Source organism: Erwinia persicina (genome assembly GCF_019844095.1).
Classification (GTDB): Bacteria; Pseudomonadota; Gammaproteobacteria; order Enterobacterales; family Enterobacteriaceae; genus Erwinia; species Erwinia persicina.
Map to the genome: position 1 here is coordinate 1,148,654 of NZ_CP082141.1, position 230,686 is coordinate 1,379,339.

At 55.6% G+C, this 230,686-nt stretch carries 209 protein-coding genes, 6 tRNA genes, 1 other RNA gene and 1 pseudogene (1 of these 217 only partly in view); 137 read left to right on the forward strand and 80 right to left on the reverse strand.

Going from position 1 to position 230,686, the window contains the following annotated elements; genetic code table 11:
• The first annotated feature begins 17 nt into the window (after positions 1-17).
• From K6L24_RS05225 to K6L24_RS05250, 6 genes are all read left to right on the forward strand, one after another.
• Complete coding sequence (locus tag K6L24_RS05225; RefSeq protein ID WP_194716011.1) at positions 18-1,400, forward strand: HAMP domain-containing sensor histidine kinase; 1,383 nt, start codon at positions 18-20, stop codon at positions 1,398-1,400.
• Complete coding sequence (qseG, locus tag K6L24_RS05230; RefSeq protein WP_118663433.1) at positions 1,400-2,131, forward strand: two-component system QseEF-associated lipoprotein QseG; 732 nt, start codon at positions 1,400-1,402, stop codon at positions 2,129-2,131. Before K6L24_RS05225 ends, qseG begins: the two co-directional genes overlap by 1 nt.
• Positions 2,128-3,462, forward strand: coding sequence for a two-component system response regulator GlrR (gene glrR / locus K6L24_RS05235; protein ID WP_062744627.1), 1,335 nt, complete (start codon positions 2,128-2,130; stop codon positions 3,460-3,462). The genes qseG and glrR overlap by 4 nt, the downstream gene beginning before the upstream one ends.
• 177 nt (positions 3,463-3,639) lie before the next feature.
• Positions 3,640-3,978 (forward strand): nitrogen regulatory protein P-II, encoded by a 339-nt coding sequence (glnB, locus tag K6L24_RS05240; RefSeq protein WP_062744629.1) that lies wholly within the window; start codon positions 3,640-3,642, stop codon positions 3,976-3,978.
• 157 nt (positions 3,979-4,135) lie between these two features.
• On the forward strand, positions 4,136-6,046 hold the full coding sequence (locus K6L24_RS05245; RefSeq protein ID WP_222682014.1) for an NAD(P)-binding protein: 1,911 nt from the start codon (positions 4,136-4,138) through the stop codon (positions 6,044-6,046).
• Positions 6,043-7,212, forward strand: coding sequence for a c-type cytochrome (locus tag K6L24_RS05250; RefSeq protein ID WP_222682015.1), 1,170 nt, complete (start codon positions 6,043-6,045; stop codon positions 7,210-7,212). The genes K6L24_RS05245 and K6L24_RS05250 overlap by 4 nt, the downstream gene beginning before the upstream one ends.
• 90 nt (positions 7,213-7,302) lie before the next feature.
• Here the strand turns inward: K6L24_RS05250 and hmpA are convergent, their stop codons facing one another.
• Complete coding sequence (hmpA, locus tag K6L24_RS05255; protein WP_118663437.1) at positions 7,303-8,487, reverse strand: NO-inducible flavohemoprotein; 1,185 nt, start codon at positions 8,485-8,487, stop codon at positions 7,303-7,305.
• Positions 8,488-8,820: 333 nt separating this feature from the next.
• Here hmpA and glyA point away from each other — a divergent pair, with 333 nt between their 5' ends.
• Positions 8,821-10,074 (forward strand): serine hydroxymethyltransferase, encoded by a 1,254-nt coding sequence (gene glyA, locus K6L24_RS05260; protein ID WP_062744638.1) that lies wholly within the window; start codon positions 8,821-8,823, stop codon positions 10,072-10,074.
• A 123-nt stretch (positions 10,075-10,197) separates the two neighbouring features.
• Positions 10,198-11,334: a 3-phenylpropionate MFS transporter gene (locus K6L24_RS05265; RefSeq protein WP_222682016.1), complete on the forward strand. Its 1,137-nt coding sequence runs from the start codon at positions 10,198-10,200 to the stop codon at positions 11,332-11,334.
• Here the strand turns inward: K6L24_RS05265 and csiE are convergent, their stop codons facing one another.
• Positions 11,335-12,603 (reverse strand): stationary phase inducible protein CsiE, encoded by a 1,269-nt coding sequence (csiE, locus tag K6L24_RS05270; RefSeq protein WP_222682017.1) that lies wholly within the window; start codon positions 12,601-12,603, stop codon positions 11,335-11,337.
• Between the two features lie 177 nt (positions 12,604-12,780).
• Here csiE and K6L24_RS05275 point away from each other — a divergent pair, with 177 nt between their 5' ends.
• Positions 12,781-13,383: a DUF1007 family protein gene (locus K6L24_RS05275; RefSeq protein ID WP_118663441.1), complete on the forward strand. Its 603-nt coding sequence runs from the start codon at positions 12,781-12,783 to the stop codon at positions 13,381-13,383.
• On the forward strand, positions 13,374-14,375 hold the full coding sequence (locus tag K6L24_RS05280) for a nickel/cobalt transporter (RefSeq protein WP_191927829.1): 1,002 nt from the start codon (positions 13,374-13,376) through the stop codon (positions 14,373-14,375). The genes K6L24_RS05275 and K6L24_RS05280 overlap by 10 nt, the downstream gene beginning before the upstream one ends.
• A gap of 76 nt (positions 14,376-14,451) precedes the next feature.
• Here the strand turns inward: K6L24_RS05280 and suhB are convergent, their stop codons facing one another.
• The gene (gene suhB, locus K6L24_RS05285) at positions 14,452-15,255 is read right to left on the reverse strand and encodes an inositol-1-monophosphatase (RefSeq protein ID WP_062744648.1); all 804 of its coding nucleotides are present in this window, start codon (positions 15,253-15,255) and stop codon (positions 14,452-14,454) included.
• Between the two features lie 144 nt (positions 15,256-15,399).
• On the opposite strand from suhB, the gene trmJ reads away from it, so the two are divergent.
• The 5 genes from trmJ to sseB all read left to right on the forward strand — a co-directional run bounded on the left by trmJ (position 15,400) and on the right by sseB (position 20,478).
• Positions 15,400-16,116 (forward strand): tRNA (cytosine(32)/uridine(32)-2'-O)-methyltransferase TrmJ, encoded by a 717-nt coding sequence (gene trmJ / locus K6L24_RS05290; RefSeq protein WP_062744650.1) that lies wholly within the window; start codon positions 15,400-15,402, stop codon positions 16,114-16,116.
• Positions 16,117-16,293: 177 nt separating this feature from the next.
• Positions 16,294-16,791, forward strand: a complete 498-nt coding sequence (iscR, locus tag K6L24_RS05295) for a Fe-S cluster assembly transcriptional regulator IscR (protein WP_062744652.1) — start codon at positions 16,294-16,296, stop codon at positions 16,789-16,791.
• Positions 16,792-16,932: 141 nt separating this feature from the next.
• Positions 16,933-18,132, forward strand: coding sequence for an IscS subfamily cysteine desulfurase (locus K6L24_RS05300; RefSeq protein WP_118663443.1), 1,200 nt, complete (start codon positions 16,933-16,935; stop codon positions 18,130-18,132).
• Positions 18,133-18,321: 189 nt separating this feature from the next.
• A complete protein-coding gene (gene pepB / locus K6L24_RS05305) occupies positions 18,322-19,611 on the forward strand; it encodes an aminopeptidase PepB (protein ID WP_222682018.1) in 1,290 nt (429 codons plus the stop codon).
• A gap of 87 nt (positions 19,612-19,698) precedes the next feature.
• Positions 19,699-20,478 (forward strand): enhanced serine sensitivity protein SseB, encoded by a 780-nt coding sequence (sseB, locus tag K6L24_RS05310; RefSeq protein ID WP_062744658.1) that lies wholly within the window; start codon positions 19,699-19,701, stop codon positions 20,476-20,478.
• Between the two features lie 42 nt (positions 20,479-20,520).
• Here sseB and sseA read toward each other — a convergent pair whose 3' ends face one another.
• A complete protein-coding gene (sseA, locus tag K6L24_RS05315) occupies positions 20,521-21,375 on the reverse strand; it encodes a 3-mercaptopyruvate sulfurtransferase (protein ID WP_222682019.1) in 855 nt (284 codons plus the stop codon).
• Between the two features lie 182 nt (positions 21,376-21,557).
• On the opposite strand from sseA, the gene K6L24_RS05320 reads away from it, so the two are divergent.
• From K6L24_RS05320 to K6L24_RS05385, 14 genes are all read left to right on the forward strand, one after another.
• On the forward strand, positions 21,558-27,512 hold the full coding sequence (locus K6L24_RS05320) for an alpha-2-macroglobulin family protein (RefSeq protein WP_222682020.1): 5,955 nt from the start codon (positions 21,558-21,560) through the stop codon (positions 27,510-27,512).
• 24 nt (positions 27,513-27,536) lie between these two features.
• Positions 27,537-29,852: a penicillin-binding protein 1C gene (pbpC, locus tag K6L24_RS05325; protein ID WP_222682021.1), complete on the forward strand. Its 2,316-nt coding sequence runs from the start codon at positions 27,537-27,539 to the stop codon at positions 29,850-29,852.
• A 220-nt stretch (positions 29,853-30,072) separates the two neighbouring features.
• On the forward strand, positions 30,073-30,504 hold the full coding sequence (gene ndk, locus K6L24_RS05330) for a nucleoside-diphosphate kinase (RefSeq protein ID WP_062744669.1): 432 nt from the start codon (positions 30,073-30,075) through the stop codon (positions 30,502-30,504).
• A 168-nt stretch (positions 30,505-30,672) separates the two neighbouring features.
• Positions 30,673-31,842 carry a dual-specificity RNA methyltransferase RlmN gene (gene rlmN, locus K6L24_RS05335; protein WP_062744671.1) on the forward strand — a complete coding sequence of 390 codons (1,170 nt, stop codon included), beginning with the start codon at positions 30,673-30,675 and terminating at the stop codon, positions 31,840-31,842.
• Positions 31,843-31,929: 87 nt separating this feature from the next.
• Positions 31,930-32,661, forward strand: coding sequence for a type IV pilus biogenesis/stability protein PilW (gene pilW / locus K6L24_RS05340; protein WP_222682022.1), 732 nt, complete (start codon positions 31,930-31,932; stop codon positions 32,659-32,661).
• The gene (gene rodZ / locus K6L24_RS05345) at positions 32,651-33,640 is read left to right on the forward strand and encodes a cytoskeleton protein RodZ (protein ID WP_187509750.1); all 990 of its coding nucleotides are present in this window, start codon (positions 32,651-32,653) and stop codon (positions 33,638-33,640) included. The genes pilW and rodZ overlap by 11 nt, the downstream gene beginning before the upstream one ends.
• Positions 33,641-33,679: 39 nt before the next feature.
• Positions 33,680-34,801 (forward strand): flavodoxin-dependent (E)-4-hydroxy-3-methylbut-2-enyl-diphosphate synthase, encoded by a 1,122-nt coding sequence (ispG, locus tag K6L24_RS05350; RefSeq protein ID WP_062744679.1) that lies wholly within the window; start codon positions 33,680-33,682, stop codon positions 34,799-34,801.
• A gap of 82 nt (positions 34,802-34,883) precedes the next feature.
• Positions 34,884-36,161, forward strand: a complete 1,278-nt coding sequence (gene hisS, locus K6L24_RS05355; protein WP_062744681.1) for a histidine--tRNA ligase — start codon at positions 34,884-34,886, stop codon at positions 36,159-36,161.
• Positions 36,162-36,198: 37 nt separating this feature from the next.
• Positions 36,199-36,819 (forward strand): YfgM family protein, encoded by a 621-nt coding sequence (locus tag K6L24_RS05360; RefSeq protein ID WP_062744683.1) that lies wholly within the window; start codon positions 36,199-36,201, stop codon positions 36,817-36,819.
• A gap of 98 nt (positions 36,820-36,917) precedes the next feature.
• On the forward strand, positions 36,918-38,099 hold the full coding sequence (bamB, locus tag K6L24_RS05365) for an outer membrane protein assembly factor BamB (RefSeq protein WP_062744685.1): 1,182 nt from the start codon (positions 36,918-36,920) through the stop codon (positions 38,097-38,099).
• A gap of 219 nt (positions 38,100-38,318) precedes the next feature.
• Positions 38,319-39,818 carry a ribosome biogenesis GTPase Der gene (der, locus tag K6L24_RS05370; RefSeq protein ID WP_062744687.1) on the forward strand — a complete coding sequence of 500 codons (1,500 nt, stop codon included), beginning with the start codon at positions 38,319-38,321 and terminating at the stop codon, positions 39,816-39,818.
• Between the two features lie 65 nt (positions 39,819-39,883).
• The gene (locus K6L24_RS05375) at positions 39,884-40,105 is read left to right on the forward strand and encodes a zinc ribbon domain-containing protein (RefSeq protein ID WP_062744689.1); all 222 of its coding nucleotides are present in this window, start codon (positions 39,884-39,886) and stop codon (positions 40,103-40,105) included.
• A gap of 258 nt (positions 40,106-40,363) precedes the next feature.
• Entirely contained in the window at positions 40,364-42,790 is a 2,427-nt protein-coding gene (locus K6L24_RS05380) for a glucose/quinate/shikimate family membrane-bound PQQ-dependent dehydrogenase (RefSeq protein ID WP_222682023.1), read from the forward strand.
• Between the two features lie 172 nt (positions 42,791-42,962).
• Positions 42,963-43,496, forward strand: coding sequence for a hypothetical protein (locus tag K6L24_RS05385; RefSeq protein WP_222682024.1), 534 nt, complete (start codon positions 42,963-42,965; stop codon positions 43,494-43,496).
• 30 nt (positions 43,497-43,526) lie between these two features.
• On the opposite strand, the gene xseA is transcribed toward K6L24_RS05385, so the two are convergent.
• On the reverse strand, positions 43,527-44,903 hold the full coding sequence (gene xseA, locus K6L24_RS05390; protein ID WP_222682025.1) for an exodeoxyribonuclease VII large subunit: 1,377 nt from the start codon (positions 44,901-44,903) through the stop codon (positions 43,527-43,529).
• A gap of 171 nt (positions 44,904-45,074) precedes the next feature.
• On the opposite strand from xseA, the gene guaB reads away from it, so the two are divergent.
• From guaB to K6L24_RS05430, 9 genes are all read left to right on the forward strand, one after another.
• Complete coding sequence (guaB, locus tag K6L24_RS05395; protein WP_062744697.1) at positions 45,075-46,541, forward strand: IMP dehydrogenase; 1,467 nt, start codon at positions 45,075-45,077, stop codon at positions 46,539-46,541.
• 93 nt (positions 46,542-46,634) lie between these two features.
• Positions 46,635-48,215 (forward strand): glutamine-hydrolyzing GMP synthase, encoded by a 1,581-nt coding sequence (gene guaA / locus K6L24_RS05400; RefSeq protein WP_062744699.1) that lies wholly within the window; start codon positions 46,635-46,637, stop codon positions 48,213-48,215.
• Between the two features lie 307 nt (positions 48,216-48,522).
• A complete protein-coding gene (locus K6L24_RS05405; RefSeq protein ID WP_222682026.1) occupies positions 48,523-49,737 on the forward strand; it encodes a tyrosine-type recombinase/integrase in 1,215 nt (404 codons plus the stop codon).
• 33 nt (positions 49,738-49,770) lie between these two features.
• Positions 49,771-50,891, forward strand: a protein-coding gene (locus K6L24_RS05410) for an IS3-like element ISRaq1 family transposase (protein ID WP_222682027.1) whose coding sequence is annotated in 2 segments (ribosomal slippage) — positions 49,771-50,029 and positions 50,029-50,891 — 1,122 coding nt in all. Because the reading frame shifts where the segments join, the coding sequence is not laid out codon by codon here.
• A gap of 166 nt (positions 50,892-51,057) precedes the next feature.
• Positions 51,058-51,219 carry a recombinase family protein gene (locus K6L24_RS22275; protein WP_245006715.1) on the forward strand — a complete coding sequence of 54 codons (162 nt, stop codon included), beginning with the start codon at positions 51,058-51,060 and terminating at the stop codon, positions 51,217-51,219.
• 86 nt (positions 51,220-51,305) lie between these two features.
• Positions 51,306-51,437 (forward strand): hypothetical protein, encoded by a 132-nt coding sequence (locus K6L24_RS22415; RefSeq protein WP_342393965.1) that lies wholly within the window; start codon positions 51,306-51,308, stop codon positions 51,435-51,437.
• Between the two features lie 229 nt (positions 51,438-51,666).
• On the forward strand, positions 51,667-53,706 hold the full coding sequence (locus tag K6L24_RS05420) for a type I restriction-modification system subunit M (RefSeq protein WP_222682028.1): 2,040 nt from the start codon (positions 51,667-51,669) through the stop codon (positions 53,704-53,706).
• An 8-nt stretch (positions 53,707-53,714) separates the two neighbouring features.
• The gene (locus K6L24_RS05425) at positions 53,715-55,145 is read left to right on the forward strand and encodes a restriction endonuclease subunit S domain-containing protein (RefSeq protein ID WP_222682029.1); all 1,431 of its coding nucleotides are present in this window, start codon (positions 53,715-53,717) and stop codon (positions 55,143-55,145) included.
• A complete protein-coding gene (locus tag K6L24_RS05430; RefSeq protein WP_222682030.1) occupies positions 55,145-55,936 on the forward strand; it encodes a hypothetical protein in 792 nt (263 codons plus the stop codon). Before K6L24_RS05425 ends, K6L24_RS05430 begins: the two co-directional genes overlap by 1 nt.
• 701 nt (positions 55,937-56,637) lie before the next feature.
• Here the strand turns inward: K6L24_RS05430 and K6L24_RS05435 are convergent.
• From K6L24_RS05435 to K6L24_RS05445, 3 genes are read right to left on the reverse strand one after another with little or no spacing between them, the layout of a single operon-like run.
• A complete protein-coding gene (locus K6L24_RS05435) occupies positions 56,638-57,264 on the reverse strand; it encodes an SMI1/KNR4 family protein (protein ID WP_118663461.1) in 627 nt (208 codons plus the stop codon).
• 22 nt (positions 57,265-57,286) lie between these two features.
• On the reverse strand, positions 57,287-57,856 hold the full coding sequence (locus tag K6L24_RS05440; RefSeq protein ID WP_062744704.1) for a hypothetical protein: 570 nt from the start codon (positions 57,854-57,856) through the stop codon (positions 57,287-57,289).
• A 34-nt stretch (positions 57,857-57,890) separates the two neighbouring features.
• Positions 57,891-58,793 carry a hypothetical protein gene (locus tag K6L24_RS05445; protein WP_062744706.1) on the reverse strand — a complete coding sequence of 301 codons (903 nt, stop codon included), beginning with the start codon at positions 58,791-58,793 and terminating at the stop codon, positions 57,891-57,893.
• 143 nt (positions 58,794-58,936) lie between these two features.
• Between K6L24_RS05445 and K6L24_RS05450 the strand changes: the two genes are divergently transcribed.
• The 3 genes from K6L24_RS05450 to K6L24_RS05455 all read left to right on the forward strand — a co-directional run bounded on the left by K6L24_RS05450 (position 58,937) and on the right by K6L24_RS05455 (position 60,383).
• Positions 58,937-59,716 (forward strand): DUF3750 domain-containing protein, encoded by a 780-nt coding sequence (locus K6L24_RS05450; protein ID WP_222682031.1) that lies wholly within the window; start codon positions 58,937-58,939, stop codon positions 59,714-59,716.
• A 160-nt stretch (positions 59,717-59,876) separates the two neighbouring features.
• Positions 59,877-60,026, forward strand: a complete 150-nt coding sequence (locus K6L24_RS22455) for a hypothetical protein (protein ID WP_425333067.1) — start codon at positions 59,877-59,879, stop codon at positions 60,024-60,026.
• A 21-nt stretch (positions 60,027-60,047) separates the two neighbouring features.
• Entirely contained in the window at positions 60,048-60,383 is a 336-nt protein-coding gene (locus K6L24_RS05455; protein WP_425333068.1) for a helix-turn-helix transcriptional regulator, read from the forward strand.
• Here the strand turns inward: K6L24_RS05455 and denD are convergent.
• The 4 genes from denD to K6L24_RS05475 all read right to left on the reverse strand — a co-directional run bounded on the left by denD (position 60,349) and on the right by K6L24_RS05475 (position 64,624).
• A complete protein-coding gene (denD, locus tag K6L24_RS05460) occupies positions 60,349-61,323 on the reverse strand; it encodes a D-erythronate dehydrogenase (protein WP_222682032.1) in 975 nt (324 codons plus the stop codon). The genes K6L24_RS05455 and denD overlap by 35 nt on opposite strands.
• 17 nt (positions 61,324-61,340) lie before the next feature.
• On the reverse strand, positions 61,341-62,657 hold the full coding sequence (locus K6L24_RS05465; RefSeq protein WP_062744717.1) for an MFS transporter: 1,317 nt from the start codon (positions 62,655-62,657) through the stop codon (positions 61,341-61,343).
• 223 nt (positions 62,658-62,880) lie between these two features.
• A complete protein-coding gene (mgtE, locus tag K6L24_RS05470) occupies positions 62,881-64,317 on the reverse strand; it encodes a magnesium transporter (RefSeq protein ID WP_062744719.1) in 1,437 nt (478 codons plus the stop codon).
• Between the two features lie 124 nt (positions 64,318-64,441).
• Complete coding sequence (locus tag K6L24_RS05475) at positions 64,442-64,624, reverse strand: YfgG family protein (RefSeq protein WP_062744722.1); 183 nt, start codon at positions 64,622-64,624, stop codon at positions 64,442-64,444.
• A gap of 331 nt (positions 64,625-64,955) precedes the next feature.
• Here K6L24_RS05475 and K6L24_RS05480 point away from each other — a divergent pair, with 331 nt between their 5' ends.
• On the forward strand, positions 64,956-67,187 hold the full coding sequence (locus K6L24_RS05480) for a sensor domain-containing phosphodiesterase (protein ID WP_240343561.1): 2,232 nt from the start codon (positions 64,956-64,958) through the stop codon (positions 67,185-67,187).
• Here the strand turns inward: K6L24_RS05480 and tehB are convergent.
• From tehB to ppk1, 3 genes are all read right to left on the reverse strand, one after another.
• Entirely contained in the window at positions 67,177-67,782 is a 606-nt protein-coding gene (tehB, locus tag K6L24_RS05485; protein ID WP_118663473.1) for a tellurite resistance methyltransferase TehB, read from the reverse strand. The genes K6L24_RS05480 and tehB overlap by 11 nt on opposite strands.
• 66 nt (positions 67,783-67,848) lie before the next feature.
• Positions 67,849-69,375, reverse strand: a complete 1,527-nt coding sequence (ppx, locus tag K6L24_RS05490) for an exopolyphosphatase (RefSeq protein ID WP_062744729.1) — start codon at positions 69,373-69,375, stop codon at positions 67,849-67,851.
• A 5-nt stretch (positions 69,376-69,380) separates the two neighbouring features.
• Positions 69,381-71,441 carry a polyphosphate kinase 1 gene (ppk1, locus tag K6L24_RS05495; protein WP_062744732.1) on the reverse strand — a complete coding sequence of 687 codons (2,061 nt, stop codon included), beginning with the start codon at positions 71,439-71,441 and terminating at the stop codon, positions 69,381-69,383.
• 143 nt (positions 71,442-71,584) lie between these two features.
• Here ppk1 and K6L24_RS05500 point away from each other — a divergent pair, with 143 nt between their 5' ends.
• Genes K6L24_RS05500 through pstB form a run of 3 tightly spaced genes read left to right on the forward strand, consistent with a single transcriptional unit; the run spans position 71,585 to position 76,181 of the window.
• Positions 71,585-73,747, forward strand: a complete 2,163-nt coding sequence (locus K6L24_RS05500; protein ID WP_222682033.1) for an ABC transporter permease subunit — start codon at positions 71,585-71,587, stop codon at positions 73,745-73,747.
• Positions 73,744-75,390 (forward strand): phosphate ABC transporter permease PstA, encoded by a 1,647-nt coding sequence (gene pstA, locus K6L24_RS05505; protein ID WP_222682034.1) that lies wholly within the window; start codon positions 73,744-73,746, stop codon positions 75,388-75,390. The genes K6L24_RS05500 and pstA overlap by 4 nt, the downstream gene beginning before the upstream one ends.
• A 14-nt stretch (positions 75,391-75,404) precedes the next feature.
• Positions 75,405-76,181, forward strand: a complete 777-nt coding sequence (pstB, locus tag K6L24_RS05510; RefSeq protein ID WP_118663479.1) for a phosphate ABC transporter ATP-binding protein PstB — start codon at positions 75,405-75,407, stop codon at positions 76,179-76,181.
• A gap of 5 nt (positions 76,182-76,186) precedes the next feature.
• Here the strand turns inward: pstB and K6L24_RS05515 are convergent, their stop codons facing one another.
• Positions 76,187-76,864 (reverse strand): GntR family transcriptional regulator, encoded by a 678-nt coding sequence (locus tag K6L24_RS05515; protein WP_373279670.1) that lies wholly within the window; start codon positions 76,862-76,864, stop codon positions 76,187-76,189.
• Between the two features lie 114 nt (positions 76,865-76,978).
• Here K6L24_RS05515 and K6L24_RS05520 point away from each other — a divergent pair, with 114 nt between their 5' ends.
• The 4 genes from K6L24_RS05520 to K6L24_RS05535 are packed head-to-tail and all read left to right on the forward strand — an operon-like array spanning position 76,979 to position 80,990.
• Entirely contained in the window at positions 76,979-77,656 is a 678-nt protein-coding gene (locus K6L24_RS05520; RefSeq protein WP_222682035.1) for a DUF2848 domain-containing protein, read from the forward strand.
• A gap of 9 nt (positions 77,657-77,665) precedes the next feature.
• A complete protein-coding gene (locus tag K6L24_RS05525; protein WP_222682036.1) occupies positions 77,666-79,030 on the forward strand; it encodes an amidase in 1,365 nt (454 codons plus the stop codon).
• Between the two features lie 2 nt (positions 79,031-79,032).
• Positions 79,033-79,668 carry a DUF4286 family protein gene (locus tag K6L24_RS05530; RefSeq protein WP_118663487.1) on the forward strand — a complete coding sequence of 212 codons (636 nt, stop codon included), beginning with the start codon at positions 79,033-79,035 and terminating at the stop codon, positions 79,666-79,668.
• A complete protein-coding gene (locus tag K6L24_RS05535; RefSeq protein WP_084344194.1) occupies positions 79,665-80,990 on the forward strand; it encodes an MFS transporter in 1,326 nt (441 codons plus the stop codon). The genes K6L24_RS05530 and K6L24_RS05535 overlap by 4 nt, the downstream gene beginning before the upstream one ends.
• Positions 80,991-81,033: 43 nt before the next feature.
• Here K6L24_RS05535 and purN read toward each other — a convergent pair whose 3' ends face one another.
• Positions 81,034-81,672 carry a phosphoribosylglycinamide formyltransferase gene (purN, locus tag K6L24_RS05540; protein ID WP_062744750.1) on the reverse strand — a complete coding sequence of 213 codons (639 nt, stop codon included), beginning with the start codon at positions 81,670-81,672 and terminating at the stop codon, positions 81,034-81,036.
• Positions 81,669-82,709: a phosphoribosylformylglycinamidine cyclo-ligase gene (gene purM, locus K6L24_RS05545; protein WP_062744752.1), complete on the reverse strand. Its 1,041-nt coding sequence runs from the start codon at positions 82,707-82,709 to the stop codon at positions 81,669-81,671. The genes purN and purM overlap by 4 nt, the downstream gene beginning before the upstream one ends.
• A 245-nt stretch (positions 82,710-82,954) precedes the next feature.
• Between purM and upp the strand changes: the two genes are divergently transcribed.
• From upp to hda, 3 genes are all read left to right on the forward strand, one after another.
• Complete coding sequence (upp, locus tag K6L24_RS05550; protein ID WP_062744755.1) at positions 82,955-83,581, forward strand: uracil phosphoribosyltransferase; 627 nt, start codon at positions 82,955-82,957, stop codon at positions 83,579-83,581.
• 167 nt (positions 83,582-83,748) lie between these two features.
• Positions 83,749-85,038 carry a uracil permease gene (gene uraA, locus K6L24_RS05555; protein WP_062744757.1) on the forward strand — a complete coding sequence of 430 codons (1,290 nt, stop codon included), beginning with the start codon at positions 83,749-83,751 and terminating at the stop codon, positions 85,036-85,038.
• A 122-nt stretch (positions 85,039-85,160) separates the two neighbouring features.
• On the forward strand, positions 85,161-85,868 hold the full coding sequence (gene hda, locus K6L24_RS05560) for a DnaA inactivator Hda (RefSeq protein ID WP_062744759.1): 708 nt from the start codon (positions 85,161-85,163) through the stop codon (positions 85,866-85,868).
• Positions 85,869-85,889: 21 nt separating this feature from the next.
• Here the strand turns inward: hda and arsC are convergent, their stop codons facing one another.
• Entirely contained in the window at positions 85,890-86,243 is a 354-nt protein-coding gene (gene arsC, locus K6L24_RS05565) for an arsenate reductase (glutaredoxin) (protein ID WP_062744762.1), read from the reverse strand.
• 18 nt (positions 86,244-86,261) lie between these two features.
• Positions 86,262-87,725: a beta-barrel assembly-enhancing protease gene (bepA, locus tag K6L24_RS05570; RefSeq protein ID WP_118663495.1), complete on the reverse strand. Its 1,464-nt coding sequence runs from the start codon at positions 87,723-87,725 to the stop codon at positions 86,262-86,264.
• A 672-nt stretch (positions 87,726-88,397) separates the two neighbouring features.
• Between bepA and K6L24_RS05575 the strand changes: the two genes are divergently transcribed.
• The 3 genes from K6L24_RS05575 to K6L24_RS05585 all read left to right on the forward strand — a co-directional run bounded on the left by K6L24_RS05575 (position 88,398) and on the right by K6L24_RS05585 (position 91,979).
• A complete protein-coding gene (locus K6L24_RS05575) occupies positions 88,398-89,000 on the forward strand; it encodes a DsrE family protein (protein WP_062744767.1) in 603 nt (200 codons plus the stop codon).
• A 230-nt stretch (positions 89,001-89,230) separates the two neighbouring features.
• Complete coding sequence (locus K6L24_RS05580; RefSeq protein WP_062744769.1) at positions 89,231-90,841, forward strand: sensor domain-containing diguanylate cyclase; 1,611 nt, start codon at positions 89,231-89,233, stop codon at positions 90,839-90,841.
• An 82-nt stretch (positions 90,842-90,923) separates the two neighbouring features.
• Positions 90,924-91,979: an AI-2E family transporter gene (locus tag K6L24_RS05585; RefSeq protein WP_062744771.1), complete on the forward strand. Its 1,056-nt coding sequence runs from the start codon at positions 90,924-90,926 to the stop codon at positions 91,977-91,979.
• 50 nt (positions 91,980-92,029) lie between these two features.
• On the opposite strand, the gene bcp is transcribed toward K6L24_RS05585, so the two are convergent.
• The gene (bcp, locus tag K6L24_RS05590; RefSeq protein ID WP_062744775.1) at positions 92,030-92,497 is read right to left on the reverse strand and encodes a thioredoxin-dependent thiol peroxidase; all 468 of its coding nucleotides are present in this window, start codon (positions 92,495-92,497) and stop codon (positions 92,030-92,032) included.
• Positions 92,498-92,565: 68 nt separating this feature from the next.
• Complete coding sequence (locus K6L24_RS05595; RefSeq protein ID WP_062744778.1) at positions 92,566-93,117, reverse strand: glycine cleavage system transcriptional repressor; 552 nt, start codon at positions 93,115-93,117, stop codon at positions 92,566-92,568.
• A 143-nt stretch (positions 93,118-93,260) separates the two neighbouring features.
• Between K6L24_RS05595 and dapA the strand changes: the two genes are divergently transcribed.
• From dapA to ypfH, 6 genes are all read left to right on the forward strand, one after another.
• On the forward strand, positions 93,261-94,139 hold the full coding sequence (gene dapA / locus K6L24_RS05600; RefSeq protein WP_062744781.1) for a 4-hydroxy-tetrahydrodipicolinate synthase: 879 nt from the start codon (positions 93,261-93,263) through the stop codon (positions 94,137-94,139).
• Positions 94,140-94,154: 15 nt separating this feature from the next.
• Positions 94,155-95,186: an outer membrane protein assembly factor BamC gene (gene bamC / locus K6L24_RS05605; protein WP_062744783.1), complete on the forward strand. Its 1,032-nt coding sequence runs from the start codon at positions 94,155-94,157 to the stop codon at positions 95,184-95,186.
• A 160-nt stretch (positions 95,187-95,346) separates the two neighbouring features.
• Positions 95,347-96,060: a phosphoribosylaminoimidazolesuccinocarboxamide synthase gene (gene purC / locus K6L24_RS05610; protein ID WP_062744785.1), complete on the forward strand. Its 714-nt coding sequence runs from the start codon at positions 95,347-95,349 to the stop codon at positions 96,058-96,060.
• Between the two features lie 166 nt (positions 96,061-96,226).
• Positions 96,227-97,090: a KPN_02809 family neutral zinc metallopeptidase gene (gene ypfJ / locus K6L24_RS05615; RefSeq protein WP_062744787.1), complete on the forward strand. Its 864-nt coding sequence runs from the start codon at positions 96,227-96,229 to the stop codon at positions 97,088-97,090.
• Between the two features lie 6 nt (positions 97,091-97,096).
• Positions 97,097-99,094 (forward strand): tRNA(Met) cytidine acetyltransferase TmcA, encoded by a 1,998-nt coding sequence (locus K6L24_RS05620; protein ID WP_245006716.1) that lies wholly within the window; start codon positions 97,097-97,099, stop codon positions 99,092-99,094.
• A gap of 82 nt (positions 99,095-99,176) precedes the next feature.
• On the forward strand, positions 99,177-99,866 hold the full coding sequence (gene ypfH / locus K6L24_RS05625; RefSeq protein WP_118663499.1) for an esterase: 690 nt from the start codon (positions 99,177-99,179) through the stop codon (positions 99,864-99,866).
• A gap of 53 nt (positions 99,867-99,919) precedes the next feature.
• Here the strand turns inward: ypfH and K6L24_RS05630 are convergent, their stop codons facing one another.
• Genes K6L24_RS05630 through K6L24_RS05640 form a run of 3 tightly spaced genes read right to left on the reverse strand, consistent with a single transcriptional unit; the run spans position 99,920 to position 101,632 of the window.
• Positions 99,920-100,108 (reverse strand): YpfN family protein, encoded by a 189-nt coding sequence (locus K6L24_RS05630; RefSeq protein ID WP_062744795.1) that lies wholly within the window; start codon positions 100,106-100,108, stop codon positions 99,920-99,922.
• A gap of 10 nt (positions 100,109-100,118) precedes the next feature.
• Positions 100,119-101,246, reverse strand: a complete 1,128-nt coding sequence (gene dapE / locus K6L24_RS05635) for a succinyl-diaminopimelate desuccinylase (RefSeq protein ID WP_062744797.1) — start codon at positions 101,244-101,246, stop codon at positions 100,119-100,121.
• A complete protein-coding gene (locus K6L24_RS05640; RefSeq protein ID WP_062744800.1) occupies positions 101,228-101,632 on the reverse strand; it encodes an ArsC family reductase in 405 nt (134 codons plus the stop codon). The genes dapE and K6L24_RS05640 overlap by 19 nt, the downstream gene beginning before the upstream one ends.
• Positions 101,633-101,884: 252 nt before the next feature.
• Here K6L24_RS05640 and K6L24_RS05645 point away from each other — a divergent pair, with 252 nt between their 5' ends.
• Both K6L24_RS05645 and ypfM read left to right on the forward strand, forming a co-directional pair.
• A complete protein-coding gene (locus K6L24_RS05645; RefSeq protein ID WP_062744802.1) occupies positions 101,885-102,079 on the forward strand; it encodes a hypothetical protein in 195 nt (64 codons plus the stop codon).
• Between the two features lie 278 nt (positions 102,080-102,357).
• Positions 102,358-102,417, forward strand: a complete 60-nt coding sequence (gene ypfM / locus K6L24_RS05650; protein WP_118665656.1) for a protein YpfM — start codon at positions 102,358-102,360, stop codon at positions 102,415-102,417.
• A 101-nt stretch (positions 102,418-102,518) separates the two neighbouring features.
• Here the strand turns inward: ypfM and acrD are convergent, their stop codons facing one another.
• The 3 genes from acrD to narQ form a co-directional block, all read right to left on the reverse strand.
• Positions 102,519-105,632 carry a multidrug efflux RND transporter permease AcrD gene (gene acrD / locus K6L24_RS05655; RefSeq protein ID WP_062744804.1) on the reverse strand — a complete coding sequence of 1,038 codons (3,114 nt, stop codon included), beginning with the start codon at positions 105,630-105,632 and terminating at the stop codon, positions 102,519-102,521.
• Positions 105,633-105,971: 339 nt separating this feature from the next.
• Positions 105,972-106,610, reverse strand: coding sequence for a response regulator (locus K6L24_RS05660; protein WP_137268765.1), 639 nt, complete (start codon positions 106,608-106,610; stop codon positions 105,972-105,974).
• A 4-nt stretch (positions 106,611-106,614) separates the two neighbouring features.
• The gene (narQ, locus tag K6L24_RS05665; protein WP_222682037.1) at positions 106,615-108,297 is read right to left on the reverse strand and encodes a nitrate/nitrite two-component system sensor histidine kinase NarQ; all 1,683 of its coding nucleotides are present in this window, start codon (positions 108,295-108,297) and stop codon (positions 106,615-106,617) included.
• 253 nt (positions 108,298-108,550) lie between these two features.
• On the opposite strand from narQ, the gene K6L24_RS05670 reads away from it, so the two are divergent.
• From K6L24_RS05670 to nudK, 3 genes are all read left to right on the forward strand, one after another.
• Positions 108,551-108,826 (forward strand): YdgH/BhsA/McbA family protein, encoded by a 276-nt coding sequence (locus K6L24_RS05670; RefSeq protein ID WP_062744810.1) that lies wholly within the window; start codon positions 108,551-108,553, stop codon positions 108,824-108,826.
• A 338-nt stretch (positions 108,827-109,164) separates the two neighbouring features.
• A complete protein-coding gene (gene ansP / locus K6L24_RS05675) occupies positions 109,165-110,613 on the forward strand; it encodes an L-asparagine permease (protein ID WP_062744946.1) in 1,449 nt (482 codons plus the stop codon).
• 148 nt (positions 110,614-110,761) lie between these two features.
• The gene (gene nudK, locus K6L24_RS05680) at positions 110,762-111,340 is read left to right on the forward strand and encodes a GDP-mannose pyrophosphatase NudK (protein WP_222682038.1); all 579 of its coding nucleotides are present in this window, start codon (positions 110,762-110,764) and stop codon (positions 111,338-111,340) included.
• 4 nt (positions 111,341-111,344) lie between these two features.
• Here nudK and rbsK read toward each other — a convergent pair whose 3' ends face one another.
• From rbsK to K6L24_RS05720, 8 genes are read right to left on the reverse strand one after another with little or no spacing between them, the layout of a single operon-like run.
• On the reverse strand, positions 111,345-112,316 hold the full coding sequence (gene rbsK, locus K6L24_RS05685; protein ID WP_062744814.1) for a ribokinase: 972 nt from the start codon (positions 112,314-112,316) through the stop codon (positions 111,345-111,347).
• Entirely contained in the window at positions 112,316-113,209 is an 894-nt protein-coding gene (alsK, locus tag K6L24_RS05690) for an allose kinase (protein WP_191927813.1), read from the reverse strand. The genes rbsK and alsK overlap by 1 nt, the downstream gene beginning before the upstream one ends.
• A complete protein-coding gene (gene alsE / locus K6L24_RS05695) occupies positions 113,206-113,898 on the reverse strand; it encodes a D-allulose 6-phosphate 3-epimerase (RefSeq protein WP_062744818.1) in 693 nt (230 codons plus the stop codon). Before alsE ends, alsK begins: the two co-directional genes overlap by 4 nt.
• Positions 113,898-114,947 (reverse strand): ABC transporter permease, encoded by a 1,050-nt coding sequence (locus K6L24_RS05700; RefSeq protein ID WP_118663511.1) that lies wholly within the window; start codon positions 114,945-114,947, stop codon positions 113,898-113,900. The genes alsE and K6L24_RS05700 overlap by 1 nt, the downstream gene beginning before the upstream one ends.
• 10 nt (positions 114,948-114,957) lie before the next feature.
• Complete coding sequence (locus tag K6L24_RS05705; RefSeq protein ID WP_062744822.1) at positions 114,958-115,947, reverse strand: ABC transporter permease; 990 nt, start codon at positions 115,945-115,947, stop codon at positions 114,958-114,960.
• Positions 115,940-117,448: a sugar ABC transporter ATP-binding protein gene (locus K6L24_RS05710; RefSeq protein ID WP_062744824.1), complete on the reverse strand. Its 1,509-nt coding sequence runs from the start codon at positions 117,446-117,448 to the stop codon at positions 115,940-115,942. Before K6L24_RS05710 ends, K6L24_RS05705 begins: the two co-directional genes overlap by 8 nt.
• Positions 117,449-118,429 (reverse strand): substrate-binding domain-containing protein, encoded by a 981-nt coding sequence (locus K6L24_RS05715; protein ID WP_062744826.1) that lies wholly within the window; start codon positions 118,427-118,429, stop codon positions 117,449-117,451.
• 17 nt (positions 118,430-118,446) lie between these two features.
• On the reverse strand, positions 118,447-119,277 hold the full coding sequence (locus K6L24_RS05720; protein WP_062744829.1) for a DeoR/GlpR family DNA-binding transcription regulator: 831 nt from the start codon (positions 119,275-119,277) through the stop codon (positions 118,447-118,449).
• A gap of 404 nt (positions 119,278-119,681) precedes the next feature.
• Between K6L24_RS05720 and K6L24_RS05725 the strand changes: the two genes are divergently transcribed.
• The gene (locus K6L24_RS05725; protein WP_062744831.1) at positions 119,682-120,776 is read left to right on the forward strand and encodes a DUF1176 domain-containing protein; all 1,095 of its coding nucleotides are present in this window, start codon (positions 119,682-119,684) and stop codon (positions 120,774-120,776) included.
• 17 nt (positions 120,777-120,793) lie between these two features.
• Here the strand turns inward: K6L24_RS05725 and K6L24_RS05730 are convergent, their stop codons facing one another.
• Together K6L24_RS05730 and K6L24_RS05735 are read right to left on the reverse strand one after the other, a co-directional pair.
• Positions 120,794-120,934: a hypothetical protein gene (locus tag K6L24_RS05730; protein WP_161975949.1), complete on the reverse strand. Its 141-nt coding sequence runs from the start codon at positions 120,932-120,934 to the stop codon at positions 120,794-120,796.
• Between the two features lie 5 nt (positions 120,935-120,939).
• The gene (locus tag K6L24_RS05735; protein WP_062744833.1) at positions 120,940-121,722 is read right to left on the reverse strand and encodes a MipA/OmpV family protein; all 783 of its coding nucleotides are present in this window, start codon (positions 121,720-121,722) and stop codon (positions 120,940-120,942) included.
• Between the two features lie 121 nt (positions 121,723-121,843).
• Between K6L24_RS05735 and K6L24_RS05740 the strand changes: the two genes are divergently transcribed.
• The 4 genes from K6L24_RS05740 to K6L24_RS05755 all read left to right on the forward strand — a co-directional run bounded on the left by K6L24_RS05740 (position 121,844) and on the right by K6L24_RS05755 (position 128,018).
• Positions 121,844-122,539, forward strand: a complete 696-nt coding sequence (locus K6L24_RS05740) for a response regulator (RefSeq protein WP_118663515.1) — start codon at positions 121,844-121,846, stop codon at positions 122,537-122,539.
• Positions 122,536-123,738 carry a sensor histidine kinase gene (locus K6L24_RS05745; RefSeq protein ID WP_062744837.1) on the forward strand — a complete coding sequence of 401 codons (1,203 nt, stop codon included), beginning with the start codon at positions 122,536-122,538 and terminating at the stop codon, positions 123,736-123,738. The genes K6L24_RS05740 and K6L24_RS05745 overlap by 4 nt, the downstream gene beginning before the upstream one ends.
• A 78-nt stretch (positions 123,739-123,816) precedes the next feature.
• Positions 123,817-124,959 (forward strand): efflux RND transporter periplasmic adaptor subunit, encoded by a 1,143-nt coding sequence (locus K6L24_RS05750; protein WP_137268761.1) that lies wholly within the window; start codon positions 123,817-123,819, stop codon positions 124,957-124,959.
• On the forward strand, positions 124,956-128,018 hold the full coding sequence (locus K6L24_RS05755) for an efflux RND transporter permease subunit (protein WP_118663519.1): 3,063 nt from the start codon (positions 124,956-124,958) through the stop codon (positions 128,016-128,018). The genes K6L24_RS05750 and K6L24_RS05755 overlap by 4 nt, the downstream gene beginning before the upstream one ends.
• 44 nt (positions 128,019-128,062) lie before the next feature.
• On the opposite strand, the gene tkt is transcribed toward K6L24_RS05755, so the two are convergent.
• The 3 genes from tkt to rpiB all read right to left on the reverse strand — a co-directional run bounded on the left by tkt (position 128,063) and on the right by rpiB (position 131,819).
• Positions 128,063-130,063, reverse strand: coding sequence for a transketolase (gene tkt / locus K6L24_RS05760; RefSeq protein ID WP_062744850.1), 2,001 nt, complete (start codon positions 130,061-130,063; stop codon positions 128,063-128,065).
• 69 nt (positions 130,064-130,132) lie between these two features.
• Positions 130,133-131,083 (reverse strand): transaldolase, encoded by a 951-nt coding sequence (tal, locus tag K6L24_RS05765; protein WP_062744852.1) that lies wholly within the window; start codon positions 131,081-131,083, stop codon positions 130,133-130,135.
• 277 nt (positions 131,084-131,360) lie between these two features.
• A complete protein-coding gene (gene rpiB, locus K6L24_RS05770) occupies positions 131,361-131,819 on the reverse strand; it encodes a ribose 5-phosphate isomerase B (protein ID WP_118663523.1) in 459 nt (152 codons plus the stop codon).
• A 419-nt stretch (positions 131,820-132,238) separates the two neighbouring features.
• Between rpiB and K6L24_RS05775 the strand changes: the two genes are divergently transcribed.
• From K6L24_RS05775 to maeB, 7 genes are all read left to right on the forward strand, one after another.
• Positions 132,239-133,579 (forward strand): MFS transporter, encoded by a 1,341-nt coding sequence (locus K6L24_RS05775; protein WP_118663525.1) that lies wholly within the window; start codon positions 132,239-132,241, stop codon positions 133,577-133,579.
• On the forward strand, positions 133,576-135,336 hold the full coding sequence (locus K6L24_RS05780) for a dihydroxyacetone kinase family protein (RefSeq protein WP_118663527.1): 1,761 nt from the start codon (positions 133,576-133,578) through the stop codon (positions 135,334-135,336). Before K6L24_RS05775 ends, K6L24_RS05780 begins: the two co-directional genes overlap by 4 nt.
• Entirely contained in the window at positions 135,333-136,118 is a 786-nt protein-coding gene (locus tag K6L24_RS05785) for a triose-phosphate isomerase family protein (RefSeq protein ID WP_280638618.1), read from the forward strand. Before K6L24_RS05780 ends, K6L24_RS05785 begins: the two co-directional genes overlap by 4 nt.
• Complete coding sequence (locus tag K6L24_RS05790) at positions 136,119-136,931, forward strand: sugar phosphate isomerase/epimerase family protein (protein WP_137268759.1); 813 nt, start codon at positions 136,119-136,121, stop codon at positions 136,929-136,931.
• Positions 136,928-137,785 carry a phosphogluconate dehydrogenase C-terminal domain-containing protein gene (locus K6L24_RS05795; RefSeq protein ID WP_118663531.1) on the forward strand — a complete coding sequence of 286 codons (858 nt, stop codon included), beginning with the start codon at positions 136,928-136,930 and terminating at the stop codon, positions 137,783-137,785. The genes K6L24_RS05790 and K6L24_RS05795 overlap by 4 nt, the downstream gene beginning before the upstream one ends.
• 101 nt (positions 137,786-137,886) lie before the next feature.
• Positions 137,887-138,849 (forward strand): sugar-binding transcriptional regulator, encoded by a 963-nt coding sequence (locus K6L24_RS05800; protein ID WP_062744866.1) that lies wholly within the window; start codon positions 137,887-137,889, stop codon positions 138,847-138,849.
• Positions 138,850-139,040: 191 nt separating this feature from the next.
• Positions 139,041-141,320 carry an NADP-dependent oxaloacetate-decarboxylating malate dehydrogenase gene (maeB, locus tag K6L24_RS05805; protein ID WP_062744868.1) on the forward strand — a complete coding sequence of 760 codons (2,280 nt, stop codon included), beginning with the start codon at positions 139,041-139,043 and terminating at the stop codon, positions 141,318-141,320.
• A gap of 33 nt (positions 141,321-141,353) precedes the next feature.
• On the opposite strand, the gene hemF is transcribed toward maeB, so the two are convergent.
• Both hemF and amiA read right to left on the reverse strand, forming a co-directional pair.
• A complete protein-coding gene (gene hemF / locus K6L24_RS05810; protein ID WP_191934763.1) occupies positions 141,354-142,262 on the reverse strand; it encodes an oxygen-dependent coproporphyrinogen oxidase in 909 nt (302 codons plus the stop codon).
• 105 nt (positions 142,263-142,367) lie between these two features.
• Positions 142,368-143,240: an N-acetylmuramoyl-L-alanine amidase AmiA gene (amiA, locus tag K6L24_RS05815; protein WP_222682039.1), complete on the reverse strand. Its 873-nt coding sequence runs from the start codon at positions 143,238-143,240 to the stop codon at positions 142,368-142,370.
• Positions 143,241-143,448: 208 nt separating this feature from the next.
• On the opposite strand from amiA, the gene K6L24_RS05820 reads away from it, so the two are divergent.
• From K6L24_RS05820 to K6L24_RS05875, 12 genes are all read left to right on the forward strand, one after another.
• On the forward strand, positions 143,449-143,874 hold the full coding sequence (locus K6L24_RS05820) for a GNAT family acetyltransferase (RefSeq protein ID WP_062744949.1): 426 nt from the start codon (positions 143,449-143,451) through the stop codon (positions 143,872-143,874).
• Entirely contained in the window at positions 143,875-144,330 is a 456-nt protein-coding gene (locus K6L24_RS05825; RefSeq protein ID WP_240343564.1) for a DUF2919 domain-containing protein, read from the forward strand. It abuts the gene before it with no gap.
• A gap of 69 nt (positions 144,331-144,399) precedes the next feature.
• Positions 144,400-145,023, forward strand: a complete 624-nt coding sequence (locus K6L24_RS05830) for an RpoE-regulated lipoprotein (protein WP_222682040.1) — start codon at positions 144,400-144,402, stop codon at positions 145,021-145,023.
• Between the two features lie 117 nt (positions 145,024-145,140).
• Complete coding sequence (locus K6L24_RS05835; protein WP_118663542.1) at positions 145,141-146,064, forward strand: Dyp-type peroxidase; 924 nt, start codon at positions 145,141-145,143, stop codon at positions 146,062-146,064.
• Positions 146,065-146,329: 265 nt separating this feature from the next.
• Positions 146,330-147,343 carry a sulfate ABC transporter substrate-binding protein gene (locus K6L24_RS05840; RefSeq protein ID WP_062744881.1) on the forward strand — a complete coding sequence of 338 codons (1,014 nt, stop codon included), beginning with the start codon at positions 146,330-146,332 and terminating at the stop codon, positions 147,341-147,343.
• A gap of 2 nt (positions 147,344-147,345) precedes the next feature.
• Positions 147,346-148,179: a sulfate/thiosulfate ABC transporter permease CysT gene (cysT, locus tag K6L24_RS05845; protein ID WP_137268834.1), complete on the forward strand. Its 834-nt coding sequence runs from the start codon at positions 147,346-147,348 to the stop codon at positions 148,177-148,179.
• Positions 148,179-149,054, forward strand: a complete 876-nt coding sequence (gene cysW, locus K6L24_RS05850) for a sulfate/thiosulfate ABC transporter permease CysW (RefSeq protein WP_062744886.1) — start codon at positions 148,179-148,181, stop codon at positions 149,052-149,054. Before cysT ends, cysW begins: the two co-directional genes overlap by 1 nt.
• Positions 149,044-150,132, forward strand: a complete 1,089-nt coding sequence (cysA, locus tag K6L24_RS05855) for a sulfate/thiosulfate ABC transporter ATP-binding protein CysA (protein ID WP_062744889.1) — start codon at positions 149,044-149,046, stop codon at positions 150,130-150,132. Before cysW ends, cysA begins: the two co-directional genes overlap by 11 nt.
• A 78-nt stretch (positions 150,133-150,210) precedes the next feature.
• Positions 150,211-151,089: a cysteine synthase CysM gene (cysM, locus tag K6L24_RS05860; RefSeq protein ID WP_062744891.1), complete on the forward strand. Its 879-nt coding sequence runs from the start codon at positions 150,211-150,213 to the stop codon at positions 151,087-151,089.
• A gap of 164 nt (positions 151,090-151,253) precedes the next feature.
• Entirely contained in the window at positions 151,254-151,934 is a 681-nt protein-coding gene (locus tag K6L24_RS05865) for a response regulator transcription factor (protein ID WP_062744893.1), read from the forward strand.
• Complete coding sequence (locus K6L24_RS05870) at positions 151,931-153,283, forward strand: ATP-binding protein (RefSeq protein WP_222682041.1); 1,353 nt, start codon at positions 151,931-151,933, stop codon at positions 153,281-153,283. The genes K6L24_RS05865 and K6L24_RS05870 overlap by 4 nt, the downstream gene beginning before the upstream one ends.
• 40 nt (positions 153,284-153,323) lie before the next feature.
• The gene (locus K6L24_RS05875) at positions 153,324-154,013 is read left to right on the forward strand and encodes a GntR family transcriptional regulator (RefSeq protein WP_062744897.1); all 690 of its coding nucleotides are present in this window, start codon (positions 153,324-153,326) and stop codon (positions 154,011-154,013) included.
• 66 nt (positions 154,014-154,079) lie between these two features.
• On the opposite strand, the gene crr is transcribed toward K6L24_RS05875, so the two are convergent.
• The 5 genes from crr to cysZ form a co-directional block, all read right to left on the reverse strand.
• Positions 154,080-154,583: a PTS glucose transporter subunit IIA gene (gene crr / locus K6L24_RS05880; RefSeq protein WP_062744899.1), complete on the reverse strand. Its 504-nt coding sequence runs from the start codon at positions 154,581-154,583 to the stop codon at positions 154,080-154,082.
• 43 nt (positions 154,584-154,626) lie between these two features.
• Positions 154,627-156,354 carry a phosphoenolpyruvate-protein phosphotransferase PtsI gene (gene ptsI / locus K6L24_RS05885; RefSeq protein WP_118663545.1) on the reverse strand — a complete coding sequence of 576 codons (1,728 nt, stop codon included), beginning with the start codon at positions 156,352-156,354 and terminating at the stop codon, positions 154,627-154,629.
• A gap of 215 nt (positions 156,355-156,569) precedes the next feature.
• Positions 156,570-156,827 carry a phosphocarrier protein Hpr gene (ptsH, locus tag K6L24_RS05890; RefSeq protein WP_034916267.1) on the reverse strand — a complete coding sequence of 86 codons (258 nt, stop codon included), beginning with the start codon at positions 156,825-156,827 and terminating at the stop codon, positions 156,570-156,572.
• 393 nt (positions 156,828-157,220) lie between these two features.
• Positions 157,221-158,192 (reverse strand): cysteine synthase A, encoded by a 972-nt coding sequence (gene cysK / locus K6L24_RS05895; RefSeq protein WP_062744905.1) that lies wholly within the window; start codon positions 158,190-158,192, stop codon positions 157,221-157,223.
• Between the two features lie 219 nt (positions 158,193-158,411).
• Positions 158,412-159,173, reverse strand: coding sequence for a sulfate transporter CysZ (gene cysZ / locus K6L24_RS05900; protein ID WP_062744907.1), 762 nt, complete (start codon positions 159,171-159,173; stop codon positions 158,412-158,414).
• A 220-nt stretch (positions 159,174-159,393) separates the two neighbouring features.
• Between cysZ and zipA the strand changes: the two genes are divergently transcribed.
• The 3 genes from zipA to K6L24_RS05915 all read left to right on the forward strand — a co-directional run bounded on the left by zipA (position 159,394) and on the right by K6L24_RS05915 (position 162,661).
• Positions 159,394-160,350 (forward strand): cell division protein ZipA, encoded by a 957-nt coding sequence (gene zipA, locus K6L24_RS05905; RefSeq protein WP_062744910.1) that lies wholly within the window; start codon positions 159,394-159,396, stop codon positions 160,348-160,350.
• Positions 160,351-160,419: 69 nt separating this feature from the next.
• Positions 160,420-162,432, forward strand: a complete 2,013-nt coding sequence (ligA, locus tag K6L24_RS05910; RefSeq protein WP_222682042.1) for an NAD-dependent DNA ligase LigA — start codon at positions 160,420-160,422, stop codon at positions 162,430-162,432.
• A 1-nt stretch (position 162,433) separates the two neighbouring features.
• Positions 162,434-162,661: a DUF3820 family protein gene (locus K6L24_RS05915; protein ID WP_062744914.1), complete on the forward strand. Its 228-nt coding sequence runs from the start codon at positions 162,434-162,436 to the stop codon at positions 162,659-162,661.
• A gap of 7 nt (positions 162,662-162,668) precedes the next feature.
• Here K6L24_RS05915 and K6L24_RS05920 read toward each other — a convergent pair whose 3' ends face one another.
• On the reverse strand, positions 162,669-163,691 hold the full coding sequence (locus K6L24_RS05920; protein WP_137268750.1) for a bile acid:sodium symporter family protein: 1,023 nt from the start codon (positions 163,689-163,691) through the stop codon (positions 162,669-162,671).
• A 94-nt stretch (positions 163,692-163,785) separates the two neighbouring features.
• On the opposite strand from K6L24_RS05920, the gene K6L24_RS05925 reads away from it, so the two are divergent.
• On the forward strand, positions 163,786-164,706 hold the full coding sequence (locus tag K6L24_RS05925) for a LysR family transcriptional regulator (RefSeq protein WP_222682043.1): 921 nt from the start codon (positions 163,786-163,788) through the stop codon (positions 164,704-164,706).
• Here K6L24_RS05925 and K6L24_RS05930 read toward each other — a convergent pair.
• Positions 164,703-165,047: a FlxA-like family protein gene (locus tag K6L24_RS05930; protein WP_062744920.1), complete on the reverse strand. Its 345-nt coding sequence runs from the start codon at positions 165,045-165,047 to the stop codon at positions 164,703-164,705. The genes K6L24_RS05925 and K6L24_RS05930 overlap by 4 nt on opposite strands.
• A 194-nt stretch (positions 165,048-165,241) precedes the next feature.
• Here K6L24_RS05930 and K6L24_RS05935 point away from each other — a divergent pair, with 194 nt between their 5' ends.
• On the forward strand, positions 165,242-166,006 hold the full coding sequence (locus tag K6L24_RS05935) for an SDR family NAD(P)-dependent oxidoreductase (RefSeq protein WP_118663550.1): 765 nt from the start codon (positions 165,242-165,244) through the stop codon (positions 166,004-166,006).
• Between the two features lie 114 nt (positions 166,007-166,120).
• Here the strand turns inward: K6L24_RS05935 and K6L24_RS05940 are convergent.
• The 5 genes from K6L24_RS05940 to K6L24_RS05960 form a co-directional block, all read right to left on the reverse strand.
• A non-coding RNA gene (locus K6L24_RS05940) (RtT sRNA) lies at positions 166,121-166,245 on the reverse strand.
• Between the two features lie 31 nt (positions 166,246-166,276).
• Positions 166,277-166,352 (reverse strand) — tRNA-Lys (locus K6L24_RS05945).
• A gap of 4 nt (positions 166,353-166,356) precedes the next feature.
• Positions 166,357-166,432 (reverse strand) — tRNA-Val (locus tag K6L24_RS05950).
• Positions 166,433-166,466: 34 nt separating this feature from the next.
• Positions 166,467-166,542, reverse strand: a tRNA-Val gene (locus tag K6L24_RS05955).
• A 52-nt stretch (positions 166,543-166,594) separates the two neighbouring features.
• Positions 166,595-166,670 (reverse strand) — tRNA-Val (locus K6L24_RS05960).
• Between the two features lie 256 nt (positions 166,671-166,926).
• Here K6L24_RS05960 and gltX point away from each other — a divergent pair.
• Positions 166,927-168,336: a glutamate--tRNA ligase gene (gene gltX, locus K6L24_RS05965; protein WP_062749376.1), complete on the forward strand. Its 1,410-nt coding sequence runs from the start codon at positions 166,927-166,929 to the stop codon at positions 168,334-168,336.
• A gap of 44 nt (positions 168,337-168,380) precedes the next feature.
• Here the strand turns inward: gltX and K6L24_RS05970 are convergent, their stop codons facing one another.
• Both K6L24_RS05970 and K6L24_RS05975 read right to left on the reverse strand, forming a co-directional pair.
• A complete protein-coding gene (locus tag K6L24_RS05970; protein WP_062749378.1) occupies positions 168,381-168,731 on the reverse strand; it encodes a YfeC-like transcriptional regulator in 351 nt (116 codons plus the stop codon).
• Between the two features lie 155 nt (positions 168,732-168,886).
• Complete coding sequence (locus K6L24_RS05975; RefSeq protein ID WP_062749414.1) at positions 168,887-169,675, reverse strand: formate/nitrite transporter family protein; 789 nt, start codon at positions 169,673-169,675, stop codon at positions 168,887-168,889.
• Between the two features lie 349 nt (positions 169,676-170,024).
• Between K6L24_RS05975 and K6L24_RS05980 the strand changes: the two genes are divergently transcribed.
• Both K6L24_RS05980 and K6L24_RS05985 read left to right on the forward strand, forming a co-directional pair.
• Positions 170,025-170,100 (forward strand) — tRNA-Ala (locus tag K6L24_RS05980).
• A gap of 50 nt (positions 170,101-170,150) precedes the next feature.
• Positions 170,151-170,226, forward strand: a tRNA-Ala gene (locus K6L24_RS05985).
• Positions 170,227-170,443: 217 nt separating this feature from the next.
• On the opposite strand, the gene K6L24_RS05990 is transcribed toward K6L24_RS05985, so the two are convergent.
• Positions 170,444-171,628 (reverse strand): NupC/NupG family nucleoside CNT transporter, encoded by a 1,185-nt coding sequence (locus K6L24_RS05990; RefSeq protein ID WP_062749380.1) that lies wholly within the window; start codon positions 171,626-171,628, stop codon positions 170,444-170,446.
• 439 nt (positions 171,629-172,067) lie between these two features.
• Here K6L24_RS05990 and K6L24_RS05995 point away from each other — a divergent pair, with 439 nt between their 5' ends.
• Positions 172,068-173,306 (forward strand): Nramp family divalent metal transporter, encoded by a 1,239-nt coding sequence (locus K6L24_RS05995; protein WP_062749383.1) that lies wholly within the window; start codon positions 172,068-172,070, stop codon positions 173,304-173,306.
• A gap of 49 nt (positions 173,307-173,355) precedes the next feature.
• On the opposite strand, the gene K6L24_RS06000 is transcribed toward K6L24_RS05995, so the two are convergent.
• Positions 173,356-173,733 carry a DUF2502 domain-containing protein gene (locus K6L24_RS06000; RefSeq protein ID WP_191927801.1) on the reverse strand — a complete coding sequence of 126 codons (378 nt, stop codon included), beginning with the start codon at positions 173,731-173,733 and terminating at the stop codon, positions 173,356-173,358.
• A 180-nt stretch (positions 173,734-173,913) separates the two neighbouring features.
• Positions 173,914-174,903, reverse strand: coding sequence for an aldo/keto reductase (locus K6L24_RS06005; RefSeq protein WP_191927800.1), 990 nt, complete (start codon positions 174,901-174,903; stop codon positions 173,914-173,916).
• Positions 174,904-175,108: 205 nt separating this feature from the next.
• Here K6L24_RS06005 and K6L24_RS06010 point away from each other — a divergent pair, with 205 nt between their 5' ends.
• Both K6L24_RS06010 and glk read left to right on the forward strand, forming a co-directional pair.
• The gene (locus K6L24_RS06010) at positions 175,109-176,764 is read left to right on the forward strand and encodes an alpha-keto acid decarboxylase family protein (protein WP_222682044.1); all 1,656 of its coding nucleotides are present in this window, start codon (positions 175,109-175,111) and stop codon (positions 176,762-176,764) included.
• Positions 176,765-176,858: 94 nt separating this feature from the next.
• Positions 176,859-177,824 (forward strand): glucokinase, encoded by a 966-nt coding sequence (gene glk, locus K6L24_RS06015; RefSeq protein ID WP_062749392.1) that lies wholly within the window; start codon positions 176,859-176,861, stop codon positions 177,822-177,824.
• Positions 177,825-177,855: 31 nt separating this feature from the next.
• Here glk and K6L24_RS06020 read toward each other — a convergent pair whose 3' ends face one another.
• The 3 genes from K6L24_RS06020 to K6L24_RS06030 form a co-directional block, all read right to left on the reverse strand.
• The gene (locus tag K6L24_RS06020) at positions 177,856-178,584 is read right to left on the reverse strand and encodes a LytR/AlgR family response regulator transcription factor (protein ID WP_118663553.1); all 729 of its coding nucleotides are present in this window, start codon (positions 178,582-178,584) and stop codon (positions 177,856-177,858) included.
• Between the two features lie 13 nt (positions 178,585-178,597).
• The gene (locus K6L24_RS06025) at positions 178,598-180,280 is read right to left on the reverse strand and encodes a sensor histidine kinase (protein ID WP_062749416.1); all 1,683 of its coding nucleotides are present in this window, start codon (positions 180,278-180,280) and stop codon (positions 178,598-178,600) included.
• Positions 180,281-180,856: 576 nt separating this feature from the next.
• On the reverse strand, positions 180,857-182,266 hold the full coding sequence (locus tag K6L24_RS06030) for an amidase (protein WP_222682045.1): 1,410 nt from the start codon (positions 182,264-182,266) through the stop codon (positions 180,857-180,859).
• Between the two features lie 122 nt (positions 182,267-182,388).
• Here K6L24_RS06030 and K6L24_RS06035 point away from each other — a divergent pair, with 122 nt between their 5' ends.
• From K6L24_RS06035 to K6L24_RS06050, 4 genes are all read left to right on the forward strand, one after another.
• Entirely contained in the window at positions 182,389-182,961 is a 573-nt protein-coding gene (locus tag K6L24_RS06035; protein ID WP_137269964.1) for a TetR/AcrR family transcriptional regulator, read from the forward strand.
• 200 nt (positions 182,962-183,161) lie between these two features.
• A complete protein-coding gene (locus tag K6L24_RS06040; protein ID WP_062749402.1) occupies positions 183,162-183,815 on the forward strand; it encodes a hypothetical protein in 654 nt (217 codons plus the stop codon).
• A gap of 120 nt (positions 183,816-183,935) precedes the next feature.
• Positions 183,936-184,478, forward strand: a complete 543-nt coding sequence (locus K6L24_RS06045) for a GNAT family N-acetyltransferase (protein WP_222682046.1) — start codon at positions 183,936-183,938, stop codon at positions 184,476-184,478.
• Positions 184,479-184,584: 106 nt separating this feature from the next.
• Positions 184,585-184,824, forward strand: coding sequence for a hypothetical protein (locus K6L24_RS06050; protein WP_062749406.1), 240 nt, complete (start codon positions 184,585-184,587; stop codon positions 184,822-184,824).
• 105 nt (positions 184,825-184,929) lie between these two features.
• Here K6L24_RS06050 and K6L24_RS06055 read toward each other — a convergent pair whose 3' ends face one another.
• A complete protein-coding gene (locus K6L24_RS06055; protein ID WP_062749408.1) occupies positions 184,930-185,508 on the reverse strand; it encodes an XRE family transcriptional regulator in 579 nt (192 codons plus the stop codon).
• A gap of 63 nt (positions 185,509-185,571) precedes the next feature.
• Here K6L24_RS06055 and K6L24_RS06060 point away from each other — a divergent pair, with 63 nt between their 5' ends.
• From K6L24_RS06060 to K6L24_RS06075, 4 genes are all read left to right on the forward strand, one after another.
• On the forward strand, positions 185,572-186,081 hold the full coding sequence (locus K6L24_RS06060; protein ID WP_222682047.1) for a GNAT family N-acetyltransferase: 510 nt from the start codon (positions 185,572-185,574) through the stop codon (positions 186,079-186,081).
• Between the two features lie 222 nt (positions 186,082-186,303).
• Positions 186,304-186,738 carry a VOC family protein gene (locus K6L24_RS06065; protein ID WP_062749412.1) on the forward strand — a complete coding sequence of 145 codons (435 nt, stop codon included), beginning with the start codon at positions 186,304-186,306 and terminating at the stop codon, positions 186,736-186,738.
• Between the two features lie 232 nt (positions 186,739-186,970).
• On the forward strand, positions 186,971-187,444 hold the full coding sequence (locus K6L24_RS06070) for an NUDIX hydrolase (protein ID WP_191927794.1): 474 nt from the start codon (positions 186,971-186,973) through the stop codon (positions 187,442-187,444).
• A 295-nt stretch (positions 187,445-187,739) separates the two neighbouring features.
• Positions 187,740-188,978 (forward strand): IS110 family RNA-guided transposase, encoded by a 1,239-nt coding sequence (locus tag K6L24_RS06075; RefSeq protein ID WP_222682048.1) that lies wholly within the window; start codon positions 187,740-187,742, stop codon positions 188,976-188,978.
• A 53-nt stretch (positions 188,979-189,031) separates the two neighbouring features.
• Here K6L24_RS06075 and K6L24_RS06080 read toward each other — a convergent pair whose 3' ends face one another.
• Positions 189,032-189,412, reverse strand: a complete 381-nt coding sequence (locus K6L24_RS06080) for an ArsR/SmtB family transcription factor (RefSeq protein WP_062749582.1) — start codon at positions 189,410-189,412, stop codon at positions 189,032-189,034.
• Between the two features lie 129 nt (positions 189,413-189,541).
• On the opposite strand from K6L24_RS06080, the gene K6L24_RS06085 reads away from it, so the two are divergent.
• From K6L24_RS06085 to K6L24_RS06100, 4 genes are all read left to right on the forward strand, one after another.
• Complete coding sequence (locus tag K6L24_RS06085) at positions 189,542-190,969, forward strand: MFS transporter (RefSeq protein WP_222682049.1); 1,428 nt, start codon at positions 189,542-189,544, stop codon at positions 190,967-190,969.
• Positions 190,970-191,372: 403 nt separating this feature from the next.
• On the forward strand, positions 191,373-191,879 hold the full coding sequence (locus K6L24_RS06090; RefSeq protein ID WP_222682050.1) for a P-loop nucleotide/nucleoside kinase family protein: 507 nt from the start codon (positions 191,373-191,375) through the stop codon (positions 191,877-191,879).
• 293 nt (positions 191,880-192,172) lie between these two features.
• Positions 192,173-193,222: an NAD(P)/FAD-dependent oxidoreductase gene (locus tag K6L24_RS06095; RefSeq protein ID WP_342393967.1), complete on the forward strand. Its 1,050-nt coding sequence runs from the start codon at positions 192,173-192,175 to the stop codon at positions 193,220-193,222.
• Between the two features lie 199 nt (positions 193,223-193,421).
• Positions 193,422-194,177: an alpha/beta fold hydrolase gene (locus K6L24_RS06100; RefSeq protein WP_187509785.1), complete on the forward strand. Its 756-nt coding sequence runs from the start codon at positions 193,422-193,424 to the stop codon at positions 194,175-194,177.
• A 123-nt stretch (positions 194,178-194,300) separates the two neighbouring features.
• Here the strand turns inward: K6L24_RS06100 and K6L24_RS06105 are convergent, their stop codons facing one another.
• On the reverse strand, positions 194,301-195,044 hold the full coding sequence (locus K6L24_RS06105) for an SDR family oxidoreductase (protein WP_062749535.1): 744 nt from the start codon (positions 195,042-195,044) through the stop codon (positions 194,301-194,303).
• 309 nt (positions 195,045-195,353) lie between these two features.
• Between K6L24_RS06105 and K6L24_RS06110 the strand changes: the two genes are divergently transcribed.
• Both K6L24_RS06110 and K6L24_RS06115 read left to right on the forward strand, forming a co-directional pair.
• Positions 195,354-195,842, forward strand: a complete 489-nt coding sequence (locus K6L24_RS06110) for a DinB family protein (RefSeq protein WP_118665664.1) — start codon at positions 195,354-195,356, stop codon at positions 195,840-195,842.
• 171 nt (positions 195,843-196,013) lie between these two features.
• On the forward strand, positions 196,014-196,616 hold the full coding sequence (locus tag K6L24_RS06115; RefSeq protein ID WP_187509788.1) for a LysE family translocator: 603 nt from the start codon (positions 196,014-196,016) through the stop codon (positions 196,614-196,616).
• A gap of 248 nt (positions 196,617-196,864) precedes the next feature.
• On the opposite strand, the gene K6L24_RS06120 is transcribed toward K6L24_RS06115, so the two are convergent.
• Positions 196,865-198,103, reverse strand: a complete 1,239-nt coding sequence (locus tag K6L24_RS06120) for an MFS transporter (RefSeq protein WP_118663562.1) — start codon at positions 198,101-198,103, stop codon at positions 196,865-196,867.
• 61 nt (positions 198,104-198,164) lie between these two features.
• On the opposite strand from K6L24_RS06120, the gene K6L24_RS06125 reads away from it, so the two are divergent.
• Positions 198,165-199,175, forward strand: coding sequence for an AraC family transcriptional regulator (locus K6L24_RS06125; RefSeq protein ID WP_118663563.1), 1,011 nt, complete (start codon positions 198,165-198,167; stop codon positions 199,173-199,175).
• A gap of 195 nt (positions 199,176-199,370) precedes the next feature.
• On the opposite strand, the gene K6L24_RS06130 is transcribed toward K6L24_RS06125, so the two are convergent.
• The gene (locus K6L24_RS06130; RefSeq protein ID WP_222682052.1) at positions 199,371-199,844 is read right to left on the reverse strand and encodes a GNAT family N-acetyltransferase; all 474 of its coding nucleotides are present in this window, start codon (positions 199,842-199,844) and stop codon (positions 199,371-199,373) included.
• Between the two features lie 321 nt (positions 199,845-200,165).
• On the opposite strand from K6L24_RS06130, the gene K6L24_RS06135 reads away from it, so the two are divergent.
• Complete coding sequence (locus K6L24_RS06135; protein WP_222682053.1) at positions 200,166-200,381, forward strand: hypothetical protein; 216 nt, start codon at positions 200,166-200,168, stop codon at positions 200,379-200,381.
• Between the two features lie 629 nt (positions 200,382-201,010).
• On the forward strand, positions 201,011-202,249 hold the full coding sequence (locus K6L24_RS06140; protein WP_222682048.1) for an IS110 family RNA-guided transposase: 1,239 nt from the start codon (positions 201,011-201,013) through the stop codon (positions 202,247-202,249).
• Between the two features lie 64 nt (positions 202,250-202,313).
• On the opposite strand, the gene K6L24_RS06145 is transcribed toward K6L24_RS06140, so the two are convergent.
• The 3 genes from K6L24_RS06145 to K6L24_RS06155 form a co-directional block, all read right to left on the reverse strand.
• The gene (locus K6L24_RS06145) at positions 202,314-203,057 is read right to left on the reverse strand and encodes an SDR family oxidoreductase (RefSeq protein WP_191934833.1); all 744 of its coding nucleotides are present in this window, start codon (positions 203,055-203,057) and stop codon (positions 202,314-202,316) included.
• Positions 203,058-203,280: 223 nt separating this feature from the next.
• Positions 203,281-203,730 carry a GNAT family N-acetyltransferase gene (locus K6L24_RS06150; RefSeq protein WP_425333069.1) on the reverse strand — a complete coding sequence of 150 codons (450 nt, stop codon included), beginning with the start codon at positions 203,728-203,730 and terminating at the stop codon, positions 203,281-203,283.
• Positions 203,731-203,953: 223 nt separating this feature from the next.
• On the reverse strand, positions 203,954-204,862 hold the full coding sequence (locus K6L24_RS06155; RefSeq protein ID WP_245006719.1) for a LysR family transcriptional regulator: 909 nt from the start codon (positions 204,860-204,862) through the stop codon (positions 203,954-203,956).
• A gap of 100 nt (positions 204,863-204,962) precedes the next feature.
• Between K6L24_RS06155 and K6L24_RS06160 the strand changes: the two genes are divergently transcribed.
• The 4 genes from K6L24_RS06160 to K6L24_RS06175 all read left to right on the forward strand — a co-directional run bounded on the left by K6L24_RS06160 (position 204,963) and on the right by K6L24_RS06175 (position 207,518).
• Positions 204,963-206,090, forward strand: a complete 1,128-nt coding sequence (locus K6L24_RS06160) for an FAD-dependent monooxygenase (protein WP_245006720.1) — start codon at positions 204,963-204,965, stop codon at positions 206,088-206,090.
• 311 nt (positions 206,091-206,401) lie between these two features.
• Positions 206,402-206,653: a hypothetical protein gene (locus tag K6L24_RS06165; protein ID WP_118663571.1), complete on the forward strand. Its 252-nt coding sequence runs from the start codon at positions 206,402-206,404 to the stop codon at positions 206,651-206,653.
• Positions 206,625-206,972: a low molecular weight protein tyrosine phosphatase family protein gene (locus K6L24_RS06170; RefSeq protein WP_118663572.1), complete on the forward strand. Its 348-nt coding sequence runs from the start codon at positions 206,625-206,627 to the stop codon at positions 206,970-206,972. The genes K6L24_RS06165 and K6L24_RS06170 overlap by 29 nt, the downstream gene beginning before the upstream one ends.
• A 216-nt stretch (positions 206,973-207,188) precedes the next feature.
• Positions 207,189-207,518: an NIPSNAP family protein gene (locus K6L24_RS06175; RefSeq protein ID WP_222682055.1), complete on the forward strand. Its 330-nt coding sequence runs from the start codon at positions 207,189-207,191 to the stop codon at positions 207,516-207,518.
• Positions 207,519-207,675: 157 nt separating this feature from the next.
• On the opposite strand, the gene K6L24_RS06180 is transcribed toward K6L24_RS06175, so the two are convergent.
• Both K6L24_RS06180 and K6L24_RS06185 read right to left on the reverse strand, forming a co-directional pair.
• On the reverse strand, positions 207,676-208,188 hold the full coding sequence (locus K6L24_RS06180) for a GNAT family N-acetyltransferase (protein WP_118663573.1): 513 nt from the start codon (positions 208,186-208,188) through the stop codon (positions 207,676-207,678).
• A gap of 176 nt (positions 208,189-208,364) precedes the next feature.
• The gene (locus K6L24_RS06185; protein WP_187509798.1) at positions 208,365-209,606 is read right to left on the reverse strand and encodes a DUF1479 domain-containing protein; all 1,242 of its coding nucleotides are present in this window, start codon (positions 209,604-209,606) and stop codon (positions 208,365-208,367) included.
• Between the two features lie 121 nt (positions 209,607-209,727).
• Between K6L24_RS06185 and K6L24_RS06190 the strand changes: the two genes are divergently transcribed.
• Positions 209,728-210,255, forward strand: a complete 528-nt coding sequence (locus tag K6L24_RS06190; protein WP_118663574.1) for a GNAT family N-acetyltransferase — start codon at positions 209,728-209,730, stop codon at positions 210,253-210,255.
• Between the two features lie 123 nt (positions 210,256-210,378).
• Complete coding sequence (gene alaC, locus K6L24_RS06195) at positions 210,379-211,614, forward strand: alanine transaminase (RefSeq protein WP_222682056.1); 1,236 nt, start codon at positions 210,379-210,381, stop codon at positions 211,612-211,614.
• Between the two features lie 41 nt (positions 211,615-211,655).
• On the opposite strand, the gene ypdK is transcribed toward alaC, so the two are convergent.
• From ypdK to K6L24_RS06210, 3 genes are all read right to left on the reverse strand, one after another.
• Positions 211,656-211,727 carry a membrane protein YpdK gene (ypdK, locus tag K6L24_RS06200; RefSeq protein WP_118665666.1) on the reverse strand — a complete coding sequence of 24 codons (72 nt, stop codon included), beginning with the start codon at positions 211,725-211,727 and terminating at the stop codon, positions 211,656-211,658.
• Between the two features lie 98 nt (positions 211,728-211,825).
• On the reverse strand, positions 211,826-212,854 hold the full coding sequence (locus K6L24_RS06205) for an HlyD family secretion protein (RefSeq protein WP_062743058.1): 1,029 nt from the start codon (positions 212,852-212,854) through the stop codon (positions 211,826-211,828).
• Between the two features lie 5 nt (positions 212,855-212,859).
• The gene (locus K6L24_RS06210) at positions 212,860-214,461 is read right to left on the reverse strand and encodes an MFS transporter (RefSeq protein ID WP_118663576.1); all 1,602 of its coding nucleotides are present in this window, start codon (positions 214,459-214,461) and stop codon (positions 212,860-212,862) included.
• A 163-nt stretch (positions 214,462-214,624) separates the two neighbouring features.
• Between K6L24_RS06210 and K6L24_RS06215 the strand changes: the two genes are divergently transcribed.
• From K6L24_RS06215 to K6L24_RS06230, 4 genes are all read left to right on the forward strand, one after another.
• Positions 214,625-215,410: an IclR family transcriptional regulator gene (locus K6L24_RS06215; protein WP_062743056.1), complete on the forward strand. Its 786-nt coding sequence runs from the start codon at positions 214,625-214,627 to the stop codon at positions 215,408-215,410.
• 12 nt (positions 215,411-215,422) lie between these two features.
• Positions 215,423-215,872 (forward strand): universal stress protein, encoded by a 450-nt coding sequence (locus K6L24_RS06220; protein ID WP_062743055.1) that lies wholly within the window; start codon positions 215,423-215,425, stop codon positions 215,870-215,872.
• A 49-nt stretch (positions 215,873-215,921) separates the two neighbouring features.
• Complete coding sequence (locus K6L24_RS06225) at positions 215,922-216,731, forward strand: hypothetical protein (RefSeq protein ID WP_187509799.1); 810 nt, start codon at positions 215,922-215,924, stop codon at positions 216,729-216,731.
• A 257-nt stretch (positions 216,732-216,988) separates the two neighbouring features.
• A complete protein-coding gene (locus K6L24_RS06230; RefSeq protein WP_062743053.1) occupies positions 216,989-217,270 on the forward strand; it encodes a putative periplasmic lipoprotein in 282 nt (93 codons plus the stop codon).
• A gap of 180 nt (positions 217,271-217,450) precedes the next feature.
• Here the strand turns inward: K6L24_RS06230 and K6L24_RS06235 are convergent, their stop codons facing one another.
• Positions 217,451-217,618, reverse strand: coding sequence for a hypothetical protein (locus K6L24_RS06235; RefSeq protein ID WP_222682057.1), 168 nt, complete (start codon positions 217,616-217,618; stop codon positions 217,451-217,453).
• A 344-nt stretch (positions 217,619-217,962) separates the two neighbouring features.
• Positions 217,963-219,189, reverse strand: a complete 1,227-nt coding sequence (locus K6L24_RS06240) for an L-lactate MFS transporter (protein ID WP_222682058.1) — start codon at positions 219,187-219,189, stop codon at positions 217,963-217,965.
• A 305-nt stretch (positions 219,190-219,494) separates the two neighbouring features.
• Here K6L24_RS06240 and K6L24_RS06245 point away from each other — a divergent pair, with 305 nt between their 5' ends.
• On the forward strand, positions 219,495-219,644 hold the full coding sequence (locus tag K6L24_RS06245) for a hypothetical protein (protein WP_187509801.1): 150 nt from the start codon (positions 219,495-219,497) through the stop codon (positions 219,642-219,644).
• 47 nt (positions 219,645-219,691) lie between these two features.
• Here K6L24_RS06245 and K6L24_RS06250 read toward each other — a convergent pair whose 3' ends face one another.
• Entirely contained in the window at positions 219,692-219,901 is a 210-nt protein-coding gene (locus tag K6L24_RS06250) for a hypothetical protein (protein WP_062743051.1), read from the reverse strand.
• A gap of 210 nt (positions 219,902-220,111) precedes the next feature.
• Between K6L24_RS06250 and K6L24_RS06255 the strand changes: the two genes are divergently transcribed.
• On the forward strand, positions 220,112-221,359 hold the full coding sequence (locus K6L24_RS06255; protein ID WP_062743050.1) for a mechanosensitive ion channel family protein: 1,248 nt from the start codon (positions 220,112-220,114) through the stop codon (positions 221,357-221,359).
• A 54-nt stretch (positions 221,360-221,413) separates the two neighbouring features.
• On the opposite strand, the gene K6L24_RS06260 is transcribed toward K6L24_RS06255, so the two are convergent.
• Positions 221,414-223,357, reverse strand: coding sequence for a methyl-accepting chemotaxis protein (locus K6L24_RS06260; protein ID WP_062743049.1), 1,944 nt, complete (start codon positions 223,355-223,357; stop codon positions 221,414-221,416).
• A gap of 749 nt (positions 223,358-224,106) precedes the next feature.
• Between K6L24_RS06260 and K6L24_RS06265 the strand changes: the two genes are divergently transcribed.
• The 7 genes and pseudogenes from K6L24_RS06265 to K6L24_RS06295 all read left to right on the forward strand — a co-directional run.
• On the forward strand, positions 224,107-225,045 hold the full coding sequence (locus K6L24_RS06265; protein ID WP_062743048.1) for a pectate lyase family protein: 939 nt from the start codon (positions 224,107-224,109) through the stop codon (positions 225,043-225,045).
• A 177-nt stretch (positions 225,046-225,222) separates the two neighbouring features.
• Positions 225,223-225,564, forward strand: a complete 342-nt coding sequence (locus K6L24_RS06270; RefSeq protein ID WP_222682059.1) for a hypothetical protein — start codon at positions 225,223-225,225, stop codon at positions 225,562-225,564.
• A 42-nt stretch (positions 225,565-225,606) separates the two neighbouring features.
• Positions 225,607-225,804 (forward strand): DMT family transporter, encoded by a 198-nt coding sequence (locus K6L24_RS22280; protein WP_245006721.1) that lies wholly within the window; start codon positions 225,607-225,609, stop codon positions 225,802-225,804.
• A gap of 900 nt (positions 225,805-226,704) precedes the next feature.
• Positions 226,705-227,042: pseudogene (locus K6L24_RS06280) on the forward strand (type VI secretion system contractile sheath small subunit); the annotation flags it as partial.
• Positions 227,043-227,071: 29 nt separating this feature from the next.
• Positions 227,072-228,412: a type VI secretion system baseplate subunit TssK gene (tssK, locus tag K6L24_RS06285; protein ID WP_222682060.1), complete on the forward strand. Its 1,341-nt coding sequence runs from the start codon at positions 227,072-227,074 to the stop codon at positions 228,410-228,412.
• On the forward strand, positions 228,409-229,098 hold the full coding sequence (gene tssL / locus K6L24_RS06290) for a type VI secretion system protein TssL, short form (protein WP_118663582.1): 690 nt from the start codon (positions 228,409-228,411) through the stop codon (positions 229,096-229,098). The genes tssK and tssL overlap by 4 nt, the downstream gene beginning before the upstream one ends.
• A protein-coding gene (locus tag K6L24_RS06295) for an OmpA family protein (protein ID WP_222682061.1) crosses the window boundary here: on the forward strand, positions 229,095-230,686 show its 5' portion. The gene runs 133 nt beyond the window's last position; 1,592 of the gene's 1,725 nt are visible here — the first part of the coding sequence; it begins with the start codon at positions 229,095-229,097; the stop codon falls past the right edge of the window. Before tssL ends, K6L24_RS06295 begins: the two co-directional genes overlap by 4 nt.

The window sequence follows — 230,686 nt, forward strand, 5'->3', positions numbered from 1 at the left end:
TACGTCAGCTGGTGCTGATGGCCTTTTTACTGGTGTTATTACCCTTGCTGGTGCTGGCCTGGCAGGCATGGGAAAGCCTGTCGGCACTGAGTGACCGGGCGGCCGATACCAACCGTACCACGCTGACCGATGTGCGCCGTAGCGAAGCTATGGCGCGCACGGCGCTGGAGCTGGAACGCAGCTACCGTCAGTATTGTGTGCTGGACGACCCGATGCTGGCACGGCTTTATCAGACGCAGCGGAGCCGCTATTCGCAAATGCTGGATGCCCACGCACCGGTGCTGCCGGATATGCGCACCTGGCAGGTATTGCGTCAGAACCTGACGCAGCTGAGCCAGATTAAGTGCGTCAACAGCAGCCCGCTACCTGCGGCAGCCGATCAGCTTGAAGCGTTCTCTGCTGCTAACGGTCAGCTGGTGCAGGCCACGCGTGAAGTGGTGTTTTCTCGCGGCCTGCAACTGCAGCGTGAGATTGCCGAACGTGGCCAGTATTTTGGCTGGCAGGCGCTGCTCCTGTTTCTGCTCAGTTTCGGGTTGGTTATGCTGTTTACCCGGATGATTATCGGCCCGGTGAAAGCGGTTGAGCGCATGATCAACCGCCTGGGGGAAGGTCGTCCGCTGGGACAAAGCCTCGCCTTTAAAGGGCCTCGCGAGATCCGTTCCCTCGGGCAGCGTATTCTCTGGCTCAGCGAGCGTCTGGCCTGGCTGGAGTCCCAGCGGCATGAGTTTCTGCGCCATATCTCCCACGAATTAAAAACCCCGCTGGCCAGCATGCGTGAGGGCACCGAGCTGCTCGCCGATCAGGTCGCCGGGCCCCTGACGCCGGATCAGAAAGAGGTTGTCAGCATTCTTAACGACAGCAGTCGTCATCTTCAAACGCTGATTGAGCAACTGCTGGACTATAATCGCAAGCTGGCCGATGGTCCGGTAGCGCTGGAGGATGTTGAACTGCGCCCATTAATCGATACATTGGTTTCCTCCCACAGTCTGACGGCCCGCGCTAAACTGCTTCATATCCACATTGATTTGCAGGCAGACCACTGCCGCGCTGAGCCGACATTGTTATTAAGGGCCATCGATAATCTTTACTCCAATGCGGTACACTACGGCGCAGAATCCGGAAATATCTGGATCCGTAGCCGGCAACAGGGCAGCCGTGTGGTGATTGAGGTGGCCAACACCGGAACCCCCATTCCTGCAGCGGAACGGGCGATGATTTTTGAACCCTTCTTCCAGGGAAATCTGCAACGTAAAGGGGCGGTCAAAGGCAGCGGACTGGGGCTGAGTATTGCCAAAGACTGCCTGCGCCGGCTGCAGGGAGACTTACAACTGATCGACAGCGTTGATGCTGATGTCTGCTTCCGTATCGAATTAAACACCACCGCCGGGACATTATCATAATGGAATCATCACGTTTTACTGCCGCAGTGCAACACGGGCATTCAGGCAGATTTACGGTCATTGTCTTACTGGCGCTGAGCCTGCTGGCCTGTAGCCAGCCAGCCACTCAACGCGCTGCCAGCCGTGCGGATATCCAGGTGAGCGAACCTGACGTCAAAATTGTCGATTATCAAATGGTCGCCTGCGAACACCTCTGGGCATTTGACGATGTGGCCGCGACCGAAAACCCCCTGTACTGGTTGCGAGCCATTGATTGCGGTATCAGGCTGTCGGCGGTGGATGCCCGGGCTGAGGCGCGTCGCTGGCCCGGGGATAACTGGCAGAGCGCCTTCAAACAGGCGGTATTACTCAATAATGGCAACGTGACCCCTGTTGAGAGACGTGCCTTCCTTAAACGCCTGGACAGTTTCAGCTATGATTATCCCGCATCGGTGCGTCCATTAATGATGTTGTGGCGTGAAGGGCAGGGATCTCTGTTGCAGCTCTCTGAAGAACGGATGCGCTATGCCCAGCTGCAGGAGAGCAGTGATAGTCAGCTGGACGCGCTTCGTCAGAAGCAAATGAGCCTGAAAAGCGAGCTGGTCGTGACCCGGCGTAAACTCGATACCCTGACGGATATTGAACGCCGTCTGTCTTCGCGTCGCTCCCCGGATGGCCCGGAGACGAACAGCCACGGCGATGACACGTCCGTACCGACTGATAACCCGTCACAGGATGATGCCAACCCATGATCAAAAAATCAGCAAGGTTGCTGCTGGTCGATGACGATCCCAGCCTGTTGAAATTGCTGGGGATGCGCCTCAGTAGTGAAGGTTTTAGTGTTACGACCGCTGAAAGTGGCCCTGAGGCGCTGCGGGTGCTGAATCGCGAGACGCTCGATCTGGTGATCAGCGATTTACGTATGGATGAAATGGACGGCATGGCGCTGTTTGCGGAAATCCAGAAACTGCAGCCGGGGATGCCGGTCATTATACTCACCGCCCACGGCTCGATCCCTGACGCAGTGGCGGCGACGCAGCAGGGCGTTTTCAGTTTTCTCACCAAGCCGGTCGACCGCGATGCGCTGTATAAAGCTATCGACGGGGCGCTGGCCCACCGCGCCCCTTCCAGCGATGAAGCCTGGCGTGAAAGCATTGTCACCCGCAGCCCGGTGATGTTGCGTCTGCTCGATCAGGCGCGGATGGTGGCGCAGTCGGATGTCAGTGTCCTGATCAATGGTCAGAGCGGCACCGGTAAAGAGGTGCTGGCCCAGGCGATCCACGCCGCCAGCCCACGCGCGGGCAAAACCTTTATCGCCATTAACTGCGGCGCACTGCCGGAACAGCTGCTGGAGTCAGAGCTGTTCGGCCATGCGAAAGGGGCTTTTACCGGCGCTGTCAGCAGCCGTGAAGGGCTGTTCCAGGCTGCTGAGGGCGGTACGCTGTTCCTGGATGAGATTGGTGATATGCCGCAGGCTTTACAGGTCAAGCTGCTGCGCGTGCTGCAGGAGCGAAAGGTTCGCCCGCTGGGCAGCAACCGCGATCTCGACATTGATGTGCGCATCATCTCTGCCACACATCGTGATTTGCCTAAAGCGATGGAAAAGAAAGAGTTTCGCGAAGATCTGTTCTACCGTCTTAACGTGGTCAATCTCAAGATCCCGGCCCTGCATGAGCGCGCTGAGGATATCCCCCTGCTGGCTAATCATCTGCTTAAGCAGTCTGCCGAACGGCATAAGCCTTTTGTACGTAGTTTCTCCACCGATGCGATGCGCCGCCTGATGGCTGCTGCCTGGCCGGGCAACGTCAGGCAACTGGTGAATGTGATTGAGCAGTGTGTGGCGCTGACGTCCGCTCCGGTAATCGGGGAGGCACTGGTGGAACAGGCGCTGGCCGGCGAAAATACGGCGCTGCCGACTTTTGCAGAGGCGCGTAATCAGTTTGAGCTTAACTATCTGCGTAAACTGCTGCAAATGACCCGGGGCAATGTCACTAATGCCGCACGGCTGGCGGGACGTAACCGCACGGAATTCTATAAACTGTTATCGCGGCACGAACTGGATGCTGCCGATTTTAAAGAATAATTTTCACTGCGGTTAGCCCGTCCGGTTATGGTAGTTTATCTGCCTGAAAAGAGACGGACATCCGCTATACCCGTGAAGATGACCGGTTTACCCGCCACGAGCAGGCAGGCTGAGTATGACGGGTATATAGTTAACTGATTATCCGTCCGCGTACGGAGGGAGAGAAAAGGGTCAGCCATGAAAAAAATTGATGCAATTATCAAACCGTTCAAACTGGATGATGTGCGTGAAGCGCTGGCGGAAGTCGGCATCACCGGGATGACCGTAACGGAAGTCAAAGGCTTTGGTCGTCAGAAAGGCCACACCGAGCTGTACCGTGGTGCTGAATATATGGTCGACTTTTTGCCTAAGGTGAAAATTGAAATCGTCATTGCTGACGATATCGTTGATACCTGTGTGGATACCATTATGCGCACGGCGCAGACGGGCAAAATCGGCGATGGGAAAATTTTCGTCTTTGACGTCGCACGCGTGGTACGTATCCGTACCGGCGAAGAAGACGAAGAGGCGATTTAAACCGCCCGTGACTGCTCAGGGGCCTGTCGGTTCAGGCCCCTGTTGTTATTTCTCCCCCGTCTTTCCCCCTTCCTTTGACAATCGCTCTCCTGTCCGGACAATAAGCCCCCCGAAGCCTTCAGGCTGAACTGCCACTTTTCAACAGTTAAGGACGATTATGGCTATCACCCGCCGCGATTTTCTCAACGGCGTCGCGATCACCGTCGCTGCCGGTATGACCCCCCTGCAGATATTACAAGCCTCGCCGCGACAGGCGCAAAAGACGCTGTACTATCCACCTTCGCTTACCGGCCTGCGCGGCAACCATCCGGGATCTTTTGAAAATGCCCACCGTCTGGGTCGCGATAATGTGGCGTTTGACTTCGCCTCTCAGCCGGTCACGGAAGCCTACGATCTGGTGGTGGTCGGGGCCGGGATCAGCGGTCTGGCTGCCGCCTGTTTCTGGCAGCAGCTTCATGGCAAACAGCAGCGTATTTTGTTGATTGATAATCATGATGACTTTGGCGGACATGCTAAACGCAATGAGCTTAACGGGGACGGCGGCACCCTGCTGGGTTATGGCGGCAGCGAATCCTTCCAGTCTCCGCGCTCCAATTTCAGCCCGGTGGTGATGAATCTGATTCACTCCCTCGGCATCAGCCTTGACGGTATGGAGCAGGGCTTTGATAAAACCTTCTACCCGGATCTGGGCCTCAGCCGTGGCGTTTACTTTGACAGGAAAAATTTCGGCGTGGACAAAGTGGTCAGCGGCGATCCGGGCAGGGTAGTGGCCGACGATATTCCGCGTGACCGGCTTAACGGGCGTTCGTGGCAGGCCTTTATTAATGATTTTCCGCTGCCTGAAAGCGACCGTGAGGCGCTGATTGCGCTGCATACGGTACCGAAGGATTATCTGCCAGGTCTGAGCCAGCAGGAAAAGGTGGCCTGGCTGGATAAGCACAGCTACAGCACCTTCCTGCGTGAAAAAGTGGGTTTAAGCGAACAGGCCATCCGTTACTTCCAGCAGTCGACCAACGATTTTCAGGCCGTCGGTATTGATGCCACCGCCTGTAGCGACGCGCGTATCTGCGACCTTCCCGGCCTGGACGGTATGGGATTGCCGCCACTCGATGCGGAATCTCAGGCCGATCTTGACGATCCCTATGTCTTCCACTTTCCGGACGGGAACGCCACGCTGGCCCGTCTGATGGTGCGCAAACTCATTCCGGGCGTCACCTCCGCCGGGCAGAATATGAATGATATCGTGCAGGCGACGTTTGACTACAGCCAGTTAGATCGACCGGATTCCCCCGTCAGACTGCGCCTCAACAGCACCGGAATGCAGGTGGTGAACGTCGATAACCACGCTGAGGTGAGCTATATCACCGGCGATACGCTGACCCGGGTTCGTGCCGGCCGGGTGATAATGGCCGGTTATAACATGATGATCCCCTATCTGGTCCCGCAGATGTCGCCCGCGCAGCAGGAGGCGCTGAAGCAGAACGTTAAGGCACCGCTGGTCTACAGCAAGGTGAAGATTGCCAACTGGCAGCCGTTTATGCAGCTGGGCATCCACGAGTTTTATGCGCCAGGCGCACCTTACTCCCGTGTTAAGCTCGACTATCCGGTAAGCCTGGGCGGTTATCACCACCCGCACGATCCTCAGCAGCCCATCGGACTGCATATGGTGTATGTGCCGACGCTACCGGGCAGCGGACTCAGCCCGCGTGAGCAGTCGCGCAAAGGACGCGCCATGCTGCTGGGCACGCCGTTTGAGGTGCATGAACAGATGATCCGTGAACAGCTGCAGGCGATGCTCGGCCCGGCAGGTTTCGACCATCAGCGTGATATCCAGGCGATCACCGTTAACCGCTGGTCACACGGCTACTCTTATGCCCTGAGCGGCATGTTTGATGATGAAGAAGAGGCACAGCGGACTATCGAACGCGCCCGTGCGCCCGTTGGTCATATTTTCATTGCCAACGCCGACGCCGACTGGAGCCCTTACGCACACTCGGCTATCGATCAGGCCTGGCGGGCGGTCAATGAGCCGGCAGGTGGCACGTCAGCCCCGGGGGAAGCGTCATGAAGAGGGTCATCTTCAGCCTGATGTTACTGGCGGGCGGCCCTAGCTGGGCGATGTCGCCAGGGGAATATGTGGCAAAAGCTGGCGACTGCACGGCCTGCCATACCGCGCAGGGGGGCGTACCGATGGCAGGCGGGCTGCGCTTTGCCACGCCGGTAGGGGATATTTACAGCACCAATATAACCCCTGATAAACAACACGGCATTGGACGGTACACGTTTGCAGAGTTTGACCGGGCGATGCGACAGGGTGTAGCCCGTGACGGTCATCGTCTTTATCCGGCCATGCCCTACACCGCCTATGCAAAAATGAGCGAGGCGGATATGCACGCACTGTACGACTTTCTGCTGCGGGAGGTGCCCGCCAGCAGCCAGGCGAACCGCGACAGCGACATTCCCTGGCTGCTGTCGGCGCGCTGGCCGCTGGGCATCTGGAACGTACTGTTCCATGAAGACCACCGTTATCAGCCTGATGCGCAGCAGAGTGCGCAATGGAACCGGGGGGCTTACCTTGTGCAGGGGGCAGGACACTGCGGGAGTTGCCACACGCCGCGCGGCTGGGGAATGCAGGAGCAGGCGCTGGATCAGCAGGGTGAGAGCTATCTCAGCGGCGCAGAGCTGGACGGCTGGTATGCTCCCTCGCTGAGGGGAGTGCCGGTGGAAGAGCTGGTGGCGCTGTTGAAAACCGGGCGTAGTGCACGGGGCGCGGTAGCGGGACCGATGGCGGACGTGGTCACCCACAGTACTCAGTATCTGACGGAGGCCGACCTCACCAGTATTGCCGTCTATCTGCGGAGTCTGCCTGCGGCGCCGGCAGCCCGCAGTCAGCCCGCCACGCCTTCCGCTGCAGGGGGGAAAATCTATGCCATGTACTGTTCAACCTGCCACGGCAGTGAGGGTGAGGGCAACGCTCACACCATTCCTGCGCTGGCGGGGAATGCCACCCTGACGGCGGACAATCCGCTGACCGCGCTGCGCGTGGTGCTGGACGGCGCACAGACGCCTGTCACACAGCAGGGGATGGCACAGACGATGCCGGGTTACGGCTGGGCGCTGAATGATGTTCAGATGGCCGAACTGATGAACTATGTGCGGCACAGCTGGGGTAATCAGGCTTCAGGCGTGAAACCTGCACAGGTGGCTGAGGCACGACATTTGAAGGAGAAGTAATGCGAAAAGGCATCCGGAGCTAAACGGATGGGAAGCACCCGCCTGCTGCTGACGCTCAGCAGCAGGCGGCCTTATCGCGCAGGGGCAGGATTACAGCGTCTTGTGCGGACCAAAGACTTCATAATGAATGCGGTCTTGCGTTACGCCCAGTTCGAGCAGGCGTTTCTCTATCAGCTCCATAAAGGCCAGCGGACCGCACAGATAATATTGCATGGCTGGATCGCTCAGACGGGATTCCAGCGGCAGCAGGTTCATCAGCCCGCGACTGTCGTACCGGCCCTTATCCTGCTCCTGCGGATGGTTGTACCAGATATGCTGCCAGAACTGCGGTAACTCTGCGCCCAGGCCCGCCACTTCGTCAGCAAAAGCATGAGTCGTACCGTTTTCTGTCGCGTGGAGCCACTGAACGCCGGAAGGATGTTTGTCGGCAGCCAGCTGGTTCAGCATGGCCAGCATCGGCGTCAGGCCCACGCCGCCGGAAATCAGCGTCACCGGCGTGTCAGGGGTAATATCCAGGAAGAAATCCCCGGCGGGCGGTGCCAGATGAACCCGCTGGCCGGGCTGCTGCTGATGCAGCCAGCTGGAGAGAACGCCCCCCTCCTCATGACGAACGGCAATGCGGTAGTCGCGACCGTTTGGCGTGCGGGTCAGTGAGTACTGACGGATTTCCTGATTGGCAAAAGAGGGATCTTTCACCCACAGTGCCAGATATTGTCCGGCTTTGTAGTCCGCGACGGGCTGACCGTCCGTTGGCGTCAGAATAAAACTTTTTATCACGGCACTTTGTGGGGTGATCTCACTGATGACAAACTCACGCTGGCCGCCCCGCCAGCCCCCGACTTTCTCCTCGGTCTCTTCATAAATCTGCTCTTCGCGCTGGACAAAAATCCCTGCCAGCACGCCATAGGCTTTGCTCCAGGCTTCAAGGACTTCCTCTCCGGGATGCAACATTTCATCAATGCTCGCCAGCAGGTGCTTACCGACAATAGGATACTGATCCGGGCGGATCGCAAAGCTGGTATGTTTCTGGGCGATCTTTTCTACCGCAGGGCCCAGGGCGGCAAGGTTATCCAGGTGACTGGCGTAGGCGCAGACGGCATTAAACAGCGCTTCTGGCTGGTTGCCGGTGCTCTGATTGCTCATATTGAAAATGTCTTTCAGTTCAGGATTATGGCTGAACATTCGCTGATAGAAATGGGCGGCCAGGCGCGGGCCGAGTGCAGCAATGGCAGGAAGGGTAGATTTCACCGTAGCAATGGTTTGGCTGTCCAGCATGACGTGCTCCTTAACGGGGATCATAAAGATGTATTTTAAATGCATCTTAAAGCCAGGAAGCCCTCTCTGTAAATACACCTTATGAGTTAAGGGGTATTTTTTCGCACGTAACATCCGGTTCTGATGACAAGTCAGTCTGAGGTTGGGGAGGAGGATTCGTTATTAGTGGCTTGCAGAAAAGTGTAACTAACCCTTGCCATTCCTGAAGCCAATCGTTTGCGTAAAAAGGCGGCCGTGATGCTATTCAACGGGTGGGTAAACAGTTTAAACTGTTTACCATCACCCCCAACGGGGGCATTCATTATTGAAAGTCAGTTGAGTCAGGAGATGCAGATGTTAAAGCGTGAAATGAACATTGCCGATTACGATGCCGAATTATGGCAGGCAATGGAGCAGGAGAAAGTGCGTCAGGAAGAGCATATCGAGCTGATTGCCTCTGAGAACTACACCAGCCCACGCGTGATGCAGGCTCAGGGATCTCAGTTGACCAACAAGTATGCGGAAGGGTATCCGGGCAAACGCTATTACGGTGGCTGTGAGTATGTGGATATCGTTGAGCAGCTGGCTATTGACCGTGCTAAAGCGCTGTTCGGTGCCGATTACGCTAACGTGCAACCGCACTCAGGTTCTCAGGCGAACTTTGCCGTTTATACCGCGCTGCTGCAGCCGGGCGATACGATTCTGGGCATGAATCTGGCCCACGGTGGTCACCTGACACACGGTTCGCCGGTTAACCTGTCCGGTAAATTGTATAACGTCATCCCTTACGGCATCGATGAAACCGGTAAAATTGATTACAACGAACTGGCTGAGCTGGCGAAAAAACACCAGCCGAAAATGATCGTTGGCGGCTTCTCTGCTTATTCTGGCGTGTGCGACTGGGCCAAAATGCGTGAAATCGCTGATACGGTAGGGGCTTACCTGTTCGTCGATATGGCGCACGTTGCCGGTCTGATTGCCGCTGATGTCTATCCTAACCCAGTTCCTCATGCGCATATCGTGACGTCGACTACCCACAAAACCCTGGCCGGCCCGCGTGGCGGTCTGATCCTGGCGCATGGCGGTGACGAAGATTTTTATAAGAAGCTGAACTCTGCCGTCTTCCCTGGTGGCCAGGGCGGCCCGCTGATGCACGTTATCGCGGGTAAAGCCGTGGCCTTCAAAGAAGCGATGGAGCCTGAGTTCAAAATCTATCAGCAGCAGGTAGCTAAAAACGCCAAAGCAATGGTAGAAGTGTTCCTGGCGCGTGGCTATAACGTGGTTTCCGGCGGTACGCACAACCATCTGTTCCTGCTGGACCTGGTGGACAAAAATCTGACCGGTAAAGAAGCGGATGCTGCCCTGGGCCGTGCCAACATTACCGTGAACAAAAACAGCGTCCCTAACGACCCGAAAAGCCCGTTTGTCACCTCCGGTATTCGTATCGGTTCCCCGGCGGTGACCCGTCGCGGCTTTAAAGAAGCGGAAGTCCGCGAACTGGCAGGCTGGATCAGCGATATTCTTGACAATATCAATGACGAAGGCGTGAGCGAGCGCGTGAAGAAGCAGGTACTGGATGTCTGCGCGCGCTTCCCGGTTTACGCATAACCTGAGCCTGTTTCCCCGGCGTCGTGGGGGAGCCTGATCGCAGATAGCGGGACACCAACGTGTCCCGCTATTTTTTTATCCTCCTTCACGGTGTACATTAGCCTCCACTTTGTCGGAGGGAAAATGGCGATACGTTCCACGTACTGGCTTGGACTGAGCTACTTCACCTACTTTTTCGCCTATGGCGTCTATCTGCCTTTCTGGGGCGTCTGGTTAAAAGACAGCGGCCTGCAGCCGGAAAAGATCGGTCTGTTACTGGGATGCGGCATGATTGCGCGGTTTGTCGGTAGTCTGGTGATCGCGTCACGCGTCACCCATCCTTCCCGACTGATTACGGTGCTGCGCCTGCTGGCGCTCCTTACCCTGCTGTTTGCGCTGGGCTTTTGGGCGGGTTCCCAGTGGTTATGGCTGCTGCTGGTCATGGTGGGCTTCAACCTGTTCTTCTCGCCGCTGGTTCCCCTGAGTGATGCACTGGCCGCCACATGGCAGCGGCAGATTGCGCTAGCCTACGGTCCGGTGCGACTCTGGGGATCGCTGGCTTTTGTCATCAGCTCGGCTCTGACCGGCGTACTGGTGACCCACTTTTCCTACCATGCCATTCTGGTGCTGCTGTGTGTGGGCTGCGGGGCGATGATCGGCGGGATGATGCTGCGGCCGGCGGTGATGCCGGTGGGGACGGAAAAACAGGCGCAGCATGCCGGATGGACACAGTGGAAGCAGATGCTGAGTGAGAACGCTGTCTGGCGTTTCCTGCTGTGCGTGACGCTGATGCAGGGCGCACATGCGGCTTATTACGGATTCAGCGCCATCTACTGGCAGGAGGCGGGCTATTCGTCAGGCACGGTAGGCTACCTGTGGTCGCTGGGGGTAGTGGCTGAAATCGTCATTTTTGCCGCCAGTAACCGGCTATTCCGCCGCTGGAGCGCGAGTGATCTGCTGCTGCTCTCCTGTATTTCTGCGCTGATACGCTGGAGCATCATGGCGTCATCCACCGAACTGGGCTGGCTGATCGCCGCACAGCTCCTCCATTGTGGCAGTTTTACGCTCTGTCATCTGGCCGCGATGCGCTTTATTGCTGCCCGTGACGGCGGAGAGGTTATCCGGCTCCAGTCCGTCTATTCGGGGCTGGCAATGGGCGGCGGTATCGCCCTGATGACCATGGTCTGTGGCGTGCTGTTCCAGCATCTGCAGGGGGGCGTATTCTGGGTGATGGCGCTGCTGGTCGTGCCGGTGCTTTTTCTGCGGCCAAAAGTCAGCTGACTACGACTCCAGCAGCGTGCGGATACTGCGCTGCTGGTGTTCTCCCAGCGGCAGTTCCGCATGGATCAGCGGGGGAGAGTAGAGCGGCAGTGGGGTGGCATAGGGGGTGATCACCAGTGCGATGCCCTTCGGCGCGCTGTGACGCTGAAAATCGGCAACATCCTGATATTTGATATTCAGCGGCAGCAGCGTCAGTTCGCGTAGCTGCTGTTCGACCTGACGTTCCAGCTCCCGATCGTGGCCGATCAGCAGCAGCACCTGTTTTTCCTGCAGGGCGCTTCCCTGCATCAGCCACGCACCGAAAATAATCGCAATCAGCCCCATCTCTTCATCGCTGAACTGCACGCCGTACTGCTGCTCGAAAGCGGCCACCGCTTCACGGGTGGTGCGTAACAGACGGGGATACTGCTGGGCGATATCCTCAACCAGACTGTGGTCGATGCCAATGGAGAACAGTGCGCGCTCCAGGGCCTGCGCCAGATGTGTATACAGCTGCGCGCTGAGACCGTCATCATTACTGAACACCATGCCAGACAGCGCCTGAAAGCGCTGAATCAACAGCTGGACAGACTGCAGCAGCTGGCGTTCATGCTCCGCGTGGGGATGTTGCAGCATCGGGATATGTAACTGGCTAAAGAGCAGGGTAAGCAGATCGCGCTCACCGGCGGTCGCCTGATAGCCGCGTTTGCGCCAGCAACGAACTATCTCCTCCGCCAGCGCCGACTCACCTTTTCCTCTCAGCCACTGTTGCTGAACCGGGGTGAAGTCTGGCTGGCAGGGCCAGGCCAGCGTAAAACGCAGCCAGACCTGCAGGAACTGAGCGTCACGGGGGCTGAACTCCCGCCCCAGGTGAAGTGAGCAGTGCTGGATAAGCGCCAGCAGATTGTGTTCATCGTATAACGCTTTATCAACGGATAGCGAATGAAGCCGCTGTCTGATGGTGCGGGAAAAATCATTATGAACAAATGACGGCGACAGACGCAGCGCGCGACGCAGGCTGTGGAGCAGACAGAGGCGGCGATCCAGATCCGTCCCGCAAAGTGACAGCGCTCCCTGACCGTCCTGTTCAATAACAAGATGGTGATAACGCTGAATTTCCTCTGCGACCTTCGCTATATCTTGCCGGGTTACGGCGTGTTCCACTCCGTTAAGCTGGCAAACCGACGCCTCAGTAACCGAGGCGTCAGGAAGGCACAGCATTAAAAGTAGGCGGCAACGGCGCTGTTGACTGGACAGGACAGAAATTTCTGGTGAGTATGCACTCATCATCTGTGATCCCAGTGACGATTAATTCTGCTAAGAATAGACTGGCCCACGGAGGCTGTGGCTCGGGAAGGCGCTTTTATTCAGAGCTTTTAAGACAGGTCACAAAAATAATCGACAAAAACTGAGGTGAGGGTTATTTTGTTATATTATAACAGAAGTGGAGCGTTCGGTGTCGTGCTGATGGCACTGGTGGCCCCGTATGCCGGTGCGCACCCGCACAGTTTTATCGATATGCAGACCACCCTCGTCCATCAGGGTGATCAGTTAACCGGGCTGAAAATGCGCTGGGTGATGGATGAAATTACCTCCGCTGATCTGTTATACGATGCCGGAACGGCAAAACCAGGCTCTGTGGTGTGGAAAAAACTGGCGGCAGAGGTGATGGCAAACGTACTGGGACAGCATTACTTCAGCGAGTTCTGGCACCAGAAGCAGCCGGTCAAGTTTGATAATCTGCCGCCGGAATACCATCTGTCGCGTGAAGGGCCCAAGGCGGTGCTGGAGTTTATCCTGCCGCTGGCCCACCCCCAGGCGCTGAAAGGCCAGCGTTATCTTTTTTCCACCTTTGATCCGACGTACTTTGTTGATATGTATTACGATTCTGAAAAATCCCTGACCATCCCGACTGAACTGGCTTCGCAGTGCCGCTTCGAACTTCACACCCCAAAGCCGGATGCCTCCATGCAGGCCTATGCGCTGTCACTGGATAAAGCCGATGCACCCGCTGAAGAGATGGATCTGGGGCGGCAGTTTGCTCAGACGGTGACGTTGATATGTCAGTAAACGACACTGTCCGCCCGCCGCGCAGGGTAACTCTCTGGCCTTTTGCACTGCTGGTGGTGTTGCTGGTGGGGGCCGGCGTGTGGGTCTGGCAGCACTGGCCGTCAATCCTGCTGCAAAGCATTTTGTGGCAGAAGACGTTGCATCAGCAAATGACCGGGTTACTGCAGCAGGTGGCCAGCAATCCTCATCAGGCGGGGCTGACGCTGATGGGCTTCAGCCTGCTCTATGGTGTGCTGCATGCGCTTGGGCCCGGGCATGGCAAAGTGGTGATTGCCACTTTCCTGGCAACACATCCGACAAAAATGAAAACCAGCCTGCAACTGACGCTGGCCGCTGCCGTTGTGCAGGGGGGCATGGCGATCGCACTGGTGACCGTGATGCTCGGCGTGTTACAGCTCTCATCCCGCCAGCTCCATCTCAGCAGCTACTGGCTGGAAAAGGGCAGTTATTTGCTGGTCAGCGGACTGGGCGTCTGGCTCTGCTGGCGCGCGTTGCAACAACTTCGGCTGACGCTGCACCCGCCGGCAGCACGAATGACCATCACCCGCATCCTGCCTGCCGATCATCAGCACAGTGACCACTGCGGCTGCGGGCACCAGCACGTGCCGGACAGCGCGATGCTTTCCCAGGTGACGGGCTGGAAAACCCGCGTCGCCGTGGTGCTGTCAATGGGCCTGCGGCCGTGCTCGGGGGCGATCATGATGCTGCTGTTCTCGAAAGTGATCGGCGTGTACCTGTGGGGTGTCCTGTCGGCGGTGGTGATGGCGCTCGGCACGGCGATGACGGTGTCGGCGATGGCGCTGCTGGTGCAGCTCTCACGTGCGCTGGCCCGGCGGTTAACCCAAAACCGTGGCCGTGCTGGCTGGCACGCCGTCGCGCTGAACAGCCTTGCGCTGCTGGGGGGGATCCTGCTGGTCGCCGCCGGTGCGCTTCTGTGGCTCAGCGCCCAGCCTGGTATGTCCGGGGGTATCCGTCCGATGTTCCTGCAATAAAAAAGGGCTGACCACAACGTGGTCAGCCCTGACAGAAGAGGGTCTTCGACCCGCCCCTTTACGGCAGCAGCAGCGATTAACGCTTCAGGGCTTCGCTCAATTCGTCACGCATGTTGGCCAGCATCGCTTTCACGACGCGCGGGTTACCGGCGACGATATTGCCTGACAGCATATAGCCATGTGCGCCAACAAAGTCAGTGACCAGACCACCCGCTTCACGCACCAGCAGTTCACCGGCGGCAAAGTCCCACGGTTTCAGGCCAATCTCGAAGTAACCATCAACGCGACCAGCGGCCACATAGGCCAGATCCAGCGCAGCAGAGCCGGTGCGACGGAAGTCTGCACACTGGGTAAACAGTTTGCCTACGATATTGATATACGGGGTCGCGTGCTGTTTCAGTTTGAACGGGAAACCGGTCGCCAGGATGGTGCCATCCAGATCGCGGGCGGTGCCGCCGCGCAGACGGTAGCCGTTAAGCTGGGTGCCCTGACCGCGAACGGCGCTGAACAGTTCATTACGCATGGGATCATACACCACCGCGACTTCAGTGCGGCCTTTGATGCGTACGGCGATAGAAACACAGAAATGAGGCAGGCGTTTAATGTAGTTGGTGGTGCCATCCAGCGGATCGATAACCCATTGTACATCCTGGTCTTCGCCTGGCAGCTCACCGCTCTCTTCAGTAATGATGGTGTGCTGAGGGTAGGACTTGCGGATCACTTCAATAATCTGGCGTTCCGCTTCACGGTCAACATTGGTGACAAAATCGTTGCTGCCCTTCTGGGTGGCTTCGACTGAGTCCGGGGTTTCATAGTGCTTAGCAATTACGTTTCCGGCCTTGCGCGCGGCGCGCACGGCAATGTTGAGCATTGGATGCATATTAAGTTTCGTCTCGCTGGATGTTAAAGAACGGTATATCATTTTATCTGATATAAATCGGCGCGTAGTATAGCAGGGCATAACGGCAAATGTCCTTAAAATATGTTAGTATCGCCAAATTAACTCCCGGACTTCAGAATCCTTATGCTGCAAAATATCCGAATTGTGCTGGTGGAAACCTCTCACACCGGCAACATGGGATCCGTCGCTCGCGCGATGAAAACCATGGGCTTAACCAACCTTTATCTGGTCAATCCACTGGTCAAACCGGACTCGCAGGCCATTGCCCTGGCGGCCGGGGCCAGCGACGTGATTGGCGATGCGAAAATTGTCGACACCTTTGATGAAGCCATTGCCGGCTGTAGCCTGGTGGTAGGCACCAGCGCACGCTCGCGTTCCCTGCCGTGGCCGATGCTTGACCCGCGTGAGTGCGGTCTGAAAAGTGTGGAAGAGGGGCAGCAGGCACCCGTCGCCCTGGTCTTTGGCCGTGAACGTGTCGGCCTGACGAACGAAGAACTGCAGAAGTGCCACTATCACGTCGCCATCGCCGCCAACCCGGATTACAGCTCGCTGAATCTGGCAATGGCCGTCCAGGTGATTACCTATGAGGTGCGGATGGCCTATCTGCAGTCGCTGGACACCCCGCAGGAAGCGGCCGCTGAATCACCCTATCCGCTGGTGGATGATCTTGAGCGCTTCTATCAGCATATGGAAAAAATGATGATCGGCAGCGGTTTCCTGCGTGAAGCCAGCCCGGGGCAGGTGATGAGTAAAATGCGTCGTTTGTTTACCCGCGCGCGCCCGGAGCGGGACGAGCTGAATATCCTGCGTGGGATGCTGTCATCGTTTGAGAAAAAGTAGGGTGAATGAGCCCTAACGGGTGAATAAAATAACAGCATAATAGTTGAGTGTTTTACTTGGTTAAATAGTTGAGTGTTTTAGTAGGTTAAATACTTGACCAATTTACTCGGGAATGTCAGACTTGCGTCCATATTTTGTTAACACCCATCCAGGGTTATAACCGAGGTTGTAAACGCCATGAGACTGACATCCAAAGGCCGTTATGCTGTTACCGCTATGCTTGATGTTGCGCTGCATTCCCATGAAGGCCCGGTGCCTTTAGCGGATATTTCAGAGCGTCAGGGCATTTCCCTTTCTTATCTTGAGCAGCTGTTCTCCCGTCTGCGTAAGAACGGTCTGGTGGCCAGCGTACGTGGTCCGGGTGGTGGTTATCTGCTGGGTAAAGGCGCTGATGCTATCGCGGTGGGTGCGGTGATTACTGCCGTTGATGAGTCCGTGGATGCAACAAAGTGCCAGGGCAAAGAAGGCTGTCAGGGCGGCGAGCGCTGCCTGACGCATGTGCTGTGGCGTGACCTGAGTGAGCGCATTAGCGACTTCCTCAACAATATTACGCTGGCTGAACTGGTCAACAATCAGGAGATCCTGGAAGTGGCTGACCGTCAGAACAGCAATGAAATCCGCCGTGCGCCTAATGGGCGTATGCAGGAAACAATTAACGTCAATCTGCGCGCCTGATCGCAGTCCGGGCAGGGCCCGTTCTTCGCCCCGGAAATGAATAAAAGGCCTGCACGGGCCTTTTATTCATTTCTGCTTCCAGCAAAGATTTCAGGGCGCAGAAGGGCGGCAATCGATCAACCTCCCGGAGCTTAACGAGCAATGAAATTACCGATTTATCTGGATTATTCTGCCACCACGCCCGCCGATCCTCGCGTGGCCGCTAAGATGATGCAGTATCTCACCCTGGACGGTACCTTTGGCAACCCGGCTTCCCGCTCTCACCGTTATGGCTGGCAGTCAGAAGAAGCGGTTGACGTGGCGCGAAACCAGATTGCTGAACTGGTCGGGGCTGATCCGCGTGAAATCGTGTTCACATCCGGTGCAACCGAAGCCAATAACCTCGCCATAAAAGGGGCTGCCAGCTTCCATAAGGAAAAGGGCCGTCACATTATTACCTGCACCACAGAACATAAAGCGGTCCTGGACACCTGCGCGCAGCTGGAGCACGAGGGCTACAGCGTCACGTATCTCAACCCGCGCCACGACGGCACGCTCGATCTGCAACAGCTGACTGACGCCTTTCGCGACGATACGGTGCTGGTGTCTGTTATGCACGTCAACAATGAGATCGGTGTGGTGCAGGACATCGCCACCATCGGCGATCTGTGCCGTGAGCGCGGCATCCTCTTCCACGTTGACGCCACGCAGAGCGTGGGGAAATTACCCATCGATCTGAGCGTCCTGAATGTCGACCTGATGTCTTTCTCCGCTCATAAGATTTACGGGCCGAAGGGCATTGGTGCGCTGTACGTCAGCCGTTCGCCACGTATCCGCCTCGACGCGCAGATCCACGGTGGTGGGCACGAACGCGGGATGCGATCCGGGACGCTGCCGGTTCATCAGATTGTCGGAATGGGTGAAGCGTATCGCATTGCGAAGGAAGAGATGACCCACGAGATGGCGCGGCTTGGCGCACTGCGCAGCCGCCTGTGGGCAGGACTGAGCAGCATTGAAGAGGTCTACCTTAATGGTTCTCTGGCGCAGGGGGCGGCAAATATTCTCAATGTCAGTTTTAACTACGTTGACGGCGAGTCGCTGATTATGGCGCTGAAGGATCTGGCGGTATCGACCGGATCGGCCTGTACGTCAGCCAGTATGGAACCGTCCTACGTTCTGCGCGCAATTGGGCTGAATGATGAGCTGGCTCACAGCTCAATTCGCTTCTCTCTCGGCCGGTTTACCACCGAAGAAGAGATCGACTACGCTATTCAACTGGTGCAAACGTCGATCAGTCGCCTGCGCGAGCTTACGCCGCAGTGGAAAGCTTTCAAAGCCAGCGGCGCTAAACAGGCCGGCTGATTTATCCGGCATTGATCCCCCCGGGCCGGATTTTCGGCCCGTCTGACACGCTCTGCATTCCGCTGTCGCATCCAGCAAAAACATCCCTGTCACATTTCTGTTAGTCTGGCTGTACAATTGAACTGCGGAAAAATCGCAGCGACCGGGCATTGCCGGTCTGAAAGATGAAAAATTAAAAGGAGCCATGCGATGACCACCCCTATGAATATTACCCTGTCAACGGCCGCGGCCGACCTGCGTTGGGGAGAAAAAGCCACCCTGAGCAGCAATGACAGTGGCATGACGATCCACCTGACCGGCAGCGAACCGCTGGTCACCATTCAGCGCGCGGCGCGCAAAATTGATAACCAGGGCATCCGCCACGTCAGCCTGAGCGGCGAGGGTTGGGATCTGGAAAACAGCTGGGCGTTCTGGCAGGGCTATCGCGGTCCAAAAGGTGAGCGTGAGGTGCAGTGGGCCACGCTGGCAGAGAGTGACCAGCAGGAACTGGCTAATCGCCTGAAAATCATCGACTGGGTACGTAACACTATCAACCTGCCGGCGGAAGAACTGGGCCCGGAACAACTCGCGACCCGTGCCATCGATCTGCTGTGCGACGTTGCCTGCGATGCGGTCAGCTACCGCATTATCAAGGGTGACGATCTGAAAGCTCAAAACTACATGGGACTGCATACGGTCGGGCGGGGGTCATCACGCAGCCCGGTGTTGCTGACACTCGATTATAACCTGGGCGGCAGCGATGACACGCCGGTTTACGCCTGTCTGGTGGGCAAAGGTATCACCTTTGATACCGGCGGTTACAGCCTGAAGCAGAGTGGCTTTATGGACTCCATGAAGTCAGATATGGGCGGCGCAGCGACCCTGACCGGCGCACTGGCACTGGCGGTCAGCCGTGGCCTGAAAAAGCGCGTGAAGCTGATCCTCTGCTGTGCTGATAATATGGTCAGCGGCAACGCTTTCAAGCTGGGCGATATTATTCGCTATCGCAACGGTAAATCAGTGGAAGTGATGAACACTGATGCCGAAGGTCGCCTGGTGCTGGCCGATGGTCTGATCGATGCCAGCGCGCTGAATCCGGAGCTGATTATCGATGCCGCTACGCTGACCGGGGCGGCCAAAACCGCGCTGGGCAACGACTATCATGCGCTGTTCAGCTTTGACGACGCGCTGGCACAGTCACTGATGCGCTGCGCTGAGGGCGAAAATGAACCTTTCTGGCGTTTGCCGCTGGCCGAGTTCCACCGCAGCCATCTGCCGTCAAACTTTGCTGATCTGAACAACATTGCCAGCCCGTCGCACTCTGCGGGTGCCAGTACAGCGGCGGCGTTTCTGTCACACTTCGTCAGCGACTACCAGCAGGGCTGGTTGCACATCGACTGCTCGGCAACCTATCGCAAAGGTGCGGTCGATCAGTGGGCTGCCGGCGCAACCGGTCTGGGCGTCCGTACTGTCGCTAACCTGCTGTTAAGCCGGGCGTAATATTTCAGGCCGATCGCCCCACGATCGGTCCTTCGTCGGGGCGGCCCTGCTTTCAGGTCCGCCCGCTGTACACTCTGGAACCTATTCATGAACGAACTAAACCCGCGGCTGGAAGAAGTACTGAAACTGGCGGCGACAGAACCGGCACATCGCCCGGAATTTTTTACGCTGCTGATGGACGCCAGCGTGGTGGTGCCGGGCGAGAGTGCTCACCCTGAACAGGCCGTTGATGCCAGTACACCCGTTGATTTACAGCACTGGGAAAAAGACGACGGCACCAGCATTATTCCGTTTTTCACGTCGACGGCAGCCCTCGCGCAGGCAGTCAGCGGTGAGCAGGCCTATCTGGTGATGCCGGTGCGTACGTTGTTTGAAATGACGCTGGGCGAAGCGCTGTTTCTCAATCCTAAATTACCGAATGGCAAAGAGTTTTCCCCGCGTGAAATTGCACATCTGTTAGGCGAGGGCAGCAGCGCGCTGAGCCAGCAGACGGTACTGGAGGGGGGAACTTCGCTGTTGTTATCGGAGCTCGCCGAACCGCCGGCGCAGATGATTGACTCGCTGACCCAGCTGCTGGCGAAATACAAGACCGTTCGCCGTGCCTACGTCGCGCAGATCAAAGAGCATGCAGACCAGCCTGCCAATTTACTGATTGGCATCGAAGGTGAGGGCGATCTTGAGGCGATTATCCAGGCGGCAGGCAGCGTGGCGACCGATACGCTGTTAGAGGATGAGCCGATTGATATCTGTCAGGTTGTGGAAGGCGAAAAGGGCATCAGTCACTTCTTTGTTGCCCATATCACACCCTTCTACGAACGGCGCTGGGGCAGCTTCCTGCGGGACTTTAAGGTGAAGAATATCGACTGAAAGGTGGGGGCGGACTGCAATATCCGCCCCCTGCGGTCTGCGTTATAAGGCGTCGTTGACGATCGGCAGGTCGTTCCGTGCCCCCCATTCACCCCAGGACCCGTCGTACAGCGCCACGTTTTTTAACCCCAGACTGGTCAGTGCGAGGATCACCACCACGGCAGTGACTCCGGAGCCGCAGCTGGCGATCACTGGCTGTGACAGATCCACGCCCTGCTGGCTGAAAATCGCCTGCAGTTCGGCCGCTGGTTTTAAGCGTCCTTCGGTGACCAGGGTATTCCACGGCACGTTCAGGCTGCCCGGGATACGCCCGCGATGCAGCCCCGGCCGTGGCTCGTCCACCTCACCGTGAAAGCGGTTGGCGGCACGGGCATCAACAATCTGTGCGCCGCCTTCATGGCTGGCCAGCAGCACGTCCGTTACGCGTTTAACTTCGCCTTCACCGTGATCGGCTTCGAATTCGCTTTCTGCCAGTTTCACCGGGTCACTCGCCAGCGGCAGCTGCGCCTGCTTCCACCCCGCCAGTCCCCCGGCCAGAATGGAAATCTGCTTCACGCCAAAATGCCTCAGCATCCACCAGGCACGCGGGGCAGAGAACAGATTACCCTCATCGTAAATCACCAGATGCTTATCATTGTCGATGCCCAGCTCACGCATCGCCACGGCGAAGGTCTCCGCCCGGGGCAGCATATGTGGATAAGCACTGGTGTGATCCGACAGGGCTTCAATATCAAAAAACGGCGCATCCGGCAGGTGTTCAGCCTGATATTCTTCCCGCACGTTGCGGGTTTTCTCCAGGCCTGGCGGCAGCATGCGTGCGTCCAGTACCTGCAGGTTGTCGTCATTCAGATGTTCTGCCAGCCAGTCGGCAGTCACAAAAAGCGAAGGAGTCGTCATCGCGGCCTCATTGTCAGTAACGTTTAGCTGAGTGTCAGTGATTTTGTCAGCTATCACAAGGCGAAATCACGCTATTCAGAGCTGGCTCTGGATTCCTGAAAAATCTTTGCCACCGCCGATAGATATTGCCCGGAGAAACTATTACTCTTTGACCAATTTTGTAACATGGAAGGTTCCTTCTGATGGATGTGATCACGTTTATCCTGCGCTTGCCTTTTACCCTGCTAAAAGCGCTGTGCTGGCTCCTGTCGCGGTTTTTTCGCATGCTGGGATGGCTGCTACGCCCGCTGCTGGGTGAGGTTAACTGGCGTGCCCCACGCTGGGTAACGCCCCTGAAGCGCAGCGTTGCCCGTCTGGAGCAGGGTGTTGAGCGACATCCGAAGAAGATTGCCCTTGGCGTACTGCTGCTGATCGCCGCAGGAGTGGCTGGTATCTATGGCTGGCACGCGTGGCAGAACCGTCCTAAGCCGATTGAAGTCGCACCGCTGACCATCCAGCAGAGCAGCGCACAGGCAGTCAACCCGGAGGCGGTTGACTACAGTGCGGCTAAACCCGCCGTACAGACGCTGACGCTCCGGTTTAACCAGTCCGTGGCCCCGGTCACCCAGGTCGGTAAAAAGATCACCGAGGGGATCCGTATTCGCCCATCGCTGGCCGGTGAGTGGCAGTGGCAGAACGCCTGGACGCTGGTCTTTACCCCGGCGCAACCGCTGCCGATGGGCGCGGGCTACGAGGTCACGCTGAAACCTGACACGCTGCTGGCCCCCCAGATCCGTATTGACCAGACCAGCTATACCTTTACTGTCCCCGCTTTTGACTATCAGATTGCCAGTAGCGAGTACTATCAGGATCCGCAGGACAACAGCCAGCATAGCGCGATTTTTAACCTCAGGTTTACTGCCCCTGCTGATGTGCAGAGCGTGGAAAAACAGCTCTCGCTGGGCCTGACGGCAGCCCGTGGCCAGCCTGAGCAGCCGCTGAAATACAGCGTGACCTGGGATGAGAAGAAGCTCAATGCCTGGGTGCGTTCTTCTGCTTTACAGCCGATGGATCACGGCGGTGCGGTGCATCTGCAGGTCAACAGCGGGGTCACACCTTCGCATCCCGGCAATCCGGTAACGCGTAAGACCAACGGCTGGGTAAACGTGCCGAATCTCTACAGCCTGAGCCTGAATGATATCAGCGCTGAAGTGGTGGATAAGCCAGGCAGCCAGGGCGAACGCGCGCTGATTGTCGGCTTTAGCGATGCCGTGCGCGACGCAGACGTCAGGAAAGGGGTCAGGGCCTGGCTGCTGCCAGAGAAAGATCCGCGACGCCCCGCCAGTCAACAGACAGATGAGGCCTATACCGTCTGGGATCAAGACAATGTCGATCAGAGTATCATTGACCGCTCTCCGGCTGTGCCGTTAAGCCTGAATGACGCAGAAGAAACCTGGCAGCCGCAGTTCAGCTTTAAATTTGATGCCCCGGCTAAACGCTACCTGCTGGTGTTGACCGATAACGCGATGACGTCCAGCGGCGGCTACAAAATGGCTGAAAAAGCCTGGCGCGTGGTTCAGGTGCCGGACTATCCGAAGCTGCTACAGTTTGCCGCCCAGGGGGCACTGCTGTCGGTCAACGGCGATAAACGCATCAGCGTGGCAGCGCGCAATGTGCCGGGGCTGCGTGTCGACATTAAGCGGGTTATCCCCAGTCAGTTACAGCACATCGTTTCGTTTAAAAGCCGGCAGTTCGCATCGGCCGATTTTAACCGCCTGAACGATGAGTACTTTACCGAGCGCTTCCGCTACCAGACGACGGTCAATAACGACAAACCGGGCGAGGTCAGCTATCAGGGCGTTGACCTGTCGCGCTATCTCTCTACCCGTCCGGACTCTCATCGCGGCGTGTTCCTGCTGACCCTGTCTGAATGGTCACCGCAGCAGAAAGAGCCTGAGCCAGGCGAAGAGGAGTATCAGGAAGAGGACGGACAGCAGGAAAGCACCGGCGACTCTCGCTTTGTGGTGGTGACCGATCTGGGCATCATTGCCAAGCGTTCGCAGGATAAAACCCGCGATCTGTTTGTTCAGTCGATCAGCAGCGGTCAGCCGGTCGCCGGGGCGCAGGTGTCGGTGGTGGCAAAAAATGGCGAAAAACTGCTGACCCGTCAGACCGGTGAGGACGGGCACGTCAGCTTCCCGTCGCTGGAGGTTTATACCAGCGAACGCGAAGCGGTGATGTTCCTTGTGGAAAAAGACGGGGATGTCTCCTTCCTGCCGACCGGACGGGATAACGACCGCGGCCTGGATTTCTCCCGCTTTGACGTCTACGGCGAAACCACTCCGGATGACACCCGCACCCTCGGCAGCTATCTTTTCTCGGACCGGGGTGTCTATCGTCCCGGCGATACGTTCCATATAGGTATGATCACCCGTGCCGCTGACTGGGCCGTGCCGGTGGGCGGCATTCCGGTGCGTGCTGAAATACGTGACCCGCGCGATAAGCTGATGCGTACTGTTCCGCTGACCCTCAGTGCCAGTGGCTTTAACGAGCTGAGTTTCACCACTGAAGAGAGCTCGCCGACGGGAGAGTGGAATATTTACCTTTATCTGCCGGGGAAAGACGATGACTCCACGCGTCTGCTCGGCAGTACGTCGGTCAACGTGAAAGAGTTCGAGCCTGACCAACTGAAGGTCCGACTGACCCTGACCCCGGCTCATCAACAGGGCTGGGTTAAACCGGATGCGCTGAAAGCCAGTATTGACGTGCAGAATCTGTTCGGTACCCCGGCGCAGGGGCGACGCGTGGCATCTAAAATGACCCTGCGTCCGGTATACCCGGCCTTTGATCGCTATGCAGACTACGCCTTCTATGAAGCGCGTTCGGCCAGCGAAGGTTATGAAACTGAACTGGAAGACAGCACCACCGACGAAAACGGGGCCGCTGCGATCAAGCTGGATCTGAGCGGATTTGGTGAGTCGACCTACCAGCTGCAGCTGCTGTCAGAAGCCTTTGTCGCCGGGGGCGGTCGTTCCGTCGCGGCCACGGCCCGCACGCTGGTCTCTCCCTATGAATACCTGATCGGTGTAAAAGCCGACGGCGATCTGGGGTACATCCATCAGAACGCCGTGCGCAATGTCAATCTGATCGCCATCGATCCGTCACTGGACACCCTGGCGATTAACGGCCTGTCGCTACATCTTCTGCAGCAAAAATACCTGTCGGTACTGACCCGGCAGGAGTCAGGGGTCTATAAGTATCAGTCGAAGCTGAAAGAGATCCCGCTGTCGGAAACGCCACTTGATATACCTGCCAGCGGTCATACCTTCGCTCTGGCCACCGACAAACCGGGTGACTACGTGCTGGTGGTGGAAAATGCCCAAGGTGAGGTGCTGAACCGTATCGCTTACAGCGTGGCCGGTAACGCCAACCTGACCCGCTCCCTCGACCGCAATGCGGAGCTGAAACTGAAGCTGAACAGCGACACGTATCAGCCGGGCAGTGAGATTGAAGTGGCGATCAACGCGCCTTATACCGGCAGCGGACTGATCACCATCGAAAAGGATCGGGTTTACAGCTGGCAGTGGTTCCACACCACCACCACCAACTCGGTACAAAAGATCCGTATTCCAGCCGGGCTGGAGGGCAATGCCTATATCAACGTGCAGTTTGTGCGTGATATTAATTCGGACGAAATCTTTATGAGCCCGCTGAGCTATGGGGTCATGCCGTTTAAAATCAGTAATGATGCGCGTAAGAACAGTCTGCAGCTGGCGGCCCCGGCGGTGATCAAACCGGGCGATGATCTGACGGTCGACGTCACCACCGACGGACCGCAGCAGGTAGCGGTATTTGCGGTGGATGAAGGGATCCTGCAGGTTGCACGCTATCGCCTGACCGATCCGCTGGACTACTTCTTCCGCAAGCGTGAACTGAATGTGGAAAGCTCACAGATCCTCGATCTGATCCTGCCGGAGTTCAGCAAGCTGATGTCGCTGACCTCTGCGCCGGGTGGTGACGGTGGCGAAGGGCTGGATCTGCATCTCAACCCGTTTAAACGCAAGCGCGACAAGCCGGTCGCTTTCTGGTCGGGCATCACTGACGTGAACGGGCAGGCACGGTTTAGCTGGCCAGTGCCAGACTACTTCAATGGCAGGATCCGCGTGATGGCCATTTCGGTTACGGCGGATAAAATCGGGAAAGCCGAAACCGGCACCACCGTACGTGATGACATGATTCTGACGCCAAACGTTCCGGCGATGGTGGCCCCCGGGGATGAATTTGACGTCAGCGTGGGCGTCAGCAATAACCGCGAAGGGCAGGGGAATGACAAACTGCCGGTGACGATCAGCGTCACGCCACCGCCTCAGCTTGAGGTGGTAGGGCAGGCCGCGCAGCCGCTGCAACTGGCGGCAAAACAGGAGGGCGTGGTCAGCTTCCGTCTGCGTGCCAAAGCTGAACTGGGCGATGCGCCACTGGTCTTCAGCGCGCAGTATGCAGATAAAACCAGCCGGCGCACGCTCAGTACCTCTGTACGTCCGGCAATGCCGTTCCGTATCCAGACGGTGATGGGACGGATGAACGGCAGTCAGCAGCAGGTGGATAACCTGCGCCTGATGTTTGATGCCTTTGCGCAGCGCCAGGCGTCGGTTTCGAATTCACCGCTGGTGCTGACCAGCGGCCTGGCAACGTACCTGGCGAACTACCCCTATTACTGTTCTGAACAGATTGTCAGCCAGTCCATCCCGCTGCTGTTGCAAAGCGAACATCCCGAGCTGCGCAACGGGCTGGATGCCGCTAACGTGCGCCAGCAGCTGAAGGGCATTCTCGACGTGCTGCGCTCCCGACAGAATGGTGAGGGCGCTGTGGGTCTGTGGATGGCGACCCCGCAGGCGGATCCGTTTATTACGCCGTATGTGGTGCAGTACCTGCTGGAGGCAAAAGCCGCCGGTTATCCGCTGCCTGCCGGTATGCTGGAGGAGGCCAACGTTGCGTTGCGTTCGCTGGCCGCCAGCGGTTATGACGATCTCTATCACCTGCGACTGCGTGCCTGGGCGGTTTATCTGCTGACGCGTCAGGGTGAGATCACCACCAGTGCGCTCGGCGCAGTGCAGGAAACGCTGAAAAAACGCTATCCCGACAGCTGGCAGACCGATCTCAGTGCGCTCTATCTGGCCTCGTCCTGGCGCTTACTGAAGGCCGATGATGAAGCGGAACGGCTGTTTGAGCCGGGCTGGCAGGCGCTGAATAAGGCGTATGACAAAAGCTGGTGGACACAGAACTACTACGATCCGCTGGTTCAGGATGCCACCCGGCTGTATCTGATTACCCGCCACTTCCCGGAAAAAGTGGCTGCGATCCCACCGCAGCTGCTGGAAAACATGGTCATGGCTCTGCGCGAAGAACGTTACACTACCTTCTCAGCGGCAATGAGCATTCTGGCGCTGGAAAGCTATTCTGAGCAGGTCGCGAAGCAAAACGATGCGGCAGCGCTGACCATCAACCAGTTGGGGCGCGATAACCGCACTCCGCAGTTGATCTCGGCACTACAGGGGCGCTTCGCCCAAGGGAACTTCAGTTCAGCGGCGGCAGCCGTTCAGTTCCGAAACGCCGGAAACGCACCGGCCTGGTATGTGGTTACACAGGCCGGTTACGACAGGGAAACCCCGCAGAAGGCGATCAGCCGGGGTCTTGAAATCAGCCGCGACTACACCGACGCCGCCGGTAAAACGGTCGACAAGGTCACGCTGGGGCAAACCCTCAATGTCCACCTGAAAATCCGCGCTAATTCGACAGCGGCACTGAGCAATCTGGCGATTGTGGATCTGCTGCCGGGTGGTTTCGAGGTGGTTCAGCAGACGCCGCCTCCGCCGGAAGCCGGCGAGGATGAAAGCACTGATGCCGCATCAGCAGGGTGGCAGTCACCGCTGGCGGTCAGTGGCTCCACCTGGGCGCCGGACTACAGCGACATTCGTGAAGATCGGGTGATTATTTACGGTAGTGCCAGTACGGAACTGCAGGAATTCGTTTACCAGATCAAAGCGACCAATACCGGCAGCTTTGTTATCCCTCCGGCGTACGGTGAGGCGATGTACAATCGTGACATTCAGGCCATGTCAGCCAGTAGCGGAAAAATCACGGTGGTGGCAGCTGAATAGTCCTGCAGCGAGGCGTTTGCTGCGATGAAACGGCTGCTGCAAAATCTGGCGGTGGCGCTGGGATTACTGGCGCTGCTGCTGGCAGGCATCCGGCTTTGGCCGCACCCGCCCCTGTCCTTCGGGGTGCCGCTGTCAACGGCGTGGTATGACCGGCACGGTACGCTGCTGCGTCTGTCGCTGGCCAGTGACGACCGCTATCGCCAGTGGACGCCGCTGGAGGCTATTTCGCCGCTGGCGGTGGACGGACTGCTGCTACATGAAGACCGCTGGTTTTATTATAATCCCGGCGTCAATCCGCTGAGTCTGGCGCGGGGCTTCTGGCGTAGCTATGTGCTGGGAGGCAGCCGGCAGGGAGGATCGACGATCACCATGCAGCTGGCCCGTATGCACTGGAAGCTCAATACGCGTTCACCCGGCGGCAAGATGGTTCAAGTGTTACGGGCAATCCAGCTCGAACTGAGCTATTCCAAGCACGATATTCTGGAGGCCTATCTCAACGCTGCACCCTACGGGCGTAACATTGAGAGCATCGGCGCGGCCAGCCTGATCTATTTTAACAAACCGCCGGCACAGTTGACGCTGGCAGAGGCGCTGACGCTGGCGGTGCTGCCTCAGTCACCCAGCCTGAGGATGGATCCCCGCAGCGGTGAGGCCAGCCCCCCGCTGATGCAGGCGCGTAACCGTCTTTTCCAGCGATGGCAGCACGCCTATCCCACCGACAGTAGCCAGCAGGCCCTGTTCAGATTGCCGCTGGCCCTGCGCCAGCCGCAGAATCTGCCCTATATCGCTCCCCACTTTGTTGAACAGCTGCAGAACGGTGATCGGCCGGCACGGGTTGACACCACGCTTGATGCTGGCCTGCAACAGCTGGTGGAAAAACAGGTCAACGCGTTTATCCGTCGTAATCAGAGTCGGGGCATCCACAATACGGCCGTACTGCTGGTGGACAGCCGCGATATGGGCGTGCGGGCGCTGGTTGGGTCAGCCGACTACTACAATCGGCAGATACAGGGCCAGGTCAACGGCACCAATGCCCGACGCTCACCGGGTTCGGCACTGAAACCGTTTATTTATGCGTTGGGCATGGAGCAGGGGATCTTACATCCGATGACGGTACTGAAAGACGTCCCTTACTCTTTTGGCAGCTATGCGCCGGAAAATTTTGACCGCCGCTTCCTTGGGCCGGTGACCGCCACCGATGCGCTGAATTTCAGCCGTAACATCCCGGCGGTGACCATCGCCTCCCGGCTGCGCCAGCCGGGGTTTTATCAGTTTCTTCAGCTGGCTGGCATCAGCGGACTGGCCAGTGAGAAACATTACGGTCTGTCGCTGGTGCTGGGCGGAGGAGAAGTGACGGCGCAGGAGCTGGCAAAACTCTATGCCATGCTGGCGAACCGGGGTGAACTGCGTGCGCTGCGGATGCGGGAAAACGCGCCTCAGCCACCGGGATTCCGGTTGCTGAGTGAGGAGTCCAGCTTTATGACGCTGGATATTTTACGCCAGCACCGTCGACCAGGGGATACGCTGGCGCAGCGTCCGTCATCGCTACCGGTGTACTGGAAAACGGGAACGTCATGGGGCTTTCGTGATGCCTGGAGCGTGGGCATATTTGGCCCGTATGTGCTGGTGGTGTGGCAGGGGAACTTTAACAGTCAGGGGAATAATGCGTTTGTGGGCGTGGAAGCTGCCGCGCCGCTGTTCTTCAATATTATTGATAGCGTGATTGCCAGCTATCCCGGACTGCGTGAGCCTGAACATCGCTTTCCACCGCATCTGAAGCGCGTGGAAATTTGCCTGCCCAGCGGCGATCTGCCGACGCAGTGGTGTCAGCAGCGCGGCCGCAGCTGGTTTATCCCCGGCAAATCACCGATAAAAGTGGATACGGTTTACCGGCCCCTGCGCCTTGACAATCAGAGCGGCCAGCCAGTCTGTGCCCCCTGGGATCCGCAAACCAGCCATATTGAGGTATTTGAGTTCTGGCCGTCTGATCTGGCTCAGGTCTTTATGCAGGCGGGGCTGCCTAAACGTTCCCCGCCGTCAGTAAGCTGCCAGCAGGGTACGGTCGAGGGCGATGCGCCGCGCATCACATCGCCGCTGAAACATACGACTTACCAGTTACGGCAGTCGCAAAAGGGGCGTGACACGATCAGCTTTAGTGCAGTGACCGATGCTGACAGCAGCACCGTTTACTGGTTTGTCGACGATGTATACCTTGGCTCAAGCGCCAGTAAAACGCCCCTCGACTGGCGGCCTTCCCGCCCCGGAAAATACCGCATCCGTGCGGTTGACGATCGTGGCCGGGCCGACAGCCGGGTGATTAATGTGGCGTTAATCCGCTAATTTCAGACGGATCCGCAGGCGCTTTTCTGGTCTTCGATCGTTCGCCTGCGTAAAATAGCCGCAGGCGGGGGAAAAAATGTCGCGATGGGGATCGGATTTTTCGATAAATTATTGAATCTCCGGTAGGCATCTCTCGCGATGCCCCCTATAATCTGCGGCCATTTTCCCGGCCGGGAACCGTTTTCGCGGCTAAACTCGAAAGATAATACAGGGGTCAACAATGACTATTGAGCGTACATTTTCCATCGTAAAACCAAACGCTGTGGCAAAGAATGTGATCGGTGCCATCTTCAACCGTTTTGAAAGCGCTGGCTTCAAAATCGTTGGCAGCAAAATGCTGCACCTGAGCAAAGAGCAGGCTGAGGGTTTTTACGCGGAACACCAGGGCAAGCCCTTCTTTGATGGTCTGGTTGAATTCATGACCTCTGGCCCGGTGGTGGTTTCCGTACTGGAAGGTGAAAATGCCGTGCAGCGTCATCGTGACCTGATGGGCGCGACGAACCCGGCGAACGCGCTGGCCGGCACCCTGCGTGCTGACTACGCGGACAGCTTTACCGAGAATGCGACCCACGGTTCTGATTCTGCCGAATCTGCTGCCCGTGAAATCGCTTATTTCTTCGGTGAAGGTGAAATCTGCCCGCGCACCCGTTAATCCGGCTGCCTGACGGAACGGGGTTTACAAAAAAAGTGAGTTTGCTCCTTTAACCCTTATCACGTCATGAGTACAATAATGCGCCCCTGAGCTGTGTTCGGGGGCGCTTCTATTTTATTCACTCCAAACCCAGTGCCATAACGTGTAACAACGAGGCCAGAGAAAATTATGTCAGAACTTATTGTGACGCCGTCGTCTGCATCTCCTGCAATCGCCACCCCTAAAAAAGAAAAAGTGAATCTGCTCGACCTTAACCGTCAGCAGATGCGTGAGTTTTTTGCCGGTATGGGGGAAAAGCCGTTCCGTGCCGATCAGGTCATGAAGTGGATCTATCACTACTGCTGTGATGACTTCGATGAGATGACCGACATCAACAAGGTTTTCCGTAACAAGCTGAAAGAGGTCGCTGAAATCCGTGCACCGGAAGTGGCTGAAGAGCAGCGCTCGACAGATGGCACTATTAAATGGGCTATCCAGGTCGGCGGCCAGCAGGTCGAAACCGTTTATATCCCCGAAAAAGACCGCGCCACGCTGTGTGTTTCTTCCCAGGTGGGCTGTGCGCTGGAGTGTAAGTTCTGCTCGACGGCGCAGCAGGGGTTTAACCGCAACCTGCGTGTATCCGAAATTATTGGTCAGGTGTGGCGTGCGGCGAAAATTATCGGTGCCACCAAAGTCACCGGCCAGCGTCCCATCACCAACGTGGTAATGATGGGCATGGGGGAGCCGTTGCTCAACCTGACTAACGTGGTGCCGGCGATGGAAATCATGCTCGATGACTTTGGTTTCGGCCTGTCAAAACGTCGCGTGACGCTGTCAACATCCGGCGTGGTGCCGGCGCTGGATAAGCTGGGTGATATGATCGATGTTGCACTGGCGATCTCGCTTCATGCACCGAATGACACAATTCGTGACGAAATAGTGCCGATCAATAAAAAGTACAATATTGAAACGTTCCTGGCCTCGGTTAGCCGTTATATCGGCAAGTCCAACGCTAATCAGGGGCGCGTCACCATCGAGTACGTCATGCTCGATCACGTCAATGACAGTACTGATAATGCCCATGAGCTGGCCGCCTTGTTGAAAAACACACCGTGTAAAATTAACCTGATCCCATGGAACCCCTTCCCGGGCGCACCTTATGGTCGCAGTTCGAACAGTCGCATCGACCGCTTCTCTAAAGTGTTGATGGATTATGGATTTACTACTATTGTGCGTAAAACCCGTGGTGATGATATCGATGCTGCCTGCGGCCAGTTAGCCGGGGACGTCATTGACCGTACCAAGCGCACGCTGAGAAAGAAAATGGCCGGTGAAGCGATATCTGTGAAGGCGCTCTGAAACCCAGCCTTTACTGTTGCTGAACCATGTTGACCCTGGTGAAATTGGCGTACGATAGTTCGCTCATGGAGACAGGGAGTCATCGTCATGCGCACAGGGAGGGTAGCCATTCTGCTGATGCTGCTGCTGGCGGGGTGCCGGACATCACCCCAGCAGGATGGGCTGGTTGAAACCCGGATTCAGTTAGGGTTGGCTTATCTGGCACGCGGCGATAACGAGGCCGCGCACAGGAATTTACAGCGCGCGCTCGATATTGCTCCCGGGGATTACCGTAGCCAACTGGCAATGGCACGCTACCGGCAGCAGACAGGTGACACCAGCAGGGCGCAGCAACATTATCGTCGCGCCCTTAAATTAGCAGCGCAAAACAGGTATGTGCTTAATAATTACGGTGCGTTTCTCTGCGGATTAGGGCAGTATGATGCGGCACAACGGCAGTTCAGCAGGGCCATGGATGATTCGACCCACGGGCTTCGTGCCGACAGTGTTGAAAATTCGGGCTACTGTTTTTTGAATGCCGGTCAACATGAAAAAGCCTATAACGCACTGACGGACGCGGTGCGGGCCGAGCCTGCTAAAGGAATGCCTATGCTGGCAGAAGCTGAAAAGCGATTTGGAGAGGGGAAACGCGCAGAATCGCGGCTCCTGTTGGATATCTACCAACAACACTTTCCGATTTCGGCAGAAAGCCTGTGGTTACAGATTCGCTTCGCCGCGCAGGCAAATCTACTCGATGACGTTCAACTTTATGGGGTACAGCTTGCGCGAATTTTTCCACACTCGATACAGTACCAGCATTTTTTAGCTAATGAATACTGAAGCCACTCAAGAAAAATCTAGCGTAAATTCAACAGGCGAGCGCCTGCGTGGTGCCCGTGAGCTTATGGGCCTGACTCAGCAGAATGTTGCTGAACGCCTCTGCCTGAAACTTTCCACTGTTCGTGATATTGAAGAGGACAAGTCGCCTGCCGATCTGGCGTCGACATTCTTGCGTGGCTACATCCGCTCCTACGCACGTCTGGTGCGTGTGCCGGAAGAAGAGCTGCTACCGATGATGGCGAAACAGGCCCCGGTCAGAGCCGCAAAAGTTGAACCGATGCAAAGCTATTCCCTCGGAAAACGCCGCAAAAAACGCGACGGCTGGTTGATGATCTTCACCTGGCTGGTGCTGTTTGTAGTGGTGGGCCTGACGGGAGCCTGGTGGTGGCAAAATCATAAAGCCGCTCAGGACGATCTGGTGACGATGGCCGATCAAAATGCTTCGTCTGATGGGGATAACAGTCAGTCTATCCCCCTGACTGACAGTAATGCCAGCAGCGGCGCCGATAACGGCGCGCAGACGGCCATTCCGTTAGACACCGCGCCAGCAGCGTCTGCGAACAGCAGCCGTGCCCCAGCCGCCGCGCCGACGACGGAAGCGCCCTCTACGGCAAACACGCAGGCTGATAATACTCAGCCTGCCGTGGTTTCACCAAGTCAGGCACCGGTTGATACCGGTGCCAATGGCCAACTGCCTACCAGCAGCGCTGGCGTCAGCCAGCCTGCCGTTGACCCGAATGCTGTGGTCATGAGCTTTTCCGCCGATTGCTGGCTGGAAGTCACCGATGCCGCAGGTAAGAAATTATTTAGCGGTATTCAGCGCAGCGGAGGCAAACTCAGTCTTGCTGGTACAGCACCTTATCGTTTGAAAATTGGTGCACCAGCCGCAGTACAGATTGAATATCAGGGCAAACCTGTCGATCTGAGTCGTTATATCCGTACTAACCAGGTTGCTCGCCTGACTCTGGGTGCGCAATAACGCATCTTCTCTGGTCTCGAGTAATTGTGGAGAAAGAATATGCATAACGAAGCACCCATTATCCGTCGCAAATCAAAACGCATTTACGTCGGCAAGGTGCCCGTGGGTGACGGTGCACCTATCGCCGTTCAGTCCATGACCAATACCCGTACCACCGACGTTGCAGCGACGGTCGCACAAATCAAAGCGCTGGAACGTGTCGGTGTCGACATTGTACGTGTCTCCGTGCCGACCATGGATGCCGCGGAAGCTTTTCGTCTGATTAAACAGCAGGTGAATGTCCCGCTGGTCGCTGACATTCATTTTGACTACCGCATCGCGCTGAAAGTGGCCGAATATGGGGTGGACTGCCTGCGCATCAACCCCGGCAATATTGGCAATGAAGAGCGCATTCGCTCGGTCGTTGACTGTGCCCGCCACTACAACATTCCTATCCGCATTGGTGTGAACGGCGGTTCGCTGGAAAAAGATCTGCAGGAAAAATATGGCGAGCCTAATCCGCAGGCGTTGCTGGAATCCGCCATGCGTCACGTGGATATTCTTGACCGGCTGAACTTTGATATGTTCAAAGTCAGCGTCAAGGCCTCCGATGTGTTTCTTGCCGTAGAATCCTACCGCCTGCTGGCGAAGCAGATCGACCAGCCGCTGCATCTGGGCATTACCGAAGCGGGTGGCGCCCGTGCGGGTGCGGTGAAATCCGCGATTGGCCTGGGCCTGTTACTGTCTGAAGGCATCGGCGATACGCTGCGCATCTCGCTGGCGGCAGATCCGGTTGAAGAAGTGAAAGTCGGCTTTGATATCCTCAAATCGCTGCGCATTCGCTCACGCGGGATTAACTTTATTGCCTGCCCGACCTGTTCACGTCAGGAATTTGACGTTATCGGTACGGTGAATGCCCTGGAAGAGCGGCTGGAAGATATCATCACCCCGATGGACATTTCCATCATTGGCTGTGTGGTTAACGGCCCCGGTGAAGCGACCGTTTCCACCATGGGGGTGACCGGCGGCAGCAAGAAAAGTGGTTTCTACGAGGACGGCGTGCGTCTGCGCGAGCGTCTGGATAACGACAATATGATTGACCAGTTGGAAGCGCGCATCCGTGCGAAGGCCACCATCCTGGACGCATCACGCCGGATTGATATCCAGCAGGTCGAAAAATAATTAATCGCGCCCGGTCATGCCTTAGGGGTGACCACGATGGTTGGTTACCCCGGGCCGGGCACTCATTGATGAGAACATTGTAGTGGCGAAAAATATACAGGCCATCCGTGGCATGAACGACTATTTACCCGCTGACACGGTCGTGTGGCAGCGGATTGAGCAGATCCTGAAACAGGTATTAGGCAGCTACGGCTTCAGCGAAATTCGCCTGCCGATTGTAGAGCAGACCCCGTTATTCAAACGCGCTATCGGTGAAGTCACCGACGTGGTTGAAAAAGAGATGTATACCTTCGACGATCGCAATGGCGAAAGCCTGACACTGCGTCCGGAAGGCACCGCAGGCTGTGTGCGCGCGGGCATTGAACACGGTCTGCTGTACAATCAGGAACAACGCCTGTGGTATATCGGTCCCATGTTCCGCTATGAGCGTCCACAAAAAGGCCGCTACCGTCAGTTCCATCAGATTGGTGCTGAAGTCTTTGGTCTGCAGGGGCCGGATATCGATGCCGAACTGATCATGATGACGGCCCGCTGGTGGAAAGCACTGGGGATCGCCGAGCATGTGAAACTGGAGCTGAACTCTATCGGTTCCCTGGACGCGCGCGCAAACTACCGCGATGCACTCGTGGCCTTCCTGGAGCAGCATATCGACGTGCTGGATGAAGACTGTAAACGCCGCATGTATACTAACCCGCTGCGCGTGCTGGACAGCAAAAACCCGGACGTTCAGGTGCTGCTTAATGACGCGCCAACGCTGGGTGACTACCTGGATGACGCGTCCCGTGAGCATTTCACCGGGCTGTGCAGCCTGCTGGATGATGCCGGCATCGCTTACACCATCAATCAGCGTCTGGTGCGGGGTCTCGACTACTATAACCGCACCGTATTTGAGTGGGTCACCAGCAGCCTGGGTTCCCAGGGCACCGTCTGTGCCGGGGGCCGCTATGATGGTCTGGTCGAACAACTGGGTGGCCGTGCAACGCCGGCTGTCGGTTTCGCGATGGGCCTGGAGCGCCTGGTCCTGCTGGTGCAGGCCGTTAATCCGGAATTTGAACCGACGCGCATTGTTGATGTCTATGTTATCGCTTCGGGTGAGGGCGTACAGAGTGCCGCGATGAAGCTGGCAGAACAGCTGCGCGATGCGCTGCCTGAACTGAAACTCATGACGAACTTTGGTGGCGGCAACTTTAAGAAGCAGTTTGCGCGTGCAGACAAGTGGGGCGCCCGCATTGCACTGGTACTCGGCGAAGATGAAGTGGCTAATGGCCAGCTGGTGATCAAAGATTTGCGTAACGGTGAGCAGCACACGCTGGCACAAAGTGATGCGGCAACCACGCTGGCGTCACTGATACAGCGTTAAGCCCCTGCAGTGGCACGATTTAAAGGAGTAGGATTGCGTGGAAGTATATAGCAACGAAAACGAACAGGTAGATGCGCTGAAGAACTTCTTTGCTCAAAATGGCAAAGCATTAGTGGTCGGCGTCGTTCTGGGGGTTGGGGCACTGCTTGGCTGGCGTTACTGGAGTCATCACCAGGACAGCGGGTCGCGTGAAGTTTCCGCCTCTTACCAGCAGGTCACCTCGGCGCTGGACGCCAGCAAACCTGCCTCGCTTGACGCGGTGGCGAAGTTTGCCAGTGAAAACAGCAATACCTACGGTGCGCTGGCTTCACTGGATCTGGCAAAGCGCTATATCGATAACAACCAGCTGGATAAAGCCGTACAGCAATTGCAGAGCGGCCTGAAAAGCACCAAAGATGCCAACCTGCAGGCCGTGCTGAATCTGCGCCTTGCGCGTATCCAGCTTCAGCAGAAACAGCCTGATGCTGTGCTAAAAACCCTTGAAAGTGTTAAGGGTGATGGCTGGGCTGCCATCGTGGCTGATGTACGCGGTGAAGCGTTACTCAGCAAAGGCGACGCAAAGGGTGCACGCGATGCGTGGACTAAAGGGATCGACTCTGATGCCTCATCGTCGCTGAAAGAGATGCTGCAAATGAAAGTGAATAATCTGCCGGGTTAATTTCCAGCCTGTCACCGCAGGAAAGGGCGAATGTTAGCTGCCTGCGGGATTGGTATAAGGCTCTAATATTTGGCCTGCACAGGCACAAGAGGGATTTCATGGAATTGCGTAAGTTACTTCTGCCGGGACTGATGTCAGTCACTTTACTCAGCGGATGTTCATGGTTCAGCGGTGAAGAGGACGTGGTGAAAATGTCACCACTGCCAACGGTTCAAAACCAGTTCGAACCACAAAAAGTCTGGAGCACATCGGTTGGTGATGGTGTGGGGGATTTTTACTCTAACCTGCACCCGGCCTGGGCGGAAAATACCGTCTATGCTGCTGACCGCCATGGCGTAGTGAAAGCCCTGAACTCCGGCGACGGCAAAGAACAGTGGAAAGTGGACCTGTCAGAAAAAACCGGTTTCTTCTCCAGCAATATTCCTGCGCTGCTTTCCGGTGGCCTGGCCGTTGACGCGGGCCATGTCTACATCGGTAGCGAACGCGGTCAGGTATTTGCGCTGAATACCAGCGATGGATCGGTCGCCTGGCAGACTAAAGCGGCGGGTGAAGTGCTGTCCCGTCCGGTCGTCAGCGATGGTCTGGTACTGGTTCACACCAGTAACGGTATGCTGCAGGGTCTGGATCAGACCAGCGGTAATATCAAATGGACGGTTAACCTCGACGTACCGGCACTGAGCCTGCGCGGTGAGTCTGCACCGGCAACGGCGTTTGGCGCAGCCATTGTTGGCGGCGATAACGGCCGGGTCAGCGCTGTCATCATGAACCAGGGCCAGATTATCTGGCAGCAGCGTATCTCCCAGCCAAGCGGAGCCACTGAAATCGACCGTCTGGCGGATGTGGATACGACGCCGGTTATCGTTAACGGTGTGGTTTACGCACTGGCTTACAACGGTAACCTGACGGCGCTGGACCTGCGCTCAGGTCAGATCCTGTGGAAACGCGAAATCGGTTCAGTCCACGACATGATCGTTGACGCAGGCCGTATCTACCTGGTGGATCAGGATGACCGCGTGATTGCCCTGAATACGGACGGCGGAGTGACTCTGTGGCGTCAGAGCGACCTGCTGCACCGTAACCTGACCTCGCCGGTGCTGTTTAACGGCTACCTGGTGGTCGGTGATTCAGAAGGCTACCTGCACTGGATTAATACGGACGACGGACGTTTTGTTGCGCAGCAGAAACTGGACAGTTCTGGCTTCCAGACTGAACCTGTTGTTGCCAGCGACAAGCTGCTGATCCAATCCAAAGACGGTGAGGTTTACGCGATTACGCGTTAATTCTCTGGTCAGTCTGAGCCCCAAAGATCACCCTCTGTCACCATCGTGACAGGCGGTGAGATGAAGGGTAAGCGGCTCCTGAATGTTCAGGGGCCGTTTTGTTTTATCCAAGGCGTGTTATTCTAGGCGCCATCGGCCTGAGTAGAGCGGCAGTTAATCTGTCTGCACAGCGAATAATATCGCAGCCAGGCGCTTATTTTTTAGTTATGAGGCTTCACTATGGTACCTGTGGTCGCGCTGGTCGGGCGTCCCAATGTGGGAAAATCCACCCTGTTTAACCGTTTGACGCGCACACGAGATGCGCTGGTGGCAGATTTTCCCGGGCTTACCCGAGATCGCAAATATGGCCGCGCCGAAATAGAAGGGCGTGAGTTTATTTGTATCGATACCGGTGGTATCGACGGTAATGAAGAGGGCGTGGAAACGCGCATGGCGGAACAGTCACTGCTGGCGATTGAAGAAGCCGATGTCGTGCTGTTTATGGTCGATGCCCGTGCCGGGCTGATGCCTGCTGATACGGCGATCGCCAAACACCTGCGCTCACGCGACAAACCAACGTTTATCGTGGCGAACAAAACCGACGGTCTGGATGCGGATTCTGCCGTCACTGACTTCTGGTCGCTGGGGCTGGGTGAAATCCATGCGATTGCCGCCTCTCACGGGCGCGGTGTGACCAGCCTGCTGGAGCTGGTGCTGCTGCCGTGGATGGACGTAGTCGCGCCAGAGCGTGAACTGACAGAAGAAGAAGAGAACGAAGCCTACTGGGCGGAGTTTGCGGCGAAAGAAGCCAAAGCCAGCGGTGAAATGCCGGAAGATGAAGAAGATGACTTTAACCCGCTGGATCTGCCGATCAAGCTGGCCATTGTCGGTCGTCCGAATGTGGGTAAGTCAACGCTCACTAACCGCATTCTTGGTGAAGAGCGTGTCGTGGTCTATGACATGCCGGGCACCACGCGTGACAGCATTTACATTCCGATGGAGCGCGACGGGCGTGAATATGTCCTGATCGACACCGCCGGGGTGCGTAAGCGCGGGAAAATCACTGAAACCGTCGAAAAGTTCTCAGTGATCAAAACCCTGAAAGCGATTGAAGATGCCAACGTTGTGCTGCTGGTGATTGATGCGCACGAAGGCATTTCCGATCAGGATCTCTCGCTGTTGGGCTTTATCCTCAATAGCGGGCGCTCACTGGTGATCGTGGTCAACAAGTGGGATGGTCTGTCACAGGAAATCCGTGATGAGGTGAAAGAGCAACTGGACTACCGTCTGGGCTTTATCGATTTCGCCCGCATTCACTTTATTTCCGCCCTGCACGGCAGCGGCGTGGGTAACCTGTTTGAATCCGTGACCGAAGCCTACGACTGTTCTACCCGCCGCGTTAACACCTCTATGCTGACGCGCATTATGAACATGGCGGCCGACGATCATCAGCCACCACTGGTGCGCAGCCGCCGCGTGAAGCTGAAATATGCGCACGCTGGCGGCTATAACCCACCGATTGTCGTGATCCACGGTAATCAGGTTAAAGACCTGCCGGATTCCTACAAACGTTATCTGATGAACTATTTCCGCCGCTCACTGGAAATAATGGGTACGCCAATCCGTATTCAGTTCAAAGAGGGTGATAACCCGTATGAAGGTAAGCGCAACCTGCTGACGCCAAATCAGCAGCGTAAGCGCCAGCGCCTGATGAGTCATCTCAAAAAGAACAAACGTTGATCCGTAAGGGGGCCTGATGGCCCCCTTTGTTTTATGCTTAACCGCAAAGACAAAGGAGAGACTGAATGAACAGACCTTGCCCGCGCTGCCAGCACCTGAACGCCACCAACGATGGCAGCGTCTGCCCCGAATGCCAGCACCCTTTCACCGCCTGCTGCCCCGACTGCCAGCATCCGCTGCACGTGCTCAAAGCCTGTGGCGCGATCGACTACTTTTGCCAGCAGGGTCATGGATTAATTTCTAAAAAGCGTCTGCTGTGGCTGCCTGTGGCACCAGAACAGGGCTAATCCTTTCTTTTTATCACGTTAATCTTTTTGTGCGGCCCCCGGTCTGACAAGGCGGGTAATGAGCCGGTTGTTAATTTTGTGTTTAGCAAATTACGAACCTGATGGTACAATCCTGCCGCTTGCTTCCGGTGCTCTGCCACGCCAGCCGTGACTTCAGAGACTCCGCAGTCAATGCAGGACCGGATGCTATCCGTGTAACATGTTAATAAAGATAAGGTCATCCTAATAAACCTTGTCTTCTCCAGGAGTATTTCTGCTATGCCTCAAATCAACGCCGGGTCATCAAAATGGCTGGGCCTGTGGTGTTTCCTGCTGGGTTTAATTTTACTGGCAACGGGCCTTTACTTTGTCATCGGGGGAGGAAAGTTGGTTTCCCTGGGCGGCAGCTGGTATTTCGCGATCGCCGGTATCGTTACCGTGCTTTCTGCTATCCAGTTCTTCCGACGCCGGGCTTCCGCCGTGGTGATATATGGCCTGGTGTTTGTGGGATCGGCAATCTGGGCCGTGCTGGATGCCGGGATCGACTTCTGGCCGCTGGTCTCCCGCCTGATGTTCCTGGCAGGAATACTGCTGCTGACGTTAGTGACTTGGCCATCCCTGCGTAAGCATGAAGGCAAACCTGCGGGAGCGAAAGGCGCTTACGCATTGAGCGCTATGACCGTCGTCGGCCTGCTGGCCACGCTGTACGGCATGTTCCAGCCGCACCCGACCGTCGCCAACGGTCAGGAGCTGCCGCTGGTACCGGTGGATAAGTCCAGCGAACAGAAGAACTGGGATAACTATGGCAATACCGCCGGCGGCAGCCGCTTTGTGGCGCTGGATCAGATCACCCGTGATAACGTAAAAGACCTGAAGCCAGTCTGGACTTATCGCACCGGTGATATTCCGGAAAGTCCGACCGGCAGCGGCGCGGAAGATCAGCAAACTCCGCTGCAGGTCGGTGACCGCGTATTCCTCTGTACCCCCCATAACAACGTGATTGCGCTGGATGCCGATACCGGCAAGCAGATCTGGAAAACCGAGATCAACGCCCAGTCTCAGGTATGGAATCGCTGCCGTGGCCTGGCCTACTTTGATGCCAGTAAACCGCTTGAACAGCCGACGGCACCAGGATCCACCCCGGTTAAACCGGTAACGCTGGCCGCAGGTGATACCTGTCAGCGCCGTATTCTGATGAATACCATTGACGCACGTCTGGTGGCGATCAATGCCGAAAACGGTGAAATGTGTGAGAACTTTGGTGACAAAGGGGTGGTTGACCTGAAAGCCGGTCTGGGCGACGCCAGCGATCCGAAGTATCAGCTAACCTCAGCCCCGATGCTGGCCGGTACCACCGTGGTCGTGGGGGGCCGTGTGGCCGACAACGTGCAGACTGATATGCCTGGCGGCGTACTGCGCGGCTTTGACGTTATCACCGGTGAAATGCGCTGGGCGTTTGACCCGGGCAATGAAGATCCGAATGCGCCACTGGAAGCGGGTAAAACCTACGCTCGCAGTACGCCAAACTCCTGGGCCCCCATGTCTTACGACGCCGGGATGAACACCGTGTTCCTGCCTATGGGCAGTTCCTCTGTTGACCTGTGGGGCGCCAACCGCAACGCGCTGGATCACAAATACGGGGCCTCCATTCTGGCGCTGGACGCAACCACCGGTAAAGAGAAGTGGGTTTATCAGACCGTGCATAACGATCTGTGGGACTTTGACATTCCGATGCAGCCAAGCCTGATCGACTTCCCGCAGAAAGATGGCAGCACCAGACCCGCTATCGTATTCGGTACGAAAGCAGGGCAGATTTTTGTACTGGATCGCCTGACCGGTCAGCCGCTGACTGAAGTGAAAGAAGTGCCAGTGAAAGCGGGCAACATTCCTAACGAGCAGTACACCCCGACCCAGCCAAAATCAGTGGGCATGCCGCAGATTGGTGCGGAAACGCTGAAAGAATCTGATATGTGGGGAGCGACGCCGTTCGATCAGCTGGCCTGCCGTATTGGCTTTAAATCCATGCGTTACGATGGCCTGTACACCGTACCCGGTACTGACCTGTCTCTGAGCTTCCCGGGATCGCTGGGTGGCATGAACTGGGGCAGCCTGTCGACCGATCCGAACAACCACTATATTTTCGCCAACGACATGCGCCTGGGCCTGTGGGTACAGATGGTACCGGTGCAGGCTGATGCGAAAGCCAGCGATGGTGGGGAGGCGGTCAACGCCGGTATGGGTGCGGTTCCACTGAAAGGTACGCCGTATGCGGTGAACAAAAACCGCTTTATGTCGCCAATGGGCATTCCCTGCCAGAAACCACCGTTTGGTACGCTGTCGGCTATCGATCTGAAAACGCAGAAGGTCGTGTGGCAGGTTCCGGTGGGTACCGTGCAGGATACGGGCCCATTAGGGATCAAAATGCATGCGCCAATGCCGGTCGGTATGCCGACGCTGGGCGGGACGCTGGCCACACAGGGCGGTCTGGTGTTTATCGCCGGGACTCAGGATTACTACCTGCGCGCTTTCGATACCTCAACCGGTAAAGAAGTGTGGAAAGCCCGACTGCCGGTCGGCAGCCAGGGCGGTCCGATGAGCTATAAATCACCGAAAACCGGTAAGCAGTACATCATCATTTCTGCCGGTGGCGCACGCCAGTCGCCGGATCGCGGTGATTATGTGATCGCTTACGCCCTGGACAAATAAAGCCTGGCGATCCCTCGCTGGCCTGACAGTCAAAGCCCCTTCAGTAATGAAGGGGCTTTTTTTATTTGTTAATATCCTTTCAGCCCGTTCGCTGGCGAAAGAACGGAAGTGCGGGTGGCGTTATCGTGGCGGCGCGTTCAACGTAACGCATAATTAATAACAGGAAACGTTAATGGAAAAGATACAGAATCTGATCGCTGTCCTGAAGCAGAGTATTCCGCAACTGGATATCGCGCCCTTACAGAGCAATACCCCGGAAAACAGTGAGCCGTTAACGGTCTTAGACTGGCTTTATCAACAGCTTAGTGCACAGAACCTGATGGTTTATGAAGAATGGAATGAATATAACGGCGCTATACCCGAGCTGAAAACGCTGTCTGATTTGTCGATAGCGGAAGACCCGGCAAATTTTATTTTCTCCGCTATCGGGGATATTGACTGGTCAACCGCCAGCATTGATCCTGCTGAAATCGTCTATTTGCTGCCCTGGCTTGAACATATTAATTTTTATCTTAAGCCACACGCGATCAGACTGGTTGACCTTCTGCCGTCAGAAAATGCCTATATTATTGCTGTGCGGGATGATGAAACCTTACTGCAGAAGCTTCATGCCAGTCTGGAAGCTTTTGATATGGGCATCAACGAGCGGCAGCCAATGGATCAACAGCAGGTTTTAGCCGATATCAGACAGATGATTGCCGGGTAACGACCCGGACTTATCAGGCAGTCTCAACCGTCATTCAGGGGAGCGGCGTTTGCGCGGTTTTTTCACCGGGGTGATGGCCGTGACTTCGCTTTCCACCCAGCCGTCATCCAGGCGTGTTTTCAGCGTATCGCCGGGGTGCAGCTGTTGGGTCTTTTTCACCACCTGACCGTCGGCGGCCGTCGTCACGCTGAAACCGCGTGCCAGCGTTGCCAGCGGGCTGACGCCCTCAAGCTGCGCGGCAAGATTGCCAAAGCGCTGTTTATTGCTGTTGAGCTGCTGCTGCATGGCCTGCTGCAGGCGATACTGCCACTGCTGTAGCTGCTGCCCGGCGCGCTGAATGCGCATTTCCGGGCGAATGGCGCGAAGGCGCAGGTCCACGTGCTCCTGCTGGCGCGTCACCTGGCGCAGTTTCAGCTGCATGGCATCATCCAGCCGGCGCTGTAGCGTCAGCAGCGCGGTCTGCTGCCGTGCCAGACGCAGCTGCGGGTGCTGCTGCTGCAGACGATGCTGGAGGCGGGAAAAGGTGCGCTGCTTCTGCGCAAGATAGTAGTCCATCGCCATTTCCAGCCGCTGCTGCTGGGACAGAAGCTGACGCAGCAGCTCTGTCTGGTTACGGCTGACCAGCTCTGCCGCCGCAGAAGGAGTCGGGGCGCGCAGGTCGGCGACGAAATCCGCGATAGTCACATCGGTTTCATGGCCGACGGCGCTGACGATGGGGATGCGGCTGGCATAAATTGCCCGCGCCACGCGCTCGTCGTTAAAGCTCCACAGATCTTCCAGCGATCCGCCGCCGCGTCCGACAATCAGCACGTCGCATTCATTGCGCGCGTTTGCCAGCTCAATGGCCCGTACGATGCCTGAGGGCGCGTCTGCGCCCTGTACGGACGTCGGGTAGATCACCACCGGCAGGGACGGGTCGCGTCGCTGCAGGACGCGTAGCACGTCGTGTAGCGCGGCACCGCTGGCCGAGGTGATAACGCCAACCTGATGTGCCGGGTCCGGCAGAGGCTGTTTATGGCCTTGCTCAAACAGACCTTCTGACATCAGACGCTGCTTCAGCTGTTCGAACTGCTGCTGTAGCAGCCCCTCTCCGGCGGGCTGCATACTTTCGGCAATCAGCTGATAGTCGCCGCGCGGCTCATACAGGGTGATGGTGGCACGCACCAGAACCTGCTGGCCATTCTGCGGGCGGAAGGTCACGCGGCGGTTGCTGTTACGAAACATCGCGCAGCGTACCTGGGCACCATCATCCTTCAGGGTGAAGTACCAGTGGCCGGAAGAAGGCTGGGAGAAATTCGAGATCTCCGCGCTCAGCCAGACCTGGCCCATTTCCATCTCCAGCAGCTTGCGCACTGTCGTATTGAGACGGCTGACGGTAAAAATATTGGCGGTTGGCGGTAGCGACATGTGATGAAGATCAAACTTTAAATCAGAGGGTTAATTAACCGATACTACATGGCCCACGCAGGGGATCAAGCATTTTTCTTAAAATAATGCTGGAGGCAATCGATTACGCCCTGTATAATGCCGCGGCAATATTTTACAAGTTCTCATTCACCCTGAGGTTGAGATATTGCCATGCTAAGAATCACTAAAGAAGCCCTGACATTTGACGACGTTCTGCTCGTTCCTGCCCACTCGACTGTCCTGCCAAATACGGCCGACCTCAGTACCCAGCTTACCAAAACCATCCGTTTAAACATTCCGATGTTGTCCGCTGCTATGGATACCGTGACCGAAGCGGGTCTGGCCATTGCACTGGCACAGGAAGGTGGCCTGGGCTTTATTCATAAAAATATGTCCATTGAGCGCCAGGCGGAAGAAGTTCGCAAGGTGAAGAAACACGAAAGCGGCGTGGTGACCGATCCGCAGACGGTGTTACCGACCACGGCCCTGAGCGAAGTTAAAGCGCTCACCGAACGTAATGGTTTTGCCGGTTATCCGGTAGTGAACGGCGAAAACGAGCTGGTGGGTATCATCACCGGCCGTGACGTGCGCTTCGTCACCGACCTGAGCCTGCCGGTTTCAGCCGTGATGACGCCGAAAGAGCGTCTGGTGACGGTGAAAGAGGGTGAAGCGCGCGAAGTGGTGCTGCACCGCATGCACGAAAAGCGCGTCGAAAAAGCGCTGGTGGTGGATGACAGCTTCCACCTGCTGGGCATGATCACCGTAAAAGACTTCCAGAAAGCCGAACGTAAACCTAACGCCTGTAAAGATGAGCACGGACGCCTGCGCGTCGGTGCTGCCGTGGGCGCGGGTGCCGGTAACGAAGAGCGCGTGGATGCGCTGGTCGCCGCCGGCGTTGACGTGCTGCTGATCGACTCCTCTCACGGCCATTCCGAAGGCGTGCTGCAGCGCATCCGTGAAACCCGTGCGAAATATCCTGACCTGCAAATCCTCGGTGGTAACGTGGCAACCGGCGCGGGCGCACTGGCGCTGGTGGAAGCGGGCGTGAGCGCGGTGAAAGTGGGTATCGGCCCGGGCTCCATCTGTACGACCCGCATCGTGACCGGCGTGGGCGTGCCGCAGATCACCGCAGTTTCTGATGCGGTTGAAGCGCTGGAAGGCACCGGTATTCCGGTTATCGCTGACGGCGGTATCCGTTTCTCCGGTGACATCGCCAAAGCGATCGCCGCCGGTGCGGCCGCCGTGATGGTGGGCTCAATGCTGGCGGGAACCGATGAGTCTCCGGGTGAAATCGAACTCTACCAGGGCCGTTCGTTCAAGTCTTATCGCGGGATGGGCTCGCTGGGCGCGATGTCCAAAGGCTCTTCAGACCGTTACTTCCAGACCGATAATGCCGCGGACAAACTGGTGCCGGAAGGTATTGAAGGCCGCGTGGCGTACAAAGGCTACCTGAAAGCCATCGTTCACCAGCAGATGGGTGGCCTGCGCTCCTGTATGGGTCTGACCGGTTGTGCTACCATCGACGAGTTGCGCACCAAAGCGGAATTTGTGCGCATCAGCGGTGCCGGGATCCAGGAAAGCCACGTTCACGACGTGACCATTACCAAAGAGTCTCCGAACTACCGTATGGGTTCCTGATAACCCCACGCCCGGCTCAACAGCCGGGCGTTTTAATATGCCCTTAGGGTATAATCCCCGAAATTTTTGTACTACATCGCCTGGAATAGCCCAATGACGACGGAAAATATTCATAAACATCGCATCCTGATCCTCGATTTCGGTTCGCAGTATACGCAGCTGGTTGCCCGCCGCGTGCGTGAACTGGGTGTCTACTGTGAACTGTGGGCGTGGGACGTCACCGAAGAGCAGATTCGTGGTTTTAACCCGAACGGCATTATCCTTTCCGGTGGCCCGGAAAGCACCACCGAGCACGACAGCCCGCGTGCGCCGGACTACGTGTTTAACGCAGGCGTCCCGGTACTGGGCGTGTGCTATGGCATGCAGACGATGGCAATGCAGCTGGGTGGCAAGGTGGAAGGTTCCAGCGAACGTGAATTTGGTTATGCCCAGGTTGAAGTACAGACCAACAGCGCGCTGATCCGGGACATCGAAGATGCGATCAGCCCGGCCGGCAAGCCGCTGCTGGACGTCTGGATGAGCCACGGCGACAAAGTCACGGCGATCCCGTCGGACTTCGTGACCGTCGCCAGCACCGACTCTTGCCCGTTTGCCATTATGGCCAACGAAGAGAAGCGCTTCTACGGCGTACAGTTCCACCCGGAAGTGACCCATACCCGTCAGGGTCTGCGTCTGCTGGAGCGTTTCGTGCTGGATATCTGCCAGTGTGAAGCCCTGTGGACCCCGGCGAAAATCATTGAAGATGCCGTTGAACGACTGCGTGTGCAGGTCGGCAACGATAAAGTCATTCTGGGCCTGTCCGGCGGCGTGGACTCCTCGGTGACGGCGATGCTGCTGCACCGTGCCATTGGCGACCGTCTGACCTGCGTCTTTGTTGATAATGGCCTGCTGCGCCTGAACGAAGCCGAGCAGGTGATGGAGATGTTTGGTGACCACTTTGGTCTGAATATCATCCATGTAGAAGGCGAAAAACGCTTCCTTGACGCGTTGGCAGGCACCGACGAGCCGGAAGCCAAGCGTAAAATCATCGGCCGCGTGTTTGTCGAAGTGTTCGACGAACAGGCGCTGAAGCTGCAGGACGTGAAGTGGCTGGCGCAGGGCACCATTTACCCTGACGTGATTGAGTCTGCTGCTTCTGCCACCGGCAAAGCGCATGTCATCAAGTCACACCACAACGTCGGTGGCCTGCCGAAAGAGATGAAGATGGGCCTGGTTGAACCGCTGCGTGAGCTGTTCAAAGACGAAGTGCGTAAAATCGGCCTGGAGCTGGGCCTGCCGCACGCCATGCTGTTCCGTCACCCGTTCCCGGGCCCGGGCCTGGGTGTGCGCGTGCTGGGTGAAGTGAAGAAAGAGTACTGTGACCTGCTGCGTCGTGCCGATGCGATCTTCATTGAAGAGCTGCATAAAGCCGACCTGTACAACAAGGTCAGCCAGGCTTTCACCGTCTTCCTGCCGGTACGTTCCGTAGGTGTGATGGGCGATGGCCGTAAGTACGACTGGGTGGTTTCCCTGCGTGCCGTCGAGACCATCGACTTTATGACTGCACACTGGGCGCACCTGCCGTACGACTTCCTGGGCCGCGTTTCTAACCGCATTATCAATGAAATCGACGGTATTTCCCGCGTGGTTTACGATATCTCCGGTAAGCCACCGGCGACGATTGAGTGGGAATGATTTCGCGTCTGGCAACACCCTGCACGTGAAAGCAGTAAAACATCTCTAAGCCCGCGTAACTGCGGGCTTTTTTGTTTTTGTGTCAGGCACTTTCTGGCAGCTGTTAGCAACGGGAAGCACGGTTTTTTCAATGGAATTTTTGATGGTACTCTCTGGTTTCGAATTCAGATTTGAGAAAGTACCATGTGATAAATGTCGATTGAGTTATGGTATTTATTTTTTATAACTTAATTAAAAACAGATAGTTAAATAACTTTTCTGAGATTTTTGCAACATGGTATTAATTTATATAGGAAAACAATAAACCATGTTGACTGACACCAGGCTGCGTCACCTTAAGCCGAAGGATAAACTCTATAAAGTTAATGACCGTGATGGGCTGTATGTTGCGGTCACTCCGGCTGGAACGATCTCATTTCGTTATAACTATTCAATAAACGGAAGACAGGAGACTGTTACTTTTGGCCGCTATGGTGTTGGAGGGATCACGCTTGCAGAAGCGCGTGAAAGGCTCAATGAAGCTAAAAAAATGGTTGCCGGTGGAAGATCGCCTGCTAGGGAAAAAGCCAGAGATAAAGCGCGTGTCAAGGATGCGGAGACTTTTGGTGCGTGGGCTGAGAAATGGTTACGCGGTTATCAAATGGCTGAATCGACGCGTGATATGCGGCGTTCGGTATATCAAAGGGAGTTGAAGTCAAAATTTGCCCAGCAGAAACTGAGTGAGATTACACATGAAGACTTACGCGCATTAACCGATAACATTGTCGAGAGAGGGGCACCGGCGACAGCTGTACACGCCAGAGAGATTGTATTGCAAGTCTATCGCTGGGCTATTGAGCGCGGTCAGAAGGTGGAGAATCCAGCTGATCGGGTACGGCCTGCAAGCATAGCGAAATTTGAGCCTCGTGACAGGGCATTGACGCCAATTGAAATCGGTCTGATGTATCGATATATTGAACGGGTAGGCACGACGCCATCAATCAGAGCAGCGGTTAAACTTTTGCTGTTAACGATGGTACGTAAAAGTGAGCTTACTAACGCGACCTGGGATGAGATCAATTTTAGTGACGCAGTTTGGACGATACCAAAGGAAAGGATGAAACGACGTAATCCACATTTGGTTTTTCTTCCCCGACAGGCAATAGATATTATGATTGCCCTTAAAACCTTTGCCGGTAGCTCTGATTATATCCTTCCTTCGCGTTACGATTCCGATGCGCCAATGAGTAGTGCTACCTTAAACCGGGTTTTGACACTTACATATCGTCTGGCACAGAAAGAAGGGGAGTCATTGCCGAAGTTCGGTCCTCATGACTTACGGCGTACAGCCAGCACCTTACTACATGAGGCTGGGTACAATACTGACTGGATTGAGAAGTGCCTTGCCCATGAACAAAAGGGAGTTCGAGCTGTTTACAATAAGGCCGAGTATCGTGAGCAGAGATCAGAGATGCTGCAAGATTGGGCGAATATGATTGATGAATTGACCTGCTCCCCGTTGATTAATACACCACGATGTTAGTAATGTCTTCATAAGCCACATGAGGACATCCCCATGAAGAAGCGTTTTTCCGACGAACAGATCATCAGTATCCTCCGCGAGGCTGAAGCCGGGGTTTCTGCCCGTGAGCTCTGCCGTAAGCACGCCATTTCCGACGCCTCCTTTTACACCTGGCGTAAGAAGTATGGCGGTATGGAGGTGCCCGAGGTTAAGCGCCTGAAGTCGCTTGAGGAAGAGAACGCCAGGCTCAAGAAGCTGCTTGCCGAAGCCATGCTGGATAAGGAGGCGCTTCAGGTGGCTCTGGGGCGAAAGTACTGACGACAGACCAGAAGCGGGAAGCCGTGATGTTGATGTGTGATGCGACCGGTCTGTCGCAACGTCGTGCCTGCAGGCTTACAGGTTTGTCCCTGTCGACCTGCCGTTATGATGCTCAGCGTCCGGCTGCTGATGCACATTTATCAGGGCGTATTACTGAGCTGGCGCTTGAACGCAGACGTTTTGGTTATCGGCGTATCTGGCAGTTGCTGCGTAGGGAGGGCCTTCACGTCAATCACAAGCGGGTATACCGTATTTACCACCTTAATGGACTGAGCGTAAAACGCAGACGACGCCGTAAAGGGCTGGCGACCGAACGGTTTCCGCTTCTTCGCCCGGATGCGCCGAACCTTACATGGTCGATGGATTTCGTTATGGACGCACTGGTCAACGGTCGCAGGATCAAGTGCCTGACCTGTGTGGATGATTTCACGAAGGAGTGTCTGACGATCACCGCTGCTTTCGGTATTTCAGGCGTTCAGGTCACGCGTATTCTGGACAGCATCGCGTTGTTTCGGGGCTATCCGGCGACAATAAGAACCGATCAGGGCCCGGAATTTACCTGCCGCGCGCTCGATCAATGGGCCTTTGAGCATGGTGTGGAACTACGGCTTATCCAGCCAGGTAAGCCAACGCAGAACGGATTTATTGAGAGTTTTAACGGACGCTTTCGCGATGAGTGTCTGAACGAACACTGGTTCAGCGATATCGTTCACGCCAGGAAAACCATTAACGACTGGAGGCAGGATTATAACGAGTGTCGTCCACATTCGGCACTGAATTATCTGACGCCATCAGAGTTTGCAGCACGGTGGCGAAATGGAAAATGTGAAGGTAAACAAACCGACATTACTAACTGACGGTTGTATCTAATCCTGGGGGCAGGTCAGCGAAGTGGTGGAATTCTGAACAGAGTAAAACGGAGCACTTTGCCGTCGTGAAAACCGCCCTCTGATGTTAACATCGGCGTCAATTTTTTAATGTTCTGGATTCATCTATGAATCAACGCATAAGATACGCCCGTGTATGGCCGATAATCAGCACTTTGACCTGCAGCACGACGCACTCTATCTGGCTCAGTGTGGCGTGATCTACGAAGAATCGGCCAGTGGCAAGAATACAGCGCGGCCGGAACTTGAACAGTGCCGCAAGGCGCTGCAGGCAGTAGACTCTCTAGTGGTAGTGTAACGTTAGGATCGTCTCGGGCGCAGCCTGCTTCATCTAGTGCAGGTCGTGATGGCTCTTGAGCAGCGCTGGCCGCATTTGAGCGCAGCTTGCTGCGTGAGCGGACGCAAGCCGGTTTGGCCGCAGCGCGTGCCCGAGGTCGGGCCGGTGGCCGCAGGCCGAAGCGGGACGAACCGCCGGAGTGCGAGATTAAAGCACTCTTGAGCGACCAGCAGATTTAAGTGACTGATGTTGCGCGACGTTACCGCGTCTCTCGTACCATGCTTTATAAGCTCGTTGGCATTGTCATGCCTAAGAATAGGCCGTTAACACCTGTCCGATGAGACAACGTGACAGGTGATGTCTCTGAAAATATAGATTTTTATCTCGCTCAATAATTAGCGCCGCTTCAGATTAGGGGGGGCGCGACGGAGCTAGGTTAATGGCAGAAACTAAAGTTTAGAGTATTAAATGAATAAACAAAATATTGAATTCAGCGAGTTCGTTCTCTTCTCAGAAGAAGAGGTTCGAGCGCTTGATGCCCGAGTAGTTATGCGTGATAGCCGGGGCAAGCAGGTGCATTATGTGACATGCCTCGTCCGCAATAAGGAAGTTCAACTTAAGCCCGAGGAGCGCACACGCCAGCTTTGGCTGGCCCGTCTGATTGACAAGCTAGGTTATACAAAGTCGCGCATTGGCATCGAATACCCGATCACCTTTGGGCGCGATAGCTCGAAACGGGCTGACATCGTAGTATTCGACGCCGACCGTCCGACAGTCCCATACATCATCGTTGAGGTGAAGCAGGCTAAATATAAGGACGGCAAGGAACAGCTTCGTTCCTATGCCCATGCCACTGGCGCACCTCTGGCAGTATGGAGTGACGGCATTCTGGCTGAGGTCTGGCACCGTAAGAACCCCAACTACTTCATGCCGATCCACGAACTGCCCCGAGCAGATCAGACCATCGAACAGGTCGTGGACCAGCCTTGGACTATCCAGACCTTAATCGACCTTGAGGAAGAGCGGGTAAAGGAGGGCAAGTTTGCCCGCTCCCTGCGCGACCTGATCGAGGACATGGAGGATGAGGTTCTGGCTAATGCAGGAGTCGATGTCTTTGAAGAAGTGTTCAAGCTGATTTTCACCAAGCTCTATGACGAGATGACCTCACACCGGCTGGGCAATGCCCTGCGGTTCCGCAACCATAACACGGCGGCTCAACTTAAGGTGGCGATCCAGAACCTGTTTGATGAGGCTAAGAAAAAATGGCCTGGCGTGTTCCTGGATGATGAACGCATCCGCCTGTCGCCCGATCACTTGCAAGTCTGTGTCAGCTCGCTGGAAGAATGGAAGCTGTTCAACTCTAACCTCGACGTGATCGACGATGCCTTTGAATACTTGGTCTCGAAATCGTCGAAGGGCGAGAAGGGCCAGTTTTTTACTCCTCGCTGGGTCATCGACATGTGCGTCAAAATGATGAACCCGAAAGAAGGCGAGACGGTGATCGACACTGCCTGCGGTTCGGCTGGGTTTACCGTGCACAGTATGTTCCACGTCTGGCGGCAGATCATGTGTGCCATGGGGCACGAGGAAAGCCACCTCTTCACCATGGAGGCCAAGCCGAACCGCTGCATCGACTATGTACGTGATAATGTGTTTGCAATCGACTTCGACGAGAAGAGTGTCCGGGTCTCGCGCTGCCTGAACCTGATCGCGGGTGATGGTGAAACCAACGTCTTGCACCTTAATACGCTCGACTGGACCAAATGGGATGAGACCGCCAAACAGAACGACTGGCTTGATACCTACGGCGATGGCTGGCGGCGGTTGCGCAAGCTACGGACCAAGGAAAGGGGTGAAGCGGCGGATAACCCGAGCTACAGAAACTTTGGCTTTGACATTCTGATGGCCAACCCGCCCTTTGCTGGCGATATCAAGCAGTCGGATATGCTGGCACCATATGATCTTGCCGAAAAGGCCAACGGCAAGCGGGAAACAAAAGTCGCCCGTGACCTCCTGTTTGTCGAACGCAACCTCGACTTCCTCAAACCCGGTGGGCGGATGGCGGTTGTCCTGCCGCAGGGTCGGTTCAATAACTCGTCCGACAAGCGGTTACGTGAATTCATCATGGAGCGCGGGCGCATACTAGCCGTGGTGGGTCTACACCCGAACACCTTCAAACCGCATACCGGCACCAAGACCAGTGTCTTGTTTATCCAGAAATGGAACGACGATGCCAAGACTGGGCCGCTTTGCCCGAAGGTCGAGGATTATGACATTTTCTTTGCCACCCAGCAGGTGGAAAGCGTCGATAACTCTGGCCGCAAGGTCTATCGCAAGAACCCGGACGGCACCTTCATGCGTGACACACACGGCCACTTCGTGGTGTCGCATGACCTGTTCAACCACGATGGCCTGACTGAGAACGGGATCGCCGAGGCCTTCGAGGAATTCGCCCGCAAGGAGGGCTTAAGTTTTTTTCAGATCGCCCCTTTGACCAAGACCGCTTGAGCGGTCTGTTGGAGGGGCTTGAAGTCACGGTCCTGCGAAAAAGCGAAATATTAGTCGAAAATGACACGAAAAGAATTGACCCTGAGTTCTTCATCAAGGCCGCCATCGAGGCGTTTCGTAGGCTAAAGGATGAGCCGCGCCTAGGTGATTTCGTAAAGGACGGGTACCGCGTTGTTTATGAAACAACGAAAGTCGTCGATAGGGAGGAAGGTATTTCTCAAGAGTTGCCATTCTTTTTGCAGAGTGCAGACATCACCACGCCGTTCATAAATGCGGATAAAATGTCGTGTGTGCCAGAGGCGGATTGGCTGCGGTATCCAAAGGGCCGAATAAAGGCCGGTGAACTCTTGATCGAAGTCAAGGGCAAGGCTGCAAAAGTTGCAGTTGTGCCTGATGACTTTCCCAACCGAACACTGGTTACGGGCACCTGCTACAAGCTGACTACGCATGAAAAATGGCAACGATCATTGCTCGTCGCGCATCTAATTGGCCGCTATGGGGCGATTTTAAAAGATCGTCTCAAGACCAATCTTCTCGTTGCCTATATCGCCAAGGATGATTTGTATCGCATCCCAGTTCCCAACCTTGGGAAAGCTCTAGCTGAACGTGTTCATGTTCTTGTTCAGTCATCGCTTACGATACGGAACGAAATCCTGATTGCGCAAGAAAAAGCGTCGTCAGTTCTTCTTGGCGCGCTTGGCCTTGCCAACTGGACCCCGCCCGAGCCGCTCGCCTACACTGCCCTCGCGTCGGATGTATTCGCCTCGGGCCGGTTCGATGCCCAGTATTTCATGCCTGCTAAGGAACAGGTGAAGCTGTCACTTGCCGCCTTGCCCGGACAGCTTCTGTCAGACCGGGTGGATAGCATCCGTGACCAATGGGCGCCCGACCGCGCCCCGCCCTCCATGCGCGTCCGTAACTATGACTTGACCGACGCGCTGGTGCCGCTACTGGACTCCGAGAAGGAACCGAGCTTTGCCGCCGAAATAGGCAGCACGAAGAAGCTTTTCAAAAACGGCGACGTGGTAATCTCGCGCCTTCGTGCCTATCTAAAGGAAGTTGCGGTGGTGAGGGTCGGGGATGAAATTCCCTCGGTGGGGTCATCAGAATTCATCGTGCTGCGGCTCAAGGGCAAAGTGATCTCGCCAGAAACCCTGATGGTGTTTCTGCGGTCGGCCCCAGTTCAGACCATACTGAAATGGTGTCAAGATGGATCGCAGCACCCCCGGTTCAGTGAGGGCGATTTGCTTTCGATCCCTGTCCCTGACGCTATAGGGACGGTTTCGGATCAGGTCACCCACATCGTACAGGACGGGTTTAATGCCCGTTACCGCGCCCGAAAGTTGTTAGAGGCGGCAAAACGCGCCGTCGAGATTGCGATTGAAGACGGTGAACCCGCTGCCATGGCCTTCCTTGACCAAGCAGAGGAGGTGTTCTGATGGTCCTGCCTCCCCATGCCGCCGACTGGATGAACCGAGCCGAAATCGACTATATAGGCCCTTTCGTCAAAGCTTGGGCCGCGTTCAATGCTTGGTTCCGTCATGCCTCTGCACATACTCAGGAGCGGGCGATGCTAGATTGGGTCAAGGGTCACCCCAATCAGGTTCGTAGGGGTATTCTCGCGCTCCTGCGCAATGATAACGACACCGCCGAGGCGCAGGCATTAAAACTGGCGATCTCGGACCTGCAAAGCCGGCTGGATGGCATTCATTTCGAAGTGACGCGGAAGGGTGTGAATGAGCAAATCTCGCTCCGCAGCGTTTGCATCGCGCCGAAGCACTTCAATCGTGAACGAATTGAGCGAAACGGTCAGGAATACAAGGCCGAAAAGATTGCGGGCGGCGATATCCAGATCTCTGTTACCTCTGTTCGTACTGGAATGGTTAAATTCGTGCACGTGCAGGCACTGTATGAGCCAAACTCGGTTTATGGTCATGCCGACTTTACTGCGAACCTATCGAATGCTCAGCAAACGACGCTACGACAGGTCTATGACGGCTGCAACCCACGCCCTATGCGTGACCTCCTTCGTGGAGGTACAGGCCGTCTACAGGTCGGAACGATGGAGTTTCAGTGCACGTCTGAAGAGCTATTGTCGGGATTGATTGAAACCATTTACACCATGCGAAACGCACTGTTACACGGCGAGGTACATCCCGACTCGAAGGTATTGTCTTGCTATGAGCCAGCTTATCGGATTGTAATGCTGTTTCTAGGCTGCGTGCGATAATCGGGATATGCTCCCTGTGTTCATATTTTCAGACATGCCATTAGTTATAGCATCGATATTTGATGCGAGGTTTTATACGAGTAAAATCAATGTGATATATAGTAGTTGATTATACAGTGGGAATGACCTTACTCGTAATAAACAAACTCCCGCGTAAACGTGGGAGTTTGTTTTTTTCAGGCAATGCTCTAATCAGGATGGACTGATGCAGTTTTTTCAAATCACCAGCGACTACCCATTAGCTAGTTGAATAGCTATTGTCTGGCGTGGGAGTGTTCTGGCTTGGGAGGTATCACCTCAGTGCGGAATGGCTAAGCATGACTCATCGACTATTCCCGATTGGGTTGAGAGTCCTTCGACACTTATTTCAGGATGCGGGCAGTACCAAGGTGATTGATGTTTCGCAGGGCGTTATAGGCGCACCTGAAGTTTTGCTTAGTCAATTCGAGTACGTACTTCTGACTAGTTCGGCATAATCTGCGACATTTAACGAATAATGCGTTTAGATGTTTAATGGTACTTTTCATTGTGTTGTATTTTCGTTCTATCCATGAACGCCGATTTTACTGGGTATGTACATGCTAATTGATAATTGAGTGGGAATAACCCCGCTGTCGATGTTGCGATAAGCAACGGATAGTGCCCTTGAAAAAGCCCGCATTTGCGGGCTTTTTTGTTATTCAGGAATGAGGTTTTTCTCCTCAATACATCCACTTCTCCACGATGGCATCGCCCAGATGCTCACGCAGCAGCTCCTCATTTTCCTCTTCGCCGTGAACCGCCAGCAGGCAGACAAACATCAGCACGTCGAGATACTGACCGACGTCGCTGAAGATCTGCGTCAGCATCGGCGAGCTGTCGTGATCGAAGTACCACACCTCGCCAGTCTCAACATGAAAGCACCACATATTGCCGTTACCCAGATAGTCACCGAAGACCACCAGCCGGTTAACCAGCGCCCAAAGCGCATCGGCATCGGGGGCATCTTCCAGAATGTCACTAATGCCGGGATAGGCGTTATGCAGCGGTTCAATGCTGGCGTATTTGGCGGGGGCCACGCTGCACAGCGTTTCCGCCAGGTCCAGCACGCCAATCTGCTGGTGGTAGGTATGGAGTAACGGGGGAAGGGGGCAGCCCAGACGCGCTTCGAGTGCGCTGATCTCACTGGCGCTGACCGGGGTCGGGGGGGAAGGATTGTCCCATTGTGCCAGCCAGGCCTGGACGCAGCTGCGCCACCAGTCCAGTCGTGCACTGTTATCGGTAAATTCGGGCCAGACCAGTGGAGGCAGGTCGCTGGCGGCAGCAGAAGGATGGGGATCTGAATGCATAGCTGATATGGCCTCTGGATGATTAATAGGTATCGCTGTCGAGGGTAAATCGATAGCTGCTATCGACGTCTGGCGTCGTATGCGTACGTGTCGTTTTCTTGAATACAAACTCAAAAGCAGGCTCATAGTACCCGTCTCTGAGCACTTCACCGCCGAGGATCTCCACATCATAAAGGCCATTTTCGACCTCGATTTGTGGCCGGCCAGATTCATCATAAAGTTGCTGAAGTAAGCTGATTTCCGAATCGGTAAAGTTTTGCAGGATCCGCCATGTGAACAGGAGAACACGCCGGTTTTCAACCTGTAATAGATAACCGCCGCGCCGGAGTTGCAAACGGCTCTCCGGTTTAAGCAGCTCCGGGGTGTCATTCGACAGGGAGAAAATAATTGTGTACGGATAATTTTCAATGCCCGCCAGGGGAATGACGATGCCGCTCTCTACCGCCCTGTCTGCGCTGGTGTTGCTGATAAATTCGGCAGCCAGGTCATCACCGAGCCCGTTATCCTGTTTAAATTTTTGCAGCAGGCGAATGTCACCCAGCAGAAAATAGTCAATCAGGTCGTTAAGGACCTCGGTAAATTCATAGCGCATTCATCTGCTCCGGAGTTGCGGGATTATCATAGTATTATGCCTCATCTCCCCACAGAGAAACGCTCTGGATCATATGCAGTACGGCGCAGGTATGAATGCTGAGGGAAACGGCGTTCGGGTATTTATCGGCATATTGTTCACTGACGTCCTGAAACCTGAGTTGGCTCAACGTCTTCAGTGTTGCGGTGTATTTTTTCATCGCCTGATACAGTTCCCCGGACTCGGTCAGTGAAAAGTGTTCAGTAATGCCTTCTGCAAGCATCTCCTCAAGGATCGCTGCGCTTGCCGCAAATTGAGGTTGCAGTCTGGCAAGCCCGGTTCGTAAAGGATCAATATCACGTTGCAGGGTTAACAACAGCTCTGCATGTCTTTGCGGATCGATACGTGATTTTAATTCCCAGACCAGATCGCAAAAATAAGCCTCTTTTTTCAGATCGTTTTCAAGAAGATGATTGGGATCGGAACGGTATTTTTGCTGTGAGCGCTCCCTGAAATCGGCATCCCCTGAGCGATGCTCTGGCAGCGGGAGCTGGTCTTCAATATGAATAAACGATGCCAGCCGCCAGGTCAGGTTTTCTGCAGTTTGCCAGCCGAGCTGGCCACGGAATGCCCAAAAAATCATCCCGGCACTTTCATGCAGCAGGTGGCGTAAATAACGCGGCGTGTGATTGTTGAGATCATATTCATCGTACTGCTGTACGACGTCGGTCAGCGTCGTGCCTGCCAGGCTGCTGAGGTGGGCAATCTGTTCTTTGTGCTGCTGGCGAATCTTTTTTAGCGCCTGACGGTAGGGGGCATGCTGTTCAGCAAGGTAGGAACGGTAATCATTGTGTGTGGCGATCCTGGACTGCTGATGCTGTTGTTTCGCATAACGTAAACTGACGATAGAGACAATGAACGCGGCAAGCGACACACAGTCTGATACGGTAATATTCATGCTGTCCTCCCTGTCATTGCCCGTTATCTTAACGTGATGAGGACGCGTGTAAACCCCCATCCGGGGCGTGGATCCTCCGGGCACTGCGTATCCCCGTACATTAAGGTATGCTGGTAAACCTTCATTGCCAGGAAAGCCCCATTATGTTCTCACTGAAAGCCCTGAGCCTGATTGTGCTCTGCATTATGCTGCTGTCACTGGGAGCCAGCCTGACTGCGGCCACGCGCCATCATGAGACCGGCGGACAGGGGGGCTGGGCGACGGCACGGCGCGACGCCTCCGGGCAGGCCCCCGACCCCCAGCGCTTTGCCCGTCTGGCTACTGTGCAGGTCTATGCCGCCCCGACCTATGGCTGGAAGGGGGCGGTGGCCGTACACCCGTGGATTATCTATAAACGTGCCGGCGAAACCCGCTATACCCGTTATGAGGTGATTAGCTGGGGAAGCGAAGATAAAGTACGGCGAAACAGTAATTTACCTGATGCCTTCTGGTACGGTGCACGTCCCCGTCTGCTGGTGGAACACCGGGGGGCAGAGGCGGAAGCGATGATCCCTCAGATTGTGGCGGCGATTGTCTCTTATCCCTGGCCACGGACCTATCATGCCTGGCCTGGCCCCAACAGCAATACTTTCCTGGCGCATATCGGGCGGGAAGTCCCGGCGTTAAAGCTGAATTTGCCCGCTAACGCGATCGGTAAAGACTATCGCTCTCTGCTTAACCCGATTGGGCTGCCGCCTTCCGGACGCGGGGTTCAGGTGTCAGTGCTGGGGGTGGCGGCGGTCACGCTCGGCGCTCAGGAGGGCATTGAAATTAACGTGCTGGGGCTGAATCTGGGGCTCGGTTTCGCGCCGCTCCAGATGCGCTTACCCTTTATCGGCGGTTTGGGTGAGGACAATCTGCAAAAAGAAAATCCCGGGATCTGACCTGACGGCTTCTTGACCTTCCCGCCGCAGGGGAGTTTTGTATTTGCTGCGTGTGGTGTACGCCCAAAAATGCAGTGAATCACGCAAAACAGCTCAGACGGGTGGTCGATCACTGCACACTGCGCCAGCAATTTCAAAGCAATGGAAGGACTCAGCTGCCATGGAATACACGTTTACACTGAAATATCAGCTAGCTGACCAGGCACCGTCTGCTGACGTACTGGTTGAACGTCTGGCGACGGCGGGCTGTGGGGATGCCCTGATTGGCCTCGGTATTCCGGGACGAATGGCGCTGGAGTTTATTCGTTAAGCGCCATCGGCAGGTCAGGCAATGGAGAGCGCTTTACAGCAGATTAATACGGTGATGCCGGCGGCCCGCCTGTTTGAAGTCTCACCGGATTATGTGGGTCTGACGGACGTGGCCGATCTGATTGGGATGACCCGGCAAAACATGCGCAAGCTGATGCTGACACACTACCTGACTTTTCCACCACCGGTGCATGAAGGGGCAGCGACCATCTGGCATCTTGCCGAGGTGCTGACATGGCTGAGCCAGCGCGGCGGCTATTGCGTTCCCGGGCATATTCAGGAAACCGCTGCCGCCGCGTTAAAACTCAATCTGAGCAAAGCGATTACGCGGCATCACTCTCCGCCAGATACTCCCTGACCATCTCATCAAATGAGTTATTTGCCCTGAAGCCCAGGCGATGGGCATAGCTGGCGTGGAAATCGCCCGGCCAGGAGTTGACGATATTGATAATGGCCTGATCAGGCTGATAGCTGATGCGGGAAAGCACCTCGTCACCGCTGATACGCCGGAGCGAAGCCAGCATTTCCTCTACGGTCACTGACAGTCCGTTCAGATTGATCACCCGCCCCTGATCCAGGTCTGCGCTTTTCAGTTCATGGCCGAGGATCAGCGCCTGTACCGCTCTGGCCGGAGACATCAGCCACAGCCGGGTGGCCGGGCTGACAGGGCAGTTAGCTTTCTCACCGTTGAGCGGTTCGCGAATAATACCGCTGGCAAAGCTGGAGGCAGCAGCGTTCGGTTTCCCCGGACGCACAACAATGGTGGGCATACGCAGGCTGCGTCCGTCCAGGAATCCCCTGCGGCTGTAATCAGACAGGAGCAGGTCATTGATGGCTTTCTGCGTGCCGTAAGAGCTCTGCGGCCTCCACACCTGGTCGTCCGGCACTTTGTCGGGGAGCGCCCCGCCAAAAACGGCGACGGAGCTGGTGGTGACCAGGCGCACGCACTGCGGTAAAGCACGCAGCCTTTCCATTATCTGACGGGCGGCATCCACGTTAATCTTCATTCCCAGGTCGAAGTCCTGTTCAGCCTGTCCGGAGACGATAGCCGCCAGATGAAAAACGCTGTCCGTTCGCGCATCAATCAGGGTTTCCAGTTCGCTGCGGCTGCTGATGTCCCCACAGCGTACGGTGAGGCGCGGGTCTTCAATGCCGCTGACGGGGATGATATCAATGGCCGTGATCTGCTTAATGACCTGCGGTTGTCCGTGGGCATCGTTCAGCGATCCTTTTGCCAGCAGGGCCTGAAGCAGTTTTTTTCCCAGGAATCCGGCTGCGCCGGTGACAACGATATTCATAGTGTTCCTCATTGATGTTAGCGGTTGACGATGCGACCGGGAATGAAAAAGATGGCCGCCGCGCCCACGAACAGCGTGCAGGAGATAATCATCATGCCGGTCAGCGTAGAGTGTGTAAGGTCGGTCAGAATGCCCATCAGGTAAGGGGCGACAAATCCGGCCAGGTTACCAAAAGAGTTAATCAGCGCGATACCGACGGCTGCCATGGTGCCGCCGAGGAAAGCCGTCGGCAGGCTCCAGAACAGGGGCAGGGTACTCAGCCCTCCCGCCGCGCCCAGCGTCAGGCCAAACATGGCGATAACCAGGTTGTCGCTGTAAAGGGCAGATATCACCATCCCGACACCGCTGAGCACGGCAATGCCTGCCAGGTGCCAGCGGCGTTCACGGTGGCGGTCGGCGCTGCGCGAGGCGACGATCATCGTGACAATCGCCGCGGCATACGGGATCGTCGTCAGCAGACCGACGGTGAAGACATCCTCCACCCCGGCGTTGCGCACCAGCGTCGGCAGCCAGAAGCTGACGGTATAAAACCCGGCGATCAGGCAAAAATAGATAAAGGTTAACAGCCACAGCTTGCCGTTTCGCAGGACGCTGCTCATCGTCGCCTGCTCAGCTGTGGCGTCCTGCACGGCGTCTTCCTGCAGGCGGGTACGCAGCATGACTTTCTCTTCTGCGCTCAGCCAGCGGGCGTTTTCAATCCGGTCGGGCAGCAGGAAGAACACCAGAATGCCAATCAGCAGAGAGGGGGTGCCCTGAATAATAAACAGCCACTTCCAGCCGGCCAGACCGTGAGCGTTATGGAAATATTCCATAATCCAGCCGGAGAGAGGGCCGCCCAGCAGCCCTGATAGCGGCACGGCAGCAGCAAACAGAGCAAACATTTTTCCGCGACGGTAAGAGGGGAACCACAGGGAGAGGTAGAGGATCACCCCGGGGTAAAATCCGGACTCTGTCAGGCCGAGCAGGAAACGCACGGCATAAAACTGAAAGGGGGTGGAAACCAGCGCAGTCAGCGGAGCGATAATCGCCCAGGACGCCAGCAGTCCCGCCAGCAGGCGACGGGCACCAAAGCGGTGCAGCGCGATATTACTGGGGACCTGGAAGAAGAAAAAACCTATAAAAAAAATCCCGGCACCCAGTCCGTAGACGGTTTCAGAAAAAGCCAGGTCGCTGGACATTTGCAGTTTGGCGATGCCGACGTTAATCCGGTCGAGGTAGGCAAAAATATAGCTTACCGTCAGGATCGGCAGGATGCGCCAGACGGCACGTTTCCAGGCATTCTCTTCTCTGTCGCTGACCACAGAAGAAGAGATAACGGCGTTGGGTGAGTTCATAGGGCTTCCTTTTCGGCTAAAGAGCAGGGCGATGTCCTTTATTCAGGCAACAGTTATCCTGTCCCGGGGCCCAGGCAATCCTGAGCCCCGGGAGGGGGGAAATAACGAGAAGGTTTGTTATTTTTTGTTAGATTAGGCGCTGATGAGGGAGTTTTCTGCGTTATGAATCACAATAATAACCATTAATTATCATTTTATAACAATGTGCGTACTTTCTTAACAGTCAGTGGATCAGGAACAGGGTGGCAAGGCCGAGGAAGATAAAAAAGCCACCGGTGTCCGTCAGCGCGGTGATAAGGACGCTGGAACCGACGGCCGGATCGCGTTTTAATTTGGTCATCATAAGCGGTATCAGCACCCCCATCAGCGCAGCCAGCAGCAGATTAAGTACCATCGCCAGCATCATGACACCGCCGAGGGCCGGATTGCCGTACATCGCCCAGGTCACGCCGCCCATGATCCCGCCCCAGAACACGCCATTAATTAAGGCAACGCCCAGTTCACGACCAATCAGGAAGGAAAAGTTGCCCGGCTCGACCTGGTGCAGGGCCAGCGCACGCACGATCATGGTGATAGTCTGATTACCGGTATTGCCGCCGATCCCGGCGACGATAGGCATCAGCGCTGCCAGCGCGACCAGCTGAGAAATGGTTTCCTCAAACATACCAATCACCCGCGAGGCAATAAACGCGGTACAAAGATTGATGGCCAGCCAGGCCCAGCGGGTGCGCACTGATTTGCGTACCGGCGCGAAGACATCCTCTTCCGGGTTAACGCCACCCATTTTACGAATGTTGCTGTCGTTCTCTTCATTCACCAGGTCGATCACATCTTCGATGGTGACACGGCCCATCAGCTTGCCTTTGGCATCGATAACCGCAGCAGAGATCAGGTTGTAACGTTCGAACGCCCCGGCAGCATCTTCGGCTTTATCATCAATCAGGAAGGTGGTGGGTTTGGTATTCATGACGTCTGAAACCTGCTTTTCCGGGGTGTTCAGCAGAATTTCAGTCAGCGGGAGTTCGCCAAGGAGTTTGTTATTTTTGCCGGTAACAAACAGTTTGTCCGTTCCCTCCGGGATGGTTTTTTTACTGCGCAGGAAGCGCTGTACGGTTGCCAGCGTGACATCCGCACGCACCGTCACCATTTTGAAATCCATGATGCGGCCAACCCGGTCCCGGTCGAAATGCATCACATCCAGCACACGGGAGCGCAGTTCCGGATCGAGAGAGGTCAGCAGGCGGCCGGTTAAATCACGGGAAAGGTATTTTGCCAGATAAGCCTGGTCATCAATATCCAGCGGGGCGATGGCGCGCAGCAGGTCGCGATCGCTCATTTCTTCTATCAGGCTTTCCCAAACGTTTTCAGAGGCCTCAACCAGTACACGGCCCCGGCGGTCATTACCAATCAGACGCCACAGTGCCAGGCGCTCATCTTCCGGGAGCGCTTCCAGCAGGTCTGCAATATCGGCCGCATGCAGCAGGGGGAGGGTCCGCTGGATCTCCGCCACCTGCTCACGATGCGCTTCTGCTTCAGCGGCAGACTCACGCAGCGGGCGCTCGTGTAGGGTATCGACAAGATCTTTATCATTCAGCAGCAGATTAAGAATACGGCTACGAATTTCAGCCAACTGCTGAACATGGGAATGCGCTACAGACATACAACATCCTTTTGTCTGGCTAAAAGAGGAAGACGAAACGAGGCTATAGTTTAGCTGATTTCAGGCACAAGCGGGGCGGCAAAAGCTCCGAAAAGCGTCTGTTAACATGCCCGGCGGGCAGTGGCTATTTATCGTTAACGACGGTGACAGGAACCGCAGGCGGATTTTTTTTCTGCTGATGATGCTCAATAGCACCGGGAACGACATAAATCAGGCGTCCTAATAATATAATAAAGCTGACCAGTAAAATAACTCGGGTCATGCGACCTGTTTTTTGACGTTTTCTGAATGACATAGCGCTGTTCACGCAGTTTTTCCTGAAGTATACCCAAAGGGCGGTGGCTAATTTACGCACAAATCAGGTGGGAAGGTCAATGAGAAAAAGGGCCACAGCGGGGAGCAACAGGGCGGGCGAAACGCGCTTTTTATTGTTAAATGAAGCATTAACTCAATCGGCTGTCTATCAACGCAATTACAGCAAAATTGACTTAAATCAATTTATTGTGAGATTTAACCTCTACTATAGCGCAAGATTTAACAAAGCCTTCTAATTGATAAGCAATGAATAATAGCTGATCATCTAAGAATAAAACCTGCAAATTCATTTTAGACTACATAATAACTCAATGAAAAAATCGGTGTTGCTGACAAAATTTACCCATTGCTGGTGGGGGCTGCCATTTCTGCTGGCGTTGCTCCTGATGCCACTGGCTGCCACGCTTTCGGTACGGCTATGGTTACCTGACGGCTATGTGTACCTGATCTACCTGCCATTGGCGATGATGATCGCCATGCTGATGGTCTTTGACTGGGCAGCGCTGCCGGGTATTTTTGCCGCGCTATGCTGGCACTATTTTTCCAGCTACACCGCCCCTCAGGCGATAGTCATTATCGCCATTTTTATGGTGACGTTAACGCTATGTTGGGGAGGATATCGCAGCCAGACAAAAAAACGCTGGGGCATCAGTTTTGGTGATTTAACCCAGGTTGGCCGGCGTCTGTTCTGGCTGGCATTTGCCGTGCCCACGCTGTTTACGCTGTTTATCCAGGCCATGATGCCCTTAGGTATTCTGCCTGAGATCAATTCTATTTTTGTACGTAACTCATTTTCACTGCAAACCCTGCTGAATTATCAGTCAACGCTATTGTCTTCAATCGCAATGGTGCAGATGTTCTACTTTGTCATCCGCATTGTGCGTAACCCACGTTTTTTTTCTATAGCAAAAGCGCGCTGTAAACAGGAGTTCTCCCCGACGGCAACCTTGCGCGAATGGTTGGCCTGGGTGGTACTGCTCATGATGTCTGTGACCATGCTGACGCAGTTTAAACATACCCCTGATAACCTGCTGACCACTGAGTATGGCATTCCCTTTTTACTGCCGCTGATGCTGTGGAGCGCGTTACGTTTTGGCTATCTGTTTACTTCTGTCTCCTGGGGCGCCCTGCTGGTTGTTCTGTATCAGCTTCACGACCGTTTTATGGATCCTGCCGTTGAACCCCATGATTTGGCGGTCGTATCGGCGAACCTGCTGGTCTTTACACTGACCATTCTGCTCATGTCAGCCATCAGCACCCGGCAGCGTAGGCTGCTGGCGAAAGCCCGGGAGATGGCGCTCACCGATCCGGTGATCGGCCTGCCCAATTTACGTGCATTAGGGCAGGATCTTGCCGTCAGTTCAGGTTCAGCACTGTGCTTCCTGCGTATTCCCGATCTGGATCGCCTGAGCCGTACTTACGGCCTTCAACTGCGTATTCAGTACAAACGCAGTCTGGCTGTTCATCTGCAACCGTGTTTACAACCGGGAGAAGATATCTATCAATTGCCCGGTTTCGATCTTGTCTTGCGGCTTGAAATGGCAGGTCATCAGCCGCGAATTGAACGCCTGGAGGCCCGGCTAAAGGATTATCAACTGAGTTGGGACGGCCTGCCAATCCACCCTGATGTGGGGATCAGCTACTGTACGGTCATCCCGCCCGTACAGTATTTGTATGAACTGCTGGGAGAGATGAGTGCCAGGGCGGAAATATCGCTGCAGAGCGGTCATGCGGAAAATATGCAGCAGAAGGCCAATGTCCCTGCACAGCAGCAGATCACCGGAAAACTGGCCATGCTGCATGATATTCAGTGGGCGCTGCAGCATGCCGGTATTCGCCTGCTGGCACAAAAGATACGCGGGGTGCGCGGTGATGACTATTATGAAATTCTGCTGAGAATGGTCAACGAGCAGGGGGAGCAGATCAATCCGCAGAGTTTTTTACCTGTCGTACATGAGTTTGGTCTGACGTGGGACGTTGATAGCATGATGCTGGATCAGGCGCTGGCCTTTATTCAGCGCCACAGCGAGCAGCTTCCCGGTATCAGGCTGGCCGTCAACCTGTTTGCCGCTACGCTGTGTCGTCCGCAGTTTGTTGAGGAAATAGCCTTACGCCTGAAGGTCAATGGTATCGAACCGTGGCAGCTGATTATTGAGGTTGAAGAGTCACCCATGCTGACCGATCACAGTTGGGGTAACCGTTCGATAGCGCAACTCCGCCAGCTGGGATGCCGGGTGGCCATCGACGATTTTGGTACCGGCTACGCCAGCTATTCACGCCTGAAACTGGTGCAGGTTGATATGCTGAAAATTGACGGCAGCTTTGTGCGCAACATGCTGTGCAACAGTCTGGATTATCAGATTATTGAATCAATTTGTGTGGTCGCCCGGCTGAAGCGTATGCAGATTGTTGCAGGCTGCGTGGATTCTGAAGAAAACGCAGAGGCCCTGCGCAAACTGGGCGTCGACTATCTGCAGGGGGACATTATTGGTTCCCCCGTCCCTCTGACCGAGCTGGCTTATGCACAACGACCCCGCAACGGGATCAGGCTTTGATACTGCCTTTCTGAGCAAGCAGCGTAGCAAAACGCAGGGCAATGCGATCACCGTTTTCATCGACCCTGTGCAACTGGCCGACATTTTCGTTGTACTTAACGATATGCCACTTACGGTAGTAGTGGCTCAGTTCACCCGACTGAAAGGCAAAAGGGAAACCCTGATTGCAGGGGTAGTCCGGTGTATCCATCGCGGCGACAATCAGGTTGTACCCATCCCTGACCGTGCTGGCCTGCATATCGGCAATCAGCTGAGGGATCGTTTCCGGCTGAAGGAACATCATCACGACGGTGGACAGAACCAGCTCATAGGCACCGTTAAAACGCAGCGTGTTGAGATCCTGTTCTGCAGTATGAATACCGCTCAGATCCTCTGCCGCAATGATCTGATTCAGCCGTGACAGACTGTCCGGATTTTTGTCCCATGCCGTGACCTCAAAGCCCTTGCTGTTCAGAAACAGTGTATTGCGCCCGCTTCCGCAGCCGACATCCAGCGCTCTTCCTCCGTCAAGGTACCTCAGCGCCTCCACTACCTCAGAGTGTGGCGCGGTGAGGTGATATTTCTCACTAAAATAATGCTCTGTGTATTGTGTCATCGTGGTCAGTTCTCGGGGGCCGATCGTTTGTTTCGATCGGCCCTGTTAGCAGTCATCAGGCGCGGGTTACGGCTCTTCCTGAATGGTTAATTGCCAGCCGGTGACATCCTTCCAGTACGTCTGCTCGCGCTCCAAATCCAGCTGAACCAGATTGTTCTGGCTGAAGTAGTCACGCGGGAAGGTCAGCGTCCAGTTGCCTTCATCGGTTTGCAGTTGAAGGGCCGTCGGTTTGGTCGTGGCCTGACGCTGATTGTTCAGCAGTGCCCCCAGACGCAGTAAAAAGACCAGCGGCAGGAACTGCTTACGTTTGAACAGCGTCAGCCGCGGCATATCTTCCACTTTCACCCCTTTGCGGTGATAGCGTACCAGCGTAGCCAGCAGCGTTTGCTGATCCTGATTAAATCCGGGCAGGTTGGTGTTCTGCAGGATATACGCAGAGTGCCGCTGCATCCCGCTGTGATTAATCGTCAGCCCGACCTCATGCAGCATGGCTGCCCATTTCAGCAGGGCTGCCAGCTGCGGATTCGCCTGTCGGGTGTTCTGGTCGCGCCACTGATCGTAAAGCTCAACGGTGGTTTCCAGTACCCTGCGTGCCTGATCGCTGTCGATAGCATAGTGGTTTGCCAGGCTTTGTGCGGTACGGCTGCGAATATCCTGATGACGGAAACGACCTTCCATCTCGTACAGAACACCTTCGCGCAGCGCGCCGTCAGACAGGCGCAGTTCACGAATGGCCAGGGCATCAAAGACGCCGCACAGGATGGCCAAACCGGGAACAAACACGCCTTTACGCTCATCAGACAGACCGGGCAGGCTCAGGGCGTCAAAGGATTTGTGCCTGATCACCTCGTTAAAGAGCATATCCAGGCGTTCAGGGGTGATCAGTTTATCTTTCTCACCCATCGCCTGTAGCACTTCGCAGGCAGCCTTGATGGTGCCAGAGGCACCAAGGGCAAACTGCCAGCCCATCAGGCGATACTGCCAGGCCAGCGTTTCAAGCTTTTGCACGGCGGCCAGGCGGGCACGATTAAAGTTCTCTTTACTGATGACGCCACCGGGGAAATAGAGGTTAGCGAAGCTTACGCAGCCCATGCGGCGGCTTTCAACCAGTCTGGGTTCAAAATCCTCACCGATGACCAGTTCCGTCGACCCCCCACCGATATCAATGACCAGCTTACGGCCCTTTTCCGGTTGGGTGTGTTCCACCCCCATAAAGATCAGACGAGCCTCTTCATGGCCGGAAATGACTTCAATCGGATAGGGAATAACATCGGCGGCGCGCTGCAGAAAATCTTCCGCGTTGATCGCCTGGCGCAGGGTATGTGTACCGACAATGGTGACATTTGCCGGGCTGAAGCCCTGTAAACGCTCGGCGAACAGCGCCAGGCAGCTCAGCCCCCGTTCGATAGCCTCTTCACTCAGTACATTGTTGTTGTCCAGCCCGTCGGCCAGGTGCACGCGCTGTTTCAGGCGGCCGAGAACCTGCATCGCCCCGTCAACTACGCGGGCAATCACCATGTGAAAACTGTTCGAACCCAGGTCTATGGCAGCGAATTCCTGCGGTTTGGGCGTACTTTTATGGGAAATTGGCATAGTGATTAGTCAGGTTGCTCGAGAGATTTAATGTAATCGTAAATTGCCAGCTGGGCCCGAACCTTGCGACGGTTACCGCGAGGAACATACCGATTGCTTAACTCTTTATCGACGAAACGTGCCTTCAGCGTATCACTTAACAGGATGGCAATAATATCCAGCACGCGCTGTTTCAGAATAGGGTCAAGGATGGATACCGCGACTTCGATACGATAATCAATGTTGCGCGTCATCCAGTCCGCAGACGAGAGGAAGACCTTCTTGTCGCCGGCATTATCAAAAATATAGACCCGATCATGCTCCAGATAGCGATCAATAATACTGATCACGCGTATATTTTCGCTGATCCCTTCCAGATCCGGGATTAGTGAACACATGCCGCGCACCAGCAGGTTAACCTTAACGCCCACGCTGGAGGCGGTATAGAGACGGTCAACCAGGCCTTTATCCACCAGATTGTTAATTTTCAGGGTGATGCCGGCGGAGATCCCCTTCTGGGCATTAGCAATTTCTGCATCAATCAGCTGATACAGCATTTTTCGGGAGTTCTGCGGGGATACCATCAGATGTTCAAAGCTCACCGGACGATACGGATTCTCGATAAAGTTAAATACCCGGCGTACTTCATTAGTAATACGCGCATCTGCGGTGAGCAGCGAATAGTCAGTATAGATACGGGCGGTTTTTTCATTAAAGTTACCGGTACCGATATGCGCATAGCGGGCAATTTCACCGTTTTCACGGCGTGAAATCAGGAACAGCTTGGCATGGATCTTCAGCCCGGGAGCGGAGAAGATAACGTGTACGCCGGCCTCAGTCAGCCGCTTCGCCCAGTGGATATTCGCCTCTTCGTCAAAGCGGGCCTGCAGCTCTACGACGACAGTCACTTTTTTACCGTTATACGCCGCATGGATCATGGCATCAATAATGCGCGAATTCTTGGCCACGCGGTAAATATTGATTTTTATCGCCAGTACCGCCGGATCAAAGGAAGCCTGACGCAGCAGCTCCAGCACGTGCTCAAAGGTGTGATAAGGGTAGTACAGCAGGACGTCACGGTTACGAATCGCGTCAAAACCATTGCGGAACCGATCAAACCAGATGTGGCGCAGCTGCGGCAGTGGTTTATTGACCAGATTGGCCTTACCCACATTCGGGAAGCCAATAAAGTCTTTAAAGTTATGGTAGCGCCCGCCGGGCACAATCGAGTCATAGTTGGAGATATTCAGCTTGTTACGCAGCAGCTCCACCATGGCATCAGGCATATCGCGCTGATAAACAAAGCGCACCGGTTCAGCATTCAGGCGCTGCTTCAGGCTGGAGGACATCAGCTCCAGCAGGCTGGATTCCATCTCGGTGACCAGATCGTATTCCGCATCCCGCGTCATTTTCATCGAATAGGCATTCAGCGCATCGTAATCGAAGAACCCCCGGAAGATATCCCCCAGGCAGTAACGCAGGATGTTATCCAGCAGGATCATCGGTTTTCTGCGGCGCGGCGTCTCCGGCGGCAGGTTAACAAAGCGCGGAACTTTATCGGACGGAATTTCCAGCAGGGCGTAACGAATATCGTCACCGCGAATAATCTCCACGGCCAGATACGTGTAATCGTCTTTCAGGAACTCAATCAGGTCGGTGTCATGATTGATCAGGATCGGCGTGATGTGCTGACGCAGATGATGTTTGAAGTAGTGGCGCAGCCAGCTCTGCTGATTGGGTGACAGCTGGCGTTCATTAATCAGGAAGATCTGATTACGCGCCATCTCCAGCAGCAGGTCGTTGTAAAGACTGTCGAACTCCTGATCGGCCTTCAGTACCCGCGCCTGAATTTTTTTCAACAGATGGCGTGGCGGATTGGGTGAACCCTGTTCTTCACCGATCAAAATACGGCGCTTAAGGTCGGCAAAGCGAACTTTGTAGAACTCCTCCAGGTTGTTGGAGTAGATACCAAGAAAGCGCATACGCTCGATTAGCGGGTTAGTTTTATCTGCCGCTTCCTGCAAAACGCGTTCATTAAAGGATAACCAACTTAACTCTTTCTCTATATACAGCTTTTCCTGACCCATTTTTACTCCGTTGTCTGATTCAGGATGAAGGTATCCATTGTTCTGAAACATTATGGCGAGAGTATGGCAGCATTGTCCAACGCTCGGTGATTGTTGATTGTCTTATTAATCACATACGGGCAACATAGCGGCTTCGACGCACAATGGAAACCCTCTCTGATATGACTGACCGCCCAATCCCGGTCCACGACAACGCCGGGCGCCGCCGCATGATCGATCGGCTGACACGACGCGTGGTAACGGCGTGCGGCATGGCAATCCTGCTGGTCATGATGCTGCTTTTTTTCTGGCTGATCTGGGTGGTGGTGCCGCTTTTTGTCAGCCCGAGCCTGCAGGCAGGGAACGACATCACACTTGGGCAGAGCAGCCCGGCAGTGGCCATGGGCATGGACAAACAGCAGCAGTGGGGCTGGCGTATTGATCAGCAGGGGCGTGGACGCTTTATCCCCCTGAGTGCTGAACCCCCTTCCGCTGCGTTTTCGCTGTTGCGTGAGGCCGGTGAGGTGCGTGCCAGCGCCAGCGCCGATAATGGCAGCGTAATGCTGTTGTCCGACGGCGGCGCCATGGTGCTGGTGCAGCCCGATTTTCCGTCAGGCGAGGAGCCGCGCTGGAAGTTTCCTCTGGGCGATGTGCCGCTGGCTACCGGTGAGGACGGCGTGCGCCATTTCAGCCTGGCGCAGAGTGGCGAAAATCGCTGGCAGGTGGCGCTGGCCTCGGCAGATACCATTACTCTGTGGCAGCTACAGGCGCAGCAGCCCGCACAAAACTACCGGCTGAACGTGTCGGGCGTTGACCATCTTCTGCTTTCTCCCGACGGACATCTTTTATTTGCGCTTTCCGGGGCGCAGCTGCGTGTCTGGCGGCTGGGCAACGGTGAACCCCGACTGCGTGACTCCCTGATGCTGGCCGACGTGCCCAAAAGCATGGCGTTGCTGAGCGGGGGGAATTCGCTGCTGATCGCAGACCGTCACGGGATCTCACAATGGTTTGATATCGCCAGCGCCAGCGGCCCGCACCTGCGTCAGATTCACCCGTTCGCCGGGGCTGCCTGGCAGCCGCTGCTGTTTACCGAACCTCACCGCCGCGTCTTTGCCACGCTGAGCCCGCAGGGCGAACTGAATCTGTACGCCAGCAAGCAGGACGGCGCTATTCTCCGCCAGCAGATTGCGCCAGGGGCTGAACGGGCCCAGTTCTCTCCGGAAGGGGATGGACTACTGGTTGAGCGTGCCGGACGCTGGCAGCATTATCATCTGACCAATCCCTGGCCGGATCTCAGCTGGCGTAATCTGTGGCACAAAGTCTGGTATGAAAACTACCCGGAACCGGACTATGTCTGGCAGTCGACCTCGGCTAATGATTATTACCAGGGGAAATTCAGCCTGGTGCCGATGGTGGTGGGGACCCTGAAGGCCGCCGGTCTGGCCATGCTGTTTGCTACCCCGCTGGCCCTGGCGGCGGCGATGTATACAGCCTGGTTTATGGCACCGGCACTCCGTCGCTGGGTGAAGCCAGCAATTGAAATGATGGGCGCACTGCCAAGTGTGGTGATTGGCCTGATTGCCGGCCTGTGGCTGGCCCCAAAAATTGCCGACCGCCTGCTCGGGGTTCTCCTGTTACCCCTGCTGCTGGCCGCCGTGCTGTTACTGTGTGGCTGGCTGATGCAAAAACTGCCGTCCCGCTGGCGACAGCGCTGGCTTGCCGAAGGGCGTGAGGTCGTACTGCTGCTGCCCGTACTGCTGCTGACGGCAATCTTTTCCCTGTGGGTGATCCCGCTGGCCGAGCAGACGCTATGGGGTGAGGGGCTGGCTGAACGTCTCAGCGCCGACTATCAGCAGCGTAACCTGCTGGTGGCAGGCGTGGCGATGGGCTTCGCGCTGGTGCCCCTGATTTTCACCCTGGCAGAAGATGCCATCTTCAGTGTCCCGGCGTCACTGGGACAGGGATCCCTTGCGCTGGGGGCAACGCCATGGCAGACCCTGACGCGGGTGGTATTGCCCGGGGCCTCCTCCGGGATCTTTGCCGCGATGATGATCGGTTTTGGCCGGGCGATAGGGGAAACGATGATCGTACTGATGGCGACCGGGAACACGCCGGTCACCGATGGCGGCCTGTTTGAAGGCCTGCGTTCGCTGGCCGCCAATGTGGCGGTCGAAATGCCGGAGGCTGCCGCAGGCAGCGCGCACTATCGCGTACTGTTCTTATCCGCACTGGTGCTGCTGGTGTTTACGCTGGTAGTGAATACCCTGGCCGAAATGGTGCGGCAACGGCTGCGACAGCGTTACAGCCAGCAGGAGATGCCGGGATGAATGCAGAACGCAATAATCATCGCTGGCGCTGGCTGACGGGCGGGGCCGTTGCGGTCAGCCTGCTGGCTTTTTTCCTGCTTATTGCGCTGCTGGCCTGGCAGGGGCTGCGCTATTTCTGGCCGCAGCCGCTGGAACTGTTCACCCTGAATACGCCCGACGGTCAGGTACAGATGCTGGGTGAAGTGACCCAGCAGCAGACCGTGTCACGGCAGCAGCTGATGGCCAGCGGCCAGCATCACGGACAAAACCTGCCGGCCAGCGTCACGCGGTATCTGATAAAAACGGGTAACCGTGATATTAGCGGCCAGGATTTTCGCACGCTGCTTTCCAGCGATATTGTGTCGCGGGAAATACCGCCTCAGGCGATTGTTTTACAACGGCGGACCGGCGGCAATGCCTACGGCTGGTTTGATGGTCTGCGTGAAGATCGTCATCCGCTGACGGCACAGGATCTCGGTCAGACACTGCAGCAGCGGCTGATCCAGACGCGCCAGCGTATTGACGAGGCGGAAACGCTGCGGCGTAAAAATATGGCCCGGCTGAATGCCCAGCTGGAAGCGCTGGAACAGCAGCGGCAGCATCAGCGCAATGAACAGACCTTTACCCCGGAGGCCCAGTCGGTCTATCTGGCGGATCGTACCGAACTGCAGCGCCAGTTTGCCCGCCAGGCCGCCAGGCTGGCCACACTACACCGGGACAGTGACAGCACCGTGCTGCTGCTGCGGGATGCCAGCGGCGTTCAGCATCAGATATCGCTGGCGCAGATTGTGGCTGCCTGGCAGCCCAATGCGATGACCACCGGAATGAAGTGGCGTCATTTTGGCAGCCAGCTGTGGCACTTTGTCAGTGATTCATCCGGTGGCAGTCAGGGAGAGGGCGGGGTATTCCCGGCGATCTTTGGTACGGTGCTGATGGTGTTACTGATGTCGATCGTGGTGATGCCGCTGGGGGTGATTGCCGCCATCTGGCTGCATGAATACGCCGGGCGCAACCTGCTGACCCGACTGGTGCGGATTGCCGTGGTCAATCTGGCGGGAGTGCCATCGATTGTTTACGGCGTCTTTGGCCTGGGGTTCTTTGTCTGGTTTATGGGGGGCAGCCTTGACCGTCTGCTGTTCGCCAGTACGCTGCCCAATCCGACCTTTGGCACGCCGGGACTGCTGTGGGCATCGCTCACGCTGGCGCTGCTGACGCTGCCGGTGGTGATCGTGGCCACTGAAGAAGGGCTGTCACGCATCCCGGCAACCTTACGTCAGGGCTCGCTGGCACTGGGGGCCACGCAGGCCGAAACGCTGTGGCACGTGGTCCTGCCACAGGCGATGCCGGCAATGTTAACCGGCCTGATCCTCGCCGTTGCCCGCGCGGCCGGAGAAACGGCACCGCTGATGCTGGTGGGCGTGGTGAAAATGGTACCGGAGCTGCCCATTGATTCGTTGTTCCCCTATTTGCACCTCGATCGTAAATTTATGCATCTTGGTTTTCAGATTTACGATCTGGCGTTCCAGAGCCCTAATGCCGAAGCCGATCGCCCGCTGGTCTTTGCCACCGCGCTGCTGCTGGTGCTGCTGATCCTGGGGTTGAATCTGATGGCCATGATCCTTCGCCATCGTCTGCGCGAACGCTATCGTGCCCTGATGCATTAACACGGAATTCCGTTATGACTGTGAACTTTGATGATAACGATACCGCGCTGGAGCTGGATAATCTCTGCCTGTGGTACGGCGACAAACCGGCGCTCAACGCTATCAGCCTGCGGGTGCCGAAAAATCGGATTACAGCGCTGATCGGGCCGTCCGGCTGCGGGAAATCGACGCTGTTACGCTGCTTTAACCGCATGAATGATTTGATTGATGGCTGCCGCATTACCGGCGACATTCGCCTGCAGCAGCAGTCGATCCTCGGCCCGGATCGGGATCTCTCTGCGCTGCGTCGCCGCGTGGGTATGGTGTTTCAGCGGCCGAACCCGTTTCCCAAAACGATCTACGATAATGTCGTCTACGGTCTGAGGCTGATGGGCGTGCGCGACCGGCGCGTGCTGGATGAAGCGGTTGAGCGGGCGCTGCGCGCTGCGGCGCTATGGCCAGAGGTGAAAGATAACCTCTGGCAGAACGCACTGACGCTGTCGAGCGGGCAGCAGCAGCGTCTGGTGATTGCCAGGGCGATCGCCATAGAACCCGAAATCCTGCTGCTGGACGAACCGACGTCGGCGCTGGATCCCATTTCAACGCTGGTGATCGAAGAGCTGATGACCTCGCTGAAACAGCATTTCACCCTGATTCTGGTGACTCACAACATGCAGCAGGCGGCGCGTGTGTCGGACTATACCGCCTTTATGCATCAGGGAAGCGTGGTGGAGTTTGGCCCCACCGATGCCCTGTTTACTTCACCGCGCCAGCGCCGAACCGAAGATTACATTACCGGCCGCTATGGCTGACGCCGTCAGCCGGCTCGGCCTGCCAGCAGAGCACGTTTGAACGAGAGTATATGGTGCTCTGTCGCCCTTACAGCCGCGCTGAGATCCCCGGCCGCCAGCGCATCAATAATCGCGTTGTGCTCGGCAATCACCTCTTCCATATGCCCGGCATCCGAAAGCGTTGTCGCCCAGAAACGCTGGGCCTGAGCGTGAATGATATTCAGAATATCCATCAGACGACGGTTGGCGGCAATCGCCGCCAGCAGATGGTGAAACTGATTATCGCAAGCCATCATCGTTAGCGGATCGCGCTGTCGGCTGGCCTCAGCAAGACGGGCATTGATCTCGCGCAGCTGCCCGACCTGAGCGGCAGAGATACGCGCTGCAGCCAGGCGGACACAGAGCTGCTCATTCACCAGACGTACCTCAATCAACTCCAGCGCATCGTCGACAGACAGCGGTGCGACCATCACCCCCTTACGCGGTAAGATCTGCAACAGACCCTCTGCCGCAAGACGGTGCACCGCCTGATTCACCGGCGTGCGTCCGACCTCAAGATCCGCCATCACCTGCGCCATGTTCAGATAATCCCCCGGTTTATATTCCAGAGTGATCAGTGCCTGACGAAAACGGAGATAAGCCAGTTCATTCAGTGAGATAGCCCGATCTCCTGTCGGGATCTGTACCGTGTCGCTCATCAGCATTCCTTTCTTCATTTTGACCTTGCCCACATTTTACACACATTCCGGCATAACAATTGCAATTTCTAAATTATAGTGAAATTTCACAGGTATTTTAGTTAATCAACAGGAGCGGTTATGTTGCAATTTTCACTGAGTTCGGCGGCAGAAAATCAGGTAAATATAATTATTAATCAACTGGTTATAGCTGGCTGGGCCGGAAGGGACAGGCAGGCCGTGCTGGCACACATCCGTGAGCTGGAGGCGCTGGGGGTGCCCGCACCGGGTGCAGTGCCGCTCTTTTATCGTGCCAGCGCGACGCTGCTGACCCAGCAGAACCATATCGAGGTGCTGGGTGAACAGAGCTCCGGAGAGGCGGAACCCTTCCTCTTTCGCTGGCAGGGGGAAAACTGGCTGACGCTCTCCTCCGATCATACCGATCGCCAGCTTGAAACCCACAGCGTGGCGCTGGCCAAACAGGTCTGCGCCAAGCCGCTGGCCCGCGATGCCTGGCGACTGAGTGAGGTGGCTGACGACTGGGACAGACTGCTGCTGCAGTCGTGGGTCAACGAGGGGGCCGACTGGACGCTTTACCAGCAGGGGTATCTGGCAGAACTGCGCACGCCGGACGATCTGCTCACCCGCTACGCCGGGGGAAGGGAGCTGCCAGAGGGGCTGGGCATGAGCTGCGGCACGCTGAGTGCGCTCGGCGGGATACGCCCCGCACGCCAGTTTCGCATGGCGCTGGTGGATGAAAAACGTGGGCGCAGCATTGAACATCAGTATCAGATCCAGACGCTGCCACTGGTGGCCTGAGGAGGCGGGATGACGATGACCTTAAAACAGGCGGCAGACGCACTGGTCGCAGGGCAGGTCAGCGCCCGTTCGCTGACGGAGCAGGCGCTGACAGCGGCACAAGACCCGCAGGGAGAAGGTGCCCGCGTCTTTCTCCGGCTGTGGCCGGAGCCGGCGCGGCAGGCCGCCATTCAGGCTGATGAACGCCGCCGTCAGGGGCAGTCACGTGGACCGCTGGATGGCCTTCCTGTCAGCGTCAAGGCGCTGTTCGATGTGGTGGGAGAGAGCACCAGCGGCGGCTCGCGCTGTCTGGCAGAGACGGTGCCCGCGCCGCAGGATGCCGCCGTGGTTGCGCGCCTGCGCCAGGCCGGAGCGGTGCTTATCGGCAGCACCAATATGACTGAGTTTGCCTATTCCGGCCTGGGCATTAATCCCCATTACGGCACCCCGGCGAACCGCTGGCAGCGTGAGTGCAGGCGGATCCCGGGCGGGTCATCCTCCGGTGCGGCGGTTGCCGTCAGTGACGGCATGTGCCTCGGCTCACTCGGCAGTGATACCGGTGGTTCGGTGCGCATCCCCGCCGCACTTTGCGGACTGACCGGCTTTAAACCGACGGCCCGCCGCATCAGCATGCAGGGCCTGATGCCGCTGTCGCCCTCGCTGGATTCCGTCGGGGTTATCGCCCATGACGTGGCCAGTTGTGCCTTGCTGGACGGCGTGGTGGCGGAGCGGCCCCTGGTGCTGGCCATGCCCGACCTGAACCGGTTGCGGCTGGCTGTGCCGCAAACCCTGGTGCTGGAAGGGTTAACAACGGAGGTGGCACAGGCCTTTTTCAACGCCGTTGAGCGGTTGAGATCCCTGGGCATTCGCATTGACACGTTACCGCTCACGCCGTTTGCAGAACTGGCGCAGATCAATGCCGCCGGAGGACTGACCGCCTGTGAAGCCTGGCAGTGGCATCAGACGCTGATGCGGGAAGAGGCCAGTCGCTACGATCCGCGCGTTCTGTCACGTATTCACCGTGGTGCGGCCATTTCCGCAGAGGATGCTGCGCTGCTGCACCGGCAGCGTGAAGGGTGGCAGCGGCGTGTGGGCGCGGAAATGGCCGGTTATGACGCGCTGCTGATGCCGACCGTACCGATGACCGCCCCGACAGTGGCGGAGCTGGAACAGGATGAAGCGCGCTATTTTGCGGTTAACGCTGCGCTGCTGCGAAATCCGTCGATGGTTAATTTTCTTGACGGCTGTGCCGTCTCATTACCCTGCCATCCGGCAGGAACTGCGCCGGTTGGCCTGATGCTGGCAGCGTTGCCGGATCGGGATACGGCGCTGATGTGCTGCGCGCTGGCGGTGGAACAGGCGCTGCGCCCCCTTACTCAATCAACAGGAGTCTGAAGATGACATCACACCCTCAGGGAATGCTGTTTGTGGCGACAAATATCGGCGGTGACGATGAGGCTGATTTTAACCTCTGGTACGACAATGAACACGTTGCCGAGCGCGTAGCGATTAGCGGATTTATTAGCGGAACGCGCTACCGTGCCCGGCATGCCGGGCGGTGCTATCTCGGCCTGTATAAAACTCACAGCCTCGACGATTTCACCTGCGCCGACTATCACGCCGCATTCACCCGGCAGACCGCCTGGTCACGGGATAACCTGCAAAAGATGATCGATCCGCTCCGTCGGGTCTGCCGTATTGACGCGCGGACCGGTGCGGGCAGCGGTGCGCATCTGGCGGTACTGACGTGTCAGCAGTCCGTAGCCGTCGGCGACGTATTGCAGGTCGGTGAGATGCTCTCTGCGCTGCCGGGCTTTGTCACCTGCGCGCTGTTAAGTCCGGATGACGCCCTGAGCACGCCGTTACCTAAAGAGGAGCGCCTGCCCGGACGCCTGCAGCAGATGGTGCTGATTGAAGCCAGCAGCGAGGCAGCGGTCGACGAGCTGGCCCGGCGGGCGTCGGCAGTACTGCACGGTACGGCGGAGTTTTACCAGTTAAGCTGGCAGTTAACCTCTCAGGAGATGACATCATGAGCCTGTCTGAACTGCCACAACGGCAGGACGTTATCCCGGAAAGGGATGCGACTTCCTCCGCTAAAACCGGCCGGCTGGCGGCGGCCAGTTCCATCGGCACCGCTCTTGAGTGGTACGACTTTACCATTTACAACATCATGGCGGCGCTGGTCTTTAACCATGTCTTTTTCCCCTCCTTTAATCCGCTGGTGGGGACCATCCTTGCTTTTTCGACCTATGCGGTCGGTTATATTTCGCGCCCGTTGGGTGGAATGCTGTTCGGGCATCTGGGGGACGTGCTTGGCCGGCGCTTCGTGCTGGTGACCACGCTGATGATTATGGGCGGAACCTCTGCCCTGATGGGCCTGCTGCCGGGTTATGCGCAGTGGGGGATCCTCAGTCCGATCTTGCTGGTGACGCTGCGTTTCTTCCAGGGAATTGCGCTGGGGGGAGAGTGGGCAGGGGCCGTACTGCTGTCAATGGAGCACGGCCGCCAGGATCGGCGTGGTCTGAACGGCTCCTTTGCCCAGATGGGCCCTTCCTGCGGCACGCTGTGCGGTACGGCGATCATTGCACTGATCAGCCTGTCGGTCAGCCCGGAGCAGTTTCAGCAGTGGGGCTGGCGCATCCCGTTCCTGCTCAGCCTGGCGCTGATGCTGTTCGGTCTGTGGCTGCGCCGTGGCGTGGATGAAACCCCTGTTTTCCGGGCGCTGGCAGAGAAAAAACAGACCAGCCACAGGCCCCTGAAAGAGGTGATGCTGACGCAGCGTAAAGCGCTGCTGATCGCCGGTGGGTCACGCATTGGTTCCGACGTGCTGTACGCGCTGGTCGTGGTCTTTACGCTGACCTACGTCACCACCGTGCTGCAACTGCCACGCCCGCTGGCCCTGGGGGCGACGATGCTGGGTGCAGCGGCTAATGCGCTGGCGGTACCGCTGTGCGGACTGCTGTCCGATCGTTTTGGCCGACGGCCGGTCTATCTGGCAGGTACGCTGCTGGGGATGATTTGGGCCTTTGTGTTCTTTGCCCTGCTGGACAGCGCGCAGCCGTGGGCGATCTGCCTGGCGGTGGTGGTGGGCTTACTGATCCATGCGCTGATGTACGGCCCGCAGGCGGCGTTTGTCACCGAGCAGTTTCCCGGTCGGGTTCGCTATGCAGGGTCGTCCATGGCCTATACGCTGGCAGGTATTCTGGGGGGCGGCTTTGCTCCGCTGATTATCACGACGGTGTTTAGCAAGACGGGGGGAACGCTGTGGGTGTCAGTCTATATTGTGCTGGCGCTGTTGATCACTGCCATTGCGGTCTTCTGTTCCCGCGAGACGGCGAAAAAACCGCTGGCGTAAACGGAGGGGATAAACGGGGCGGAGGCGATCCGCCCGTCATTCTTCAGTCCAGGGCATGTCCGGCAGGGGGCAGCGGCTGGTCATCAAGCCAGGCCACATCGTCGCGCATCGCCAGACGGCCATCCATAAACCAGCCGACCACCAGCGGATAAATGGCATGTTCCTGATGCTGTACGCGGGCGGTGACATCGTCTTCACTGTCATCGCTGAATACCGGCACTTTCGCCTGCAGGATCACCGGGCCACCGTCCAGCTCTTCGGTAACAAAATGCACCGAGGTGCCGTGCTCATCGTCACCGTTCTCAATCGCCTGGCGGTGCGTATGAAGCCCCGGGTATTTGGGTAACAGCGAAGGATGGATATTGAGCATGCGTCCGGCGTAGTGCAGCACAAACGTCGGGCTGAGAATACGCATATACCCGGCCAGCACTACCAGATCGGGAGCATACGCGTCGATCTCCAGCATCAGCTGGCGGTCAAACGCCTCACGGTCGGCAAACTGCGCGGCAGACAGGGCATGGGCGGGAATACCGGCATCGCGTGCGCGCACCAGACCAAAGGCTTCTGCCTTATTGCTGAACACGGCAGCGATGCTGCCGTTAATCCGCCCCTGCTGGCAGGCATCCAGGATTGCCTGTAAATTGCTTCCATTGCCGGAAACCAGCACGACTATGCGCTTCATGCGTTAATAACCACACGCTCGTCAGAGTCAGAGGCTTTGATGACGCCGATTTTCCACGCTTTCTCGCCGGCATCTGTCATCAGTTGTACGGCCCTGTCGGCATCCGCCGGACTGAGCGCGATCACCATGCCGACGCCGCAGTTAAAGGTGCGGTACATTTCAAAGCGGCTGACGTTGCCCGCCTGCTGCATCCAGCCGAATACGGCCGGCCATTCCCAGCTTGATTCGGACAGCACGGCCTGAGTGTTATCCGGCAGGACGCGCGGAATATTTTCCCAGAAGCCACCGCCGGTCAGATGGGCAATCGCATGCACATCAACCTGTTCGATCAGGCTGAGAATGTTTTTCACATAGATGCGAGTCGGGGCCAGAAGGTGGTCGGCAAGCGATTTGCCTTCCAGCTGGGTGGTGTCCGGGTCAGTGTGACTGACTTCCAGAATTTTGCGCACCAGCGAGTAGCCGTTAGAGTGCGGGCCGCTTGAGCCCAGGGCGATCAGAACGTCACCATCGGCCACTTTGCTGCCGTCGATAATGTCGGCTTTCTCAACCACGCCGACGCAGAAGCCTGCCACGTCGTAATCGTCACCGTGGTACATACCTGGCATTTCAGCGGTTTCACCGCCCACCAGCGCACAGCCCGACTGCGAACAGCCTTCGGCGATGCCGGTGATCACACTGGCCGCTGTTTCAACGTCCAGCTTGCCGGTAGCATAATAATCAAGGAAAAACAGCGGTTCTGCACCCTGTACCACCAGATCGTTGACGCACATGGCGACCAGATCGATACCGATAGTATCATGGCGTTTCAGGTCCATCGCCAGACGCAGCTTGGTGCCGACGCCGTCAGTGCCGGAAACCAGAATCGGCTCACGGTATTTTTGCGGCAGTGCGCAAAGGGCACCGAAACCGCCCAGTCCACCCATGACTTCAGGGCGGCGGGTCTTTTTCACTACGCCTTTGATACGGTCGACTAAAGCATTACCAGCATCAATATCTACGCCGGCGTCTTTATAGCTGAGAGAGGTTTTGTCGGTCACTGCGGAATCCCCACGCGTTTTGCGGTTGGTGTTGTGGCTGTTTTAAGCGCGGCAATTCTAACAGCGCAGGCAAACGTTTGCGAGTGCCATCTTAAGCGCTATTGCGGATAGTCAGATTTTAGCTAATTCTTAGGGGGCTTGCAGGAGAGATGAAAAGTATTGCACGAAGTCATATGGCGCAGCGGTTAAATGGCGCTATAATCTCGCGATTTTTTTTTGCAGCTTAACACTCCGGGAGTACAACAATGAAGATCGTGGAAGTCAAACACCCGCTGGTCAAACATAAACTGGGTCTGATGCGGGAACATGACGTAAGCACCAAACGTTTCCGTGAACTTGCGTCAGAAGTGGGAAGTCTGCTGACTTATGAAGCCACTGCCGATTTAGAAACCGAAACCGTCACCATCGAAGGCTGGAACGGCCCGGTTGAGATTGAGCAGATTAAAGGTAAAAAAATTACCGTTGTGCCCATCCTGCGTGCAGGTCTGGGCATGATGGAAGGCGTACTGGAACATGTGCCCAGCGCGCGTATCAGCGTGGTCGGCGTATATCGCGACGAAGAGACGCTGGAGCCGGTTCCGTATTTCCAGAAGCTGGTTTCCAATATTGAAGAGCGCATGGCACTAGTTGTTGACCCGATGCTGGCCACTGGTGGATCCATGATCGCCACCATCGACCTGCTGAAGAAAGCCGGCTGCAGCAGTATCAAGGTACTGGTATTGGTGGCGGCGCCGGAAGGGCTGGCTGCGCTGGAAAAAGCTCACCCGGACATTGAAGTTTATACTGCCTCCGTCGATCAGGGCCTGAACGAGAAGGGGTATATTATCCCTGGCCTCGGTGATGCCGGCGACAAGATCTTCGGGACGAAATAAACGATGTGCCAGGCGATTGTCCCTGTCCATGCGGTCTGCGACGATAACGCCTGGTCTGCCCGATCCTTACCGCGGCAGAAATTGTGCAGTAATCGATTATTTTTATTAACAAACCGACCATAGAGTCGGTTTTTTTACAGCTCAGGAAACGCAAGGGGTATGAAATCATGACGCGTCGCGCAATTGGCGTACACGAGCGGCCACCGCTGCTACAGACTATTCCACTCAGCTTCCAGCATCTGTTCGCTATGTTTGGCGCGACGGTACTGGTACCCATTCTCTTCCATATCAATCCGGCCACGGTGCTGCTGTTCAACGGTATCGGTACGCTGCTGTACCTGTTTATCTGCAAAGGCAAAATTCCGGCTTATCTTGGCTCCAGCTTTGCCTTTATTTCCCCGGTGTTACTGCTGTTGCCGCTGGGTTATGAAGTGGCGCTGGGCGGTTTTATTATGTGCGGTGTGCTGTTCTGCCTGGTGGCGCTGATCGTCAAGAAAGCCGGCACCGGATGGCTGGATGTGATGTTCCCACCGGCCGCGATGGGCGCGATTGTGGCCGTGATCGGCCTCGAGCTGGCGGGCGTCGCGGCCAATATGTCGGGTCTGCTCCCTGCCGATGGCAGTGCGGCTGACAGTAAAACCATTATTATTTCGATGGTCACGCTGGGGGTGACGGTCTTTGGTTCGGTGCTGTTCCGGGGTTTTCTGGCCATCATCCCGATTCTGGTGGGGGTGCTGGTGGGCTATGCGCTCTCCTTCGGCATGGGCATTGTCGACTGGACGCCAGTGCGTGAGGCGCACTGGTTCGCCCTGCCGACCTTCTACACCCCGCGTTTTGAATGGTATGCCATCTTTACCGTCCTGCCTGCGGCGCTGGTGGTGATTGCCGAGCATATTGGCCATCTGGTGGTGACGGCCAATATCGTGAAGAAAGATTTGCTGAAAGATCCGGGCCTGCACCGCTCCATGTTTGCCAACGGCATTTCGACCATCTTCTCTGGCTTCTTTGGCTCCACGCCGAACACCACCTATGGCGAAAACATTGGCGTGATGGCAATCACCCGGGTGTACAGTACCTGGGTGATCGGCGGCGCGGCGATTCTGGCGATCCTGCTCTCCTGCGTCGGCAAGCTGGCCGCGGCTATTCAGGCCGTGCCGGTGCCGGTGATGGGTGGGGTGTCGCTGCTGCTGTACGGGGTGATAGCCGCATCAGGCATCCGCGTGCTGATCGAATCCAAGGTCGATTATAACAAAGCGCAAAATCTGATCCTGACCTCAGTGATCCTGATCATTGGGGTCAGCGGGGCGAAGGTGCACATTGGTGCCGCTGAACTGAAAGGCATGGCCCTGGCCACCGTCGTTGGGGTCGGACTGAGTCTGATCTTTAAAGCGATTTCCCTGCTGCGCAGCGAAGAAGAGGTGATCGAGCTGCCGGACGACGGTAACGGCGCGAAGTAAGCCGGATCGGGGCAGCCAGCGCGGCTGTCCCGCTAACCTGCCGCTCAGGCAGCCTTAGCGTTTCATGATCCCGGGCGAGTTGTGTTAGAATTTTACCGTTTTCTGCCTGCTCAAAACCTGAGGTGAATCTGAACACGCCGGCACAGCTCTCACTGCCACTTTACCTGCCCGACGACGAAACCTTTGCCAGCTTCTGGCCGGGGGAAAATCCGTCGCTGCTGGCTGCCCTTCAGGGCGCGCTGCATCAGCAACACGGTAGCTACTTTTACTTCTGGTCTCGCGAAGGAGGAGGACGCAGCCATCTGCTGCACGCCGCCTGCGCTGAACTGTCGGCCAAAGGTGAAGCCGTGGGCTATGTCCCGCTGGATAAACGCACCTGGTTTGTCCCTGAAGTGCTCGACGGCATGGAGCAGCTCGCGCTGATCTGCATCGATAATATCGAGTGTATTGCCGGGGATGAACCGTGGGAAATGGCGATTTTCGATCTCTATAACCGTATCCTGGAGACCGGGAAAACGCGGCTGCTGATCACCGGGGATCGTCCCCCTCGCCAGCTGAATCTGAAGCTGGCCGATCTGGCATCGCGTCTGGACTGGGGGCAGATCTATAAGCTGCAGCCGCTGTCGGATGAGGACAAACTGCAGGCGTTACAGCTGCGGGCGAAGCTGCGTGGTTTTGAGCTTCCCGAAGATGTGGGCCGCTTCCTGCTGAAACGGCTCGATCGCGAAATGCGCACGCTGTTTGTGACGCTGGATCAGCTCGACCAGGCCTCTATCAGCGCCCAGCGTAAGCTGACCATTCCTTTTGTCAAAGAGACGCTGACCCTGTAGTTGCGGCTTTTGCCCTGACGCTCACAGGATAGCCAGCACCTGCTCCGGCGGCCGGCCAATGCGCGCCTTATCGCCTGCGACCACGATCGGACGTTCAATCAGCGTCGGCTCCGCCGCCAGCGCGGCCAGCAGCTGCGCCTCCGTCAGCGCCGGGTCGTCCAGACCTGCCGCTTTATACTGCACTTCTTTCGTCCGCATCAGCTGGCGTGCGCTGGTGAATCCCAGCTGCTGCACCAGCCTGCTGAGTGTCGCTACTGCCGGCGGTGTCACCAGATAGAGGATGACCTGCGGTTCCACGCCGTGTTCTTTCAGCAGCGCGAGGGTTTCACGGCTCTTCGAGCAGCGTGGGTTGTGGTAAATCTGAACCTCAGACATGGTTTTCCCTTTCTGTCATTACGATTTCTGATACTGGCGGAAACGTTCCTGCAGCCGGCGAAGCTGGTCAATGCGGGCGTCATAGCGGGCCTGTTTCAGGCTGCCCAGTGGGACCGCCGCGCTGGCGCTGCTCAGGCTGCGGATCGCCTGATCAAGCTGACCGCTTAACGCCAAATCCTCCGCCCGAGCTGCCTGCTCTTCATCCGTCAGCCCCTGATCGGCAGAGGCCTGAGCCAGCAGGCCCCAGCCGTTCGGATCGTCTTTATTCGCCCAGGTGTAGCGGTACAGGACTTTGCTGGCACTGGCGGGCTGTTTAGCCTCGACGTAGGCATTCGCCAGGTTGAGCTGCAATACCGGATTGCTGCTCACGCCTTTGGCGGAGAGCAGACGATTGATTGCCTGCTGCGGCTGCTTCAGCCCGATATCAATATCCGTCATGATATCCAGATACCAGATGTTGTCCGGCTGTTTCGCCAGCAGCGGCGCAATGATGTTTCTGGCCTGCTGGTATTTACTCTCCCCCAGCAGCAGCACCGCTTTACCATACAGCGCCGCCGCCTGCTCGCGGCTGTTGCCATTGGTCAGGCTGGTCAGCAGGTCGCTGGTGAGCTGGTTTTGCCCGGTTGAGAACATGCCGAGCGCCCTGACTTTTGCCATGTAGAAATCCTGCGATGACTGCACCACAACCTGTTTCATCTGATTGGCGCGGTTACGGGCATCTGACAGCCGGCTGTCAGGGAGCGGGTGCGTCAGCAGCATTTCGGGCGGCTTAGAGGCAAAGCGGGAGGCGTCGGCCAGTTTTTGCAGAAAGTCCGGCATCGCCTCCGGGTCAAACCCGGCACGCTGTAATACCTGGATGCCGATACGGTCGGCTTCCTGTTCGTTCTGCTGGGTGAAACTGATAATGCCCTGCTGGGCCCCCGCCAGAGTGCCGCTGAGGGCCGCCATACCGGCCTGCGGGCTGGCCATTGCCAGCAGAATTGACCCCAGGGCACCCACCCAGGTCAGCGGGGCATTACGCTGTTGCTCTTCCATGGCGCGCGCCAGGTGGCGCTGGGTGACGTGAGATATTTCGTGCGCCATAACCGAAGCCAGCTGGCTCTCGTTATCGCTGTAGCGGAACAGCGCGGAGTGAAGCACCACGTTGCCGCCAAAAAAAGCAAAGGCGTTAATCTCATCGTTGCGGATCAGATAAAAATGAAAGGGTGTTTTGACCGACCAGGCATGGTTCACCAGTCGCTGGCCTAACTGATTAATGTACTGGTTCAGCAGGGGGTCGTTAATAATGGGCGCGCTGGCGCGCAGCTGGCGTACATAAAAATCGCCCATCGCCAGTTCCTGATTAATTGACAGGGTACCGCCTGCCGTCGTACCAATATCCGGCAGATTATCGCTGATATCAGCGTGGGCCGGAAGCTGACTGCCCGCCAGCAGTGTCACCATTAACGTTGCCAGCAGGTTTTTCTTTAATCGGATGAACATACGCAAACCCTAACAAGGAGGTTCAATTTCTGACCGGCAACGTGCCGAAATGTTCTCTTTGCGCGTAAAACGACGCACTCATTCCCCATCTTAACCACAGCCCGGGGCGAATGAAATGGCTTAATCACGCCCGGGGGATCCCCTGCCGCATAACAGACGAAATCTTGCCTTAAAAAACTGAACAGCATCTGCATCGTCTTTCAGGACGTTATCCCTGTTTTCAGAACCTGATAGCGGCCTTTCCTGCCAGCATGAGGTTTCGTCTTAGATGATTTCATTCAAATTGACTGATAAAAACATGAAAAATGATAGGGTTTACTCTGAAAAAAACCTGATGCAGCGTCCGGCGCGGCGCGCGAAACATAAGTAAATTTTCAGCCGACAGGTTCCTGACGCCCGGCGGGCAGGCCCAGCCAATATGCTAACCGCAGGGGGCAATGTTGCCTGAGCCGTTTGAGTCCGACTGAGGCGGTACCGGCTACCGCAGTTAACCGTGGTAGTGAGCCGGCAGCGGCAGAACGGTCCATGCATTACGGTTTCCGCACAGTATGCACTACTGATGGTTTCAGCAGGCAACCACTGCGCGCCAGAGGTAAGAATGGCCGGTAAGAGGGGCGTCAGGGCTGTGTTATATCTCAGAGATGACGATGTGCTCTTACAAGAGGTGTTGCTATGCGTTCTGTGATTTCCTGTGTGCTGATTGCGGTGGTTGCCGGTTTTGTGGGTGCCAGCTTTTCTAAAGCCCCTGAACTGATCGATAAACTCGCCAACCGCGTGGAACCGGTCAGCGATCCGGCGGGCTTCTGGTCCACGCCTGCCATTCAGGGCTATGGCAAAATACACTACGAGCCTGAGGTCGCTTACCGGCCGAATCTGAACGACAGCAATAAGATCGTCTTTCAGATCACCAAAGCGGAAAACAGCCCTGACGATCCCAATCTCGGGCTGGAGCGGGTAGCCCGCGTGGTCAACCTGTACGTCGCCTCCGGGGTGCCGGCAGAGAAACTGAAGTTTGTGGTTTCAGTCACCGGTGACGGTACGCCCGCCATGCTGAACAACGCGCAGTACCACCGGCTGTTCGGCAGGGATAATCCCAACCTGCCGCTGATTGCCGCGCTGCGGGAAAAAGGGGTCGATGTGTCTGTCTGCGATCAGTCTGTCGCCTTCCACCACTATAAGAGTGAGTGGATTGATAAATCAGTGACTCACGCATTATCCAGCCCGACGACGGTTTCCACGCTTGAAAACCAGGGCTATGCCTTCCTGGCGATGTAATGCTTCTCAGCGGGCCGCCGGCCCGCCTCCCGGCGAACACGTTCCTGCCTTAAGTGAAATAATTATTGGCTCTGAGGGCTTCAGAATATTCCCAAATCGGCTGAGAGGTGTACAATTGGCCCGTGCTTAACCAGGGCATAAATCGCACTTAATCTCTCTTCGCTCTTTGGGCATAACGCGCATAAAAAATATAAGGCGCTGATAATGATGTTACTCACCGGGGTGAGTCCATGCTGAGGCTTTCGCGCCCCAAAACGGACTTGCGTACCCTCATTACCCTGCTGGCGGTCGCCAGTATTGTGATCACCCTTGCTAACTCACTGTACGCCAGCTGGCGGGTACAGCGTGATGTGCTGATCGAAAATACGCTGGAATCAAACCGGGTGTATGCCACCAAACTGGCATCGACCACTGAAGTGTTTTTCCAACTGGCGCAGTCGCAGCTCTCCTACAGCGCCAAAGTGCTGGGGAACGGTCTGGATAATGACGCGACCCTGCAGGATGAAGTCGATCGCCTGCGTGAGCAAACGAACAGCTTTAACTCCGTGGTGATTGTTGATGCCAGTGGATGGGTGCGGGCGATTTCCCCGGAGTCCCTGATGCTGAAGGGCATGCATCTCAGCTCCAGCGCCACCAAACAGGCCCTTCACGAGCGTAAGCCGCTGATCAGCCAGCCCAGCATGTCTGCGGCGAACAATCTGCTGGTGTTTGTCTCCTGGCCCATCTGGTCGAAAACCGGCACCTATCTGGGGTATGTCGGTGGTTCTATTTATCTGAAAAAAAGAAGTATTCTTAACGTTCTGCTCGGTGAGCAGTTCTACCGCGACGGATCGTCCCTGTATGTCATTGATAGCAAAAATCAGGTGCTGTATCACCAGGATCGCCAGAGGGTGGGGAAGACCATCGATCCATTGATCAGTACGGCAGTGCGCGCCCGCGCCAGCAACGGTAACCAGCAGGTGACGACGGAAAGCGGTGAGCCGATGCTGGCGGGCTTCGCCAATGTGCCGACGGCAGGCTGGACGATCATTACGCTTAAACCGACGGAGGCAACGCTGGCACCGCTCAACAGCCTGCTGCTGAAAGTGCTTAAGCATTCAGTGCCTTTCGCCCTGTTAACGCTGATTATTGCGCTGATCCTCGCGCAGCGTATCGCGCTGCCGCTGTGGCAACTGGCACGTAAGGCCAGTCAGATGGATACGCAAAACGTGTCGAAAGAGATTAACGGCATCCGTTCCTGGTACTATGAAGCGTCACAGATCAAGCGCGCTATGCTGGCCGGGATCGCCCTGATGCAGGATAAAATCGGGCGGCTGAAGAGCGAAGTCCAGACGGATCCGATGACCGGGCTGCTCAACCGGCGGGGCCTGAATGCCGTACTGGACTATTTTCTGGCTACCAGCCAGCCTTTTGCGGTGCTGGCCCTGGATATCGACTACTTTAAACGCGTTAATGATACGTTCGGCCACGATGCCGGGGATGCGGTGATCCAAACGGTGGCTCGCCAGCTGGAGCAGGGGGCGCGGCAGACGGATGTAATCTGCCGTAACGGCGGTGAAGAATTCCTGATGATCCTGCCGGGGGCCGATCGCGAAGTGGCGATAGTGATTGCTGATCGGGTGCGTAAACGTATTGAGCAGCTATCGCTCGATCGGGTGGGCCACATTACTATCTCGGCGGGGGTCGCATTCTGGCTGCCGGCGATCGACGGCACTATGGAAGAGACCTTTAAACAGGCTGATGATGCGCTATACCAGGCGAAAAATGGGGGACGCAACCAGGTCGTCGTTGCCCCCGGCGCGAACAAAACGCCTGCCGTCGCGCAGGGACTTCCGCACTAATTTTTCTACGCCCATGACGGCATTACGCAAGAATGGGCCGTATCAGATACACTCTCCCCATCTTTTTCAGGCAAGGACTCCCATGCTCGAACTTTTAATGCAGTGGTATCGCCGTCGATTCAGCGATCCTCAGGCGATTGCATTGCTGGCGATTCTGCTGGCAGCATTTTGCATTCTGTTTTTCTTCAACGGCCTGCTGGCTCCGCTGCTGGTGGCCCTGGTACTGGCGTATCTGCTGGAGTGGCCAACGGTACGGCTGGAGCGGCTGGGCTGCTCGCGCACCTGGGCCGTCACGCTGGTGCTGATTGTCTTTGCCACGTTGCTGCTGGTGCTGATGCTGGTGGTGGTTCCCGTCGCGTGGCAGCAGGGGATCAATCTGACCCACGAGCTACCCACTATGCTGACCCGACTGTATCAGTACGCGATGCGGCTGCCTGACCGTTTCCCCACCCTGATGGGGGCTGGCATCATCGATATTGTGGTGGAAAACCTGCGCAGCCGCCTGAGCGGGCTGGGCGATCAGCTGGTGAAATACTCTCTCGCCTCGCTGGTGGGGTTGATGACGCTGGCGATCTATCTGGTGCTGGTGCCGCTGATGGTGTTCTTCCTGCTGAAGGACAAAGAGCAGATGCTGAACGCCATTCGCCGCGTGCTGCCACGCAACCGCGGTCTGGCGGGGCAGGTGTGGGTGGAGATGAACCAGCAGGTATCAAACTATATTCGCGGCAAGGTGCTGGAAATGGTCGTCGTGGGCGTGGTCAGTTGGGTGGGTTTCCTCGCCATTGGCATGAACTACGCCCTGCTGCTGGCGGTACTGGTCGGCGTGTCGGTGCTGATTCCCTATATCGGGGCGATGGTCGTGACTATCCCGGTGATGGGCGTCGGGCTGGGGCAGTGGGGATTATCCGGTGACTTCTGGACGATGATGGTGGTCTACCTGGTCATTCAGGCGCTGGACGGCAACATTCTGGTGCCGGTGCTGTTTTCTGAAGCGGTGAATCTGCACCCGCTGGTGATTATCTTGTCGGTGGTCATTTTTGGCGGCTTATGGGGATTCTGGGGCGTCTTCTTTGCCATTCCGCTGGCCACCCTCGTCAAAGCGGTGGTGCACGCCTGGCCGGATGAGCTGGCCAAATAGTCACCGCCGACTTTGTTACGGGTCGACCGGAAAGGTCGACCCGGACATGATTAGGCGGATTTCAGGTAATCCATCACGATATCGTGGTGATTGCTGGTTTTGAAGTCGTCAAAGACCTTCTCCACTTTGCCATCCACGCCAATCAGGAAACTGATGCGGTGAATGCCATCATAGGTTTTCCCCATAAAGGTTTTTTCACCCCAGATACCAAACTGCTCACAGACCTCGTGATGTTCATCAGAGAGCAGCGTGAAATTCAGCAGCTCCTTTTCAACAAAGCGGGACAGTTTCTCAGGTTTGTCAGTGCTGATACCTAATACGTCAACCCCGGCTTTTTTCAGTTCATCCATACTGTCACGCAGACCACACGCCTGGACGGTACAGCCTGGCGTCATCGCTTTCGGGTAGAAATAGACCAGAACGCGCTGTCCCTGGAAGTCGGTCAAATTTACTTGTTCACCGTCCTGATCGGGCAAGCTAAATTTCGGTGCGGTATCACCGGCTTTCAGTGGGTTCATCACTACTCTCCGTTTTTATCATCATGCTAGGGGAAAATTTGCGCACTTTCTCACACGGGTTCTCATGGTTACGTGCCGTGATGGGAAACTGCCTTAATAGTGCCTTGAGCATGCAGCTCTGTACAGAGTCGGTTGAACGCCATTTCAATAAAAGACGCATCCTGGCTGGCCGGACTGTGTGCGGTTAGTTGAATATAGAGCCTTGGCGGCTGATTTTCCTCTGCAGGTTGCGTACGGGAGACCAGTTCGGCGATATTCATTTGGTGCGAATCAAACAGATCGGTAAAGCGTTCAATAATGTGTGGGGAGTCGGTGACTTCAACCTGAACCCAAACAGTGACCGGCATCGGCGGTGTGGTGCGTGCGCTGGTGCGCTTCATCACAATCAGCAGCTCCATCTCTGCCCCTTTCAGCGGCAGGGTGGATTCAATCAGTGTAATGGCATTCCAGCTGCCGGACAGTAGCATAATAAAGGTGAATTCATCGCCCAGCATGGCCAGCCGGCTATCTTCAATATTACAGCCACAGCTGCTCACATGTCGGGTGATAGCATTAACAATCCCGGGGCGGTCGACCCCAAGGGCGGTGATGACCAGATGGTGTGGCGATGACTGCGGCAAAATCAAGCTTCCTGTCCAAAATCTAATAACTATAAGGTAAACATAAAAAAAACTGCTGACAAGCGCTTGAGCCGCCCTATGCGCTTGCTTTTACTGCTCGGACAAACGTACCATGAAGCACTTGTTTGTCGAGGGGATGGCTAATGTTCACGGGAAGTATTGTTGCACTCGTAACGCCGATGGATGACAAAGGTAATGTCTGCCGTGCGAGTCTGAAAAAACTGATTGATTACCATGTTGCCAGCGGAACCGCGGCAATTGTTTCTGTAGGAACGACCGGCGAATCTGCCACCCTCAGCCATGACGAACATGGTGACGTGGTTATGCTGACGCTGGAACTGGCAGATGGTCGCATTCCGATTATTGCCGGTACCGGGGCAAATGCTACCGCTGAAGGCGTCTCTCTGACCCGCCGCTTCGAAAAATCGGGCGTCGTGGGCTGCCTGACCGTCACCCCTTATTACAACCGTCCTACGCAGGAAGGGTTGTACCAGCATTTCAAAACCATCGCTGAAAGTACCGATCTTCCGCAGATGCTGTATAACGTACCCTCACGTACCGGTACGGATTTGCTGCCCGAGACCGTTGGCCGCCTGGCGAAAATAAAAAATATTATCGGAATCAAAGAGGCGACCGGGAACTTATCGCGGGTTAGTCAGATCCAAGAGCAGGTAAATGAAGATTTTGTGCTGGTGAGCGGCGATGACGCCACATCACTGGACTTTATGCATCTGGGCGGCCACGGCGTGATTTCCGTGACGGCGAACATCGCCGCACGTGAAATGGTTAACCTCTGTGCGCTGGCACAGCAGGGTAACTTTGCTGAGGCACGCCTTCTGAATCAGCGCCTGATGCACCTGCATCAGAAACTGTTTGTTGAACCGAATCCTATTCCGGTGAAATGGGCTGCAAAACAATTAGGATTAATAGCAACCGATACGCTGCGTCTGCCAATGACGCCGCTGACCGATGCAGGTCGTCCGGTTGTTGAGCTGGCACTGAAAAACGCTGGCCTGCTTTAAATCTAGGGAGAATTAATGGCTTACTCAGTACAAAAGTCCACGGTAGCAACAGTGGTGGGACTGTCGTTGGTGATGCTGCTGTCAGCATGTTCTAACGATCAACGTTACAAGCGTCAGGTGAGCGGTGACGAATCCTACCTGAAAGCTGCCGATCTCAGCGATCTGCGTGCCCCTGCGGGCATGATCATGCCGCTGCAGAATGGCGACTTTGATATTCCTTCCGTCAGCAGCAAAGGGCAGGTGGGTAAGCAGTTGGATATTCGTCCTCCGGCTCAGACGCTGGCCCTGATGAACGGCACCCGTAGTCAGTTCGCGGGCAATACCGGCACGCTGCTGGTCGATTCCCGCGCCGGCTCTCTCTGGCCGCAGGTGGTTGACGTGGTTCAGGCCGCCAAATTCCCGATTGCTGACCGACAGGACGCCCGCCAGTCCCTGACGACCGACTGGGTTCAGTGGAACCGTGCAGACGAAGACAACCAGTATCGTGGTCGTTATCAGTTAAGCGTACAGCAGCAGGGCGGTCAGCAGGCGCTGACGGTGAAACTGCTGGAACTGCAGCAGCAGGATAAAGTAGTGAACTCACCGGTTCAGATCCAGCGCTATACCGCGCAGATGGTGAATGCCATCAGCGAAGGGCTGGATAAGCTGGAAACCGGGCGTGAAAATGCCGCAGCCAGCCGTAGCCCAACTCAGATTGATGTTCAGAGCGGTGCCGATGATACGGGCCTGCCTAACCTGATCCTGCGTGCGCCATTCAACGTGGTGTGGCAGCGTCTGCCCGCGACGATGAAACGTGTGGGAATGGAAGTGACTGACAGCAACCGTTCACAGGGTAGCCTGAACGTCACCTACAAGGCGCCGGGCAGCAGCACCTTTGACGAACTGGGTGCGAAAGACCCGGAACTGAACAACGGTGACTACAAAGTACAGGTCGGTGACCTGGATAACCGTAGCAGCCTGCAGTTCCTCGATCCGAAAGGTCATCCGCTTACCCAGTCGCAGAATGATGCGCTGGTAGCGGTGTTCCAGGCCGCATTCAGCAAGTAAGCCAGAAGGCCGGAGAGACTCCGGCCTTTTTTTATCGGCCTGTACGTAAACGATTGCTTCGGTTTTTTATCCCCGGACTCTATAATTCCGCCAGGCAAAATTTTAACGGGCTGGCACTGCCGGCCTGATAGTGACACTTATATCGTTTGGAGTTAAACAAATGCAGAAAAAAGCTGAGTTGTATCGCGGCAAAGCGAAAACCGTTTACAGCACCGAAAACCCGGATCTGTTGGTACTCGAATTCCGTAACGATACGTCAGCGCTGGACGGTGAGCGCATCGAACAGTTTGACCGTAAAGGAATGATTAACAACAAGTTCAATTATTTCATTATGACTAAACTGCAGGAAGCCGGGATCCCAACGCAGATGGAAGCCCTGCTCTCTGACAACGAAGCGCTGGTGAAAAAGCTCGATATGGTGCCGGTTGAGTGCGTTATCCGTAACCGGGCGGCCGGATCGCTGGTGAAACGTCTGGGCGTGGAAGAGGGGATGATCCTCAATCCGCCGCTGTTTGATCTGTTCCTGAAAGACGATGCCAAACACGACCCGATGGTCAATGAATCTTACTGTGAAACCTTTGGCTGGGTGAACAAAGAGAATCTGGCGCGGATGCGTGAGCTGACTTATCAGGCGAACGACGTGCTGAGCAAGCTGTTTTCTGATGCCGGTCTGATCCTCGTCGACTTCAAGCTGGAGTTCGGTCTGTTTAACGGTGAAGTCGTGCTGGGTGATGAGTTCTCCCCGGACGGTGCCCGCCTGTGGGATAAAGACACCCTGAATAAGATGGACAAAGACCGCTACCGTCAGAGCCTGGGCGGTCTGATCGAAGCTTATGAAGAAGTGGCCAGGCGTCTGGGTGTGACCCTCGACTGATCCCGCCAGGGGTTAATACCCTTACGACCTCAATACTGCCGAAAGGCCGGGCTTGCCCGGCCTTTTTCCTGTCATCCTCTCTTATTCCCGTGTTTTCTGGTTTTCCCTGCGACGTCCGACTAAAATCGACGGACAGGTTGTCGTTATTAATTTGGAGTAAACACTTATGCGCTGGCAAGGGCGTCGCGAAAGCGACAATGTGGAGGATCGCCGTAATGAATCCGGGACGGTTGGCGGTGGGCGCATACGTATTCCTCGTGGCAAAGGGGGCATTGCTCTGCTGATTATTGTGGTGATCGCCAGTTACTATGGCTATGACCTGTCGCCACTGCTGACCGGGGATGGCAGCTCCGCCGCGCCGACGGCGCAGCAGCAGCAGCGTCAGACCACGCCGAAAGAAGATGAGGCCGCGCAGTTCACCCGCACGGTGTTCGCGCTGACAGAAGATACCTGGCAAAAGCTGTTCCGGCAGATGGACAAAACGTGGCAGCCCCCGACGCTGGTGATGTACCGCAACCAGACGGCTACTGCCTGCGGCAGCGGCCAGTCGGCGATGGGGCCGTTTTACTGCCCGGCAGACAGTAAAGTCTATATTGACCTGTCGTTTTACGACGAAATGACCCAAAAACTGGGCGCCGGGGGCGAATTTGCCCAGGGCTATGTGATTGCTCATGAAGTAGGGCACCATGTACAGCACCTGTTGGGCATTGATAAAAAAGTCCGCGAGATGCAGCAGGGTGCCTCACGTGTGCAGGTAAACCAGCTGTCGGTGAAAATGGAGCTTCAGGCGGACTGCTTTGCCGGCGTCTGGGGTCACTATATGCAGCAGGAAAATGTGCTGGAAACCGGTGATCTTGAGTCTGCGCTGAATGCGGCTCAGGCGATTGGTGATGACCGGTTGCAACAGCGCAGCCAGGGGCGGGTCGTGCCGGACAGCTTTACACACGGCACCTCACAGCAGCGTTATACCTGGTTCAAAAAAGGTTTCGACAGTGGTAATCCCGGCCAGTGTAATACCTTTGCAGGCTGATGCGGCGTGAATGAGCTTGTCGCCGCCGCTGCCGTTCATCGGCAGCAGGGCTGCCGCCGTTTACTGACCCTCAGCGGAGCACCGGCGTGGTGCAGGCAGCAGGCCACCAGCCTGATGGCGCAGCTCCCGGGAGACTGGCTGTGGGTGGGCAGTGACGCTTCTGCCCCCTTGCACTGCCAGCCGCAGGCCCTGCGCACGCTACTGGGCCGGGAGTTCCACCATGCAGTTTTTGACGCCCGGGAGGGTTTTCATGCAGAGGCCTTTGCCGCACTGGCAGGCACGCTGCGTGCCGGGAGCTGGCTGCTGCTGCTGCTGCCCGAATGGGATCGCTGGGCGGAGTGCCCCGACACCGATTCACTGCGCTGGAGTGATAGCGATCGACCCTGCGCCAGTCCGCGCTTTGTTCAGCGCTTTCAACAACTGTTGCTGACCGATGCTGGCGTGGCCAACTGGCGTCAGTCCCATCCTCTGATGATTTCCCCCGTCCCGCTGCCCCCGGACTGGCAGACCGATAGCCAGCAACAGCAGCGGGTGCTTGAACGGCTGATCAATGCCCCCCCGGGCATTTACGCGCTGACCGCCGCCCGTGGCCGGGGAAAATCCGCGCTGGCCGGTATGCTGGCCGCGCGCTGGCCCGGGCGTTGTCTGGTCACTGCGCCTGCCCGCGCCGCTTCGGACGTGCTCGCCGGTTTTGCCGGAGAGCGCTATCACTTTGTCGCACCGGATCGTCTGCTGGCCAGCGCACAGGAGCTTGTCTCCGGCGTTGACTGGCTGCTGGTCGATGAGGCCGCGGCCATTCCTGCCCCGCTGTTACAGCAGTTGGTGGCCCTTTTCCCCCGCGTCCTGCTGACCACCACCGTGCAGGGCTATGAGGGAACCGGACGCGGTTTTATGCTGAAGTTTTGCGACGGCCTGCCAAACGTGACGCATTACCGGCTGGACGCCCCCCTGCGCTGGGCAGCGGGCGACCCGCTGGAGCGGATCGTGGCGGAGGCCCTGCTGCTTGACGATGCCGTTGCTCCTCCGCAGTCGGGGCCGCTGGCCTGCCTGCCGCTGGAGCAGGCGGACTGGAAACGCCAGCCCGCACGCATGGCAGCGGTCTATCAGCTGCTGACCAGCGCGCACTATCGTACCTCACCGCTCGATCTGCGGCGGATGATGGATGCGCCGGGGATGCACTTTATTGCCGCCCTCCAGGAGGACAGCGTGCAGGGGGCGCTATGGCTGGTGGACGAGGGGGGGCTTTCTGCCGGGCTGTCTGCCGCCATCTGGGCCGGCACCCGCCGTCCGCGCGGTAGCCTGGTCGCCCAGTCGCTGGCGGCCCATGCCGGTGATATCGACGCGCCCCAGTTGCGTTCACGGCGCATCAGCCGGATTGCCGTCGCGGCACCGCTACGCGGGCAGGGCTGCGGTCAGCAACTGGTCGCCTGCTGTCAGGAGCTTACCCCGGGACTGGATTTTTTATCCGTCAGCTTTGGTTTTACCGACCCGCTGTGGCGTTTCTGGCAGCGCTGTGGTTTTCAGCTGGTGCGCTTCGGCACCCATCGTGAGGCCAGCAGCGGCTGTTATACGGCGATGGCCATCCTGCCTCTCAGCCCGGCCGGAGAGCGGCTGGCGGGATCGGCCACCCGACGTCTGGCGCGAAATGCGGGCTGGCTGCATCGCCAGTCGGGTTCACAGGCGCTGCCCCTGGCTGCGGATGATGATCTGACGCTGATCGACGATGACTGGCTGGAACTGTCCGGTTTTGCCTGGGCACAGCGACCGTTTGAGGTCAGCTATGCCGCACTGGGAAGACTGATTGGCACGGTGTCGTCAGCCCTGCCGCTGCTGCGTGCGGCCATCAGTGAGGGACTCTCCCCGGGTGAGATCTGCACCCGGTTTCGGTTGTCCGGGCGTAAGGCGCTGCTGGCTGCCTGGCGGCAGGAGGCACAGCAGGGACTGATGGCGCGGGACCCACTGCGGGCACAACAGCACCGGCAGTGGGTCATCTCATTGCAATAAATCCACCGTCTTCATCAAAAATACCCCCTGTTCTTCAGCCTGCAGGGGCGTATGATCCTGGCAATAGCTTAAGGAGCTCACCATGAAACTTCCCCATGTTGTCGTTCAGACCCCCTCGTTACCCGCGACACAGCTTTTTTTGCTGTATCACGCCGCCGGCGATAATCCGGTGGCAATGGGCGAGATTGGCCACTGGTTTGCCGGGGCTTTCCCGCGTGCGCTGGTGGTCAGCGTCGGCGGGCCGCAGGCGGATGCTGACGGGGGTTTTCACTGGTATAGGCCGTCCGTGCCGGACGGTCATCAGCAGCAGGTTGATGGCGCAATGGACGGCTTTATTGCCAGCGTTCGTCACTGGCAGCAGCAGAGTGGGGTCAATGCGCGGGCAACCGCCCTGATAGGCTTTGCTCAGGGCGCGACGATGGCGCTGGAGGCGATTAAGGTGCAGCCGGGACTGGCAGGCCGGGTGGTGGCCTTCAGTGGCCGGTATGCCACGCTGCCTGACCAGGCCGGAACGCGGACCACCATCCACCTGATCCATGGTGATCATGATACCGTGCTGCCGCTGACGCATGCGGTTGCGGCGGAAGAGCGGTTGTCTGCGCTGGGAGGGGATGTGACGCTGGACATTATTGACGACCTGCCGCATGCCATCGACGAGCGGGCGATGCGCTTAGCGCTCGAACGCCTGCAGTTTACCGTACCGCGTCGTTATTTTGACGAAGCGCTAAGCGGCGCCAAACCGGGCGATGATGATGTGATTGCACTGATGTGATTAGCGTGTCAGGGCCGACCGTGTTTTCCGCTCGGCCCTGAATCGGGAGGAAATTATTTCTTCTTCGGCCAGTCGTCTTCATCATCCCATTTATCGTTAAAATCACGATGTGGGGGGAGTTCTGGCTTGTTGTCGAGAAACTTTTTATGATCGATGCGCTTCAGATCTTTGTAAACGTTCATCAGAATGCCAATCATCAGCAGGATCACCAGGATCCACCAGTAGTGCTTTATAAATTCCATCATTTCACCTTTATGCGATCAGCTGTTCCATGATCCGCTGGTACATGCGGCTGAGAAGCTGCAGGTCGGCGGCTTTCACGCACTCATTGATTTTATGAATGGTGGCGTTGACCGGGCCTAATTCCACCACCTGCGCGCCCATGCGGGCAATAAAGCGTCCGTCAGAGGTGCCACCGGTCGTCAGCAGCTGCGGCCTGATTTCATTATAGTGCTCAACCGCGTTAACCACCGCATCAACCAGCTTACCGCGTGAGGTCAGGAACGGCTGACCGGAGAGTTTCCACTCAATGGTGTAGCGCAGCTGATGGCGATCGAGCAGTTCCTGAACCTGCTGCCGGATCATTTCATCGGTCAGTTCAGTGCTGAAACGGAAGTTAAACTGCACAAAACAGTCACCGGGGATCACGTTGTTGCTGCCGGTCCCGGCCTGCACGTTGGCAATCTGCATACTGGTCGGCGGGAAGAATTCATTGCCCCGATCCCACTCCCTGGCCACCAGCTCATTCAGCGCAGGCATGGCGCGGTGAACGGGATTATCGGCAAGGTGCGGGTAGGCCACGTGTCCCTGGACGCCATGAAGGGTCAGGTTAGCGGTAATCGAGCCGCGACGGCCATTTTTTACCACGTCGCCGACTACTTCGGTACTGGACGGCTCGCCCACCAGGCAGTAATCCATGCGTTCATTGCGCGCCATCAGCGCTTCCACGACTTTCACGGTGCCGTTGGCAGCGCTGGCCTCTTCATCGGAGGTGATCAGAAAGGCCAGACGCCCTTTGTGCTGCGGATGGGCGGCAACAAAGCGTTCCGCGGCGACGATCATCGCGGCCAGCGACCCTTTCATATCGGCGGCACCGCGGCCAAACAGCATCCCGTCGCGGATGGCCGGTTCAAACGGGGGATTGATCCAGCGGTTGGCATCCCCGGTCGGTACGACGTCAGTATGACCGGCAAAGGCCAGCGTTTCCCCTTCGCCGCGCCATGCCCAGAAATTCAGGGTGTCGCCAATATTCATGGGTTCAATGGTAAAACCCAGCGCCTGTAAACGGGCAATCAGAATAGCCTGGCAACCGGCATCATCAGGGCTGAGGGAGGGGCGACGAATAAGCTGCTGCGTCAGCTCTATGACCGGACAGTGCATAATGATGACTTCTCCTGAATAAACGGCGAATAGGTGGCTTCACTGAAGCCCAGCAGCATAGAGCCGTCGGCGGCGCAGAGCAACGGGCGTTTGATCATGGCAGGCTGTGACAGCATCAGTGTTAATGCCGCTGCCGGATTATCCACTGCCTTTCGCTCGGATTCTTCCAGCTTGCGCCAGGTGGTACCGCGGGTGTTAAGCAGGGCTTCCCAGCCAAGAACATCAATAAAGCGCTGCAGCAAATCTGCCTCTAATCCGTCAGCACGGTAATCATGGAACTGATAGTTCACGCCACCTGCTTCCAGGTATTTCCGCGCTTTTTTGACGGTGTCGCAGTTTTTGATGCCATACATTGTAAAGGTATTTTTCGGGCTCTGTTCTGTCATCGGTATCCGTTTCCTGTGCCGTCTGATAATTGCTGGTGACAGTTTACAGTGGATAGCGCCGGCAGACAGCCCTTGAGATGATGAAAGTCAGACGCCAGGAAGAACGTTTGATGCGCTGCCGGTAAAAGTCAGACTTGTGTACCCTTCTGTTTTTTGTGGGATTCATCTATATTCGGATGAGCTCAATGCAGGACAATAGCGACGAGCGCGATGAGAAGGGGAGTGAGCCCGTGATTAAAGAGGAGGGGAGCGATGAACTACATGAAAGAATCGGCCGCACATACGGTAGAAGAAACCCAGTCCACGATCGTACTGAAGCGTAAAAAAGAAACCCGCTGCGAGGATTTCGCCCATATTGTTGATGCCGTGATGCGGGATCACCCCGATGCGAAAACGCACATCGACAGTGAAAGCGGTGGTTACGATAAAATCATCATTCTGAAATAGTGAGTCATCCGGCCCCGCCCGGGGTCGATGTTCCTCTTGAGACGATGGACGAGGGGTTGCCTGAGCTGTTCAGCCGCACCGGCCGGATATACGAAGCCTCTTAATTATGCTACGACTAATAATCCCCTGAGAAATCATCACCTACGAACTGTGCGGCGTAGCACATTTTCATTGAATTATCGTTTAACTCGTTTTACCGATGGCAGTAATTGGGATCCTGATCTTTCTTTTGTTTAGGAATACTCTTAAAATGAACCTACATAAAAAGAGAGGTTACTATGATTGATTTAGAACTGGGGAACTGGAAAGACTTTATCGAAACGATGTTACGTAAGTAATGCGTTTCAGACAAGAAAAGCATGGTGATAGCATCAAAGTGTTTTATTTTCAGTCAATTAAATTATAAAAGGCAGCTATTAACCGGCTGCCTTTTTGTTTTTTACCGGTGTTTCTCTTTCAGCGGGAAGCGGCGGCGCACCAGCACAAAGAACAGCGGCACAAAGAAGATTGCCAGTACCGTGGCGGAGATCATCCCGCCCATCACTCCGGTGCCGACTGCATGCTGGCTGCCGGACCCGGCACCGCTGCTGATCACCATCGGCAGGACGCCGAAAATAAAGGCCAGCGAAGTCATCAGAATCGGCCGTAAGCGCTGGCGCGACGCTTCCAGGGTGGATTCCACCAAATCACGCCCCCGGGTATTCATTTCGCTGGCAAATTCGACGATCAAAATGGCATTTTTCGCCGACAGTCCGATCACGGTCAGCAGGCCGACCTGGAAGTAGACATCGTTTTCCAGCCCGCGCAGCCAGGTGGCCACCAGCGCACCAATCACCCCCAGCGGCACGACCAGCATGACGGAGAAAGGAATCGACCAGCTCTCATACAGCGCGGCCAGACACAGGAAGACCACCAGCAGTGACAGCGCATAGAGCGCCGGGGCCTGTGCCCCCGTCATACGCTCCTGTAGCGATGCCCCCGTCCACTGCAGGCCAATCCCCACCGGCAGCTGGCTGACCAGCTTCTCCATCACGTCCATGGCCGCACCGTTACTGACGCCCGGTGCCGATTCCCCCACAATTTCAACGGCGGAATAGCCGTTGTAGCGTTCAAGGCGGGGTGAACCGCTCTCCCAGTGAGAGCGGGCAAAGGCGGTGAAGGGCACCATTTCGCCGCTGGCATTGCGCACATACCACTTGCTGATGTCATCGGGCAGCATGCGGAAGGTGGCGTCAGCCTGGACATACACTTTTTTCACCCGTCCTCTGTCAAGGAAGTCATTGACGTAGGTCGACCCCCAGCCGGTTTGCAGCGTCGCGTTAATATCATCCAGCGACACGCCCAGGGCCTGGGCTTTCCGCTGATCAATATCGATACGTAACTGCGGGCTGTCATCCAGACCGTTATGACGGACCCGGGTCAGGGACGGGTTGCTTTGCGCCAGCTCAAGCAGGCTGTTGCGTGCCGCCATCAGCGCGGTATGGCCCAGCCCGGCGTGATCCTGCAGCTCCATATCAAAGCCGGCCGAGTTGCCCAGCCCGGTGATGGCGGGTGGGCTGCTGGCAATCACTTTCGCCTCATTGATTTTTGCAAAGGCTTTAGTGGCGCGCTCAATAATGGCGAAGGCGGTATTGTCACTGCCGCTGCGATCCTGCCAGTCTTTCAGGCGCACAAACATCCGCGCCACGTTCTGCCCGTTGCCGCCAGGGCCGGCACCGACGGTGGCGAACACCGACAGCACGTTGTCTTTCTCGTGTGTCAGGTAGTATTTCTCAACTTTTTCCACCACCTTCATCGTCTGTTGCAGGGTGGAACCCGGCGGCAGCTGAACCTGGGTGGTGAAAATACCCCGGTCTTCCAGCGGCAGGAAAGAAGTGGGCAGGCGGATAAACAGCAGGGCCATCACCGCGAGCAGCGCCACATACAGCACCAGCCAGCGGCCTCCTTTGGCCAGAATTTTGCCCACGCCGCGCTCGTAGCGTTCAGCGCTGCGGTTAAACAGGCGGTTAAACCCGCCAAAGAATCCCCGGCGGCCGTGATGGTGGCCTTTGGCCAGTGGTTTCAGCAGCGTGGCACACAGGGCAGGGGTAAGGATCATCGCCACCAGGACGGAGAGCACCATGGCGGAGACAATCGTGACTGAAAACTGGCGATAGATAGCCCCGGTGGTGCCGCCGAAGAAGGCCATCGGGATAAAGACCGCCGACAGCACCAGCGCAATACCGACCAGCGCCCCCTGAATCTGCCCCATGGATTTGCGCGTCGCCTCGCGCGGCGACAGGCCTTCTTCACTCATAATTCGTTCGACGTTTTCCACCACCACGATGGCATCATCCACCAGCAGGCCGATGGCCAGCACCATCGCGAACATGGTGAGCGTGTTGATGCTGTAACCGAAGAGATAGAGAATGCCAAAAGTGCCCAGCAGCACCACCGGCACGGCAATGGTCGGGATCAGCGTGGCACGGAAGTTTTGCAGGAACAGGTACATCACCAGGAAGACCAGCAGCACGGCTTCAAACAGGGTTTTCACCACGTCTTCAATGGAGGCTTTGACAAACGGCGTGGTCTCGTAGGCGATCTCCGCCTTCAGCCCGTGGGGAAAATAGTGTGACAGTTCGTCAAGACGGGCGCGAACCAGGGTATCCGTTTGCAGCTCATTGGCCCCGGAGGCCAGCTTGACCCCCAGCCCTGACGCGGCCATGCCGTTATAGCGGCTGAGGTAATCATACTTCTCCGCGCCCAGCTCCACCTTTGCCACATCACCCAGCGTTACCACGGAGCCATCGGCATTGACCCTGAGGGTGATATCGCGGAACTGCTCCGGGGTTTGCAGCAGGGACTGAGAGTTGATGGTGGCATTCAGTGCCTGGCTGTCGACAGAGGGCAGGCCACCCAACTGGCCGACCGCGACCTGACTGTTCTGCGATTTGATGGCGGTCACCACGTCGCTGGTGGTCAGGGTGTAGTTAATCAGCTTATTGGGATCGAGCCAGATACGCATGGCATATTGTGAACCGTATGCATCTACCTGTCCCACGCCGTCAATGCGGCTGAGCGGATCCTGAATATTACTGGCAACATAGTCCGAGATATCCTGTTTATCCATGCTGCCGTCGGTCGACACGAAGGCGACCATCAAAATATTGGTATCACCGGTTTTATTGACCGTCACCCCCTGCGACTGGACATCCTGCGGCAGTTTTCGCAGCGCGGTCTGTAGCTGATTCTGCACCTGCTGGCGGGCTTCATCGGGGTTTGTGCCGGCTTCAAAGGTCAGCGTAATGGTTGCCTGGCCGGTATTGCTGCTCTGCGACGACATATACATCAGATTATCAATGCCGGTCATATTCTGCTCGATCACCTGAGTGACGGTGTTTTCGAGCGTTTCAGCAGACGCCCCCGGATAGTTGGCGGTGATGCGCACGTTAGGAGGCGCCAGGTCAGGATACTGTTCAATGGGCAGAGAGACGATGGCCAGCCCCCCGGTCAGACACATCAGTATTGCCAGAACCCAGGCAAAAATCGGGCGATCGATAAAAAAGTTGGCCATCTCTAGCTCCGCAGCAGGTATACCCGTCGTCCATCAGGTGCCGGTCTGTCGGCCGTGTCCGCCACCCCGAGAGATCGCTTTCTCTGTTTACAGGGATTTGCGGGCGTGCTGCCTGCATCGTGAAGTCTGTTGGATATAGCCTGAATAATAACAAAAATGCCGGTTTTCCCTGCGGCGTTTAAGACAGATATCCCGTCATGTCATCGGTATGGGGCGGGGCAAATTTATAATTTAATCAATATGCTCCGGCAGGGGATCACTTTACCCGCCGCTGATGAAACAATCGTGGAGAAAATGAGGAGAATATGTAAATAATCCCGCAGGCCGTGGCCCCTCTGGTTACAAACTGGCGTGGTTTGATTCCAGCCACATGACGGTAGCCGCTACCCGTGAACGGACATTCAGCTTACGTAATACGTTGCGGATATGAACTTTGACCGTTTGCTCGGAGATAGCCAGGTTCTCTGCAATTTGTTTATTTGAATGGCCACAGGCCACCTCTTTCATCACCTCCTGCTCGCGTTTTGTCAAAATAATAAAGGGATCGGCTTTCCAGTTATCGTTGTTCCGCAGCGCGTTCAGCGGTGCACTAAAGGCGACGCCGCCCTCCGCCACCCGGACAATTTGCGACAGCAGCTGTTCCGGAGGGCTGTCCTTCAGCAGGTAGCCGCTGGCCCCGGCTTCCAGCAGGGCGGAAATATCGCCGCGCAGATCTGATACCGTCAGCACGACGATCCGGGCAAGTATGCCGTTAGCGCGCAGGGCGTTAAACGTCTCCAGACCGGAGAGTCCCTTCATTTTCAAATCCAGAAGTATCAGGTCGGGGGGATTCTGCCGCGCCAGCGCGACCGCGTCGTGACCACTGGCCGCCTCTGCCGTCACCCGGAACCGGGGCTCCAGCGCCAGCAGTTGACGAATGCCGTTACGCATCAGGGGGTGATCGTCGACAATCATCACGCTGACGGTGTTGTCTTCCATGGTGCTACTCCTTGTCAGAACCCATTTCAGTGAGCGGTTTGAAGTGTAAAGACACGCCAGTGCCTCCGTGCGTGTGACGAACAATGGTCAGCTGGCCGTTCAGCCGTGCAGCACGTTCATGCATGATGGTCAGACCGTAATGTCCTTCGGGTTCTTCCAGCGAGGCAATGCCCACGCCATTATCGGTAACAGCGATTGTCAGCCCGCTTGCTGCATCGTAATCGCCGCTGACGGTAATCTCCGTTGAGTTCGCATGCTGTACGGCATTAAGCAGGGCCTCGCGGACAATCTGTAATACGTGAATATGCTGCTGGGCCGGAAGCCGTACCTCAAGCTGCCCTTTCAGCACAATCGGGGCGTCAGTCTGCTGGCGCAGTGGGGCAATGACCTGCTCCAGCGCGCGCGTCAGGCTGGCCGGTTCAATGGTCAGCCGGAAGGTGGTGAGAAGCTCACGCAGCTGCCGGTTTGCCGTGCTCAGTGCTTCTTCAAACTCCGTTACGATCTCCCGTGCGGCGGTGGCCTCCGCGTTGAGCGTACGTTTCAGCCTGACAAGCTGAATGCGCAAAAAAGTCAGGGACTGCGCCAGCGAGTCATGCAGTTCTCGGGCAATAGTCGCACGCTCCTCCAGCAACAGCAGGCTTTGTACCTGCTGCTGTGCCTGCCACAGTTCCAGCGCGTGGACGAGTAAAGAGGCCACGCTTTTCATCAGCGGCGACTCACTCTCCTCCGCCTGCCAGCGCAGCACACCGCAGGGGGGCTGTTCCGGATGCGGATGCAGGGGCAGCGTTTGCCACACTCTGTCCGGCAGACGGTGTCCTGCGCTCAGTCGCCCAAACTCGGGCGTGGAAAGCTCAATGTAACTGAGCTTTTCATGGTCAGACACCAGCCGCAGGGTTTGCTGAAAGGCCTCCTGCCCTTTGATGCTGTGGCTGAGCTGCTGAGAACAGGCATACAGCAGCCTCAGGCGGCGGTTGGCCTGGGTTAAATCGGCAGTTTTTTCCTCAACATTCAGGGACATCGCCCGCCACGATTTTTCCAGCTCAGTGGACATGCGGGTAAACGCCCGCGCCAGCACGCCCAGTTCATTAGGCAGACCGGTGCTGAGCGGTGGAAAATGAAAGCGCCGCTGTTCAATCGCTTCGCTGGCGCTGACCAGCTGTTGCAGCGGCCCGACAACCTGCTGGCGAATATGACGCAGAATAAACCAGACCCGCAGGGTAATGGCCAGTAAACCCAGCAGGCAGGCGAGGGCGGCCATCCGCATTTTCAGTTCGGCCCAGTGCTGCAGGGCCAGCACAAACTGGTCGATTTTATCGACCTCGTTAATCACCTGCTGGTGGTTTCCCACTGTCGCGGAGGCAGTCTGCCGGGCGGTGACCAGCAGTTCACGATACCCCTGGCGCACGGGGTCCGGCACATAAAAACGATCCAGCGCCTTCAGCGCGGGGGAGTGCAGTGTGCGCTGATAGTCAGCAATATGTTGTGCAGAAAGGGGGGAGTGAGTGCTGATGTCCCAGCTCAGGCGATAGACCTGCATCCGCAGGGAACCGGCAAGATTGATGGCTTCTGCATCCCGCAGGCTGCCGGACAGAGTCAGCAGCGCCAGCCCACTGGTAATGACGGACAGCAGGACAATGGTAAATAGCGCGCGGGCCAGGCTATGCGTCAGGGAGCGTATGATGGTCACATTTATTATCCTTAATATAAGGAGGGTGATTATAACGCTGCGCTAAGGTTTACTGAAGCAGTAGTCCCTGCCTGTCACTGCCCGTTACATCTGCCGAACTCCGACATATCTCTTTACGCTTCTTGGCGCAGTCACGCGCAATGCCAGGAATGTTTTAACGGCTTTACGCACTGCTCACTCTGCTTTTCATTGAAACGGTAATAATCAATCCCGTCACTACATTAATCGATACGCTTTCCCGAGGAGCTTCATGATGAACAAGATGTTACCCGCAGTGATCGCGGCCACACTGCTTGCTGCGACGTCATTCTCTACGCTGGCCGCCACGCAGGTGGAACAAAGCCAGGCGGCAGAATTGCACAGTATTGGCACGGTGTCGGTGAATGGTGTCAGAGGCACGCTGGACGATGCTACGCGCCATCTGGCGAAAAAAGCGGATGCCATGGGTGCCAGCAGCTTCCGGGTGATCGGTGCCAACACCCCGGGCGATTCCAGCCTCTGGTCAGGAAACGCTGAGATTTACCGTTAATACCCGTTTTACCCTCATCTCCTGTAGTCCCTGTCTGTCCCTGTGTAGTCTTTAGTGCTTGCACTGACCGACCGCAAATTGCGGTCGGTTTTTTTATGCGCCACCCGACAAAAATTACAAAAGCTCACGATTTCCAGCGTGGAATTTTTGCGTCGATTAATCAGAACGGTTAGGATGCATCGCCGCGATTTCCCTGCTTGCGTCATGAATAAAATTACAGCAAACAGGGGGATCTTCCACGCCTGCGTCGCGTACGCAATCGTTTGGTTGGCCTATAAGAAACAGGATACCCGGGACAGGTAACCGCATCACTTTGTGGACAGGAAATAGGATTGAAAATGAAAGCTGAAAAGAAAACGGGCGCTGAAAAGCGCGCTGCAAGAAGGCGTTGGTTAAACTCTCATGATTCTGGCTACCATAAAGCTATGGACAATCGTCACGTACAGATGATTGCCATCGGTGGCGCGATTGGTACGGGGCTGTTTCTCGGCGCGGGCTCTCGCCTGCAGGCCGCAGGCCCGGCACTGGCCATTGTCTATCTGGTCTGTGGTATTTTCTCTTTCTTCATTCTTCGTGCGCTGGGGGAACTGGTTTTACATCGCCCCTCAAGCGGCAGTTTCGTCTCTTACTCTCGCGAATTCCTCGGTGAAAAAGCCTCCTACGTGGCCGGCTGGATGTACTTCGTCAACTGGGCAATGACCGGGATTGTCGACATCACTGCCGTCGCGCTCTATATGCACTACTGGGGCGCATTCGGTGATGTACCGCAATGGGTGTTTGCCCTCGGGGCGCTGGCCATCGTCGGCACCATGAACATGATCGGTGTGAAGTGGTTTGCCGAAATGGAGTTCTGGTTTGCCCTGATTAAAGTCCTGGCGATTGTCATTTTCCTGGTGGTGGGTGTTGTGTTCCTTGGCAGCGGCAAGCCGCTGGATGGCAATGCGACCGGCTTCCATCTGATCAGCGATAACGGCGGCTTCTTCCCGAACGGTCTGATGCCGGCGCTGGTGCTGGTGCAGGGCGTGGTATTTGCCTTCGCCTCCATCGAACTGGTGGGTACGGCGGCAGGCGAGTGTAAAGACCCGAAAACCATGCTGCCAAAAGCGATTAACAGCGTGATCTGGCGTATTGGCCTGTTCTACGTTGGCTCCGTCGTGCTGCTGGTGCTGCTGCTGCCGTGGAATGCCTATCAGGCAGGGCAGAGTCCGTTTGTTACCTTCTTCTCTAAACTTGGCGTGCCTTACGTTGGCAGCATTATGAATATCGTGGTACTGAGCGCGGCACTATCCAGCCTGAACTCAGGCCTCTATTCGACGGGGCGTATTCTGCGCTCCATGTCGATGGGCGGCTCCGCACCGAAATTCATGTCGAAAATGAGCGGCCAGCAGGTGCCCTACATGGGTATCCTGGTCACCATTGGTGTCTACATCATTGGTGTTTACCTGAATTATGTGGTGCCTTCCCGCGTCTTTGAAATTGTGCTGAACGTTGCGGCGCTGGGTATCCTCTCCTCCTGGGCGTTTATCGTGGTGTGCCAGATGCGTCTGCGCAAAGCCATTAAAGAAGGCAAAGCGGAAGATGTCAGCTTCAAGCTGCCATGGGCACCCTTTACCTCATGGCTGACGCTGCTGTTCCTGTTCAGCGTTCTGGTGCTGATGGCATTCGACTATCCAAACGGAACCTACACGGTGGCGGCTATCCCACTGATTGCCATTGTGCTGGTGCTGGGCTGGTTCGGTGCGCGTAAGCGGGTTCACGCACTGGCGAAGGAAGAACATAACCACTGATAAACCGGGGGACCATGTCGCGGTCCTGTTCCCCGTGTTGCATAAGCAGGGCGGCCCTTATCGGGCCGCCTTTTCTTATTATTCTCATCGCTCTGGCCGCGAAAACCCTCTATGATCAGCCTCTCCCGGACACCCCAACGGAGACGGTATGTCAGCCAAGATTGACGTTATCAAAAATAAGATCCTGTCAGAAAACTGGTTCACTCTGCGCAATTTCACTTATGACCTGACGAAAAAAGACGGATCCACCCTCCGCCATAAACGCGAAGTTTACGATCGCGGCAACGGCGCGACCATTCTGCTGTACAACCGCGAAAAAAACAGCGTGGTGCTGACGCGCCAGTTCCGTATTGCCACCTGGATAAACGGTAATCCTTCGGGCATGCTGATTGAAACCTGTGCCGGACTGCTGGACGACGACTCCCCGGAAGTGTGCATTCGCCGCGAGGCCACAGAGGAAACCGGCTACGTGGTCGGGGAGGTGGAAAAGCTGTTTGCTCTGTATATGTCACCGGGCGGTGTCACCGAAATGGTGCACTTCTTTGCGGCGGAGTACAGCGATGCCCGGCGTGAAAACGCAGGTGGCGGCATCGACGACGAAGATATCGACGTGCTGGAAATGACCTTCCCGGAGGCCTGGGCGATGGTGAAAGATGGCCGGATCCAGGACGGTAAAACCGTGACGTTGTTGCAGCACGCGCTGCTGGAGGGCTGGCTGCACCCTTAGCCGGTCACTGACTGACACCCGTCGCCGCACGCGGATCGATGGCCTGGATTGTCGGATGCTGCTGCAACCGTGCTAAGGCATCGGCATACAGCGGCATGGAATGGGCGGCGCCGCGACGCTCCACGCAGACAGAAGCATAGGCAGCGGCAAAATGGGCAGCCTGGGGCAGTGTTTCCCCCGCGGCCAGGCGCGCGGCCAGCGCTCCGTTAAAGGCATCTCCGGCGCCGGTGGTATCCAGTGGCTGAGCGGGGAACACCGGAATATGCAGGACTTCCCCCCGATCGGAAAGCAGGGCGCCCTGCATACCGAGCGTGATGATCAACTGACGAACGCCTTTATCATGCAGCACCTGAGCCGCACGCTGTGCGCTGGCAAAATCACTGACCGCCACACCGGTCAACTGGGTCGCTTCATGGCTGTTGGGCGTCAGCAGGTCGACCCTGGCCAGCAGCGTATCGCTGACCTTTTGCCACGGTGCCGGGTTGAGGATCACCCGGGTTTCGGCAGCCTGGGCGGTGTCGATCATCCGCTGAATGGCGCTGAGATTATTTTCCAACTGCATCAGCAGAATATCCGCTGCGGCCACCGTCGGCTGGCAGCGGGTCACTTCGGCAGCGGTCACCGTCAGATTGGCGCCAGGATAGACAGAAATCATATTCTCGGCATCATCTCCCGCCACGTAGATCAGCGCGTTACCCGTCGGTTTTTCTTTACAGGTAAACAGCGTGATGGCATCGAAGCCACTGTTTTCCAGATGACGGCGGGCAAAGTTGCCGAAATCATCCTGACCGATCTTGCCGATATAGTGCACCCTCGCACCCGCCCGCAGGGCCGCCATCGCCTGATTAGCCCCTTTACCGCCCGGTCCCATCATACTGTTGTCGGCGATCAGTGACTCGCCTGGCCGTGGGAAGCGGGACATTCCGGCGACGATATCCAGATTAAAAGAACCGAAAACACACACCTTACCTTTCATCATGTTCTCCTGAAGTGACGCTGTGCGGCCAGGCAGGCCCCGCGTGCGCCCGCCTGATCGCCGGAAATGCTAAAGACAATATTCAGTGCCCGCCGGGTGATCGGTGGGCGGAGATACTGGCGGATCTGCTGCTGAAGGGCATCCTGCGGAAAATCTGCCATCGTCAGCACGCCGCCGCCGAGGATCAGCGTATCGGGGTCGAGGATGTTCATCTCCAGGGCAATCACCTTTGCCAGGCGGGTGACGAAGGCCTCCAGCTCCGGATGGTGACGGTGATCGCTGAATACCTTTTCCAGTGGCGTCCCGGGTAGCTGCGTCCTGGCCCAGTCGCTCAGCCAGTGGCCGGACGTGACTGTCTCGGCACAGCCGTGATTACCGCACGGGCAGGGCAGCGCTCTGTCCCCAAAAGGGATATGGCCCAGCTCACCGGCTGCCCCGTGTGCACCGTGATAAAACCGTCCGTTAAGCCACAGGCTGTTACCCATACCGGTGCCCAGATAAAGCCCGACCGCACTGTCGGGCAGCGTCGGACGTTGCAACAGATCCCACAGCATCAGGTGATTGACGTCTTTATCCATGGCCACGGGCATACCCAGCAGAGCGCTTAACCGCACCGCCACGGGCTGATTGTCCAGTTGTGGAATAAACGGCAGTGACAGCACCTGCTGACGGTCGCGTGACAAAATGCCGGGCAGGCCCAGCATCGCACCGCTGACCGGCTGTGCATCAATAAACTGTCCGATCTGCCGCGCCAGCTGAAGCAGTGCCTCTGCCGGCGTGGCCCAACTGGCCGTGGCAATCTGCTGAAACTTCAGCCAGCGCTGCGGGTCGTCCATCAGCATCAGCCGGGTGCGGGTTCCGCCAATATCAATGCCTAACCACCGGTCTGTCATGCGGACTCCTGTACGGTGCGGCGGGCCTGAGCAATATGGCTGCTCATGCGATCCCAGGCCGTTGCCAGGTCAGCATGCAGGTTGAACAGGCCGGAGGTCCCGACAATCAGCACCTCCGCGCCAGCGCCCAGCAGGGTTTCATAGGTCTGCTGGTTGCAGGAACCATCAATTTCAATCAGGTAGCGATGCCCCTCCTGCTTTTTCAGCGCGTTAAGCGCGGCGATTTTTGGCACCATTTCGCTGATAAACGGCTGACCGGCATAGCCGGGGTCAACCGTCATCACGGTGATCTTATCCAGCAGGTGAATATAGTGATGAATAAAGGCAACCGGGGTGGCGGGGTTAAGCACCACGCCCACTTTCTTACCCAGCGATCGGATATGGTTGATCACCCTGAAGGCGTCACGATTGATGGTTTCCGCATGCGGGCAGATATAATCCGCCCCCGCCCTGGCCACGGCATCGATAAAGTTGGTCGGCGCTTCCACCATCAGATGGACATCAATGGCCACCTGGGTAAATGGGCGGATCTGTTCAATAAAGAAGGGCGACAGGGTGATGTTTTTCACGTAATGGCCGTCCATGATATCGACATGCAAAAAATCGGCGCGGGTGTTCAGCACGGACAGCTGCTGTTTAATTTCCATCAGATTCATGCACATCAGCGAAGGTGAAATTTGGGTACGCATCAGACTTCCTTTTTTTCAGTGAAAGGGGCAGGGTGGCTGCCCGTCCGGCTGTTTCGTCGGGCATGGGATTCGCGCCAGCGGCCCAGATAAAACTTCACCATCAGTACCACCACCAGTAGCGCGCCCCACATCGCAAGGCTGAAATGCTGGCTGAGGTTCATCAGGTTGAATCCGGTTGAGAGGGTTTGCAGGGCAATCAGTGACAGCACCACCCCACTGACGCGGCCAAAACCCCCGTTCGGGTCGGCCCCGCCGAGGATAATCGCCAGCACGGTCAGCAGCAGGTAGGCGTCACCGTAGCCGATACGCGCCGAATTAAAGCGTGCCATCATCACCAGTCCGGCCAGAACGCAGAGCAGGCTGGAGAGGACATAGACGGTGATCAGCAGGCGGTGGGTACGGATGCCACTGAACCAGGTGGCGTTGATATTGCTACCGCACATGTAAATGCATTTTCCGGTGCGGGTTTTTCCGAGGAACAGCGCCATTAAGGCCGCCGTTGCCAGGAACAACCACAGCGGCAGCGGTACGCCAAGCAGACTGCCGGAGCCGAGGACGCGCAGCACTTCCGGCATCCCGCTGACGGCCGCCCCTTTGGTGAGGTAAATACCGATGCCGTTAACCGTCATCATGGTGGCCAGGGTCACGAGGATGGGGTGGGCACCGATCCTGGCGACCATCAGCCCGGTGACAGTGCCAATGATCACGGCAATCGCCGCCGCCCCCAGGATGCCTACTGCCAGCCACATCAGCTGCAAGGGGATACCCGCCCCGGCGGGTAAAAAGTGCAGCAGCAGCCAGGCGATAAACAGGCTGGTAAGGTTGGCGGTGGCAATAATGCACAGGTTAAGCCCACCGCTGAGAATGGCGATAAACATTGCCAGCGTCAGCAGCCCCAGTTCCGGCAGTTGAAAGGCCATGCTGGTAAAGGTGGCATCGGTGAAGAACCGGCCCGGCATCAGCAGGCTGAACACGATCACCACCAGCCCCGTCAGCAGCAACAGGCCGCAGTTCACACCGCTTATTTTCACGTTTTTAAGCGCATTCATGGCAGGTTCCTCAGACAAAGCTGACATCAGTTTCTTTGCGTTTTTTGTAGTGGGTAATGGCAATCGCTGCCATGATCACCAGCCCGACGACAATGTTCATAAAGTAATCAGAGACGCCGAGCAGATTCAGGCCATTTTTCAGGATGGCAATCAGAAACACCCCCATCAGCGTGCCAGTGACCGTCCCCTTGCCGCCCATCAGACTGGCTCCGCCCAGCACCGTCGCGGCCAGCACGTCCAGCTCATGCCCGACCAGCGCGTTGGGCACCACTTCACCCATGCGATAGACCTGCACCAGGCCCCCAATCGCCGCCAGCGCCCCAAGATAGCCATACGCCAGCAGATGGATCAGGCCCACGCGAATGCCTACACGCCGTGCGGACTCAATGTCGCCACCCACCGCATACAGCTGGCGACCGAGATGGGTTTTATTCAGCAGCACCCACGTCAGTCCGGTGAGAAAAAGCATCACTACCAGCGGCAGGCCGATCTGAAACGGCTGGCCGTGCAGCTCAAACGGCAGCACGCTGCGCAGGGTGGTCCACCATTCGGGCAGGGCATACAGGCTGCGGCCGTCAGTCAGCCACATCAGCAGGCCAAACAGCAGCGACTGCATACTGATGGTGATGATGATGGAAACGATACGTAGCGAATAAATCAGCAGCGCATTCACCATGCCAAACAGCGTGCCGCAAACGATCGCCAGCAGGATGCTGACCAGGGCATTGTCGAACTGAAACTGCACAAACAGCTGAGCCACCAGGTACTGCACCACTGAGGCGACGGCGGCAAATGAGATATCAATCCCGCCGGTGACCAGCACCACAAACAGCCCCAGCGCAAAGATGCCGGTCACGGCATAGCTCTCTGCCAGGTCGAGCAGGTTCTGCACGCTGAGGAACTGGTCACTGCCGAGGGAAAACAGCAGGCAGCTCAACAGCAGCACCCAGGCCATCCAGCCCTGGCTGGTACGCGGGGTATAGCGGGTGAAGTCAGGCATTGATGGCCTCCATCAGCTGTTGTTGTTGCACGCAGGCTGGCTGGTATTCGGCGTGGATGGTGCCGTCGCGGAAATGCAAAATACGGTCGCAGTTGTACCAGACTTCCGGCACTTCATCGGAGATGAGGATGATCGACAGCCCCTCCAGGGCGAGCTGCTGGATCAGGCGGTAAATGCTGGCTTTGGCCCCGACATCGACCCCCACGGTGGGGGAGTCGAGGATCAGAATTTTAGGCCGGGTCAGCACCCACTTCGCCAGCACGATTTTTTGCTGATTACCGCCGGACAGGGTAGAGACCGGAAGGTCAGGATCGCTGACACGAATGCCCAGCCGGGCAATCCACGCCTGGATCAGCTGATTTTTGCGATCCTCGTCGATCAGGTTTACGCGGTTGCGCAACTTATCAAGAACGGAGAGCACCAGGTTGTCGCCCACCGACTGCTGCTGGATCAGCCCCAGCGTCAGACGATCCTCCGACAGGTAGGCGACGCCGGATTTAATCGCATCCTGATGACAACGAAAATGCACGGGTTTGGTGTCCAGCCAGATGCGGCCGCTGTCCGGTCGGGTCATACCAAACAGCGACAGCGCCAGTTCGGTCCGGCCCGATCCCAGGCGCCCACACAGCCCCAGCACCTCCCCCTCACGCAGGGTAAAGCTGACGTCCTGATACTGACCGGCGCGGGTCAGATGCTCCACTTCCAGCACCCGCCGTGCCTCCACGGCCAGCGGCGGCTTCAGAGAAAAGGTGTGCGCCATCCCGGTCATCAGCTCCGTCAGGCGGGTACTGTCGATTTCCGCCGCAGGCCAGGTGCCAATCTTATGACCGTCGCGGATCACCGTGACCCGGTCGGAGATCTCCAGTACCTCATCCAGGCGGTGGCTGACGAACACCACGCAGATATTTTTTGCTTTCAGATAGCGCACGGTGCGCAGGAGCTGATTCACCTCCGTTCGCGTCAGCGAGGCGGTGGGCTCATCCATAATCACCAGCCGGGCGTCAGCCACCAGCGCCCGGCAGATGGCGACCTGCTGGCGCCGGGCAATAGACAGTGAGGCCACCTTATCGTCCAGATTCAGACTGAACTGCAATTCATCAATCATCGCCTGCGCGGTCTGCCGCACGGTTTTTTCCCGATACCAACCCAGCAGACTTTGCAGGTTATGTTCGAAAGCGATGTTTTCCGCCACGCTCAGATTAGGGAACAGGGAGAGATCCTGATAGATCACCTGAATCCCCCACTGGCGCGCCTGTTTGGGCGTCAGACGCGTAAAATGCGCCCCGTCACCCAGCACGATACGGCTGCCGCTGTCCGGGGCATGCACGCCGGCAATCACCTTAATCAGCGTGCTTTTACCGCAGCCGTTGGTCCCGGCCAGGCAATGGACTTCGCCTGGCATCAGTGACAGCGACAGATCGCTGACAGCGCGGTTGCCGCCAAAGGTTTTCGACAGGTTTTCCAGTGAAATCAGCGGTCGGGGGGCGCTTGAGTTCGTCATCTATAACCCCAGCCTGACCAGTTTCGGCAGATTAGCCTTATCCAGGCTTTCCGTGTTGTTGCCGAGAATGGTGTGCGTCTTCTCGTCAACATGGACGCTGCCCAGTCCTTCAATGGTCATACCGTCAGTGATGGGCTGTTTTTTTGCGATCATATCGGCCAGGCGCACAAACACTTCGCCTGCCGTCATCGGGTTCCAGATATAGCCGCCTTTAATCGCCCCCTTCGCCACCAGTGAGGCGCCCTGGCCCGGACTGAACGCGCCGATGACGCACACCTGATCGATCTTCTGACGGTTCATCACCGCCCGGCCCGCCCCGATGGGCCCCTGAGATCCAAAGGCCAGAATGCCCCCGAGGTCGGGATATTTCGACATCAGCTCGTTGGTGGTGCGGATAGCGTCGTCCAGCGACTCCCCCACACCAAATTTATCGCCGACCTTCTGCATCTGCGGATAATGGGCTTTCTGATAGTTCAGTGCGGCGTCGGTCCACTGCTGGTGCAGCGGAACGGTCAGACTGCCGACATACATGGCGTATTTGCCTTTCTCGTGCATGCACTGCGCCAGCGCTTTCATGTGGTTAATACCGTGGGTAGTGGCATCCACCAGTTCAAAGTCCCAGTTGGCATTGGGCTGGCCCGGCGACTCGTGGGTGATCACCGTGATTCCCGCCGCACGGGCACGCTGCAGCACGGGCTCCAGCACTTTCGGGTCGTTGGGCACCACGCCGATAATATCCACCTTCTGCGCAATCAGATCTTCTATGGCACGCACCTGCAGAGCCGGGTCGGCCGAGGTAGGACCAACCTGCCAGGCCTTGATCCCGCGCTTAGCGGCTTCACTTTTGATGCCAGCTTCCATGGCGTTAAACCAGGGAATGCCGCCGACTTTCACCACCACCCCCATGCGCAGCGGCTGCGCCGCGTGCAGAGAGGTGGCGAACAGGGCGAGCAGGGTCGCGGTGAGGATGCTCTTTTTCATATTTCGCTCCGTGAGTTTTATTGATTAATAAGCTGTGTGGCGTACTGACGGCGCGAGCAATCAATAATATTGACCCCGTTCCACGCCAGCTCTTGTTGTAATTCTTTATCTTTCAGGCTGTCGGTAATTAGAAAATCGACATCGCGGTAATGGCAAATACGGGCAAAAGACGGCTGCAGAAATTTACTGGCATCCAGCAGTAAGTATTTTCTTTCTGACGCCAGCAGCATCTTCTGTTTTAAATGTGCCTTATTTTCATTCCCTTCCCGCAGATAACCGTCGGTACCCAGGCTGCTGCAGGAAAAGAAGGCTTTATTAATTAAAAACTCCGAGAGGGGACGCTCGGCCACCACGCCGGTAAAATCTTCATTGCGGGCAGAATATTCACCGCCGAGACAGATGGTGCGTATATTGTTTTTTACCGCCAGCGTTTCTACTGTTCTCAGCGAATTGGTGAGCACGGTTAATTCAATATCCGGCAGCTGGCGCGCCAGGAACCAGCAGGTGCTGCTGCTGTCGAGCAGTAAGCAGTCACCGGGGCTGATATAGTCAAGCGCCCGTTTAGCGATGGCCATTTTCGGGCCGACGTTTTCATTCATTCGCTGGCGGAACACCAGATCATGTTCCTGTCGCTCACTGTGCCGAACCGGACTGCCGGTTTGCTGTGTCCGGGCCAGTACGGCACCGCCGTAACTGCGGTGCAGCATGCCCTTCTTCTCCAGCAGCGTCAGGTCACGGCGAATCGTTTCCTGCGAAACCAGGCACCGTTCCGCCAGTTCAGCGACCAGTACACGGCCCTGCTGACTGAGTGTGTCGATGATTTGCCGCTGACGTTCAATCGGCATCATAAGTATCCTCCGGTGTGATAAAAGGTACGGCATCGCTCCCGCGCAAAATGTGCACCAGACAGGAGTCCGGCCGCCAGGGTTTGACGTTGCGTCGTAAAGTGATCGCTCTCTAAATAAAGGTGGGGTTATTACTGTTGTTTCTTATATAAAGGTGATGTTCATCACATTAATCGCGGTAAATGCGCTGGCTTTTCGTAAAATTGATTTCCTGACAGGTTACCGGTGACTGAAAATATCATGACTGTTGATGACCGTTTATGTGGATTTGACGGATTGGGGGGCGGTGACTGTCCGATAAATCTGATTGAGGCCCTGACGTTAACTGCGCATGATAGAGGGGCTGTACGGGTTATCCGTCATGGTGCTTTCTTTTCTGCATTACCTCACAGGGACTTCATCAATTAATGTCTTACTGGACGAAATGGTTATGGCTGCTTTCGCTCTCTTATCTGGCTTCTGCACAGGCACAGCCGCTGCAAAAAACCTTCTCTGACTGGCAGATCACCTGTAACAATCTCAACAGCTGCGAAGTGCGCAGCATTCCCGGCAACAACGGCCTGGCGATGACGCTGGAGCGTGACGCCGGCAGCGATGCCCCGGCACAGTTGCGCATCGATTACGGCAACCGCTACAGCGGTCCGCTGCCTGGCGGTGCGCTTCGCGACAATCTGCTGCTTGACGGGCGGCGGCTGCGGCTCGATCTGAAACACTGGCAGGTGGAGCCTCATCACCTGCTGACCATGCACGCTATTTCGATTGATGAATTTCTGGCGCAGGTGATGGATGCCGGGACGCTGCAACTGCTGTATCGGGCGGATGCGGTGATCGGCATGCGCGGGCTGAAGGAGGCGCTGATGCTGATGGATGAAATCCAGGGGCGGGTGAACAGCAGTAGCGCTCTGATCCAGCGCGGCAACGATGCGCCCGGTCACGTACCGCCGGCACCGCCGATGCCGCAGATCAGTGCGCCACCGCGAATGCCGCAGGCTTTAACCCATGAAGAGTCGAGTGGGCTGATTGATTTTGGCACCTGGCGGGTAAACAGCGATAGCTGTTCGCTGGATCCGCTGCGCCGTGAAGTCAGTGTGTCACCGCTCAGCGATGATAAAGCGCTGCTGCTGGTCAGCTGTGAAATGGGGGCCTATAACGTCATCGACCTGGCGTTTGAGGTCACGCGGACGGCACCCTACGTGTCGAAAAGCATTACGTTGACGCTGCCATTCTCTCTGCCGGACCGCAGTGATAATAATCTGGAACTGGTGAATGCCGACTTTGACGCGGCGCGCGGTGAGCTGCTGACTTTCAGTAAGGATCGCGGACTGGGCGACTGCGGGGTGGCGACACGCTGGCAGTATAATGGCCGCGAGTTTGTGCTGGCGGAGTATGCCCAGGAGAAAACCTGTGACGCCTGGCACAGCAGCGATCAGTGGCCGGTTCTGTGGGAAAGCCAGCCCGTTGTACCGCAGGATCCGGGCATGGTGGCGATGCAGGCGCAGTAAACCTGCGGGCCCTGCGCTCAGGCATCGCAATAGGCCATCAGGAAGTAACACAGGAGATGGATGGCGGCAATCACCGCCAGGGTCAGCGCCACAAACCCCACGTCATAGTCGGTAAGAAAATCGCCCAGGCGTGAGGTCAGGCGCGTCGCCTTCTTCATGTTCATTAAAAGGTGTAGGTGATCGCCGCCGTAGCTGTGGCTTCGTTACGGCGGAAAACAATCGGACTGTCACCCGCATGATCACTGAGCCAGGTGTAGCCCGCCACCAGCGTGGTGCCCCACTGCGGCGTAAACTGATGTCCCCAGGTGATGCTGTTTTCCACCCCATAAAGTCCGCCCGGGGCCGAATAGCGGCGATAACCGCTGCGGGCGCTCTGCTGTCCACTGACCCCGTAAAATGTATTCATATAGCGGCTGTCACCGAATAATGCGGCAGACTGGAAGGCCAGCGTATCGCTGTCGTTTTGCAGAGGGATCAGCGTCACCGAGGTCTGATATTGCACACCCTGACTGTCGCTTAACGGCAGCGTTGCTTTACCCTCGACGGACAGCCAGGGCGCGATGGTCCAGCCGACCGCGACCGCCGTATTCAGGGCGGCGTCAATATTCCCCATGCCTTTCAGTTTGTCGGACCCGTCACGCCATGACGCGTTTTTCTCTGACCGTCCCAGGCTGTAGCCCAGCGTATGTTCAAGATAGAGTCCCGAGTCGGCCTGCAGGTCGTAGCCCAACCCCTTTTGTGAATCAAAAAACACCGCGCCGTCACGCGCCTGAATGACCGGGGCAAACTGCCACTGACGCTGGTCGGAGCCGCTGTAACGTGGTGCACTGGTCGCGCCAACCCCCACGGTCAGGCTTGTCGGATCGGCGGCGCGGGCACCGGCGATCAACGTGACGTTCATAACGGCAATACAGCTAATGCACAGGGTAAGTTTTCTGGTTATCATCGTCGCTCCTCAGCACCGAATCATTACGGCTCCCAAGCGGCCGCGCATCTGATACCGAATAATGAACAGGCAGTGTCAATTTCCTGCCAGGGTTTTATGAAGAAATAATCAAGGTGAGTAAATGCAGATGAAACGCGTACTGATTATTGAGGACGACGCGGATGCGGCTAATGTCCTGGAAGCTTATTTACGGCGGGAAAGCTTTAATGTGGCAATCGCCAGCGACGGTCTTGCCGGGCTGGAGATGGCGCAGAGCTGGAAGCCAGACCTGATCCTGCTGGATATTATGCTGCCGGTGATGAACGGCAGTGATGTCCTGGCCGCCGTACGGCGCAAGGGCGATATTCCGGTGATTATGGTTTCTGCCATGGGCGACACGCCAGACAAAATAGGCGCGCTGCGCTACGGCGCCGATGATTACGTTGTTAAACCGTACAACCCCGGTGAAGTGGTGGCCCGCGTGCATGCCGTGCTGCGCCGGGCCTCCGGGCGTCAAGGCCAGAAAGAGCTTCTCCGCTGGCAGGGGCTGGAAGTGGATACGGAGTCGCTGACGGCGGTCGTCAGGCACGACGGCGATAACGTCACCTGGCTGGAGCTTACGCCGACGGAACTCTCCCTGCTCACCACGCTGATGCAGTCCCAGACCTATCCTTTTTCCCGCCAGCAGCTGCTGGAGCGCTGCCTGCCGGAGAGCGAAGCGCTGGAGCGCGTGGTGGATACCCACGTATACAACCTGCGTAAAAAACTGGAAAACGCGGGCATTGCGGACGTGCTGCATAACGTCCGCGGCGTCGGCTACCGGTTCAGACAGCCATGAGTCAGCCAAAAGAACAGAGTCTGTGGCGCTGGATCTGCATGCGGATCCTTGCGCTGGTGATGGGATCGGTGGTGATGATCGGCTTCTGCATGTGGCTGCGCTTTGTGATCCAGAAATACTGGGTACTCAACCGTATGCCGCCCGCAGAGAGTCAGGAGCTGGCTATCCTGTTAAAAAATCCCGAACGCGACGTCTTACGCTTTCACCAACTGGCGGATGCCGGGTTTGGCATCAGCTATTCAGTGCCTGACATCACCTCTTCTGACTGGATAACGTTGTGGGTGTTAATCCTGATGGCGATGCCGGTAATCATTGTTCTCGGACTACGCGCCGCCAGGCCGCTTTCGGAACAGTTCAGCCGGCTGGCTACGGCGGCACGATCCGTGGCGCACGGCGAATTTGGTACCCGGGCCGATACGGTGGAAAACGCGCCTGCGGAGCTGGCGCAGTTCACGGAAGACTTTAATCTGATGTCCCGGCAGCTGGAACGTTACGATCGGGAACTGCGGGCTTCCCATGTTGCGATGGCTCACGAGCTGCGATCGCCGCTGACCGCCGCTATGGGGCGGCTGCAGGGCATGCTGGACGGCGTGTTTGCGCCCGATCTGACCCAGTTAAATATGGTGATGAAGCAGCTGCAACACCTGAACCGTCTCACGGATGAGCTGCATCTGCTGTCCCTTGCCGATGCGGGACAGCTTACGTTTACCCTCAACACCTTTGATCTGGTGGAACTGCTGAACGAGCGGGTAGCCTGGATCAGGCCTCAGGCCGTAGCGGCCGCAATGAGCATTAACGTCAGTGCACCGGCCCCCGCCGTTTTTCGCGGCGATCCGTTCAGAATGGGGCAGGTGTTTACTATCCTGCTGGAAAATGCGGTGCGCTATGCTGCCGAAGGCAAGGTGCTGGATATCGAGATAAAGCCCCATCTTAAAGGCTACCTGATCGCTTTCACCGATCGCGGGCCGGGTGTGGATGCCGCGTTTCTGCCGCTGATGTTTGAACGGTTCACCCGCGCCGAATCATCCCGCGCGCGCCACTCTGGCGGCAGCGGGCTTGGCCTGTCGATAGCCCGCGCTATCTGTGAAGCCAGCGGGGGGAAGCTGGTGGCCTCACAGCCCGAACACCGGGGGCTGACGATAAGCCTCTATCTGCCGTTTGCCATTCCTGAGGCGGGAATGAAAAATCAGCTGAATTGACATTTCCTTGACAGGACGTGCAGCAAATCTGGACAGTCGCACGATTGAATAGGGCTATCACCGCACAGGAATAGCCCTATGACCGATACCTTTACTGACTACGCCCGCCACATACTGCACCACCTCAACCTGCCTGGCCGGCTCTCTGTCCACTGTCTGTGGCTGTTCTCGTTTCCGCTGATTTTTCTTCTCGCTGCCTGCGGTGACAAGGGACAGCCGGCATCGCCGCACGTCCGTCCTGTTCGCTATGTGATTGCCCCGGCCTCGCTTTCCGGCAGCCTGCTGTCGCAGACCGGAGAGATCCGCGCAACGGATGAAACAACGCTGGCTTTTCGTCTGGATGGCCGCCTGATTTCGCGTGCCGTGGATGTCGGTGACCGGGTGAAAGCAGGGCAGTTACTGGCGGTGCAGGATAACAGCACAGGGCTGAACCAGCTTGGCAGTGCACGGGCTGATCTGGCCAGTGCGCAGGCGGCTGAACGGGTAGCGGCGCTGAATCTGCAACGGATGACCACGCTGACAAAAACCGGTGCCATTGCCCGCATGCAGCTCGATACGGCCCGGTCAGACTGGCAGGCGGCCCTGTCAAAAAGGCAGAGCAGCGAGGCTGCACTGAAAAATGCGCAGGACAGCCTGAGCTGGACCCGACTGACCGCACCGTCAGACGGCATTATTACTGCGGTCAGTGCCCAGCCCGGTCAGGTGGTCAGTGCCGGACAGGCGGTGTTCAGCCTGGCGGCAGGCGGTGGCCGCGACGCTGTGTTTGACCTCAGCGATCCGCAGGCGCTGACGCAAAGTAACCCCGCCGTGGTTCGCGTGTCGCTGCTGGCCGACCCGACCATTCAGGTTCAGGGGCACCTGCGTGACGTCAGCCCGCAGGCCGATCCCCAGACGCGTACCTGGCGGGTGCGCGTAACGCTGGATCATCCTCCGGAAAGCATGGCGCTGGGGGCCAGCGTCCTGGTGAACTGGCGGCGTGAGGGCACGCGCAGCATCCTGCTGCCGGCGTCGGCGCTGACCCGGGTGGGGGATCAACCGGCCGTATTCGTGGTCGATCGCGCCCAACAACGGGTGCGGCTGCGCCCGGTCACGCTGGGGGCCTTCACCGTGACGGACATTTCCGTCACCGGCGGCGTTCGCCCCGGAGAAGCGGTGGTGACGGCCGGTGTCAGCAAGCTGCGCGACGGTGAAAAAGTCACCCTGCTGGAGGACGGAGAATGAATCCGAAAAATGCCACGTCACGTTTTAATCTCTCCAACTGGGCGTTACAGCATCAGCAGCTGATTGTCTTCTTTATGCTGCTGGTCATGGCCGCCGGTGTCTTCAGTTATGTGAACCTGCCGCGCAATGAGGATCCGGCCTTTACCATCAAAACCGCCGTGGTGTCGGCCGCCTGGCCCGGTGCCGATGTGAACGATACCGTCAATCTGGTCACCGATACGCTGGAGAAAAAGCTGCAGGAGATCCCCTACCTCGACTTTGTCGAGAGTGAAACCCGTGCCGGACAGGCGGTGATTTTTGTCAATCTGCGTGACGACACGCCGCCAGCTTCCGTTCAGGATATCTGGTATCAGGTGCGCAAGAAGGTCGAAGATATTGCGCCCTCCCTGCCGCAGGGCGTACAGACGCCGCAGGTGAACGACGAGTTTGATGATACGTTTGGCACCATTTACGGTTTTACCGCCGAGGGCTTCACTCCGCGTGAGCTGCGTGACCGGGTGGAGGCTATCCGCCGCAGCCTGATGTCACTGCCGGATATGGGTAAAATTATCCTGACAGGCGTGCAGGAAGAGCAGATCGTCATTGCCTTTTCGCCGCGTAAAATGGCCGGGCTGGGGCTGGATCTCCAGCAGGTTACCGCCGCCATTGCCGCACAAAATGCGGTGGCACCCGCCGGAGAAATTCGCAGCGACCGGGAAAATATCGCCCTGCGCGTCACCGGAGCGCTGGGGTCAGCAGAGAGCCTGCAGGCGATCGTCCTGCACATCGGGGAGCGGTACATTCCTCTGAGTGATATTGCCACGGTAACCCGCCAGGCCGCAGAGCCGCCGGCGTCCGCATTTCGCGTTAACGGCCAGCCTGCCATTGGACTGGCGATCTCCATGGCCGCCAGCGGAAATATGATCCATTTTGGCGAGGCAGTCAGCCAGCGTATGGCGGCCATTCAGGCCGGGCTGCCGCACGGGATTGAAATGACCCGGGTGGCCGACCAGAGCAAGGTCGTTCAGCAGGCGGTCAGCGGCTTTACCCGCGTGCTGGCAGAAGCGGTGATTATCGTGATGGCGGTCTCTTTTATCTCGCTGGGGATGCGCGCCGGGCTGGTGGTCGCCACGGCGATCCCGCTGGTGCTGGCGATTACCTTTACCGGCATGATGCTGGCCGGGATCGGTTTGCAGCGTATTTCGCTGGGCGCGCTGATTATTGCGCTCGGGCTGCTGGTGGACGATGCGATGATCACCGTGGAAACGATGGTGTCGAGGCTCGAGGCGGGGGACAGCCGCTGGAAGGCTGCCAGCCATGCGTTTGAAACCACGGCTTTCCCGATGCTGACAGGGACGCTGGTGATGATCGCCGGGTTTATTCCGGTCGGGTTTGCCGCCTCCAGCGCCGGGGAATACTGTTTTTCACTGTTTGCCGTGGTGATGATCGCGCTGCTCTCTTCATGGGTGGTGGCGATCCTGTTTTCCCCGCTAACCGGCACCTGGCTGCTGCCCGCGACCCTCAGCGCCCATCAGCACGGGCCGGGAAGGATGGCGCGCGGCTATCACCGGCTGCTGGCGCTGGCGCTGCGCCACCGGCTGAAAACAGTATCGACGGCCCTGATCCTGCTGGTGCTGGCAGGGTGGGGGACCACGTTTATGCAGGGGGAGTTTTTCCCGGCCTCCGACCGTCCCGAACTGCTGGTCAGCCTGACGCTGCCCGGTAATGCTTCGCAGGCTGAAACCGAACGGCGGACAGAACACCTGGAGCAGGCGCTGCGCGGGAACCCGCATATTGACCATCTTTCCAGCTATATCGGCACCGGCGCGATCCGCTTCTATCTGCCGATGGATGTGCTGCTGGATAATGAAAATACGGCCCAGCTGGTGGTGGTGGCGAAGAGTCTTGAGGATCGCGAAGCGCTGCGCAAGCAGCTGGAAAAGATCCTCTCCGCCGGATTTGGTGATATCGCCACGCGCGTGTCGCCGCTGGAGCTTGGCCCACCGGTCGGCTGGCCGCTTAAATATCGCGTGAGCGGGCCGGATTATCATCGGGTGCAGGCGATCGCCCGACAGCTCGCCGGTATCCTGGGCGACAGTCCGGCCACCCGCGAAGTCAACCTCACCGCCGGGGAGCCGGAGCGCGTGGTTACGCTGCAGATTAACCAGACCGCCGCCCGCGCAGCCGGGCTCTCCTCGGAAAGTGTGGCCAGCGCGCTGCACACCCTGTGGTCGGGCAGCGTGGTGACAACGGTTCGTGACGGCAACCGGCTGGTGGACGTGGTGCTGCGGGCGAACGATACCGAACGCCAGGATCTGTCAACGCTCTCTGCCCTGCAACTCACCGCCAGCAGCGGGGTGAAGGTGCCGTTAAGCCAGGTGGCCACCCTCAGATGGGGGATTCAGGATCCCGTTATCTGGCGTCATCAGCGTCTGCCGTTTATCACCGTGCAGACCGACCTGGCGCCGGGGCGGCGTGCGGAAGCCGTCTCACAGCAGCTGGCTGCCGCCGTTGCTCAGGTGCGAAACGCCCTGCCGCCGGAGTACCGGATAGAAGAGGGCGGCGCGGTAGCCGAGTCGGATAAGGGGAACAGCTCGGTGTTTGCCGTGCTGCCGGTGACGCTGTTCTTTATGCTGATCCTGCTGATGGTTCAGCTACAGCGCTTCTCACGGATGCTGCTGGCGCTGCTGATGGCCCCCTTCGGCCTGATAGGTATCGTGCTGGCGATGCTCCCCACCGGCACGCCGATGGGCTTTGTTGCGCTGCTGGGGATGATTGCACTCGCCGGTATGATCATCCGTAATGCGGTGATTTTAATCAGCGAGGTGGACAGCAATCTGCAGCGGGGGATGGCCAAAGAGGATGCGATTACAGCCGCCGCACACCATCGTGCCCGTCCGATTATGCTGACCGCCTGCGCGGCCATCCTCGGCATGATCCCGATCGCGGAGCAGGTATTCTGGGGACCCATGGCTTATGCCATCATCGGCGGATTGCTGGTGGCGACGCTGGTGACGCTGACGGTGCTGCCCGCCTGTCTCAGCCTGGCGATCCGCGATGAAGCTGCGGCGAAGCCATAAAAAAACCGCCTTTCGGCGGTTCAGGGGGGAAAGACAACGGGCTGTCAGTGCGGTTTCAGCAGCGCCTCGGCATGGCTGACAATGTTTTCCACGGTGAAGCCAAACTCCGGGAACAGCTTCTCGGCCGGTGCCGATTCCCCAAAGCCGGTCATACCGACAATGGCACCGTTCAGGCCAACATACTTATACCAGTAGTCGGCAATCCCCGCTTCCACGGCCACGCGCGCCTGGACGCCGGATGGCAGCACGGATTCGCGGTAGGCGGCATCCTGGGCATCAAACAGATCGGTTGATGGCAGGGAGACGACCCGCACTTTGTGGCCGCTGGCGGTCAGCTTGTCGGCCGCGCCCAGGGTGATTTCCACTTCGGAGCCGGTGGCAATCAGGATCACTTCCGGGGTGCCGTCACTGTCTTTCAGTACGTAGCCGCCGCGTGAAATATTTGCCAGCTGCTCTTTCGTCCGCTCCGGCTGCGCCAGGTTTTGACGCGAGAGGATCAGCGCGGTCGGGCCATGATGACGCTCAACGGCATGTTTCCACGCCACGGCCGTTTCAACCTGATCGCACGGACGCCAGACGCTCATATTGGGCGTGACGCGCAGGCTGGCAATCTGTTCAACCGGCTGGTGCGTCGGGCCATCTTCCCCGAGACCGATGGAGTCATGGGTATAGACCATAATCTGACGCGCCTTCATCAGCGCGGCCATACGTACGGCGTTACGGGCATATTCCACAAACATCAGGAAGGTCGCCGTATAAGGAATAAAGCCACCGTGATGGGCCAGACCATTGGCAATCGCCGTCATCCCAAATTCGCGCACGCCGTAGTGAATATAGTTACCCGCCTGGTCCTCTTTGATCGACTTCGAGCCAGACCAGATGGTCAGGTTACTCGGGGCCAGGTCAGCAGAGCCGCCCAGGAACTCTTTCAGCAGCGGACCGTAAGCTTCCAGTGCATTCTGCGAGGCCTTACGGCTGGCGATTTTCTGCGGGTTAGCCTGCAGCTTCTCAATGTATTTCTGCGTTTCTGCCTGCCAGTTTTCAGGCATACCACCGGTCATACGGCGGGTATACTCGGCGGCCAGCTCCGGGTGTGCGGCCTGATAGGCGGCAAATTTCTCGTCCCAGGCTTTTTCCGCTTTGGCACCGGCTTCTTTCGCATCCCACTGGGCGTAAATCTCTTTCGGGATCTCAAACGGTGGGTAATTCCAGCCCAGCGCTTTACGCGTCAGTGCCACTTCTTCATCACCCAGCGCCGCGCCGTGGGCTTCTTCTTTCCCGGCTTTGTTCGGTGAGCCGAAGCCAATCACGGTTTTACAGATCAGCAGGGACGGCTTATCCGTCACGCTCTGCGCCTCTTTGATGGCGCTGGCAATCGCATCCGGGTTGTGACCGTCGATGTCGCGGATCACGTGCCAGTGGTAGGATTCAAAACGTTGAGCGGTGTCGTCGGTAAACCAGCCTTCCACTTCGCCATCAATCGAGATGCCGTTGTGATCGTAGAAGCCAATCAGTTTGCCCAGACCCAGCGTTCCCGCCAGTGAGCAGACTTCGTGGGAGATACCTTCCATCAGGCAGCCATCGCCCATAAATACATAGGTGTGGTGATCGACAATCTCATGGCCGGGGCGGTTAAACTGCGCGCCCAGCGTGCGTTCTGCAATGGCCAGTCCGACGGCGTTTGCCAGGCCCTGGCCCAGCGGCCCGGTGGTGGTTTCAACGCCCGGTGTGTAGCCCAGTTCCGGGTGACCAGGGGTTTTTGAATGGAGCTGGCGGAAGTTCTTCAGCTCGGACATCGGCAGATCGTAACCGGAGAGATGCAGCAGGCTGTAGAGCAGCATCGAAGCGTGGCCGTTAGACAGGATAAACCGGTCACGGTCGGCCCAGGCCGGGTTGTTCGGATTGTGATGCAGGAACTCGCGCCACAGGACTTCAGCGATATCGGCCATGCCCATCGGAGCACCGGGGTGGCCAGATTTGGCTTTTTGCACCGCGTCCATACTCAGCGCGCGGATGGCATTTGCCAGTTCTTTACGTGAAGACATTATTTCCTCCAGAATACGTGAGGGCGGATCGACGATCCGCCCGGGGAACAGGGTTGGAAAGCGGGGGAATTACAGGCGCGCGGCCAGCACATCTTCCAGATTCTGCTGGTCAACGGCGAACTGACGGATACCTTCGGCCAGTTTTTCAACGGCCATCGGATCCTGGTTGTGCTCCCAGCGGAATTCCGCTTCAGACAGCGGAGCCGGCTGGTGGAAGGCCTGAGTGGACGGGGTCAGTTTACGCTCAACCGGAGCGTTGCTGGCCTGCAGCTCTTCCAGCAGGTTAGGGGCAATCGTCAGACGGTCGCAGCCTGCCAGCGCCAGGATCTGCTCCGTTTTACGGAAGCTGGCACCCATGATGACCGTGTTGTAGCGGTGCTGTTTGTAGTATTCGTAAATGCTGCGGACCGATTTCACGCCCGGATCTTCATCAACCACGTACGGGTCAAGCGGTTTGCGGCTGTTGTACCAGTCGTAAATACGGCCCACGAACGGGGAGATCAGGAACACACCGGCTTCGGCGCAGGCACGGGCCTGAGCGAAGGAGAACAGCAGGGTGAGGTTACACTGGATACCGTTTTTCTCCAGTTCCTCAGCGGCTTTAATGCCCTCCCAGGTGGAGGCCAGCTTGATCAGAATGCGCGAACGGTCAATCCCGTGCTCTTCATACATTCTCACCAGCTTTTCTGCTTTGGTCACACACATCCCGCGATCGAAGGAGAGGCGCGCATCCACTTCGGTGGACACACGGCCCGGCACGCTTTTCAGGATTTCCAGCCCCAGGTTAATTGCCACTTTGTCACTGGCATTGATAATCTGGGTTTCTTTACTGCCGCCCTGTTTTTTGGCGTAGTCGATGGCATCGGTAATCAGATGTTTGTAAGAGTCGAGGCCAGAGGCTTTCAGGATCAGAGACGGGTTGGTTGTGGCATCTTCCGGGTGGTAATTACGGATGGATTCAATATCGCCACTATCAGCCACCACGGTGGTGAATTGTTTCAGTGCGTCTAACTGGTTCATCTAAAGCTCCTTGATAACAATCGGTGATGCAAATTTGACCGTGACGCGTGTGCTGCGGCTGGTTTAACAGGCAATACGCAACAACTCTACCGGACACGGCTGAGTATTCTTAGGCGAAACATTGCATCAGACCTGCGACGATGGGAATGCGTTTTCTCTGATTGTTGCGATGGGTTCGCCCAATGGGCCAGTCTACTGGCAAAAATATCACGACAGTAAAGTGTAGCACTTCATGGCGAACAGGGCGGTGAAGCGAGGTTTCCACCGCACGTCAGGATTACTTTTCGCCGACTTTGTGCTCGTAATAACTGATTTTCTCCACTTTTTCTGTTGACCCACCACCTTCAAATTCAGAGTTTAGCCAGCTGTTGACGATGCTGCGCGCCAGCTCTGGCCCAACAACGCGCGCCCCCAGCGTCATCACCTGTGCATTGTTACTTTTACGGGCACGCTCGGCAGAGTAGGTGTCATGGCACTGTGCCGCGCGGATACCCGGCACTTTATTCGCCACAATCGCCATGCCAATCCCGGTGCCGCAGATCAGGATCCCGCGCTGATGCCTGCCTTCACGAATCGCGTTCGCCACGTTCCAGGCGATATCGGGGTAGATGGGGCCTGTGGCCCCACCGTCATTACTGTAGTCGCTGACCTCAATATTCTTTTCCAGCAGCAGTTGCTTGATCAGGTTTTTTAATTCCAGGGCCGCATCATCGGCGCCAATCGCAATAGAGGACATAGGTTACTCCCGCTGAGATATCAGGGTTACCGGATCGCTTTCAGAGAAGAGGATCCCGGTAACGGTTCAGGATTACCCTACCTCATTTGTGTTCATATGTTCAATCATTGTTCTTTTGTTTTATTCTTTCGTATTATTTTTTCGAGCCTTTTTTCCTTATTCCCTGCGGTTTAGCGTGTTATTGGCCATAAAATGCAAATTTAAAGGTTTTGAGATGCGTCACAGTTTTGGTTTTCCCTGCTGGGAAATGAACATTAATACAGATAGTGTTCATTTGTTCACGCATTGATGCAATGCACAAGAAGACCCACTGAGGACTCAACCATGCGTCAAATCAGCCTTTTACCTACACCAGATCTGGTGTGTTATCGCCAGCGTCATTGTCTCTGTTCTGCTCTCCAGTTCGCCGGAGGTATCGTATGACTGCGCTGAACTCGCAGGCGATTGAAAAATCGGCCATCCGTAAGGTCTCACTGCGGCTGGTGCCCTTTGTGGCCCTGATGTTCTTTATCAACTTCCTTGACCGCACGGCGATCTCTTTTGCCGGGCCTAATGGTATGACACAGGATCTTGGACTGACTGCGGTGCAGTTCGGTCTGGCATCCGGGGTTTTCTTTATCGGTTATATCCTGCTGGAAGTACCAAGTAATCTGGCGCTACACCGCTTTGGCGCGCGGAAATGGCTGGCACGTATCATGGTCAGCTGGGGCATTGTTTCCCTGCTCTTTACGTGGGTGAGCAGTGTTGAGGGGCTGTACACCTTGCGAATGCTGCTGGGGATTGCCGAAGCGGGCTTCTTCCCGGGGGCTATTCTGTTTCTCAGCATGTGGGTACCGGCGAAGCACCGCAGTAAAGTGCTGTCGCTGTTCTATCTTGCCCAGCCGCTGACGGTGGTGCTGGGTGCACCACTGGCCGCAGCACTGATTGAGCAACACGGCCTGTTTGGTCTGTCCGGCTGGCGCGTGATGTTCCTCGGTGTTTCCCTTCCGGCGATTGTCATCGGCATTGTGGCCTGGTTCTATCTGGTGGACTCGCCGCGTGAGGCGAAGTGGCTCAATAAAGAGGAGAAAGCGTGGCTCACCAAGGCGCTGGAAAAAGAGCAGCGTGAAAAAGGCACAACGGCTCATGCCAGTCTGCGTAGCGTGATGACCAATGGCCGCGTCTGGCTGCTCTGTTTGATCTATTTCGGCTTTATCTATGGCCTGTATGCCCTGGCCTTCTTCCTGCCGACCATCATTGCCGGGTTCCAGCAGCAGTTTGGCACCTCGTTCAACGTGATTGAGAAGGGGTTAATCACCGGGGCACCGTATCTGGTAGCTGCCGTAGTGATGTTCTTCTGGTCGCGTGATGCAAGCCGCCGGGGTTGCAAAACCTGGCATATCGCACTGCCTGCCCTGACCGGGGCTGTCAGCGTACCGCTGGCCCTTTATATGGAATCACCGCTGGCGACCATGCTGGTGATATCAGTGACTGCCAGCTCAATCTTTGCCGCGCTGCCTAACTTCTGGACGCTGCCGACACAATTCCTCACCGGGGCTTCTGCCGCCGCCGCGATTGCGTTGATCAACACCCTGGGTAATGTCGCCGGTTTTTCGGCGGGTTACCTCACCGGAATGCTGCATGACGCCACCGGCGGCTACACCGTTTCAATGATGGTAGTGGGCGGCTTCATGCTGCTCTCTGCGCTACTGATGCTGTTACTTAACGCCAGACGTTCTGGATTTCAGTCCAGTCCTGTCCCACAGGAGCCATCCCAATGACTTATCTGTTTAATCAACCCTCAGCCTTTGCCAGTGAACTGATTGAGGGTTTCGTGGCGGCCAACGCCGATAAAGTGCGCCAGGTACCGGGGGGCGTTGTGCGCAGCACCCGAAGCCCTGCGGGATGTGTTGCGGTGGTGATTGGCGGCGGTTCTGGCCACTATCCGGCCTTTTCAGGTCTGGTCGGGCAGGGTATGGCGCACGGGGCGGCGATGGGAAACCTGTTTGCTTCCCCCTCGGCTCAACAAATCTACAATGTGGCCCGTGCGGCCGATAACGGCGGCGGCGTCCTGCTGGCTTTTGGTAATTATGCGGGAGATGTGCTGCATTTTGGCCAGGCCTGTGAACGGCTGAAAGCGGAAGGTATTGACTGCGAACTGCTGGCCGTGACAGATGATATTTCCAGCGCGGCGCTGTCGGAACGTGAAAAACGGCGTGGTGTGGCGGGCGATCTTGCGGTGTTCAAAGTCGCCGCTGCGGCGGCCGAGGCGGGTTATTCGCTGGCAGAGGTAGCCCGTCTGGCTCGTTATGCTAATCACCGTACCCGTTCACTGGGCGTGGCGTTCTCGGGCTGTACGCTGCCGGGAGCCACTCAACCGCTGTTCAGCGTGGCACACGGCACCATGGCCCTGGGGATGGGTATCCACGGCGAACCGGGTATCCGCGAATGTGATATCCCGGCAGCCGATTCGCTGGCAGAGCTGTTCGTCAGCAGCCTGATGAAAGAGTGCCCGGAAGAGATTAGCCAGCGCCAGGGGCAGCGCGTGGCACCGATCCTGAACGGACTGGGGTCGGTAAAATATGAAGAGCTGTTTGTTGTCTATCGCCGTGTGGCCCAGCTTCTGACTGCTGAAGGGCTGGTGGTCGTGGAGCCGGAGGTGGGCGAGTTTGTCACCAGTTTTAATATGGCGGGGGCCTCACTGACGCTGCTGTGGCTGGATGATGAGCTTGAAACACTGTGGCGCGCCCCGGCCAATGCCCCGGCGTTTCGTAAAGGCAGCGTACTGAAAGCAGAGCCGCTGGATGCCGCCGCTCAGAACCTACCGGAGGTGGATATTGTTCCGGTCGCCAGTGCGGCTTCCAGGCAGGCATCCCGCTGTGTGCTGTCCGTGATCACGGCTATCGCGGAAGTGATTGAAGAGCACGCCGCTGAACTGGGGCGCATCGATGCGGTCGCCGGCGACGGCGACCACGGTATTGGCATGGTGCGTGGATCGTTGGGGGCGCTGGAAAAAGCGCGCGAGATGCAGCAGCGGCAGGCCGGGGCGGGAACACTGCTCTGCCGTGCCGCCGATGCCTGGGCTGATCAGGCTGGCGGTACCTCTGGCGCACTGTGGGGCGTATTGCTGACAGCAATCGGTACAGCGCTGGGCGATGAGACATCACCCGATGCCCGGCGCGTGGCGCTGGGCGTCCGGCACGCTAAAGAGGGCATTATGCACTTTGGTAAAGCGAAGCCAGGGGACAAAACCATGGTCGATGTGCTGGTGCCGTTCAGCGACCGTCTGACGGAACGGGTCGCGGCGGGAGACACGCTAACCGATGCCTGGGCTGTAGCTTCACGGCAGGCCACACAAAGCGCCAGCGAGACCGCGCAACTGCTGCCGAAAATGGGCCGGGCACGTCCGTTGGCTGAGAAAAGCCTCGGGACACCGGATGCCGGGGCCGTCTCACTGGCGCTCATCGTCAATAAGGTACTGCGAGTGCTCGAGGCCTGTGCGCCGGCGAAGCCAGCACTTCAGGAGGCCAGCCAGTGAGCGCGCGTATCATCCTCGGTGTCAGCCTGAAAATGTATTTCGGCTATCAGCAAACGCTCACCTGGAGCCAGCAGGTGGCTGAAATTGCCCGTCAGCATCCGGCGATTGTCAGTGGTGACGTGGCGCTGTTTGTACTGCCCGCTTTCCCCGCGATCCCGGCGATAAAACAGATTTTTGCCAATACGGAGGTCAGCGTTGGGGCACAGGATCTCGCCTGGGAAGACGGGGGGGCCTGGACTGGCGAGGTCAGCGGTCCGATGCTGGCGGAAATTGGCTGTCGTTATGTAGAAGTGGGCCACGCAGAACGTCGCCGTCATTTTGCTGAAGATGAGGATCAGGTGGCAAAAAAACTGGCAGCTGCGCTGCGCAACGGTCTGACCCCGGTACTGTGTCTGGGTGAGGAGCAGCATCTCAGTAGTGAGCAGGCGATTGACTTTTGCCGCCAGCAGATAACGTCAGCACTCAGTCAGGCACGTCAACAGCAGCTGCGTGGGGAGGTGATTCTGGCCTGGGAACCGCAGTGGGCTATTGGTGCCCCATCACCGGCCCCGGATGCCTTTATTGGCGAGGTCTGCACGGGCTTACGTCAGCTCAGCGAACCTGGAGAGATCGGTTTTCGTGTGATTTACGGAGGTAGCGCCGGGCCGGGTTTATTGAACCGGCTGGGCCATCAGGTCAGTGGTTTATTCCTCGGGCGCTTTGCCCACCGGCCTGACGCCCTGGCGGAAATCATTGATGAGGCGGCCTCACTGGCCCGCAGCACACCACGACAGGAGGCATAAATGGCTATTGGTTTAAGTACCTACGCATTTTTCTGGCGTGCCTCTGAACGGGTAGCGGCCCCCATGACTCTGGCGCAGATGCTGGAAAAAACGGCCTCAATGGGCGTGACGTTGTTTCAGATTTGCGACTATCCGCAGATTGAAACCTGGAGCGATGCCGAACTGGATACCCTCCGCCAGCAGGCTGAGGCGCTCGGCATTGAGCTGGAACTCGGCACACGCGGTCTGCAAACCGTTCACTTACAGCGTTATTTGCACATCGCACAGGTGTTACAGGTATCGCTAATCCGCTCAATGTTTAACAGCGTCAGCCACCGTCCGACGCTGACTGAAGCCGCCGGGCTGATCGAGACTATTCTGCCGCAGTTTGAACGCCAGCAAGTGAGGCTGTGTCTGGAAACGTACGAACAGGTGAATAGCGTGCAGATGATGTCTGTGATTGATCGTTTTTCTTCTGGTTTCCTCGGTGTTTGCCTTGACCCGGCCAATTGCGTAGCGGCGCTGGAGCTCCCGCAACAGGTGATTGCCCATACCGCACATCGGGTGCTTAACCTGCATATCAAAGATTTTGCCTTTACCCGTCAGGAGGGCTGGGTGGGGTTTACGCTGACCGGCTGCCCGCTGGGAGAAGGGCTGCTTGACTACGACCTGCTCATGGCCCGGGTGCGCCCGGCCGAGCGCGGCATTAACCAGATCGTCGAACACTGGCTACCGTGGCAGCAGGATGCTGAAAGCACCTGCCAGCGCGAAGCTGAGTGGACGCAACAGAGCGTTGACTTTTTACGTCACAAACACCTTCAGGAGTCACTATGAGCACAGTATTAAGCACGATCACCGTGATTGGCGCAGGCGGAAAGATGGGCATGCGTATTTCAGCGAATTTGCAGCGCAGCCACTATCAGGTGTTTTACTGTGAGAGCGCACCGAAAGCGCAGGCGCAGGTCACGGAGCAGGGGCGTGAGCTTTCCAGCGCTGAATCCGTAGTGCCACACAGCGACGTTGTTATCCTTGCGGTACCGGACATTGTCTTAGGCAAAGTCTCTGAAGGCATTGTGCCGTTGATGAAAGCCGGGGCCACCCTGTTGACGCTGGATCCGGCGGCAGCCTATGCCAATCTGATTGCGCTGCGTGACGGTATTCATTACGCCGTGGCACACCCATGCCATCCTTCTGTGTTTCTCGACCGCTACACAAAAGAAGAGCATGCGGATGCGTTCGGCGGTGTTGCCGCTATTCAGCATGTGGCGGCCTCATTCGAGAGCGGCAGCGACGCGCAGAAAGCGGAGCTGAGTAAGGTGATCGGCGTGATGTACGGCCCGGTTGAGCAGGTTCACTGGGTTACCGTAAAACAGCTGGCCTACCTGGAGCCTACGCTGGTGGAAACCGTCGCCTGCATGGTCGGTTCCTTTATGAAAGAAGCGCTGGATGAGACGGTAAAACACTCGGGCGTACCGGAAGAGGCAGCCAAAGCGATGCTGTACGGGCATATCCAGATTGCTCTGGCCGTTGCATTCCGTGCCACTAACCCCTTCTCGGATGCCTGTATGATTGCGATGGAGTATGGCCGCGAGAAGATCATTAAGCCGGACTGGAAACAGATTTTCGATGAGAAAGAACTGGATCTCGTCATTGCGCGAATGCTCAAAATCGACGCGATCCGTCGTTAATCCTCTGTCGGATGGCATAAAATGGTATAAATTGTTGCCTGAGGCGCGATGGTATCCATCGCGCCCGTCACTGAAACCGATGAGAAGAGACGACTGCCCGGATGGAAAAAAACACGCTATCTCAGGACACTGAATTGCTGACGGAAATTGCCGTCGCATACTATCAGGACGAAATCACCCAGGAAGAGATTGCGCGTAAATTTGGTATCTCCCGTATCAAAGTGGGGCGCTTGTTAAAGCGGGCCAAAGAAGAGGGCATCGTTGAAATCAACGTGCGTTATCACCCGGTGTTCAGCACCCGGCTGGAACAACAGCTGCTTGAGCGCTTTCCCTTACAGCGGGCGCTGATTGCGCTTGACCATCATGACGATGATGAACAGCGGCGACAGGTGGCCGCGCTGGTGGCGATGCATCTGTCACAATCGCTGAAGGATAATGCGGTGGTGGCCGTGGGGCAGGGGCGTAACGTTGCGGCTGTCGCTGACCATCCTGGCAGTGTCCCCACGCGCAATTGCCATTTTATCAGCGGGATTGGCGGAACCCATCGTCCCGGGGATGCCATCAATGCCGATCATATCAGTCGCCGTCTGGCGAAGAAGTTTGGCGGTATCAGTGAAACGCTTTATGCCCCGGCCTACGTTGAGAACCGGGCGCTGAAAGAAGCCTTTATGCAAAACGGCACGATCAAAGAGACGCTCGACCGCGCACGCAAGGCCGACGTGGCGCTGGTGGGCATCGGCGATATGAATGAAAACAGCTACATGGTTAAGCTCGGCTGGTTCACCCCCCACGAAATTATCGATGCCAGTCTGAATCAGGGGGTGATTGGTGATGTGGCGGGTTATGACTTCTTTAATGCCCAGGGCCAGCATGTGGATACGGTCATGAACGACCGGGTCATTGGTCTGAGCATCGACGAGCTGCGCAAAATTCCCTGCGTGATAGCCATTGCGTCGGAGAACACCAAAGCCATGGCGCTGCTGGGCGCGTTGCGCACCGGGGCCATTGATATGATTGCCACCACGGCGCAGAACATCCGCACGCTGTTGAGTATGACCAAATAAAGATATGGTGGGCTGACCCTGAATGAAGGTCAGCCCCTGCATTCCAAGCGGGATATGCCTTTTTCCGGTCGTCCCGTGTCGATGAGCCCATCCCGTTTTCTTCCCCAAACTATGCACTCCCTCAAGTTTTTCACCCGTCCGGCCCTCCTATACTGAGCAGTTGTACCCCTACATAAAAAAGGATCCTGCTAATGGACGATCAGTTAAAACAGAGTGCGCTCGATTTTCATCAATTCCCGGTTCCCGGAAAAATTCAGGTTTCCCCTACCAAGCCCCTTGCCACCCAGCGCGATCTGGCGCTGGCCTATTCTCCCGGCGTCGCCGCGCCGTGTCTGGAGATCGCTGCCGATCCTTCGGCAGCTGATAAGTACACCGCCCGCGCCAATCTGGTCGCCGTCATCTCCAACGGGACGGCCGTGCTGGGGCTGGGAAACATCGGTGCGCTGGCCAGTAAACCGGTGATGGAAGGGAAAGGGGTGCTGTTCAAGAAATTTGCCGGTATCGACGTGTTTGATATTGAAGTGGATGAGCTGGATCCGGATAAACTGATCGAGGTGGTCGCGGCGCTGGAGCCGACCTTTGGCGGCATCAACCTGGAGGATATCAAAGCCCCCGAGTGTTTTTATATTGAGAAGAAGCTGCGCGAGCGGATGAATATCCCGGTGTTTCACGACGACCAGCACGGTACCGCGATCATCTGTACCGCCGCCGTGATGAACGGCCTGCGGGTGGTGAAAAAAAGTATTTCCGACGTGCGGCTGGTGGTCTCAGGGGCCGGGGCATCGGCAATCGCCTGCCTCAATCTGCTGGTGGCGCTGGGTATGCAGAAGCACAATATCGTGGTCTGCGACTCTAAAGGGGTGATTTACCAGGGGCGTGAAACGCCGATGGCAGAGACCAAGGCGGCCTATGCGGTGGCTGACAGCGGCAGGCGCACCCTGCTGGAAGTGATTGAAGGAGCGGATATTTTCCTGGGCTGCTCCGGGCCGAAGGTGATGACGCAGGAGATGGTGAAAAGCATGGCGCGCGACCCGCTGATCCTCGCGCTGGCCAACCCGGAGCCGGAAATCCTGCCGCCGCTGGCGAAAGAAGTCCGCCCAGATGCCATTATCTGCACCGGCCGTTCTGACTTCCCTAACCAGGTGAATAACGTGCTGTGCTTCCCGTTTATTTTCCGGGGGGCGCTGGACGTCGGGGCAACCGCCATCAATGAAGAGATGAAGCTGGCGGCGGTGCATGCTATCGCCGAGCTGGCGCTGGCAGAGCAGAGCGATGTGGTAGCCTCGGCCTATGACGATCAGGAGCTGTCGTTTGGCCCGGACTATCTGATCCCCAAACCATTCGACCCGCGTCTGATCGTGCAGATCGCGCCGGCGGTGGCGAAGGCAGCGATGGACTCCGGTGTGGCGCGGCGGCCCATTGCCGACTTTGATGCCTACCGCGAAAAGCTGATGGAGTTCGTTTACAAAACCAATCTGTTTATGAAGCCGGTGTTCTCGCAGGCGCGAAAAGATCCGAAGCGCGTGGTGCTGGCCGAAGGGGAGGAGGCGCGCGTCCTGCACGCCACCCAGGAACTGGTGACGCTGGGGCTGGCAAAACCGATCCTGATCGGCCGCCCGAGCGTTATCGAGATGCGCCTGCAGAAGCTGGGGCTGAAAATTGAGGCCGGTAAAGATTTTGACGTGGTGAATAACGAATCCGATCCCCGTTTTAAAGAATACTGGAACGAGTATTACCAGATCATGAAGCGGCGCGGCGTATCCCCCCAGCAGGCGCAGCGCGATGTGATTGGTAATCCGACCCTGATCGGGGCGATTATGGTTCACCGGGGGGAGGCGGATGCACTGATCTGCGGTACCGTCGGGGATTACCGCCAGCATTACGACATTGTTGAAAAGCTGTTTGGCTTCCGCCCGGATGTCAAAGTGGCCGGCGCGATGAACGCGCTGGAACTGCCGAGCGGCAATACCTTCATTGCCGATACCTACGTTAACGAAGATCCCACGCCGGAACAGCTGGCCGAACTGACGCTGATGGCCGCCGAAACGGTACGTCGTTTTGGTATCGAGCCGAAGGTCGCCTTACTTTCTCACTCCAGCTTTGGCGCATCAGATGCCCCGGCTGCACGCAAAATGCGCGATACGCTGGCGCTGGTCAAAGCACGGGCACCTGACCTGGAAATTGACGGAGAGATGCATGGCGATGCCGCGCTGGTTGAAAGCATCCGCCAGGATTTGATGCCGGACAGCCCGCTAAAAGGGTCGGCAAATATCCTGATTATGCCGAACGTGGAAGCCGCACGCATCAGCTACAACCTGCTGCGTGTCTCCTGCTCAGACGGGGTGACGGTCGGGCCGGTACTGATGGGGATGGCGAAGCCGGTACATGTGCTGACCCCCATCTCATCGGTCAGACGCATCGTCAATATGGTCGCGCTGGCAGTCGTAGAGGCACAGACGGCACCGCTGTAAGTCAAAACGCCGGGCAATCTGCCCGGCGTTGGTTTAAATCCACGCCTTAACTGGCAGGAAGTCGCGATAAAGTGCGGCTTCCGGGCTGCCTTCTTCCGGGTGATAGTCATATTCCCAGCGCACCAGCGGCGGCATCGACATCAGAATCGACTCGGTACGTCCACCGGTTTGCAGGCCGAACAGCGTGCCGCGATCCCATACCAGATTAAACTCGACGTAGCGGCCCCGACGATACAGCTGGAAGTCGCGCTCACGTTCACCCCAGGTGAGGGTTTTACGGCGCTCAACAATCGGCAGATAAGCGTCGGTAAAGCCGTTTCCTACCGCCTGCATAAAGCGGAAGCTCTGGTCAAAGTCAGGCGTATTCAGGTCGTCAAAGAACAGCCCGCCAATGCCACGCTGCTCGTTGCGATGTTTCAGGTGGAAATAGTCATCGCACCATTTTTTATAGCGCGGATAGACATCCTGGCCAAACGGCTGACAGAGATCGGCGGCAGTCTGATGCCAGTGAATGGCATCCTCTTCGAAGCCGTAATACGGCGTCATATCAAAGCCACCGCCGAACCACCACACCGGATCCGCACCCGGTTTTTCAGCAATAAAGAAACGCACGTTGGCGTGGCTGGTCGGAATGTACGGGTTCTCGGGGTGGATCACCAGCGACACGCCCAGCGCCTCAAAGCTGCGACCGGCCAGCTCGGGACGGTGCGCGGTGGCAGAGGCGGGCATGGCGTCGCCGTGGACATGGGAGAAGTTGACGCCCGCCTGCTCGAACACCCGGCCCTGGCGCAGCACGCGGCTGCGTCCGCCGCCGCCGCCCGGGCGCTCCCAGCTGTCTTCGGCAAACTGGGCTTCGCCATCGGCCTGCGCCAGCTTGCGACAGATGTCATCCTGAAGGTTGAGCAAAAACTGTTTTACCTGGGCGATATCCGGTGCGTTCATAAAAAAATCCTGTGACTAAAAGACGCGGGGATTATATACCCAAAAGAATTCGAGTGGCAGCCAGCGTATCAGCGGCCTGGCGTCTCCCGGTTTTACCCTGTTCATTCAGCCCATACGCCGGGTGGCATCGTACTCGTCAAAAAAGCTGACGATACCGTCGGCAATCGCCCCGGCAATCTTCTGACGAAAAGCCGTGGTGCCGAGCAGTTTTTCTTCGGCGGGGTTGGTAATGAAGGAGGTTTCCACCAGCACTGACGGGATCGAGGGGGATTTCAGCACCGCGAATGCGGCCTGTTCAGTATGCTGGCTGTGCAGATGATGAACCGGGCGAATCTGTCCCAGCACGTGTTTGCCGAGGATCAGACTGTTTTTAATAGTATCGGTCTGCACCAGGTCAAACAGCACCTGTTGCAGATAGTGATCCTTAGCCGCCGCCCTGACGCCGCCCACCTCATCGGCCGCATTTTCCCGCTGCGAAAGATAGCGGGCCATGGTGCTGCTGGCGCCACGATTGGACAGAGCAAAGACGGAGGCACCGTTGGCGGTCGGGCTGGTAAAGCCGTCAGCATGCACCGACATAAACAGATCGGCCCCGTGCTGATGGGCAATTTCCACGCGTTCACCCAGCGGAATAAAGTGGTCGCTTTCCCGCGTCAGGCGAACCTCAATACGGGGGTGTTCGCTGAGCAGGTGACGGATGTGCTGAGCAATCTCCAGAACCACATGTTTCTCTTCTGATCCCTCATGACCCACCGCGCCGGAATCAATGCCGCCGTGACCCGGATCAATCATCACGATGCGTTTACCGCTGGCGGGACGTGGCGGCGGCGGACTGGATTGCTTATGCGGGCGTATGCGCAGGGTCGCGTCCTCCTCTGCGGCCCGCGCCGGGCCACTGGTCAGCAGCGCAAGTGCCAGGCCGGAAAGCAATAGCTGGCGGCGGGTGGTCAGCGGCGTCAGGTGGGTTAATTTTTTCATGGCAGATCCTGGGGGCAAAAAGTGCTTATTGTTATATCGTAACAACGGGTCGGCGGCGAGGAGGGAACTATTGCAGGCTTTTTCCATGTATTTCAGGACAATAATCCCTCTTCCTGCGTTTTTTTTCTGCCAGGCGGGCGAACGGACTTGCACCCGCAGAAGAATGCGTGATAATCAGCAAATTATGCTTAACCACAGGGCAAACTCCATGGAAATCCGCGCATTCCGGCAAGATGATTTTGAAGAAGTAATGACGCTTTGGGAGCGTTGCGATTTGTTACGGCCATGGAACGATCCCGAAATGGATATCGAGCGCAAGCTGAACCACGATCCGGACCTTTTCATGGTCGCGGTGGTGGGCGGGGAAATCGTCGGCACGCTGATGGGCGGATACGACGGGCATCGCGGGTCGGCCTACTACCTGGGCGTGCATCCTGATTATCAGGGGCGTGGCTTTGCTAATGCACTGATTAATCGCCTGGAGAAAAAACTGATTGCCCGGGGCTGTCCGAAGATCAACGTGATGGTGCGGGAAGAGAACGATGCCGTCATCGGGTTCTACGAAAAGCTGGAGTATGAAACGCAGGACAGCCAGCTGTTAGGCAAGCGCCTGATTGAAGACCGCGAGTACTGAGTGACGACGTTGTCCTATTCCCCTGATGATTACGATGCGAAAGGCCAGCTGCGCCTGCCGCTAAGCTTTTGGGCCATCCTGCTGTTGCAGGCCCGCACCTGGGTGCTGTTTGTGATAGCCGGAGCATCGCGGCAGCAGGGTTCAGACCTGCTGGCACTGTTTTACCCGGATAACCACACGTTCTGGCTGGGGCTGGTTTTCGGGATCCCGGCGGCTGTCGGGTTGTTGCTGACTGGCTACCGGCAGCGCCTGCCGCGCCTGTGGCAGGCATGGCGCTGGGTACTGGTGCTGACGCTGGTGATCACCCTGATTGCGCAGCTGGTGATGCAGTGGCAGGAGGAGGACCCGACGACCGAACTGCTGCTGCTGGTGAGCTTTGCGGATGGTCTGGCGCTGATGGCGCTGCTTTTTTATCGCCGGCTGTCAGACTGCTTCGATCCGGCTAAAAATCATTAAATAAAACTTTTTTGCCTGCCGGCACTCCAAGCAGGTAAGCAAGGACCCTGTTCATCCACTGGAGTTGTCATGAAAACTATTCGCCCGGCGCTGTTGATCGCCACATTACTTCTGGCTGGCTGTGCCGGTTCCTCTTCTGAAGCGCCACGCAGCGACTCATCCTCCACCTGGTGGAACCCGATCTCCTGGTCCTGGTCCAGCCTGTCACCGACGCACTGGTTTGGCTCTTCGCTGACCCTCTCGGAACGTGGTCTGGGTGAGGTCAACAGCACTACCCTGATGCAGCACGACGTGCTGAACGATGCCCTGGGTAATAATTATCACCTGCGGCAGGGGATGCGCACCACTGACGGGACGATTGAGCACTTCTGGCAGGGCGTGGACAGTGAGAAGCAACAAAAAGTAGAGCTGACAGGGGACACCACCGTTAACCGTATCGACGTGACGGACAGCGATGTCACCACCGAAAACGGCGTCAGGCTCGGCACGAAATTCAGTGAGCTGTACAGTAAAGCCTTTGGCGCCTGTGAGAAAGGTCATGGTGCGGACAGTGACGGTGTGGAGTGTAAAGCCCCTGGCAGCCAGCACATCAGCTTTGTATTCAGCGGTGACTGGCACGGCCCACAGGGTCTGATGCCGTCTGATGACACGCTGAAAGCGTGGACGTTGAGCAAAATGATTTGGCGGCGCTAGCGCGCGGCATGTAAAGACCACAGAAAACATGCGTTTGAACACACTCCTGGCGGTGGGTTGAGGTATCCTGTTCTGAAAAATCGATCGGAACTTACCTGATTGCCAGGAGAATGCAGCATGTCCCCTTTCCAGAGCGGTATTTTATTAGAACACCGCCGTTTTGCTATCTATCTTGAAGCCATGGCCACAGGCGATCTTGCCGCTGTGCGCGACGGCAGCCATCGTTTTCTGCAACAGCTGGAAGCGCTGCAACAGCGCTATCCTGATGCCGGGCTGGGAGCTGTTTTAGCCTTTGGTCAGGCCCTGTGGAATGACCTCTGCCCGGGCCATTGCTGTGCTGAACTGAAAGACTTTCAGCCGCTGGGTAAAGGGATGGCACCGGCCACCCAGCGCGACCTGCTGATCCATATTCAGTCGCTACGCCATGACGTGAACTTCAGCCTGGCGCAGGCCGCCCTGGCGGCGTTTGGCGGTGCCATCCGCATTGTGGAAGAAACCCACGGCTTTCGCTGGACGGAAGATCGTGACCTGAGTGGTTTTGTCGATGGCACAGAAAACCCGCAGGGCGGGCAGCGCGAGACGGTGGCGATTATTGCCAGCGGCGACAATGCCGGAGGAAGTTATGTCTTCAGCCAGCGCTGGCAGCATAATCTGGTGATGTTTAACCGCCTTCCGGTGGCGAAGCAGGAGCAGATAATAGGCCGTACCAAAGAGAGTAATGAAGAGCTGGAAGGCGACGCGCGTCCGGCAACGTCGCATGTGGCGCGTGTCGATCTGAAAGAAGACGGCAGAGGGCTGAAAATTCTGCGCCAGAGCCTGCCCTATGGCACGGCCAGCGGCACCCACGGCCTGTTTTTTCTCGCCTACTGCGCCACGCTGCATAATATTGAACAGCAGTTGTTAAGTATGTTTGGCGAAACCGACGGTAAATTTGATGCCATGCTGCGGTTTACCAAACCGGTCAGCGGCAGTTATTTTTATGCCCCGTCACTGGCGCAGCTTGCCGCACTGTCATTCAGCACCGGGTCGACCTCTGCGTAGGCCGACCACCACGCAGCATCCCGGCAGGGGCGGGCCTTTTTCCTGCCCGCCCCGTGTGCAGGGGAAGCGCCAGCCGTGATGCAGACCTTTCTCCGACGGTTAAGCTTTTTATCCCGCCCGCTGCATATTCAATTCCACACCCTTATAGCGTTTTCTGCTTGCAAAGCACCAAACGGTATATAAAACCGTTACAGCTTTTACCCTGGTTATAAATAAACTGAACAGACTTCAGGCCGGTGAGCCGGTGATTCTCTCAGGGTGCATAATGACGTTACCAACGGTAAAAAAATTCGTATCAGCCTCCGCGCTGGCGTTACTGCTGAGTTCCGGCGCGCAGGCCACTGAGCTGTTAAACAGCTCGTATGACGTCTCGCGCGAGCTGTTTACCGCCCTGAACGCACCGTTTGAACAGCAGTGGGCGCAGCAACATCCCGGCGACACGCTGACCATTAAGCAGTCGCATGCCGGATCATCGAAACAGGCGCTGGCTATTCTGCAGGGGCTGAAAGCCGACGTGGTGACCTATAACCAGGTGACCGATGTCCAGGTATTGCATGATAAAGGCAAGCTGATCCCGGCCGACTGGCAGCAGCGCCTGCCAAATGCCAGTTCACCGTTCTACTCCACCATGGCGTTCCTGGTGCGCAAGGGTAACCCGAAGAACATCCATGACTGGAGCGATTTGGTACGTGACGATGTGAAACTGATTTTCCCGAATCCCAAAACCTCAGGCAATGCCCGCTATACCTATCTGGCAGCCTGGGGCGCCTTCGACCGCGCCGATGGTAAAGATAAGGCGAAAACGGAACAGCAGATGACGCAGTTTCTGAAAAACGTTGAAGTCTTTGATACCGGCGGGCGCGGGGCCACCACGACGTTTGTCGAGCGCGGCCTGGGCGATGTGCTGATCAGCTTTGAGTCGGAGGTGAATACCATCCGTCAGCAGTACGCCAAAGACGGCTATGAAGTGATCGTGCCAAAAACCAATATCCTGGCCGAGTTTCCGGTGGCCTGGGTGGATAAAAATGTCGCCAGTAACCACACCGAAGAGGCTGCTAAGGCCTATCTGAATTATCTCTATACTCCGGCTGCGCAGCAAATTATCACCCAGTTCTACTATCGGGTAAACAACCCGAAGATGATGGCACAGCAGAAAGATCGTTTTCCTCAGACGGAGCTGTTCCGCGTGGACGATGAGTTTGGCAGCTGGGATCAGGTGATGAAAACCCATTTCGTCAGCGGTGGCGAACTGGATAAGTTGTTAGCGGCGGGGCGGTAGTGATGTTTTCAGCAAGCAGTAAACGTGTTCTGCCCGGGTTTGGTATCAGCCTGGGCAGCAGCCTTTTCTTCACCTGTCTGATTCTGCTGCTGCCGATCAGCGCGCTGCTGATGCAGTTGTCGCAGATGACCCTGGCACAGTACTGGGAGGTGGTCACTAATCCACAGGTTATGGCCGCCTATGAGGTGACGCTGCTGGCGGCAGGGGTGGCTTCTGTCTTTAATGCGGTATTCGGGATGCTGATGGCCTGGATCCTGACGCGTTATCGCTTTCCGGGGCGTACGTTACTTGATGGCCTGATGGACCTGCCGTTTGCACTGCCGACGGCGGTAGCCGGCCTGACGCTGGCGGGTCTGTTCTCGGTGAACGGCTGGTACGGCGAATGGCTGGCCCAGTTTGGCATCAAAGTCTCCTATACCTGGCTGGGTATTGCCGTCGCGATGGCCTTTACCAGCATTCCTTTTGTGGTTCGCACCGTCCAGCCGGTACTGGAAGAGCTGGGGCCGGAATATGAAGAGGCGGCTGAAACCCTGGGGGCAACGCCGTGGCAGAGCTTCCGCCGCGTGATCCTGCCGGAAGTCGGCCCGGCGCTGCTGGCCGGAACGGCGCTGTCGTTTACCCGCAGCCTGGGCGAGTTTGGCGCGGTGATTTTTATTGCCGGGAATATTGCCTGGAAGACGGAAGTGACCTCGCTGATGATTTTCGTGCGCCTGCAGGAGTTTGACTATCCGGCGGCCAGTGCGATCGCCTCGGTGATCCTGGCCGCTTCCCTGCTGCTCCTGTTTGCGATAAATACCCTACAGAGCCGCTTTGGCCGTCGTATTGGAGGTCACTAATGGCTGATGTTACCGATTTGCGGGGCAGCGGGCGCGCCCGAGTTCAGTGGGGAAAATGGCTGCTGATTGGCCTTGGGATGCTGATCTCCCTGCTGCTGCTGGTGATCCCCCTGGTGGCGATTTTCACCGCAGCTCTCTCTGAAGGGTTGATGGCCACCTTCGCCAACCTGGGCGATTCAGATATGTTGCACTCCATCTGGCTGACCGTGCTGATCGCGCTGATTACGGTGCCGGTTAACCTGGTGTTTGGTACGCTGCTGGCCTGGCTGGTCACGCGCTTTACCTTTCCCGGGCGTCAGCTGCTGCTGACGCTGTTTGATATTCCTTTCGCCGTGTCGCCGGTGGTGGCGGGCCTGATGTACCTGCTGTTCTGGGGCGTCAACGGGTCTGCCGGGGGCTGGCTGGATGCGCACAATATCCAGCTGATGTTCTCGTGGCCGGGAATGGCGATGGTGACCATTTTCGTCACCTGTCCGTTTGTTGTGCGGGAACTGGTGCCGGTGATGTTAAGTCAGGGCAGCCACGAGGATGAAGCCGCCGTTCTGCTGGGGGCGTCGGGCTGGAAGATGTTCTGGCGCGTGACGTTACCCAATATCCGCTGGGCGCTGCTGTACGGCATCGTCCTGACTAATGCCCGCGCCATCGGTGAGTTTGGTGCCGTATCGGTGGTGTCCGGATCGATTCGCGGTGAAACCTATACGCTGCCGTTGCAGGTTGAACTGCTGCATCAGGATTACAACACCGTCGGGGCCTTTACCGCCGCTGCGTTGCTGACCCTGATGGCCATCGTCACGTTGTTTTTAAAGAGTGCAGTGCAGTGGCGGTTAGAGAGCCAGAGCAAGCGTCTGCAACAGGAGGGGAACCATGAGCATTGAAATCAGTCGTATCAATAAATCCTTCGGCAGGACCAAAGTCCTGAACGATATTTCTCTGGATATCCCTTCCGGACAAATGGTCGCGCTGCTGGGGCCATCCGGTTCCGGGAAAACCACGCTGCTGCGTATTATCGCCGGGCTGGAAAACCAGAACAGCGGACGCCTGAGCTTCCACGGTAAGGATGTGAGCCGGGTTCATGCCCGTGACCGTCAGGTGGGATTTGTTTTTCAGCACTATGCGCTGTTCCGCCATATGACCGTTTTCGACAATATTGCCTTTGGCCTGACGGTGCTGCCACGGCGCGAACGGCCCTCTTCCGCTGAGATTAAACAGAAGGTGACGCGCCTGCTGGAGATGGTACAGCTGGGCCATCTGGCGGGCCGTTTCCCGGCACAGCTTTCCGGTGGACAGAAGCAGCGTGTTGCCCTGGCGCGTGCGCTGGCGGTAGAACCGCAGATCCTGCTGCTGGATGAACCTTTTGGCGCGCTGGATGCTCAGGTGCGAAAAGAGCTGCGCCGCTGGCTGCGTCAGCTGCATGAAGAGCTGAAATTTACCAGCGTGTTTGTCACCCACGATCAGGAAGAGGCGATGGAAGTCGCTGATCGCGTCGTGGTGATGAGCCAGGGGAATATAGAACAGGTCGGTACCCCGGATGATGTCTGGCGCGATCCGGCCACCCGCTTTGTACTGGAGTTCCTGGGCGAGGTGAACCGCTTTGATGGGGAAGTGCATGGCTCCCAGTTCCACGTCGGTGCCCATCACTGGCCGCTGGGTTATGCCCCGGCGCATCAGGGCGCGGTGGAACTGTTCCTGCGGCCGTGGGAAATTGACGTCAGCCGTCAGAGCAGCCTTGAAACGCCGCTGCCTGCGCAGGTGCTGGAAGTCAGCCCGCGCGGTCACTACTGGCAGCTGGTGGTGGTGCCCGCCGACTGGAGCGGAGAGCCGGTGACGGTGGTGATGGACGGTGACCAGGTGGCACCCATCCGGGGCGAACGTCTGTTCCTGGGTCTGCAACATGCCCGCCTCTACAACGGGACAACGCCATTACGGCCTGTTGCCTTTGCGCAAAGTGCCTGATATTTTTCTCTGACAGTATTTTGCCAACAAGGGGTCGGGTTTTCCGGCCCTTTGCCATTTCATGCCGGGAACCACATCTTGACCACACTCGAAAATACCATCGGCAATACGCCGCTGATCAGGCTGCAGCGTCTGACGCCCGCCAACGGCAGCGAGATCTGGCTGAAGCTGGAAGGCAATAATCCGGCCGGCTCGGTGAAAGATCGCGCAGCGCTGTCGATGATCCAGCAGGCAGAGCTGCGCGGGGAAATTCACCCCGGCGACGTGTTGATCGAAGCGACCAGCGGTAACACGGGTATTGCGCTGGCGATGATCGCCGCCATGAAGGGTTATGTCTTAAAACTGCTGATGCCGGACAATATGAGCATTGAGCGGCAGGCTGCCATGCGTGCCTACGGGGCAGAGCTGATCCTGGTGAGCCGCGAGCAGGGAATGGAAGGGGCGCGCGACCTGGCGAAGGAGATGGCGGCACGGGGTGAGGGAAAAGTGCTGGATCAGTTCAATAACCCGGATAATCCGCTGGGGCATTATCTGACCACCGGACCGGAGATCTGGCAACAGACGGCAGGGCGCCTGACCCATTTCGTTTCCAGCATGGGTACCACGGGCACCATTACTGGCGTCGGGCACTACCTGAAAGAACAGGATCAGACGATAAAGATTGTCGGTCTGCAGCCTTCAGAAGGCAGCAGCATCCCCGGTATTCGTCGCTGGCCAGCGGCCTATCTGCCGGGTATTTTCCGTCCGGAGTTGGTGGATCAGGTGATGGATATGTCCCAGCAGGACGCAGAGCAGACTATGCGGCAGCTCGCACGGCGCGAAGGGATCTTCTGTGGCGTCAGCTCCGGTGGTGCCGTAGCAGGTGCGCTGCGCATCGCTGAAGCGCATCCCGGCAGCATTATTGTGGCCATCGTCTGCGATCGTGGCGATCGCTATCTCTCCACCGGCGTCTACTGATCCCCCTTATCTGTTTCAGCGGTGGAACCTTCTGCCGCTGACCCTCTCTAATCCGCCCTGACACTTTCCCCCGTCGTTGAGTAGACTGTAAGGATTGGGTAAAAGCGGCTGCGAAGTCGTCCGGAACAGGCGAAAATAGCGGCAATACCATTGAGAGATCCTGTATGAAAATTTTACTGGTCGATGACGACCTCGAACTGGGCACCATGCTCAGTGAGTACCTGATTGCCGAAGGCTTTGATGCTTCACTGGTGTTAACGGGGAAGGCGGGGGTAGAAGGGGCGCTCTCCGGCGGCTACAGCGCGATGATCCTTGATATTATGCTGCCCGACATGAGCGGCATCGATGTGCTGCGTCAGGTGCGCCAGCAGGGGCGCCTGCCGGTCATCATGCTGACGGCGAAGGGCGATAATATCGACCGGGTCATCGGACTGGAAATGGGGGCCGATGATTATATGCCTAAGCCCTGCTACCCGCGAGAGCTGGTGGCGCGGCTGCGTGCAGTGCTGCGACGCGTGGAAGAGCAACCGGTGGTGGCGGAGAATAATGCGGTCGTTAGCTGGGGGGCGCTGACGCTGAACCCGGCCACTCGCGTTAGTGAATGGCAGAAAACACCGTTTGACCTGACCGCTTCTGAGTTTAACCTGCTGGATCTGTTGCTGCGTTCGCCTGACCGCGTGGTGTCGAAAGATGAACTGTCGGAGAAAGGCCTCGGGCGGCCACGTGAAGCCTACGATCGCAGTGTCGACGTGCATATCAGTAATATTCGCCAGAAACTGGCGGCACTCACGCACGAGACCATCACTATCGAAACGGTACGCAGCATTGGTTACCGTATCCGATGAAAACCGGGTTTCGTGGGTTTCTTTTCTGGAAAATTCTGCTGGGTTTCTGGCTGACCTATATTGCGATTACCCAGCTGCTCTGGTTGGGTTTTAGCATGTATGGCAAACACCATGAGCCCCCTGAAAACAGGGCGACAAAACGCATTGTCAACCTGCAGATGACCTCGGCGGTATCGGTACTGCAGCGCGGCGGGCTGGAAGCACTGAACGATATGATGGTGGACTGGCCCCCCAGCGATCGGCGTTTTTTTTCCGTCAGGCAGGTGACCCGCCCGCCTCAGAAAGTGGAGCCTCGTGATGATTTAAATCGCGATCTCGCGCCCGGTGCGTTCCCAAAAGAAGTGACAGAATGGGTGACCGGTGCCGATGGCCGCCATTATCAGTTGCAATACGATGTGGCCGGTCTGCGTGCTGACAGCAGGATGGAGGGGCATCCGCGCAGTATTCTCAATATGCCGGAACCTCTCTTTATCGTCGGAGCGGTGTGCGGGCTACTCTTCAGCCTGTTCCTTGCCTGGAATCTGACGCGCCCGATGCGCCAGTTGCGTGCCGGTTTTGCCCGGGTATCTAAAGGGGATCTTTCTGTCCGGTTATTCCCTCAGTTGCGCCGCCGGCATGATGAGTTTTCCATGGTGGCGCGGGATTTCGATGCCATGGTAGAACGCCTCTCGGTGCTGGTGAAAGCGCGTGAAGAGCTGCTCCATGATGTGTCCCACGAGCTGCGGTCCCCGCTTGCACGCCTGCAGCTGGCGACGGGGCTGGCACGTCAGACGCCAGAGTCTGTTGGCGCCTCGCTTGACCGCATTGATGAGGAGGCGCGTCGCCTCGATAAGATGATCGGCGAATTACTCACCTTATCGCGGGCCGAGCATCAGGCTCTGCCGGATGAGCAGTATTTCGATCTGCTGGGACTGCTGAAGGCCGTTGTCAATGATGCGCGTTACGAAGCTCAGGTTCCCGGAGTGGAGATCGTGCTTAACGCCGATGAACAGCAGGATTACACTGTGAAGGGGGAGGCGAACCTGATCCGTTCTGCCGTGGAAAACGTTATACGCAACGCGCTGCGCTTTTCCGTTTTTGGTCAACAGGTCGTTATCAGCCTGCGTCAGGAGCAGGGCTGGCTGGTGATCGGCGTGCGTGATTTTGGTCCCGGGGTGGAAGCTGACAAGCTTTCCAGTATTTTTGATCCCTTTGTCCGCGTTAATTCGCCCCTGTCGGGTAAAGGCTATGGGCTGGGTTTGTCCATCGTGCGTAAAGTGGTGATTGCCCATCAGGGGGAGGTCAGTGCAGCTAATGCGCGCGATGGTGGGCTGGAACTCACCCTCCGTTTACCCCATTGGGTGGTGTAAATTCCAGCATTAGCGGTTGGGTAATTAATTGAGGTAAGAGATGAACGGTGTGTCCAGCGCCAGACAGCAGGAAATTCAGCGTATTGTCGATGCGCTGTCGACGGCGATTGCACAGCGCAGGCTGGCGCCCGGTACCCGCCTGGTGGAAGCGCAGATTGTGGAGGTGCTGTCGGCTAACCGTAACCACGTGCAGGCGGCCCTTCAGCGGCTGGCATTGCAGCACATTGTCACCATTTCCCCAAATCGCGGTGCCAAAGTGGCACAGCCTGAGGCGCGTGAGGCGCGCGAAGTGTTTATCGCCCGTCGGGCGTTAGAGCGCGCGATGCTGGCCGGCATCAGCGTTGAAAAGATGGCAAGCTATGAACAGGAGCTGGAGGCCCATCTTCAGGCAGAACGGGAGGCGATCGCGGGAAACGATCGCCGTGATATCATCCGGGTTCTCAGTCATTTCCACCTGCTGCTGGCCCGGATTAGCGACAACAGGGTGCTGAGTGAAATGCTCGATAATCTGATGGTGCGCAGCTCGCTGATAGTCGCCCTGTACCAGCGTAATGAAACGCCAGCATGCCAGTGTGATGAACACCTTGCCGTGGTCACCGCGCTGAGGGCCGGTGCGGTCGCCCGCGCGCAGGCGATTATGGATGAGCACTTGCATCACCTGGAACGTCAGCTGGCCCTCGAGGAGGGGCCACAGGCCCCCTTTACCCTGCTTGATGCGTTAACCCTGTAATTCCCTTATTCAGGCAAAAAAAAAGCCCCCTGACATCATCAGAGGGCTTTTTAACGAGGGTCGCTGTTACTTCTTGATGCGGATAACCGGGGTTTCACCCACGACAACATTACCCGTCAGCTTCACCAGCTCTTTGATCTCATCCATATTAGAGATCACCACTGGGGTCAGCGTTGATTTTGCTTTCTCTTCCAGCAGCGCCAGATCAAACTCGATGACCACGTCGCCTTTTTTGACTTTCTGACCTTCTTCAGCGATGCGCTTAAAGCCTTCGCCTTTCAGCTCAACCGTATCAATCCCGAAGTGGACAAACAGCTCAATGCCGTTGTCTGACTCAATGGAAAAAGCATGGTTGGTTTCGAAAATTTTGCCAATGGTACCATCGACCGGCGCAACCATTTTATTGCCGGTGGGTTTGATAGCGATACCGTCGCCAACAATTTTCTCTGCAAACACCACATCCGGCACGTCTTCGATATTGACGATTTCACCCGACAGGGGGGCTACGATCTCGATAGTGCCTGATGCGGAATCAGACTTATCGCCAAAAAGTTTTGAAAACAAACCCATGTTCTTCTCCTAAGCAGTAATTTTGGGCCAGCGTGTCTCTAACTCAGCAGAGTGTTTTTTCTTCAATGAACTTATTGACCAGGTTCATCAACTCGTCCGCTGTAGGTTGAGCAAGAGCCTGCTCTGCCAATGCCTTCGCATCTTCAAAATTCGTATTACGAATAATTTTTTTGATGCGTGGAATAGAAATGGCACTCATGCTGAATTCGTCCAGCCCCATTCCCAATAACAGTAGTGTAGCACGTTCGTCGCCTGCCAGCTCACCGCACATGCCAGTCCATTTACCTTCGGCATGAGAAGCATCAATAACCTGCTTGATCAGCGTCAGTACGGAAGGAGACATTGGGTTGTAGAGATGGGAGATCAGGTCATTACCACGGTCAACTGCCAGAGTATACTGCGTCAGGTCGTTTGTCCCAATACTGAAGAAATCAACTTCTTTCGCCAGGTGGTGAGCAATGACGGCTGAGGCCGGTGTTTCCACCATAATGCCCACTTCAATGCTTTCGTCGAAGGCTTTGCCTTCTTCGCGCAGCTGCGCTTTCAGCGTTTCCAGTTCGGCTTTCAGGAAGCGAACTTCCTCAACGGCGATAATCATTGGGAACATGATACGCAGTTTACCGAATGCAGAAGCACGCAGGATGGCACGCAGCTGGGCGTGGAGAATTTCAGGACGGTCCATGGCGATACGGATCGCACGCCAGCCAAGGAACGGGTTATCTTCTTTCGGCAGGTTCATGTACGGCAGGTCTTTGTCACCGCCGATGTCCATGGTGCGGACAATCACGGCCTGCGCACCGACGGCTTCAGCAACAGCTTTGTAAGCCTGGAACTGCTCGTCTTCCGTCGGCAGGGATTCACGATCCATAAACAGGAATTCAGTGCGGTACAGGCCGACACCTTCAGCGCCGTTACGTTCTGCACCGGCGACGTCGCGCACGGTACCGATGTTCGCGCACACTTCTACCTGATGGCCGTCGAGGGTGATTGCCGGCAGGTCTTTCAGTTTCGCCAGCTCGTTTTTCTCGCTGAGGTACTGATGGGCTACGGCTTTCAGCTCTTCGATTTTTTCAGCAGTCGGGTTAACGTACACCTGATTATTGACGCCATCGAGGATCAGGAAATCATCATTTTTGACCTGGCTGGTCACATCACCAGTACCGACGATAGCAGGCAGTTCGAGAGAGCGCGCCATGATCGAGGTGTGCGAAGTGCGGCCACCGATATCGGTGATAAAGCCCAGCACTTTGTTCAGGTTCAGCTGTGCCGTTTCTGACGGGGTCAGATCTTTCGCAATCAGCAGGACTTCTTCATTGATGGCGCTGAGATCAACAATATGCAGGCCAAGAATGTTTTGCAGCAGGCGTTTGCCGATATCACGTACGTCGGCAGCACGTTCTTTCAGATACTCGTCATCGAGTTCTTCCAGTGCCTTAGCCTGACCTTCAATCACAGAAAAGGCAGCAGCATCCGCAGTGGCATGCTCGTCTTTGATCAGGGCGATGATTTCCTGCTCCAGTTCTTCATCTTCCAGCAGCATAATATGCCCTTCGAAGATCGCTTCTTTCTCTTCACCGAAGGTTTCCCCGGCTTTGATTTTGATCGCTTCAAGCTGCACGGCAGCTTTTTTACGACCATCAAGAAAACGTTGAACTTCCTGATCGACCTGGTCGGCAGAAATCTTTTTCCGGTTGATGATTATCTCATCTTCTTTCAGCAGAAGCGCCTTGCCGAAAGCGATACCCGGTGATGCTAAAATGCCTGAAATCATAACCCTACCTTTTCTTTCTTTGAAAATCATCTGGGGCGGAGAACCGCGGATGACTGCATCGGTTAATCCACTCAGCGAGCCGGAAAGTGCATACCGTTTGTTTCGTCAGTTTTTGGCTACTTTACGAAAACAACATCGCGAACGTACTGTTCGCGATCAATATTGCTTACTTATGTCCGGAAACACGTCGCTGGACAAGCTGGAATGCGAGTGGATTACTCCAGCTCCGCCATCAGTTTAACCAGATGCTCAACGGCTTTCTGCTCATCTTCGCCTTCAGCTGACAGCGTGACGACGGTCCCCTGAGTCAGACCCAGAGTCTGCAACTTGAACAGGCTCTTCGCGCTGGCAGATTTACCGTTAGAGGTCACGGTGATTTCCGAAGCAAAAGCTTTGGCTTCTTTTACGAACTGAGCGGCTGGACGAGTGTGCAGGCCATTTGGTGCGGTAATGGTGACTTCTTGCTGGAACATTATGTTTCCCCAACTTAATTTGGTTTGGTGTTATTGATCTAAAGTCTAGCCTGGTGGCTGAACTTTAGCCTGTAGTGAGTCGCGCTGGCATGGTACAAAGACTGGCCAAAAAATGCGCTGGTAAGGTGGAGTGAAGATCGAGGATGAATGCGGAATTCCCTCTTTCTTTTCCACTACCCATTATGCCGCTATTTCTCTTTGTGCGCCAAACCAGTAAATCGATTCAGCTTGATCCAGTTCACGCGGCGATTAATTTTACGGATCGAAATAATTGGCAGCTTAAATACCAGACACCAGAGGGTAAAATCAATCGGTAGGGTGGTAAAAGTTTGAAGCAGCCCACAAAAAAGCACCCGCACGGGTGCTTTTTCAGACAATTTCGGCTTTCTGGCACTACTGTTGCAGTTCTTTTTCAGTGAACAGATCGGCAAACAGGGCGGTGGAGAGATAGCGTTCGCCGGAAGAGGGGAGGATCACGACGATATTTTTATTAGCGAAAGCCTCATCTTCCTGCAGTTTTAAGGCGGCAGCGACGGCAGCACCGGAAGAGATACCGGCCAGAATCCCTTCTTCTTCCATCAGGCGACGTGCGGTTAAAATGGCCTCTTCATTGGAGATAGCCACCACGCGGTCAACCAGGTTGAGATCGAGGTTGCCAGGGATAAAACCGGCACCAATACCCTGAATCTTATGCGGGCCGGGCTTAATTTCTTCACCGGCTATCGCCTGGGCAATCACCGGAGAGTCGGTCGGTTCGACCGCGACGGTAATCAGCGCTTTTTTACCTTGCGTATTTTTGATGTAGCGGCTGACGCCGGTCAGCGTTCCACCCGTACCCACACCAGCGATAAACACATCGACCTCACCATCGGTGTCTTCCCAGATTTCAGGGCCAGTGGTCTTTTCATGGATTTCCGGGTTAGCCGGGTTGCTGAACTGCTGCAGCAGAACAAACCGATCAGGATCGCCGGCCACAATCTCTTCTGCTTTGCTGATGGCGCCTTTCATGCCTTTGGCCCCTTCCGTCAGCACCAGGTTTGCGCCCAGCGCTTTCAGCAGCTTACGGCGCTCCACGCTCATGGTTTCGGGCATCGTCAGCGTCAGCTTATAACCGCGTGCGGCGGCGACATAGGCCAGCGCAATACCGGTGTTACCGCTGGTGGGTTCGACCAGCTCAATACCCGGCTTCAGGATCCCGCGTTTCTCTGCGTCCCAAATCATATTGGCACCGATACGGCATTTGACACTGAAGCTAGGGTTACGCGACTCCACTTTTGCCAGAATGCGTCCATTACCGATGCGGTTCAGTCGAACCAGCGGCGTATGACCGATTGTTAAAGAGTTGTCTTCATAGATCTTACTCATAGCCCGTCCTTAACTGTATGAAATATTGGCAACGCTTAGAGCATACCTTGTTCATTTAGCCAGTGAAGTGAAGAAATCGTATATAGATATGTTCTGCTGAAATAAGGCCTGACGAAATGGCATAAGCCAGAAATGACGGGGGCATCAATGCGAAATTCAGGATGCCGCTGCGGGATTTGAGAGGGAGCGGGTCGCCAGGCACGACCCGCTGTGCGTGTTCTATCGGTTCAGCGCCAGCTGCGGACGATATTTTTCTACCCACATCGCCGTCGCGCCGCAGACGGCAACGGGCATAATGACCAGATTCAGCAGCGGGATCATGGTGAACAGGCTGACCAGAGCACCGAACTGCATATGTTCCGTTTTGTTCTGTCGCAGTGCGGTACGCATGTCCCGGAAGCTGACTTTGTGATTATCAAAGGGGAAGTCACAGTACTGAATCGACAGCATCCACGCGCTGAACAGGAACCACAGCACCGGGGCCACCGTCTGACCAAATCCGGGCACAAAATAGAGTAGCAGCAGTACCAGCGCCCGCGGCAGATACCAGGCCAGCTTTTGCCACTCACGTTTCATGATACGCGGCAGGTCTTTTACCAGGCCGCTCCAGCCGTTATCGGGCAGCGGTTTGCCGGTCAGGCGACCTTCGAGTTGTTCAGAGAGCAGGCCACAAAAAGGGGCGGCTATCCAGTTAGCGATAGTGGAGAAAAAATAGCTGAAGACTAAAATAATCGACAGGACCGTTAGCGGCCAGATCAGATAGCCGAGCCACTGCAACCAGCCGGGGATCATCGCCATCATTTGCGGTATCCAGTGTCCCAGACGGTCAAACAGCCAGATAAAGGCACCGCCCATCAGAATGATGTTGACCAGCAGGGGGAGCAGCACAAAACGCCGGATGCCGGGAAGCATGATCAGCTTCCATCCCCGGGCAAAAAAGTGGACGCCATTGTGTGACGGGTCAGAATTGTGAAGTGACATGTACTGCTTTTCTCCATTAAACGGGCAGGCAGGGGGTATCATAACTCAGCTTTTTTTCCTTACCAGAGGGGGTTTGAGCGAAAAAACAGCAAAAAAGCGTCCTCATAGCGGGATATTTGTCAGAAAATACTGCACAGACTTGCACTTGTGTACCTGGGCAAATACAGTTAGAGGATAAAGTTTGCCGCGGTGGCAAGGTATTGGAACAACAGAGAATACAATGATGCAGGATTTGCGTCTGATATTAATCGTTGTTGGCGCGATCGCCATAATAGCGCTTCTCCTTCACGGCTTGTGGACCAGCCGTAAAGAGCGCTCATCTGTTTTTCGCGATCGCCCGCACAAGCGTTTAAAGCAGGACAGAGAAGAAGCGTTCGAAGACGAGGAAGAGGGCGTGGGTGAAGTGCGTGTCCAGCGCAGCCAGCCTGAGCCGTCGGAGCCTTCCCTGGGTGGATTTAATGCCGGGGATGAGCCACCGCGTCAGCCAAAACCTCGCCATCCCTCGGAACCGGTGCGTCATCAGCCTGTGGTCGATGAGCAACCTGAATCCGATCCGCTGTTTGGCGGTGAGTTTCAGCACGCCCCGGAACCGGATTACGAGGCACCTGAACCCGTACGCCATGCTGAACCCGTGCGCCAGGCACCGTCGGTTAGCAGACCGCCAGAGCCGCCTCAGCCTCAACCAGCGGCCGGGGCTGTCCAGCCTCCGTCAGATGAAGAGATCGCAGAGGCGAAGCAGGCAGAAGCCCGTCGTAAAGAGACCGTACTGGTTCTGCATGTCTCCGCCCATGCCGGCGGCAGCATCAGCGGTGAAGCACTTCTGCAGGGTGTACTGCAGGCCGGCTTCCAGTTTGGCGAAATGAATATATTCCACCGCCATCTGAACCCGGCGGGCAGTGGCCCGGTGCTGTTCAGCCTGGCGAATATGGTTAAACCGGGGTCGTTTAATCCGGACAACATGTCTGATTTCACCACTCCGGGCGTGTCGATCTTTATGATGGTGCCGTCCTACGGCGATGCGCATCAGAACTTTAAGCTGATGCTGCAGTCCGCCCAACGCATTGCCGATGATGTCGGCGGCGTGGTGCTGGATGATGAACGCCGCATGATGACACCACAGAAGCTGGAAACGTATAAAGCGCGTATCCGCGATGTGATTGACGCCAACGCGCAGTAAATATTACCTGAATCATAATCTTCCCAAACCCCCGACCTTCGGGGGTTTTTTATCTCTGATGGTGCCGCTATGGAATCCGTTAAACATCAAATCACAAACTTGGTAATCCTTTTACGTCATCACGACCATTGTTACCATGTCCTCGATGCACCTGAAGTGCCTGATTCAGAATACGATCGGCTTCGAAACGAACTACGTGAACTTGAAGAGGCTAATCCGCATTTAGTTCCTCCAGATTCGCCTTCAAAGCGCGTGGGTGCTGCGCCATTAAGTATTTTTGAATCAGTGCATCACGAAGTACCAATGCTATCGCTGGATAATGCCTTTAATGAAGAGAGCTACCTGGCATTTGACAAGCGTGTGAAAGACCGCCTGAAAAGCAGTGATGACATCACCTTCTGCTGTGAACTGAAATTGGATGGGTTGGCGGTCAGCCTGCTGTATGAAGACGGCCTTCTTGTTCGTGCAGCTACGCGAGGTGATGGCAGTACGGGTGAAAATATTACGGCTAACGTGCGCACTATTCGCGCTATTCCTTTACGCTTACTTGGTGAAAATATCCCAGAGCGGATGGAAGTGCGTGGCGAAGTATTTATGCCACAACCCGGGTTTGAAAAAATGAATGATGAGGCACGCCGCACCGGCAGTAAGGTATTTGCCAATCCGCGTAATGCGGCGGCCGGTTCACTGCGCCAGCTTGACCCGCGCATTACCGCCAGACGCCCTCTGACGTTCTTCTGCTATGGTCTGGGTCTGCTGGAGGGGGGCGAGATGCCGCGCAGCCATATGGGCCGCCTGCAGCAGTTTAAAGCCTGGGGGTTACCGGTCAGCGATCGTGTGCGCCTCTGCCACAATGCTGAAGAAGTGTTAGCTTTTTACCGGGAAGTGGAAGTGGCCCGCCCGACGCTCGGATTCGATATTGACGGCGTGGTGATTAAAGTCGACTCCCTGGATCTGCAGGAGCAGCTGGGCTTTGTCGCTCGTGCTCCTCGCTGGGCTATTGCCTTTAAGTTTCCTGCCCAGGAGCAGATGACCCTGGTGCGTGACGTGGAGTTTCAGGTCGGGCGTACCGGGGCGATCACGCCGGTGGCACGTCTGGAGCCGGTGCTGGTGGCCGGGGTGATAGTGAGCAACGCCACGCTGCACAATGCCGATGAAATTGAGCGACTGGGGTTAAAAATCGGTGACCGTGTGACGATCCGCCGTGCGGGCGATGTGATCCCGAAAGTCGTCAGCGTGGTGGAACACGCTGAAAATGCGCGGGACGTCGTGTTCCCGACCCACTGTCCGGTCTGTGGCTCGGACGTTGAGCGGGTGGAAGGTGAAGTCGTTGCCCGTTGCACCGGTGGGCTCATCTGCGGTGCCCAGCGCAAAGGCGCGCTGAAACACTTCGTTTCCCGTCGTGCGCTGGATATTGACGGCATGGGCGAAAAGATTATCGATCAGCTGGTCGAAAAAGAGTACGTCCTGAACCCGGCCGACCTGTTTGATCTGACCGCAGGCAAACTGACCGGGCTGGATCGTATGGGGCCAAAGTCTGCTCAGAACGTCGTGGATGCGCTGGCAAAAGCGAAGCACACCACGTTTGCCCGCTTCCTGTATGCCCTGGGCATCAGTGAAGTCGGGGAGGCCACGGCTGCAAACCTGGCCGCCCATTTCGGTACTCTTGAGGCGCTGATGGCCGCCGATCTCGACGCGCTCATCGCGGTGCCGGACGTCGGCAAAGTGGTTGCCAGCCACGTACGTAACTTCCTGGATGAAGAGAGCAACCGCGAGGTCATCCGGCTGCTGGTGGAAAAAGCCGGGATCACCTGGCCTGACGTGGTGGTGGTCAAAGCGGAAGAGATCGACAGCCCCTTTGCCGGTAAAACCGTCGTCCTGACCGGTTCTCTGACCGTGCTTTCGCGGGATGAAGCCAAAGATCGGCTGGTGGCGCTGGGGGCAAAAGTCAGCGGTAGCGTGTCAAAGAAAACCGATCTGGTGATCGCCGGAGAAGCCGCAGGCTCCAAGCTGGTTAAGGCGCAGGAGCTGGGCATTGAGGTGATCGACGAAGCGGAAATGATACGTTTACTGGGTGAATGAGATGGAAAAACAGCACCTGATCGAGATTGCCAACACCGTGATGCCCTTTGGTAAATACAAGGGGCGGGTGCTGATTGACCTGCCTGAAGAATATTTACTGTGGTTTGCCCGCAAAGACGAGTTTCCTCAGGGTCACCTGGGGGAACTGATGCAGATCGCGCTGGCGATCAAAATAGAGGGGCTGGAAGGGTTGGTGAAACCGTTGAAACGGGGCCATCAGGCCCCGTAAAAGAGGATTACTTCTGCGATTCCATCACGGCGGGTTTGTGCTCGTCTGCCTTTTTCTGCGCAGCCAGTTTCTCACCGGCCTTTTTATAACGCTGCGCCAGCATGGAACAGACCATCAGCTGGATCTGATGGAAGATCATCAGCGGCAGCACAATGATCCCCACGGCGGCTGACGGGAACAGAATATTGGCCATCGGCACGCCGTTTGCCAGACTCTTTTTCGACCCGCAGAAGAGAATGGTAATCTCATCCTCACGGTTAAAGCGAAACAGCCGCGCAGCGGCCAGATTAATGGCCAGTACCACAAACAGCAGCCCCAGACTCCCCACGCCAATCCACACCAGCGTCATCACGCCCACACGGTGCCAGATACCGTTCACCACCGCCTCGCTGAAGGCCGAGTAGACCACCAGCAGAATAGACGTCTGGTCGGTTTTACCAATCAACCCGCGGTTTCTTTCCACCCAGCCGGCAATCCAGCGGCGTGACAGATTACCGAGTAAAAACGGTACCAGCAGCTGCAGCATAATTTTACCCATCTGCTCCAGGCTTCCACCGACGGCGTCAGTGTGGACATTCATTAACAGTCCAACCAGCAGCGGCGAGATAAAGACGCCAAGCAGGCTGGAGGCAGAGGCGCTGCACACGGCTGCCGCGACGTTACCGCCCGCCAGCGAGGTCAGCGCAATTGACGACTGCACGGTGGCGGGCAGAATGGTCAGGTACATAAAGCCGGTATAAATCTCAACACTGAGGTTTAACGGATGCCACCAGACCAGCAGCATCCCCAGGGCAGGGAACAGGACGAAAGTACTGAACATCACCCACAGATGCAGACGCCAGTGTCCGCCGCCGGCAATGATTTTTTCCCGCGACAGCTTGGCCCCGTGCATAAAGAACAGCAGGGCGATGGCGATGGTGGTCATCCATTCAAAGAAATCAACAAAGTAGCCGCGGGCGGGCAGGAAGGAGGCCAGCAGCACGGTGATAATCAGCTTCAACATCAGTGGATCAATACGAAATATGCCCATTGTTAATGCCCGGTTAAAAAATGATGCGGCTATTGTGCTCTGCCGGGGTTTAGAAATAAAATTAATTTATTGAATTCATATATGAGTAGAATCGATGAATTATACGTTGCGTCAGCTGCGGGTGTTTGTGGCGGTGGCCCAGCAGAGAAGTTTCAGCCAGGCCGGACAGCTGATCGGGCTCAGCCAGTCGGCGGTCAGTCACAGCATTAAAGAGCTGGAAACGGAGATGGGGATAAGGCTGCTGGATCGCACCACGCGTGAGGTGCTGCTGACCGAGGCGGGGGAACAGCTTGCCAGCCGCCTTGAGCGATTACTGGAGGAGCTGAACACCACGCTGCTGGATGTGCGCAGTTACGGCCATCATCGCAGCGGTACGGTGCGCGTGGCTGCCAGTCAGACCCCTTCTGCCCACCTGATGCCGCAGTGTCTGGCAGCTGGGCAGCAGCACTACCCGGAGATCAAAGTGTTGCTGCGCGACCGCCCGCAGCAGTGGGTGCTGCAAAGTATCCGCAATGCAGAGGTGGATTTTGGCATTGTCGTCGGGCCGCTACAGGCAGACGATCTGGAGTGTGAGGCTATCCTGGATGAACCCTTTTTGCTGCTGTGTCGTCAGGATGATCCCCTGGCGCAGCCGCCGACGGTTTACTGGCACATGCTTAACCACCGCACGCTGGTGCTGCAGGATTATGCCTCAGGCAGTCGGGTACTGATTGATGAGGCGCTGCGCGGCCAGCAAGTACAGGCAGAGATAGCACAGGAGATTGGCCATCCGGCAACCTTGTTTCCCATGGTGGAGGCGGGGATCGGTATCAGTATTTTACCGGCGCTGGCGCTGCCATTACCCCAGGGGCGACCGTTGCTGGTGCGTCGCATTGTACCGGAGATCAACCGCAGCATTATGCTGGTCAGGCGTAAAAACCGCTCGCTGACGCCAGCGGCAGAAGCTATATGGCAGGAAGTGCGCCAGCAGGCGGAGCTGCTGACGCAGCAACGTGCCAGCGCATCGCCTTTTTAGATATAGACGTTCAGCTTATTATTTTCGGTCGGACGGTTAACCCCGTCGGCCAGTTTACTGCTGCCAGTGTCCGCTGCCTTACTGGCTTCCTGCATTTCGGCGGCTTTTTCTGCCTGCTGCTGCTGGATTTGCGCTAACTGCGCTTCCAGCATCATGATCTGATTTTCGATCATCTGCTGCTGTTTTGCTTTCTGGTCTTCATCCATGGTCGTATCACCGGCCATGCTTTTCAGCTGTTCCTGCAGTCTGGCAATCTGTTTGCTGATGCTGGCGGTTTGTGAACCTGTATCGCCGCCCCCTGAGCCGCCCGATACACTGCTGCTGGTATTGATGGTTGTCATTACTGTCTCCTTTGTATTTAACCACTACGGGTTATCGGAAGGTATTGCCGGAGACTTGAGGCCGATAAGCGTAAAACGCGTGATAAAAAAGTGAAAAGGAAGCTTTCCAGAGAAGGTGAGTTAGCTCTTTTACATTAATTTTCTTACGTAGGTTGCTGTAATATAACGGGTGCTTTTAACTCAAGGAGAGAACAATGAAGCGATTTACAGGACGTATTGCTCTTATCACCGGCGCGGGTTCCGGTATTGGCCAGGCAACGGTATTACGATTTTTAAGTGAAGGGGCAACCGTCATTGCCGCTGATATTATGCCAGAAGGGCTGGCCACTACGCGTAAGATGGCTGAACACGCAGGGTATGATGAGCGGTTAACCACACGCGAAGTGGATATTTCCAGCGAGTCTTCCGTGCGGCAACAGGTTGCGGAGGCCATCGAACAGGCCGGACGACTGGATGTATTAGTCAATGCAGCGGGCATTTTGCGCTCCAGCCATACTCACCTGACCAGCCTGGAGTTTTGGAACCGCATGCTGGCTGTGAACCTGACCGGCACTTTCCTGGTGACGCGTGAGGCATTACCCGCGTTGCTGAAAACCGGTAATGGCGTGGTGGTCAACTTCAGTTCAACCTCAGCCAGCTTTGCTCATCCCTATATGGCGGCTTATGCGGCGACGAAGGGAGGTATTCAGTCATTCACTCATTCGATTGCTTCCGAATATGCCCGGCAGGGATTACGTGCGGTAGCCGTCGCACCGGGCAGTATTGCCTCCGGAATGACAAACGATCCCGGTCTGCCCGCAGATGCGGATATGTCGCTGTTCAGTAAGATGTCGCCGGCGCTGGGGCAGGGGTTTGCGTCACCGGATTCCGTTGCGGGGGTGATCGCCATGTTTGCCTCAGACGACGGCAAGTTTATTACCGGCACCGAACTGCGCATTGATGGCGGCACGCATATGTAATGGCGTTTTCGCCCGTTCGTGCTGAGGAACGTTGCAGGAGGTGACTGCTTTTCACTCACTCCTCAGCACAAATCTCACACAGCAAAAAGGCGCCTTTAGGGCGCCTTTCTACATTGGTGGGTCGTGCAGGATGACTCGGCGTTGCCTCGCCCTCCGGGTCGTTGCCTTCAGCAACGCTGTCTCACTGCGCTCGACATGAACCTGCTGCAGGTTCGAACCCCGCCCGGGTGACAGATAGCAAAAAGGCGCCTTTAGGGCGCCTTTCTACATTGGTGGGTCGTGCAGGATTCGAACCTGCGACCAATTGATTAAAAGTCAACTGCTCTACCAACTGAGCTAACGACCCGATATGGTGGGTGATGACGGGCTCGAACCGCCGACCCCCTCCGTGTAAAGGAGATGCTCTACCAACTGAGCTAATCACCCATATCGTACTGCTGCCAGACAATCTACCGAGATATGGTGGGTGATGACGGGCTCGAACCGCCGACCCCCTCCGTGTAAAGGAGATGCTCTACCAACTGAGCTAATCACCCACATCTCAAATCTCTGGGTACTGCATTTCGCGGGCATCATTCACATAATGAATGGTGGGTGATGACGGGCTCGAACCGCCGACCCCCTCCGTGTAAAGGAGATGCTCTACCAACTGAGCTAATCACCCCCGCTGTGTGGAGTCGCATTATAGGGAAGCGCGGAAATGAGTCAACGCTTTTTCCGCGTAAAATGTGTGTTCGTCGTAAAAATAGTCAGGATGTTCCCATTTCAGGCAAAAACAGAGGCTTGCTATCGGAAAGTCTCTGCTCTGTCATGCTGCAAACAGGGATTGGCGTTGAGGATTCGCCCGCAGGTGATAGAATGTTTCCCCTAAAAGTTTGTTCCGATCAGGCCCCAGCCACCGCGTAATAAGGCATTCATTAATGAAAATCAAAACCCGCTTCGCTCCTAGCCCAACTGGATACCTCCATGTGGGCGGCGCTCGTACCGCACTTTACTCCTGGCTTTTTGCCCGCAATCAGGGCGGAGAGTTTGTGCTGCGTATCGAAGACACCGACCTGGAGCGTTCAACCCAGCAGGCGATCGATGCCATTATGGATGGCATGAACTGGCTGAATCTCGACTGGGATGAGGGCCCGTACTACCAGACTAAGCGTTTTGACCGCTACAATGCCGTTATCGACCAGATGCTGGAAGCGGGCAGTGCGTATAAGTGCTACTGCTCTAAAGAGCGTCTGGAAACACTGCGTGAACACCAGATGGCCAACAACGAGAAGCCACGTTATGACGGCCGCTGCCGCGACAGCCACGAGCATCATGCTGATGATGAGCCGTGCGTAGTGCGTTTCCGTAACCCGCAGGAAGGGTCGGTTATCTTTGACGATCAGATCCGTGGCCCGATTGAGTTCAGTAACCAGGAACTGGATGATCTGATTATTCGTCGTACTGACGGTGCGCCAACGTACAATTTCTGCGTGGTGATCGACGACTGGGACATGGAAATCACCCACGTTATCCGCGGTGAAGACCATATCAACAATACCCCACGCCAGATTAACATCCTGAAAGCCATTGGTGCCCAGGTGCCGGTTTACGCGCACGTTTCCATGATTCTGGGCGATGATGGTAAAAAGCTGTCTAAACGCCACGGTGCCGTGGGCGTGATGCAGTACCGTGACGATGGCTACCTGCCGGAAGCGCTGCTGAACTATCTGGTACGCCTGGGCTGGTCACACGGCGATCAGGAAATTTTCACCATTGATGAGATGAAAAAGCTGTTCGATCTGGATGCGGTCAGCAAATCTGCCAGCGCGTTCAACACGGAAAAGCTGCAGTGGCTGAACCATCATTATATTAACAGCCTGGCGCCAGAATACGTGGCGACCCATCTGCAATGGCATATTGAGCAGGAAAACATCGACACCCGTACCGGCCCTGAGCTGGCACAGCTGGTGAAACTGCTGGGTGAACGCTGTAAGACCCTGAAGGAGATGGCGGCATCATGCCGTTATTTCTACGAAGAATTTGATGAGTTTGATGCCGATGCGGCGAAAAAACATCTGCGTCCGGTGGCCCGACAGCCGCTGGAAGTGGTGCGGGATAAACTGGCTGCGATCACCGACTGGACGGCAGAAAACGTCCATCACGCGATTCAGGCGACGGCAGATGAGCTGGAAGTTGGTATGGGCAAGGTTGGCATGCCGCTGCGTGTGGCCGTGACCGGTGCCGGGCAGTCTCCGGCGCTGGATGTGACCGTGCACGCCATCGGACGCTCTCGCAGCGTGGCGCGTATTGAGAAAGCACTGGCGTTTATTGCCACGCGAGAAGTCTGATACGGCATAAAATAAAAAACCCGGCCAGCTGGCCGGGTTTTTTTTCAATTGCTGATACCCAGTCGTTGCAAAATTCCCTGTATTCCCTCGCGAAGCAACATGGCTGCGAGCTTATCCTGTTCATCATTACTCAATTGTTGTAATGAGGTAATTAACAGAGCAGGAAGTGAGTTTTGATTCACACGATATTGGGCATGGGGTTCTGCAGCATGACGAGTGGATTTAAGGAAGACTTTGACGCGTTCATCAATATGAATCATGCGTGCCTTTCCACCCTGAACTCCGGGCTTCGGTGCCGTCGTCCAGTTCTCTTTTTTCACCCACTTGTTAATCGTCTGTCTGCTAAAACCCGTTTGCTGTGCCAGTTCTTCCGGCGTTAACCAATCCTTTTTCACGTTCTCGTCCCTTTTCTGCCGAATAAAGTCGTAAGCATATTACAACAATTCATCACGTGAACAACTAACACAAATTACTAACCTTGACAGATTAATTCGCAAAATCTGGCGTCGGTTCAAAAAAATATCCCTGACAACTGTCGGTAAGCGTGACGTTAGCGTGAAGCCGGGCTTTCTGACAGGGGGGCGCGGAAGGCGACAAAATAGGCCAGACCAACGAAAATCGCGCCGCCCACGGCATTACCAAGAAACACCGCCACAAAGTTTGGCAGATATTCACTCCAGCTCAGGTAGCCGGCAAAAATGGCGGCTGGAACGATAAACATATTGGCGACCACGTGCTGGAAGCCAATGGCAACGAAAGCCATGATGGGGAACCACATGCCGAAAATTTTGCCAACCACATCTTTACTGGCGAACGCCATCCAGGTCGCCAGACAGACCAGCCAGTTGCAGCCAATACCAGAAATAAAGGCATGAAGGAAATCCGCATTCACTTTTGCGCTGGCAATGGCGACGGTCTTCTTCAGATAGTCACCTTCGGTCATTCCTAACATATGACCAAAGAACCACGCGATGGTGATGCTGCCAATAAAGTTCGCCAGGGTCACCCAGAACCAGTTACGTATTACGCTGAGTGCGCTGATTTGGCGAGCAAACCATGCCACCGGGAGCAGCATCATATTACCAGTCAGTAATTCCCCCCCGGCGAGCACAGTAAGGATAATCCCTACCGGGAATACCGCAGCGCCCAGCAGGATGCCAAATGATCCCCAGTCTGCCGGCAGCTGGTTAACCACGTGAATATAGAGAAGAAAGCCAAATGCGATAAATGCACCGGCCAGAAAACCAAGAATAAGCAGAGAAGATACCGGTGTACGGCTTTTGATCACGCCTGCCTGAACCGCGACAGCTGAGATCTCTTTTGGTGTGTGCAAAGACATATTCGCTCTGGTGAAATAAATAACGGGAAAGGGCGCCAGATTCCGCTGTCCGCTAAAAAAGGCTTCCATCCAGCGCAGAGCAGGGCGTGGCATCAAAATCGGGCGCAGTTTTGCATGCTCGATTAACAAAAACAAGTAGCTTTTAACCTTGTTATTAACGCGTCATTAACAGAACGGCATCGCGGAAACGGCAGTGGCGGAAAGGGGGGTGAAAAACAGGGAGTTAACGCTTTTAGCCCTGCATTGACGGCTTTTTCAGCGATCGATCTCAGATTGTTATTTTAGCGTTGACACCACCTCCACCGTTTCATATCATCCCCGCCGTCAACACGACACAGTTTTCCGGTTTGGGGGTATAGCTCAGCTGGGAGAGCGCTTGCATGGCATGCAAGAGGTCAGCGGTTCGATCCCGCTTATCTCCACCAACTCTTTACCAGAAGACAAGGTGGCACCGGGAAACTGAGAATTAAGATGTGGGGGTATAGCTCAGCTGGGAGAGCGCTTGCATGGCATGCAAGAGGTCAGCGGTTCGATCCCGCTTATCTCCACCAAATTCTGAAAACGCTTTTTTCTTCCTCATAATCTGCTCAGGCGGATTTTTTTTCGTTTCTGTTTTACCCCTACGGATATTTTTCAGCGACTGGTCGCTGAGGTGCACTCTCAGGCTGTATTTAAGCGTCTGTATGGCGATGGAGGCGCGAAGGGCTTGCAGGGAGGGGAAGAAGATTGGGGAGAAAAGAAAGCGGGGCCAGCGGCCCCGCCAGGTGATTACAGTACCAGACCGGCAATTGATGCCGACAGCACGCTCACCAGGGTAGAACCGTACAGCAGCTTCAGGCCGAAGCGCGACACGACGTTACCCTGTTCCTCATTCAGGCCCTTAATGGCCCCGGCGACGATACCGATAGACGAGAAGTTAGCGAATGAGACGAGGAACACGGAGAGGATGCCTTCACCACGCGGAGACAGCGTACCGGCAATTTTCTGCAGATCCATCATCGCCACGAACTCGTTAGACACCAGCTTGGTGGCCATGATACTGGCAACCTGCAGGGCTTCATGGCTCGGTACACCCATAATCCAGGCGAACGGGTAGAACACATACCCCAGAATGCCCTGGAAACTGATACCGAAAATAGTATCAAACAGGGCGTTGATGGCCGAGATCAGCGCGATAAAGCCGATCAGCATTGCGGCGACAATGACGGCCACTTTGAAGCCGGCGAGGATGTATTCACCCAGCATTTCAAAGAAGCTCTGACCCTCATGGGTGTTACCCAGCTTCAGGTCTTCTTCGCTGTCCACGCGGTACGGGTTAATCAGCGACAGCACGATAAAGGTACTGAACATATTCAGCACCAGTGCGGCCACGACGTACTTTGGCTGCAACATGGTCATATACGCCCCGACGATCGACATAGAAACAGTCGACATAGCGGTGGCTGCCATGGTGTACATCCGGCGCTCTGACATCTTGCCGAGAATATCTTTATAGGCAATAAAGTTCTCTGACTGTCCCAAAATCAGTGAACTTACTGCGTTGAAAGATTCCAGCTTCCCCATGCCGTTGATTTTCGACAGCACGGTACCGATAGCACGGATAATGATTGGCAGAATGCGGAAGTGCTGCAGAATACCGATCAGCGCCGAGATAAAGACGATAGGGCAGAGGACGTTAAGCCAGAAAAATGCCAGGCCTTTATCGCTCATATTACCGAAGACGAAGTTAGTCCCTTGCGCCGCATACTTCAGTAGGAGTTCGAACAGATCTGAGAAGCCTTTGACGAAACCCAGGCCAGCTTCCGAGGTCAGGAAGAACCAGGCCAGCAGAACTTCAATGACTAAAAGCTGTATGACAAAACGCACACGGATGTTCTTACGATCGCGGCTGACCAACAGGGCCAGCAGGGCGACTACCGCCAGTGCCAAAGCAAAGTGCAGAATGCGGGACATGTTTGCTCCAAATTTGAGGGCTGTTATATTTCGTTGCACATTCTATGTAACAAGAACGGGAAAAACGAGATCTAAGCCGCAATATAACAATTCCCTATTGCATCAGATTGCAGAAAAGCATGACCCGTCACATGTTTTCACCAAAACTTAACGACTTACCTCATATTCAGGCACGTTATCCCCGATTTAACGCGCGCTGACAAGCGCTGTTTGATTAAAAAATAACCCTTTAGCTGGTAAGTGATTTCCGAATAACCTACAGTAAAAAAGGTTGCTCATTTTTTGAGTTTACCGTAGTTTATTTTGAAGTATAGCCATGGCTATACCTTATAGCGCTGGCTATCACAGCGATAAAAACAACCGTTCCCTATGCACTTGATAATCGTTATCAATGAAAGGCAGCATAGACAGTCAGGTCATCGTTTCAGGGGTAAACACTATGTTCGGAAGCCGCACTGCGGAGCAGAACATTCGCAGTAATCGTAAAATCAAGTTTGCCTTGATGGGGCCCGCCTTTATCGCGGCCATTGGCTACATCGATCCCGGAAACTTTGCCACTAATATCCAGGCCGGAGCCTCCTACGGCTATACCTTGCTGTGGGTGGTCGTGTGGGCCAACGTGATGGCGATGGTCATCCAGCTGATGTCGGCAAAACTGGGTATCGCCACCGGCAAAAACCTTGCCGAGCATATTCGCGACCGCTTTCCACGCCCGGCTGTCTGGTTTTACTGGGTGCAGGCGGAAATTATTGCCATGGCCACCGACCTGGCGGAATTTATCGGCGCGGCCATTGGCTTCAAGCTGGTGTTTGGCGTCAGTCTGCTGCAGGGCGCCATGCTCACCGGGGTGGCCACTTTCCTGATCCTGATGCTGCAGAGCCGCGGGCAGAAGCCGCTGGAATTTATCATTGGCGGATTGCTGCTGTTCGTGGCGGCCGCCTATGTCATTGAGTTGTTCTTCTCACAGCCTAAAATTATCGACCTGATGCACGGTATGGCGGTGCCTTCCCTGCCAACGGCGGATGCCGTGCTGCTGGCGGCGGGCGTACTCGGGGCGACGATCATGCCGCATGTCATCTATCTTCACTCGTCCCTGACGCAAAAAGACGAGGGGGGCACGCGTGCACAGCGCTACTCCTCTACCAAGCTGGATGTGGCCATTGCCATGACCATTGCCGGTTTTGTTAATCTGGCGATGATGGCGACCGCGGCAGCCGCGTTTCACTTCAGCGGCCACAGCGGCATTGCCGACCTCGACCAGGCCTATCTGACGCTGGATCCCCTGCTGGGTAAAGCGGCCGCCGTGGTGTTTGGTCTCAGTCTGCTGGCGGCCGGGCTCTCCTCAACCGTAGTAGGGACGATGGCCGGTCAGGTGGTAATGCAGGGCTTTATCCGCTTCCATATCCCGCTGCTGGTACGTCGCGTGGTCACCATGCTGCCGTCCTTTATTGTGATTATGGCGGGCTGGGAACCGACGCGTATTCTGGTGATGAGCCAGGTCCTGTTAAGCTTCGGTATTGCTCTGGCGCTGGTGCCGCTGCTGGCCTTCACCGGCAATCGTGAGCTGATGGGCGATATGGTGAACTCACGACTGATGCAGAGTATTGGCTGGGTGATTGTGGCCGTGGTGGTGGTATTAAACGGCTACCTGCTGGTGGCCATGGCAATGAACCTCTGACCCTGTCATAAAATAACAGGGCGACCCGGTTACGGGTCGCCCTGAAAAATTACCAGCGGTCGTGACGATCGCGTCGGTCGCGTTCATAATGACGGCGTTCATTTTCATGATGACGCCATTCGCGCCGGCGATCGTGGTCGCGCCAGCGACGCTCCTTTTCCCACTGATGATGACGACGCATCTCCTGATGACGTCGCCACTGCTCGTGTCGCCACCATCGCCCTTCATCGTAGCGGTAGTTATTACGCCACCAGTGGTTGTCGCGCCAGCGGCCACCGTCCCAGTAACGTCCCCGATCGTCACGATCGCCTAAATGCAGTGTAATACCGGGAGCCAGAGTGATGCGTGCGCTGTCGGCGTAAGCTGTGTGTACCGCCAGCGGGGATAAACTTGCCAGCAAAGCGGCAATAAGCAATAAGCGTTTCATATTATCTCCTTTATCAGCGGCCTGACTGCGCCACCGTAGAAGCACAATATAAACAGTTCATCAACGTTACGCCTGGGGAACTCTGAAAATGTGCGGAACAGGCGGATTTGGGATTTTTCTGGAAGGGGAATAACAGAGCCGATCGTTTCTGACCGGCCCGGAGAGGATTGCTGGTCAATATCAATCGAGAATGGCTTCAATCTCTGCCAGTTCATCCGCAGTAAAGTCGCGGTTGCCCAGCATCTGCACGGCGTCATCGATCTGGCTGGTTTTGCTGGCACCGATAAGCACCGAGGTAACGCGGTCGCCGCGCAGTACCCAGGCCAGCGCCATTTGTGACAGCTTTTGCCCGCGACGCAACGCCAGCGCATTCAGTCGCTGCACTTTTTCCATCTTTTCAGGCGTCAGCTGATCGCCACTGAGGAAGCGGCTGCCGCTGGCAGCACGCGAGTCTTCAGGTATGCCGTTAAGATAGCGGTCAGTCAGCATACCTCCCGCCAGCGGCGAGAACGCAATACTGCCTACGCCCTGGTCGGCCAGCACGTCCAGCAGGCCGTTTTCCGGCGCACGTTCAAACATCGAATACTTAGGCTGATGGATCAGACAGGGCGTGCCCAGTTCTTTCAGAAGGGCAATGGCCTGTGCAGCGAGATCCGCCGGGTAGTTTGACAGACCGACGTACAGTGCCTTGCCCTGACGCACCAGATGATCCAGCGCGGTCATGGTTTCTTCCAGCGGCGTTTCCGCATCCGGGCGGTGATGATAAAAGATGTCCACATACTCCACGCCCATACGTTGCAGACTTTGATCGAGGCTGGAAATCAGGTACTTACGCGAACCCCAGTCACCATATGGCCCCTCCCACATGGTGTAACCCGCCTTGCTGGAGAGCACGAGTTCATCACGATAGCCGCGAAAATCCTCGCGCAGGATGCGGCCAAAGTTTTCTTCAGCCGATCCCGGGGGCGGGCCGTAATTATTGGCCAGGTCGAAATGAGTGATACCGTTATCAAAAGCATGTCGCAGCAGTTCGCGGCTGTTATCGACGCGAGTACTGTCACCAAAGTTATGCCATAAGCCGAGGGAAATAGCCGGAAGTTTCAGACCGCTGCGCCCGGTGCGGTGATAGGTCATTGTCTCATAACGGCGGGCATCTGCTTGATAAACCATGAATAAGTCCTGTAGTAAAAACGGGGGAACGCTGAACAGCGTAGTAGTGTATACGGTTACACTAAAGGAAATCGCGCGACGGATCGCAACTTAAAGATAATTCCTGGAGCGTAACGATCCCTTTCCATTTCGCCCCCCACTTTTCCGCTAACAGAGTGAAAATAATCGCTAATACTCAAGTCAGATACCCCAGAGGACCAGGACGATGAAGCGATACACCGTCAGTGATTACCTGCTTGCCCGCTTAAATGAAATGGGAATCGATCATCTGTTTGGCGTACCGGGTGATTACAACCTGCAGTTTCTCGATCATGTGATCGACCATCCGCAACTGGCCTGGGTGGGCTGTGCCAATGAACTGAACGCGGCCTATGCGGCGGATGGGTATGCCCGCTGCCGGGGGGCAGGGGCGCTGCTGACCACTTTTGGCGTCGGCGAGTTGAGCGCCCTGAACGGGGTGGCGGGAAGTTATGCGGAGTATCTGCCGGTGGTGCATATCGTCGGGGCTCCCTCACAGGCTGCGCAGGACAACGGCGAGTTGTTGCACCACACGCTGGGTGACGGCAGCTTTAGCCATTTTTTACGTATGCACCAGGAAATCGCCGTCGCCACCAGCGTGGTGACGGCCGGGAACGCCGCCGCGGAAATCGACCGGGTACTGCTGTCGGCGTTAACCCACCGGCGTCCGGTCTATCTGCTGCTGGCGACTAACGTAGGCGAAAGTCCGCTGTCGCCGCCAGATCAGCCGCTGACGCTGACCGCCGGGCGTTCCAGTGAGTCGCTGGCCGCCTTCGCCGATGCGGCAGAAACGCTGCTGGCCGGTGCGGGGAGTGCGGCAATGCTGGCTGATTTCCTTGCCGATCGCGCCGGGCAGCAGCAGCGCCTGCACGACTGGCTGACTGACGTTCCGATGCCTTTTGCTACCCTGCTGATGGGAAAAAGTGTGCTGCCAGAAGGGCTGTCTGGTTATGCGGGAACCTATGCGGGCGCGTCCAGCTCGGAGAGTACCCGGACGGTGATCGAAGAGAGCGATGTGCTGATCGCCATTGGCGTAAAGTACACCGATACGCTGACGGCCGGATTTACCCAGCGTATTACCCGCAGCCGTACCATTGAAGTTGACCTGCATGATTGCCATGTGGCGGGGCGTAAATTTGCCGGCATACCGATGGCAGCAGCGCTGGCGGTACTGCATTCGTTGTCCCGCCGGCACGGAGCGGGCTGGCAGCAGGGCATTGTTGCCCCGCCGGTGATGGAGAATGCGCCGTCCGACAGCCTGACCCAGAGCACTTTCTGGCAGGCCATACAGCACTTTTTACGACCGGGCGATATTGTGCTGGCGGAACAGGGGACGGCGGCGTTTGGTGCCGCGGCCCTGCGTCTGCCGGACAAGGTTCAGATGCTGGTACAACCGCTGTGGGGGTCAATTGGCTACACGCTGCCGGCCGCCTTTGGCGCGCAAACGGCCCAGCCGGAGCGGCGGGTGGTGCTGATTATCGGCGATGGCTCCGCGCAGCTGACGGTACAGGAGCTGGGGTCGATGCTGCGTGACGGACAGAAGCCGGTTATTTTCCTGCTCAACAATGCGGGTTATACCGTTGAACGGGCTATCCACGGTGCGCAGCAGCGCTATAACGATATTCCCCGTTGGGACTGGACGCGCCTGCCCCAGGCGCTGAGCGTCGACAGTCAGGCGCAGAGCTGGCGTGTGACCCAGACGGTGCAGTTGGAGGCGGTGATGTCGTTGCTCCAGCAGCCGCAGACGTGCCTGTCGCTGGTGGAAGTGGTGCTACCCCAGGATGATATTCCGCCGTTGCTGGCATCCGTCACCCGGGCGTTGCATCAAAGCAACAGCCGGTAAGCCCGGTTTGCGCGTAATTCAGATGTCGCCTTGATGCAACTCGACTGTTTTTGGGTATAGTGTAGGAAATTGAATTCAGCGGAGCAGAACAATAATGACCAGCTATGCCCTGGTAGGTGATGTCGGCGGGACTAATGCCCGTCTGGCACTGTGTGACGTCAGTAACGGTGCCCTGTCACAGGCTAAAACCTTTTCCACCTCAGAATATGCCAGTCTTGAAGCGGTGATCCGCGCTTATCTGGACGAGCAGCAGCAGGATATTCAGCACGGCTGCATCGCCATTGCCTGTCCGATCACGGAAGACTGGGTGGAGATGACCAACCACGACTGGGCGTTTTCGACCAGTAAGTTGAAGGCCAGCCTCGGCTTCGAGGCGCTGGAAATTATTAACGATTTTACCGCCGTGTCGATGGCGATCCCGATGCTCTCCGGTGAGCATGTAATGCAGTTTGGCGGCGGTGCGCCGGTGCCGGACAAGCCGGTTGCGGTTTACGGTGCCGGTACTGGCCTGGGCGTGGCGCATCTGGTGCATGTGGATAAGCGCTGGGTCAGCCTGCCGGGCGAAGGTGGCCACGTCGATTTCGCCGCCAACAGTGAAGAAGAGGATCAGATCCTTGAAGTGCTGCGTGAGGAGCTGGGGCATGTCTCCGCCGAGCGTATTCTCTCCGGCGGCGGGCTGGTGAATCTGTATCGGGCGATTGTTAAATCAGATGACCGGGTGCCAGAAAATCTGAAACCGCGTGACGTCACCGAGCGCGCCCTGCAGGACAGCTGCACAGACTGCCGTCGTGCCCTGTCGATGTTCTGCGTGATCATGGGCCGCTTTGGCGGCAATCTGGCGCTGAACCTTGGCACCTTCGGCGGCGTCTATATCGCTGGCGGCATCGTTCCGCGCTTCCTTGAGTTCTTTAAAGCGTCCGGCTTCCGCGCTGCGTTTGAAGACAAAGGCCGCTTCAAAGACTATGTCTCTGGCATTCCTGTCTATCTGATCACCCACGATCAGCCAGGCCTGCTCGGGGCGGGCGCACACCTGCGTCAGACCCTGGGGCGAGTGCTGTAAACCCTGCCTTTGACGTCAGCTGATGCAGCGGTTACAGCCGCATCAGCTGGCGAAATTCCTTCACCTTACTGCGGCTGACCGGCACCTGAAACTCAAGATCGCGTAGCTTGAGGATGTAGGTATTGTTAAACCAGGGCTCGATCTCGCGGATCTTGCTGAGATTGACACAGTAAGAGCGGTGGCAGCGAAAGAAATACTCATCCGGCAGCCGGCTGCAAAATTCACTGATATTCATCGACATCACATACTCTTCCCGCCGCGTATAGACAAAAGTCAGCTTCTCGTGGGCTTCCGCGTAATAGATATCATTGATATCGGTGACGATAATGCGCTCATCCTTCACCAGGTTAATGGTATGCGGGGCCGGGCGTAACGCTGTCTGATTCAGCGGAGAGTGGCTCTGGCTGTGGTTTTCCAGCTTGCGCAGCAGGGTGATGATGCGCATTTCAGACCAGGGCTTCAGGATGTAGTCAAAGGCCTCCAGCTCAAAGGCTTCTACCGCATGTTCTTTATAGGCGGTGATAAAGACGATGAGCGGCTTATTGGCGAACTTACTGATATTCTGCGCCAGCAGCATCCCGTCCAGCGACGGAATATTGATATCAAGAAAGATCACATCAACCTGATGGGTTTGCAGATACTTCAGCACGTCCAGACCGTCATCAAAAGTCGCTTCAATGGCGATCTGGCTGTGTTCACGGATTAGCCAGCTTAACTCCTGCTGGGCGAGGAACTCGTCTTCTACAATGATCGCTTTCACGCTGTCTCCCGGTTCAGGCTAATGAAATACTCGGTTTTTCCGGCAGACCCACACCGTTTTTACTGATGTAAAACGCAATTTCCGTACCCGGGTTAAGGCGATGAATATGCAGCCCTTCACCGTACAGCAGTTTCACCCGGTGATGCACATTCAGCAGGCCGATCTTATTGCCCGGCATCTCGTTATTTTCCACCCTGGCCACCACGTCCTCACTGATCCCGTTGCCGGTATCACGGACGGCGATACGAATGCGGTCGCCAAGGTCATGAATACTCAGCGTTACCACGCCCTTGCCCCGGCAGGGATGAATGCCGTGCACAATGGCGTTTTCAACCAGCGGCTGGATCAACAGACTGGGTAGCGAGCAGCTGACATCCTCTTCAATGTCATAGATCACCGTCAGTTTATCGCCGAAGCGCGCCTGTTCGATGGCGATATAGTCCTTGATTTGGTAGAGCTCTTTTTTGATATCGATAATCTCGTCATCATTCAGCTCAAGGTTATAGCGCAGATAGCGTGACAGGTTGGTGATCAGCTGGCGCGCGGTGTCCGGATTAATCCGGATGGATGAAGAGATGGCATTCAGGGCGTTAAACAGAAAGTGAGGATTAATTTTGCTCTGCAGCGCCCGAAGTTCGGCCTTATTGGCCATTTCACGCAGCTGCTCGGCACGCGATACTTCCAGCTGCGTGGAGATAATCTGCGACAGCCCGACGGCCATCTCCTTCAGCGACCAGGTGATACGGTGGGCATGGCGGTAGTAAATTTTCAGCGTACCCGTGACCTCACCTTTTTCCCACAGAGGGATGACGATCATCGAGTGGATTTCCGGGGTGCGATGGGCTTCATCATTGTTTTTAATAATGATTTTACCCTCGGTGATGGCTGCCGTGGTGGTCGGGCTGATACCGTCGTCGCCGTTGCGATAGTTTTCTTCTCCCACGCCGACATAAGCGAGGATCTGCTTATTGTTGGTCATCGCCACCGCATCGGCATTAATGTCTTCACGAATGATATGGCATACCTGGCGCAGGGAATGGCTGTTCACCTGGCGGAACAGCGGCAGCGTTTTATTGGCAATATCCAGCGCCAGCTTGGCCTGACGGGCGGCGATGGCTTCTTTTTCACCTTCCACGCTCTGCACCAGCAGCACAATCAGGCCGATGCTGACGGCCCCCAGGATCATCGGGAGGGCAATTTCCGACACGATGTCCAGCCCCAGTGAGGTAGGGGAGGCCCAGGCCACAATCAGCAGCATGGTCAGTGACTCACAGGCCATGCCGCCAATGATACCGATACTCCAGCGCTTCTCTTTGACCACCCTGAGGTTGATCCAGCCGGAGACCACCCCGGCAACAATACTGGTGATCAGGCAGGGCACCGAAGTGACGCCATCCATATCAATCAGGAAGCGGTGCAGCCCGGCAATCACGCCAGTGGCAATCCCCACCCAGGGACCAAAGAGGATGCCGCCAGACATAATCGCGATGGTTCGCACGTTCACCAGCGAGCCCTCCACGTTGATCCCGGTCCAGGTACTGAACAGGGCAAACAGTGAGAAAATCGCGGTGACCGCAATCAGCTCCTGACGCGAATGCTCATCTTTTTGCAGTAACTGGCGGAAGTGACGGGTTCGGGTGATAAAGAACAGGCAGATTAACATCAGCGCTGCGCGGTCAAACACGGCGAGCAACATCTCAAACATCGAATGCACGGGCATCTCGGCTGGTGGGGACAATGCGCCTATGATAGGGAAAGTGCGCAGGATGTGCCAGGCATCCGCACGCCGGAGTGCCCCGATCCCGGTCTGGATCAATTTCTGGCGCTGACTGACCTCTTTTCGCTACAGAGACGGGCTGCCTGTCAGTCCGGATTAAGGTCTCCGCTTGCAGTAAAAAGCCGACAGGCGAAATCACCGTGAGCGATTGCTTCGCTAAACGCCGATGACTGTCCGAAACGCTGATGTTTCAGGATGAACATCAGCGTATTTTGAGCACCTGCCTGGCAAACGATCCCGCAGCTGCTCGCGATTCTACCGTTGAACATCTCCTTTCTGCCGGACACATTCTAAAAAATTATCTTACCCAGCGGTAATCCGGGGCGCGGAGAATGACCGCAGGGAAATTCCTGCGGTTGCTTCATGACGAGGTAAACAGGGTGCTGAAGGGGATTACGCCATCCCTGGCGTGAAAAGGGAATGCGTTACACCGCAGCTGACCCCGGCGTGAACCTGTGTCCCCGGCCTCACCTCACCCGGCGAGGCCACTTATATTCAGAGCGATGGGTGGGATCCTTTTACCGGGCTGACGGCCTCAAGCAGTGACGCGATATGTAAAATGGTTCTTTCCGCATGCCATTTTCCCACTATCTGAACGTTAATCGGCATCCCCTCACGACTTTTGCCGAAGGGGAGGGCTATGCCGGGTAAACCGGTGACGTTAAGTGGGACGGTCGCCCCCTGCAGATAGGTTGCATCCACCTCCTGTCCGTCAATGACAAAATGCGCTACGCCATGCTTGTGGGCCTGCACGGGAAGGACGTGCGTGATCAGCGCATCAAAGCGGGAGAAGTATTCCGCAAAACCATCCCGCAGCCTTTCTGCTGCCTGCTCCGCATCAATATAGTCGGACATTGAGGTGTCCGGCAGTGACAGCATGGTTTTTGCCATTTTGTATAACTCGTCAGGGTGGCGGCCCGCCGTTGCCGCAGCAAAGGCGGGTTTCATTTCCATCACGTGCAGCCTGTTGAATACGTCCAGCGCAAAATCCTGCTCCAGAGCCGGAATACCCACGTGCTCCACTGTCACCCCGATGCCGTGCAGGGCATCTGCCGCTGACTTAACAACGGCGACCACCTCCGGGTCAACCGGACCAAAGCCGGGACCGGTCATCCAGCCAATTCGCAGCGGACGTGAGGACGCCGCGGGCAGCCCATCCGGATAAACCGGCGCGGTGCTGGAAAAGGCGTCGTGCCCGTCAGGGCCGGACAGCTGTGAAAAGGCCAGGGCAATATCACGCACGGAGCGGGCCATCGGGCCCACATGCCAGAACCGGCGGGGTGCACGCGGCCAGATCCCGGTCATCGGAATGCTGCCGTGTGTGGCTTTCATCGACGTGATGCCGGTCTGTGCCGCCGGGCCGCGCACGGAAATGGCCAGATCGGTGCCCAGACCCAGCGGAGACATGCCTGCTGCGATGGCAGCGGATTCACCTCCGCTGGAGCCACCGGGCGTCCGGGTCAAATCCCAGGGGTTATTTGAACGGCCGGAAAGCAGGTTATCGCTCTCGATCCAGTATGAAAACTCGGGCAGGTTGGTCTTCGCCAGCAGGATAGCGCCTGCTTTTTTAAGACGCGCTACGCTGGTTGCGTCCTCATCAGGGCGACGGTCTTTAAAGATCGGCGAGCCACGCTGCGTTAGTACGCCGGCCGTGTCTATCGAATCCTTGACCGTAAACGGAACGCCATGCAACAGGCCGAGATCATCACCTCTCATTACCGCGGCTTCCGCTGCGATGGCCTGCTTCATCGCATCGCCGGCCAGGGTCACGATGGCGTTAACGTCCGGGTTAGTGGCGTTAATGCGGTCAATGTGGGCCTGCATGACTTCCACCGGGGAAATTTCACGGCTGCGGATCATGCTGGCGAGTTGGGTTGCGTCTGAATAAAAAATAGCGTTGCTCATGATTGCCTCTTGAAAGAAAAACTAACTAACAGTTGGTAGGTGAAACAGTAGGCGTATGAGATTGTGTTGTCAACACCTAACTAACAGGTGTTAGAATAATGACTTTCTTCAGGAGAAAAATAATGAGCAAGACATCCAGTGATGAAATCCTTCACGCCGCCCGCCTGAAAGCACAGGCGCATGGTTACACCGGCCTGAACATTCGTGCTCTGGCCGATGAGGTCGGGATTAAAGCGGCAAGCATTTATTATCATTTTGCCAGCAAGGCGGATCTGGGGGCGGCAGTGGCACAACGCTACTGGGAGGATACGGCGCGGGACCTTCATGCAATACGTGAAACGGAAGGCGACGCACTCAACAGTCTGATTCGCTATCCTCATATTTTTCGCCGTTCCCTGGAAAGTGAGAACCGGTTGTGCATGGTGAGTTTTATGTCGGCTGAATATGACGACCTGCCAGATAAAGTCAAAACAGAGGTGCAGAAATTCGCCGATATCAATGTGGCATGGCTGAATACGCAGCTTCAGGACGCCGGTATTTGCCAGCCCGGGGACGGTGAGACGCGGGCGCGGGCGATATTTTCCGCGATTGCCGGTGCTCAGTTAATGGCGCGCAGCCGGAATGATATTGGCCTCTTCGATGAGCTTATTATGGGGTATTCACAGGCAGGACTGTTGCCCTCCGCCAGAATATGACAGGGGCGCAAGGGGCGTCGGGACGGAAAAAATACGTACCCGCTCTCAGCGGATCGACGGGGAAAATCCGTTCGTGAAGACGACGTTGATACGGTAAAAATGACGTTGCTGCGTGAGGACAAAGCGAAACACCGTTGTCGCAAAGGGACATTCCGGGCAGTATGAGGATGCGCTGAAATCATAATAAAACAGGAATGTTCATGTGCCGAAAAGCAACGCTGATAACGTTACCTCTGCTGACCGCATCAGTGTTCCTGCTGACAGGGTGTCCCCCCGCACCAGATCTGGTCCAGTGGCAGCGTCCTGACACGGACACCGACGGCGTGCGGGTCGCGATGGGGCAGTGTGGCGTGCCACTTCCCGGCCCCGACATCCCTAAAACCTATAATGAGTCCGTGCTCTATTACCAGTGCATGGAAAATAAAGGCTTTACCCGTAAAGACGGTTTCAAAATCTGCAGCGTGGGGGTTTTTCATGATACCCCGGCCTGCATCAGCCAGGAGCAGGGACATCCCCTGAGTCAGAAACAGCTTGAAGCACTGCCTTTTGTCGCAGACAGCGGGTTTAATCCGATTGATCCGGCTTACGGTGTGAGCGAATATTCCCTGATTTCCTGGCGTAAGGCGGGGACTTCACAGCATTTCTCACAACAGATTGAAAATGATAAGCAGGCGCTGGTGGTGATGTATCAGTGTGGTTATCCGCAACCTCTGGGCTCGGTACCTTACGTGCCAACGTTACGTAAAGCCGCACAGGTTCAGCGGTGCATGCTGGATAACGGTTTCGAGCCGAAGAATAAGCTCAACCTGGTCTGTCGCCATTATCCGCAGGTCAGCGGTTGCCCAAAAACATGACGGTTTGCGCTGAACTTACCCCGAAGATGCGGTCTCAGGCTTCAACGGAGGGGAATAAAATCAGTAAGCGGACAGATATCAACAGCGAATGTATGGACAACACCCATCCAGGGGGGGAAAGTGGAAATTATAACTGAGCGTCTGATCCTTCGGCCGGTAGTGTCATCCGATGCAGCGTCCCTGTTCAGTATTTATGGTGACCCTGCCACCAACCTGTTCAATCCCGCAGGGCCATATCCGGATATTCTCCATGCGAGAAAGGTTCTGCATCGCTGGACAGAGCATCGTGAACGTCACGGGTTTGGCCACTGGGCCATTGCGCTTCTCGATAATCCTGACAACATCATCGGTTTCGGAGGGCTGCAGATAGCCCGCGTCGCCGATATGTCGATTAACAATCTGGGGTATCGCTTTGCAACGCAGGCATGGGGCAAAGGTCTGGCGACAGAATTTGCCGATCGTGCCGTCCGCTATGGATTTGAAACGATCGCGCTGACCGGGATAAGTGCGGTGGTCAGAAGAAACCATCTGGCCTCGCAAAAAATCCTGCACAACGTCGGGCTGAGGTATATCCGGGACATTGATGATGTGAATGACGCACCGCCGAGCATGTTTTTTTCACTCCGCTCAGATGAGTGGCAAAAAAGTCGTATGGAGGGATGAACCATGCTGATATGCCAAATGCGAATGCCCTCACTCTGCATTTCGCCGTCAGAGGGGATGCCCGTTCAGTATTAAGGACGATTTTTATCAGACAACTGGGAACGGAATGATGGAACATAATGTACTGTATAAAGTGATTGTCGCCTTAGCCGTAGTAGTCAGTATCTGGCTGGATTTCAGACCGAATAAAAGAGTCGTTAACGCGAATCCGGTTATCGCTGCGGCTGACGCCCGCGAACGTCATGCGTGGCGCTATGCCCGCTGGGCGTTGCGGGGCGTGCAGATAACGCTGGGGATTTATCTGTTGTGGACGGCCGTCAGATTCATCCTGACGTCGCCTGGCTAATCACCGGTTACACGACGGGAGGCGATACGCATCACTGTGCAGTAATTGATCGCTGATCCGGACTGATGAAAAACGTGTCTCACCTCATCAGCGTAATGGGGCCCTTCAGACGGGCTTTAGCACCACCACCGCATACCGGCACGTCTCATCAGTCTCATTCCTGAAAACACAATCGGCCGGATCGCCCAACGCCAGACAATCCCCGGTGAGCATCTCGAAAGTCGTCGGCCCTTCTTCAAACGTCAGCCTGCCTTCGAGCACCCAGATCAGCTGACGCCGGGAACGGTAGGAGATAGCCGGCATCGGCACCGCCGTTCTGGCAGGAAGGGCGATGCTGACCAGGTCGACAGGGATAGGGTCCGGTGACACATGGCGACGAATGTAATGGCTTTCGGGATCCTGCCAGACCACCTGATTTTCATACCTTACCAGCGTACCGGGTCGCACTTCTGCCAGAGCAATAAGCTGTGACATAGACATATCGAACGCACCTGAAAGCCGTGCCAGCAGTGTTGCTGTAGGGCTGCTTTCGCCACGCTCTATTTTGTGGATCATGGCACGCGAGACGCCAGAATGCTCTGCCAGTTCGGTCAGCGACCATCCCTTCTTTTCTCGTTCCTGCCGCACTTTCTGACCGATGCGAACATTGATCTTGTCTTCTTTAGTGGACTTTTTGTCTGTCATGGTGGATAGCTACAATAGTGTACAATTCATCTACTTTAGTGAATGACCTGCGAGGTGTCTACCATGCTTATTCGTCCTGCCAGAGACAGTGACGCGGAAAGGATTGCGGAAATTTATAACGATGCGGTACTGAACACGACCGCTATCTGGAATGAAAACACCGTGGATTATCTCAACCGGATTACGTGGATGCGTGCCCGGAATGATGCAGGGTTTCCTGTCATTGTGGCGGTAGATGAAACCGACAGAGTGCTGGGGTATGCATCTTATGGTGACTGGCGTCCCTGGGATGGCTACCGGCACACCGTTGAGCACTCTGTTTATGTTGATAAAAACGCGCGTGGAAGCGGGGCAGGCACGGCACTCATGCAGGAACTGATCAGACTGGCCAGCGCACAGGGCAAGCACGTCATGGTGGCCGGAATTGAATCTGAAAACAGTGCTTCCATCGCGCTACACAAAAAGCTCGGCTTCCGCGAAGCGGGCCGGGTCTCTGAAGTCGGCACCAAATTTGGCCGCTGGCTGGACCTGACCTTTATGCAACGGCATCTGGATGCGCGTGACGTCCCCTGAAATGCCTGAGCCTGCATGACTCATAGGTTCAATAAGGCCTTATGGAGGCGCTGGACGCTTGATGTAACCCAGGCAGTGTCTGCTTTGAGCGAGGAGCGGACATTCGCAATTTATCGATAAAAGATGCAGGCTTGTAAAACGGTCGCGCGTTTATCGTGTAGAAATAAAGCAGGACTTCTATATAGTTGGATGATGAACTTTCAAAACTCAGCAGGTAATTGCATGATCTTAAGTGTTAATCACGTTGGTTTTTCAGTTAAAAACATTGAAGACTCATTATTATTTTGGACTCAGATTCTTGGAGGTAAATTATTACGTGAAGGAAAAATGTCTGGACCTATAATCGATGAGGTAACAGGTGCAAGGGGAGCTGATGTACAAATGGCTTTGCTTGAACTGGCTGATATTCAAATTGAATTACTACAATACAATAACATTGAGCAGCCAGAAGAACCTTCAGCGCCCTATATCCCAGGCTACGCTCATCTTGCTTTTATAGTTGAGGATCTTGATACGCTCTTGGGCAAAGTATCGGACTACGGCTGGAAGACGCCGGGTAAACCTCAGACAGTGTTGTCAGGCCCCATGCAGGGAACCAGAGTAATATATTTACAAAGCCCTGATGGTCAGACGCTTGAATTGATGGAACGCAGTTAATAAGGACCACATATTATGGCCTGGTACCCTCTAATTAAAACAGTGATGTTTGCAAAGTTCGCTACTGGCACAAAACGGACTGACGCCAGGCTAATGTCAGCTTCGAGCGAGAAGGTGACGTTGAACGCAGTTAAAGCTGAGAAAAATCATTTTTAAATCAGGGGAGTAACAATGCCGCTTATGTTTACATAAATTCAATAATTAGGGTTTAACCTTACTTAAAGGGGGCTTTGTGCGCACTCGTCCATCATCTCGATTGATCGTTCTTTCGCCTGAAAATCACGTCCTGCTTTTTCGTTTCTGCCATACAGATGATGCTCTGAGTGGAAAGACATACTGGGCAACACCAGGTGGAGGACTCGAACATAATGAATCCTATGAGCAGGCTGCTTTACGCGAATTATTTGAAGAAACCGGTCTGACAAGAGCCGCAGCAGGACAGCAGGTAGCATCCAGAACCTTCACAATGATGCTACCAAGTGGGGAGACAGTTCTTGCTGAAGAGCGTTTTTTTGTTATTTATACAGATAAATCAGATATCGATAGCTCAGGCTGGAGTTGCAACGAAAAGAAAGTCATTCGCGATCACTATTGGTGGGCAGTCGATGAGCTCAGACAGACTAAAGAAACAATCTTCCCACACGATTTGCTCATGAACATACTTGAAGGCAAATTAACCAGCTATGCAAAACACAGCGCATCATAATAATTTTAACGCCTTCTTTTGTCACGAAGCAGACCTGTAGAGGATTCGTCAGGTCCGCTGTGAGCGAGATATAGTCATTTGGACCCTGAGAATTACACTTTTAAGTGATTCAGGGTATGCGCTTACGGGTTACGAATATTGAGCGAGAATCATGTGATGATCGCCGCTTTTCTTTCGAACCAGTAGGTGCTCCACGTTCGCTAACGAATACTCAGGGCATGCAGATAAACTGCTGGCTATATTTCTTTCGAAGAGCGTGGAATGCATACCAATCCCCGATAAAAAGGAGTTGGTGATGACTGTGACTAATCAGTTTGCTGCGCACGTTGGTCTGGACTGGGCAGATAAAAAACATGATGTCTGTGTTCAGTTTAAAAACGGTGAACGCGTATTCCATGTAATTGAACATACAGCAGAAGCGCTTGATGCCTGGCTTACTGAGTTACACCAGAAGGTAAAAGGCAGGATCGCTATAGCTCTCGAGCTGAAGAAGGGACCCGTGGTATATGCTCTTCAAAAATATCCCTTTATCACCGTTTTCCCCGTCCACGCTTTGTCACTGGCTCGTTACCGGCAAGCCTTCTCTCCCAGCGGCGCTAAAGATGACCCGCAGGATGCCGAGCTGGCATTAGAGTTAATGCTGCGTTATCCCCAAAAGATAAAAGCTATTGAACCCGACAATGCGGATATCCGGTTACTCCAGCAACTGGTTGAGCAACGTCGTCAACTGGTTGAAGATAAACGACGCTTTGTGAACCGGATAATCAACACGCTTAAACAGTATTATCCTCAGCCCCTGGAGTGGTTCTCACATCGGGGTAGCTTACTGTTGTGTGAACTGATTATACGGTGGCCCAGTCTGCAACAACTTAAACGAGCCAGGCGCGAGACGATCCGCAACTTTCTGAATGCCAAAGGCGGTCGCGCAATGGCCCTTACCGAGCAGCGTGTTGTAAGTATTGATAACGCGATCCCATTGACGACAGACTCGAGTGTTATAGAGGCTAATGCTTTGATGGCAACAGCACTGGCGACACAAATTAAAGTCGTGAGTGAAATCATAAAAACCTATGACGAACGAATCGAAGCGCTGTTTGACACATTGCCAGATGCGGGGCTGTTCAAATCACTTCCAGGCATGGGGCCGTGTATGGGCCCAAGAATGCTTGCTGCACTTGGTGATAACCGTGACCGGTTTAATAGCGCTGAAGAAATTCAAAGCTACGCAGGTATTGCACCGGTGACAGAAAGAAGTGGCCAGAAATGCTGGGTTCACTGGAGATGGCAGTGTGCCAAGTTCGTCAGGCAGACCTTCGTTGAATGGGCTGCCAAAACGGTTAACTCATCATACTGGGCCAGACTTTATTATCAGGGACTGCGAGAAAAAGGAAAATCTCACCAGTCTGCAATCCGGGCTCTGGCATTCAAATGGATAAGGATCATTTACCGCTGCTGGAAGACCAGAACCCAGTACGATGAGGCGAAGTATTTGCTGGCTCTCGAAGCGCGACACTCGCCCTTACTGAAGCCATAAAAAGCTTGTCGAATGTCTCAGGGCGTGAAGCGGACTTTCGCACTCCATTCCTTTTACTTCTCCTCTGCGCGAGCTTTTTGTTCTGTGGATGGCGTCGGCAGATTCCTGACTGTTGATTCCTGCGTCAGTGCGTCGTTTTCCACAGCACCCAACAAAGCATCCAGCAGCCCGGGAAAGCGAGCATTAAGATCTTCCCGGCGCAGCGATAGTAAATTTTCGCGCCCGAAAGGGCGCTGCCAGATAACGCCACTATCCCGTAAGACACGCCAGTGGTGAGTCAGCGTCGATTTAGGAATCCCACTCAGCACGGCGCTACAGGCATGTTCACCGCCGCCCGCCAGCACCCGAACCACCGTCAGACGTAATGGATTTCCCAAAGCTGTCAGCACGTTTTCAAGACGTATTTGTTCCGCATCAGGGTGTTTAGAAAGCATGGGGTTTCTCAGCAGATAGTGGACATGCCAACACTATACTTTAAATTTTATCAGTTGACTAATGTACGAGTACATACATACATTAAATGTACGTATGTACTCGTACTTTAGTTTATATGGAGATTATTTATGGTTACTGCCTTACGGGAATCAGGTGCCCCTCGCTTTCAACACCTCAGCCTGGCTCTGCTTGCTTTCGCCCAACTCATGTACTCCCTTGATATCAATATTGTGTTTGTAGCACTGCCGGAAATTGGATCGGGACTGGGTTTTTCGGAGCACACGCTCCAGTGGGTGGTCAGTGCTTATACGGTATGCTGTGGGGGATTTTTATTGTTCGGTGGACGAGCAGCAGATCTTCTGGGGCAACGTCGTGTTTTTATCGGTGCGTTATGGCTCTACGCGCTCTCCTCACTGGCCGGAGGATTAGCGTGGAGTCCTGTCGTCATTGTCATCGCACGAGCCATACAGGGTATAGGCGCGGCATTACTTTTTCCTGCCACGCTTTCGCTTATAAACAGACTGTTCGAGGAAGGGCCGTCACGCAACCGGGCACTGGCAGTCTGGGGCGGCGCAGGCGCAAGTGGTCTTACACTGGGATCGCTCGCCGGCGGGATACTTACAGGTGTGTATGGCTGGCCGTCAGTATTTTTCGTCAATGTTTTATTGGCAGCGATTGCAATATGCGCCGCTTTTTTTGTGTTACCTAAGGACAGTGTCCAGAAAGAGCGCTGCAGCTTCGATTTACCGGGCGCTGTGACCGTCACCACAGGAGCAATTCTGCTGGTTTATGCTCTGGTTCAGGGGCCTGAAGAGGGTTGGTTGTCAGAGCATATTCTCTTATCACTGAGTCTGTCAGTGGTATTTCTGCTGGCGTTTGCCGCCATAGAATCTCGCAGTCCCGACCCATTAATGCCGGTACGATTATTCAGGAATCGAAGTCTGACAACAGGCATGGTGATCACGTTTATTTATATGGGAACCTTCGGTGCGCTGCCTTATTTTCTGACCGTTATGTTTCAGAACGTTATGGAATACAGCGCTTTGCAGACCGGCCTGGCGTTTATAGCTCCTTCGCTGGCAATTTTTGTCGGAACGCAATTCGGAGCCCGACTTGCAAATAGTCTGTCGTTACGCAACGTTTTACTCGCCGGTTTTTTAACTGGAATTGCGGGTACGCTGGCACTGGTTCCATCAGTCTATTCAGGTGCATCTTATTTAACCGTATTACCGGGACTGGTCATTTCAGGACTAGGCCAGGGAATTGTCTGGACGGCAATGTGGGTAGCTACGGGTTCAGGTGTAAAGCATGACGAGCAAGGGGTGGCTTCAGGTATGGCTTCTACAACGCTGAATGTTGGTAACGCTATTGGTATTGCTCTGTTAGTGGCTTTATCCGGAAGCGGGACCGTAAGTCTGCATCAGGTGAACTCGACAAACAGTCTCCAAAATGCCTTACAAATTGCATTTTATCTGGCTGCAGCGGGACAAATTGCAGGGATTTTTGTTTCCTGCCTGTTACCTTGCAAAGCTGCGATGATTTGCCAGCAGAAATAACCTGGCAGAAAATCAGTATCTTTTGCCGATGGCTTCAGATGAAAAGTATTAATGTGGAAGACCTGCTGTATAGCGGGTCTTTTAATTTACAGCCTGCGCTGGGAGATGCGCGAAAATTTCAACATGCTGCTGTACTGGCCTGCATGTGAACGTCCGCTCCTGGCACAAAGCGGACTGACGTCAGACAAAAGTCCGCTATGATCGAACAGCGGACTTTTTAATGTAAAAAGTTAATAAACAGGTGATTTTTATGTTATCGCCTGTTAGCCTGGGCAAATGACAGCAACCGGCTCAGTACAATCTCACCCATTCATTATCATCACCTCTAATTCTTAGGTGGGATAACGTTCGCCATTTCCCGCCGGTAAGGTGGGCCTTACCGGAACAAACCTGTGAGGTAAAAATGGACTTCGATACAGTGGCAACTTCAGTAAAACCTACCCTGCATCTTTTATGCGGAAAAATTGCATCAGGCAAATCCACATTATCTGCAAAATTAGGTGCTTTACCTGGCTCCGTAATTGTTAGTGAAGACGACTGGCTGGTTACGCTCTATGCAAATGGAATGCAATCAGTGGCGGACTATATTCAGTGTTCCTCAAAGCTCAGAAGCGCTATGAAGCCCCACCTGGTGGCACTACTCAACGCGGGTTTATCCGTTGTTCTAGATTTCCCGGCAAACACACGGACACAGCGTGAATGGATGATGAGTATCATTAAGGAGTCAGGTGCTGATAATCGTCTGCATTATTTGAACGTATCTGATGAAGTCTGTAGAGCCCGGTTACACGCCCGTAACGCAGAAGGTGCGCACGACTTTGCAGCTACAGATCAACAGTTCGATATCATAACGAGTTATTTCTCAGAACCCACAGTTGACGAAGGTTTTGATATTATCGAATACCTCTAAATGCATCATCCGCGTTTAAGCTGACATCGAGCAGCTTTTTTCTTTTCCGAACATTGAGCGCACTTATGATGCCATAACTTAGACAACGTCCGCTCCTGGCACACAGCGGACTAACAAGAAGGCCGATGTCCGCTTTGAGCGAAAAGCGAACTTCTAAACAAAGCATATAAAGCTGCTGTCTTGACGAGTTTTGGCCATGCGTTTTGCAATTCTGGCAGGTTGACCGTAACAAATAACCTTTGCATCATGGCATGGAGATGTTTCCCACTCAGGAGAAGGTTACAGTGGTGAGTATGAAAAAAAGGATCGTCATCGTGGGTGCCGGAATCACTGGTGCTTCAATCGCATGGCATCTTGACCACCTTGAATTTGACGTCACTGTTATTGAGCAAAATATGCCTGCATCAGGGGCGACCGGCAGCGCGTTCGGCTGGTTGACCGGCGTGGTGTGTGATGATGCGCCTGATGTGCTTCTCCGGCGCGCCGCACTTGAGGACTGGCACAGGCTTGAAGAACAAATTCCGGAGCTTCAGATTAACTGGGGGGGGTCATTAAAATACGGCGCAACGTCTCAGGCCTGCCTACCTGAAGAACGCCTACTCGACACAGCCGAAATAGCCAGTCTTGAGCCTGCGTTGGTACTTCCTCCCTCAGAAGCCCGTTATGCTGCAAAAGATGGGGCCATCGATGCCATAGAAGCGACACGTATATTACTGGATAAGGCCTGCGGAAAGGGGGTGGTAGTGCAAAACCAAACGACCGTTGAGGGTTTTTGCATGACCAATGGCAAGGTGACAGGTGTTCTGACCTCTCAGGGGCAACTGGAGGCGGATTGCGTTGTGCTGGCCTGTGGAACGGGTATTCCCGCTCTGACTAAGCTGATGGGTACCCCTGTTCCGGTTCTGGCATCACCTGCTGTATTGCTACGTTTTGCAGCACCCCGGTGCGTAGTCAAAACTCTCATCGCAGGTGATGATATAGAGGTTCGACATTGCCGTAACGGGGATTTGCTAGCAGCTGAGGATTACCCGGCAAACGGCAGCGTCAGAGAAACTGTTATCGCTGCTCAGGCCTTAATAAGAAGCCGGCTCAGGGGCGCAGAGTCGGCTTCTCTCACCCAATACTCAATAGGAGAACGCCCTGTTCCGCAGGATGAGTATCCAGTTCTTGGCTTCACTGATGAGAGCGAGGGCGTCTATGTCGCAGTTATGCACCCAGCTGTTACTTGCGCAGCTGCGATCGGCAGGCTGGTTTCTGAAGAATTACGCAACGGTAAGAACGATGAGATCCCGGAGATTTACCGTCTCTCTCGCTTCGGAAATAAGCCTTTACAGCAAAGTTAATATGTTGATAAGCACTAATCTGTGACCTGTTTATTAGCGTCCGGAATGTTATTTAAGTCCAACTCAGGCACAACTCGGACGAACCCCAGACTCATGAGGTCCGTTTTGAGCGATAAGCGGAAGTTATACGATTAGTCGTTGAGTTGCTTGTCTAGAGACGTGTATGCTTTCTGTCCACTCTAAATTTAAAGGGACACATATGCCATATACGTCAGGGTCACCACAATTGTCATATATTGCAGAGGGGAAAGGCCCACTAGTTATAATGCTTCACGGTCTTCTAATGGACGGAAAATCTTGGCGAAATAATGGATTAATCTCCTTATTTAGTCCATTTTTCCACGTTGTTTGTCCGGACCTTTTAGGCCACGGCGAAAGCGAAAAGCCGCCAGCGTCAGAATTATATACCTTAAAAAAACAGGCATTATCCATTGTGAAAATTATGGATGAGCTAGCTTATGAGAAAGCGCATATAATAGGTTATTCCTCTGGTGCATGGGTAGCATTAGGATTACTAAACCACCATCCGGAACGGCTGGATTCTGTCGTTTTAGGCGGATGGGACTTAAAGAATGGTCTTCCGGAAACGCCTGACGGCAAACTTAGTTTCGACATGTTTATGTCCTATGCAAGAAGCACAGCACCTGAGCTTACCTCTGGGCTTACGCTGGACGATCAAGAAAGTGCCAGATGCTTTTTCAATGAATTAAGAAAATACTCTGAAAAAAAAGAAGCTTTATTTCCATATAAGACACCAATTCTACTTTGGGCCGGTGCCAACGACCCTTATTACTCACCTATGACTGAGATAGCGGAACAATATGGTTTATTGATGACCCTTGGGAAGGGGGATCATTTGACTGAATTTAACAAGCCTGACAAAGCATCAATAAATGAAATTTTTAAATTTATTGAAACGCAAGAAGGTTCAATGTCATCTGTCACTTGTTCATAAAATAATAAATCACGGTAGCTGGGATGATGTCCGCTTCTGGCACAAAGCGGACAGCCTGAAGGGTCGCGAGGTTTGCTGTGAGCGAGAAGGTGACGTTGAGCAGAATGCTCAACGTCACCCAGTTTAGCGCCTGGCGTTAAGATCTTCGCGAGTTGGACCTTGAAAGTAGATGCTGCTTATATGGCAACTATGCGGTTGTGTCAGCACAAAACGAATCGTTTCCCAGACCGATCGTCCGTTCATTAAACGTTCTCCCATTCTGGATTGACTATCGACAGACGTATCTAACCCTGTAAATTCGAAATCCGGAGGGTACAACCCGGTAACGCGGATATTTTCTTCAGATAACTGCTGTGCCAGTTTAGTTGTAAACCCGCTAAGCCCGTGTTTACTGGCGAAAAAGGCTGGGTGCGCAATAGAATCCGTAAAATTGGGGACCCCACATGAAGATATAATTGAGACAATATCAGCATTTTCTGAACGTCTTAACCCAGGCAGCAGAGCCTGAGTCAGGAGAATCGAACCTGTCAGGCCTGAATTAACGGTATTAATAATTTCTATATCAGGCTGATCGTCTAATCTCCCTGACAACCACTGAGCAGCATTCAGGATTAAAATGTCTACAGGCTTGTCTGAAGCTAACAACTGCGCAGAAAACTGAGAAAGAGATTCAGGCCGGGTTAAATCACAGATATACCCTTTTGCAATGCCGCTTTCAGCAGTGATGATGTTGCAGGTTTTTTGAATATCTTCAGCCCGCCGTGCGCAAAATTCCACCTCGACGCCCTCTCGTGCCAGCCACACACACAGCGCCTGGCCAAATCCCCCGCCTCCGCCGGTAATAACAGCTCTTTTACCTCTCAGCATCTTCATTCTTCCTTTTCATGATGACTATGTGTGTAAGTAGATATACATGAGGCAGTTAAGTGACATCTTTCAGTTAGTGCCCTTTTTACATGAGGAACAGAAATAAGCTGCACTGCAAACTGTTTAAGCGTGACTCAGGGGATGAGCAACGTGCGCTTCTGGCACAGAGCAGACATACGCTTAAGGGATGTCCGCATAGAGTGAGGAGCGGACGCGCCCCGTTCAAAATGTTGCCTTTAAAAAATGAAACTCTGCCAAGAAAAGTGCGTTATTGATATGCTATCGGTACAGGTCAATCTGGAGAAAATTATGGCAAAGGACACAATAGTTACACTGTTGAAGTACAAGCGTTGGATTGATTCCGAAACTCTAAAAACCATTAAACTTATCGACGAATTCGCTTATGCAGAAAAACGTCACCTGATGCTAAGGCTGATGAATCATATTCATGTCGTAGACATGATTTTCAGAGCAAATATTTCGGGCCAGCAGCACGGTTACACGGCGTTAAATACCCCAGAAACACCGTCTGTAGATGAGCTTGAAATTAAAATGGCTGGCGCTGCGGATTGGTATATCCAGCATATTAACTCAATGACTTCAGCTGATCTCGGAGAAACCATTAAGTTCAGTTTTGTGGACGGAGGTAACGGAGAGATGACAGCTGCGGAGATGCTAAATCACATGCTTTTTCATGGAACCTACCATCGAGGAGCCGTAGGCTGGTTAATTACAGAATGTGGGGGTGTTGCTCCCAAGGATGTGCTGACAGTCTTCCTAAGGGACCATAATCACTGACAGTGAGCCTTCATCTACTACTCATATACCCAGCGGCTTCGACAGCCGCTGTGAGCGAGGAGCGGATCTTTCGTGGCAAGCAGCTATATATTCCAATGGCGTTTAACATCATTTTCTGGCGAAGCGCCTTGACTGGCAATCAGGCAGAGCATCAATTAATATCCAAAATCTATGGAAATAAACCTTTTTGGCTTTATGCCAGCACTACTCCCTGTTGCACTGTCTCCCGGAGCAAGCTTCACGCTTGTTATGAATGGCGCTCTGGCAGGCGGTTACAGAGGACTGTTCAGAACGCTTGCCGGCACAGCGTTGGGCATATACACACATGCGGTTCTCATCGGACTAGGTATAACCGCTGTGATCATCTCGTCTCCAGCAACTTTTGCGGTGTTGAAAGTTTTCGGAACCGCCTATCTGCTCTGGTTAGGAGCAATGCTTATCCGCAGTGGGATAAGGTCAAATGCCGGTGGACTGACTGATACGAAACATTCGGTGACGTTAAGAGAGGCCTGGATAGCTAATATTTTGAATCCTAAAGCCATCATTTTTTATCTGACAGTCGTTTCGCAGTTCGCAGGGAGACAGGGAGGCGTTTACAACTATCTGACATTGGCAACAGTCCATGTCGTGGTCATGAGCGTTTGGCTTTTTGCTGTTACTCAAGCACTTATATTTTCAGTAAAAAAAACTAACCCATTGATGCTCAAAAAATACGTCAACATTGCCGGCGGGGTGTTGCTCATTGCTTTTTCTCTGCACAGCCTGACCCAGTAACTCATCACCTTTAGCGAGGATGTCCGCTGCTGGTACATACCCGACTGGCAGGCAATGCAAGGCCCGCCTGGAGCAGGCCCGGCATTGAGCCATTCGGGATGCAGGTAGCAATGATCGCGTCGATTATTCGATGCTACGTTGCGAACCCATCTTGACCTGATTTTTTACCGTAGTGAACTCTCAGTCAGGTTGATTTACAGCGCGCCGTTCCGGCAACGGTGCCATTCTGTGGGCTACCGAACCTTAAGCTAAAAGTGTGTTGCCGGGCTGTCGGGCTGGCCATGCTGTGGCAGTTCTACCCGAACCTTGACGGCAATGAAAAGCGCAGCGAGCAACATCATGCCACCGGCGGTAAGAAAAACGCCCGCTACGCCACTGAATCCAAACATCAGCCCGCCTACAGCAGCGCCGGCAGCGATTGAGGATTGTACGGATGCGACCACCATGCCTCCTGCCGTTTCTGCCTGATCCGGCACCGCTCGCGCCACCCAGTTAGACCAGGCGACGGGAACACCACCAAACGCCAGACCCCACAGCACGATCAGGAATATCATTCCGGTCATCTGCACGGGAAGCCAGATCATGAACAATGCCGCTACGCCGACTGTTGCAGGCATCAACACCAGGGTGGCTCGCAGGCTGCGCTCCATCAGCCATCCGGCCAGTAGCGTTCCCACAAAATTGGCTGCACCGAACCCAAGCAGTATTAAAGACAAACCATTCACGTCACTGTGGGTAACGCTTTCAAGAGCCGGGCGAATATAGGTAAACAGCGCGTACTGTCCAGTGTGGGCAAGCACACATCCCATCATTCCCGGGGCAATACCGGGTCGTCGGAGTAACTCTGTTACCGATGCGGTTCGTACCGTTTTGCGTGCCGCCATACGCGGCAGAGTGAATAACTGGACGATGAGTGTCAGCACACCCACTGCCGTTGCTGCCACGAAGGCGCTGCGCCACCCGTAAAGCCCCCCCAGGTAAGTGCCCAGCGGCACCGAAACCACGGTGCCCACGGCAATGCCGCTGAAGATAAAGGATAACGCGCGCGGAACGAGCCTGGCGGGAACCAGCCGCATGGCAACGGCAGCGGCCATACTCCAGAACCCCCCCAGAGCGATGCCCAGCAGTATTCGCATAATTAACAAAACGGTCAGGCTTGAGGAACATGCCACGAGCAGATTGGAGGCAATCATCAGTCCTGTGAAACTCAACAGGACGGCCCTTCTGTCAAACCGGCGAGTCAGGCCGGGCACGAGCAGGCCGGCAAACAGGGCCACGACTGCCGTCACGGTCACCGCCTGGCCAGCAAGCGCTTCCGACACCCGCAGGTCAGCGGCCATAGGCGTCAGCAGACTGGCAGGGAGGTACTCTGCCGTCAGCAAACCAAATACGCCCATTGCCAGGGAAAATACAGCGGTCCATGCGGCTCCCGCCGGCTCATCTTCATTTGCAGACGCGGGTACAGCACTATTTACATCATTGCTCATCTTCTCTATCCCAGGGTAATTATCACAGCGGAAAGCCTAGCGTCGATTGGCAGGACGATCTATGATGCTGAATCTTGATGTTATGCCCGAAACACCTAAAATGACTGATAAAGAACAAACCGCTCTGTCGTCCGAACTGATAAGTGAACTGTTGACGGGCATGCGCCTGCGCGGTGTCCAGTATCGCCGTATCCAGACCGGCCCTTCTTTCGGGCTGGGGTTTGATGACAGGCCGGGACACGCTTATTTTCATTATCTGGCCGCTGGCACGGCTTTCTTACGTACAAATGACGGCGCGCTTCACCAACTGACGGCTGGCAATGCTGTGTTCATGCCTCAGGGAGGAGCGCATCAGCTGCTCTCAGATCCCCGTGCGGTGTTTCAGCCTATCGACAATTTCGCTACAGCTCCCCTCGGGGAAGCCGTAAGCGGGGTGGATACCTGCCCCAGTACGCACCCGATCCCAAGCGCAGTGCTTTTTTACGGTTGCATGGCGTTCGATTTCGGCGGCATGCACAGGCTCGGTAAACTGATGCCGCAGGTCATCGTGGCGAATACCGATCAGCCGCGTTATCCGGGTCTGGTGTCAATTCTGTATGCCATGAAAAGCGAAATATGCTCAGGACGCATCGGCTTTGCCGGCATTCTGGCTCGTCTTGCCGAGGTCGCGGCCGCGATGATGGTACGTGGATGGGTTGAATGTGGCTGTGAATCTGCATCTGGCCTTTTTGCGGCCCTGCGGGATCCGCGCCTTGCCCGGGCCATACTGGCTATACACCGTCAGCCCGGCAAAGAGTGGACTGTTGCTGAACTGGCAGCGGAATCGCATGTATCGCGTTCTGTTTTTGCCGATCGCTTTAAAACGACCATTGGCGTGCCGCCGCTGCGCTATGCAACGGAGTTTCGTATGCGTCTCGCCAGTCAGTGGCTCAGCCAGGATAAGCTATCGATCGACACGGTAGCCCAGCGTCTGGGCTATACCTCTCAGGCCGCGTTCAGTCGGGCTTTCAAGCGTATCAACGGCCAGCCGCCGGGAGCCAGTCGCAGCGGCGTAATGAAGAATACGCCCTGAATCGTCAGGCCACGTCTCAGAGGCCGGTGTATCAGCCGGTTGAAGCACCGGCGAACTGGGCTTGTACAAGGCTGACTCTGGAGGGGATACCCTCTGCTATGAGCGAGGAGCGGACGTCGATATTTGAATCTTTTAAGATCTACCCGCTGTGCTAACTGGATATATTGAACATTGCGATCAGGCAGCGAACCACTATCATTGGAGTTTTATAGACATTTCCATACAGCGCAGTTCAGCCTGTGCAAGCGCGGATGGATACATGCTTTCCCGCACTAGTATGAAACCATGCTTCTCATAAAAAGCTTGGGCGTTCGGAGTTGAAGATAAAGTTAATTGCTCAAATCCACGCTCACGAGCTTCACTTTTGATGGCTTCAATAATCTGACTACCAAACCCTTTGCCTGTATATTGAGGTAACGTAAAAACAGCCTCAACACTGCCTGAAGAAAGATCGAGAAAGCCTGTTGCTACCGGCCTGTTATCTGAGCCATCAATAACAAAAAAAGGATTCGCTACAATGACCTCCCTGTAGCTTTCAGGCATTTTTTCCGGTGTCCAGGCTGCAATAACCGCATCGTCGTAGCTGTTCTTACATCCGTAACGTATAGCCTGGTTTCGAATGTTCCAGCATTCTACTGCCTCCACAGGCAGAGCAAATCTGATCTTCATAGCTTCTCCTTGGGCCTTTTCTTCTGCTAACCCTTACATTTACCATAAGAGTTCTAAAGCATACCCATCGAATTTGCGTGAGGCGACAACGCCAGCGCCTGGCACAAAGCGGGCATTGATGACTGGCATACCTGGGCGGGACAAATGCAGTAATGGACAAAACCGTAATTCTGTCCAGTGAACCACTCTTAAGGAAATCTTGACCAGACATAACCACTTCCATGCAGATCAGAGCCATTACAGCAAAATCTGCGCCACCCTGGACAGGCCGCACAATTTGCTCTTAATGGTGAGCGCGAATCACAGGGAAAGGATGCAAAAATGTTATCAAGTATTGATTTTAATGGACTAGGTGAGGCTGTTCTCTTCCATGCCGCTGTATTAATTATCGCCGCCGCTAGCCTGATTAGCGGCTTGCTGCACTATCAAAGCGGCATCGGTAAACTGCTCATACTGATTTCGGCGGTATTGGGCCTGTATCTGGTGATGGTTTTTAAATTTTACTGGAACCCGTCCTGGGATTTCTGGGACAGATAGTTCCGGCCCTCTCAGCGTTGACCTTCTCCACCCTCTGGACAGACAGCCCATTCTGTCCAACAACATAAGGACATGTGCATTGGAATATAAAGTATTAGCCGTCGCATGCATGATTTTCATCATGGCTATATGGATGCTGCTACACGGAATCAGGGGTTATCAGGCCGGTTTGATTATAGAACACGGAAAGGCACCCCGGAGAAAGACTACTATTATCGTGGCGATATCGGATTTTATGTAAATGTGTTCTTCTACATCGCTGGCGGGACATTTTCAGTAGGATTCTCTGCCTGGCTAATGATGACAGGGTTAGGCTACTGGTGATCCGCCTTTAATTCCCCGCGCACCTGGACAGACAGCCATTTCTGACCAAGAAGTAACTGACTGGCAGCTTTGAGCGAGATATAGTCATTTGGACCCTGAGAATTACACTTTTAAGTGATTCAGGGTATGCGCTTACGGGTTACGAATATTGAGCGAGAATCATGTGATGATCGCCGCTTTTCTTTCGAACCAGTAGGTGCTCCACGTTCGCTAACGAATACTCAGGGCATGCAGATAAACTGCTGGCTATATTTCTTTCGAAGAGCGTGGAATGCATACCAATCCCCGATAAAAAGGAGTTGGTGATGACTGTGACTAATCAGTTTGCTGCGCACGTTGGTCTGGACTGGGCAGATAAAAAACATGATGTCTGTGTTCAGTTTAAAAACGGTGAACGCGTATTCCATGTAATTGAACATACAGCAGAAGCGCTTGATGCCTGGCTTACTGAGTTACACCAGAAGGTAAAAGGCAGGATCGCTATAGCTCTCGAGCTGAAGAAGGGACCCGTGGTATATGCTCTTCAAAAATATCCCTTTATCACCGTTTTCCCCGTCCACGCTTTGTCACTGGCTCGTTACCGGCAAGCCTTCTCTCCCAGCGGCGCTAAAGATGACCCGCAGGATGCCGAGCTGGCATTAGAGTTAATGCTGCGTTATCCCCAAAAGATAAAAGCTATTGAACCCGACAATGCGGATATCCGGTTACTCCAGCAACTGGTTGAGCAACGTCGTCAACTGGTTGAAGATAAACGACGCTTTGTGAACCGGATAATCAACACGCTTAAACAGTATTATCCTCAGCCCCTGGAGTGGTTCTCACATCGGGGTAGCTTACTGTTGTGTGAACTGATTATACGGTGGCCCAGTCTGCAACAACTTAAACGAGCCAGGCGCGAGACGATCCGCAACTTTCTGAATGCCAAAGGCGGTCGCGCAATGGCCCTTACCGAGCAGCGTGTTGTAAGTATTGATAACGCGATCCCATTGACGACAGACTCGAGTGTTATAGAGGCTAATGCTTTGATGGCAACAGCACTGGCGACACAAATTAAAGTCGTGAGTGAAATCATAAAAACCTATGACGAACGAATCGAAGCGCTGTTTGACACATTGCCAGATGCGGGGCTGTTCAAATCACTTCCAGGCATGGGGCCGTGTATGGGCCCAAGAATGCTTGCTGCACTTGGTGATAACCGTGACCGGTTTAATAGCGCTGAAGAAATTCAAAGCTACGCAGGTATTGCACCGGTGACAGAAAGAAGTGGCCAGAAATGCTGGGTTCACTGGAGATGGCAGTGTGCCAAGTTCGTCAGGCAGACCTTCGTTGAATGGGCTGCCAAAACGGTTAACTCATCATACTGGGCCAGACTTTATTATCAGGGACTGCGAGAAAAAGGAAAATCTCACCAGTCTGCAATCCGGGCTCTGGCATTCAAATGGATAAGGATCATTTACCGCTGCTGGAAGACCAGAACCCAGTACGATGAGGCGAAGTATTTGCTGGCTCTCGAAGCGCGACACTCGCCCTTACTGAAGCCATAAAAAGCTTGTCGAATGTCTCAGGGCGTGAAGCGGACGTTGAGCAGAATGCTCACCGTCCCCCAGTTTAGCGCCTGGCGTTAAGATCTTCGCGAGTTGGACCTTGAAAGTAGATGCTGCTTATATGGCAACTATGCGGTTGTGTCAGCACAAAACGAATCGTTTCCCAGACCGATCGTCCGTTCATTAAACGTTCTCCCATTCTGGATTGACTATCGACAGACGTATCTAACCCTGTAAATTCGAAATCCGGAGGGTACAACCCGGTAACGCGGATATTTTCTTCAGATAACTGCTGTGCCAGTTTAGTTGTAAACCCGCTAAGCCCGTGTTTACTGGCGAAAAAGGCTGGGTGCGCAATAGAATCCGTAAAGTTGGGGACCCCACACGAAGATATAATTGAGACAATATCAGCATTTTCTGAACGTCTTAACCCCGGCAGTAGAGCCTGAGTCAGGAGAATCGAACCTGTCAGGCCTGAATTGACGGTATTAATAATTTCTATATCAGGCTGATCGTCTAATCTCCCTGATAACCACTGAGCAGCATTCAGGATTAAAATGTCTATAGGCTTGTCTGAAGCTAACAGCTGTGAAGAAAACTGAGAAAGGGATTCAGGCCGGGTTAAATCACAGATATACCCTTTTGCAATGCCGCTTTCAGCAGTGATGATGTTGCAGGTTTTTTGAATATCTTCAGCCCGCCGTGCGCAAAATTCCACCTCGACGCCCTCTCGTGCCAGCCACACGCACAGCGCCTGGCCAAATCCCCCACCTCCGCCGGTAATAACCGCTCTTTTACCTCTCAGCATCTTCATTCTTCCTTTTCCTGATGACTTTGTGTGTAAGTAGATATACATGAGGAAGTTAAGTGACATCTTTCAGTTAATGCCCTTTTTACATGAGGAACAGAAATAAGCTGCACTGCAAACTGTTTAAGCGTGACTCAGGGGATGAGCAACGTGCGCTTCTGGCACAGAGTGGTTATCTACACCCTGCAGGTTTCACCGCAAGTCGAATCGTCAGCGCATGAGTCTAACCGGTAGAGCCGCCAGTTTCTGCCGAACTGCCGGAAGCCAGCTTGCTCAGGCGTTCACCCTGGAGATAATAATTCACAATACCGTCATTTATTCTGCCCCCTAAAGACTGATAAAAACGATTTGCTCCGGGGTTTGATTTCTCGGCGTTCCAACTGAGGCTAAGACACTCCTGTTCAAGAGCGAGTTTCGCAACAAAGCGCATGATGGATTTCCCTGTGCCTTGACCTCTGTTGTCCTGAGAGACATAAAGCTCTTTAATGTGCAGCTGGCCACTGTATCGGGGAGAAGGGTAGAGAATACTGCAGCACGCCAGCCCAACGATGTGAGCATCGCAGCGAGCCCTGAGTACCAGAGTCCCGGAGAGCTGACTGAACAGTCGATTGCGGAGGTAATTCTTTAACAGTGATTCCTGAATGATGCCCTTGCCATAATAGTGCTCTTCCATTTCGGTAAAAATTTTCACCATGGATTCCCATTCTTCTGGCGGACACCGTTCTACCGTTATTTCCATATTTACTCCTTTCAGCTAACTACACGCCAAGGCCGGGGCAAGTTGCTCTTACATAGCAGCTCTAAGCATTCCGGCCCGGCTGCCGGGTTAGCTTCGCCGATCCGTCAGAAGCGGCGTTACTTTTCACTTCGTCCAGGATACTGGATTGCTGAGTCATTCATGTTCCTTTCTTACTGCGTATATCTAATTGAGCAATAGCCTCTTGCAGGTGTTCCAGAAACGCCTTCACTTTCACCTGTAGGTATTTTCTGCCGGAATAGAGCGCGTACAGCACCAAATCCTCGGGTTCGCGGTTACAGTTAATTTTAACAAGGGAGCCGTTATTGATTTCTGATTCACAGGCATGGAGAGGCAAAATGGCGAAACCAAGTCCTTTTAATGCAGCGGCCTTGGCCATCTGTCCACTGTTCACCTTATAGCTGGACTGTACCTGGACGCTTTGGTTTTGTTTAAATCTCCAGGGCATTCCCTGGAGTACCGACATACTCGTAATGCAGGGGGTTTTGGTGAGCTCATCCACCGATTGTGGTGAGGGGTGACGTTCCAGAAGTTCTGGTGCAGCTACCACACCACTCGGCCAACGCAGAATTTCCCTGGCTACCCAGCAAGAATCTTCCAGTGGTCCACGTCCAAAGCGTAATATCAGATCGAATCCATCCAGTAGGCCCTCTGTTGGATCCAATTGTGTGTCACAACTGAGCTGTATGTGTGGATGCTTGATGCAGAAGTCAGCCAGAATATCTGCCATGAATGGAAGGTCTGGTGTAATGATCTTCAGGTGACCTGATAGTGAATCACCAAACAGTGCGACTTCTTGCAGTGCATGATCCAAAGCGTGCGTGAGCGGCGTAATGGATTGATACAGCATTCTACCGGCTGCGGTTGGCATTATCTTACGCGTCGTACGCTCCAGTAGCCGCAGATGAAGTTGCTGTTCAAGTAAAGCGACATGTCTACTGACATTGGACGATGGCAACTGAAGCTGCTCTGACGCGAGCTTAAAACTCAGCTTTTCATAAACCACCTGAAAGCTGATAAGCCACTGCAATTCACATTTTTCAATCATTAATTATCCCAAAAAATGAGATTAATAAAGCTATAACTCTATATTTATCATTAATCAGGTGGTCATTACAATTTTCGTTAAGTTTCATAACAGGAAAATAATGATGACCAGGCCTAAGAAAATTGCCATCGTAGGTGCCGGCGTTGCTGGAATGGCACTTGCAATACTCGCGACCCAACAGGGCCATCAGGTTAGCCTGTTTGAGCGTGGCAGCAACGTCTCTTACATGGGAGCTGGCGTAACTTTATGGCCCAATGCCATGTTCGTCATGCAGAAGATGGGGCTGGACGAAAAGGTCAAGCATGTAGGTGGTACACCGTTCATGATGCGGCAGTTTGATCGGAATGGTTACCTTCAGACGCAGTTCGATATTTTAGCAGTGAATTCACTTTGCGGTTTTCCGAGTGTGACCGTGTTACGGCGTGAACTGATGCACTTACTGGCCGCCAGGTTAGAGAGCCTGGGCAGGGAGATTAAATTCAATTGTTCAGTCACTACTGCGGACGTCAGGAAGTTGAGCCTGGCGTTTGATTTAGTCGTCGGCGCTGACGGGCGAATGAATTCAGTCGTTCGTCAGTCATTACATGGGGACAAAGAAACGCCTCGTTATCATGGTTTCGTGAACGTAATAGGAGTGGGAAGGCAACAAGAGGGTGCATCGAACAACGCTATTGATGACTTTCGCGGGCAGGGTGAGCGTTTTGGTATCGTCCCGGTGAAGGACCGGTTGTGCTATTGGGCAGGAGCGTGGAACGCTCCTGTGGACAATGAACGTCCTCGGGCACATTGGTACAATGAGTTGCATCAGCATTTTCGAGACTGGCCTGATCCTGTGCAGAACTTGTTGCTGTCATGTGATAGTGCATCTGTTAAGGGCATTTTCGTGCATGACATTGATCCTCTTCCCTTTTGGCATCAAGACAATGTTGTAATCATCGGGGATGCGGCTCATGCTTCCTTGCCGACATCCGGGCAGGGAGCCTGTCAGGCGCTGGAAGACGCATGGCACCTGACTTGTTTACTGAAGGAGACAGATGATTTGGAAATGGCTCTGCAAGGCTTTTACCAACAGAGACATATCAAAACCTCAGCAGCGCAGTGGGTTGGAAGACAATTCGCTAAAAAAATTTTTTCTGAGCAGCCTGAACCACTGCTACCTGCATCCACTATTTCCGCAGCAGAACTCAGTCGGTTCTGGATGCAGGGTTTAAAGCATGTAGCCTTCTGAAACCAGGTGATAAGAATGCGGTATGACTGTCTGTCAGATGAATACTGACTGGTGCGATGTTATTACCTGATAACGTCCGCTTCTGACACACCGCTGAAGTTAATGTCAGGTATTAATGAGAATAACATTTGTACCTGACTGGATGCCGCAGCAAGGCTGAAGAGGGACAAGCTTCTCATCAGATAAGAAAGTTAAACACTCTCAACCACTAATCGGGGTGCCTATTGTCCCTGAAAACGTTATAATTACTGAGTTTGTTCTCTCCGTATTATCGCGGCTGCTAACCCCGATCATTCTTTGAGAGAGAAATTATGCAAACGATCCGCACCCGAGGCTGGCGCAAGGCGCAAAAGCAACGCAATAAGTCTCGAGATATTCACAATGCTTTATTAACTTTTCGTGGCGAAAAAAACTGGAAGATGCTTTATACGCGGTCAGATAAATTGCTGCGTGCCGCACAACTAGGGCTTGAGTATCCACGTATTACTAACCAACAGCTTGCCTCACGAGGTCTGGAAGAGTACCAGGTTTCTGATGAATATACTTTTTATATGCAGTCGTAATCAATGGCGCAGCCCCACGGCGGAACAGGTGTTCCGCCGTCATCCCAACCTTGCCGTGCGCTCTGCTGGCACAAGTCGGAATGCTAAAAAAAAGGTGTCTGCTGATCTGCTTCAGTGGGCCGATGTTATCTGCGTTATGGAAGAGAAGCATAAGAATCGTCTGGTGGCAGAATATGGCCGAATCATTGCTTTTAAGCCGCTACATATCCTGGATATCCCCGACGATTATCTCTTTATGGATCCCAGGCTGATAGCCATACTGAAAGAGACCGTGCCGGCAATGCTGAAACTCACCGTTCAGGGAACGGATAGCCATTAACCCTTTGTTCAGCCTACCATTAACGTCCCCTGCTTGTCGGTTTTCCCGCCAGCTATAGGGTGATCAATCTCCCTACTGGCACTCGGGAGCTACTCGGAAACAGCATAGCGAAGAAAGACCGGGTGTCTATCAGGACGCTCCGCCAGTTCTGAAAAATTTCATGTTTCCAGGGCGAAATGTCACTATTATTTAAAAAAAATCAACAGGATAGCGACGATGAGAACAGTCGAGTTTTTGCTGTATACCCTAAAACCCGGCACCGGGAAAGACTTCCACAGGATAATGACGGAAGAGAGCGCTCCGCTTCACCGTTTAGCGGGTATGGATATTATTTCTTTTGGTATATCAGCCCACGACGACGACGCTTACTATCTGATCAGGGCTTATGACAGCCTCTCCCAGCTGAAATCCTCTCAGGAATCTTTCTATAATAGTGAAGAGTGGCGGCTTGGCCCCCGGCAGGCCATTATCGATAGAATAAGGGTCAGCGTTAAATCAGTGCTCATGCTTAGCAGTAATGCGATTGATAATTTACGATCCAACTGAATCACTTTTAAGAATAAGTGATGTCTGAGGAAGCAGGCGGCGTACGCATGCCAGCCTTGCTTCATTAAGTTCCATTATGGCACAGGGTAGCCAGGGGAATAAGATTGTGGGGGACCATCAGGTGAGGTTACCTGCTCAATATCAGCATCAATCGTGTTCAAAGATTTTTACCGAGGATATGAACCTTTACATCAGATGTGGAGGTTTTATGGAAAAAATCCTGAATGAACACCATCCCCTGTTTTTCATAGAATTGACGCGCACGTTTGTTATGTTCGTGAACTTCTAACCAGAGATAATCATTGCCGCGCTCTCTCGCTTTTTCAGCGATGTCATCAAGGATCTGCCTGCCATAGTTTTTCCCCGTTTCATCCGGCGAGAGGTAAAGTTTGTTCAGCAGCGTTCCCTCCTGACGGGTTCCGGGGATATGACATCGCCATGTGACTCTTAAGAAGCCGACCGGTTTTGAAGACTCCACAATATACCAACTGACGGCGGGATCGTTGAGGCTATGCTGAATCGTAAGTAACGAATACTCCTGCTGAAGGTATTCATTCATTTCGTCTTTTGAATCCCAGTAATGTTGCAAATGGTGCGTATATAAACGAATGCCTAACTCATTGAGAAGGGCGGCTTCGGACTGTTTCGCATCTCGCAGAATAATCGTCATAGCGTGTTTGCCATTGTCAGTTGATAACAGAAGGGGGGAGTGACCTTTCACAGTAAACGAAAAAAATCAGGGTGCAAACAAATCCGCTCCCCATGCGGTCAGTCAGAAGATCTTAACGCTAACCCGGTCGGCACAAAGCAGGGAACAGTGTGAACCGACCGGAACCGCTGGCGGGATCAGACGTGCATCTGTTTTTTCCCCGCTCCGGTTAAATCCGCCTCCGTGGCACGTCCGGCAAAATCCACCTCAAAATCATCGGCGGCGAAGTCCGGGGGTGAACGGCCGTCGACAAATGCCGGCCACTGGCGCTGCAGATAGGCGGCGTTCTTCTCACACCAGGGCGCTGCCGCAATGTACATCACATTGCTGTCAAATTCGCCGTGATGCTCATTTTCCACGGCGTGAACCACATCGCAGTGCCAGAACACCGTGTCGCCAGGCTCCATATCCGGAATAGAGGAAAAACCTTCAAGTAAAAGAGGATGGAATTTTTCACTGACCGACAGCGCCCGGCCCGGAGCCGCGCCGCACAGGTCATCTTCTGCCACGTCATCCTGCAGGGCACGCAGTAATATCCACGCCATGGCGTTAGCCACCGGTAGCAGTTTCAGGGTGCCGCCGTGCCGGCGCTGCGGCGTCAGGGCGGTCCAGCCCTGAAATGTACGGAACATTGAGCAGACGGCGGGCGAGGCGAACTCGCGCACTTCCGTCCGGCCTTCGGCATCGAACGGATTATAATGCTGCCAGTCGCCGCTGAAGACGTGGCGGTATACGTGGCGGAAGTTCTCATCCAGCCAGCGTTCCAGCGATCCGCCGTCAACGTGCGGCGACAGGCCCAGTGAACCGGAATGTGGCGGGCGGCGGCGAATGCGGTCGGCATAGCTGACGATGCGGGTGGGATCAAAGTGCTGTCTGCCCTGGCTTTCGGTCTGCCAGAGCGAATTCAGAAAGACCTGAACCGCCTGCATGCGTGCATCCTGCCGCGCCTGAACCTGGGGCTGTGACCAGTACACGCCGTAGATCTGCGGTTTTCCCTGCTTCAGGTCACCGAAATAGTTATCTTCGGCGGCATTTTTGAGTTTCTCAACGAACTGATTATCGTCAAGATAGTGGCTCATCTCTTCGTTCCACGCGCGGGCCTGCGGAACGGGGAAAACCCCGCGAACCGTGCAGCAGCCGCGCTGGCGGATCTGGTTTTTTTGGCTCTCGGTGATGCGGTGGTGAATAATATCGTCGGCATCCAGCTGCGGCACCGGATGCTCCCCGCGTTGCTGCTCCGCGTGAAGCACATCAATCTGGCGGCGCATCTCCTTGTCGAGTTCGGCAAATACCTGGCGGTAGTGCGGAAGCTGTTGGCGGAGCTGCATTTTAACGTGGCGAATGGCGTCAGGAATATTGTCAATTTTGAGGTCAGTCATGTCGTTCTCCTGTGACAAATTCATTATCATGGTGTGAAGCTGCGGATCATTACACGGCGAAAAAGCGGCAGAGAAAAGAGATGTGTTTTTTGTGGTTTTTCCCCTTTTAGCGAGATGAAGTATGCAACTCACGACAGAGCGACTGATTCTGACCCGGCTTCAGCCTGAAGACTGGCAGCTTTTCCTCAAGATCCACAGCGATGAAACCTGCATGAAATTTATCAGTGCGGTGCCGCAGCTGGCCGATATTCGTCAGCGTTTTCAGGACCGTCTGGCCCCCTGGCAGGTCACCAGCTTTCACATGCTGTGCCTGGTGGTGCGGCTGAAAGAGAGCGGGCGCGTGGTCGGGCTGATGGGCGCCAATCCCGAGTGGGCCCCGCACCGGCAGGCGGAGGTAGGGTATTCGCTGTTCAGTGACTGTTTTGGCCAGGGCTATGGCAGTGAGGCGCTGGGTGCGCTGTGTGATTTTTTATTTCGCGAGTGTGAGTTCCATAAACTCAAGGCTCAGGTCGTGGAGGGTAACCATGCCTCGCGACGGGTGCTGGAAAAAAACGGCTTTTTGCTGGAAGGGACGCTGCGGGATAATTACCTGTTACGCGGCCAGTGGGTGAATGACTGGCTGTTTGGCCGCCTCAATCCCGCCGGATAAAAAATTTTATCCTGCCTCTCGACAGGTTACAGAATTGTAAGATATGTTGATTCAACGACCACCACAGTGGTCAGCGTCGCTCGGATGGTCCGGGCGCTTACGTGAATCCAAGGATGCTATGCTATGGCTGACAACAGTTCCCCTCGCCGTTTTTCCCGTATTGAACGTCTTCCTCCGTATGTATTTAACATCACTTCCGAACTGAAGATGGCTGCCCGCCGTCGCGGTGAAGATATTATCGACTTCAGTATGGGAAACCCCGACGGCCCGACGCCGCCGCATATCGTTGAAAAACTCTGTACCGTGGCCCGGCGTGAAGACACGCACGGTTACTCCACCTCGCGCGGGATCCCCCGCCTGCGCCGTGCCATTTCACGCTGGTATGCCGACCGCTACCAGGTGGATATTGACCCGGAATCAGAAGCCATTGTCACCATCGGCTCGAAAGAGGGGCTGGCCCATCTGATGCTGGCAACGCTCGATCATGGTGATACCGTACTGGTGCCCAATCCCAGCTATCCCATTCATATCTATGGGGCGGTGATCGCCGGCGCACAGGTGCGCTCCGTGCCGCTGGTGGCCGGCGTGGACTTCTTTAATGAACTGGAACGCGCCATTCGTGAAAGCTACCCCAAGCCGAAAATGATGATCCTCGGCTTTCCGTCGAACCCGACCGCGCAGTGCGTGGAGCTGGACTTTTTTGAGCGGGTGATTGCCCTGGCGAAACAGTACAACGTGCTGGTGATCCACGACCTGGCCTATGCCGACATTGTCTACGACGGCTGGAAGGCCCCGTCGATTATGGAGGTACCAGGGGCACGTGACGTGGCGGTAGAGTTCTTTACGCTGTCAAAAAGTTACAATATGGCGGGCTGGCGCATCGGCTTTATGGTGGGTAACAAAGAGCTGGTTTCAGCGCTGGCGCGTATTAAAAGCTATCACGATTACGGCACCTTTACGCCGCTGCAGGTAGCGGCGATTGCCGCGCTGGAAGGGGATCAGCAGTGCGTACGGGAGATTGCCGAACAGTATAAACGCCGTCGTGATGTGCTGGTAAAAGGCCTGCACGAGGCGGGCTGGATGGTGGATAACCCGAAAGCCTCGATGTACGTCTGGGCGAAAATTCCCGACCACTATGCCCACCTTGGCTCACTTGAGTTTGCCAAACTGCTGCTGCAGGAAGCAAAGGTCTGTGTCTCACCGGGTATCGGCTTTGGTGACTATGGTGATACGCACGTGCGCTTTGCGCTGATAGAAAACAGCGATCGTATCCGCCAGGCGGTAAGAGGGATTAAAGCGATGTTCCGTGCAGAGGGTATCCTGGCGAGCGCCAGCAAAAGCAGCGAAGACGACGTTTAAAACAGTCAGGGTCAGGTTGTCCTGACCCTTCACTTTTATCCTTACAGCATCAGATAGAAGGTGCCAAGCCAGAGCAACAGGATAAAAGAGATCCCCATCAAAGCATATTTCACGAAAAAGTCCTCTGAGCACCCAATATGGGCCGGATCCGGGCTAATTTACCCGTATTACTCAGCAAAATAAAGACCATTGTTATGAGACCTTTCTCACATTATTGCCTTTCCAGTTCCGGCACGACGGACATGCCCACGCGCAGCCGATCCAGAGCCGACTGACCCGGTTCCAGCACAATTTTCACCGGCAGGCGCTGCACGACTTTGGTGTAGTTCCCGGTCGCGTTGTCCGCGGTAATGGCGGCAAAGGTGGAACCCGTTGCCGGGGCAATACTGTCAACGTGACCGCGCAGCGTCACGCCGGGAAGTGCATCAACCGTCAAAGAAACCGGTTGCCCTGCGGTGACATTGGCCAGTTGGGTTTCCAGAAAATTAGCCACCACATAGCTCTGTTTAAGCGGCACGACAGCAAGCAGACGCGTTCCCGCTGAAACCCATGCTCCCTGCCGCACCGCACGCTGGCCGACACTGCCGGAAATAGGGGCGGTGATGCGTGTATAGGAGAGGTTGAGCAGGGCCTGATCGACACTGGCCTGCATGGCGCTGCTGTCTGCCTGTGCCTGTTTCAGGCTGGCCTGCAGTACCGCGACCTCTTTATGCGCGGCCAGTACAGCGGCCTGACTCTGCTTCACTTCAGCGGCGGCGCTCAACATGGTGGCGCTGGATTTTTGCTGTTCATCGGCGGTCGCCGTACCGCTTTTCAGCAGGCGGCGGTAACGATCCGCATTCTGCCCGGCGTAATTCAGCGTGGCCTGGCTGGCGCTGACGGCGGCGTCAGCCTGAGCGATAGTCGCTTTCTGCTGCTCCAGCTGGGCCTGAATGCTGGCCTGTTTCGCCTCGCTGACCTGCAGATTAGCTCTGGCGGTTTCCAGCGCAACGCGGTAGTCACGATCGTCGATGGTCGCCAGTACCTCCCCGGCGGTGACCTGCTGGTTATCAGCGACGTTAACCGTGCGGATATAGCCGGAGACTTTGGGTGCCACCAGCGTGTAGTCAGCGGTGACCACCGCATCATCGGTGCGCAACTGATGGCGGTTGATGGCGGACCAGATAAAGAAAGCAATGGTCAGCAGTATCAGCAACAGGGCTGCCAGCAAAGCGGTACGTTTAGCAGGTGTGAAGCTCATGATCGTTATCTCGATGTTGGCGGAACGGACGTGAATAAGGTTTGTGGCGGCCATACCCGTTTGGGCAGCCAGGCGGTCAGCAGGATCAGGATCAGCGCAAAGCCCGTAATCAGCAGGTAGGCGTCACTGATGCTGAGGATCACCGCCTGGTGCCTGAGCAGCGTGCTGAAATGGCTGAGGTTTTCAACAGAACTGACGGAACCGTCCGGCAGCAGCGGCGTCAGGCTGCTGGCAGTGTCACTCTGCGCGGCAGTCATCAGCCATGGCCGGTTACCCAACTGATCGACCAGAGTATGGGAGTGGAACTTCTCGCGGTGGGTGAGGAAATTCTCTACCAGCACGCCGGCGGCCACGCTGGAAAAGCCGCGCACGGTATTGAACATCGCCGAGGCAAAGGGCCCCTCGGGCGGCATCACCACGCTGGTGGCACTCATCAGTACCGGCAGGATCATCATCGGCTGGCCAAACGCCTGTAAAACCTGAATAGCCCAGAAATTCTGCCGCGCCCACTCGCTGGTGATCTGCATTCCCATCAGGCAGGAAAGGATCAGCATGCCGGCACCGGCGGTCAGCATCCAGCGGCAGTCAATCCAGCGCAGATTAAGTAACGCAGCCAGCAGCGGCGCAATCAGCAGCTGAGGCAGACCAATGGTCAGCGCCAGGGGGGCAAACTGTGCGGTGCGAAAGCCGTCAATCTGAGCAAAATAGGCCGAGGGCAGGGCCGAACCCGACAGCCCCACCATCAGTACGCCCGCCAGAACCAGCAGACCGTGGGTCAGATTTCTGCGCTGCAGCATTTGCAGCCGGAACAGCGGCAGCGGGTGATACCACTCGTTGATCAGGAACACCAGCAGCAACGCTGCGGCGCTCAGTAACATGCCGCTAATCAGCGGGGACTGGAACCAGTCAAGTCGTTCTCCCTGGGTCAGCGCCAGTATCAGCAGGGCGATGCCGCTACAGCCGGTGAGCATTCCCGGCGCATCAATCTGGCGAAACCGCTCCAGCCGTAGCGGATCCTGCGGCAGCCCCCAGCCAATCAGCAGGGCGGCGATCAGACAGGGTGGGATCACCTGCCAGAAGGTAAACTGCCAGCCAACAGAATCGGTCCAGAAGGCGGCAAGCGAGGCCGCCATATTGGGGCCGAAGGTCGCCGTCATGGCATACGCCGCCAGGCCGTAAAGTTTAATGCCGGGCGGCAGGAAGCGCAGGGCAACCGTCATCAGCATGGGGGGGAGGGCGCCGCCAAAGATCCCCTGGATCACCCGGAGCGCGATAAAGCCTGACGTATTTATCACCAGCGGCTGGATCGCCGCCATCAGGCAGAAACCCAGCGTGGCAGCCAGCGTAAAACGACGCAGGGAAAAAGTGACCGCAAACCAGGGGGCCACCATCATGGCAGCCACTTCCGCTGCCTGATAGGCGGAGGTGATCCAACTGCCCGTATCAAAATCGATGCCCAGCGCGGCACGGATATCGGCCAGGGCGAGGTCCGTCACCCGATCGTTGAGGCCGGAGCTGAGTGCGGCAATCAACACACCCACCAGACCCAGCGCCAGGCGCAGGGTGAAAGGGTGCGGAGGCGGCATTGCCGCAGGCTGGCCATTCATTGCAGGGACTCCAACGCTATTTTTATTATCGATGCACTGTATTGCATCGTGATACATTGTGCGGAATATTACAGGGTGATGCGATGTATTGCAATGCGGTACACTGTATCCAGTGAGACATTCAGTGCTACAGTAATGGCCGGTAACAAGGAAAAGAATCCCTATGTTTGAGTCTTCAGGCTGCCGCGATGACGAGCGTTCCGGCGGCATTCAGGTGATCACCCGCGCGGCGAAAATTCTTGACGCGCTGGGGGCGAAACCGGACGGGATGAGCCTGGGCGAAATTGCCCAGGCGGTCGATCTGCCGCGTTCCACCGTACAGCGAATTGTCGCTGCGCTTGACTCGGTTCAACTGGTACGCAGCCACGGTGCGGCAGCAGGCGTGCGCCTCGGGCCGGCTCTGCTGCGACTGATCGCCAATGTTCATACTGACGTGGTGGCGATCGCCCAGCCCTGGCTTCAGGCACTGTGCGACCAGACGGGAGAAACAGTTTCCCTTGCGCGCGCCAGCGGCCTGCAGCTGGCCATTGTTCACTATGTGGTGGCAGACCGGGAACTGCGGGTTGTGCCGCGCATCGGCATGAACCTGCCGCTTTACAGCACGTCCGGTGGCCGCGCGCTGCTGGCGCTGGACAGCGATGAGACAGCCAGAGAGCGGGTCGGGGAGGCGTTTCAGGCCATCACTGAACTGACCGTGCGCGACTTCCCTGCGCTGCTGGCGCACCTGACTGAAATTCGCCGTACCGGTCTGGCTTATGACCGGGGAGAAACACTGGAAGGGATCTCCACCATGGCGGTGGCGATCGACACTATTCTGGGACGCTTTTCCATCAGTCTGTTAATTCCTGGCGCCCGCTTTCAGCGGCATGAGGCGCGTAACCGGGAGGCGATCCTCCGGTGTAAAGAGGCATTAATCGATGAAATTGGTAAAGCTGCCTTACGGGACTGACAGGAGAAGACGATGAAAACACTTTTAGTGGCTGTAGATAATTCAGTCATCGCCCGCAAAGTTGTTTCACTGGCGAGCGAACAGGCGCTGGCCTTACAGGCTGAAGTCGTGGTGGTGTGCTGTGTGGATGCCAGCTACGCAGATTCGGGCCCGTTTGATATTGAGGCGGGTGAAGACCCTGGTGATTTTGGCCTGGCGCTGGACGAGCAAAACACTGCCGAAGCGGTGGTACGCCAGGCACTGGCGGAACTGCACCGGGCCGGCGTGGTGGCGCGGGGCAGAGTGGTCGCCGGGGAATCGGCAGAAACCATCGTGGCCGAATCAAACCGCCTTCAGGCGGCGATGATTATCATGGGGCGTCGCCATCTCTCCTCTTTTAACCGCCTGCTGAAAGGTTCGTGCAGTGCGGCAGTGATTGAACGTGCCAGCTGTCCGGTGTTAGTGGACGTGCGCGCTGACTAACATCTTTTCACAGGCCGGTGACCTGGCCTGATCATCTCAGGATCCTGCTTTGACTTCTCACGCTATTCTTGCCTCGCTGTTCTCCGCTCTGGTCTGGCTGGTTATTATCGGTGGCCTGCGCCAGCGTCAAAAACTCAGACCCGTGGCGGCGATACTGCTGTTTGTACTTCCGCTGCTGGCGGGCAATGTTTACTATTTCGGCTGGGTGAACCCGGAACAACAGAAACAGGCCGCGATTGATGCCTCGGCGGCCCGCCTGGCCACACTGCCGGTCTGGCGTACGGTAAAAGTCCAGCAGCCTGCACTCTACCAGCAGGCCTATGATGAACTGATAACGCATCTCCGTGCCGGAATGCCACCGCAGCAGGCGATTGACAGCCTGCGCCCTCTGGTGGCTGACCTGCTCAATCAACGCATTAATGCGGCCCGTGATGAAGATCTGGTCGACTATATGCAGGCCTCGCTTGAGCAAATGAAGCAGATCCGCCAGCACAGTACCGGACAGTGCTTCCGCTTCCTGTTTCCCCAGGTGAAAGGGGGCGTTAACGTCAGTGAGCTGTTGACTAAAGCCGTCACCGACAGAGAACTGCAGTCGATGGACGTCCTGCTGCAACACAGCCGGGGGGCAGAACAGTCTGTGGATTTAAAACAGGGGCGGGTGCAGCTACAGAGTGTGGTGCGCGGGCTCTATGACCGCTGGGGCAGTGACCTGCAAACGCTGAATACACCGGCTGAACCTGGGGTAGATGAAGGCAAACTCTGTGATATGACGATAGATCTTTATCAATCGGTTCTGGCACTTCCGGGTAAAGATTCAGCTAACGTTTTACGTATAATTATTAGTGGAACAGGTAATTAGTTCCGAAAAAAAGCCCGCTCGCCGCGGGCATAAAAAACGTTCTAATTATAGTTAATAAGTACCTGGTGTTGCGCAGACATCTTCTAATGTCTGGGGCCATATTGGCACCGATATCGCCTGAAGGCCATTCACTCTCCTGAATCGATTCAATCGGCAAAACATTGCATAACCTAAGTAAAATTTTGCAAATGCGCCTGAGTCTGATAGCCGCAGGGGGGGAGATTGCTATGATGCGGCACTCGTAGAGGGGAGTCATAATGAAAAAGAAACTATCCGGCGTCTTTGCGCTGTTACTGCTGGCAGGCTGTACTTCCGGCAAACCTGGGGCCTTTGAAAAGGTGGATGAAGATCCGGCAGTGAATACCGTTCAGTATCGTTTTAACCCCGTTAACGTCGACAAAACGGCGATGGAAAAAGATGTTGAACGATATTGTACTGAGCGTGGCTTTGATAAAGTGGAAGCGTTAAGCCCACAGGAAAGTCATGTTCCCGGCCTGATGAAAGCCTGGTATCAGTGTAACTACAGTATTAAAAGTTAAATAAAAAGAAGGGCGGGGAAATCCCCGCCCAATTTTTTTACTACTTAATGGTTCTTTTTATATTGCTGTGTGCAGGCTTTGCCCGCCCAGCCCCGAATCCTGTTGCGTGATGACGCCAGTAAAGAGGTGTCAACCCGACGACAGGATTCCAGGCCTATCGGTGAATATTCACCGAATACGTTACCAGCCGCGCCGTGGCCCACCGCCATGATGATAGCCGCCATAATAACCGTCACGGCCGCCGTGATATCCGCCGTCACCGCCATGATGATGGGGAGGCGCAATAATACAACCGCTCAACATAACAATCAGTGCCATGACAGAGATCGCTTTTATTATTGTTTTCATCTTTCTCTCCTGCCCTTTTCTATGACTACAACGTTACGCAAGAAAAGTGGAGGAATGATGCCGTGAATGTAGAGTTATTAGAAAAAATATTTCAAAATAATTCCGTTTGCAAATATTCAAACCCTGCAGATTTTAATTAAATAAGATAATGATGAAAAACTAACATCGGTGATGAGAATCATCTTAAATCAGAAGTGGGGGCTCATAAAGTGGTTTTCAAGGCCAGAGAATATCTTGCAGATGCGGTGGCCATTTAAGGTGTGAAGTAGTTCTGTGGGGGATGAGGTGTGAGCCAATCCCCCACAGGATCCGCGTCCTGCGGGGGGATGCGTTGTGCCGTATTATCAGGCGTGCTGCAACGCTTTTTTCACTTCTTCGGCTCTGTGCGGCATACGGATGGTGGCTGACATCAGCAGAGAGATAACCAGCAGGGCCATAATCAGGCTAAAGGTCACGGTGAAGCCGCCGAACAGGGAAGCAATCAGCGACCCCATCACGCTGCCGATACCGAATCCAAGATAAATGACTCCGTAGTTTTTCGTCAGATTATTGAGGCCAAAGAAGTCACTGACCAGCGACGGATAAACGGTGATGGTGCCGCCGAAGCTGAAGGCCACGCAGGCGATGGCAATAAAGAAGCTGCCTTCATTCATATGGCTGAACAGCAGAATGCTCATTCCGGCCAGGGAGACAATCTGCGCCAGGGTAATCACCCGGATACGGGCGACTTTGTCAGACAGCACGCCCAGAATCAGACGACCGCTCAGGTTAGCAATGGCAATAATGGTCACCGCATTGGCTGCGGTCTGTGCGCTCAGGTGAACCATATTCTCACCGATGTCTTTTGCTACGCCAATCACGTAGAGACCGCTCATACACGCCGTCAGGAACATCAGCGCCAGCATCCAGTACTGCGGCAGGCGCATAGATTCCGCCAGCGAGTAATCGCCACTCTTCTGGCTGCTTTGACTGCTGGTTCCCTGCTGCGCCGGCGCATCTTTCATCAGCAGTGCGCCGACGATAATCATGCTCATCGCCAGTCCCCCCCAGATCATAAAGGTGGTTTCCAGGCTGTAGACGCTTAACAGGTAGCTACAGATAAACTTAAAGCCCAGGCTGCCAAGGCCATAGGCACCAATCGCACAGGCGGAAATCATCCCTTTGCGCTCGGGGAACCATTTTACACAGTTGGATAAGGTCATCAGGTAACCCGCCCCATCAGCCAGCCCGACCAGTACGCCAGCGCTCAGATAAAGCATAAACAGGTTATCCGCCTGGGAGGTCATCATCAGGCCCACCGCCATCAACAGTCCGGCGGCGATGGTGACGTTGCGTACACCAAAACGTTCCTGCAGTTTCCCAGCCACGGATGAAGCAACCGCCAGGCCAAGACTCAGCAATCCGAATGAAAAAGCGACCTGGCTGATGGTGGTATCCAGCTTGTCAGAAAGCTGCCCGTTAAACAGGCTCCAGGTATAGACCGAACCCAGCGCAAACTGCGTGATGATTGTACCGATCAGGGTTAACCAGCGGGTGCGGTTAACGCTGTGACCTGCGGTTGATGCGTTCATGGAAATCTCCCGGTGGAAATACTAAGGATCTTGAATTGGGCCAATAGTAGAGCCGGGCTTCATTATTGCGGGGAAAAAGGGCATGAACTGCCCTGACCAGGGAATGAAATGCCTCTGGGGCGACATGAATGACCGCTGGCAGGCGCGAAGAGGATCGTAGAGTGTGAGTTTATTTATTGATATATATCAATTTATTAAGCGGGATTGACGTTTTGAACGACCCTTGCGGCGGCGGTATAAGGCGGCGGATGTCTGCGGGAAGGCGCGGTTAAAAACCAGCTGAAAGTGGAGGCGGGAGCAGGGTGATGGCTGAACTAACGCTGGCCGTTTCACAGATGGAGCGTAGCATTCAGCAAAACCTGGCGCTGGTACATCAGACGGCGGAAAATACCCACGCCCTGCATGCTGAAGCGTCACAGCTGGCGAAAGCTATCTCGGTCTTTAACGTCGTGTAACCGCTGGTGCCACCCGGAAATCTCAGGCGGGTGGCATCATTCTGGGGCTAGCGAATATAACCGCGGATCACATCTGCAATGGCTTTGTTTGCTTCGCGCCCGTCGCGATGCTCCACCTCTTCCGCAATTTTCTCCAGGTACTTATTCAGTTTGCCGCCCGTCGGCACATTGCCGTAAGCGATCAGCATCTGCACAATATTTCTCAGGGCAAGAACCTCAAGGGAGAGGCGTTCAACAACGGCGTCTTTATCTGGCATGGGATGCTCCGGTACAGCAGTCAACAATAATACTGCCAGATTACCCGCCTGCGCGCGGAATCAATCCGTTGAATATCGCTGTTTTTCGCGGCGATTAGGCGCCTGGACATATCGCCTTCGGGACACATCGGCAAGAGACGGTTACCAGTAAGGCTTGAACCTGCCTTCGCCACAGGGCATGATCGCGCCTCGCTTTAAAAAGGAGGCTTTATGCCGCAGTTGACCGCGATTCTGAAGCAATATGGAATAAATCCTGATCACACCACCTCGCTGATTATCATTTTTGGCATTATCTTTCTCACAGCATTAATCGTTCACTTTATTCTGCACCGCATCGTCCTGCGCGCTTTTGAACGGCGGGCCAACAGCAGCAGCCATCTGTGGCTGCACATCATTACCGGCAACAAGCTTTTCCACCGCCTCGCCTTCACCGTGCAGGGGATGATCGTCAATATTCAGGCGCTGCTGTGGCTGCAAAAAGACAGTGATGCACTACTGATCGTCACCACCTGCGCGCAGCTGTGGGTCATGCTCTATGCCCTGATGTCATTCTTCTCGCTGCTGGATGTGATTTCTGGCCTGTCCCACCGCTTTGCCTTTGCCGCACAGTTCCCGCTGAAAGGGATCTTCCAGGGCGTGAAGCTGCTGAGTGCCATCGTGATTGGCATCATGATGATCTCCCTGCTGATTGGTAAATCACCGGCGATCCTGATTAGCGGGCTGGGGGCCATGGCTGCCGTGCTGATGCTGGTGTTTAAAGACCCGATCTTAGGGCTGGTGGCCGGCATCCAGCTCTCAGCCAACAGTATGCTGAAGCTCGGGGACTGGCTGGAGATGCCTAAATACGGTGCCGACGGCGCGGTGACCGATATCGGCCTGACCACGGTTAAGGTGCGCAACTGGGATAACACCATTACCACCATTCCGACCTACGCCCTGGTGTCGGACGCGTTTAAAAACTGGAGCGGCATGTCGGCCTCCGGTGGGCGTCGCATTAAGCGCTGCATTAACATCGACAGCACCAGCATTCGTTTTCTCTCGACGGATGAGGTGAATAACCTGATGCAGGCGCGGCTGCTGAAGCCCTATATGGCGTCACGTCAGGAAGAGATTGCCAGCTGGAACGGGAAAGAGGGGGCGGAGGCGTCAGTGCTCAATCAGCGCAGAATGACCAACGTCGGCACTTTCCGCGCCTATCTGACCGAGTATCTGCGCCAGCATCCGTCGATTCGCCAGGATATGACGCTGATGGTGCGTCAGCTTGCGCCGGGCCCCGAAGGCTTACCGGTAGAGATCTATTGTTTTACCAATACGGTGGTCTGGCTGGAATATGAGAGCATTCAGGCGGATATTTTTGACCACATCTTTGCGGTAATCGGCGAGTTCGGTCTGCGTATTCATCAGGCACCGACCGGCAGTGACGTGCGGGCGATTGCCGGAACGGTGAGCTCTGAATAAAAAAACCGGTGCGCCCTGCGGCGACACCGGATGGTTTATTCACGGTCAGTCGGTTTAATGGGTGGCCTGCGCGGTGCGGAATACGGCAACCAGCTCCCGCAGCTGAATGGCTCGCGCGGCCAGTTCATCCGCTGACGAGGCGGACTGCTCTACCAGCACTGCATTCTGCTGGGTCACCTGGTCCATCTGGTTGACCGCAATGTTGATTTGCGAAATACCCGCGCTCTGTTCCTGAGACGAGGCGGAGATTTCGTTCACCAGCTGCGCGGTCTGCTCAATGGCCCCTACGCTTTGCTTCACTTTATCCCCTGCATCCTGCGCCATGGCGATCCCCTGACGGGCATTATCCACCGACACCCCGATTAACTGCTTAATCTCTTTAGCCGCGGTTGCGGAACGCTGGGCCAGCGCTCTGACCTCGGCGGCTACGACGGCGAATCCTTTGCCGTGTTCTCCGGCTCTGGCCGCCTCAACGGCAGCATTCAGCGCCAGGATATTGGTCTGGAAGGCGATGCTGTCAATAACGCTGATGATCTCTTCAATCTGCCCGGCGCTGGCGCTGATTTTCTGCATCGACTGCAGGACAGACTCCATCGCTTCCCCCCCCAGCAGAGCGGCATCTGTAGCGGAGCTTGCCATACCGGCGGCATAGCGTGTGTTATCCGCATTTTGCAGAATGATGGAAGAGAGTTCCTCCATGCTGGCGGCGGTCTGTGCCAGCGAAGCCGCCTGCTCTTCCGTCCGCGCAGACAGGTCGCCATTACCCTGGGCAATCTCTTCCGAAGAAGTGGCAATCGTCGTGGCGTTGTCTTTAATGTCTGCCACCAGCAGTGAAAGGCGCTCACGCATCTGCATCAGCGATCCAATCAGTCCGGCCATTTCGTTGTTGCCCGTGACGGCCAGGCGGGAGGTTAAATCGCCGGAGGCCACATCCCGGGCAACCTTCGCGGCATCGCTGACAGGGCCGGTGATGGAGCGGATGATATACACGCCGAGGATCACCACAAACAGAGCCAGCACGGCCAGTACGCCGAGTAACTCGACCTGCGCCAGGCGATGCGTGCGGATTTGCTCTGACAACATCCGGCTGATTTCGTCACTCGCTTCAAGACCAAAGGTGTTGTACTGATTGATTGCCTGGGTGAAGAGGGCGACAAACTCCGCTGGCTTGAGATCGGTTTTGGTCCGGTTTACAAATACGTCTTCAGCAATTTTTAAGGCTTCGCTGGCCTGCTTCAGCGCCGCTTCCCCTTTACCACCGAATTTCGCGCGGACCTCTTCATCTGTCTCTAATGACTTCATCAGATTCGCATTATACAACCGCAGGGCATTTCGCCCGTTGCGGATCTGAAACTCCATACGAGCGTAATCGCTGTCCTCGATCCCGTCTTTTTTTGCCAGAAGCGACGTACCACGGGCACGGATCTGACCCAGCGTTTCCGTTAAGTCAGGCAGGCGGCTGAAGGAGCTGATAATGAACTGATAGGTATTTAAATCGGCATCCAGCGACAGGCTGTAAAAATCGAGCACGTCAACATTCAGATCCAGCGCCGAGCGGATCACCTCTGCGTGACGATTCAGGCTGGTAGCCAGCGTCAGATTGCGGCTGTCAATATCGCGCTGCAGCTGCTCCCACTCGGCGGTCAGCGCGTTGAAACGTTGCAGCAGCGCATCATTATGACTGGTGGCACTTAGTGTGGTGAGAAGGGCGGCATTGAGCTGGTCAATCCGGGCTTTCAGTGCCAGACGATTCGGCGTGGCGGGATCATTGGTCGCGATAGCAATGGCCGCTTCTGCCCGGTGGCGCTGCATCAGATTAAGCAGGCTCAGCATCTCCTTTTCAACGGGAATACCCTGTAACTCTAATTCCTTCACGTTGATCTGCTGATTCCCTTCATGAATAAATAGCCAGGAAGGAACAGCAAATAACATCAATGCAAAAAGTGCAAGAAGCAGAAATTTAGCAGGCAAATTAATGTTGTTGAGGAGTCTTTTCATTTTTAAATTTCACTTATGTTCAATATGATTTTCAGTCAAACCACGGGTGAGGGAATTAAAGTTATCTTGGGGTTTTACAACTAAAAAAATCATTGTTTCCATGTGTCAGTTATATAACTCAATTCTGCGAATGAGTTTCACTATCGGCCTATAAGTAAAGCTTCTTGATAGTGCGTTGAATTATAGTTTCAGATGGATGATTGTCTACGATCAAAATAGATGATATTTATTAATAGAAGCATAACATGTTATTTATTTTAACTTGTTGTTATTTAAGGTTTTTAGTTGGTTTTTTCTTCAGCGCTCTCGACAATGAAAAGTCAAAGTGTGTATTATTTTTATCATTAAAAAAACAAACTAAAGTTTGAATTAAAGATGCCGATAAGGGATGTTTTTGAGACATTTGTCTTATTTATCCCCGAAAGGAACTTCATGAAGTGAACATAACCTTCGACTGCCATCGGCCCTTCTTAAATAAGAAGGATTGCTGAAGGGGTAATATATTCTGTTACATTTAACCACCCTGCCTTTACAAAGCCCCTGTCAAAAACGCCATTATGTTTGCCAGTCGACCAGCGGAATGGACTGACTGGCCGGGGGTTTTTTCGATGACGTATAACTAGCCCATACCTGGCCACTGGCGGGTTAGCCGATGTTATTAGTCATACAGACTGATAGCGGAAGGCTCTGTCGACAGGATGTCGTATCACGGTGTTTACACCATAACGCAATGCGTATAAGGGCTTTTTATGACATATCCAACAAGTAAGCTGAATGGTCTCGTCGGTTTTGCCAAAGCGGCCAATGTGACGGGCGGCTGGAACGGGTCCGTAGTGGAAATTAACTCTCTGGCCCAGCTTATCCAGTATGCGGGCGACAGCACGGCGCGCGTGCTGGTGATTAACAGTAATATCACCGCTGCCACGCTGACAAAAGTCAGCCTGGGGGCGAATAAAACCATCGTGGGTTCCTTCCAGAACCGGACGCTGAACAACATCCATTTCCGGGCCACGACTGCGTCGCAGAACATTATTTTACAGAACCTGATTTTCCAGCACTCGGTGAATATCAAAGACAATGATGATATCCAGCTTTACCTTAATTACGGCAGTAAATACTGGATCGATCACTGCTCGTTTGTCGGCCATAGCTGGTCCGACGGCGACGGCAGCCTGGATAAGCTGGTGTATGTCGGAGATAAAGCCGACTACGTAACCATCAGTCACTGCTACTTTGGCAACCATAAATATGGCCTGATCCTTGGCCATCCTGCAGATGATAACAACGCGGCCTATAACGGCTTCCCACATCTGACCATCTGCCACAGTTACTTCGAAAATATGCAGGTTCGGGCTCCCGGCCTGATGCGCTATGGCTATTTCCACGTTTACAGTAACTACATTAACAAGTTTCAGCTGGGCTTCACCCTGGCGCAAAATGCCAATATCCTCTCGGAGAATAACTATTTCGGTGAGGGGAGTGCGAACAAAGGGATGCTGGATGATAAAGGGACAGGCACCTTTACAGATACGGGCAGCATACCCGCTATTACCAACCAGAAGTCACCCAAAGCGCAGTGGACGGCGTCGTCCAACTACGCTTACAGCGCGAAGTCTGCCAGTGAGGCGAAAACCTTCGCGGCGGCTAATGCCGGAGCGAAGTCAACAACGCTGGTGTTTGGCGGCTGAATACCTTTACCCGGGCCCGCGCAAGCGGGCTTTTCTGTCTGTTAATGCGAGAGTCAGTGACGTGAGAGCGGGAGAGGATGTCTCAATTATCAGGGCTACTGGCTCGGTGAAGGGCGGCGGACGACTTTTGAGAATACCGCGATCTTCCTCTTCAGAGCATCAGGGCAGGCAACATCAGTGTGTGAAAATCAATTCGCCGCTGAAGGCCTCATGGTTTGCTCATGGAACCGGGGCCGTCATCGCCCGGGCGCTGCTGATGCTACGATTTCGCACTCTCCGTCCTTTGAAAGCGGTGCCTGGAGCCGGAACACCGCCAAAAGGGAGTTATCTGAGGGGATCCCCGGCGCGCTTACGGTTCTGCTGGCCGCGATCGCCGTAAACAGTCCGCTGGAGTTGGCCGGCACGCTGGGACTGATGCTGACAGGGCAGATCGTTTTCGGTTTGATAGCCGATCTCAGGGAATGGTTGGCGTCATTAAATGCCGCTTTACTCTGCTGGATTTTTGTTCAGTCGCATTAATTCTATGCGGCAGTGCACTACTTATAAAATACAGGTAATCTCATGATAACCTATATTATTAATTCCTTACTGAATGGTGTTTGCATCAGCCTGAGTCGCTCACTGAATGGTCGCCTGAGCATGGGGCGTAATGCCTTTTATGCTTCCTTATGGAATCATATTGTCGGCTTTATTTTTCTGAGTTTAATTTTGTTTGTTCAGCGCGATGATATGACATCATTCCATTTTAATGCACCCTAGTATGCGTATAGTGGTGGTGCCATGGGTGCGCTGTTTGTCGCAGTTAATAGCTATATTTTACCGCGACTGGGATCCACTCAGCGGCGATGTTGATCATCAGCGGGCAAATGATCTCGGGGGTGATTACAGACAATCTGAGTCACCCTGATGCTATGTTATGGATTCAGCTCCTCTCCGTCGTGATTATTGTATCGGGCATCTGGCTTTCAAACGTTCCGCTGCAAGAAAAAAAGAAGCAACCGCGACTGAAAATAGCTTTAAGGTAAAAGCACACCGATAACCTTTTTTATTAATTAACAGGACGGCTGCGAAGCCTCAGGCAGGGTAAGCTAAAAAACCACCTTATGGATAACTCTGCCTGAAAAAGGCAAGAATATGACCGCGAGCCATTTCGACAATCTGTCACGTTACAGGCTGACCACTTTCCGTTGCTGAAAGAGAGAGGCATCGGCGAACGTCTTAATGCTGTGACCCACGCAATAGCCGCCGCGAGCTGATTTACAGTGCCCCTGACGTTGAGGGGCCTTTCTCCTTAAGCGTCGGCATCGACGCCTGCATTCCTTCTCATATTACCGTTCACCCTACAGCCATAACTTCGACATAAAAGTGTTTCTTTTAGTGGCCAAATATTGATTTTCATCAATTCAAAATCGATTTATTAACATGTTCCCGTGTTCTTTAACTATCCCGATATAAATGTTTGTTTGTTGTATTGCCAATAGTTTAATTCGCTGGTGTGTTAGGGGGTGATGATTAACGTTTAGTGTAAAATTCTTAAGAATTTTCTTGTTTCTGGTGAGGGTTCGGTAAATTTGATTTTATGTCGATCATTATTCTATTATCGCATGTGAACACCCTGAGTCTAAAAAGTATCCATAGCGATACATTGAGGCGGGTGAGATGGCTGATAGTTTCCAGAATGAAGTGCCAATGGCCGGTGTTAATCTAAAACGCGATGTGCATACGGGGGGCAAGCAAGAAGACTGAACTCACCCTGAAATTACTGGTGGCGGGAGATTTCAGTCATGGCCAGGGAACTGCACCATTATCTGAGTGCAAAAGGTGAATAGGAATAAAAATAACTTTGATCCTGGGCTTTCCGAATATTCCCAAAAGAAAATCTGACCGTTAAAAACACGCTTACCGGTAACGGTAGTGAAGAAAACATCAGTTTGATATTCCAGAACAAGAAAGATTTTTCTCCAGAGCAAGTCTCCCGGCGACTCCCCAGCGGAAGGCCATGCTCGTAACATAAGGCAGGAAGCCGATGAAAACGGAACAACCGTTATGGGGCAGGGGCGTGATGATCGCTCCCCAGCATTTCCAGCAGCAGGTCGCGTATGGAGCCTGGTCTGCTGAAGGTATCGCCCGGATGGGGTTATTACAGCCCTGGGGCGTGATCAATGTCGCTTTCGAACCGGAAACACTGAAGCTGGGCCGTCTGCAGGCCCGTCATCTGCACATCCGTTTTCAGGACGGGACGCTGATTGATACAGACAATGCAGATACTCTGCCACCGGTGCTGTCACTTGAAAGCATTACGCATGAGGTGGTGGTCCTTCTGGCGCTTCCACTGCTGCGGGCGAATGGTGGCAACTGCCTGAAACCCGATGAGGTGGCCGAGCGGCCTGTTCGCTATCGCCAGCGCTGGCGTGATGTCCGCAATACTTTCGGCGACGATACCCGCCAGATCGCGGTGATGCAGCCAGAGCTGACGCTGCGGTTTGCTCATCAGAACAACAGTGATTACCTGTGCTGTCCGGTCGCCCGACTACAGCAGGATTCGCAGGGTTCCTGGCAATGTGATGAGACGTTTCTCCCCCCGCTCCTGACCCTCCAGGGCAGCCGCTGGCTGACGACCCAACTGGAGCAACTGATGATCCAGTTGCGCGCTCGGCTGAGCCGTCTGATGGCGATGCGCCGTGAAAGCAATGAGCGTATGGCCGATTTTGCCGTGGCTGACGTCTCCCTGTTCTGGCTGCTCAATGCCCTGAACAGCGCAGAGCCTGTACTGGGGCAGTTTCAGCGCCATCCGCAAAGCCCGCCTGAGCGTCTTTACCCTGAACTGGCACGACTCGCAGGCAGCCTGCTGACCTTCTCGCTGGCGCATCAGGTGAGCGCGATACCGGTCTGGCAGCACGAGCAGCTGAATGACGTCTTCCCGCCGTTGTTCGATTTACTGGGCGACCTGCTGGAAGCCAGCCTGCCGTCGCGGGTGGTGGCGATTGAGCTTGAGCATGATGCCCGGCTTCACTTCTGGCAGGCTCGTCTGCATGACCCACGCCTGCGCGAAGGCGCTGATTACTATCTCTCCGTGCGTTCACCAATGCCGGTGGCACAACTCCAGGAACAGTTCCCGCGCCAGTGCAAGGCGGGTAGCCCCGATCATGTCAGGAGTATCGTTAATTCATCGCGGGTGGGGGTGCCTCTGGTGCCGCTGCGTCATGTGCCGGCTGCCATTCCACTGCGTCTGGAAAACCAGTATTTCAGCCTTGATGTCTCTCATCCACTGGCCATTGAAATGCTCCAGGGCGGGACCTGTATGTTTTATGTTCCGGGAATGCTGGGCGAGCCTGAACTTGAACTCTTTGCGGTATTAAGAACATGAGTGAGCGTAAATGCGGCGCTGCCGCATCCATTGATATTGATTCCCTGCTTCAGGACACCTGGCTTCAGGTTATCAGCCTGCGCCACGGCCCGCAGTTTCAGGACGGTGAAGGCCGGATGCTGTGGGAGCGCTGCATCGCTGATGTGGAGCGCGTGCAGCGTGAGCTGAAAGCGAGCGAACTCGATGAAGCCAGCTGTCAGCATATTCTCACCGCGCAGTGTGCGCTGCTTGATGAGGCGGTCAAAGGTCGGGGCGTAGAGGATGACGCCTGTGTGCAGTGGTATGACATTCCCCTGCAGGGACACTTCCTCGGCACCATGGACGCCGGTGACACGCTGTGCGATCGGATGCGCGATGTGCTGCGCGAACCGGTGCCTGACCACGCCGTCGTGACCTGCTTCCAGCGGGTTATGATGCTGGGGTTCCTCGGCAACTTCCGCTCTCTGAACGACCCGGAGCGCCAGAAACTCGTCAACGCCCTCAGTGAACAGGTTACGCCGTTCAGCTATCCACACACTCATCCGGTACTGGCGGAAAGTCCTGCCGGCCGGGGAATGGGCGTCTGGCTGGCGTCATGGCCCGTGCGTATTGGCCTGAGCGTGTTGGTGGTGGCTGCACTCTGGTGGGGGCTGGATCGCTGGCTGGATCAGACACTGCTGACCCTGTTGCCGGGAGCCATGAAATGAGTCCTGTACAACAGCGCGGGCTTGCGCTGTGGGCTGCCCTGCTGAGTGCAGTGGTCTGCCTGGGTTTCCTGCCGGTCACCCGACTGGTTTCTGTGCTCCTTCTGCTGGCAATGCTGGGGCTTATCATGGCGTTCTGGGTTGTCGCCCGTCGTCGTGCGGATCACGATGTCAGCCTGCGTCTGGATGACCTTCCGGACGCCACTTACCGGCAGCCCGTGGTGCTGGTCTGCGGCGATCTGCCGCTGGCATGTATGCAGCAGTCACCGGTGCTCACTGTCACGCAGGGGTGCTGGATCCGCGTGGAAGATCATCAGGACCCGGAGCAGGTCGCCCGCCAGGTACTGTGGCTGCGCCCAGACTGGGGACGTCAGCTGTCGGTGATGGTCAGTGTCTGCCCGCAGAAACACGCTGACAGCGATCGCCTTACCAGTCGCCTGCTGGCCCTGCGCTGGCAAATCAGCCAGCTGCGTAAAGAAACCGGTCATTCTGTGCCGCTGATTCTGAATGGTCAGATCGGCAGTGCGATGACAAATGACATGCTGTGGCAGGCCGCTATTCCGGAGGAAGGGGTAAGGGTCTGGCGGGCGTGTTCAGCGCCGGGCTCAATTGCTGCATGGGTCACTACCGGCGGGACGCCTGCGATGCAGCAGCAGGTGCTGATGAACAGCCTGATGAGCTGGTTCCATCAGCACGTCAAGGCCGTCTTTATGGATGAGAACCCCGATGTTCCGATCATCGCCCCTGCTGCCGTGCTGTGGGGAATGGGACCGATCCTTGCCGGAAGTCTGGCCACATCAGCCTGGACGGCGTGGCTTTCCCGGCACACCGCGATGCAGCAGGTGACGGGCTGGCAGCCGGTAGGAACTGACAGCACGGTGATTTCCCCCTTCCCGGATTTTATCCTGCCGCTACTGCCGAAAGGGCAAGGCCTGACGCCGCGCGGACGAACCTGGCGTTGTGCGCTCGGGATCTTCACGCTGGCGGCCATTGCCGCGCTGCTCAGCAGTGGCTGGAACAATCGCCAGCTGCTGCAACGGGTGGGTTTTGATATTGCCCGCTACAACCGTATCCCCATGCATGATTTCGCACCAAAAGCCGACGCCGTTTCCGTCCTGCGTGACGATGCGGCACAGCTTGATGACCTGGCGCGTAATGGCGTACCGGCCCGGATGAGCCTGGGTCTGTATCGGGGGGAGCGCCTGCGAATGCCTGTGCTGGAGGCGATCCGCTCGTATGTGCCTCTTCCGGCGCCGTCTGAACTGCCGTCTGAACCGCAGCCGAAAGCCAAACCGGCCCCGACAATTGTGCGGCTCGACAGCATGTCGCTGTTCGATTCCGGCAAGTTCGTGCTGAAAGCGGGATCCACCAAAATGCTGGTGAATTCACTGGTCGGTATCAAAGCGAAGCCGGGCTGGCTGATTGTGGTAAGTGGCCATACCGATAACACCGGCAATGCGGGACTGAACCAGGTGCTGTCCCAGAAACGTGCCGAAGCGGTGCGTAACTGGATGCGGGACACCGGCGATGTGCCGGAAAGCTGTTTTGCGGTGCAGGGTTATGGTGCAAGCCGTCCTGTCGCAACCAATGA

Excerpts from the sequence above, each read along its gene's own strand:
- purC (WP_062744785.1), top strand. The coding sequence starts at position 95,347 with ATGCAGAAAAAAGCTGAGTTGTATCGCGGCAAAGCGAAAACCGTTTAC.
- suhB (WP_062744648.1), bottom strand. The coding sequence starts at position 15,255 with ATGCATCCAATGCTCAACATTGCCGTGCGCGCCGCGCGCAAGGCCGGA.
- alaC (WP_222682056.1), top strand. The coding sequence starts at position 210,379 with ATGGCTGACAACAGTTCCCCTCGCCGTTTTTCCCGTATTGAACGTCTT.
- cysZ (WP_062744907.1), bottom strand. The coding sequence starts at position 159,173 with ATGTCACTTCACAATTCTGACCCGTCACACAATGGCGTCCACTTTTTT.
- K6L24_RS05820 (WP_062744949.1), top strand. The coding sequence starts at position 143,449 with ATGGAAATCCGCGCATTCCGGCAAGATGATTTTGAAGAAGTAATGACG.
- K6L24_RS05530 (WP_118663487.1), top strand. The coding sequence starts at position 79,033 with ATGACATCACACCCTCAGGGAATGCTGTTTGTGGCGACAAATATCGGC.
- K6L24_RS05575 (WP_062744767.1), top strand. The coding sequence starts at position 88,398 with ATGCGTTCTGTGATTTCCTGTGTGCTGATTGCGGTGGTTGCCGGTTTT.
- K6L24_RS05660 (WP_137268765.1), bottom strand. The coding sequence starts at position 106,610 with ATGGAAGACAACACCGTCAGCGTGATGATTGTCGACGATCACCCCCTG.
- K6L24_RS05520 (WP_222682035.1), top strand. The coding sequence starts at position 76,979 with ATGTTGCAATTTTCACTGAGTTCGGCGGCAGAAAATCAGGTAAATATA.
- K6L24_RS05405 (WP_222682026.1), top strand. The coding sequence starts at position 48,523 with ATGTTGACTGACACCAGGCTGCGTCACCTTAAGCCGAAGGATAAACTC.
- trmJ (WP_062744650.1), top strand. The coding sequence starts at position 15,400 with ATGCTGCAAAATATCCGAATTGTGCTGGTGGAAACCTCTCACACCGGC.
- ypfH (WP_118663499.1), top strand. The coding sequence starts at position 99,177 with ATGAAACTTCCCCATGTTGTCGTTCAGACCCCCTCGTTACCCGCGACA.
- K6L24_RS05790 (WP_137268759.1), top strand. The coding sequence starts at position 136,119 with ATGGCTATTGGTTTAAGTACCTACGCATTTTTCTGGCGTGCCTCTGAA.
- K6L24_RS06105 (WP_062749535.1), bottom strand. The coding sequence starts at position 195,044 with ATGCTGAGAGGTAAAAGAGCTGTTATTACCGGCGGAGGCGGGGGATTT.
- sseB (WP_062744658.1), top strand. The coding sequence starts at position 19,699 with ATGAACGAACTAAACCCGCGGCTGGAAGAAGTACTGAAACTGGCGGCG.
- bcp (WP_062744775.1), bottom strand. The coding sequence starts at position 92,497 with ATGAACCCACTGAAAGCCGGTGATACCGCACCGAAATTTAGCTTGCCC.
- ndk (WP_062744669.1), top strand. The coding sequence starts at position 30,073 with ATGACTATTGAGCGTACATTTTCCATCGTAAAACCAAACGCTGTGGCA.
- ypfJ (WP_062744787.1), top strand. The coding sequence starts at position 96,227 with ATGCGCTGGCAAGGGCGTCGCGAAAGCGACAATGTGGAGGATCGCCGT.
- K6L24_RS05830 (WP_222682040.1), top strand. The coding sequence starts at position 144,400 with ATGAAAACTATTCGCCCGGCGCTGTTGATCGCCACATTACTTCTGGCT.
- K6L24_RS06130 (WP_222682052.1), bottom strand. The coding sequence starts at position 199,844 with ATGAAGATCAGATTTGCTCTGCCTGTGGAGGCAGTAGAATGCTGGAAC.
- K6L24_RS06100 (WP_187509785.1), top strand. The coding sequence starts at position 193,422 with ATGCCATATACGTCAGGGTCACCACAATTGTCATATATTGCAGAGGGG.
- bamC (WP_062744783.1), top strand. The coding sequence starts at position 94,155 with ATGGCTTACTCAGTACAAAAGTCCACGGTAGCAACAGTGGTGGGACTG.
- K6L24_RS06190 (WP_118663574.1), top strand. The coding sequence starts at position 209,728 with ATGCAACTCACGACAGAGCGACTGATTCTGACCCGGCTTCAGCCTGAA.
- dapA (WP_062744781.1), top strand. The coding sequence starts at position 93,261 with ATGTTCACGGGAAGTATTGTTGCACTCGTAACGCCGATGGATGACAAA.
- denD (WP_222682032.1), bottom strand. The coding sequence starts at position 61,323 with ATGAATATCGTTGTCACCGGCGCAGCCGGATTCCTGGGAAAAAAACTG.
- K6L24_RS05920 (WP_137268750.1), bottom strand. The coding sequence starts at position 163,691 with ATGGGCATATTTCGTATTGATCCACTGATGTTGAAGCTGATTATCACC.
- K6L24_RS06180 (WP_118663573.1), bottom strand. The coding sequence starts at position 208,188 with ATGACGATTATTCTGCGAGATGCGAAACAGTCCGAAGCCGCCCTTCTC.
- K6L24_RS05840 (WP_062744881.1), top strand. The coding sequence starts at position 146,330 with ATGACGTTACCAACGGTAAAAAAATTCGTATCAGCCTCCGCGCTGGCG.
- K6L24_RS06165 (WP_118663571.1), top strand. The coding sequence starts at position 206,402 with ATGCAAACGATCCGCACCCGAGGCTGGCGCAAGGCGCAAAAGCAACGC.
- K6L24_RS05455 (WP_425333068.1), top strand. The coding sequence starts at position 60,048 with ATGGAGAGCGCTTTACAGCAGATTAATACGGTGATGCCGGCGGCCCGC.
- K6L24_RS06055 (WP_062749408.1), bottom strand. The coding sequence starts at position 185,508 with ATGACAGACAAAAAGTCCACTAAAGAAGACAAGATCAATGTTCGCATC.
- K6L24_RS05250 (WP_222682015.1), top strand. The coding sequence starts at position 6,043 with ATGAAGAGGGTCATCTTCAGCCTGATGTTACTGGCGGGCGGCCCTAGC.
- gltX (WP_062749376.1), top strand. The coding sequence starts at position 166,927 with ATGAAAATCAAAACCCGCTTCGCTCCTAGCCCAACTGGATACCTCCAT.
- K6L24_RS06040 (WP_062749402.1), top strand. The coding sequence starts at position 183,162 with ATGTGCCGAAAAGCAACGCTGATAACGTTACCTCTGCTGACCGCATCA.
- K6L24_RS05715 (WP_062744826.1), bottom strand. The coding sequence starts at position 118,429 with ATGAAAAAGAGCATCCTCACCGCGACCCTGCTCGCCCTGTTCGCCACC.
- K6L24_RS22280 (WP_245006721.1), top strand. The coding sequence starts at position 225,607 with ATGATAACCTATATTATTAATTCCTTACTGAATGGTGTTTGCATCAGC.
- tkt (WP_062744850.1), bottom strand. The coding sequence starts at position 130,063 with ATGTCTTCACGTAAAGAACTGGCAAATGCCATCCGCGCGCTGAGTATG.
- K6L24_RS06095 (WP_342393967.1), top strand. The coding sequence starts at position 192,173 with ATGAAAAAAAGGATCGTCATCGTGGGTGCCGGAATCACTGGTGCTTCA.
- K6L24_RS05535 (WP_084344194.1), top strand. The coding sequence starts at position 79,665 with ATGAGCCTGTCTGAACTGCCACAACGGCAGGACGTTATCCCGGAAAGG.
- K6L24_RS05995 (WP_062749383.1), top strand. The coding sequence starts at position 172,068 with ATGTTCGGAAGCCGCACTGCGGAGCAGAACATTCGCAGTAATCGTAAA.
- zipA (WP_062744910.1), top strand. The coding sequence starts at position 159,394 with ATGATGCAGGATTTGCGTCTGATATTAATCGTTGTTGGCGCGATCGCC.
- ppx (WP_062744729.1), bottom strand. The coding sequence starts at position 69,375 with ATGCCAATTTCCCATAAAAGTACGCCCAAACCGCAGGAATTCGCTGCC.
- K6L24_RS05930 (WP_062744920.1), bottom strand. The coding sequence starts at position 165,047 with ATGACAACCATCAATACCAGCAGCAGTGTATCGGGCGGCTCAGGGGGC.
- K6L24_RS06235 (WP_222682057.1), bottom strand. The coding sequence starts at position 217,618 with ATGAAAACAATAATAAAAGCGATCTCTGTCATGGCACTGATTGTTATG.
- nudK (WP_222682038.1), top strand. The coding sequence starts at position 110,762 with ATGTCAGCCAAGATTGACGTTATCAAAAATAAGATCCTGTCAGAAAAC.
- ansP (WP_062744946.1), top strand. The coding sequence starts at position 109,165 with ATGAAAGCTGAAAAGAAAACGGGCGCTGAAAAGCGCGCTGCAAGAAGG.
- K6L24_RS05780 (WP_118663527.1), top strand. The coding sequence starts at position 133,576 with ATGACTTATCTGTTTAATCAACCCTCAGCCTTTGCCAGTGAACTGATT.
- iscR (WP_062744652.1), top strand. The coding sequence starts at position 16,294 with ATGAGACTGACATCCAAAGGCCGTTATGCTGTTACCGCTATGCTTGAT.
- K6L24_RS05795 (WP_118663531.1), top strand. The coding sequence starts at position 136,928 with ATGAGCACAGTATTAAGCACGATCACCGTGATTGGCGCAGGCGGAAAG.
- K6L24_RS05735 (WP_062744833.1), bottom strand. The coding sequence starts at position 121,722 with ATGATAACCAGAAAACTTACCCTGTGCATTAGCTGTATTGCCGTTATG.
- K6L24_RS05640 (WP_062744800.1), bottom strand. The coding sequence starts at position 101,632 with ATGACAGAACAGAGCCCGAAAAATACCTTTACAATGTATGGCATCAAA.
- K6L24_RS06175 (WP_222682055.1), top strand. The coding sequence starts at position 207,189 with ATGAGAACAGTCGAGTTTTTGCTGTATACCCTAAAACCCGGCACCGGG.
- pepB (WP_222682018.1), top strand. The coding sequence starts at position 18,322 with ATGACCACCCCTATGAATATTACCCTGTCAACGGCCGCGGCCGACCTG.
- K6L24_RS06065 (WP_062749412.1), top strand. The coding sequence starts at position 186,304 with ATGATCTTAAGTGTTAATCACGTTGGTTTTTCAGTTAAAAACATTGAA.
- ppk1 (WP_062744732.1), bottom strand. The coding sequence starts at position 71,441 with ATGGGTCAGGAAAAGCTGTATATAGAGAAAGAGTTAAGTTGGTTATCC.
- K6L24_RS05750 (WP_137268761.1), top strand. The coding sequence starts at position 123,817 with ATGACCGATACCTTTACTGACTACGCCCGCCACATACTGCACCACCTC.
- K6L24_RS06260 (WP_062743049.1), bottom strand. The coding sequence starts at position 223,357 with ATGAAAAGACTCCTCAACAACATTAATTTGCCTGCTAAATTTCTGCTT.
- glyA (WP_062744638.1), top strand. The coding sequence starts at position 8,821 with ATGTTAAAGCGTGAAATGAACATTGCCGATTACGATGCCGAATTATGG.
- K6L24_RS06075 (WP_222682048.1), top strand. The coding sequence starts at position 187,740 with ATGACTGTGACTAATCAGTTTGCTGCGCACGTTGGTCTGGACTGGGCA.
- rlmN (WP_062744671.1), top strand. The coding sequence starts at position 30,673 with ATGTCAGAACTTATTGTGACGCCGTCGTCTGCATCTCCTGCAATCGCC.
- K6L24_RS06035 (WP_137269964.1), top strand. The coding sequence starts at position 182,389 with ATGAGCAAGACATCCAGTGATGAAATCCTTCACGCCGCCCGCCTGAAA.
- alsE (WP_062744818.1), bottom strand. The coding sequence starts at position 113,898 with ATGCGTACCCAAATTTCACCTTCGCTGATGTGCATGAATCTGATGGAA.
- K6L24_RS05515 (WP_373279670.1), bottom strand. The coding sequence starts at position 76,864 with ATGCTGATGAGCGACACGGTACAGATCCCGACAGGAGATCGGGCTATC.
- csiE (WP_222682017.1), bottom strand. The coding sequence starts at position 12,603 with ATGATGAGTGCATACTCACCAGAAATTTCTGTCCTGTCCAGTCAACAG.
- K6L24_RS06210 (WP_118663576.1), bottom strand. The coding sequence starts at position 214,461 with ATGAATGGCCAGCCTGCGGCAATGCCGCCTCCGCACCCTTTCACCCTG.
- K6L24_RS06155 (WP_245006719.1), bottom strand. The coding sequence starts at position 204,862 with ATGATTGAAAAATGTGAATTGCAGTGGCTTATCAGCTTTCAGGTGGTT.
- cysK (WP_062744905.1), bottom strand. The coding sequence starts at position 158,192 with ATGAGTAAGATCTATGAAGACAACTCTTTAACAATCGGTCATACGCCG.
- glk (WP_062749392.1), top strand. The coding sequence starts at position 176,859 with ATGACCAGCTATGCCCTGGTAGGTGATGTCGGCGGGACTAATGCCCGT.
- K6L24_RS06205 (WP_062743058.1), bottom strand. The coding sequence starts at position 212,854 with ATGAGCTTCACACCTGCTAAACGTACCGCTTTGCTGGCAGCCCTGTTG.
- cysA (WP_062744889.1), top strand. The coding sequence starts at position 149,044 with ATGAGCATTGAAATCAGTCGTATCAATAAATCCTTCGGCAGGACCAAA.
- K6L24_RS05835 (WP_118663542.1), top strand. The coding sequence starts at position 145,141 with ATGTCCCCTTTCCAGAGCGGTATTTTATTAGAACACCGCCGTTTTGCT.
- K6L24_RS05740 (WP_118663515.1), top strand. The coding sequence starts at position 121,844 with ATGCAGATGAAACGCGTACTGATTATTGAGGACGACGCGGATGCGGCT.
- K6L24_RS05865 (WP_062744893.1), top strand. The coding sequence starts at position 151,254 with ATGAAAATTTTACTGGTCGATGACGACCTCGAACTGGGCACCATGCTC.
- K6L24_RS05440 (WP_062744704.1), bottom strand. The coding sequence starts at position 57,856 with ATGCGCTATGAATTTACCGAGGTCCTTAACGACCTGATTGACTATTTT.
- tehB (WP_118663473.1), bottom strand. The coding sequence starts at position 67,782 with ATGACACAATACACAGAGCATTATTTTAGTGAGAAATATCACCTCACC.
- amiA (WP_222682039.1), bottom strand. The coding sequence starts at position 143,240 with ATGAAAAAATTAACCCACCTGACGCCGCTGACCACCCGCCGCCAGCTA.
- K6L24_RS06085 (WP_222682049.1), top strand. The coding sequence starts at position 189,542 with ATGGTTACTGCCTTACGGGAATCAGGTGCCCCTCGCTTTCAACACCTC.
- K6L24_RS05585 (WP_062744771.1), top strand. The coding sequence starts at position 90,924 with ATGCTCGAACTTTTAATGCAGTGGTATCGCCGTCGATTCAGCGATCCT.
- K6L24_RS06000 (WP_191927801.1), bottom strand. The coding sequence starts at position 173,733 with ATGAAACGCTTATTGCTTATTGCCGCTTTGCTGGCAAGTTTATCCCCG.
- K6L24_RS06245 (WP_187509801.1), top strand. The coding sequence starts at position 219,495 with ATGGCTGAACTAACGCTGGCCGTTTCACAGATGGAGCGTAGCATTCAG.
- purN (WP_062744750.1), bottom strand. The coding sequence starts at position 81,672 with ATGAAGCGCATAGTCGTGCTGGTTTCCGGCAATGGAAGCAATTTACAG.
- K6L24_RS05450 (WP_222682031.1), top strand. The coding sequence starts at position 58,937 with ATGTTCTCACTGAAAGCCCTGAGCCTGATTGTGCTCTGCATTATGCTG.
- K6L24_RS06050 (WP_062749406.1), top strand. The coding sequence starts at position 184,585 with ATGATGGAACATAATGTACTGTATAAAGTGATTGTCGCCTTAGCCGTA.
- ispG (WP_062744679.1), top strand. The coding sequence starts at position 33,680 with ATGCATAACGAAGCACCCATTATCCGTCGCAAATCAAAACGCATTTAC.
- K6L24_RS22275 (WP_245006715.1), top strand. The coding sequence starts at position 51,058 with ATGGCCGATAATCAGCACTTTGACCTGCAGCACGACGCACTCTATCTG.
- K6L24_RS05435 (WP_118663461.1), bottom strand. The coding sequence starts at position 57,264 with ATGCATTCAGATCCCCATCCTTCTGCTGCCGCCAGCGACCTGCCTCCA.
- K6L24_RS05445 (WP_062744706.1), bottom strand. The coding sequence starts at position 58,793 with ATGAATATTACCGTATCAGACTGTGTGTCGCTTGCCGCGTTCATTGTC.
- K6L24_RS05725 (WP_062744831.1), top strand. The coding sequence starts at position 119,682 with ATGTCTTACTGGACGAAATGGTTATGGCTGCTTTCGCTCTCTTATCTG.
- glnB (WP_062744629.1), top strand. The coding sequence starts at position 3,640 with ATGAAAAAAATTGATGCAATTATCAAACCGTTCAAACTGGATGATGTG.
- cysW (WP_062744886.1), top strand. The coding sequence starts at position 148,179 with ATGGCTGATGTTACCGATTTGCGGGGCAGCGGGCGCGCCCGAGTTCAG.
- K6L24_RS05280 (WP_191927829.1), top strand. The coding sequence starts at position 13,374 with ATGTCAGTAAACGACACTGTCCGCCCGCCGCGCAGGGTAACTCTCTGG.
- K6L24_RS05935 (WP_118663550.1), top strand. The coding sequence starts at position 165,242 with ATGAAGCGATTTACAGGACGTATTGCTCTTATCACCGGCGCGGGTTCC.
- K6L24_RS06240 (WP_222682058.1), bottom strand. The coding sequence starts at position 219,189 with ATGAACGCATCAACCGCAGGTCACAGCGTTAACCGCACCCGCTGGTTA.
- K6L24_RS06135 (WP_222682053.1), top strand. The coding sequence starts at position 200,166 with ATGTTATCAAGTATTGATTTTAATGGACTAGGTGAGGCTGTTCTCTTC.
- K6L24_RS05915 (WP_062744914.1), top strand. The coding sequence starts at position 162,434 with ATGGAAAAACAGCACCTGATCGAGATTGCCAACACCGTGATGCCCTTT.
- K6L24_RS05720 (WP_062744829.1), bottom strand. The coding sequence starts at position 119,277 with ATGATGCCGATTGAACGTCAGCGGCAAATCATCGACACACTCAGTCAG.
- dapE (WP_062744797.1), bottom strand. The coding sequence starts at position 101,246 with ATGCACTGTCCGGTCATAGAGCTGACGCAGCAGCTTATTCGTCGCCCC.
- xseA (WP_222682025.1), bottom strand. The coding sequence starts at position 44,903 with ATGTCGCTACCGCCAACCGCCAATATTTTTACCGTCAGCCGTCTCAAT.
- K6L24_RS05975 (WP_062749414.1), bottom strand. The coding sequence starts at position 169,675 with ATGTCTTTGCACACACCAAAAGAGATCTCAGCTGTCGCGGTTCAGGCA.
- K6L24_RS06115 (WP_187509788.1), top strand. The coding sequence starts at position 196,014 with ATGGAAATAAACCTTTTTGGCTTTATGCCAGCACTACTCCCTGTTGCA.
- bamB (WP_062744685.1), top strand. The coding sequence starts at position 36,918 with ATGGAATTGCGTAAGTTACTTCTGCCGGGACTGATGTCAGTCACTTTA.
- pilW (WP_222682022.1), top strand. The coding sequence starts at position 31,930 with ATGCGCACAGGGAGGGTAGCCATTCTGCTGATGCTGCTGCTGGCGGGG.
- K6L24_RS06145 (WP_191934833.1), bottom strand. The coding sequence starts at position 203,057 with ATGCTGAGAGGTAAAAGAGCGGTTATTACCGGCGGAGGTGGGGGATTT.
- K6L24_RS05925 (WP_222682043.1), top strand. The coding sequence starts at position 163,786 with ATGAATTATACGTTGCGTCAGCTGCGGGTGTTTGTGGCGGTGGCCCAG.
- K6L24_RS05430 (WP_222682030.1), top strand. The coding sequence starts at position 55,145 with ATGGTCCTGCCTCCCCATGCCGCCGACTGGATGAACCGAGCCGAAATC.
- K6L24_RS05245 (WP_222682014.1), top strand. The coding sequence starts at position 4,136 with ATGGCTATCACCCGCCGCGATTTTCTCAACGGCGTCGCGATCACCGTC.
- K6L24_RS06215 (WP_062743056.1), top strand. The coding sequence starts at position 214,625 with ATGTTTGAGTCTTCAGGCTGCCGCGATGACGAGCGTTCCGGCGGCATT.
- qseG (WP_118663433.1), top strand. The coding sequence starts at position 1,400 with ATGGAATCATCACGTTTTACTGCCGCAGTGCAACACGGGCATTCAGGC.
- K6L24_RS05990 (WP_062749380.1), bottom strand. The coding sequence starts at position 171,628 with ATGTCCCGCATTCTGCACTTTGCTTTGGCACTGGCGGTAGTCGCCCTG.
- glrR (WP_062744627.1), top strand. The coding sequence starts at position 2,128 with ATGATCAAAAAATCAGCAAGGTTGCTGCTGGTCGATGACGATCCCAGC.
- arsC (WP_062744762.1), bottom strand. The coding sequence starts at position 86,243 with ATGTCTGAGGTTCAGATTTACCACAACCCACGCTGCTCGAAGAGCCGT.
- K6L24_RS06170 (WP_118663572.1), top strand. The coding sequence starts at position 206,625 with ATGAATATACTTTTTATATGCAGTCGTAATCAATGGCGCAGCCCCACG.
- K6L24_RS05385 (WP_222682024.1), top strand. The coding sequence starts at position 42,963 with ATGGAAAAGATACAGAATCTGATCGCTGTCCTGAAGCAGAGTATTCCG.
- tal (WP_062744852.1), bottom strand. The coding sequence starts at position 131,083 with ATGAACCAGTTAGACGCACTGAAACAATTCACCACCGTGGTGGCTGAT.
- K6L24_RS06140 (WP_222682048.1), top strand. The coding sequence starts at position 201,011 with ATGACTGTGACTAATCAGTTTGCTGCGCACGTTGGTCTGGACTGGGCA.
- K6L24_RS06220 (WP_062743055.1), top strand. The coding sequence starts at position 215,423 with ATGAAAACACTTTTAGTGGCTGTAGATAATTCAGTCATCGCCCGCAAA.
- K6L24_RS05875 (WP_062744897.1), top strand. The coding sequence starts at position 153,324 with ATGAACGGTGTGTCCAGCGCCAGACAGCAGGAAATTCAGCGTATTGTC.
- guaA (WP_062744699.1), top strand. The coding sequence starts at position 46,635 with ATGACGACGGAAAATATTCATAAACATCGCATCCTGATCCTCGATTTC.
- K6L24_RS05225 (WP_194716011.1), top strand. The coding sequence starts at position 18 with ATGGCCTTTTTACTGGTGTTATTACCCTTGCTGGTGCTGGCCTGGCAG.
- upp (WP_062744755.1), top strand. The coding sequence starts at position 82,955 with ATGAAGATCGTGGAAGTCAAACACCCGCTGGTCAAACATAAACTGGGT.
- K6L24_RS06230 (WP_062743053.1), top strand. The coding sequence starts at position 216,989 with ATGAAAAAGAAACTATCCGGCGTCTTTGCGCTGTTACTGCTGGCAGGC.
- crr (WP_062744899.1), bottom strand. The coding sequence starts at position 154,583 with ATGGGTTTGTTTTCAAAACTTTTTGGCGATAAGTCTGATTCCGCATCA.
- K6L24_RS05870 (WP_222682041.1), top strand. The coding sequence starts at position 151,931 with ATGAAAACCGGGTTTCGTGGGTTTCTTTTCTGGAAAATTCTGCTGGGT.
- K6L24_RS22455 (WP_425333067.1), top strand. The coding sequence starts at position 59,877 with ATGGAATACACGTTTACACTGAAATATCAGCTAGCTGACCAGGCACCG.
- hemF (WP_191934763.1), bottom strand. The coding sequence starts at position 142,262 with ATGAACGCACCGGATATCGCCCAGGTAAAACAGTTTTTGCTCAACCTT.
- K6L24_RS05745 (WP_062744837.1), top strand. The coding sequence starts at position 122,536 with ATGAGTCAGCCAAAAGAACAGAGTCTGTGGCGCTGGATCTGCATGCGG.
- K6L24_RS05275 (WP_118663441.1), top strand. The coding sequence starts at position 12,781 with ATGGCACTGGTGGCCCCGTATGCCGGTGCGCACCCGCACAGTTTTATC.
- bepA (WP_118663495.1), bottom strand. The coding sequence starts at position 87,725 with ATGTTCATCCGATTAAAGAAAAACCTGCTGGCAACGTTAATGGTGACA.
- maeB (WP_062744868.1), top strand. The coding sequence starts at position 139,041 with ATGGACGATCAGTTAAAACAGAGTGCGCTCGATTTTCATCAATTCCCG.
- cysT (WP_137268834.1), top strand. The coding sequence starts at position 147,346 with ATGTTTTCAGCAAGCAGTAAACGTGTTCTGCCCGGGTTTGGTATCAGC.
- uraA (WP_062744757.1), top strand. The coding sequence starts at position 83,749 with ATGACGCGTCGCGCAATTGGCGTACACGAGCGGCCACCGCTGCTACAG.
- K6L24_RS05670 (WP_062744810.1), top strand. The coding sequence starts at position 108,551 with ATGAACAAGATGTTACCCGCAGTGATCGCGGCCACACTGCTTGCTGCG.
- K6L24_RS05300 (WP_118663443.1), top strand. The coding sequence starts at position 16,933 with ATGAAATTACCGATTTATCTGGATTATTCTGCCACCACGCCCGCCGAT.
- rbsK (WP_062744814.1), bottom strand. The coding sequence starts at position 112,316 with ATGAAAGGTAAGGTGTGTGTTTTCGGTTCTTTTAATCTGGATATCGTC.
- K6L24_RS05320 (WP_222682020.1), top strand. The coding sequence starts at position 21,558 with ATGGATGTGATCACGTTTATCCTGCGCTTGCCTTTTACCCTGCTAAAA.
- K6L24_RS05705 (WP_062744822.1), bottom strand. The coding sequence starts at position 115,947 with ATGCCTGACTTCACCCGCTATACCCCGCGTACCAGCCAGGGCTGGATG.
- tssL (WP_118663582.1), top strand. The coding sequence starts at position 228,409 with ATGAGTGAGCGTAAATGCGGCGCTGCCGCATCCATTGATATTGATTCC.
- K6L24_RS05580 (WP_062744769.1), top strand. The coding sequence starts at position 89,231 with ATGCTGAGGCTTTCGCGCCCCAAAACGGACTTGCGTACCCTCATTACC.
- K6L24_RS05500 (WP_222682033.1), top strand. The coding sequence starts at position 71,585 with ATGGAAACCCTCTCTGATATGACTGACCGCCCAATCCCGGTCCACGAC.
- K6L24_RS05375 (WP_062744689.1), top strand. The coding sequence starts at position 39,884 with ATGAACAGACCTTGCCCGCGCTGCCAGCACCTGAACGCCACCAACGAT.
- ptsH (WP_034916267.1), bottom strand. The coding sequence starts at position 156,827 with ATGTTCCAGCAAGAAGTCACCATTACCGCACCAAATGGCCTGCACACT.
- K6L24_RS05700 (WP_118663511.1), bottom strand. The coding sequence starts at position 114,947 with ATGAATGCGCTTAAAAACGTGAAAATAAGCGGTGTGAACTGCGGCCTG.
- K6L24_RS05380 (WP_222682023.1), top strand. The coding sequence starts at position 40,364 with ATGCCTCAAATCAACGCCGGGTCATCAAAATGGCTGGGCCTGTGGTGT.
- ligA (WP_222682042.1), top strand. The coding sequence starts at position 160,420 with ATGGAATCCGTTAAACATCAAATCACAAACTTGGTAATCCTTTTACGT.
- K6L24_RS06090 (WP_222682050.1), top strand. The coding sequence starts at position 191,373 with ATGGACTTCGATACAGTGGCAACTTCAGTAAAACCTACCCTGCATCTT.
- K6L24_RS06120 (WP_118663562.1), bottom strand. The coding sequence starts at position 198,103 with ATGAGCAATGATGTAAATAGTGCTGTACCCGCGTCTGCAAATGAAGAT.
- K6L24_RS05800 (WP_062744866.1), top strand. The coding sequence starts at position 137,887 with ATGGAAAAAAACACGCTATCTCAGGACACTGAATTGCTGACGGAAATT.
- mgtE (WP_062744719.1), bottom strand. The coding sequence starts at position 64,317 with ATGTCTGTAGCGCATTCCCATGTTCAGCAGTTGGCTGAAATTCGTAGC.
- K6L24_RS05465 (WP_062744717.1), bottom strand. The coding sequence starts at position 62,657 with ATGAACTCACCCAACGCCGTTATCTCTTCTTCTGTGGTCAGCGACAGA.
- K6L24_RS06080 (WP_062749582.1), bottom strand. The coding sequence starts at position 189,412 with ATGCTTTCTAAACACCCTGATGCGGAACAAATACGTCTTGAAAACGTG.
- K6L24_RS06250 (WP_062743051.1), bottom strand. The coding sequence starts at position 219,901 with ATGCCAGATAAAGACGCCGTTGTTGAACGCCTCTCCCTTGAGGTTCTT.
- K6L24_RS05265 (WP_222682016.1), top strand. The coding sequence starts at position 10,198 with ATGGCGATACGTTCCACGTACTGGCTTGGACTGAGCTACTTCACCTAC.
- K6L24_RS05755 (WP_118663519.1), top strand. The coding sequence starts at position 124,956 with ATGAATCCGAAAAATGCCACGTCACGTTTTAATCTCTCCAACTGGGCG.
- K6L24_RS05525 (WP_222682036.1), top strand. The coding sequence starts at position 77,666 with ATGACGATGACCTTAAAACAGGCGGCAGACGCACTGGTCGCAGGGCAG.
- K6L24_RS06025 (WP_062749416.1), bottom strand. The coding sequence starts at position 180,280 with ATGTTGCTCGCCGTGTTTGACCGCGCAGCGCTGATGTTAATCTGCCTG.
- guaB (WP_062744697.1), top strand. The coding sequence starts at position 45,075 with ATGCTAAGAATCACTAAAGAAGCCCTGACATTTGACGACGTTCTGCTC.
- acrD (WP_062744804.1), bottom strand. The coding sequence starts at position 105,632 with ATGGCCAACTTTTTTATCGATCGCCCGATTTTTGCCTGGGTTCTGGCA.
- alsK (WP_191927813.1), bottom strand. The coding sequence starts at position 113,209 with ATGACAGACCGGTGGTTAGGCATTGATATTGGCGGAACCCGCACCCGG.
- pstB (WP_118663479.1), top strand. The coding sequence starts at position 75,405 with ATGACTGTGAACTTTGATGATAACGATACCGCGCTGGAGCTGGATAAT.
- K6L24_RS05630 (WP_062744795.1), bottom strand. The coding sequence starts at position 100,108 with ATGGAATTTATAAAGCACTACTGGTGGATCCTGGTGATCCTGCTGATG.
- tssK (WP_222682060.1), top strand. The coding sequence starts at position 227,072 with ATGAAAACGGAACAACCGTTATGGGGCAGGGGCGTGATGATCGCTCCC.
- K6L24_RS06005 (WP_191927800.1), bottom strand. The coding sequence starts at position 174,903 with ATGGTTTATCAAGCAGATGCCCGCCGTTATGAGACAATGACCTATCAC.
- K6L24_RS06265 (WP_062743048.1), top strand. The coding sequence starts at position 224,107 with ATGACATATCCAACAAGTAAGCTGAATGGTCTCGTCGGTTTTGCCAAA.
- sseA (WP_222682019.1), bottom strand. The coding sequence starts at position 21,375 with ATGACGACTCCTTCGCTTTTTGTGACTGCCGACTGGCTGGCAGAACAT.
- der (WP_062744687.1), top strand. The coding sequence starts at position 38,319 with ATGGTACCTGTGGTCGCGCTGGTCGGGCGTCCCAATGTGGGAAAATCC.
- K6L24_RS05420 (WP_222682028.1), top strand. The coding sequence starts at position 51,667 with ATGAATAAACAAAATATTGAATTCAGCGAGTTCGTTCTCTTCTCAGAA.
- ptsI (WP_118663545.1), bottom strand. The coding sequence starts at position 156,354 with ATGATTTCAGGCATTTTAGCATCACCGGGTATCGCTTTCGGCAAGGCG.
- K6L24_RS05730 (WP_161975949.1), bottom strand. The coding sequence starts at position 120,934 with ATGAAGAAGGCGACGCGCCTGACCTCACGCCTGGGCGATTTTCTTACC.
- rpiB (WP_118663523.1), bottom strand. The coding sequence starts at position 131,819 with ATGTCCTCTATTGCGATTGGCGCCGATGATGCGGCCCTGGAATTAAAA.
- K6L24_RS05645 (WP_062744802.1), top strand. The coding sequence starts at position 101,885 with ATGAACTACATGAAAGAATCGGCCGCACATACGGTAGAAGAAACCCAG.
- K6L24_RS06060 (WP_222682047.1), top strand. The coding sequence starts at position 185,572 with ATGCTTATTCGTCCTGCCAGAGACAGTGACGCGGAAAGGATTGCGGAA.
- K6L24_RS06010 (WP_222682044.1), top strand. The coding sequence starts at position 175,109 with ATGAAGCGATACACCGTCAGTGATTACCTGCTTGCCCGCTTAAATGAA.
- K6L24_RS06110 (WP_118665664.1), top strand. The coding sequence starts at position 195,354 with ATGGCAAAGGACACAATAGTTACACTGTTGAAGTACAAGCGTTGGATT.
- K6L24_RS06255 (WP_062743050.1), top strand. The coding sequence starts at position 220,112 with ATGCCGCAGTTGACCGCGATTCTGAAGCAATATGGAATAAATCCTGAT.
- K6L24_RS06150 (WP_425333069.1), bottom strand. The coding sequence starts at position 203,730 with ATGGAAGAGCACTATTATGGCAAGGGCATCATTCAGGAATCACTGTTA.
- K6L24_RS06160 (WP_245006720.1), top strand. The coding sequence starts at position 204,963 with ATGATGACCAGGCCTAAGAAAATTGCCATCGTAGGTGCCGGCGTTGCT.
- K6L24_RS06185 (WP_187509798.1), bottom strand. The coding sequence starts at position 209,606 with ATGACTGACCTCAAAATTGACAATATTCCTGACGCCATTCGCCACGTT.
- K6L24_RS05710 (WP_062744824.1), bottom strand. The coding sequence starts at position 117,448 with ATGACGAACTCAAGCGCCCCCCGACCGCTGATTTCACTGGAAAACCTG.
- pbpC (WP_222682021.1), top strand. The coding sequence starts at position 27,537 with ATGAAACGGCTGCTGCAAAATCTGGCGGTGGCGCTGGGATTACTGGCG.
- rodZ (WP_187509750.1), top strand. The coding sequence starts at position 32,651 with ATGAATACTGAAGCCACTCAAGAAAAATCTAGCGTAAATTCAACAGGC.
- K6L24_RS06030 (WP_222682045.1), bottom strand. The coding sequence starts at position 182,266 with ATGAGCAACGCTATTTTTTATTCAGACGCAACCCAACTCGCCAGCATG.
- K6L24_RS06125 (WP_118663563.1), top strand. The coding sequence starts at position 198,165 with ATGATGCTGAATCTTGATGTTATGCCCGAAACACCTAAAATGACTGAT.
- pstA (WP_222682034.1), top strand. The coding sequence starts at position 73,744 with ATGAATGCAGAACGCAATAATCATCGCTGGCGCTGGCTGACGGGCGGG.
- hmpA (WP_118663437.1), bottom strand. The coding sequence starts at position 8,487 with ATGCTGGACAGCCAAACCATTGCTACGGTGAAATCTACCCTTCCTGCC.
- K6L24_RS05775 (WP_118663525.1), top strand. The coding sequence starts at position 132,239 with ATGACTGCGCTGAACTCGCAGGCGATTGAAAAATCGGCCATCCGTAAG.